Origin of the sequence: Nocardia sp. CA-119907 (assembly GCF_050955995.1) — a bacterium.
In the GTDB taxonomy this organism is placed as follows: Bacteria; Actinomycetota; Actinomycetes; order Mycobacteriales; family Mycobacteriaceae; genus Nocardia.
The window spans coordinates 2,648,163-2,878,848 of the sequence record NZ_CP192091.1 but is presented as its reverse complement, the minus strand read 5'-3'; the positions used below and the strand labels follow the sequence as shown (position 1 = coordinate 2,878,848).

The 230,686-nt window shown below is 65.7% G+C and carries 136 protein-coding genes, 6 tRNA genes and 1 pseudogene (2 of these 143 only partly in view); 43 read left to right on the top strand and 100 right to left on the bottom strand.

All coding sequences use genetic code 11. The features are described 5' to 3' along the window. The 17 genes from ACQP2D_RS12600 to ACQP2D_RS12520 form a co-directional block, all read right to left on the bottom strand. Nucleotides 1–1,942: the 5' portion of an NAD-glutamate dehydrogenase gene (locus ACQP2D_RS12600; protein ID WP_433683887.1), read on the bottom strand. Its footprint begins 2,963 nt before the window's first position; only the first 1,942 of its 4,905 coding nucleotides appear in the window; its start codon is at nt 1,940–1,942; the stop codon falls past the left edge of the window. 158 nt (nt 1,943–2,100) lie between these two features. Next, nucleotides 2,101–2,853: a hypothetical protein gene (locus ACQP2D_RS12595; RefSeq protein ID WP_433683886.1), complete on the bottom strand. Its 753-nt coding sequence runs from the start codon at nt 2,851–2,853 to the stop codon at nt 2,101–2,103. Then, nucleotides 2,850–3,887: a discoidin domain-containing protein gene (locus ACQP2D_RS12590; protein ID WP_433683885.1), complete on the bottom strand. Its 1,038-nt coding sequence runs from the start codon at nt 3,885–3,887 to the stop codon at nt 2,850–2,852. The genes ACQP2D_RS12595 and ACQP2D_RS12590 overlap by 4 nt, the downstream gene beginning before the upstream one ends. Nucleotides 3,888–3,958: 71 nt before the next feature. Continuing rightward, nucleotides 3,959–4,300: a helix-turn-helix domain-containing protein gene (locus ACQP2D_RS12585; protein ID WP_364357195.1), complete on the bottom strand. Its 342-nt coding sequence runs from the start codon at nt 4,298–4,300 to the stop codon at nt 3,959–3,961. A gap of 11 nt (nt 4,301–4,311) precedes the next feature. Then, nucleotides 4,312–6,036: a type VII secretion protein EccE gene (gene eccE / locus ACQP2D_RS12580; protein ID WP_433683884.1), complete on the bottom strand. Its 1,725-nt coding sequence runs from the start codon at nt 6,034–6,036 to the stop codon at nt 4,312–4,314. Next, a complete protein-coding gene (mycP, locus tag ACQP2D_RS12575) occupies nt 6,033–7,394 on the bottom strand; it encodes a type VII secretion-associated serine protease mycosin (RefSeq protein ID WP_433683883.1) in 1,362 nt (453 codons plus the stop codon). Before mycP ends, eccE begins: the two co-directional genes overlap by 4 nt. Further along, a complete protein-coding gene (gene eccD, locus ACQP2D_RS12570; RefSeq protein ID WP_433683882.1) occupies nt 7,394–8,932 on the bottom strand; it encodes a type VII secretion integral membrane protein EccD in 1,539 nt (512 codons plus the stop codon). The genes mycP and eccD overlap by 1 nt, the downstream gene beginning before the upstream one ends. Further along, entirely contained in the window at nt 8,929–10,320 is a 1,392-nt protein-coding gene (locus tag ACQP2D_RS12565; protein WP_433683881.1) for an AAA family ATPase, read from the bottom strand. Before ACQP2D_RS12565 ends, eccD begins: the two co-directional genes overlap by 4 nt. A 245-nt stretch (nt 10,321–10,565) precedes the next feature. Next, a complete protein-coding gene (locus tag ACQP2D_RS12560) occupies nt 10,566–11,396 on the bottom strand; it encodes an ESX secretion-associated protein EspG (RefSeq protein WP_433683880.1) in 831 nt (276 codons plus the stop codon). Nucleotides 11,397–11,479: 83 nt separating this feature from the next. Then, on the bottom strand, nt 11,480–11,782 hold the full coding sequence (locus tag ACQP2D_RS12555) for a hypothetical protein (RefSeq protein WP_433683879.1): 303 nt from the start codon (nt 11,780–11,782) through the stop codon (nt 11,480–11,482). A gap of 44 nt (nt 11,783–11,826) precedes the next feature. Beyond that, nucleotides 11,827–12,165: a hypothetical protein gene (locus tag ACQP2D_RS12550; RefSeq protein ID WP_433683878.1), complete on the bottom strand. Its 339-nt coding sequence runs from the start codon at nt 12,163–12,165 to the stop codon at nt 11,827–11,829. 43 nt (nt 12,166–12,208) lie between these two features. Beyond that, nucleotides 12,209–13,561: a PPE domain-containing protein gene (locus tag ACQP2D_RS12545; RefSeq protein WP_433683877.1), complete on the bottom strand. Its 1,353-nt coding sequence runs from the start codon at nt 13,559–13,561 to the stop codon at nt 12,209–12,211. 37 nt (nt 13,562–13,598) lie between these two features. Beyond that, the gene (locus tag ACQP2D_RS12540; RefSeq protein ID WP_433683876.1) at nt 13,599–13,916 is read right to left on the bottom strand and encodes a hypothetical protein; all 318 of its coding nucleotides are present in this window, start codon (nt 13,914–13,916) and stop codon (nt 13,599–13,601) included. 106 nt (nt 13,917–14,022) lie between these two features. Further along, the gene (gene eccCa, locus ACQP2D_RS12535) at nt 14,023–17,970 is read right to left on the bottom strand and encodes a type VII secretion protein EccCa (RefSeq protein ID WP_433683875.1); all 3,948 of its coding nucleotides are present in this window, start codon (nt 17,968–17,970) and stop codon (nt 14,023–14,025) included. A 59-nt stretch (nt 17,971–18,029) separates the two neighbouring features. Next, nucleotides 18,030–19,568 carry a type VII secretion protein EccB gene (gene eccB / locus ACQP2D_RS12530; protein ID WP_433683874.1) on the bottom strand — a complete coding sequence of 513 codons (1,539 nt, stop codon included), beginning with the start codon at nt 19,566–19,568 and terminating at the stop codon, nt 18,030–18,032. Between the two features lie 22 nt (nt 19,569–19,590). Continuing rightward, entirely contained in the window at nt 19,591–21,345 is a 1,755-nt protein-coding gene (gene eccA / locus ACQP2D_RS12525; protein ID WP_433683873.1) for a type VII secretion AAA-ATPase EccA, read from the bottom strand. Between the two features lie 527 nt (nt 21,346–21,872). Further along, nucleotides 21,873–22,853: a C40 family peptidase gene (locus ACQP2D_RS12520; protein ID WP_433683872.1), complete on the bottom strand. Its 981-nt coding sequence runs from the start codon at nt 22,851–22,853 to the stop codon at nt 21,873–21,875. A 206-nt stretch (nt 22,854–23,059) separates the two neighbouring features. Here ACQP2D_RS12520 and ACQP2D_RS12515 point away from each other — a divergent pair, with 206 nt between their 5' ends. After that, nucleotides 23,060–24,313 (top strand): hypothetical protein, encoded by a 1,254-nt coding sequence (locus ACQP2D_RS12515; RefSeq protein WP_433683871.1) that lies wholly within the window; start codon nt 23,060–23,062, stop codon nt 24,311–24,313. 174 nt (nt 24,314–24,487) lie between these two features. Here ACQP2D_RS12515 and ACQP2D_RS12510 read toward each other — a convergent pair whose 3' ends face one another. Both ACQP2D_RS12510 and ACQP2D_RS12505 read right to left on the bottom strand, forming a co-directional pair. Continuing rightward, on the bottom strand, nt 24,488–26,629 hold the full coding sequence (locus ACQP2D_RS12510) for a hypothetical protein (RefSeq protein ID WP_433683870.1): 2,142 nt from the start codon (nt 26,627–26,629) through the stop codon (nt 24,488–24,490). 12 nt (nt 26,630–26,641) lie between these two features. Continuing rightward, on the bottom strand, nt 26,642–28,564 hold the full coding sequence (locus tag ACQP2D_RS12505) for a type VII secretion target (RefSeq protein ID WP_433683869.1): 1,923 nt from the start codon (nt 28,562–28,564) through the stop codon (nt 26,642–26,644). Nucleotides 28,565–28,764: 200 nt separating this feature from the next. Between ACQP2D_RS12505 and ACQP2D_RS12500 the strand changes: the two genes are divergently transcribed. Beyond that, entirely contained in the window at nt 28,765–30,435 is a 1,671-nt protein-coding gene (locus ACQP2D_RS12500) for a WXG100 family type VII secretion target (RefSeq protein WP_433683868.1), read from the top strand. A gap of 52 nt (nt 30,436–30,487) precedes the next feature. Beyond that, nucleotides 30,488–30,919, top strand: a complete 432-nt coding sequence (locus ACQP2D_RS12495; RefSeq protein WP_433683867.1) for a YbaB/EbfC family nucleoid-associated protein — start codon at nt 30,488–30,490, stop codon at nt 30,917–30,919. A 10-nt stretch (nt 30,920–30,929) separates the two neighbouring features. On the opposite strand, the gene ACQP2D_RS12490 is transcribed toward ACQP2D_RS12495, so the two are convergent. Both ACQP2D_RS12490 and ACQP2D_RS12485 read right to left on the bottom strand, forming a co-directional pair. After that, entirely contained in the window at nt 30,930–31,391 is a 462-nt protein-coding gene (locus tag ACQP2D_RS12490; protein WP_433683866.1) for a hypothetical protein, read from the bottom strand. Nucleotides 31,392–31,408: 17 nt separating this feature from the next. Beyond that, nucleotides 31,409–31,825: a hypothetical protein gene (locus ACQP2D_RS12485; protein ID WP_433683865.1), complete on the bottom strand. Its 417-nt coding sequence runs from the start codon at nt 31,823–31,825 to the stop codon at nt 31,409–31,411. A gap of 244 nt (nt 31,826–32,069) precedes the next feature. On the opposite strand from ACQP2D_RS12485, the gene ACQP2D_RS12480 reads away from it, so the two are divergent. The 3 genes from ACQP2D_RS12480 (at nt 32,070) to ACQP2D_RS12470 (ending at nt 96,504) form a co-directional block, all read left to right on the top strand. Further along, nucleotides 32,070–32,960 (top strand): helix-turn-helix domain-containing protein, encoded by an 891-nt coding sequence (locus ACQP2D_RS12480; RefSeq protein WP_433683864.1) that lies wholly within the window; start codon nt 32,070–32,072, stop codon nt 32,958–32,960. Next, entirely contained in the window at nt 32,957–33,169 is a 213-nt protein-coding gene (locus tag ACQP2D_RS12475) for a DUF397 domain-containing protein (protein ID WP_433683863.1), read from the top strand. Before ACQP2D_RS12480 ends, ACQP2D_RS12475 begins: the two co-directional genes overlap by 4 nt. A 641-nt stretch (nt 33,170–33,810) precedes the next feature. Further along, nucleotides 33,811–96,504 carry a LuxR C-terminal-related transcriptional regulator gene (locus tag ACQP2D_RS12470; RefSeq protein ID WP_433683862.1) on the top strand — a complete coding sequence of 20,898 codons (62,694 nt, stop codon included), beginning with the start codon at nt 33,811–33,813 and terminating at the stop codon, nt 96,502–96,504. Between the two features lie 246 nt (nt 96,505–96,750). On the opposite strand, the gene ACQP2D_RS12465 is transcribed toward ACQP2D_RS12470, so the two are convergent. Genes ACQP2D_RS12465 through ACQP2D_RS12430 form a run of 8 tightly spaced genes read right to left on the bottom strand, consistent with a single transcriptional unit; the run spans nt 96,751 to nt 105,049 of the window. Further along, nucleotides 96,751–99,348, bottom strand: a complete 2,598-nt coding sequence (locus ACQP2D_RS12465) for a hypothetical protein (protein ID WP_433683861.1) — start codon at nt 99,346–99,348, stop codon at nt 96,751–96,753. Nucleotides 99,349–99,355: 7 nt separating this feature from the next. Further along, nucleotides 99,356–99,667 carry a hypothetical protein gene (locus tag ACQP2D_RS12460; protein WP_433683860.1) on the bottom strand — a complete coding sequence of 104 codons (312 nt, stop codon included), beginning with the start codon at nt 99,665–99,667 and terminating at the stop codon, nt 99,356–99,358. Between the two features lie 29 nt (nt 99,668–99,696). Next, on the bottom strand, nt 99,697–100,050 hold the full coding sequence (locus tag ACQP2D_RS12455; RefSeq protein WP_433683859.1) for a hypothetical protein: 354 nt from the start codon (nt 100,048–100,050) through the stop codon (nt 99,697–99,699). A gap of 9 nt (nt 100,051–100,059) precedes the next feature. Further along, nucleotides 100,060–100,791, bottom strand: coding sequence for a hypothetical protein (locus ACQP2D_RS12450; RefSeq protein ID WP_433683858.1), 732 nt, complete (start codon nt 100,789–100,791; stop codon nt 100,060–100,062). Further along, a complete protein-coding gene (locus ACQP2D_RS12445; protein WP_433683857.1) occupies nt 100,788–101,132 on the bottom strand; it encodes a YbaB/EbfC family nucleoid-associated protein in 345 nt (114 codons plus the stop codon). Before ACQP2D_RS12445 ends, ACQP2D_RS12450 begins: the two co-directional genes overlap by 4 nt. Next, nucleotides 101,129–102,631 carry a PE domain-containing protein gene (locus ACQP2D_RS12440; RefSeq protein WP_433683856.1) on the bottom strand — a complete coding sequence of 501 codons (1,503 nt, stop codon included), beginning with the start codon at nt 102,629–102,631 and terminating at the stop codon, nt 101,129–101,131. The genes ACQP2D_RS12445 and ACQP2D_RS12440 overlap by 4 nt, the downstream gene beginning before the upstream one ends. A gap of 28 nt (nt 102,632–102,659) precedes the next feature. After that, nucleotides 102,660–104,387, bottom strand: a complete 1,728-nt coding sequence (locus ACQP2D_RS12435; protein ID WP_433683855.1) for a hypothetical protein — start codon at nt 104,385–104,387, stop codon at nt 102,660–102,662. Nucleotides 104,388–104,401: 14 nt separating this feature from the next. Then, nucleotides 104,402–105,049, bottom strand: a complete 648-nt coding sequence (locus ACQP2D_RS12430) for a hypothetical protein (protein ID WP_433683854.1) — start codon at nt 105,047–105,049, stop codon at nt 104,402–104,404. A 748-nt stretch (nt 105,050–105,797) separates the two neighbouring features. Here ACQP2D_RS12430 and ACQP2D_RS12425 point away from each other — a divergent pair. After that, nucleotides 105,798–106,844: a DUF4226 domain-containing protein gene (locus tag ACQP2D_RS12425; RefSeq protein ID WP_433683853.1), complete on the top strand. Its 1,047-nt coding sequence runs from the start codon at nt 105,798–105,800 to the stop codon at nt 106,842–106,844. Nucleotides 106,845–106,862: 18 nt separating this feature from the next. Here ACQP2D_RS12425 and ACQP2D_RS12420 read toward each other — a convergent pair whose 3' ends face one another. From ACQP2D_RS12420 to ACQP2D_RS12370, 11 genes are all read right to left on the bottom strand, one after another. Further along, nucleotides 106,863–107,792, bottom strand: a complete 930-nt coding sequence (locus ACQP2D_RS12420) for a transglycosylase SLT domain-containing protein (protein ID WP_433683852.1) — start codon at nt 107,790–107,792, stop codon at nt 106,863–106,865. A 265-nt stretch (nt 107,793–108,057) separates the two neighbouring features. Next, nucleotides 108,058–109,152, bottom strand: coding sequence for a DUF4226 domain-containing protein (locus tag ACQP2D_RS12415; RefSeq protein ID WP_433683851.1), 1,095 nt, complete (start codon nt 109,150–109,152; stop codon nt 108,058–108,060). Between the two features lie 434 nt (nt 109,153–109,586). Further along, nucleotides 109,587–110,405, bottom strand: coding sequence for a hypothetical protein (locus ACQP2D_RS12410; RefSeq protein ID WP_433683850.1), 819 nt, complete (start codon nt 110,403–110,405; stop codon nt 109,587–109,589). Nucleotides 110,406–110,551: 146 nt separating this feature from the next. Further along, complete coding sequence (locus ACQP2D_RS12405; RefSeq protein ID WP_433683849.1) at nt 110,552–113,119, bottom strand: hypothetical protein; 2,568 nt, start codon at nt 113,117–113,119, stop codon at nt 110,552–110,554. After that, the gene (locus ACQP2D_RS12400) at nt 113,116–115,644 is read right to left on the bottom strand and encodes an ATP-binding protein (protein ID WP_433683848.1); all 2,529 of its coding nucleotides are present in this window, start codon (nt 115,642–115,644) and stop codon (nt 113,116–113,118) included. The genes ACQP2D_RS12405 and ACQP2D_RS12400 overlap by 4 nt, the downstream gene beginning before the upstream one ends. Continuing rightward, nucleotides 115,644–116,183: a hypothetical protein gene (locus ACQP2D_RS12395; RefSeq protein WP_433683847.1), complete on the bottom strand. Its 540-nt coding sequence runs from the start codon at nt 116,181–116,183 to the stop codon at nt 115,644–115,646. The genes ACQP2D_RS12400 and ACQP2D_RS12395 overlap by 1 nt, the downstream gene beginning before the upstream one ends. Continuing rightward, a complete protein-coding gene (locus ACQP2D_RS12390) occupies nt 116,183–116,452 on the bottom strand; it encodes a hypothetical protein (protein WP_433683846.1) in 270 nt (89 codons plus the stop codon). The genes ACQP2D_RS12395 and ACQP2D_RS12390 overlap by 1 nt, the downstream gene beginning before the upstream one ends. Before the next feature lie 16 nt (nt 116,453–116,468). Beyond that, complete coding sequence (locus ACQP2D_RS12385; RefSeq protein ID WP_433683845.1) at nt 116,469–117,485, bottom strand: conjugal transfer protein; 1,017 nt, start codon at nt 117,483–117,485, stop codon at nt 116,469–116,471. A 69-nt stretch (nt 117,486–117,554) separates the two neighbouring features. Next, the gene (locus tag ACQP2D_RS12380) at nt 117,555–118,697 is read right to left on the bottom strand and encodes a GAF domain-containing protein (RefSeq protein ID WP_433683844.1); all 1,143 of its coding nucleotides are present in this window, start codon (nt 118,695–118,697) and stop codon (nt 117,555–117,557) included. A 428-nt stretch (nt 118,698–119,125) separates the two neighbouring features. After that, complete coding sequence (locus ACQP2D_RS12375) at nt 119,126–120,022, bottom strand: ROK family protein (protein ID WP_433683843.1); 897 nt, start codon at nt 120,020–120,022, stop codon at nt 119,126–119,128. Between the two features lie 51 nt (nt 120,023–120,073). Continuing rightward, nucleotides 120,074–120,532, bottom strand: a complete 459-nt coding sequence (locus ACQP2D_RS12370; RefSeq protein ID WP_433683842.1) for a hypothetical protein — start codon at nt 120,530–120,532, stop codon at nt 120,074–120,076. Nucleotides 120,533–120,796: 264 nt separating this feature from the next. Here ACQP2D_RS12370 and ACQP2D_RS12365 point away from each other — a divergent pair, with 264 nt between their 5' ends. Further along, nucleotides 120,797–121,498, top strand: a complete 702-nt coding sequence (locus ACQP2D_RS12365) for a MerR family transcriptional regulator (RefSeq protein WP_433683841.1) — start codon at nt 120,797–120,799, stop codon at nt 121,496–121,498. 401 nt (nt 121,499–121,899) lie between these two features. Continuing rightward, on the top strand, nt 121,900–124,029 hold the full coding sequence (locus ACQP2D_RS12360; protein WP_433683840.1) for a hypothetical protein: 2,130 nt from the start codon (nt 121,900–121,902) through the stop codon (nt 124,027–124,029). Between the two features lie 233 nt (nt 124,030–124,262). On the opposite strand, the gene ACQP2D_RS12355 is transcribed toward ACQP2D_RS12360, so the two are convergent. Then, nucleotides 124,263–125,717 carry a class I adenylate-forming enzyme family protein gene (locus tag ACQP2D_RS12355; RefSeq protein ID WP_433683839.1) on the bottom strand — a complete coding sequence of 485 codons (1,455 nt, stop codon included), beginning with the start codon at nt 125,715–125,717 and terminating at the stop codon, nt 124,263–124,265. A gap of 394 nt (nt 125,718–126,111) precedes the next feature. Here ACQP2D_RS12355 and ACQP2D_RS12350 point away from each other — a divergent pair, with 394 nt between their 5' ends. Together ACQP2D_RS12350 and ACQP2D_RS12345 are read left to right on the top strand one after the other, a co-directional pair. After that, the gene (locus tag ACQP2D_RS12350; protein WP_433683838.1) at nt 126,112–126,702 is read left to right on the top strand and encodes a TetR family transcriptional regulator; all 591 of its coding nucleotides are present in this window, start codon (nt 126,112–126,114) and stop codon (nt 126,700–126,702) included. 109 nt (nt 126,703–126,811) lie between these two features. Further along, complete coding sequence (locus ACQP2D_RS12345) at nt 126,812–128,014, top strand: cytochrome P450 (protein ID WP_433683837.1); 1,203 nt, start codon at nt 126,812–126,814, stop codon at nt 128,012–128,014. 119 nt (nt 128,015–128,133) lie between these two features. On the opposite strand, the gene ACQP2D_RS12340 is transcribed toward ACQP2D_RS12345, so the two are convergent. From ACQP2D_RS12340 to ACQP2D_RS12320, 5 genes and pseudogenes are all read right to left on the bottom strand, one after another. Next, on the bottom strand, nt 128,134–129,498 hold the full coding sequence (locus ACQP2D_RS12340; RefSeq protein ID WP_433683836.1) for a wax ester/triacylglycerol synthase domain-containing protein: 1,365 nt from the start codon (nt 129,496–129,498) through the stop codon (nt 128,134–128,136). Nucleotides 129,499–129,622: 124 nt separating this feature from the next. Beyond that, entirely contained in the window at nt 129,623–130,552 is a 930-nt protein-coding gene (locus tag ACQP2D_RS12335; protein WP_433683835.1) for an aldo/keto reductase, read from the bottom strand. Between the two features lie 45 nt (nt 130,553–130,597). Then, nucleotides 130,598–144,736, bottom strand: a pseudogene (locus ACQP2D_RS12330) (amino acid adenylation domain-containing protein); the annotation flags it as partial. Nucleotides 144,737–145,252: 516 nt separating this feature from the next. Further along, nucleotides 145,253–145,957, bottom strand: coding sequence for a PIG-L deacetylase family protein (locus tag ACQP2D_RS12325; protein WP_433683834.1), 705 nt, complete (start codon nt 145,955–145,957; stop codon nt 145,253–145,255). A gap of 154 nt (nt 145,958–146,111) precedes the next feature. Continuing rightward, entirely contained in the window at nt 146,112–146,285 is a 174-nt protein-coding gene (locus ACQP2D_RS12320) for a hypothetical protein (protein WP_169810825.1), read from the bottom strand. Nucleotides 146,286–146,521: 236 nt separating this feature from the next. Between ACQP2D_RS12320 and ACQP2D_RS12315 the strand changes: the two genes are divergently transcribed. Further along, nucleotides 146,522–146,926 carry a hypothetical protein gene (locus ACQP2D_RS12315; RefSeq protein WP_433683833.1) on the top strand — a complete coding sequence of 135 codons (405 nt, stop codon included), beginning with the start codon at nt 146,522–146,524 and terminating at the stop codon, nt 146,924–146,926. Between the two features lie 15 nt (nt 146,927–146,941). Here the strand turns inward: ACQP2D_RS12315 and ACQP2D_RS12310 are convergent, their stop codons facing one another. The 3 genes from ACQP2D_RS12310 to ACQP2D_RS12300 all read right to left on the bottom strand — a co-directional run bounded on the left by ACQP2D_RS12310 (nt 146,942) and on the right by ACQP2D_RS12300 (nt 149,326). After that, nucleotides 146,942–147,910 carry a hypothetical protein gene (locus ACQP2D_RS12310; protein ID WP_433683832.1) on the bottom strand — a complete coding sequence of 323 codons (969 nt, stop codon included), beginning with the start codon at nt 147,908–147,910 and terminating at the stop codon, nt 146,942–146,944. Between the two features lie 58 nt (nt 147,911–147,968). Beyond that, nucleotides 147,969–148,730 (bottom strand): DUF4239 domain-containing protein, encoded by a 762-nt coding sequence (locus tag ACQP2D_RS12305; protein WP_433683831.1) that lies wholly within the window; start codon nt 148,728–148,730, stop codon nt 147,969–147,971. Nucleotides 148,731–148,825: 95 nt separating this feature from the next. Beyond that, nucleotides 148,826–149,326, bottom strand: a complete 501-nt coding sequence (locus tag ACQP2D_RS12300; protein ID WP_433685627.1) for a hypothetical protein — start codon at nt 149,324–149,326, stop codon at nt 148,826–148,828. A 327-nt stretch (nt 149,327–149,653) separates the two neighbouring features. Between ACQP2D_RS12300 and kdgD the strand changes: the two genes are divergently transcribed. Further along, nucleotides 149,654–150,568, top strand: coding sequence for a 5-dehydro-4-deoxyglucarate dehydratase (gene kdgD, locus ACQP2D_RS12295; protein WP_433683830.1), 915 nt, complete (start codon nt 149,654–149,656; stop codon nt 150,566–150,568). 15 nt (nt 150,569–150,583) lie between these two features. Next, on the top strand, nt 150,584–151,723 hold the full coding sequence (locus ACQP2D_RS12290; RefSeq protein ID WP_433683829.1) for an L-talarate/galactarate dehydratase: 1,140 nt from the start codon (nt 150,584–150,586) through the stop codon (nt 151,721–151,723). A gap of 82 nt (nt 151,724–151,805) precedes the next feature. On the opposite strand, the gene ACQP2D_RS12285 is transcribed toward ACQP2D_RS12290, so the two are convergent. The 7 genes from ACQP2D_RS12285 to pgsA form a co-directional block, all read right to left on the bottom strand. Next, entirely contained in the window at nt 151,806–152,471 is a 666-nt protein-coding gene (locus tag ACQP2D_RS12285) for a VC0807 family protein (protein WP_433683828.1), read from the bottom strand. A 19-nt stretch (nt 152,472–152,490) separates the two neighbouring features. After that, nucleotides 152,491–153,120 (bottom strand): TetR family transcriptional regulator, encoded by a 630-nt coding sequence (locus tag ACQP2D_RS12280; protein ID WP_433683827.1) that lies wholly within the window; start codon nt 153,118–153,120, stop codon nt 152,491–152,493. 486 nt (nt 153,121–153,606) lie between these two features. After that, a complete protein-coding gene (pspM, locus tag ACQP2D_RS12275; RefSeq protein ID WP_433683826.1) occupies nt 153,607–154,503 on the bottom strand; it encodes a phage shock envelope stress response protein PspM in 897 nt (298 codons plus the stop codon). A gap of 158 nt (nt 154,504–154,661) precedes the next feature. Continuing rightward, complete coding sequence (gene pspA, locus ACQP2D_RS12270; protein ID WP_433683825.1) at nt 154,662–155,498, bottom strand: phage shock protein PspA; 837 nt, start codon at nt 155,496–155,498, stop codon at nt 154,662–154,664. A 202-nt stretch (nt 155,499–155,700) separates the two neighbouring features. Next, complete coding sequence (locus ACQP2D_RS12265) at nt 155,701–156,141, bottom strand: helix-turn-helix domain-containing protein (RefSeq protein WP_433683824.1); 441 nt, start codon at nt 156,139–156,141, stop codon at nt 155,701–155,703. A 141-nt stretch (nt 156,142–156,282) separates the two neighbouring features. Further along, nucleotides 156,283–156,777 (bottom strand): CinA family protein, encoded by a 495-nt coding sequence (locus tag ACQP2D_RS12260; RefSeq protein WP_433683823.1) that lies wholly within the window; start codon nt 156,775–156,777, stop codon nt 156,283–156,285. Then, a complete protein-coding gene (gene pgsA, locus ACQP2D_RS12255; RefSeq protein WP_433683822.1) occupies nt 156,774–157,430 on the bottom strand; it encodes a CDP-diacylglycerol--glycerol-3-phosphate 3-phosphatidyltransferase in 657 nt (218 codons plus the stop codon). The genes ACQP2D_RS12260 and pgsA overlap by 4 nt, the downstream gene beginning before the upstream one ends. Nucleotides 157,431–157,642: 212 nt before the next feature. Here pgsA and ACQP2D_RS12250 point away from each other — a divergent pair, with 212 nt between their 5' ends. The 3 genes from ACQP2D_RS12250 to ACQP2D_RS12240 all read left to right on the top strand — a co-directional run bounded on the left by ACQP2D_RS12250 (nt 157,643) and on the right by ACQP2D_RS12240 (nt 159,181). After that, on the top strand, nt 157,643–158,209 hold the full coding sequence (locus ACQP2D_RS12250) for an amino-acid N-acetyltransferase (RefSeq protein ID WP_433683821.1): 567 nt from the start codon (nt 157,643–157,645) through the stop codon (nt 158,207–158,209). A 16-nt stretch (nt 158,210–158,225) separates the two neighbouring features. Beyond that, complete coding sequence (locus ACQP2D_RS12245) at nt 158,226–158,510, top strand: YciI family protein (RefSeq protein ID WP_433683820.1); 285 nt, start codon at nt 158,226–158,228, stop codon at nt 158,508–158,510. 116 nt (nt 158,511–158,626) lie between these two features. Next, entirely contained in the window at nt 158,627–159,181 is a 555-nt protein-coding gene (locus tag ACQP2D_RS12240) for a hypothetical protein (protein ID WP_433683819.1), read from the top strand. Here ACQP2D_RS12240 and ACQP2D_RS12235 read toward each other — a convergent pair. Then, nucleotides 159,178–160,182, bottom strand: coding sequence for a TerC family protein (locus tag ACQP2D_RS12235; RefSeq protein WP_433683818.1), 1,005 nt, complete (start codon nt 160,180–160,182; stop codon nt 159,178–159,180). The genes ACQP2D_RS12240 and ACQP2D_RS12235 overlap by 4 nt on opposite strands. Nucleotides 160,183–160,314: 132 nt before the next feature. Here ACQP2D_RS12235 and ACQP2D_RS12230 point away from each other — a divergent pair, with 132 nt between their 5' ends. The 11 genes from ACQP2D_RS12230 (at nt 160,315) to ACQP2D_RS12180 (ending at nt 164,248) form a co-directional block, all read left to right on the top strand. Beyond that, nucleotides 160,315–161,154 (top strand): class I SAM-dependent methyltransferase, encoded by an 840-nt coding sequence (locus tag ACQP2D_RS12230; RefSeq protein ID WP_433683817.1) that lies wholly within the window; start codon nt 160,315–160,317, stop codon nt 161,152–161,154. A gap of 85 nt (nt 161,155–161,239) precedes the next feature. Continuing rightward, nucleotides 161,240–161,386 carry a hypothetical protein gene (locus ACQP2D_RS12225; RefSeq protein WP_433683816.1) on the top strand — a complete coding sequence of 49 codons (147 nt, stop codon included), beginning with the start codon at nt 161,240–161,242 and terminating at the stop codon, nt 161,384–161,386. Nucleotides 161,387–161,464: 78 nt separating this feature from the next. After that, nucleotides 161,465–161,537, top strand: a tRNA-Trp gene (locus ACQP2D_RS12220). An 81-nt stretch (nt 161,538–161,618) separates the two neighbouring features. Further along, nucleotides 161,619–161,695 (top strand) — tRNA-Arg (locus ACQP2D_RS12215). 7 nt (nt 161,696–161,702) lie between these two features. Beyond that, nucleotides 161,703–161,776 (top strand) — tRNA-Leu (locus tag ACQP2D_RS12210). A gap of 25 nt (nt 161,777–161,801) precedes the next feature. Next, nucleotides 161,802–161,874, top strand: a tRNA-Arg gene (locus ACQP2D_RS12205). Between the two features lie 4 nt (nt 161,875–161,878). Beyond that, nucleotides 161,879–161,949: transfer RNA gene (locus tag ACQP2D_RS12200), tRNA-Gly, on the top strand. Between the two features lie 28 nt (nt 161,950–161,977). Next, nucleotides 161,978–162,048: transfer RNA gene (locus ACQP2D_RS12195), tRNA-Gln, on the top strand. A 123-nt stretch (nt 162,049–162,171) separates the two neighbouring features. Beyond that, on the top strand, nt 162,172–163,128 hold the full coding sequence (locus ACQP2D_RS12190; RefSeq protein WP_433683815.1) for an NAD-dependent epimerase/dehydratase family protein: 957 nt from the start codon (nt 162,172–162,174) through the stop codon (nt 163,126–163,128). 9 nt (nt 163,129–163,137) lie between these two features. Then, nucleotides 163,138–163,722: a hypothetical protein gene (locus ACQP2D_RS12185; RefSeq protein WP_433683814.1), complete on the top strand. Its 585-nt coding sequence runs from the start codon at nt 163,138–163,140 to the stop codon at nt 163,720–163,722. Nucleotides 163,723–163,888: 166 nt separating this feature from the next. Next, a complete protein-coding gene (locus tag ACQP2D_RS12180; protein WP_433683813.1) occupies nt 163,889–164,248 on the top strand; it encodes a hypothetical protein in 360 nt (119 codons plus the stop codon). A 294-nt stretch (nt 164,249–164,542) separates the two neighbouring features. On the opposite strand, the gene ACQP2D_RS12175 is transcribed toward ACQP2D_RS12180, so the two are convergent. The 3 genes from ACQP2D_RS12175 to ACQP2D_RS12165 all read right to left on the bottom strand — a co-directional run bounded on the left by ACQP2D_RS12175 (nt 164,543) and on the right by ACQP2D_RS12165 (nt 169,504). Next, complete coding sequence (locus ACQP2D_RS12175; RefSeq protein ID WP_433683812.1) at nt 164,543–166,237, bottom strand: carbamoyltransferase N-terminal domain-containing protein; 1,695 nt, start codon at nt 166,235–166,237, stop codon at nt 164,543–164,545. 72 nt (nt 166,238–166,309) lie between these two features. Beyond that, a complete protein-coding gene (locus tag ACQP2D_RS12170) occupies nt 166,310–168,895 on the bottom strand; it encodes a DNA translocase FtsK (protein WP_433683811.1) in 2,586 nt (861 codons plus the stop codon). A gap of 222 nt (nt 168,896–169,117) precedes the next feature. Then, entirely contained in the window at nt 169,118–169,504 is a 387-nt protein-coding gene (locus ACQP2D_RS12165; RefSeq protein ID WP_433683810.1) for a DoxX family protein, read from the bottom strand. 450 nt (nt 169,505–169,954) lie between these two features. Here ACQP2D_RS12165 and ACQP2D_RS12160 point away from each other — a divergent pair, with 450 nt between their 5' ends. Further along, nucleotides 169,955–171,352 carry an FAD-binding oxidoreductase gene (locus ACQP2D_RS12160; RefSeq protein WP_433683809.1) on the top strand — a complete coding sequence of 466 codons (1,398 nt, stop codon included), beginning with the start codon at nt 169,955–169,957 and terminating at the stop codon, nt 171,350–171,352. A gap of 82 nt (nt 171,353–171,434) precedes the next feature. Here the strand turns inward: ACQP2D_RS12160 and ACQP2D_RS12155 are convergent, their stop codons facing one another. From ACQP2D_RS12155 to dapA, 3 genes are all read right to left on the bottom strand, one after another. Next, on the bottom strand, nt 171,435–172,061 hold the full coding sequence (locus ACQP2D_RS12155; RefSeq protein ID WP_433683808.1) for a TIGR03085 family metal-binding protein: 627 nt from the start codon (nt 172,059–172,061) through the stop codon (nt 171,435–171,437). Nucleotides 172,062–172,260: 199 nt separating this feature from the next. Continuing rightward, nucleotides 172,261–174,237, bottom strand: coding sequence for a ribonuclease J (locus ACQP2D_RS12150; protein ID WP_433683807.1), 1,977 nt, complete (start codon nt 174,235–174,237; stop codon nt 172,261–172,263). A 67-nt stretch (nt 174,238–174,304) separates the two neighbouring features. Continuing rightward, nucleotides 174,305–175,213 (bottom strand): 4-hydroxy-tetrahydrodipicolinate synthase, encoded by a 909-nt coding sequence (gene dapA, locus ACQP2D_RS12145; protein WP_433683806.1) that lies wholly within the window; start codon nt 175,211–175,213, stop codon nt 174,305–174,307. Nucleotides 175,214–175,360: 147 nt separating this feature from the next. Between dapA and ACQP2D_RS12140 the strand changes: the two genes are divergently transcribed. Then, entirely contained in the window at nt 175,361–175,807 is a 447-nt protein-coding gene (locus ACQP2D_RS12140; protein WP_433683805.1) for a toxin-antitoxin system HicB family antitoxin, read from the top strand. Between the two features lie 127 nt (nt 175,808–175,934). Here the strand turns inward: ACQP2D_RS12140 and ACQP2D_RS12135 are convergent, their stop codons facing one another. The 8 genes from ACQP2D_RS12135 to ACQP2D_RS12100 all read right to left on the bottom strand — a co-directional run bounded on the left by ACQP2D_RS12135 (nt 175,935) and on the right by ACQP2D_RS12100 (nt 182,975). Then, on the bottom strand, nt 175,935–177,134 hold the full coding sequence (locus ACQP2D_RS12135; protein ID WP_433683804.1) for a winged helix-turn-helix domain-containing protein: 1,200 nt from the start codon (nt 177,132–177,134) through the stop codon (nt 175,935–175,937). A gap of 31 nt (nt 177,135–177,165) precedes the next feature. After that, the gene (locus ACQP2D_RS12130; protein ID WP_433683803.1) at nt 177,166–178,179 is read right to left on the bottom strand and encodes a hypothetical protein; all 1,014 of its coding nucleotides are present in this window, start codon (nt 178,177–178,179) and stop codon (nt 177,166–177,168) included. Then, nucleotides 178,172–179,464, bottom strand: coding sequence for an ATP-binding protein (locus ACQP2D_RS12125; protein ID WP_433683802.1), 1,293 nt, complete (start codon nt 179,462–179,464; stop codon nt 178,172–178,174). Before ACQP2D_RS12125 ends, ACQP2D_RS12130 begins: the two co-directional genes overlap by 8 nt. Beyond that, nucleotides 179,461–180,144: a response regulator transcription factor gene (locus ACQP2D_RS12120; RefSeq protein ID WP_433685626.1), complete on the bottom strand. Its 684-nt coding sequence runs from the start codon at nt 180,142–180,144 to the stop codon at nt 179,461–179,463. Before ACQP2D_RS12120 ends, ACQP2D_RS12125 begins: the two co-directional genes overlap by 4 nt. A gap of 115 nt (nt 180,145–180,259) precedes the next feature. Beyond that, the gene (locus ACQP2D_RS12115; protein ID WP_433683801.1) at nt 180,260–180,712 is read right to left on the bottom strand and encodes a flavodoxin family protein; all 453 of its coding nucleotides are present in this window, start codon (nt 180,710–180,712) and stop codon (nt 180,260–180,262) included. 467 nt (nt 180,713–181,179) lie between these two features. Continuing rightward, nucleotides 181,180–181,686 carry a hypothetical protein gene (locus ACQP2D_RS12110; RefSeq protein ID WP_433683800.1) on the bottom strand — a complete coding sequence of 169 codons (507 nt, stop codon included), beginning with the start codon at nt 181,684–181,686 and terminating at the stop codon, nt 181,180–181,182. 22 nt (nt 181,687–181,708) lie between these two features. After that, nucleotides 181,709–182,455, bottom strand: coding sequence for a 4-hydroxy-tetrahydrodipicolinate reductase (dapB, locus tag ACQP2D_RS12105; RefSeq protein ID WP_355177704.1), 747 nt, complete (start codon nt 182,453–182,455; stop codon nt 181,709–181,711). A gap of 112 nt (nt 182,456–182,567) precedes the next feature. Next, the gene (locus tag ACQP2D_RS12100; RefSeq protein ID WP_433683799.1) at nt 182,568–182,975 is read right to left on the bottom strand and encodes a MarR family winged helix-turn-helix transcriptional regulator; all 408 of its coding nucleotides are present in this window, start codon (nt 182,973–182,975) and stop codon (nt 182,568–182,570) included. 44 nt (nt 182,976–183,019) lie between these two features. Here ACQP2D_RS12100 and ACQP2D_RS12095 point away from each other — a divergent pair, with 44 nt between their 5' ends. Continuing rightward, nucleotides 183,020–183,472 carry a MarR family winged helix-turn-helix transcriptional regulator gene (locus ACQP2D_RS12095; RefSeq protein ID WP_433683798.1) on the top strand — a complete coding sequence of 151 codons (453 nt, stop codon included), beginning with the start codon at nt 183,020–183,022 and terminating at the stop codon, nt 183,470–183,472. A gap of 73 nt (nt 183,473–183,545) precedes the next feature. Here the strand turns inward: ACQP2D_RS12095 and ACQP2D_RS12090 are convergent, their stop codons facing one another. Next, nucleotides 183,546–184,652: an alcohol dehydrogenase catalytic domain-containing protein gene (locus tag ACQP2D_RS12090; protein ID WP_433683797.1), complete on the bottom strand. Its 1,107-nt coding sequence runs from the start codon at nt 184,650–184,652 to the stop codon at nt 183,546–183,548. Nucleotides 184,653–184,851: 199 nt separating this feature from the next. Between ACQP2D_RS12090 and ACQP2D_RS12085 the strand changes: the two genes are divergently transcribed. Further along, complete coding sequence (locus ACQP2D_RS12085) at nt 184,852–185,247, top strand: VOC family protein (RefSeq protein WP_433685625.1); 396 nt, start codon at nt 184,852–184,854, stop codon at nt 185,245–185,247. Nucleotides 185,248–185,465: 218 nt separating this feature from the next. On the opposite strand, the gene ACQP2D_RS12080 is transcribed toward ACQP2D_RS12085, so the two are convergent. Both ACQP2D_RS12080 and ACQP2D_RS12075 read right to left on the bottom strand, forming a co-directional pair. Continuing rightward, a complete protein-coding gene (locus ACQP2D_RS12080; RefSeq protein WP_433683796.1) occupies nt 185,466–186,866 on the bottom strand; it encodes a pentapeptide repeat-containing protein in 1,401 nt (466 codons plus the stop codon). Between the two features lie 76 nt (nt 186,867–186,942). Then, the gene (locus ACQP2D_RS12075; protein WP_433683795.1) at nt 186,943–188,208 is read right to left on the bottom strand and encodes an MFS transporter; all 1,266 of its coding nucleotides are present in this window, start codon (nt 188,206–188,208) and stop codon (nt 186,943–186,945) included. Between the two features lie 21 nt (nt 188,209–188,229). On the opposite strand from ACQP2D_RS12075, the gene ACQP2D_RS12070 reads away from it, so the two are divergent. Beyond that, nucleotides 188,230–188,559: an ArsR/SmtB family transcription factor gene (locus ACQP2D_RS12070; RefSeq protein ID WP_433683794.1), complete on the top strand. Its 330-nt coding sequence runs from the start codon at nt 188,230–188,232 to the stop codon at nt 188,557–188,559. Nucleotides 188,560–188,712: 153 nt separating this feature from the next. Here the strand turns inward: ACQP2D_RS12070 and ACQP2D_RS12065 are convergent, their stop codons facing one another. The 4 genes from ACQP2D_RS12065 to ACQP2D_RS12050 all read right to left on the bottom strand — a co-directional run bounded on the left by ACQP2D_RS12065 (nt 188,713) and on the right by ACQP2D_RS12050 (nt 194,258). Then, nucleotides 188,713–190,023, bottom strand: coding sequence for a M16 family metallopeptidase (locus ACQP2D_RS12065; protein WP_433683793.1), 1,311 nt, complete (start codon nt 190,021–190,023; stop codon nt 188,713–188,715). 80 nt (nt 190,024–190,103) lie between these two features. Further along, nucleotides 190,104–192,377 (bottom strand): polyribonucleotide nucleotidyltransferase, encoded by a 2,274-nt coding sequence (locus ACQP2D_RS12060; protein ID WP_433683792.1) that lies wholly within the window; start codon nt 192,375–192,377, stop codon nt 190,104–190,106. Nucleotides 192,378–192,853: 476 nt separating this feature from the next. Continuing rightward, entirely contained in the window at nt 192,854–193,123 is a 270-nt protein-coding gene (gene rpsO, locus ACQP2D_RS12055) for a 30S ribosomal protein S15 (protein ID WP_062991119.1), read from the bottom strand. A gap of 169 nt (nt 193,124–193,292) precedes the next feature. Continuing rightward, nucleotides 193,293–194,258, bottom strand: coding sequence for a bifunctional riboflavin kinase/FAD synthetase (locus ACQP2D_RS12050; protein ID WP_433683791.1), 966 nt, complete (start codon nt 194,256–194,258; stop codon nt 193,293–193,295). Between the two features lie 135 nt (nt 194,259–194,393). On the opposite strand from ACQP2D_RS12050, the gene mntR reads away from it, so the two are divergent. Continuing rightward, entirely contained in the window at nt 194,394–195,176 is a 783-nt protein-coding gene (mntR, locus tag ACQP2D_RS12045) for a manganese-binding transcriptional regulator MntR (protein WP_355177682.1), read from the top strand. A gap of 64 nt (nt 195,177–195,240) precedes the next feature. Here the strand turns inward: mntR and ACQP2D_RS12040 are convergent, their stop codons facing one another. Together ACQP2D_RS12040 and ACQP2D_RS12035 are read right to left on the bottom strand one after the other, a co-directional pair. After that, nucleotides 195,241–195,663 carry an EF-hand domain-containing protein gene (locus ACQP2D_RS12040; RefSeq protein ID WP_433683790.1) on the bottom strand — a complete coding sequence of 141 codons (423 nt, stop codon included), beginning with the start codon at nt 195,661–195,663 and terminating at the stop codon, nt 195,241–195,243. 119 nt (nt 195,664–195,782) lie between these two features. Then, a complete protein-coding gene (locus ACQP2D_RS12035) occupies nt 195,783–196,196 on the bottom strand; it encodes a DUF4345 domain-containing protein (RefSeq protein ID WP_433683789.1) in 414 nt (137 codons plus the stop codon). 86 nt (nt 196,197–196,282) lie between these two features. On the opposite strand from ACQP2D_RS12035, the gene ACQP2D_RS12030 reads away from it, so the two are divergent. Further along, nucleotides 196,283–196,903 carry a TetR/AcrR family transcriptional regulator gene (locus ACQP2D_RS12030; RefSeq protein WP_433683788.1) on the top strand — a complete coding sequence of 207 codons (621 nt, stop codon included), beginning with the start codon at nt 196,283–196,285 and terminating at the stop codon, nt 196,901–196,903. On the opposite strand, the gene truB is transcribed toward ACQP2D_RS12030, so the two are convergent. The 6 genes from truB to ACQP2D_RS12000 form a co-directional block, all read right to left on the bottom strand. Further along, entirely contained in the window at nt 196,875–197,789 is a 915-nt protein-coding gene (gene truB / locus ACQP2D_RS12025; protein WP_433683787.1) for a tRNA pseudouridine(55) synthase TruB, read from the bottom strand. The genes ACQP2D_RS12030 and truB overlap by 29 nt on opposite strands. Further along, nucleotides 197,789–198,460, bottom strand: coding sequence for a 4'-phosphopantetheinyl transferase Npt (npt, locus tag ACQP2D_RS12020; protein ID WP_433683786.1), 672 nt, complete (start codon nt 198,458–198,460; stop codon nt 197,789–197,791). The genes truB and npt overlap by 1 nt, the downstream gene beginning before the upstream one ends. An 85-nt stretch (nt 198,461–198,545) precedes the next feature. After that, nucleotides 198,546–199,502: a metallophosphoesterase family protein gene (locus ACQP2D_RS12015; protein ID WP_433685624.1), complete on the bottom strand. Its 957-nt coding sequence runs from the start codon at nt 199,500–199,502 to the stop codon at nt 198,546–198,548. A 70-nt stretch (nt 199,503–199,572) separates the two neighbouring features. Next, on the bottom strand, nt 199,573–199,923 hold the full coding sequence (locus tag ACQP2D_RS12010) for a hypothetical protein (protein WP_433683785.1): 351 nt from the start codon (nt 199,921–199,923) through the stop codon (nt 199,573–199,575). Nucleotides 199,924–200,161: 238 nt separating this feature from the next. Continuing rightward, nucleotides 200,162–202,285, bottom strand: coding sequence for an Ig-like domain repeat protein (locus tag ACQP2D_RS12005; RefSeq protein WP_433683784.1), 2,124 nt, complete (start codon nt 202,283–202,285; stop codon nt 200,162–200,164). Nucleotides 202,286–202,294: 9 nt separating this feature from the next. Continuing rightward, nucleotides 202,295–203,977, bottom strand: coding sequence for an Hsp70 family protein (locus ACQP2D_RS12000; RefSeq protein WP_433683783.1), 1,683 nt, complete (start codon nt 203,975–203,977; stop codon nt 202,295–202,297). A gap of 104 nt (nt 203,978–204,081) precedes the next feature. Here ACQP2D_RS12000 and ACQP2D_RS11995 point away from each other — a divergent pair, with 104 nt between their 5' ends. Beyond that, nucleotides 204,082–204,657 carry a nucleotide exchange factor GrpE gene (locus ACQP2D_RS11995; protein ID WP_433683782.1) on the top strand — a complete coding sequence of 192 codons (576 nt, stop codon included), beginning with the start codon at nt 204,082–204,084 and terminating at the stop codon, nt 204,655–204,657. A 118-nt stretch (nt 204,658–204,775) separates the two neighbouring features. Here the strand turns inward: ACQP2D_RS11995 and ACQP2D_RS11990 are convergent, their stop codons facing one another. The 8 genes from ACQP2D_RS11990 to rimP all read right to left on the bottom strand — a co-directional run bounded on the left by ACQP2D_RS11990 (nt 204,776) and on the right by rimP (nt 213,576). Then, nucleotides 204,776–206,221, bottom strand: coding sequence for an MATE family efflux transporter (locus tag ACQP2D_RS11990; RefSeq protein ID WP_433683781.1), 1,446 nt, complete (start codon nt 206,219–206,221; stop codon nt 204,776–204,778). 132 nt (nt 206,222–206,353) lie between these two features. Further along, complete coding sequence (locus tag ACQP2D_RS11985; RefSeq protein WP_433685622.1) at nt 206,354–207,379, bottom strand: DHH family phosphoesterase; 1,026 nt, start codon at nt 207,377–207,379, stop codon at nt 206,354–206,356. A 22-nt stretch (nt 207,380–207,401) separates the two neighbouring features. After that, nucleotides 207,402–207,845, bottom strand: coding sequence for a 30S ribosome-binding factor RbfA (gene rbfA / locus ACQP2D_RS11980; protein WP_433683780.1), 444 nt, complete (start codon nt 207,843–207,845; stop codon nt 207,402–207,404). 35 nt (nt 207,846–207,880) lie between these two features. Further along, nucleotides 207,881–208,171, bottom strand: coding sequence for a DUF503 domain-containing protein (locus ACQP2D_RS11975; RefSeq protein WP_040693064.1), 291 nt, complete (start codon nt 208,169–208,171; stop codon nt 207,881–207,883). Nucleotides 208,172–208,256: 85 nt separating this feature from the next. Next, entirely contained in the window at nt 208,257–211,316 is a 3,060-nt protein-coding gene (gene infB, locus ACQP2D_RS11970; RefSeq protein ID WP_433683779.1) for a translation initiation factor IF-2, read from the bottom strand. 108 nt (nt 211,317–211,424) lie between these two features. After that, nucleotides 211,425–211,757, bottom strand: a complete 333-nt coding sequence (locus ACQP2D_RS11965) for a YlxR family protein (protein ID WP_433683778.1) — start codon at nt 211,755–211,757, stop codon at nt 211,425–211,427. A gap of 122 nt (nt 211,758–211,879) precedes the next feature. Next, nucleotides 211,880–212,911: a transcription termination factor NusA gene (gene nusA, locus ACQP2D_RS11960; protein ID WP_433683777.1), complete on the bottom strand. Its 1,032-nt coding sequence runs from the start codon at nt 212,909–212,911 to the stop codon at nt 211,880–211,882. After that, on the bottom strand, nt 212,908–213,576 hold the full coding sequence (gene rimP / locus ACQP2D_RS11955) for a ribosome maturation factor RimP (RefSeq protein ID WP_433683776.1): 669 nt from the start codon (nt 213,574–213,576) through the stop codon (nt 212,908–212,910). The genes nusA and rimP overlap by 4 nt, the downstream gene beginning before the upstream one ends. Before the next feature lie 286 nt (nt 213,577–213,862). Here rimP and ACQP2D_RS11950 point away from each other — a divergent pair, with 286 nt between their 5' ends. Both ACQP2D_RS11950 and ACQP2D_RS11945 read left to right on the top strand, forming a co-directional pair. After that, on the top strand, nt 213,863–214,489 hold the full coding sequence (locus ACQP2D_RS11950; protein WP_433683775.1) for a hypothetical protein: 627 nt from the start codon (nt 213,863–213,865) through the stop codon (nt 214,487–214,489). 117 nt (nt 214,490–214,606) lie between these two features. After that, nucleotides 214,607–215,041: a ferritin-like domain-containing protein gene (locus ACQP2D_RS11945; RefSeq protein WP_433683774.1), complete on the top strand. Its 435-nt coding sequence runs from the start codon at nt 214,607–214,609 to the stop codon at nt 215,039–215,041. A 311-nt stretch (nt 215,042–215,352) separates the two neighbouring features. Here ACQP2D_RS11945 and ACQP2D_RS11940 read toward each other — a convergent pair whose 3' ends face one another. Further along, nucleotides 215,353–217,104: an acyl-CoA dehydrogenase family protein gene (locus tag ACQP2D_RS11940; RefSeq protein WP_433683773.1), complete on the bottom strand. Its 1,752-nt coding sequence runs from the start codon at nt 217,102–217,104 to the stop codon at nt 215,353–215,355. A gap of 182 nt (nt 217,105–217,286) precedes the next feature. Beyond that, the gene (locus tag ACQP2D_RS11935) at nt 217,287–219,041 is read right to left on the bottom strand and encodes a proline--tRNA ligase (protein ID WP_433683772.1); all 1,755 of its coding nucleotides are present in this window, start codon (nt 219,039–219,041) and stop codon (nt 217,287–217,289) included. 281 nt (nt 219,042–219,322) lie between these two features. On the opposite strand from ACQP2D_RS11935, the gene yaaA reads away from it, so the two are divergent. Further along, nucleotides 219,323–220,066: a peroxide stress protein YaaA gene (gene yaaA / locus ACQP2D_RS11930; protein ID WP_433685621.1), complete on the top strand. Its 744-nt coding sequence runs from the start codon at nt 219,323–219,325 to the stop codon at nt 220,064–220,066. A gap of 502 nt (nt 220,067–220,568) precedes the next feature. On the opposite strand, the gene ACQP2D_RS11925 is transcribed toward yaaA, so the two are convergent. Further along, a complete protein-coding gene (locus ACQP2D_RS11925; RefSeq protein ID WP_433683771.1) occupies nt 220,569–221,513 on the bottom strand; it encodes a hypothetical protein in 945 nt (314 codons plus the stop codon). 349 nt (nt 221,514–221,862) lie between these two features. Here ACQP2D_RS11925 and ACQP2D_RS11920 point away from each other — a divergent pair, with 349 nt between their 5' ends. Next, nucleotides 221,863–222,594 carry a hypothetical protein gene (locus tag ACQP2D_RS11920; protein WP_433683770.1) on the top strand — a complete coding sequence of 244 codons (732 nt, stop codon included), beginning with the start codon at nt 221,863–221,865 and terminating at the stop codon, nt 222,592–222,594. A gap of 431 nt (nt 222,595–223,025) precedes the next feature. Here the strand turns inward: ACQP2D_RS11920 and ACQP2D_RS11915 are convergent, their stop codons facing one another. After that, nucleotides 223,026–224,705: a PucR family transcriptional regulator gene (locus tag ACQP2D_RS11915; RefSeq protein ID WP_433683769.1), complete on the bottom strand. Its 1,680-nt coding sequence runs from the start codon at nt 224,703–224,705 to the stop codon at nt 223,026–223,028. Nucleotides 224,706–225,017: 312 nt separating this feature from the next. Here ACQP2D_RS11915 and ACQP2D_RS11910 point away from each other — a divergent pair, with 312 nt between their 5' ends. From ACQP2D_RS11910 to ACQP2D_RS11900, 3 genes are all read left to right on the top strand, one after another. Next, a complete protein-coding gene (locus ACQP2D_RS11910) occupies nt 225,018–226,508 on the top strand; it encodes a CoA-acylating methylmalonate-semialdehyde dehydrogenase (protein ID WP_433683768.1) in 1,491 nt (496 codons plus the stop codon). A 32-nt stretch (nt 226,509–226,540) separates the two neighbouring features. Beyond that, entirely contained in the window at nt 226,541–227,908 is a 1,368-nt protein-coding gene (locus ACQP2D_RS11905; RefSeq protein WP_433683767.1) for an aspartate aminotransferase family protein, read from the top strand. A gap of 113 nt (nt 227,909–228,021) precedes the next feature. Beyond that, nucleotides 228,022–228,432 carry a PPOX class F420-dependent oxidoreductase gene (locus tag ACQP2D_RS11900; RefSeq protein WP_433683766.1) on the top strand — a complete coding sequence of 137 codons (411 nt, stop codon included), beginning with the start codon at nt 228,022–228,024 and terminating at the stop codon, nt 228,430–228,432. Nucleotides 228,433–228,451: 19 nt separating this feature from the next. On the opposite strand, the gene ACQP2D_RS11895 is transcribed toward ACQP2D_RS11900, so the two are convergent. Both ACQP2D_RS11895 and ACQP2D_RS11890 read right to left on the bottom strand, forming a co-directional pair. Next, entirely contained in the window at nt 228,452–229,933 is a 1,482-nt protein-coding gene (locus ACQP2D_RS11895; protein ID WP_433683765.1) for an MFS transporter, read from the bottom strand. A 15-nt stretch (nt 229,934–229,948) separates the two neighbouring features. After that, on the bottom strand, nt 229,949–230,686 hold the 3' portion of the coding sequence (locus ACQP2D_RS11890; RefSeq protein ID WP_433685620.1) for an MFS transporter. The gene runs 777 nt beyond the window's last position; only the last 738 of its 1,515 coding nucleotides appear in the window; its start codon lies beyond the right edge, outside the window; it ends in the stop codon at nt 229,949–229,951.

Here is a 230,686-nt window from a genome sequence, read left to right as displayed (position 1 = left end):
ACCACATGGCCGCGACGGCCTCCGGGAAGCGCCTGCGCACACTGCCTTCGGCGACAGGCTCGTCGGCGGAGGCGGTCAGATCGGATTCGAGATCGACGTCGATCGCGGTGCGCAGCAGCGTCGCGGGCACCCGCAGCCCGAAGTCGTAGATCCATTTCTGCTGCCCGTCCTCGAGCGCGACGCGATAGGGCCGCTCGTCGACCACTTCGACGCCGAGGCTGTGCAACACCGGCAGCACCCGACTCAGCGATACTCCCTCCCCTGCGACGTAGAGCGTGAATCGCCAGTCCCCCGAGGGTGATTCGGCATTTCGGTACAGATTGGTATCGATGGCCCCGTCGGCGAGATTCTCCAGACGTTGCAGATCGGCCAGCGCGCGGGCCGGTTCGAACTCCTGCTGATAGCTCGCCGGGAATGCGGCCGCGTAGGCCGTGGCGACCTTCGATGTCACCGCGCTGACCCCGGTGGCCTCGGCGACCACGCGGTCGGCCCAGGTACGGGTGGTCGCGAACAGCAACTCTTGGATGCGCTCGCGGTTGGATTCGGATACGTCGGCCTGATCGGCATCGGGACCACGGTGCACGGTGAAATAGACGACCGCCAACTCGGATTCGCTCGCGCGCGCCGAATACGTAACCTGGTCCCCGTCGAACTGCGCCCGCAGAATGGCCTCCATGCGCAGCCGGACCTCGGTCGAATAGCGGTCGCGCGGCAGATAGACCAGGCAGTACACCGCGCCGCTGCGCCCGTCGCGTCGGATGAACAGCCGAACCTGCCGACGCAGTCCCAAATTCGTCACGGCGGAAACCGTTTCGAACAGCCGCCGGGCGTCGGTGGAGAACAGCTCGACCCGGGGAAAGGACTGCAGGATCTCCAGCATCGCCTGACCGGAGAACGAATTCAGTTCGAACCCGGCCCATTCGATGACCTGGTGCACCCGGCGGGAGATCACCGGAATGTCGAGAATGTTCTCGTGCAGGCCGGTCACCGTGAAGGAACCGACGAATACGTGCTCACCCTGGGCCGGGCCCAACGCCTTTGCCGCCCCACCACTGCCGTAGTCGGCCACACTGACGAAGTAGAGCTCACCCGAGCCCGGCATCAGTGAATCGACCGAACCGTTGGCCAGGCGCAGCACCGGACGCGCACCGCCGAGCACCGGGACATCGATATCGATATTCGAACCGTTCCACAGCACGCCGAGGCCGGTGCCGGGGGCCTGCTGCGGCTCGACCGCCGTGGCCGAGGAGCCGTACCGGTAGTAACCGTAGCCGAGCACCGTGAAATGCCCATCGGCCAACCAGCGCAACAACTTCGCGCATTCCGGAATCTCCGGATCATCGGACCGCTTCGCGATGTGGTCGAGCCGACCGGCCAACGCGACCATCGCATTCGCCATGCTCGGCGTATCGTCGACGACCTTGCGCAACACCCGCAGCAGGCTCGGCAATTCGCGATTGATCCGGTCCAACTCCGCGGCACCGACAGAAGGACTCAACTGTACGTGGATCCACGACTCGGACAGGGTGTGGCTGTCGGGTACCTGTCCGCCCTCGCGATCGCGCGGAGCGATCGCGCGCAGTCGACCGCGGCGGTCGCGCGCGATATCGAAGACCGGGTGGACGACCTCGGTCACCGTGGCGCCGAGCCGGCGCAGCGCGGTGGTCACCGTATCGACCAGCAGTGGCATATCGTCGTTGACGATTTGGATCGCCGGGCCGAGCCCACTGGCGTCCTCGGGGCGATACACCCGGGTTATCGCCGTCCCCGGCAGGCGGGTCGCCGCCAACTCCAGGTGGTGGCGGAAGATCTGTTCGGCCCGATCGGTGATCGTCGGCGCGGTGGCGCCCGGCTGGATCCACCGGAAGTAGGCCGCCTCGAGATCGGTCGGATCATCGCGGAACCGCTTGAAAGAAATCGTCTGCTGGGTGGGTGCCGCCATCGACCCGTGCCTTCCCGAGATTTTGAGACCGTTGTGTACGGTTCCCATACGTTACCTGTTTAATGTGCCGTTGTATAGCGGTACGTTAAATGCGTGACAACTGTGGCTCGGCCAATCGGTCCAGGTCAAGCGTCATAGATCGAATCGGGCCCGACGGCTCACCGCGCGAGACCCGATCGGGATAGGAAGGTTTGCGCACCGGTACGGCCGGTGAACGACCCCGTTTCGATGCGCACGCCGGACGCGGTATTCGCGTACCACACCGTTGCCGACGGTCCGATCGCCACGAAGACCGGTCCATCAGCGAGCACCGTGCCACCCGCCGCACGCCAGCGGGCGATGTTGGCGGGCAAGCGGTCCGGCGAATCCACCGTCACCGATAGGGACAGTTCCCGACCGCCGGTAATACCGCCCGCGAGTAGCGGATTACCGGCCAGAATGACACATTGCTCGGCTGCGGTGGAGATTTGCTGACAGGACGCGGCCGCGCGCACCGTTTCCGGCAGGGCCGCGGAGGCACCAACCGCGGCACCGAGCTCGGGCAGCGAAGGAACCAGTGGCGCCGCTGAACACGAGTGCACGATCGCGAAGACGAAGCCGACCACGGTCGCCACGATCCCGGCGATGGCGGCGCGCCATTGCCAGTGCTGCGGATATCGCTGGACGAACTTTTCCACACCGGTCGCGATGGGCTTTTCCACACCGGCCACGACGGATTCGGCGCCCGCGATGACGCTCTCGGCCCCGGCTACGGCCTTTTCGGTGTCGCCGACGACACCCTCCCCCGCCCTCGCGGCCGCCCCGGCCGCGGCCGCGAGGCGGTGCAGCGGCGCGCCGCAATGGCCGCACCGGGATTCCGTGCCCGCGTTCGGGTGCGAGCAGTACTGGCAGACCCGTTCGACGAAGGTCAATGTCCCGTAATCACAATCGATGAGATGGCGACGGTATTGATCGTCTGATCGCCCTTCGATTGCAGGACCGTGAGAGTTATTTTCGAGGCACTCACCGGCGGCTCCATCTTCGTGACCACCAGGGTGCGCTGATCCAGCGTCTGCTGGGTGTAGGTGGTCTTGTTCGAATCGTCGAACTGATACGAAACCCGGCTGACCGTACGGTATTTCGCCCACTGGTCCGAACCGTCGGTACCGACGCTGTCCCAGCCGGGAACGATGCCGATCGAATCGACCTGATAGGTCTTGCCGAGATCGATGGTCAGCACCTGTCCGTCTACCTTGAAGGCGCGCACGCACGACCAGGCCTTACCCTGCTGTCCGGCGAAGGCGTCCATCCCCGGCGTACTACCCGACGGGCAGTGCGACTGAGCGCCTTTCACCGTCAGGGGTCCACCGCTGACCGGGACCGCGCTCGATTCGGGCTTCGCCGACGCGGTCGCGGTGGAGGTGACGACCGCGAGTTGCTGCGGTCGTTTCGTCTCGTCCTTGCCGCCGGTGGTCATGAGCGCGAGCACCAGCAGCACCGCCATAACAGCGCAGACCGCCAGGGCCACCTTCGGGTTCTTCAGGTGTGTGACGACCTGGGTCACCCGCTCGGAGAACTCCGGCCGGCGCGTGGACGATGCACGCGTCCCGCCACCACCGGACGCGGGCTCGGCCGGCGCCGTCCGACTGGCGGCCTCGGAGTAATCCGACGAAAAGTCCAGCGCCGGTGCGGAATCCGACGTCTGGCCGTTCAGCAGTGCGATGATCCGCTCACTGGCCTTCGGCCCGTCGGCGGAACGGCGGGCGGCTACCACCTCGGCCGGCAAGCCGCCGACCGCAGTCGGCAGATCATCCAACGCGTCGGTCGATCCACCGGTCAACGGCCCACTGAGTGTCGATGTGTCGGTCCCCGCACCGGCTTCGCCGAACGACGGATCGGACAGCAGTGCGTCCAAGACCGCGGTTCGATTGCGGAGAATCACATCCCCAGAGTCCTCGGCGGGCATGATCCGGATCGTATCCAGGCCGGACGTCGCGCTCGAGGAAGGCTATTCCCGCTGGAGGGAACAGCCGGTCATCAGCGCTGCTTCTCCTCGGTGACGAAATACTCTGGGGGAACATCGAATACCCGGGCCAGCGCGATGATCAAATCGAGCCGCGGAATCGCGTCACCGTGGATCAGCCGATAGAGGCCGGATTGGGAAACCGGGACATCCGGATATGCCAGTTCCAAATGCTGTGCCAACGAGTACAGCGTCAATCCGCGGGTCGACCCATCCTCGGTCGAAACCACCGACTCCGCGATCAATTCCGATAGTCGACTGGAGAAGATCGAGGCCGCGGCTTGCCTCGGGGTCAGCGCATCCTCGCCATCCTGGGTGGGAATCTGGCCGCTATCCGACTGGGGGTCCGCTACCACACCGACAAACATTACCGTCTCGATTCGTCCGTCATCGCCTCACCCGGTTGCGGAACCGTTGCCGGCTGCTCGGGCCGATTTCCGTTGCCGTTGCGTGCGGGTGGGCCGATCGAGTCGTCGTAGTACCTGGTCTCGCCACGTGGCTCGATCAGATCGACTCGAACCGTCCGCATCGGAATGCTGACATCGACCGCGGTGGCACTGACCTGATTGATCGCCAGATCCACCGACCGACGCCGCGGCGTGCCCGGCTCGCTGATGGTGACGGTCGTATGCGCCGCGGATACCTTCGGTGGCATTTGGTCGAAGACCGCGATGGTCGCGGGCGTCGCGGCCGAATCCGCGTCCTCCCGGCTGTCGGTGGCCAGTCGCAACGAATTGGGATCGCCGACCGCCGATACCAGTTGCGACCACCGGTCCGGGCGGGCCGAATGGACCTCGACATCGGCACCGACGACCATCGCACGCAGCACGATCTGTTGTGCCACCGGCAGATTCGCGTGCACGTCGATGGTGCGCCTGCGCGGGTTGTAGCGCGCCGGATCGAACAGCGGCAGCGCCAGGGTGTGGCGCGGCTGTCCGCTGATCGCGCCGAGGATCTGGCCGTTGGGGCCGATGGTGACAGGAAGATCGAGCAGATCGTCGGGTGTGATGTCGATGCCGGGTTCATCGACCGCTAGGTCGTGCACCGACGTACCGCTCGGCAGCGTCGCGAGCAGCGCCGTCGATTGCCGGCCGCCGAGCGGACGCAGGAATCCGGGCGGCTCGCTGGTCGGCGCCGGCCCCACGCAGCGGACGAGACCGCGCGAGCCGAGTGCACCACCGGCCAGACTCACCACGACGGTGGTCCGGCCCCGATTCCAGGACCAGCAGTCATCGAGTCCGGTGTCGTCGAGCTGGGTCCAGTCGATCAGGAAGCTGGTCACCAGCCGGCCCGGCGCCGAGGATTCCAGATGGCCCCACTTCTCCCTCAGGTCGGACAGTTCGACACCGGCATGCAGCAGCCGGGTAGCGTCGCGCAGTGCGTCCGCGGGCAGCGCATGGGCGGCGATACCGCGCTCGCGCAGCCGGCCCGCGATGCGGTGTGCCGCGGAAGCCAGTGCCTTGGGCGCCGCCACCTCGACCGGCCCGCGCCGGGCCAGCGCGGACAGATTGCGTTCCTGGTCCAGACGCACGACCAGCCAGGTCACCCGGCTGCCCACCACCGGATGGGAACCGATGAGCTGGTCGTAGAGCATGCTGTAACTGCTGGCCGGACGGACGCGCTGACCGGTGGTAACGATATCGATATCGACGGTGATGCCGAACTGATCGCGCAGTGGCAGCAGCGCGCCGACCGGCACCACATCCTCGGTATAGAGGCTCTTCTCGGAAATGACCGTCGGCAGATCCAGGTTAGGTGCCAGCTGGATCATCGCGACCAGCATCGAGCCCGCCTCGTGCACACCGCACACCCCGGCGGCCACCTCGATATCGCGCAGCGGCAGCCGCTCGGCGCGCTCGCGCGCCCTGGCCGCGCGGCCGAACCGATACGCGCCCCAGTCCAGCAGCCAGCGCGCGGTGGTGCGGCCGTTGACCCGCACAACCACCGTCACCAGCAATGCGGTCACCACCGCGGGCCCGACCCACAGCGGGACCCGCGCCCAGAGACCGACCAGCACGAAGCTGCTGGCGATCACCACCGTGGCGACCGGTCCGCGTTCGAGTCCACCGACTCGAATGCTCGGAAAGCTCACCGACGTCTCCCGATCACCTTGTTCGCATAACTCGCGCCGAGACCGAATACCACGGCCGCCGCGATGATGATCGTAGCCACGACCGCGGGTCGACGGTCTCGCGCGCGCGGCGGATCCGGCATGACCAGAGTCGATGATCGGAACAGCCCGGCCGGCGCCTGCGGCGGGCTGCGGAAGCTGAGCGCGGCCAGCGGGTCGATAACACCCGCGCCGACGGCGTTGTCGATACCACGGGCCGGAGCATGGGCACTGGCCTGTAGCCGCGCGCTGATCTCGCCCGGGGTCTCGTTCGGAAAGCGCGAACGCAGCAGCGCCGCGGCACCGCTGACATAGGCCGCAGCGAACGACGCGCCGCCGACCGGCACCAACTTGTCGGGCGAGCCGACGCCATTGATCAGCCCGCCGCCGCCGGGCCCGAGCGATTCGATACCGGTACCCGGCGCGGCCACCGAAACCCACGGCCCGGACAGCGAATCCGCCATCGGCGCACCCGTGGCGGTGGTAAAGCCGACGGTCAGCACGTCGGGAGCGAACCAGCCGGGGGCGGAGATCGTCTTCACCTGTTTCCAGTTGCGGGAATCGAGCGGTCGGCCCGGATCGATGGCGGGATTCTGTTCAGCACAGCCCGAGCTGCCGGTGTTCCCGGCGCCCGCGACGATGAGCGCACCACGAATATGCACCGCGTATCCGATGGCCGCCGACAGCATCGACTGATCGACGTGCGAGTCCGCGGGCACGCATACCGGCAATGCCACGGTGATGACCCCGGCCCCGAGATTGGCCGCGTGGGTGATGGCGCGGGCCAGGGTGCGGATCTCGAGCGAAAGCCGCTGCGTCGCATCGTTATTGCTGGGGTTCTCCAGACTGAACGCACCCGAGCGGACTCGAATGGAGATGAGCTGGGCGTCGGGGGCTACACCGATGAAACCGTCGCTCGTACTCGCCGACGCCGCGATGATTCCAGCGATCAGCGTGCCATGGGCATCACAGTCCGATAAGCCGTCACCACCGATCGCGACATAGTCGCCGCCGCCGACCAGGTTGGGCAGCCGCGCACCGGGAGACACTCCGGTATCGATCACCGCGACGGTGACACCCCCGCCCCGGCTCAACGCCCGCGCGCGCGGCAGCTCGAGCGCCCGCTCCGGTGGCGGTGCCTGAGACAGATCACTGTCCGGCAGTACACCCGCGGCCAGGCAGCCCTTGTCCTGTTTGGTCGGAGCTTCCGGTCCGGGCGGACCATCCGCGGGCGGCATACCGACCACCACCTGCGGCGGTTCCAGTGCACTCGCGGGCGCGGCGGCGATGGCCAGCGCCACCGCGGCCAACCCGACGGCCGCGGCCCTGCCGATCCGCATCAGATCGCTCGCATCGCCGTGTAGATGCCCATGATCCAGAACGCGATGACGGGAACGATCAGGATCAGCGCGTATTCGACGAGGTCGATGACCCGGCGGGTGACCGGCGAGAGCCGCCGTCCCGGCAACCGGATCGCCGCGACGCAGCCGGCGACACCTGCCAGCGCGACCACCAACGCGACGACCAAGCGAGCGAACGCCGTGTCATAGGCCCCGACCAGCACGAATCCGACGCCGACCACCGTGACAGCGGCAGCGGTGAGCAGAGCGATGGCCTGCACCAGATCCGGGTACCAGCGCGCCCGCATGGCCATCAGACCTGCGATGGCCGCGGCCATGACGATCTCCCGGATACCGCCCGGACTGACTACGGCCGACAGCACGGCCGACACCGACAGCAGCACCGATACCGCCGCGATCAATCCACGCAGACTCGTCACCGCCAGTCGCGCGCGGCCCTCGATACCGTGGCCGAGCTGTTCGCGGCGCAGTTCGGCATCATCCTGCTCCGGCTCCGCCTCCCTGGCGGCCTCGGCGTCGAAGATGTCGGTCAGGCTCGTCGGGGCCACATCGGTGCCGGGGTCCGGGAGGTCGGGCGGGCGTATCCGGGCCGCCACCACGGCCAACCGCGGCGCGGAGGTGAGCAATACCAGTCCGATGAATACGGCGCCACCGGTCACCTGCCGCACCGAAATATCGAGGTAGGTCACCGGCAACACCGTGGCGGTAACAACGACGCCGAGCACTGTCACGGCCATCAAGGTGGCGATGCCGAGTCGGGTCAAGCGCAGCATGGTCGCCGCGGCAATGGCGGCCACCACCGCACCCGCGGCCACATTCGCCGCGGCGAAGGCACCCGGCTCGCCATAGGCCGGTGGCACCAGCATCGCGCCACCTACGAACAGCAGTGGAAGCGCGGCCAGGGACAGCCCGAGACAGATCCGCGGTGCGGTCCGACGCCGACCGGAGACCAGCGCGGCGCCCCAGCAGATCGCGCCGAGCAACAGGGCGGGCAGCCCACACCACAGGATCGAACCGCTCTCGGTCCACGACCACGACAGCAGGCCCGCCATGGCGGCCGAGCCGACGCCGAGCGCACTCAGACCGACGATCGCCGCGGTCTCGGCGTTGAATTCGCCGAATTCGCGCTCATTGATCATGGCGAGCGCATCGGTGATGTCCTCGACGACCGGTGTGAACACCTCCGCCGATTCGACCGGCGACAGCATGAGCACGGTGCCGTCGACGACATCGTGATCGGCGAGGCTGCGCCAGCGCGGGATCGGCGGTTCGCCGGGACGGCCCAGGCTCCATTGCCCGCTCGGCGGCGTGAAGTCGACGGTGTCGTCACCGATGGCGCGAGCCAGCACGCCGAGCAGGTCATCGATGAAGGTCTCGATCGTGAACTTGGTCGGCACGACCACGTCCACCTGGTAGGACGCGACCATGACCGCGATCCGGGCGCGCGCGACCTCTGCGGAAGGCTGCGGCGCCGACGGCGAGGGCGCCGCTGGCGGCGGCGCGACGGCAGTACTCATCGCCACTCTCCGCGGTCCTGGGAAGGACGCTGGGCCTGGTAGCCGTCGAAGCCGTCGGCCAGTTCCGCGGCCAGTTCCTCGAAGGCGAGCAGGGTTTCGGAATCGAGCAATCGCAGATCGATAGGCCCGCCCTCGGCCAGGTGCGGGTCGTAGGGAACCACGGCCGTCGGTCGCTGCGCCGTCGCGAACAGCTTCTCGATCTGGTCGACCTCGACGGTCGGCTTGGTTGGATGGTGGTGCATGATCGCGACGATCGACTTGGCGATCAAATGCTGCATGCCGTGCGAGTTCAGCCAGTTGAGGGTGGCGACCGCACCCTTGACACCGCCGACCGTGGCCGGGGTGGCCACCACGACCGCATCGCTGGTCTGCAGTACGGTGCTCGTCGCCGAATCCAGCACGCCCGTTCCGCAATCCACCAGCACCAGGTTGTAGTGCCTGCGCAAGATATCGACCGCCACCGAGTACTCCCGGCCCGAAAGCGCCTCGGTGGCTTCGGTATTCCACGGCGACGCGATGACCGCGAGATCGGCGTCATTGATCGAGGTGAACGAATGCACTGCGGAAAAGGCCTCGAGATTCGATGAGCGCACCAGATCACGCAGGGTCAAGCCGTACGGATGCGGGCTCGTGCGGGTGGGCAGATCGCCGAAGTCCGGATTCGCGTCGACGGCCACCACCCGGTCGGGGCGCAGATGCGCGAAGGTCGAACCGAGTGTCGCCGCGAGAGTCGTCCGGCCGACACCGCCCTTCACACTGATCACCGCGATCTGATAGGGGGCGGTGAGCGGTCGGCGAATCCGGCCGCGCCGGTCTTGTTTGCGTTGTTCGGCCGGTGACAGACCCAGATTGAAACCGACCTTGTTCAGTGCGCCACGCACCCCGCTGGTGGACTTCAGCTGGGCACGCCGGACGGCCGCGATATCGGAGAGCAGATCCGCCGATGTCAGCGCGGGCAGCACCTCCACCCGCTCGGACGGGTCGTGTGACGCGTGTTGGATGCGGTCGGGTAACCACGACGCGGATTGATCCGCTGCTCTCTGGGGTTCGGCGGGCGCCGCGGATTGCCATGGCGCGTCGGCGGTTTGGGCCGAGGTCTGGGTGGATTGCCATGCCACACTGGATGTTTCGGCTGTCGCGGCCTGGGCCGGATACGGTTGCGCCGATGGCGGCGGGGTCGCGGCGCGAGGCGGTTCAACGCTGGCCTGCGGCGCGCCGCTGGGCGGTGGACTCTGCACCGGCGGTGGACCGACGACGGGCGCGTCGGCGGTGTTCACCCGCGGCGGTTGCGCACCGGATACAGGTGCATCGGCACCTTCCGGCGCGGCGGTCTGGCTCGGGTGCGGTGGGGCTCCGATCACGGGCTCGCCACCATCGAAATGCGGCACGGGCGGAACCGTACCGCCCGGAACACGATCAGCCCCAACGGAATGTCCGGTTGTGGCAGATGCACCGGCCGCGCCCGAGCCCGTGGGAGCCGATCCGTCCGCGGCCGGGGGACCGCCCTGTTCGGGAACGGGTGAGAAGAAGGCATCGTATCCGCCTCGAGCCCGGACGGACTCGGTCGAATGACCGTTCATACTCGGTGCTCGGTTCACTTCGCTCATCCTCTCGAAAACACTGGCGGCAGAATTCAGTCGGCGCGGCTGGTTTCGAACCAGCTGCGGCTGGGTAACAGATCGACCAGTGCCCCTATGCCCACATGCAGTGCTGCGTCGTCGCCGGGTGCGTATGTCGACCACAGCTGCCCGTCCATCGCAACGCTCGGAGTCACGATGATCCGCCCCGAAGGGGTGTCCAGCACGCTCATGCAGAACTCGGGCTGTGCCTCGCGGCCGTCGTGGTGCTCGATCACCACCACCTCCGCCCGCCGTATTACCTCGTCCATCACCCGGCTCAGCACTCCGGCGGTGTGTGGTTCGGCACCGAGTTCCACCAGGGCGCGCCGCCGTTCGTCCTGGTCGTCGGGCACTTCGCCGAATTCTTCGGCGGTCGCCGTCATCGGCTCGAACCGCACAGCGGGCAGCGGGCCGAGCGCGGCGGCGATCGCCGCGGTCAGCGTGCCGAGCTGGCGATCCGCCAGGAATACCGACTGGATGACGACATGGTCGTCGGAACGCACCGCGAGCACATGCGTCTCGCCCGCGCGCACCAGCGACAACCGCAGCATTGACTGCGGTTCGTCATCCGAGCCGGCATCCAGGATCCGGGCAACCAATTCCACATCCGGCCGATACAGACACCGCAGCCATTGCTCGACGACCGGGTGCACGCGTCCGTCCTCGAGCACGCCCACCTCGGTGAGCTGTGCGCCGACGACGGCGTCTACCCGGTCCCGGTCCTCGGGCCGATAGATATTCGGCAGCAGCGCCAATACCGGCGGATAGGAGTCGATGCCGACCAGCTGCTGGAGCAGCAGGGCGGCATCGACATTCAGGTCGATTGCGATCGGATCGTCTTCCACACCTTCACCGAATGTCGAGTCATCGGAAACACCCCGTGCGCGACGCAAAACATGCGACGGCACGAGAGGATACGGCGCGATAGTTACGACCTGGCGCCCCGGAGATTATTTGCCGCCCGGTTATCGGTGTGCAGGATCTCCGTGGTGGCGCCCTCGATAGCATTGTTCAACTTCTGGACCTGCGTGTCGTAGGCATCCAGGTCCCTGTTGAAACTGTTCATCAATTCGTGGTACGCATCACCCATGCAGCCCAGCAATACGGCTTCCAACCCCTTCTGAATCCCATGCAATCGCTGGGTGTTCTCCATCATCTTGGCGACAGTGCTCTTGACATCGGAAATGGCGGTCGCCGCAGTGACATGATCGAGGTGAATAGGTTTGGTCATCGGGCTAATCCTTTCTGGTTTCGATTAAGCGGTCTTACGAAATCTCAGGAGAAGTTCAGGTTGAGCGTGGAGTTGTTTCCGTCACCACCAAGCTGGGCCATAACCTTTTGAGCTTCGTCCAAATCACTCTGATCGAAAGAGATGCTATTCGCCTTCATCACATCGATGATCTTTTGCAAATCCCTGGCAAGATTCTTCCCCGTTTGGCCTGCCTCGGTCATCGTGTGGGAGATCGCATCACCGACATTCCCCTTGACTGCGCTGTGCAACTCCATCTGGGCCAACTGCAACTTCCCGAGACTCGTTTCGAGCTCACCCATACCGACGTATGTGTTGTCCGCGGTCTTCCGGACCAGATCCGGATCGACGTCCGTAATGGCCATGGTTATTCCTCTCCATCAATTGGATATTCGGCCTCGGTGCGCTTCACCGGGGACGTTCTGCCGAGGCGAGCACTGCTTCGTCTTCGATTCGCTCGATGACGCCGACCGCCAAGACCGGTTCGAGCACGGGCTCGTCGCGGCCATTACCATCCGCGTACTCGATAACTCCGACAACGGGAGCCTGCTCGAGCACCGGAATTTCCTGAGGTTCGCCCGGTACGAATACCTTCGACGGCTTCTTCTCGTCGTCGCGACGCCGCCGCATACGAGACTTCGGCGCCACCGCACCGCGCGGGGGGCCCTGGCGCGGCCCGATCGGACCTGTTCCCGTCTGCTGCGGCAAGGCACCGAAGGCCCGACTCGCCATCGGATTCCAGTTGGGAGGCATCCGGAATCCGGTCGAAGCGCCCGGCATCGATCCGACGCCGCCGCGCAACATATTGAGCGCGACGAGGCTGCCGACCCCGCCGTTCAATCCCGCGAGCGTCGTCGAATACTGCGACGTGCCAACGAGTTCCATCTGGTCCGCCGAACCGTAGTCGAGGCCGTTCACACCCGAATCACCGCTCAGCGCACCGGGATCCGCCTGTGGCGCCAGCTGGTCGGGATCGGTGGGCGTTGCCGAGTTTGTCGGATCCGTCGGTGTGGGATCGGTCGGCGTATCGTTGCCACCCGTGCCCCCGTTATCGGATCCACCAGTCTGATTGTCGCCACCGGTGTTCGTATTGCCGGTGTTCGTATTGCCGGTGTCCGAGCCGTTGGGCGTCGTCTGGGTTGTTCCGGTACTGGTGTGGTCGGTCCCGCCGTAGGTCGTCGGGTTGTCGTAAGGTGCGTAATCCATCTGCATGCCCGGATCGCCGACGGTCACGATGGGGGGCGGTTCGATCGGTGGCGGCAGTGCCGCGAGCGTAGGCAGCAACGCCCCGGCGTAAGCGACCATAACGCCGGTGGCGGCCACCTTGATCGCGAAATACTCCAACTCTTGTGCAAGGAGCACCGGACCGGTCGGCGCGCCCATGGCCGTCGAAGCGGCCAGCGCGGCTTCCTTCAACCGGAACTCGGCCAGCCATACGGCCACGCCCTCCATGGCGGACTGGGCTCCGGTATAAATGACCGCTACCTCATCGGCCAACAGGGCGGTTTGCGTCGCCACCGCGGCCTGCAAACGCAGCCAATCCGCATGGTTGCGAAACACCGACTGCGCCTGTTCGGCCGAGAGCCCATGCCACGTTCCGCTCAACTCGGTCATCGAGCCCTCGGTGGCCGCGGCAGCCGCATTCAACTGTATCGACATCTCCTGATAGGCAGCCGATGTCACCAGCGTCCCCGAGATCCCGGGGCCGCCGAGCAGCCGCCCGATTATCTCCTCGGGCGTCTGCGCGATGAAAAAAGGCACGAGCATATCATCATGCTTTCGCTCGGGCTGCCCTCGACTACTTGCCGACTATCACAGCACTACTGAGAACCTGGGCACCGCCACCCAGATCCGTAACCGAGAAAGAGGCAGCCACCTCAGGTAGCTTTTCCGTATGATTGACTCCTTGCGCGACTCCGTTTGCGGTGCACGGCAATACCCGCGCGGCCTGGCTGCCGAATGCTTCCGGAATGCATGAGCTCACGTCATCCAACCCGGGCGGCATCGGGATCGAGACCGACGCGACCGAACCGAGCATCTGCATGAGGTCGGCCGCACTGATTCCGAGCTGTGCGGCGATAACCGGGAGATGATCCGGAACAATGTCGAGGTTCATGGAAGTCTCCTAACGAGAGGTGCCGACTCTTCGCGAGTCGATACACCAAGAACGCTAAGGCATTCCCAACTCTGGGAATGTCGTACGGAAATTGCCCTGACCAGGATCATTCCGGCTGTGGGGTCCACGCGGCCTGAACGAGATCCTTACGGGAGTGCAGCGGCTCGACGAAGATCCCGCGGCCGACCGGCTGCTTGCTCGGCTTCACGTCACCGATGAGCATGCCGTCCAACTTTGAACCATCCATGATCAGGCCGGAGCAGTTGAGGTTCTTGACCTGTCCGAGCACATTGTCGTACAGCGCCATATCGGACTGAGCGATATGGCGCGCCGCGATGAGATGGAAACCGGTATCGCGACCGTCGACGATGAGGTCTCGCAGCGCGTCCAACGGATTGATCGAACCGCGTGGTGCCACCATGTGGTAATCGTCGACGACCACGAAGATCTCCGGACCACTCCACCATGAGCGTTCGCGCAGTTGCTGCGGGGTGACCCCATCAGGTGGGCGGCGTTCGCGCATCCTCGCGGCGAAGGCAGGCAGCCCATCCTTCAGATCGCGCTCGCTGGTCAGATACCCGACCAGCTGTTCATCCGGAATTGCCTCCATGTGCTGGCGGCGGTAGTCCACCAGCAGTACCCGGGCCTGGTCCTTGGTGAATTGCGTCCGAATCGATTCCAGCAACGCCGCGATCACCGTCGATTTGCCACAGCCCGACGAGCCCAGCACGACCATATGCGTCGAGACGCCGAAATCGATGGCGGCCGGTCGCAGGTCGGATTCCCGCACACCGAACGGCACAACCAGCCGCTGTGCCAGAGTGGTCGGCTCCGGCCGATTCGCGCGGATCTCGGCCAGGGTGATCCGATCCGGCAGCAGTTTCACCTCCGGTGCGCGGCGTCCCTGGTACCGGCGGGTGAGTTCGTCGACCGCGCCCGCCACACCGGCGGCCGTCGACTCGGCATCGCCGACACCGTCGATGCGCGGCAGCGCGGTGAGCATATGCAGCCCATCGTTGGAAAGGCAGCGACCGGGACGATCCGCCGGAATCGCCGAGACCACCCCGCGATGTTGCGAGAAGACGGTGTCGGTGAGGTCACCGAGACGCATCTCGAGTCGCGTCTGCAGCAGATCCTTGATGTTCGGTCGGATGGCGGCCCAGCGCGAACTGCTGATCACCAGATGCACTCCGTAGTTCAGACCCTGCAGTGCGATCGACTCCATGACCGGCACATATTCGTCGAAGTAGGGCCCATTGACGGAAAAGCCGATATCCCATCCGTCAACGACGAAGAACACGTCGCCGTGCGCATCGCCGTAGGCGGTGAGCTCCGCCGATTCCCGCGGCACCCCGCGCCGACGCCGGAATTCGCGCATCGAGTCGATACCGAGCTGGGAGAACAAGGCCTGCCGACTCGCGACAAGATTGGTGATCAGTGCGAAGGTGCGCCGGATACGGTCACCGTCGCGCGCCGAGGCGACCGATCCGACATGCGGCACATTACGCAGTGACGTCAGGCCGCCGGAGAAGTCGAGGCAGTAGAACTGCACCTGTTCCGGGGTGTGGGTCAGCGCGGCCGACATCACCAGGGTCTGCAATGCGGTCGACTTGCCCGACTGTGGGCCGCCGACGATGGCCACATGCCCGCCTGCGCCGGACAGATCCACTGTCCACACGTCCTGACGCTGCTGACGCGGCTTGTCGATGATAGCCATCGCCATCTGCAGTGCGCCGGGGGTGACCGAGCGGACCAACCGATCCAGCGTGGGTGGCACGCCGAGCGGCGGCAACCACATCTTGTGCGCGGGACGGCCGTGACCGGCCAATTGCTGCAACACCGTCTCCATCAGGGTGACGGGTTCGCCTTCCGGGTCCACCTCGGGCGCGATCGGATCGGGTGCGACTACCGGCTCCGACCGGACATTGATGATCTGTGTGGCGGTGAACTGCTGCGGCGGCCGGTAGCCGCCGCCGATCCGCCGCGCGCGCTGGGCGCTGGCCGTGGCGGCCTGGGCTGGCGCGGTGTAGCCGGAACCCACGTACGCGGCCTGGAACCGCTGCAGATCACCCGAACCGACCCGCAGATAGCCCGCGCCCGGCTTTTTCGGTAGGTGATAGGCATCGGCCGTACCGATGGCATCGCGGGAATCGGCGGTCTGGTTGGTACGCAACGCGATTCGATACGACAAATGCGCCTCGAGCTCACCCATCCGATTGGCGGGCACCTTCTGCGAGGCGAGCAGCAAGTGGATGCGCAGCGACCGGCCGAGTCGACCGATGGCCACGAACAGCTTGGAGAAATTCGGATGCTGTTCGAGGAGTTCGGCGAATTCGTCCAGGATGATCAGCAGGGTGGGCAGCGGGGGCAATTGGGCGCCCTGTTCGCGGGCCCGCTCGTAATCGGCGACGCTGGCGAAGTTGCCCGCATCGCGCAGAATCCGCTGCCGCCTGGCCATTTCGCCATTGATCACGTCCTCCATACGGGTGACGAGATCGGCTTCCTCTTCCATATTGGTGACCACGGCGGTGACGTGGTGCAGCCGGTCGAAGCCGAGGAAGGTCGCACCACCCTTGAAGTCGACGAGCAGCAGGTTCAGCACATCCGGCGAATGCGTCGCGACCGCCGAAAGCACCAGTGTGCGAAGGAATTCCGATTTTCCGGAACCGGTGGCGCCGATGCACATACCGTGCGGGCCCATGCCCTCCTCGGCCGATTCCTTGATGTCGAGGAAGACAAGTTGGCTGGTCGGATCGTGGCCGAATGGAATGTTGAGCCTGGCGCGGTCGCTGTCGCGGCGATTCGGCCAGTGCAGATCGACCGCGATATTGCCCGGATCGGAAATGTCGACCATTTCCTCCCAGGAGGTACCGCCGCTGGCCTGCTCGGCGGCCACCGCCTCCACCACGGTCGACAGACGGTGCGGAGAGAGGTTGCGCGCCAACGCGGTTGTCGCGGGCACCGACATGGCATCGGACGTGCCGACCCGGCGCGGCCCACGCGCGGTGACCTCGTGCAGGTCCCGGTTCTCGCTCACGGTGAATTTCAGTGCCCGCGGCAGCGTCTGTTCGGCCGCGCCGAGCCGCAGCCAGGTGCAGCCGTCGACACCGGAGATATCGCGCTCATTGGCGGCCCCGCCCACATCCACGATCAGGATGTAGTGGGTCCGGTCGAGGGTGGGCTGCGAGTTGGCGGAGAACGGGCCGCGATTCAGACCGGCGAGCACCTTCGTGCGCAATTCCGCTACGGACCGGTACACCATCCGGCTCGATCCGATCGCATCGGTCTCACTGGGATGCTGCGTGTGCGGCAACCACTTCAGCCAGGACCACTCCGGTCCGTCCGGATCCGACAGCACCGCGGCGATGGCCACCTGATCGGGTCCGTGCAGGACCGCGACCTCGGCGATCATCGCGCGGACGAGCGCCGCCACCGCGTCCGCGTCACCGTCGAATCCGACCTGTGGCGCGGACAGCAGATTGATCGCGACCGGCATACCCCCGACGGTCGAATAGGCCTTGGCGAACCGGGTGACCTCGACAACGCCGACCGGGTCCAGATCCGCGGTGGGCGCCGCCTCCGGCACGATCACGCGCACCTGGTTGGCGATCCGGCCCCGGCCCACCCGCACGCGCAGGAACTGCGGACTCGCGACCTGCACCTCCCACATCCGGGTGCCGCCGACCAGCCGGGAGACCTCCGCCGGGCCGGGATGGGTGTAGCGCAGGAAGGCGAAGAGCTCCGATTCCGCCGCATGGACGGTCTTGCGGTTATCGGCGATCGAGCGCAGATAGTCCTTGCGCTCCTCATTGAGCGAGGCCGCATTGCTGCCGCCACCGCCGGCCATCGATCCGCCCATCATGCCGAACATCGACACCAGCATCATGACCGGGAACATCATCATCATCGGTGACATCTGCCCGCCGCCGCGGAACATCATCACCATCATTCCGCCCATACCCGCGACCATCACCACGGGCATGATCATTTTGATTCTGGACGGCGGCACCGGTTTTGGCAGTTCGGTCGGCGGCTGCAACCGCAGTTCGGTCACCGCCGGCGCCTTGGGACCACGGACAGCGCGCGCCGGGCGCACGAATCGACGCGTTGTCGTCATGACGTACCGCCGGTCTTCAGACCGGTGGCCGATTTGTCGGTGGGAATTCCGTCGTGCTGGACGCGGGCATCCCTCTGCGACAGCACCGGGCCGACCGCGAACAACGAGACAATGCTCCACGGCGCGGGCACCGGGCTACGCAGTCCCAGTGCGGTCAGGGTCTGGTTACCGCTGTCGCCGATGCTCGCATCGATGCCGTAGCGCACCCCGCTGTCGGAGATCCAGTACAGCGATTCGCGCAGGGGTGAGGTGGGATCGGCTCCGGTGACCTGCACGAAACGGCCGCTGCTGCCGGGCAGATAGGCCGAATCCGCGGTGGCGCCACCCGAACTCGGCGCGGTCACCAGGTCGACGACGCGAACCTGGTCCCCGGTCGTCAACGGCAGCTGCCGGCCGACCAGCAGTTCGGTACGCGCATTCGGATCACCGTTGTCGCGTGACCAGTGGTAGCAACTCACCCCGAAACGGTTGGCATCGACGATCTTGACCGGACGAGTCGGATAGTCGGCTGTCCCCGGCCAGGCCCCGGGCCGCATATTGGCCGTGATGAGATCCGGCCCGACCGCCGTGGTCGCGGGCATACCGTAAGAGTCGGCATTGCGGACAATCGCCGCCAATACCGCGCTGACCTGGACCAAGCCCGATTGGGACACCAGATAGTACGAGGCACCGCGATCCGGTGTCGACATACTCAACACCGAACCGACGGTGACCGACAGTCCCGAACTCAAGGTGGTCGAACCGCCCGCGCCCGGCACATCCGGCACCCGCACCGGCGGCACCTCCGGTGTCGCATCGATGAGTCCGCTGGACGCATTGGGCACCGGCGCGGTCGGGTCGATGCCCAGCGCCAACGTCACCGCGGAATCAGCGAGGCTGATCGCCGCGCGGACCACGCCCTTCTCCCCGTCGTTGTACAGCAACCAGGTGTCCCTACCGTTGCGCACCAATCGGGCCTCGTCGGCACCGAGCTGACGGATGGTGTCGCCGTCGACGGTGAGCGAGCCGCCGATCGCGGTGGTACGAACCGCGGAAGATGCCGTGGTCGGCAGCCCGGTCGACTGGTTCACCGGCGCGGCCGAACCGATGAAAGCGGTATCGCAGACCGCCCACGACGAATCCCGAGTACCGCTGTCGACGATGGTGCCCGGCGCCCCGGGGATACCGACCCACGGTCCGCGCGGATACTTCGCCAGCACGTCGCGGGAGACCGGCACCGGATTCTCGGCGGAACCGAGGATCAGGCGGGCCGAAGTCAGATTCAGTGCCGGATACAACCGGTTGTTGAGGCGCACGAATAGTGCGCCACTGTCCTTCTCCGAGACGATATTCGAGTTGCCGACCTGTTTGGCGGGCTTGAAGAACGCCAGCACAGCCGAGCCTGCGATCATCACACAGGCCAGTGCGATGCCGATCGACAATGCCGTGGATCGCCCGCGCTGCGGGTCGTCGACCATCGAGGCATCGCGCCGCACCAGGGCATGTTCGATGCGGCGCAGGAGAAATCGCCAGCCGGATATCTGGTGTTTGGTCACCACCCGGAAACGTGCCACCGGCTCAGCCCGTCGGCGCCAAACCTGCCAGCGCGGCCGTGATGTCGAACGCGTCGATGGTCATGAGTTCTTCATTGCTCATCGCGGCGACATCCACATTCTCCTTGGTGAAGCGATAGTCGCGCTCGGCCTCCGCCGCCTCGACCACATTGCGGATGAAGCGACCGTTGCCGGCCAGATCGATCAGCCTGCGACCGTTCTTGGTCTGCCCGGCCAGCTGTTCGCAGCGATCCCGCAGGATCTCTCGCGCCTGTTCGGATAGCAGCGAATCCTTTTTGCGCGCAATGTGATCGGCGATCTGCGTCAGTTCATCGGCGCCATAGCTGGAGAACCGGATCCGCTTGGTGAAGCGCGAGGCGAGGCCGTCGTTGGAGGCGAGGAACCGGTCGATCTGGTCCTCGTATCCGGCGATGACCACGACCAGCTTGTCGCGATCGTTCTCCATCCGCGCCAGCAGCGTGTCGACGGCTTCCTTGCCGAATGCGTCGCCGCCGGAGAGGCCCTCCTGGATGAGGGTGTAGGCCTCGTCGATGAACAGCACACCACCGAGCGCCGAATCGATCAGCGCATTGGTCTTCGGCGCGGTGTGGCCGAGATGGGTGCCGACCATATCGTTGCGAGATACCTCGATGACCTCGGGGTTCTCTACTACCCCCAAGCCCGCGAAGATCTTCGCGATAACCCTGGCGATGGTGGTCTTACCGGTGCCGGGAGGACCGGAGAAGATCAGATGCTGCGACTTGGATTCCACGGCCAGGCCGCGCTTGACCCGCACCTGATCCATCAGCACACCCGACTTCAACCGGTCGACCTGCTCCTTGACCGAGTCCATACCGATCTGCGCCTGCAGCAGCTCGGAAGCTTCCGCCAGCAGCGTCTCGCGCTCCTCGCGCGCCGCCGAGGCCGCGGCCTCGGCCGGATCGGCGCCGGTCTTCGGATCCCATTTGTCGGTGCGCGAAGCGAGCAGATCCGGCGTGGTGATCTCGAGCCGATACGACTTGTCCTTGACCGCGCGCTGCCACTCTTCCCGTTCGGTCCACAGGCCGGATCCCTGCAGCCCCTTGAGGATTCGGTCGGCGTTCTCGTGATCTCCGTTGTGCCGGTACAGCATGCCCAACAGGAAGTGCGCATCCGCCCAGATGTAGGACAGATTGCCCGAGGCGGCATCCTCCGCGATGCGCTGCGCGCGCGGCATTGCCTCGCCCATTCGACCCAGATGCGCCAGGGCTTGGGCGGTCATCAGCTCGGCCGCGATATCCAGCAGTCCGTCCTCGATTACCGGCTTCGCATTGCGTGCGCTGAGCACCTCCGGCCACTGCTTGGTCCGGAAGAACAGCGACATGCGGACGAAATCGGCCACATCGTCGCTGGGCACCTGATCGAGAATCACGGCGGCCTCTTGCCATTCGCCACCCTCGGCGTACGAACACGCCTGGGCGATCGCGATCTGGTCGCGGTCTGCCATCGCGACGCGCAGTCCGTACATGCCGATCTCGACCTGACACCACAGCGACCGATCGACCAGACCCGCACGCTGCTGGTCCCGATAGAGGTTGTGCACAGAGCGGTAGGCACCGTAGATCACCTCCGAAGTGACCTCACCGGCCATAGCGCAGCCGAGCCACGCATCGCACATATCCGGATCAAGATCGGTGGCGGCCCGGAACGCTGCCACCGCATGCTGTTCGTTTCGCACTCCCCCGGCGACCAATCCCAGTGATTGAACACCTGTATAGAACGCGTCCTCGGCCGCTGACACCTGGACTTCCCTTCCGCCACTCTCGCCTGCGGGAACGATAGACATTCCGAGGCAGCCGCCGTTGCCACCCAGTTCCCAACATTGGGAAGCCCGACAGGCAGCGGAAACCTGGACCTCCAGATAAGTGGCCGTTATTTATAGTGCCGTCATTCAACGGTCATATCTACTCGAGTGCAGCCCGATCCCCACACCTTCGGGCAGACATGACAGCCGCCGACCCAGGTCGTTCCCCAGGTGCCGGCTCCCTCCGTCGGCGTCGATCAATTGCCGACCAGGCGGTCTCACCCATTCAACGGACCACTGTTGATCGCACCGCTATTTAGCGGTATAGTTCGTAGCGGGCTGGCGGTCCTCATCCTGACAGCCCACAACCTCGAGCGGCGGCCTGGAGCCGCGACCCGGCAAAGGGCCGCCGTGCGGAACGGATTCCCCACATCCGTGGCGAGTCGCCGAACCCCAAACCCCGACGGCTCCCACAGCGGCCGGTGGCATTCAGCAGCCACCGGCCGCTGTGGTATTCGCCGACTTCAGATCACCCGCACAACGACAGCGTCACTGGACATACGCGACCATTTGACCGTCGAACCCGAGTACGGTGCCTCGATCACCAGCCCGTTGCCCGCGGCGAGTTGCACATGCTCCGGCCCCCGCGCGCTGAACGAACTCGCCGGGAAAACCAGGTCACCAGGCCGTACGTCCTGCGGGGAAATTCGAACACCGGAGTAGATCTGCTCATAAGTGGTGCGGGGCAATACGACTCGACCGTCGGTGGCCTGCGCGACGGCATACTGGGTCAGCCCCGAACAGTCGAAGCCCCCGCCGGACGGACCGCCCGCACCACCACCGCCCCAGATGTACGGTGTGCCCAGCCAGGCGCTGGCCGCGCTGACGGCTTTACTGCCGGAGGTTCCGTCCGATGGCACGGGACGCCCGGCGATGGCTTGCAATCGAGAGGTCGCGCGGCCCGCCGTCCGAGCCGTGGTGCGCGCTCGACTCCGGCGCCGACGGCGACTCCCGCTGCCGGTGACGCGACCGCGCGTGACCTGCGGTACGGCCGGCGGCATGATCTGAGCCGCCTGATGGCGCGCCGCCGCGACATCGGCGTCGACTTGCTTGGCGACCTTGGTGATGGTGTTCTGAGCGGCATCGAGCAGCGCCGGACCGCTGAAGCGGGTATCGCCGATCGTCGCGATCGCCTGCAAGCGAGTCTGCAGATCGGCGATCTGATTGTTCACCATGTTTCGGCCGACCACGGTTCCGTCACCGGCCGATGCGACCGCCCGGTTCACGATGTTGTCCTTGCCCGCGTGAGATTCGGCGACGGATTGATGCATACCTCGCATGTCGCCGTAGCCGACCATCAAGGAACCGCGATGGCCGTCGTCGGTGCGGGCGGCAACCGACGATACGGCCGTCGCCACCGCGCTCGGGTTCGGTTGGCCCGAACCGTAAAGCCCCAGTAGGGAGTTCAGGACCCCGTTCAGGTCGAGAGTGAGTGGCGGCGTCATCCGACCGACTCGCTATCGCTCATCATCGACCGCCTTCCGAATCGACAGCTGTCATGTCGCCGACGAAATTTCGAACCTTCCCGAACGACGAAGTCGAACACGACTATGCGGCAACCCCAGCGGGAAACGGAAACGATCGCACTTCCCAGTTGCGGGAAGGCGGGACAATGGTGGGCGTCGGGTGGCGGGAAAGGATCTGATTGCATATGCCGGACGGCAGCACGGAAATCGACCCTGGCGCATTGCGTGAGCTGACGAACCAGCACCACCAGGTTGCGGCCGACACACTCGCCTGGGCCAGTGCGCCCAGCGTCACCACTGATCACACCACCGGTGCCGACAAGAAGCTGCCGCCCGACCCGCAAGGCCCGCTGCCCGGAGGCCAGAACCCACCCGACGGTAAGAACCCGCCCGACGGAAAGAACCCACCGCCGGATAAGGACAAGCAGCCTGATTGCCGCGACAAACCGCCCACAGCGAAGCACTATGGGGAGCCCATCAAACTGGATCCCCCGCCGGGCGCGTCAGCGGCGCTGAAATCCTTTGTCGGCTTGGCCGAGACGGCAATTCAGACCGCAGTGGATCTGCTCGGTCGTGGCGTTCCGAAGCCGCCGCCGGAGGTCGGTGAACTGCTGCGCACGGTGGTGTACCGGGCACTCGGCAAGGGCGAAGCCACCGTCGCCTACCAAGAGGCCATGGCGGCCGTGCATGCGAAGCAGACCTCGCTGCTCAACTACGACAACGAGGTCGCCAAAACCGCGATCGAGGTGGCCGCCAAGAAGGACGAGACGCTCGCGGCCATCATGGAAATCGTGCACGGCCTGCAAACCAAGCTGAAGGTGCCGATCACCGGAAAGCACAAGGCCACGCAGGAAATGAAGCTGATGGAGGAGATCGCCGCCGCGATCGAGCAGGTGTACCGGAAGGTCGAGGCGGTCTACAAGATCAACCAGGAAAGGGCCGGCAACTCCAGCGGCGGCGGCTCCGGTGGCAGTTCGGGCAATGGCTCCTCTGGCAACGGCTCCTCCGGCAACGGTTCATCGGGCGGCTCATCGGGTAGTGGGTCCGGCGGGGGCGACAGCGGACTGGGACAGATTTTCCAGACCCTCGCGATGTTGGTCCCGATGGGGGTCATGGCGGCGACACCCGTGGTGACGGCGCTGATGCAGAACGATAAAGAGCGCAGGGAACACGAAGAGCAAGAGAAGGCCAAGTCCGAGCACGCGGCACAGGCCACAACCGCACCCGGGGCAGCGGCTGCCACCGCACCTGGGGCACCGGCCACCACCGCGCCCGCGGCGACGGCACCAACCGACCCCAATGCGGTGGCCGCGGCGCCGACTGCGGCTGCGCCGGCAGTCACCGCGCCTGCGGCCCAAGCGCCCGCTGCGCCCGTTCCGGCCGCGACACCGAGCGATCCGAGCGCGCCCGCAGCCGTCACGCCCACAGCTCAGGCCTGAGGACCATCGCCCAGGCCTGGGACAGATGGCCCCAGGCCCGAAGGCGCTATTTCGCATGCCGGTCGGGTGCTGCCCGAAACATATTCCCGCAGAAGGCGTTCGCCATCACGATGCGGCCGGGCGAACCCCGGGTCTCACGGCGGAGTGGAATCGCCCCGCCGCGAGATACGGTTGTCAGATCGTGACCGTGGCGGCGGAGACCGGCGGCGGCGACGGTGCCGTTCCCCCGGTGGTCACCGGTGGTAGCGCGTCCTGCTGCGTGGCATTGCCGATGCCATCGAGTCCGGTGGGGTGCTTGAATGTCAGGAAGCCGCCGAAGCTGGCATCCGGTGGAAACGCGGTGTTGAGCGGTATTGCCATTCCGCCCACAATGGCGAAGAGCTTGTTCTCATCGCTGACATAGACCAGCGCGCTCCGGTGTTCGAATTGCACCACGTCCCCGGTTTTTACTTGGCCCTCACCGATATTCGCCCACGGGCGGGTGTCCGTTTCCTGACCCGCCGTGCCTGTATATGCCGCGTGCGCGTCGGCACCGTTCGGATCGTTGGTCGCATAGTTGAAGGCTTGGGCGAGCGTCGATGGCAGCTTCACATCCCCGATGCCCTTGATCGTCGCGTCGACCATCGCGTTCGGATTCGCTGACACCGGTGTGGCCGTAGCCGCGGACACCGTGCTGTTTACCGCGTTGGTCAGGGATTGCGGGGTCGCACTCGCAGCCTGCACCGCCGATGAATTATTGCCAGTTATTTGCGACAACGGGTTCGATGAACCATTCTGGCCGCCCCATTGCGACCCGTTCTGGCCCAGCTGTTGCGGCAGGTTGTATCCATTACCCAACATTGATGCCAAGGGATTCGACCCCATGCTATTTCCGCCACCCCATGGACTATTCGCGGCACCCGAGTTTCCGAAGGAACCGGCGCCGCCTGTCGACCCTACAGCTGCTTGTTTGATATCGGCGATTGCCTGGTCGAGTTTCGCGCCGAAATCGGAGCCGGTGCCGCTGGCGATGCTGCCGGTACCATCCGCACCATCCGCACCATCCGCACCGGTGAGCTCGTCGGCGGTGGTCAGACCGTCGGCATCACCGTCGAAGGCGCCGTCGCCCAAGCCGTCCAGCCCCAACTCGTTGCTGAAATCGATGGGGTCAGCGTTAGGACTCGGGTTCGGATTGGGATTCGGGTTCGGATTAGGGTTTGGATTCGGATTGGGGTTCGGATTCGGGTTCGGATTGGGATTCGGGCTCGGGTTGGGCTTCGGGGGCTTCTTGACTCCGCTGCCACGGTCGTCGTTGTCTTTATACGCCTTCCGGATACTATTCTCGATATCGGTGACCTTCGTCTTGAGAGCCTTCTCGAGCCCCAATTCGAAATCAGGCCTGATACGCCAGTAATATCCGTCCTCACTATGCCCAGACGCATAAACCCCGGGCCTCAACTCGATTCTCTTGTGCTCCGAGTTCTTGTCGGCATCGTGCAACTGATCGTTCAGCTCGTCCCGGCAGGTCATAATATTCTTCCAGAGCGATGTGCTCTGTTCCTTGGTATCGTATGCGGTGTCGCCGACTTGCTTTTCCAAGTCCTTCAGATCATCTTTGAGATTCTTTATGTCTCTGATCTTGTCATTATATGTCGTCACCATTTTGGAGTCGTCGGTGAAGTCCGGAAGCCCGTTGTTGTGCAGGAACTGCGAAAAATCGGGCACATCCTTCGCATGGCCGGTGCCCAGCAGATCTACCGACACCTGCAGACTCTTCTGCGCATGGTCGATCATGAACTGTAGGCCGGTCGACTGATGCTCGGGATGATAGAGCGTGATCAACTCGAAATGCGGGCGCGCATTCCCGGGAACTATTTCCTCCACCTGGTCGCCGTTATAGAACGTCTTTATGCTTCCGTTCGCACCGATTACCCGGTCGAAAGCCATCGACTCCAACGGACTACCGGCACCAGAATAGCCCCATATCGGGTTGTCCTTGGCATCGGTCAGGAGGTAATCGCCCTTTTTATCCCGGCTGAGGGTGTAGACGACATCGCCGTCGTCGTTCTTTTTCGTGATCTTATCGCCCGGCAGGAGGGTATACCCGGCGTTGATCCGATCCCCCTTGTCCCCGTACATATCCTCTTTTGTCAGAGTCGGTGCGGGGTCTGCCGGAGTGTCCTTCGGCGGATCATCCTTCTTGGTCGTAGACGGCGACGCGGACGGCGACGCGGACGGCGACGCGGACGGCGAGGCCTGTGCGGAGGCCGGATAACCCGAGGTACCGCCACCTGCGCCGTCGCTGCCGTCGGAGTATGGGGAATATTTGCCCGCCATTGCCCGCCCCTCTTACGACTGGTCCGTCGCACCGGGAGGCGCGACCGGCGCCGAGGAGGACGGCGCGACGATCGCTCCCGCGGGCGGGCCGGAGACAACAGGGGCCGAGACCCCAGGCGCGGCCGCCTGACCGGAAACCGCGCGCGGAGCAACACGCTCGTCGACCGACGTCGACACCGCGGCCGGAACCTCCACGAATCGTGGATGTTTCACGATCTGCTCATGCGCGTACACCGCGTCGCGCAACTGCTGGCGAGTCGTTTCCTCGGCCAACAGCAGCACCAGCTCGTTGCACCGCCGCTCGAATACCAAAGCGCGCAATCCACCGTCTGCATCGTCGAGCCGCAGGTCCCCGGGCTCGACGCGTCCGACATCGACGCGACGCGGCATGATCGAGGCCGCGAGCAGATCATCGGCGTCGCGCAGTTCATCCCACCAGGACCTCGGAATATCGCGTCCGGACTGGATCGCCGCCAGAATGCGCTCCCGCACCCCGCGCGCGCCCGCGCCGTCCGTCGGGAGGTCACGGATCCGGCTCACCTTGGCGTGCGCGTCCGTCGCCAATTCGATGCAGCGGGCGCGCAGCGCCGAATCCGGTACGGCCGCAATCTGTTCCAGCGCCTCGACGGAGCCGGCGAGTCCGAGCCTATCGGCGGTATCGGGGGTGGGCATCCGCAGATCGACGTCGTAGGACGGTCCGACCATGCCCTCCATCGAGACATCGCTGAACCGCGCCCGCAGGCCGGAATCGATCGGCCCGGACGACACCACCGCCGAGAGCGACGCCCCGGCCTTCGCGCCCCACGCCAGTCCGAATTCCACCAGGACACGCGCCGGGTCGGATACGCCCTCCCATGGCGACGCCGGATCCGTTGACCCCGCGCCGAGCATTTCGTCCCACAGCCATGGCGTGGACACCTCGCGCGGCAGATACAGACCAGCGGGGAACCAGCCACGGCCCTCGTTGGAGGTGATGAATACCCCCGCGCCACCCGGACCGCGCATCACCGCCACGGCCCAGTGCAGCCCGAGGACCGACGAGTCCACGGCCGCCAGCACGGCGCCGAGCAGGGTGCGTGCGACCACCAGGTCGTTGTTGACGGCATCGCCGACCACGTACGCCGGTGCGGCCTCCTTGTCCTTATTGGCGGCAACGGCCGACGCGAACGGCGTCGCCATGGGCGCGGGCGGCAGATCACCCGCCGCGCTCACGCCCGACCGGTCCGACGTTCGATCATCGGGACCGGAGCCGAACGGGCCACCGCCCGGTCCCGCCGATACCGGCGGCACGACAGCACCCGACGGTGTGGTAACCGTCGGCCCGGAAGGGCCACCACCTGGGCCGCCACCGGGGCCGCCACCTGGACCACCAGGGCCGCCACCTGGGCCACCGGGCGGAACGGTACCCGCCATCGGCGTCGACATGCCTGTCCCGTCGGGCCCAGCGGGCGCCGCGCCATTTGTCGTCGGCGCAGTGACAGGTCCGACACCGGCCGGCGAATCGGGGGTGGAGTGCACCGGCTGGTTACCTACCGGCGCGTTATCGGACGGGCTGGCATTGACCGGCGGGTGCCCGTTCGGCGATGTGCCGTTGGGCGACGATGGCGAGGTGTGCGGCTGGGCGTGCGCACCGGAATCATCCATGATGCGGCGGATATTCGCAGCGCCTTCCAGGTCGGAGTTTCCGAAGTCCCGGGCGGCCCTACGCAAATCTTCCGCGGTCTTCTTGTGCTCGTCCGCCAGCGCGCGACCAGCGTTGTATCGAGCGTCGTAGTAGCCTTCCAGGGCTTTGTGCACCGGGTGGGCGATCGCGCCGTAGCTGTCCGGGAACGCCTTCAACCACGCCTCGGGCTTCTTGGCCCATTCGAGCGTGTCTTCCGCGACCCGATCATGCTGGTTCGCCAGGTCATACAACACCTGAGGGTCGATTTCCATGCTGCCGCCCGGCATATGCGATCAGATCCTTTCCCGCCACCCGACGCCCACCATTGTCGATCCTTCCCACTGCTGGGGATGTCGAAGACCGCTCTCGCGCTGGGAAGACTCGACAATGGACAACAGGATGGATTCGGATATCCCGCGCGCGAAGCAGGTTGATCGCGCGCGATCAACCTGAGCGCAGCAAGGAGATCGACGTGGCCGAATCGGTGTGGGCCGATCTCGACGCGATGCGCAACTCCGCGGCACAACTCGATGCGGACGCCGACGAGGTGGCGCGGATGGTGGCCGACCTGAAGGCCGATCTCGCGCGCGAAGGCGAGTTCTGGGGTGACGATGATCCCGGAAAGGCGATCGCCGAGTCATATGTGCCCGGCGCCGACAAGGCCATGGAAGGTATGGAGAACCTGGTCCAGGCGGTGCGGTCGATACAGAGCCAACTCGCTTCCGCAGCGGAAACTTTCGGTCAGCAGGACCTCGCCGGCGCGCAGCACATCAACAACAACAATGCGGACCCGACCGATGTCACCACAGATGCCGACAGCACTGGTGGATATCGGAGTCCGACCTCGACACCCACCGCCGCCACACCAACCACCGGCCAGTCCACACCGCAAGGGTCCACACCCGTATCGCATATCAACCCGACCTCCACGGATCGTCGGGAGACCGACGACTCGGCAGCGCCGAACAACATCGGACAGTCTCCATCCGCGCAGTCGCCATCGGCGCAATCGGCGGACCCGCAGTCGGATGCACCGGCCGACAACGATGGACGCGACCCGGACGGGAACGGTGGGGCCGATAACTCTCAGGCACCCACCGACGATGCCAATTCCACCGATACCACCCCACCTGGAAGCACTGCCGCGGCCCCACCGAGTACCGCGGCCGCGAATCCCCCCGCCAGCACCGGCGTGCGGGCAAATCCCTTGTCCGCCAAGCAGTCCGGGTCGGGCGCACGCACCGCGGGGTCCACCGCGGGCACACCCTGGTCCGGGAATTCGGCAGGCACTCCGTGGTCGAAGGCCCCGGCCGCATCGTCCCCGACCAGTTCCCCGTCGAATGGCGCGCCACCGCGGGTTTCCCCACCGCGGCCCGGTGGTCGCCCGGGTGCCGACAAGGGTGCGGCGGACAAGAATAAGAAGAAGGACAAGCGCGCCGCGCCGCAGCGCCCGGTGCCCCAGCGGGCCGAGACCGACACCGAGGCCATGCGGATCGCCCGTGAGATGGCTGCCCGGCACAACCTCGAGATTCGCGGTTTCGAATCGTCGGGCATCCACGCGGACACGGTGCGCGAGATGGCCGCCGCCCTCGACGCCATGCTCGGCCGGTACACCCTCCCGCTGCACGGGATCGAGATCGCCGATTTGGCCGGTGCGCCGTCACGTGTCGAGAACCGAAACACGGAAGCGGAATCCGATGATCCGGCACCGTGGATCATGCTGGACCGAGCCGCCGTCGCGAATCTGCGCCTGCTGGCCGCGACCGTTACGGTGCCGCACTCGACGCGCCCCACCCGACCGGAACGCCCGATGTACACGACAATCCTGCGCTCTCTCGGCGGCGCGCTGGATCTCGCCGGTGGATTCCGGGCGCGCACCGAAGCGCAGCGCACGTTGATCACGGAGTATCTGCGGGTGCGCGGCGCCAAGGGCGACACACTCGCGCGCGTGGTCAGCGGCTACAAGCGATGGCGTAGCGCATTGAGCGACAACTGTTTCCGCAACGGTGTGTTCGCGCCTGCCGCAGCCCTTGCCGAGGCCTTCGCCGCCGTCGAGTTGGACGGTGACGCGGCCAGCGGACCCGCGAAGACCCTGCATCGACTGCTGGTGACGATGGCGAAGGCATCCATCTTCGACGAGTGATGAGCGGTCGGCGGACCAGCAGTGGCAGTACGGGTTCAGAAAGGAGATCGGCATGGACCGATGGAAGCGAGAAGGCCTGCAATCGGCCAACAGTGGACTGCGTAACCAGATCGAGCACCTGCTCGACACCTATGAGCAGCAGCAGCCTCGGTTGACCGAGGTGTTCCGGCAACTGGAAGCGGTCCGCGGACAAGCGAACTCACCGGACCAGTCGGTCGAGGTGGTCGTCGATGCCAACGGCGTGCTCACCGATCTCACCCTGACCGCCGCCGCACTCCGGAAGGCCCCCGACCAGCTCGCCCGCACCATCCTCGACGCGGTCCACGAGGCGGTCGGTCGGGCCCGTGCACAGCACACGGCGCTGACCGCTCCGGTCGCCACCGAACTCGATGACCTGCCGGATCTTTCCGATATCGTCGACGAGATGCCGAACCTGCGTGAGGTCCGCGCCTTCTTCCGCGGCGAGGAGAAGCGAGCCGAGTGAGCACACCGCATCAGGACCTCAGCCAGTCCTCGATCTCGTCCAGGCTCGCAGCCGAGTAGATGAGTTCGTCGTCGTCGGCGTCCAAGAGTTCCCAAACATACGGCGATACGACGCCGCGGACGAGGCGGTAGCCCGCTCGGGTCGCTCGCACGCTGAGACGGTTGAGCCGTTCCGGCAGTGGATGGGAGTTCGCCGGATGCCGATTCCGATCGCTCATGACACGCGTCATCCCGCGGGAACAGCGTTGCGCCGGAATCAATTCCGTCCAGTACTCGTGCCGGACCGCATCCCATAGCCGGGACAGTTTCGGGAAGCGCTCACGCATCTGCGCCAGGTCGGGGCAGCGGGCCGGATGGAACGATGCCAGCGTCTCGGCGGAAGCCAAGTTGCGTACCAGCATCATTCGAATGCGATGGCGGTCGATCCGCCACACCGCCAGCCAGCCATCCACCTCGGTGCGATGCTCGCCCATTCCGGTCACCGTTGCCGCTATCCGGCGGTCGTGATGCGCCCGGACACCGGAGCCGCCAGCTCGACCAGCCTGTCCAAAACCTCCTGCAATGTTCGCAGCGGTGGACCGTCGCCCGCACGATGTGCGACATCTTCGAGCGGCGGATATGCGATACCCCGCGCGGCCGCGCGTTCGCGTGGGCTCATCGATTGCGGCACAAGGCAGCCCGCGCTCGCGAGCGTGTAGAACGCCGCCGACTTCCACACGCATTGCCCCGACCGGCACGCCCGGTGTACCCGCATCTGTTCGTGGGCGAGCTGCACATCGCCGCGCTCGCACACCCTGGGCGGGGTGACGATCACGGCCTCGCTATGTGCTGTTCTCGCGTCGGCCCGTGCCAGTTGGCCGACGCGTGCAACGTCCATATCCGGCTGCGATACTTGCGTTTTGGTCATCGTTGGAGGCCTCGATCGATGTCGTGATGGTCTGGGCAGCGGCCGGAGCGCTTTGCGCTACACCGGTTCATCAGGTGCTATCAACCGCCGGACACGCCACAACACGGGCGATACGATGCCGGGAACTAATCTGGGACTCCCAAGGAATTCATCCCAAACCTGCACGACAGGTCCCAGTTCAAGTGATAGTCCGTGCCACATTCAGATGCTCCATCGTCCCAGATTTGCAGAGGGTGTGATTGCCTTGACCAGTGAAGATGGCTCCTCGACCCTGCCCAGGCGACAGCTCGGGCGCGCCCTGCGTGAGATGCGCGAAGGGCAGGGACTTCGCCTCGACCAAGCGGCGGCGCTGGCCGAACTCAGCAAGAGCGGGCTACACCGCATCGAGAACGCTCAGGTGGTGAAGGTCAAGATCCGCGAGATACGGGCGCTGTGCGAGGTGTACGGAGTGTCGGCCGAGGAAACCAGCCGGGTACTCAAGCTCGCTGAAAAGGCGCAAGCCAAAAGCTGGCACGCGGAGTTCAATTGGCTCTACCGCAACGACACGTTCACTACCTACGTCGGACTCGAAACCCCGGCTCGCAAGATCATTTTGCATCACGAGGTCATCCCCGGCCTGTTGCAGACGGCCGACTATGCGCGCGCGATGATTGGCGCGTACTTCCGAGACGACGATGCGGAGGACATTGAAAAGCGGGTCGAACTACGTCTCAAGCGGCAAGCGATCGTGAGACGAAAGTCCAACCCGCTGGAACTAGAGGTGTTACTGGACGAATCGGCTTTGCATCGCGTCCTCGGTGGTCCACGTGTCATGGCGGCCCAGCTACGACAAGTGGCCGAGATGAGCAAGTTGCCGAATCTCTCCGTGCGTATAGTGCCGTTCACCAGCGGGTGTACATGGGGTTTGGTGCCCGGCGGGTTCCTGATACTCGACTTCGGCACAGACGCCAAAGGTCGACCGGTTGAACCCCCTCTCGTCTACCGCGAGGGGAACGGATGCCCCGATCTATACATGGAACACGCCGATGATGTGCAGCGCTACCATGACATTGCTGCGGCTCTACGGAGTACCACACTGGATGAGACGCAGACGCGAGACCTGCTCAGGCGGGTGGCGAGGAGTTATGCAGCGTGAACACTGACCTGCCCAGCGTGAGTTGGTTCAAGAGCAGCCACAGCAACGGCCCGGCCGAGTGCGTAGAGGTCGCTTGGCTCGGAGGAGACAGGATCGGCGTTCGCGACTCCAAGAACCCCACCGGCCCGGCCCTGATCTTCACCCCAGGCGAATGGGACGCCTTCACAACCGGCATCCAAAACGGCGAGTTCAACCGCCCGCAGCCGTAACAGCGCAGCCCCCACTGGAATCCGATCGCGTACAAGCAAACTCACCACTGCGGTCGGAGGAGGTCATCGTCGATGTCAGCTGGGTACCCACCGACCCGACTCTGACCCCGCCGGACTGTACAAGTCCCACCGACCGGCTCGCCCGCACCATCCTCGACGCCGGTCCAGAGATGATTCGCCACGCCCGTGAGCAGCACGAAGCGCTGATCATTCCCACCTGCACCGAACTAGTGCCCCGCCCAGATAGCTTGTGCGCTACACCCTTCGGCTGCTCGCCGAGCGTGTTCATGTGGCGTCGAATACCGCCTGGGCGACCACCATTCGACTACCTTCGACCGCCCCCTGGACCCAGGGCTCGATACGGCAGGAGCTAACTGGACGCCACACTCGGTGACGTGCCGTAACTCCCCACATCACGACGGACCCCAGCCTGCGCGGGGTCCGCGGCTTCGTCCGTGGCGAGGGAACCGGGGCGGAGCGATTGCGGCCGCACGCGGTCGGAGAGGGATGCCGACCGCAGCGGTATTCCCACAGCAGAGAATTCGCGTGGACGTAGGCCAAAATTAACCGCGTTGGATCGGGTGTTGCTGGAGAGGCGGAAGTCTGCTGGCCGGGAGAGATTTGGTGGGGTCGCGGGGTAAATGACGCTGACTCTTCCAGCGTGGTTTCCCGCACCGGTAATGGACTGCGTCGCCGGGCACTTCCCCGACGGCGACGAAACCGCGTCACGACGCACGGCCGACTATTGGTCGGACAGGGCCGAACAGTGCCGCGGCTACGCCGAGCACCACGAAGCCCTGGCGACACGCACCAAAAACGACCTCCGGGGCGACACGGGGACCGCGATCGCCCAAAACCACCTCGACCTCGCCGAAAAGTTCCGCGCCCAAGCCGATTTCATCGACACCCTGGTCGAGGAGCTCTACGAGGCCGCCAACACCCTCGAAGAGCAGAAGTGGACCGTCATCGGATTCGGGCTGCTCCTGGCCTGGCAGATGGCCCGCGCCGCGCTCATGTTCTCCCCCGCCGGCGCCGCCTTCGAGGCCTATATCGACCGGATGGAAACCGAGACCAAGTGCCAGATCGCCACCCGGAGACTCCTGATCTTCCTGGCCGGACAGTCCTCGAAATACGCGGCCCAACGCGGCGCCATCGTCCTCGCGGGCAAAGCGATGTTCTGGGGAGCTCTGCAGGTCGGCGGCATCAACGTCGCCGTGCAAGCGGGTCAGGTCCTCGCGGGCAACCGCGAACACATGGACTGGACATCCGCCCGCATCGCCGCCGCCGCCGGCGGTGTCGGCGGCGGCGCGGGCGCACTCGCCGGCCAGTGGATCGGCGGACGCTGGATCATCCCACGCACCATCGCCCGCGCGGAACAAGCCACCACCACCACCCGCCGCCTGGCCTACCAACTCGTCGGCACCAGCCTCGTCGGCGCCACCGGCGGTCTCGCCGGCGGCATCCTCGGCGCCCTCACGTCCATCCTGCTCTCCGGCCAACAATTCACCACCAAAGCCATCACCGAAGGCCTCCTGCCCGCCGTCACCGGCGGCTTCCTCGGCGCGGCCGCCCACGGCGCCGCCGAAATCCGCAACGCCACGCCAACACCCGCATCGGAGCCCGCCGCCACCACCGCGCCCGCCGAACCCACCGGCCGCTCGCAAACCCAAGCACTCGTCAACGCGTTCGCCAACCACGGCCTCGGCGACTTCAACACGACCGACCCTGCCCGGCTGAACCAGCAGCTCTCCCAGATCCTCACGCGGCTGCGCCAGCCTGCGGCCGAGCCCAACCGACCGGCACCGGCGTCGTTCATGCGCGAGGACTACCACATCGGCAATATCTGGAAGCCCAAGAATCCGGACACTGTGCCTCCTGACGGCGTGAACATCGTCACCGCCGACCAAATCCAACACCCCACCGGCGCTCGGATGCCGTCGAATATCGCACCACCGATCCAGGCGGTATACGCGGCCAATAACGGCGGTGCGCCGCACGCAAATTCCGGAGCGCCCCAGGCAGCAGGACCTTCCGCCAATGCCCCCGCGGCCGACGGACCGGCACACCAACGCGCCGACGGTGACGCGGTCAACGCCCGCCCACACCCCGACGGTCCGGCACCGGAGGCGCAGCGGCCGACCCCACATCCGGCCGACGGCGAACCTGTCGATGCGCGCCCACACACCAATGAACCAACGGCACGACCGGTTCGGGATTCCGGTCCCACAGCCGAGCGATCCGGCCCTCGGGTCCAACAGCCCGCCGACAACGGGCACGGCTCGGTACCGGCCCCTGTTCACGTCGGCCCGAGCACCGATGGGGCACAACCGTCCCCGGTGACCCCGATGGCAGATGCCGGTGCCACCCCACTGATCGATTCCGAGGCCCCGGCTCCGCATACCACTGCCGAACAGGCCACAGCCGGTCCGCAGCCGCATCCGGCCGACAGCGCCCCGGCCAACCGCACCCACCCCGACGAACCGGCAGCTCAACCACCCACCCAGCAGCAAGGTTCCGCGCCGGACGATACCGGCGTCTCCGGCGGACAACACCCTGCCGAACCCGATGCAAAGGGTGGCCCGCAGCCACATCCCGCCGACGCCGACGCGAACGACGGCTCACGGCCGCATCCCACCGACACCGACGCGAACGACGGCTCACGGCCGCATCCCGCCGACGCCGACGCGAACGGCGGCGCACGGCCGCATCCCGCCGGTGCGGACCCGAATGGTGAACAGCCGCAACCGGTCCCAGCAGCTTCGAACGCGGCACCCAACAGCCCCGCACGGGCCGGTGCCGCGCAGCCGCAACTCGTCGACGGCCAACGAGCCGGTACCCGTCCCGGTCCGGACACACCGGCTGGGTCACCGCAGCGTGGCCAGGACCGTCGCGGCGGCGCAGCGGTGGGCGCACCGCGACAGGGTAGGCGCCGCATGGTGGTTACCGCCCAAACCGACACCAAACCCCCGGAACTCGAGGTCACGCCGACCAACGCACCGGAGACCGCTCCCGTCCTCGTGAGCGTCTCGGCTCCCGACGAGGCGGGATTGGTCGGACACCCCGCCGATTCGGCATCGAGCCAACCCAGGTCTGCGGACCAGCCGCACCTCGGCGAATCCCACACCACACCAGCTGCCGACGCAACCAACCGCACAATAACCTCCGATGCACCTGGTGGCGGCGAAGGTTCGGCACGCGGCAAGATCGGCTCGGCCGACGGCAACGGACCCGACACCACCCCGGAACACACCGGAGCCCCTGATCCGCACCCCGATCAGCAGACCATCGACGCGCCCGCAGCGAAACAACCATCAGCAGCACCGGATACCGCCGGAGACGACGCGCCCGCTACCGCTACCGGGGTGCGGCATCCCGCCGACAGCGATTCGGCGGGCGGCCACGCGGACGAACCGGCAGCCCAACCGTCGACACAACACGGACTGACGACGGATGACGCCCCCGCATCCGGCCGCCCACACCCCGCCGACGCCGAAGCGAACAACGCTCGCCGCCCGCACCCCGCCGACGCCGAAGCGACCGACGGACCTCGCCCGCACCCGACCGAGGAAGCCACAGCGCAGCCCGCGGCGGACAACACGCCCGCCAAGACAACCGACGAGGTGCGACAGCCCACCGACAACGATCCGCCCACCGCGAGCAGCCACGCCGACGAACCAACAGCCCAACCATCGACACAACACGGCCCCACGCCGGATGACGCTCCGGCCTCCCGTCAACCGCGCGCAGAAGCGACCGACGGCCCTCGCCCGCACCCCGCAGAGGAAGCCACAGCACAACCCGACTCCGCCGACCCCCCGGAAGGTGCCAGCGCAGCCAAGTCCGGCAAAACCGTCGATGAGCCAGGCGAGCCGGATGCCGTCGACGGCGCTAGTGAACCCAACGCTGTCAAGGGCGCTGCACCCGACGACGACGCGGCCGGACAAGTGCCGCAAAGCGCCGATGTGGCGGCGAAGTCCGGTGATGAGCAGGCATCCACCGGCCACGAGGAACCCAGCGCCACCGGCCGCGGCGCCGCTGAACGCGAAGCCGAGGCGCAACAGCGGATTGCGCAGGAGCGGCAGCGTCACGAGGCGCTGCGGGAGGATCAGCAGCGGCGGGTGGATGCGGCGGCGGAGCGGGAGCGCGCGGCGCGTGAAGTGTTGCGAGAGAAGGAGAACAAGGCGCGCGCGGCGGCCGCGCACGAACGCGCCACCCGCCGGAGCATCGCTGACAAGCTGGGTGAGCTGCTCACGGGGAGCAGTCCCACCGATCGGGTGGCCGCCGAGGCCGAGCGCGCGGCCCACGCCCAGGCCGAGGTGGCGCGTGCGGAGCTGGCCGAGGCGCGCGCCGCCCACGACGCCGCAGTCGCCGAGCACGACGCGGTATCGGCCGCGGTAGCCCGCGAGTTGGCGGTATCGGAGTTGCGAGTCGAGCTGGCGGAGTTGCCGCGGGCCGATCCGCAGACGAAACAAGATCTCACCGAGCAGCAGAGCGAGCAGTACACCGCGGCGGCGAAGAAGGCGCTGAAGGTGTATCGGGCACGGCAGGAGGAGCTAGCCGGTGAGTCGTGGGCCCAGCGCCGACAGGTGATGGAGAACGGTGATGAGGTGGAGTCGCTGCTGCGCTGCTTCGACGCCATGCGTGAGGGCACGGGCAAGACGCCACGGTGGAATCAGATCAAATCGTTCCTGGTCGGGGAACGCGGGTTCATGCGGCAGATGGGCACGGGGCAGGGCAAGTCTCTGGTCGGCGCGTTGGATGGGTTGTGGCAGCTCTCGCGGGGCGAGCCGGTGCAACTCGCCGACGGGCGGTCGGTGCGGGTCCATCATGTGATCACCACGACCGAGGTGCTGGCCAACGAAGGTGTTCGGGAGTTCGGGCCGATGCTGCGCAGGCTCGGTTACGAGGTGTCGCGCTGGGATACCGACAATCCACCGGCCGATCCGCAACACCCGACCGTCTATTACCTGACCTATGACGAGCGCGCGACCGCACAGTTGTTCGATCGGCCGCCGCCGGGGGACACCGCCACGATCGACGAGGCCGACGCGGTACTGATCCACGACGAGACGATTCACTACCAATCCGACGGACAGCGTGCCCCAGCCATCTACACCGAGGCCGCCCGAGTGCGATCGGTGCTGAAATTCATGCGGGCAGTGATGGCGCACCGGGAGTTGACCTCGGCGGATCTGCGTGCCCGCCCGCTGGAGAGCCTGGAAACGGTCAGCCGGTTGTGGGAACAGCGGACTGGTCGAGGGTTCACCACCGAGGAAACCGAGATGGCCCGCGCTTTCATGGACGTCAAAGCGGGCCGGTTGAAACTGAATCGGGATTTCCAGAAATTCGACGACAAGATCCAAATCCTCGACGCGAACGGTAAACCCCGCAGCGACCCGAAAACCGGCACCGACAGTCGCTGGTTCGGCGGCCGCCACAAAATGGTCGAAGCGATGTTCGACGCCCAGGTCTATTCCGACGGGACAGGGATGAAACAGGTCACCGTGGAGACCGTACTCGGCGGATACCAGCGGTTGAACCTGATGTCGGGCACGCTCGAACGCACCGCCACCGAGATCAAGGACAATTTCCCTGTCCAGGGCGGTCTGGCGAAGATCGAGAACTTCGGAAAATCAAACCTGGTCGGTGAGCAGGATCGGATCTTCCTCACCGGACCGGAGATGTTCAAAGACGCGGTCGAGCGGGTCCGTGAACTGCAGGACGAGGGCAGACCCGTCCTGGTTATCGCCGCCAACGACGTGGCCTGGAAATTCTCGCTGATGCTGAAAAAGAACGGTGTCGAACACACCGCCATCACCGGCAAATGGTTCGCCGAATTCCGTGACAACAACGCGGCCGAGGAGCACCTCACCGGGGTCATGGCCACGGCGGGCAAGCAGCACACGGTGGAACAGCCAGGCACGGCGGGAGAACACGACACACCACGCGGCCGGGAAGAGGGCAGGGAAGAAGGCGAGGCGGCATACAAAACCAGCACACACAAGAAGGGCAACGTGACCGTCGGCACGCCCGGGATGCTCGGCCGTGGTTTCGACGCCGTCGTCGACGACAACGTCAACCAGTTGGGCGGGCTACACGCTCACATGCTGGGCCGCTCGGCCAACCCCGATACCAACGACCAATGCGCCGCACGCGCCGGCCGCAACGGCCGTCACGGCAGCCACGGAACCAGCGACACAGTCGACGGCAGTCTCTACAGCCAGACACAAAGTCCCCGGGCCAAGGTGGCGATCACGCACTTCCGCAACGCCGCAACCGAACACGCCCAAGCTGTCAAAGACCACATCGAAGCAACCCGCGCAGCCGACACACCCGATGCCACCCAACCAGCCAACACCGACAGCGCCGCCCCGGCCGCGGCAAAAGCGAAACCCGACGCCACAGCCGCCGACAGCGCCACAGCCGAACAGAAACTCGCCACAGCCGAGGAGAAACTCACCGCGGCCGAGAAGAAACTCACCGCGGCCGAGCAGCAACTCCGCAACCTGACCCCCGAATTACAAAACGAAGCCGCCGAACGCGCCCGCCTCGAACGCGCGATCAGACGCGCCAACCAAGCCCACACCCCACCCGCCACTGGTGCCCACCTCCCCAACGCACCACCAACACCTCACGCCACCCCGACACCACAGCCGTCGAATCAGCCGCCCATCAACCAGGTGCTACCGACTTCATCCGATCACATCCTCAGCCGTGCCACCCTCGGGCAACAAGACATACTTGCCGACAAGATCGGCAAATCCGGCCGGGAGCTGGTCGACGACACGGCCACGGTTCTGCGGCAAGCACAAGACGGCCATCCGAGCGCGACACAGGCATTACAACAACGCTTCGGGGACGCAACCCTCGAGTACGTGCTCACCATGCTGGGCTGGGACCCCGCACACGGCACAGCACCCGAGCCCGTGCAACAGCTCGCCCACGCGATCAACACGGCTGGATACCACACCGCCCAACTCAACCGATGGCAGATCCCCGCCGGCCAACAACCCGGCGAGTACCTGGCCGCACAGCTGCAAAACGTGTTGCTGGACGGCCTCGGTCGCGCGGCAGACACCGAAGTCGAACACTTCACCAACACACTCGAAGCACTGCGCGGCGGTCACGACCTCAGCCCTGTGCAACTCGCCGCGATAACCGGTGTGACCAAGGCGGTGCGAGCACAGGCCCAGACTGTGGTGGTCGGCGCACCCGACACCTATGTGCAAGCGGTGGCCGCACAACATCAGGGCGGTGCTACGGCCCCCCTGCACCAGCCGACCGATGAACAGCTCACGGGCGACCCGCAATCGACGCCGCCCATTTCCGCCGTGCCGGCAACCGATGAGACGGCGCCCGAACTCGGCCCGACGCTTGCGGATTCGAGCGGAGCGCCGGACGCGCCACCACCCGCCGGACCGGCCACCGCAGAACCACAGGCAGCCGCCTTGTTCAAGCAACGGCTCGTGGCCGCGTACACGAAACTCGAAGGCGTAACTGCATCCGACCCGGTGGTCGCGACCATGGCCAACATGCCGGTCGCCGCTCTTCTGCGTCATGTCAGCGCACTGTCATCGACTCAGCAGGAGGCGCTTTCCCTCCGGTTCGAATACGAACGGTCAGAAGCCCAGACAGCAACGACCATGAACAGGAGCGTGGCCAGGCCCCGCCCCCTCCGGGCTGCCGCCGTGCGGACCATCACCGCAGGCGCTTTGCGCCGCCTGGCCAGATCCGTTGCCGCAGAACAACGCGTGCCCGGAATCGGCCCGGACCTGACCGATGATGAAGTCGTTGTTCTGTACGGGACAGCTCAGGGCCTGCTGCCGTTCGAGGTAGCAGCGCTCGACCCGCTCGGTTGGTCACGGCGGAAAGCCGTCGCGGCCAAAGACCGTGCCGCGAATAAACTCGGCGCTGCCAACGGGCCCGCAGCGGTGGCCTTGGCGGTCCGTCGGGGCGACCTCGATATCACCGACTTCCCGGTGGCGGAACGGCCCGGAGCCGTCGCACTGACCGGCACCGAGGTCGAGATTCTGACGTTGGTCGCGAAAGGTTTTGCGGACGAGGCCATCTCGGAGGTCGTGCCGCTGTCAGAGTCGCAGGTGAAGCTATCCCTCGATGTGATCGGCACTCGATTCGGGATCCACGACCGCGCGGGCATGGTCGCCGTCGGCCTCCGTGAGGGCCTACTCGACCTCGACGGTCCGACGTGGACGAACTCGGCCGAGGTGCGCACCGATGAGCCCACGCTGTCCCGACGGGAGCGTGAGGTTCTGGCCCTGGTCGCCACGGGGCAGACGGTCGCGGGGATCGCGGCGCTGCTGGGCTTGGCCGATAACACCGTCAAGACCTATATCGGACGGATCCGCCGGAAGCTAGGCATTTCGGCACAGGATGATCCGGTCGCGGCGGCATTCGAACGAGGCATCGAGTTGTCCGGCGTCTCACGCGAAACCTATTCGGGCACTACGAATATCGGCGGGACCGTCACAGCCGTCCATCCAGGCGGTCGTCCGAGTTCACCATTGCCGAGCACGGTACCCAATCAGGCCCTCATCGCGGAGTTGCGCAAGCGATACGGTCACGACACCCTCCGGCAGACACTGACCGCACTCGGATGGGATCCTGACGACCGTGCGCCCGGGTCCGACAACAGCCTCACGCAATTGGACGCCCGTGACCGCATCTTCCTCGTCTCCGCAGTCGCAGCGATGCGCAGCGGCCAAGATCTCACAGGGGAACAATTCGACGCGATCACCCGTCTCGGGCAGCAGCTCGCCGATCGACAAAACAAAAATAATGCCGGACTAACCGACATCGAACTCGCGGTCCTCGCTGAATTCGCGGCAGGCAAGACTCCCGCCGAAATAGCGAGCGACACCGGCCGACGCTACCGCGATGTGCAGAACGATGCCAAGAATATCCGCGCGAAGCTCGGCGCCACCGATATCACCCATGCCGTGCAGCTGGGGCTGCGCCTGGGCATCTCCGGCCTGAGCGATATCCCGGAGCCGGAACACCTGCCGTCGCGACCGCTGACTCCGCGCGAGGCCGAGATACTCGGAATGATCTTCGCGGATAAGACAACGGTCGAGATCGCGCAACAGACCGGCCTGGCCAGAGATGTCGTCCAGACAAAGATCAATCGCATGCTCCGGAAGCTCGGCGTCGGGACCCGCGTCGAAGCGATAGTTCAAGCATTGCGCCTCGGCTATATGGACCTGGACGACATCCCAGGACCAGGAATCCCCTCACATAGGCAGCCGTCCGATCAGGAACTCGAAATTGTCCGATTGGCGGCCGCGGGACAGACAAACGAGCAGATAGGAAATTCCGGGCACCTCGAACTGTCGCCTGATTCGGTCGGGCAGATACTCCTGCGAATCTTCGAAATGCTCGGCGTTCGCAGCCGGGCTGGTGCCGTCGCGCAGGCCCTGCGCCTCGGATATCTCGATCTGGCTGATATTCCGATGCCCGATAAGGATCCACGTATCGCCGCGGACGAATCCAACGCGGCTGCGCGCGCGGCAATACCGCTTCGCGCGCGGCCGGTGGCAGATGACATCCCCCGACAGCAGGCTGCGGCCAGATCCGGAAACACCGCTGCGCCGCCACAAAGCCCGGTCGTGAACTCCGATGACAGCGCCGCCCGGCAGATCAAACAGGCTATCGCGGCCGAGTTGCTGAAGACCTACGGGATCGAAGTGCTCGGGCTGGATGAAAAGACGATTTCCATAGAGACGGCGCTTTCGATCCGAAATGCGATCGTGGACGAGTACACCGAAGACCCTGCCCTTCTGGTCGATGCGGTCGTGGTCGCCAAGATGGACGATGAAAGATACGCCTCCACAGGAACCGTGCTCGATGGTCTCGACCATGTCGTCTGTCTGAACGCGACATATTTCGGCAACATCAAGCTCTTTCGAGAAAGTTTCGAGGAGGATGTCCGAGATGGCTCGTTGATGGCGCCGACCGGCGACCCCGTATACGACACCCTTCGTCATGAACTTGCACACCTTCGGGATCCGAGCGCTCGACGAGCCTTCAGCCGGTCCGCTAGGCGGGAAAGCTGGACCGCCAAGCACAGAGTCGGTCGTTATTCATTGGAGTCGAAGGCCTTCGGTTTTCTGTACACACATTTCGATGGACTGAAGAAGGCGCGTGCACTCCACCCGGAGGAGCGCTTCAATGACTGGCTCGATCAACTCGATGGCTACAGTCGACACTTCAAGGAAATAATTTCGGAAGACTATTTTTATGCGGCCTACAACGCGTGGCTGAAACAATTCAACGGCAGGGAGGCGGAATTCGACGAATGGCTGGCGCGATTCGACGTCCCGAGGGTCGAAGGCAAAGTCCAGGCCGAAGCGGTGTTCGCGACATGGCAAAATCAGCTCGACGAGGACACCCGGTCGCGTATACGGTCGGGTGCAGTATATGAAGAATCCCGTCAGCCTGGGGGCGAGAAACTCCTCGGCGATCATTTGGTTTTCGACCCCACAGAGGCCTTGGCCGAAGCCAGCAATGCCTTCGGGAAAAGTGCACCTAAAGATTTCACCCATCCGGTCTACGCACTACAGGCCTTGCTCAGGGGCGTCCCGGTGGCGCAGGTGTGGCGGGACGCGGAGAAGCGGAATGCGCTGGCTGCCCAACGGGCGAGCGACCGCGGTCCGGCGCCCACGGCCGCCGGCTTCCAGCCGAGTATCAAGCCGAACGGACGGATGGTCACGCTGGCAAGGGCGTGGCGCGAACTGAACGCCGATGCCCAGGCGGCCGAGAGGCGCATCCATCTCGGACTGACGCATACCGATCGAGCTGGATGGCAAAACTTCGTCCTCGATGAGCTGGCGCGCATGGTGGATCGGCAGCGGGCGGAAATCCACGGCGCCGACCCCGCGCGTCCCGCGGTGGGCGTCGGCACTTCGACGCACGAATTCGCCGAGTGGGAGCCTCCGCCGAGCGGTGCACTGGCGCGATGGATTCAGCGGATCTCCGACCTGGCCTGGCAGCGGGCCGCGCTGCTCCAGAACCTGCGCGAGGCACTGCTCGCAACCCCGGGTCTGGCCGAGCTGCTCGGTTTCGGCGGGTGGGTCGACGCGGGCGCACTCCCAGTGGATCTGAACATCACCGAGCTGAGCAATCGGGTGCGGGACGCGCTGTCTCGACCCCTCCTCGACCCCCAGGAACGCGCCCAGCTGGACGCCCTACGCGGACACATCGCGACCGTTGCGCCCGAATGCACCGCCATCGACACCGAATCGGCCCATGCGCGGGCTCGGGCAGAGGAAATCGCGGTCCGCGATATTTCGTTTGCCCGAGGCGGATTGGCGCTCGGGCCCCAGGGCCTGATCGTCGACGGCGTGCGTGCGGAAGTATTCGAAAGCCCAGGGTCGCGCTCCGCCGTAAGCGGCGTGCTGCGAGAAACGTTCGAGCAGTATGGGATTCCCGTCGTTACTCGGCAGGTGCGGGTAGATCGAACCGGCCGGGTGCTGGTCGAGGCGCTCCCCGCGCTGATCCGCGAAGCGACCGCACAACGGCAGGATCGACTGCGGCAGTTGGGCATTCCAGTCGACGAGCGCACACAGCCGCTGCTGGCCGCCGAGGTGACAGGCGAACCGACGACAGGTTCGCTCGAGCAGCCATGGCAGCGCACCGTGCTGGCGACCGAACTGTGGACGGCGATGCCGCAGTGGGGTGCGCGAATCACCGACGCCAAGCGCAAGCTCACCCGCACCCAAGCCGTACTGCGGCGTATATTCCCCGAGCAGGCGGATCCGGACCGGCTCTCGGTAGCCGACGAGGCCATACAGAAGAAGCTGCTGGCGCGCATACAAATGCTCACCGAGCAGCTCCAGACCATTCGCACCCAGGCGGCAGCCGAAGCAGCCCAACAGTGGCTCGGCGAGTTGCCGGGGCAGCCGATCAGCCGCTGGGCCAAGCTGGACGGCACCGTGCTCACCCTGATGTCGCCGTTCGCCGATGCGGAACATTTCCTGCCTCGGGATACGCTGAATGCCTTGGCGGCCAGCGGTATTCAGGTCGACTATCGGCACGTTCAGATCGACGGCACCGGCATGGTCTGGTCCACCGTGCTGAGCAACTCGGACACCACGCCCACCACCGCTGCCCCGACGGCCGATCCCGCGATTCGCGAACAGCTCGACGGCGTAGTCGCCGAGCTCGACCGAATTCTGTCGCGCCGCGGCGTCACCGATCAATCCATCGCCGGGGCCTCGCTCGGGGGCGTGCTCGCCTACCGCGAAAGCCTGGTGGCCGAACGGGAGCGCGCCCGGCGGGCTCGAGACCTCTGGCGCGAGGAAAGCGACCGGAGGGATGTGATATTCGGTCCGCGCCTCGGGGCACCCGCGTCAGCGGCGCGCGCCGCGCAGGCGTTCGCCCAAGCGAATGTGCTGCGCCTCGACCGCCTGTTCCGCCGCTTGGACATGGAAGTCTCGCAACTCACCATGGTTGCGTTCAGAATCGCCGATTCGGGCCCGCAGACCGATAGCCACCAGACGCTCACATCGCAGATGTCACGGTCCGACCTGGTAACGCAGCATCGCGTCGGTAGGTCGCGGACATCGGCGCTGCTGCGGGGAATTCATCAGGCGCTCGCGTCATTCACCGCAACCCCAGAGTTGGCCGAAGCGCTGCGCGACGCGGACCGGCACCGGGCCCGCAACTCCGCGCCCGCCGGGGAGCCGATCCCAGGCACCGCTCCCGCCGCACTCCCCACCCGCGAGCAACTGCGCGCGGGCATGGCGCAGATGCGTCCGCGCGGCCCCGTTCCGCGCGCCTCGGACTCCGAGACCGTGGCGAAAATCAAAGCGGCGTTCGAGTCCGCACGGGACACCGCAGCACATGGCGACAATAGCGAGCTCGACGCACTGCGGGCCGCCATCCGGCAACTCGACAACGCCGATCGGGAGCGCTGCCTCGAGCTCCGATACGTAGAAGAGATGACGATCCCCGAGATCGTCGAAGCGATGGGCGGACACCGCACCACAGCCGCGATCAAGAAACAGCTCAGTAATGCCGTATACGACTTGGCGGAAATCCTTTACGCCGAATCCGATACGAATAGTGATCAGGATCCCGACGACGAGGCTGCGACGCTGCCCCAGAGTCCGATCGACACCTCCGAAGCGATTGACGATCGGGAACGAACAGCCGAGTCCCAACGTTCCGAGGAGCGGCTGCGCTCCCTCGAGGTGCTTGTCGAAGCAGTCGCGGCGCAGGATGAGGTAGCTGAAGCCGAGCAGTTCAGCCGCCGGGAGATCATCGAACTCGGAATCCAGCGTGCCGTTAGTTCCGGTGCACTTTCCCCGGGGACATTGCTGCCGCGGGCGGCCGAGCTTGCAGTACGGCTAGCAGTGGGGCGATCCACGGTAGAGCGGGTATACAAGGATCTGGCCGACGAACGGTATGTCACCACTGTCCGGGGATATGGGACCAGGGTGGCAAGCCCGGAATACTGGCAATCGGCTGCCGCCACCCTCGGACCGAGCAGCGAAAGCGATGCAGCCGCAACAGTTTCGAGCGTCCAAAACGCACGCTCGAACATTCGCGAATTGCTCACGGATGATGCGGACGTCGCGGCCGCCGAAGCGATGGTCGATGCGCTGGTGCGTACTGCGCAGGGGCGGGTAACCGCATCGGTGCAGCCGCTCGGGACCGGGCTGCGGGTCGAAGTTGTCGACCGCAGCCAGGAGCCGCCGACGCGCGATGTGCCGGACCGCGAACCGGGGCTGGCTGAGCCGACCGAATCCGGTCAGGTCAGCGAACTGCTCGACACATCGCATCGCTGGGGCTACCAGCTGAACACCAACGGGATGCGAACGAGATGGTTCGAACTCGCGCTGTCCGAAGGACAGGCCGATCATTCGCCGAATCCGGTTTTCAGGTTGGCCTTGGAACGCGGTCAGGTCGAACCGGAGTCGCGCAGGGCGCGCCGCGAGGTCGCGAAATTCCTACGGCTGAATACTCTGCTGTCCACCAAGAAGATCGAGGCCGCTGAGCTGGCCATATCGGAATTCCTCAGCAACGCGGCGCTGCACGCCCGCACGGGCGGTGTCGAGCTGACGGTCCAGCTGCGAAACGGCAGAGTGCGCATCGGGGTAGCCGACACATCTCGAGGACTGCCGAAATTGCTGCAGGAGAGCGCGGTCGAAACCGAGGACCAGGTGGAAGCGTCGTCGGTGGTCGATATGGACGCCGTGGACGAGTTCCTGGCCGGAATCGACTGGGACGCCGAGGACCTCGGCCAGTCGGAATCGGCGTTCATGCAGAACCGCCCCAAGGGCCAGCACGGGCGTGGCTTCAAACTCGTCATGGACGAAGCCGCCGCATACGGCGTCGATTTGGCACCGGCCGGGCAGTGGGGCAAACAGGTCTGGATCGAATACGAACTGCCTCCACCAGCGTATGTGGGGTCCCCGGATGACGTATTCGACCTCTCCCCGGGCCGCGCGGATAGCGCTCCGGTAGTCGTGTCGCCGTGGACGAAGAAAGGCTTGCCGACCGAAGGCCACCAGGCCTTCATCTCGCCGCCCGGCGGTGTGCCGGGGGTCGGGCCATCCGACTCCGCGTCGCCTCCGAGTACGCAAGGCGATCCGGCCGAACAAGCGCCCGCGGATACGGCGCCACCAGAAGCACAGCAGCGATCCACGACAGAATCCGACACTCACTGGCCTGATCCGACGGCAGCGCTCACCATGCTGACCGCCCGTCAGATCGAAGTGATCACGCTGCTTGCCGAAGGCATGACAGAGGACGAGGTCGCGACATCGCTCGAAATATCCGAAGCGACAGTGCATGGGCACCGCAATCGCATCCGCCAGGTACTCGGTACGGCTCGGCGCCAGACGCTGACAGCGTTCGCTCGGGACGCGGGCCTCATCCCTGCCACGCCCCCCGCCGCTCCTCCGTCACCCACAACACCACCGGGCGCCAGCGATGATTCCGGCTCGACAGCCCAGGACCGTGCGCGTACCGACATGGTCACCGCGCCGATTGATACGGCCGCAGGCCCGGCTACCAGTGCGGTTTCGCAGGGAGCACGAGACGCTGACCCAGCACTTGCCGAACAGCGATATGAACAGTACGGGCGGTTTATCTGGCGACATGTAATCACCTTGTTGGGGGATCCACCGATTCCCGGTCGTCGACCACCAGAAACGCTGGTGCGGTTGGCGCAGGAAGTCCACCGTGCGGTTTTCGATAGAGCCGAGTCGCTGGGCTGGCCGGAGGCACCGACCGAGGAGGTCAGCGAGTGGTTACGCGATGTCGCGCGGGCGGTGATCGACGGTAAGAAGTCCGAACGGATCCGCGAGAGCGTGCTGGAGTTGTTGCGGCGCCGGGACGCCGCCGATTCGGATCCGGCCTACCAACTGGTCGCAAGTATGGACAGCGCAGGATTCGGGCAGATTGTGCCCAACCTGCCTCGCGTGCAAGCCATGTGGTTGGAGCGCAGGTTCTGGCTGGGCTATGACCGAACCGAGGCCGCGCGAGTTCGACCGTATGACAGCTACCCGCCGGGGCGACTCGCCGATCTGGAACAGGCTGCGGTCGCCACCTTGATTCGTATGGTGGAAGCCCGGGCCGAGACCGATTCCGCCGAGGAGTCCACGGAGAACGTCGAAGCACGACTGTCGAACGATCTGGTGGACCAACTGCTGTTCAACTGGCTGGGTCCTGAGGGTCTTCCAGCGCGGGAGTCCGAAGGGTACGACCGACTGTTGGAAAGAGCGGAGGCCCGTCTACCCGAAGAACTGCGCGGCGTAATGGCCGGTGATATCGAATTGCTGTTGATGGGTATAGCCAAGCTTCCCGATCAAAAGTCGATGAGATTCGCCGAACTGTATTACTTGCACGGCCTTCCCCGACTCAGAGTCGCGCGCGAGTTGGGAATTTCTGTCGAGGAAATGACAAACCTGCTCCGTCATGTCCCTCGGTTAGTGCAGATATTATTGAGGGGGGCGCCGCTACTCGGAATCCAAACCGACCAACTTCCGCCGCCGAGTTCGCCGCAGCACGGCCAACTGCTCGAAGAGGTGATTTCTCGACTACCCGATAGACTGCGGGATGCGATCAACGGCGATCTAGCGGCTCTCCTGGAGGCCATCCAAGCGCTGCCAGAGGAGCAATTCAAGTCGTTTGCCGAATTGTACTACGTACATGGACTACCTCGGTCGATGGTTGTGCAAATAATCGGCATCGAAATAAACGAATTCAAGCACCTTCATCGCCATGTCCCGGCATTGCTGGTGGAATCGCTCAGTCGAGGGCCGGTATACCGAGTCGGGGATGAGCTTCCACCACCGGGTTCGCCAGAGCACATCAAACTGCTGGCAGCGGTGCGAGCACGTGTTCCCGGCGAACTGTGGGAGGCGATGAATGGAGATCTCTCGGCGCTGCTGGAAGCCATCGGCGCGCTGCCCACCGAGGTCCAGCGGATTTACGCAGAGCTGGACTATCTGCAGGGGATGTCCACCGCTGAGATCTGGCGGGCCATGGATGGCGTCGTCCGAGGACCGCTAAGAAGTCACGTCCCACGACTTTTGGTCGATTGGTTGTCCCGTGGGCCGATGTTCCACGTCGGAATAGACGAGCTTCCACTGCCGGGTTCGAGGCAGTACACCGAACTGGCAGCAGCAGTCGAGGCCCGTGTTCCCGCTGAAGTCGCCGCGGCGGTGAACGGTGACCTCGCGGCGTTGCTGCGCGCGATAGAGGTATTGCATCCCGAGGAGCGCACCTATTGCGAACTTGTGTTTTTCGGGGCAGTTCGCCGCACGGAGATGACCAAAATGCTGGGCTATCGCAGCGGTCACGATACCCGCGCGCTGGCTGACGCTGCGGCGAGTCGGATCGTGGCCGAATTGCGCCGTGCAGGTGCCTCGGATGCTGGATCGGCCCGGCTATCGTCAACGTCCGGGCGCGGTGCTGTCATCGCAAAGGTTGGCACCGATCCGGCGCAGTTGGGGCCGAATTCCGGTGTCCTGGAACAACTGCGGACCGTGCGCGACGCCGCGCGTGCGACGCTGGCCGACTTGTTCGGTGTTTCGCAAAGCTTGCTCCGCCATGGACGGGTCCGGCAAATCGCGAATATCGTGCAGTGGCAGCTCGCCGGTATGAGTCCGGAGAGTCTGGCACATGCGGGCCGAACGGATTGGCCGCAGCAGTTCTTGCAGTGGTTCGCAGATCGACTCCAGCTGGAGAATGATCTCCAGGAAGCAACACTCCAGCGCCTCGTGGATCACAGTCCGGCACCCGAAGGGCCGAATCCATTACACCAGCGAGGCGATGAGCTGGATCGGGAACTGGCGCGATTGCTCGGGCTTCCGCAGTTGCACCCGATCGTCGACCCGGCGACCGATGACCCGCTTTCCGAGCTACGCCGGCTCGCCCATGCGACACAATCACCGACGATCGTCACAATCGTGACCGCGATCGAGAACTACCTCGACACCGGCGACGCCGATATGTTGCTCCGATATTGGGAACTCGACAATCAGGCCAAGCAACACGTCTTCCACATGCCTGTCGCAATGCGTGCAGGCGGTATCGAACACGTCAAACCAGCTGAAACATCTCAGGTCGCCGAAACACCTCCTGTACTCGAAACTCCCCCCAGCCGTGGCAATACCCGCGAAATGCTCGATGCCGAACAAGTGCAAGTGCTGCGCGTCCGGTTGGCAGACGCACTGGGGTGCAGTCCGGCAAGCGTTCGGCAAGAGCAGCTGCAGCAGGCGATCGACGCGGTGCAGCAGCAGTTGCGATACTTGGACAGCAACGGCTGGCGACAGGTCGTCGACGCCGGCCGGCTGCCGGACCTCGTGTCGTGGATCGCACGCCGAATGGTACTGGCCCCAGGTGCTCCGGACGACGAGCTGAAACACGAACTGGCACAGCTCCTTATGGCCACGGGGTCGGGCCCGACTCCGTCACCGGCGACCGATGGACCATTGGCCGAATTGCGGCTGGTAGCCGAGATGACAGGGGCATCGGAAATCCATCATCTGGTCGGGCTGGTAGAGCTCTTCCTCGACCTGGACGAGGAAGAGCTGACTCGGCAGCCGACCCGCCGCGACGTCGCCCAACTGGCCGGAGTGGCGCTCGCGAATGCCCGCAATGTGCTCGACCGAAAGACCTCGGCGTATACCGAAGAGGCACAACGCGTTCTGGTCGCGGCCCAATGGCTGGGCTACCGAATGCCACCGTCCCTCGAGGCCGCCATCGATCCCACGTTCAAGGACCGGTTCACTGCCGGGCAATTCACCGAAGGCCGGTTCGTCAGGGGTGCATTCGCCCCGCAACCCTCGCAGGAAGAGGTGGGCCTAGCCGCTGGGGTGACTCAAACCACGGTCAGCGCGGTGTTGCGGGGTGAGATCCCGGAGGATTCGGAGGTCGGGCAGCGAGTGCTGACCGCCACGGACGCGCTCGGTCTGTGGCATCCACGGCGGGGTGCGATCGACGCCGAGCAGGTGCGGGCGCTGCGAGCGGAACTGGCCGTATTGATCCAAATGTTCATTCCTGGTGCCGGGCCTGTGGATCCCGGGGCGGTGAACCGGGATCTAGTCCTGAACACCCTGCAGCAGGCCGATACCATCGCGAGCCCTTCAGAAACAGCACGGTTGCACGATCTGGCAGAGCGGTTCCTCGGTCTGAGCGGGCTCGAAGAGTCCATGGAACCCGCAACGGTCGATATCGCCAAACTCGCCGGTGTGCCCAGGGTGACGGTCGGGGAGGTACTGAGCAGGACCGAGCCGGTCTACACCGAGGAGGAACAACGGGTACTTGTCGCGACCCAATGGTTGGGCGGTGAGATTCGGCCAGAACTCGCGGCGGCGATCGATCCGGTCTTTGCCGAAGAGCGGTTCTTTCCCGGACATTTCGACGACGGGTTCGTGCCGGGTCGGTTCGCGGTGCAACCGAAGCAAGCAGATGTCGCCGAACGCGCAGGTGTCTCCCAATCCACCGTCAGTGCTGTATTCCGAGGAAAGCGCGGTGGTGACACCGCAGATCGGGTACTTGCCGCAGCAGAGGAAGTCGGCTACTGGTACCACCCGGATCGTGCGCGGAGGTCCACCGAGGATGCGGCGGCCAACCGTGGCGAGCGGCCATCCGGCGGCGGCGGACGGCGGACCGGCGGACTGCCACCCGGGCCAGTCGAGCACTTCGACAATTTCGATCCGATCGCGGCAATGGATGGGCACACGCCCAAAGGACATGTGCCACGAGATGTGCCGCGACCGGCGATGTTCTTCATCAAGGATCCCGACAGCGGTCGTCTGTCGGGCACCTCCGACTTCCCGCCGGTCGGTGGACCCAGTCAACGAGAGCGGCCAGGAGTTATATCTGACGAATCCGACTCCGCGCACCCGACCCGGGCTGGATACCAAACGGTGCCCGCGCCGACCCTTCCTCCCGATAGTGCGACGGAGATAGATCTCGACTGGCCCACGGTGGGGTCGGACGGGCGCCTCATGGGCGAGAATAATCAGCTGTACCGCACCGCGGCGGACGAACGCGGCGGTCAACCCTTCCTGTTGACTTCTGCGGGAAAGTTCGTCACCGCCGACGCCTTTCACGATGAGCTTCTGGTTGCCTATGTCGAGCAGGGCGGTTCGCTCGACGATCTGATCGGCTTCGGAACCTGGAAGAGCGACGGCCTACTGACCGAGCTCACGGCGTTCGATCAGAACTTCGGCGACGCTAACGCCGATCCCATGGTCCCCGCACAGATTCTGGACGTTTTGCTCCAGAGCGGAGCCGACCTCAGCGCATGCACGTTCGACGTACTCGGCGAGGAGCGCCGAGGTCTGCTGTGGTGCGGCCAAGGAACGCAAATGCCGGTCGCACAGGTGTTCCATGACCGCGGCCGCGACGCCGACAAACTGTTCGGCGGCTATGGCGTCATCCCGCAGCCCGACGGAAAAGATGTTGTCTTCTGGGTGCGCCACACCGGCACGGAGTCGTCGGGCGACACCATATCGATCGAGTTGACAGTCGAAGTTGTCCGTGGCGATTCCATCCTGGTCACTTTCACCCTGGAGGAGCACGATGACACCTCCACCGCCACCCTGGGGCCGGACGGGTCACGCGGCACCGAGGCAGTCGAGGTGCTCCGCGAAAAGTTGACAACTTGGCTCACCGAGTCCGGCGCCTCATGGGCAAATGCGAGCCACACTCAACCGGTTGAGCAGGACGACAGCGGCGCCGAACCGAATGCGGGACACACCGACACGCCGGCGAAGGCAACGAGTGACGTCACCCCACCGAAGGTGGTACCGGCACACGATGCGGCGGCATCGCCGGAGATCGTCGCGGAAAACGAGAGCGATTCGGGCACAGGCGATCCCGAATCAGTGCACACCACAACCGATTCCGGCGAGCCTACCGAGGTTGCGTCGGACACGGATACCGATGGCGAGCCTCGGTCGGGTGGTGGCGCATCGGCCACCATCACAACCGCCGCGCCCGACGACCAACCGACTTCCCGCGCGGCCCACAATGCGCCGAACCAGAAACCTACGCCCGCTGACCTCGACGCCGATATCGACACCGTCGCCGAGGAGATCGTGGGGCCGAGTGGCGACCGACTGACCCCTCGCGAAGCAGAGGTGCTCAGGTTGGCGGCCGACGGCAAGACGAACAGACAAATCGCACAACTGCTCGGCATATCCGAGAAAACTGCCGCGGAGCATTTGTCGAATACTTTCTGGAAGCTGGACGTACGCAATAGAACCGAAGCTGCGCTCACCGCAAGAAACTTGTTCGGCCTCGACCAACAAGACATCCCCGAGAGCGGCGAAATCGAGCTGACCAACTACGATAGAGAGACACTCCGGCTACTCGTCGACGGCAAGACGAACAAGGAAATTGCAGCGGCTCTGAATCTGACGGAGAAAGGTGTAAAGAATCGCCTTCGGCGCATATTCGATAAGCTCGAGGTCACCAATCGGACAGAGGCGGCCGTCAAGGCTGCCGAGTTGGACCTCGCCCCCGGCAGTGTCCTCAACAACCTGTCCCGCGTCGAGATCGAGACACTCCGCCTACTCGCGGAGGGTCTCGAGGCCAAAGAGATAGCGCTGCGTCAGGGCAATTCATTCAAGACTGTAAAGAATCGTGTTTCTGGCATCTTCCAGAAGCTAGGTGTGAGCAATCGAACCGAAGCCGCTATCAAGGCGAGAAGACTTGGCCTTGTTGATCCCACCGGTGGTACTCCAGAGACCACGGTTCCGATTGCACCCGGCCAACTATCCGACCGCGAGATCGCGATACTTGGATTACTGGCCGAAGGCAAACGGAATAGGGATATTGCCGAGGCCCTCTACTTATCCGAGAAGACCGTCAAGAATCATCTGACGAACATCTTCCGGCAGCTCGGTGTCGACAATCGAACCGAGGCCGCGATGAAAGCTGCGGACTTGGACCTCACCGGACACACGTCCGGCGGTCCCGGGGTCGAGGCACCTGGGACGGTCAATTACCTCGCCCCGGTGAATCCCGACCCGTCGGGGCCGAACGACGAACCGGCTTCCGGCCGCCCCGGAACACCATCCGATGGCAATGCCCCTTATGCGCAGTTGAATGCGGTGAGCGCCGAGGAACTCGCGGGCGGATCGCCCGAATTGACCAATCGGTACTTTCAGAACCTGGCGCAGTTGCTCGCCGATGCGGCGGAGAGTAGTCAAAATCCGTTCCCTCTCGCCGAGTTCGAAGAGGAATGGCAGAGGCGCTTCGATCGCGAGATCCAGGACGCGATGAACGGTCATCCACCGGATCGATGGATGACGATGACGACGTCCGAGATGGCGGCGGCGCTGACGGCAGAGTTCGGGTTCGATGCCTTCGATTTCGATGTAACCACGTCCGACTATGTTGCCCGTGAATACACCAGGGCCTTTCATGAGGTATTCACCGATCTCGGCGACATCTTGGCACTGGACTGGGTCAGACTGCGGGAGGCGTTCTGGAATTTGGGTTTGACCATCCAAACCCATCCGAGCAAATACGTGCGCATGTATCTGACCGCAGACCCCGTTGCGGATCGACAGCACATTGCCACCGGTTTTCTTTGGCCGTGGACTATTGCCCGTTTCGCGTACTACGTCGCCATGCACGAACTGGGTCACGTACTCAGCTATTTCGCTGACAGCCGAGCGAATAATCTGGCCGATGCCGCCCTGTATAGATATTTTCTCGAGCATCACGCGAGCCGAGCGGCCAAGGACTCCGCGGCAACGCCACAACCCGACCAGGCGAGATCGGAATTCCGCGCGTGGCTGCGGAAAGAGTTGAGCGGCTACAGCCTCAAGGGCAATGGGGAGTTGTTTGCTCGCGAGGCCTTGGCCGAAGGTTTCGCCGATGTGCGGATACGTGGACGGAACGCATCCGAGGCGTCACACGTGCTGCACGATCTGCTCGTCAACGTGGCACGGACTGCCGCCACCTCGGTCCAGCGCCGACAGGACTGCGTCATCCAACTCGTCTCAGCACTGCACGCTCTGGGCCACGACAGCGCACAGAAGCCGGGCGAGGGCGAAAACCTTTGGCCCGATCTGGAATCCGCCATCGCCGCTCAGCTCATCGAAGTGGAATTGCCGGCCACCGCGGCGGAACCGGACCAGCTCGACGATTCCGATCCGCTGGCATCGGTCGTCGACGCCATCCGGCACAAGCGTGGGGGCGCGGACACCGCAGTGGTCGTCGTCGAACACGGCGACAGGTCCCACGGGTACGTCATCACCAATGTCGATGGCGAGGTCGTGATATCCGATTCGCTCGCCAGCCCACAGGTACGCCATCACGACGATTGGACCCGCCCCTACCCGACCGTCGACAGAGCGTTCGTCGCATACTTCAAGTCCGAAAACGGCGTACTGTCCGCACTCTTCGACCCGATCCCGGACAACGTCCCCCGAACGCATCCCAGCAACCCGATTACCGGCCCGGCCGATACCCCGGATGATGCCCGCGGTTCCGAACCGAACAGCATTGACGTCGCGGGTCTGTTGGCGACCGTCGATATCGGGCTGCTGGAGTCGGTACGCGCGAATGCGGTAGCGGAACGTCATGCCGCAGCGGTGGATTCGCGTGCGACAGCGGCCGAGGCTCAGCACCGCTACCAAGAGCTGAGCCGGACGATCGACCGGCTCGAGGATTTGACCGATGCCATAGCCGATCCGGGAGCGGTTGCCCCGGAGCGACTTCGCCTGCTGGTGCATCTGCTCCACGCGGAGGCTGAGCGGCAGGCGGCGTCGGCCGATAACGCCGACCAACGCGCAGGACATGACATACGCGATGCGCGGAGCAGGCAGGAGGCAGTCGACCGATTGCAAGCCGCCACCGACCGAGTCGACCAGGTCGCGGCGGAATTGGCCACGATGCGGGCAGGGGCCCCGGCAAACATCGACGTACGGATCCTCTCGGCGGCCGTCGATATCCCGCTGCTGGAGTCGGTACGCGCGAATGCGGTAGCGGAACGTCATGCCGCAGTAGTGGATTCGCGCGCAACAGCGGCCGAGGCTCGGGAGCGCTACCAGAAGCTGAGCCGGACGATCGACCGGCTCGGGGATTTGACCGATGCCATAGCCGATCCGGAAGCGGTTGCCCCGGAGCGACTTCGCCTGCTGGTGCATTTGCTCCACGCTGAAGCTGAGCGGCAGGCAGCGGCGCGGGCGATTGCGGCGATCGATCGCTATCGCGCGGCCTACGACCGGGTTCGAGCCCTCGTGAACGCGCTGAACCCGAGCAGGCCGGGCGGTGCATCGGATGCCCGGTCAACTGCGCAGGCCGAGGTGAGACCCACACCGGGGGCAGCGACGCAAGCGGCAGGCACCGCAGCGGCCCGCACTCCCGCCCCGGCCACACCGGACCCGCTCAACTCCACGAACCAGGAGTTGCACAACTGGGCCGCAACACTTTCCGATGATGACGCACAGCGACTGATCACCCACACGACAGCCGAAATCACGGCTCATCTCGACGCGTTCCGCCGCGGTGAGTCACCGTCGGTCCGAACTGCGGTAGGTGCGGGACGGTTGCTCAATGTCGTGTTGTGGGAACAGTGCCGCCGATTCAAGGTGAAGACTTACTCCGGCAGCATCCGCGACTATCGGACACTGTTCGACGTCGCCCGGTACCTCACGGCTCGCCTGCCGGAGGCGCGGGCGCTGTATGCCGCGGCGATTGCACTGTTCAACCTCGCCGGCGCGTTTCCCCACGGCGCACCGGTTGTTCCCGAACTCCCCGGTCCAGATAACGAGCTGAATTTTCTGGATACTCTGCCATCGCACCTCGGGCACATGGTCGAAGCCATGGAAAAGACCATACAGTCCGTTCCCTGGGCCGACGAATCTTCACTCGCAGAGAATGTCAGACCGACATCAGATCATCGCGAAGACGCCGAGAAGGCGATCGAGAAGGCAGACGGTCTCGGCAACCATCTCGACCCGCCGGGGACCGGTAGTAAGGATTGGTCCGAATTCATCGATGAATATCTGTTGTCCAGATCGGGTGACGGATTCAATGCCGAGGTAAACCAGGCCTTCCGGTCATTGCACTCGACATTGGTGGAATTCGCTCGGGCGCAAGCCGAATCGAGCCAGGACATCGGCGCTGCTGCGGCATCCCTCCTACCCATTATCGCTACGGTGGCCGAATATTGCCTGACCCGGAGCCGGGACTCGGATTTCGCATTCTACATCGCTCAAAAGATGGACCAGTCGTTCGCTGCCGCCGCAGCTCACGCGCCTGATCTTCAGCCGTTGAACGCTGCGGCGGAAATAGTTCGCAATCTGCTCGTCGCGATCGCTGAAGGCCGTGCGAAGTCGCCGGATTACGCTCACCCACTGGTTATGCGAAAACTCGCGTTCGCGCGTCTTGTGCACAACTCGTCGTTCCACGACTCGCTCGAGCGAACAGTACTCGAGCTGCGTCGACGAACACCGGCGCCACAGCAAGCGGCACAACCCGAGCCGGAGCAGTCGGCGCCGCAGCACGGTGGTAGTGCCGTGCCGCAATCGGTGCCGGAACAGGAGGCTGGCGCCTGGCCGCTGCCGCAGCCTCGCGTCCAGCTGAATCTGGGTCCTGTCGCCGCGGTCAGCGATATCGGCGTGGGGCCGGACGCCGGAGGACATGCCACCAATGAGGATGCGTTCAGAATTGCGGTAGCGACTGGTCCGGACGGCCAGCCTGTGTATCTCGCGGTGGTGGACGACGGTGTATCCAAGAGGTCCCGCGGAGATCATGCCGCGCGAGTCGCTGCGGACACGTTCCATGATCATGTAATCGCAGCATTGGCCGAACTCGAACCCGGCCAACCATGGGATCCACTGCTGATAATGCAGCAGGCAACCGCGGCCGCCGATAAGGCAGTTTGTGATCTGGCGAACCTGCCCGAGTACGTCGGCGTGAACAAGGAACCTCCCGCTTGCACACTCGTGGGCGTAATGGTGGTCGATGGACAGGTCATCGTGGACTGGAAGGGTGACAGCCGGGCGGCGTGGCTCGCCCTGGACGACGCCCCCTCGAAATGGCTCACCGCAGACGACACGAATATTGCGGAAATACGGAGCGTGTTCGACGACTGGACCGAAGAGCAGGCGAAGAGATCGTCAATGTATCGCGGCCTGGAGCGTTATCTCGGTAAGGGCTCGAAGGGCGGGGAATCGCATGCCACAACCATCGATGACCTGACCGGTGCGGGCGTTGTCGGCCTGTTTTCGGACGGCGCCCTGGAGGCAATTACCGGCGAAGCATCACCGGAGAAACTCACCGAAATCGTCAAACAAGCGTTGGCGGAATCCAACGGGAATCTGCTCGCCGCGTCGCATGCGCTTCGCGAGCGTGCCCTGGCCGCTGGGGCGGACGACAACATCACCATCGCGCTGTTGAAGGTTCCCGCACGCGAGTTCGGTGCCGCGACACCCGTACCCATCGAGGTCGATCTCCCCGCTTCCCGCAGAGCCGCACCCGCCGCGCAGCCCGATTCGACGGCCAGCGGCACGCGGGAAAGGCAGCGAACGTCGCAGCCAGCTCCCCGGACCACGCCGCCGAAGGAGTACCGGGGTACCCGCGGAGACCTCGTCGGCACCTCCCGAAGCGATGGTGGCCCAGTGGAAGCATTGCCTTCCACAAAGAAGGGGACGCCGGTCGAAGGCTACTTCGCATTTCACACACCGCCCGGTGCAGAACCGGGCAGCGGGCGTGCGACGCCCCAACCCGATCCCGCACCCACCGAAACACCGGCGGAACCAGCGCGCACGCATCAGGAGTCCGATGCGAACTCATCGGCGGCAACCGCCGCGCGAAGCCCTCGCGAGGAGTTGGTCGTCGCGGCGGTTCCCAATGAAGAACTCACGGCTTTGTTCGCGTCTTACGGCGATACCGACAGTGGCTGGACGGGGGCGGATGGTACGTATTCGCGGCGATTGCCGGACGGCCGGCATTTGTGGATGTTCTCCGATGTGTTCCTCGGGGGGACAAAGAATCCGGACGGGTCCAGGCGCAGACCCGCCAACTTGGTGAACAACGCGTTCGTGGTGCAGAGCGACGGTGAAATGTCGACCGTGCACCGCGGGACGACCGATTCTCCGAGACCTTTGATGCAAGCCGGCAAGGGCGAGTTCTATTGGCTCGGTGGCGGACACGTCGCAGGGAACACCGTCTCCATCATGTTCATCCGGTTCGCCCGCAACGGTCGTGGCGTCATGAATGCCACCTTCAAAGACAACCTGCTCGCCAGATTCGACGCCGACGATCTCAGCTTGATCGACACAACCCCGATGCCCTCCGAAACGGGGGTCGCGTGGTCAGCATGGCTGGACAACGACGGCACACACACCTACATATACGGCACCGAAGATTTAGGTTCCGACAAATACATGCACGTGGCTCGGGTACTCGGCGACGACCTGCGCGGGCAGTGGGAGTTCTTCGACGGCACCGGATGGTCGGCGAACGAAAACGATTCCGCCCGTGTCATGCCCGGTGTCGCAAACGAATACAGCGTGACCCGCTGGCGCGGCCGCTACCTGTTGATCACCCAGGACACGACAGCACCCGTCAGTCCCTGCATCGTGGCCTGTCTATCGGACTCGCCTACCGGCCCGTTCACCACACCCACTCTGATTTACCAAGCGCCCGAAGCCGGCGCCACCGGATCATTCGGCGACCCGAACGTAGTCATCTATAACGCTCACGAACACCCCGATCTCCGATCAGGAGACGAACTGATCGTGAGCTATAACCTCAACAGCCTGGACTTCAAAGGCGTGCTCGACGACATGTCGAAATACCGGCCACGGTTCGTCACCGTCACGTTGAACCCTGGACTCGGATCCAGGACCGACACAACCGATTCCGACGCGCCGGATGTGGTGGCGGGCTCGAATAGTGATGTACCGGTCGTCGGGCGCGGGCACAGCAGCCGACCCGAACACACAGCCGCTGATTCCACCGAGACACCGGCGGAGGTGACGAGTGACGCCACCGCAGCGAACGCGGGACCGACACACGATGCGCCTGCATCGGAGAGAGTCGTCGAGGAAAACGAGAGCGATTCGGGCGCAAGCGATTCCGAAATCCAGGCGGCAGAGGCAACAAGTGTCGCTCCCGCACAACAGCCGCCGCGTTCGCTGGTCGTCGGGTTGGCAGCGCATCTGTACGGCGTTCTCGCCACCGAACTGGCGGACGAAACCGCTGGTTATGACGCCGCGCTCGACATCACAACCGACGAGGCCTGGATATCCGCCCATGGCGGCAGCAACCGAGTTCCGTTGGCCACCACGGAATTCCACGATCTTCCGAACGACGTGCTGTCCGAACATCTGCGCTTGGCCGAGATCGCACTGCCGATCATCCAGGACGCATTGGATTCGGGGACCGATATCTCGAGTGACGACTTCCTCGAGTACGTCAGCAGCCGGATCCATAACGGGCGGCTCCAACACCATTGGCGCACTGCCACCCCGGAGCAGCGACTGCCGTTCGACGATCCCGGCTACCCCGAGGAACTGCGTGAACAGCATCGGCGCCTCGCGCGCGCGGCACGTGATTCCGTCGTCGCGGCCAATGCCATCGATCGGTCCGTAGCCGATCCGTTCGAATCCTGCGCGACGGGCGCCGAAGTCGCCGCGGAGATGTGGCGCAGACACGCGGTCCGCATGTTCGGATTCGACTTACCCGATGTGACAGTGGAAGTTGTTCGTGAGTTCGCTCGAGCGATCCACCAGCTGTTGACGGAATACCCGCACGTCCAACTGCTCCAGATCGGGATCGGGCCCGTCTCGCAAGCTCGACCGTTCGCGATGAGCGACCATGTCGCCGGAACCGATACGAGTTACCCGTTCACGCGGTCGATCACTTTATCCAGCATCTTCGCCACCTCCCCGGAGTTCTTCGCTCCGAATTGGGCCGCGATGGTGCAGAACGGCCTCGCCGTAGGGGCGGTCGACCAGCCGATACTCGGAATGGTCCGAATTGAATTCGGCTACGCACTCAATAACGCGGGTTGGCGGTACGCGCAGCAGAAAGCCAAGTCGACGCTTGTCAACCGCCATAAGGACAGCCATGAAGCGCCCGCTCCGTGGGCTCCGGAGCAGGCATACGCCTGGCGCGACAGCGAGGTCCGCAACTACGGACTCGACCGCGATCAACAATTCGATGCGCCGGCCGCGGTGGCCGGAGCCTTCGCGGCTGTGGAGCACGACCCGACCGACGCATTTGTCGGGGAGCGGCTCCTACACAGCCTATTGACCAAGATCGCGCCACAGCAGCAGGCCGAAAAGTACCGCGCGCGAAGGAAACTCGCGGCCGAGTACCAGCCGGTGACACCGGAGGAACAACAGGCCAAGATGGCAATGGTCGCGGCGATGCGAGCCGACCACGGCATCGATCTCATCGGTTTCGACAACCCAGCCGTCACCGCGGACACCGCCGGTCAGCTCATTGCGGCCATACGGCACATGATCGCCCGGTTCCCGGTACTCAAAGACCCGTCGCGCCGACCCGCCCTGAAGATCGAGATCGCCCCTGGGGACCCTGGCACATTCGGCGAGACGTCCCTTGATGGCATCGTATTCAACGAATTGTGGATGACCGCACCGGCACTGAAGCACGCCGACGCGATAAGGCAAGCGGCTGCCAGACGGCTGCGCGTCGATCTCGATCGCATCTACTTCTGCCTGGCCATCCACGAATTGGCCCATCTGGTGCGCACGCTGCTGCCCATCGACGCACCGGGTGCGTATGAGGTGGCCGGTGACTATGTCGAGGAAGCCTACGGTTCCAGAGATATCCGAGTGCTGCGGCCATGGATGGCGGAGCAATTCAGCTCATACGGCATCCGTCTAGCGGACGGGGCTCTCGAACCGGCCGAGGCCGAGGCAGAATCGGTGGTGGCCGCCGAGGTCGACACCCTGACACCGACCAAGGGCGAGTCGCTCGTCCACCGCAATTTCAAGGCGCTGGCCGACGCCGAGGCCGAACGACGTGGCCTCACCCCGATCGAGCCAGCCACCGCCGAGCAGCCGGATTCCGGTAGCCCAGCACGCACGGAATACGACACCGTGCAAACCACGCCCGCTCAGCCGGGCGCCACCACGCCGCCTGCCACCCCTCTGATCGGCATGGGCAATGTCGAAGCCCCCTGGGACGGCGGAGAGGTCGATCTCACGCTGACGCCGACCGATACCCGCACCACCGAGCCCGGCGCCGCAGCTCAGGACAACCCCGCTGCGCGGCAGACAACCACACAACCGACCCCGCCCCGGGATGTAACCGCGGCAACAACCAATCCCGACAACAACGCCGCCGACGCGCACGCGAATCCTCCCGTCGTCTCCAGTGAAGGCGGGTTCACGCTGCACGACCGCAACGACGTGCTCTGGCGAGGTACGCAGCCGGATCCGCCCCCGCGGACCGCGGAGGCCGACATCGCCAAGCGCGAGCTCGTAGATCTGCTGAAACACCGTCATCCCCGGCTGTCAGAGATCGGTTTCGACGTGATCGGGATCGATCACGAGGATGTCGGTGTCGGGGCAGTTCGTGACATCGTCCGGGCGACCGATGCGGTACTGGCGAAACGCCCGCATGTCGATGTCCCGATCATCCGCATCGGAGACGACATCGATACAGTCATTGGTCCTGCCAAAACGGTCGGCAATCCCGAAACCGGGCGAGTGCACGAGATCGCGTTGAGCCACGCCTTCGTCGTCGACCCTGCGGAGTTCCGGGGCGATGTGCTGGAGGGTTACTACCCGCGGGGAACCGGTCACCCGGTCTACGACGTCCTGATAGGCCAATTCGGTCAAGCCATCGACATCGCAACCGGCGGCGAAATCAGCAGGCAGGCCGACACTATTATCGAAGCTGGCTACGAGGAGTTGCGCGCCGCCGGTCGGATCGACACCGACCTGGACACATGGTGGGACCAGTTTCCCTACCTCACCGATGCCGTCTCCATGGCGTTCGCCGACATCGAGATCAACGGGCAGAAAGCAGACACCCCACAAGCAGTGCTGTACGAGGCGCTGAACCAGAAGTGGCAGAGCATCCCGGCCGCGGAGCCACAGATCGTCCGCGAGGAACAGGAGGCCTTCCGCCGGGAACGGCAACGTGCGATTGAAGAACGCGAGGATGCCTGGCGGGAGGCGCAAGTTCGCCGTGAGCAGGCCGTGCTCGATGCCTTGGTACAGCGCTTCACCGGGGACGACCTCGCATGGGGAGGGGATTGGCGCGATGCACTCTGGCGAGGATCCGAGCCGGATCCGCCACATCGGAGTGCGGAGGCCGATCTGGCCAAGCGCGAGCTACTGAAGAGGATGACAGAGCGTCATCCGCAAGTCGACCTGATCGAATCGGACTGGGCGGATTCCCTCGGCGCGGGAAATGAGATCCGAGTCGGAACTGTCCGCGATATCGTCCGAGCCATCGACACGGTACTGACGAGACATCCGGATATACCGCTGCAACTACGGGTTCAAGACGCTGCACAAATTTCTCGCTTAGTGCCGGAGGGGAAGGGGGTCCCCGATGCTGTCACGCAACTCCTGCAACAAGAGGAAGGTCCTGTCTGTCGCATCACGTGGCGCGCGGAGCATCTCCGGAATCCGCATGGTTTTGGCGAGGAGTTCCGGAAGGATTTCAAGTCCGGCTGGAATCCACGTGGCACCGGACACGCGGTTTACGACACGATGATCCATGAATTGGCTCATGCGCTGGACCGCATCTACAACCGATGGGTAGACAAAGCGCAGCACCAAGCCGCAGTCGACGGCATTCTCGATGCCGGCTATGAAGAGGGACGTAACGCAGGCCGAATCCAATCGGACAAGGACACCTGGTTGAGGGGGATCTCCAAACGCGGCCGTGCAGACTTGCGCGAGGCCGTAGCGGACTCGTTCGCCGATATCGAGATCAACGGAGGCAAGAAGAACACACCGCAAGAGCTATTGCATCGCGAGCTGCCCAGGCTGCGAGCGGCTGTGCAAGATACGGATCGACAACGGCCTGACAGCCAGCGCCAACGCGGCGCCGAAGAGCCCCAAACCGACCCCGTGCCGACCGACCGAATGCCCGAACACGGAAATGCGACGGGCCCAAACAGTTCCGAGTCTTCCATTGATGTCGGCGAAACCGGCTCGGCGGCAAGCAGTTCCAGCGCGCATGAGAGCGCAGCCCACACCGGAGGCGAACCACCTTCGCCGAACAACCCCGAGCCGGCTCCGGAACCGACGGATGTCCGTCCCAACCAGGAGGCGGACGCGTCCGCGCGGCGGGCCCGGCTGGTCCGACAACGCGAGCAGGCACGCGAAATGCGCGATGCCGCAGCCGAAATGCGCGACGATGTCGAGCCCGCCACGTTGGAAGTAGACCCCGCACGGCCCGAACAAGGTGCACCACGGCTGGAACAGCTGCGCCAAGAGCGCAACGCCGTGCTCGACGAACTGGTCCAGAGTGGGGAGTGGGAAGCGCGCACGCCCTCGAGCCCCTGGTCGGGTAGGAACGCTCGCACGCCCTCGAGCCCCTGGTCGGGCAGGAACGCTCGCACGCCCGAGTCGAGTCCAACTCAGACAAGTACGGGTGCAACCTCGGCCATACCCGACACCCAACTCCGACAGCTGATCGACGGGCTCGTCGCACAACGCCGTCCAGAGCAGGCCATCGACCTGCTCCGGGAACAGTTCGAACGCAACGTATTCCCATGGATCCGGACAAAAATGCCCGATTCCCAAGTCGCTCAGGATATCTACAACGCGGCATGCGCAAGCGCGATCAATCACCTCGAACAGAACAAAAGACCAACCATCGAACAATGGGTCGCCCTCAACGCCAGCAACCTCATCGCCCAACACCGCGAAATCGCCGAAATCTGGCACCGAATTCGCGACTTCGTCATCCGCGGTGCCGGACTTACGGCATCCGATCCCCTGCTGGCCGCGCTGGCCCAGGTGAACACATCGCAGGTCCGAGAACATATACGGGCTCTCCCCTCCACCCGCCGACAACAGCTCGGCCGATTCGCCCCGAGACGGACCGGTCCCGGCGTACCGACAGTCCCCCACAATCCCGCAATCGAACCCCACGCACTGTGGAATGCCGCCCGCGAGTTGGTCATCGCGATCGCCGCCGAACACGACGTCACCGCACAGATCCCCGTCGAGCCGATTTCCAACCGCGCGCCCGCCCGTCCGACATCCGACAAACCCCGCCCCACAACGGCTCCGGGCCGAACCGTCAGCGAGACACCCCGTCGAGCCCGCGGCGATTCGCCCGGCATCCGAGCGGAAGAACTGACGGCCGCGCAGGACTCCGCTCCTGACACAGCGGCGCTGACCGAACCGGGCGTTGATCCGGCCGCAACGAATTCTCGAGCAGCACAGCCGAGCACGCTGGACCAAGATCGGGTAGACGCCGCCACCGATCAGATGTCCGCACCGTTGGTCACGGCAGCAGCATCGCCGGATCCGGCACGAACCGCGCCTGTCGAACGAGGCGAACTGTCCAGTCGCGAAATCGAAATACTCGGGCTGATTCTGGCCGGAATGACATTCGGTCAGATCGCGGCCCAACTCTACCTGTCGGTGCGCACAGTGAAGAACCACTTGGACAGAGCCAGCCGGAGGCTCGGGACCCACGGCCAGATTGCGACGGTGATGGCGGCGGCTCATCGGGGAATTCTCCGTGTCGATGGCCCCGGATCGAGGCAAAAGCAGTGGAGTCACCCCCGACTGTCCCCCAACGAGATCGAGCTGATCGAGCTGGTGGCAGACGGGCTGTCCAACCTCGCGATAGCGAGGCGGCAAAAATTGGCGCAGAGCACCATCGTCGAACGCTTGGCACGGATTGCTCGCAAGTTCGGAACCGACGACCGGGTGCAATTGGTGATGGCCGCACTGCGCCGGGGAATCATCGCCCCTCGCGATCCTGGCGCGACCCTGGTCGCGGTGCCGGCCGAAGCACCGGCTACTGAATCGGTGGCAGTACCGGAAACCTCGATGCGGCAGCCACGCACCGTGACCTTGTCCAACCGCGAAACCGAAGTCCTCCGAATGCGCGTGGCGGGCATGAAGACCGCGGACATCGCGGCCGAGTTGCACATCGACCCCGCGAGCGTCCGCAGCCACACCGGCCGGATCCTCCGCAAACTCGGAGTCCGTGAACTATCGGAACTCACGCAAGCTGCGCTGGCAGCGGGAATCGATCTGGCCATGTCGGCGGATCCGCGCACCACAGACGAACCGGATTCGCAGCGGGCCAGCGCAACCACCGACACCGCTCACCCCGTGCCGACGACGACGGAGCAGGAAACGGCGACCACAACCGCCGAGTCCACCGCAGGCGTCCCGCAACCGTGGGATGGCGCTGTGGATCCCACGTGCGCGGTAGGCGCGTTCCAGGACGCCTGGAACCTCGGATTCGACGTACAGCAACCAGTCGACGTGAACGAACCGGTACCACCAGCAGCAGTGGCCTGGCTGGCCGGAGCACACCACCAACGGCTCGACGGCGGCCTCGCTGAAGCAGCACAACTCCTGACCGGATTGGGCGCCGGTGCGGGAATGCTGGTGAACGCCCGACCCGTCGGCGCCGCCATCGGACACCTATTCCTACTCCACAACGACGGCGAACAGATCTGGATCCACGACCAGCAGGCGGCACAGCCGAAGACAGTGCTCGACCCGCATAATCCACCATTCCCGATACAGACCACACATGTCCTGCAACTGACCCGCCGGGAAGCCGACAGCACGCTGGAGTCACGACAGCAACGACTCGGCGAAGACAACCCCTACGCCGACCCGGACATGACACGAGGACGGGCCCTACGACCAGTCGACGCCGGCGCACTCCCCCCCGACGACCACACACGAGAACCGCAGGATCCCACCACACCACTCAGCAATTCCGCGGAAGAAGCCGAAGGCCAGGCCCCGTCGATCCCGCGGGACAGCGAAGCCTCGAATGCGATAACCATCGCCCGGGAGGACTGGGAGCTGGGCCAGCTGGACATCAAGAGTCTCCTGCCAGGGCATTGGCCGAATGCACCCCGCACGCCCTTGGCCGTTCGGTTGATCTCCGCGTTGTTGGACGATGCGTTTCGTCACAGCAGTAGTGCGCGAGTAACCATGTGGGTCAAATTCGCCTCGTTGCACTGCACCGTCACGGCCGAGGGCCGTGCGTTGCCGACGCCGGATCTGCCGGGGCCGCAAGATTCCTGGGTCCCGGAGTTGAACCGGTCGGCCGCGTCATGGAGCTTCGCGTTGCGCCGGACGCCCCCAGGTCGAGAAGTCAGCTTCGTCCTTTGGCAGGACGATTGGATGCCCAGGCCTACGCCGTGGGTTGTCCCCCCCACCGACGCCTCCAGTGCGGACGTGCCGATCGACCTGACGACCGGCGTGCGGATCAACCGGGATCAGCGACAACTGATCGCCGAGGTCCGCCACGCCATCGTCCAGCTCACTGGCGTCGGGCGAAGTCAGACCTTATTCCCGGAATTGGCGTTCGCGGCGTTGGTCGACAACGTGTTCCGGCACACCGATTCCGATGCGTGGGTGACCGCGACAATGTCCGATCGGGGCGTTGTGCGGGTCGAGGTCACTGACGATAGCCATCAGCTGCCGGTGCTCGACCCGGCGCGGACTCCGAGCCGGGGCATCGTCACGGTGGATGACACCGCAAATCAATGGGGTGTCAACCTCCACCGATGGGGCAATTGGGGTGTCGACCTCCATCGGCGGGGCAAGACTGTGTGGTTCGAATACAACCTCAACCAGGCAGCGGCGGATCCTGAATCCGACCGTTCGGCCGACGCCATGGCAGGGGTGCTGGACGATTCCCGTGACTGGCTGGACGAGGCGGTCTTGCACAGCGGTTCGGCTTTTGAAGTCGCTGCATGGTCGCGGCGGACGTGGCAGGTGGAACTCGTCGGCTTCAACGCTCCTGAAGCATCACGGAATGTGGCTGGCGGCGTGAACCACATGCTCACCAAGCATCGACAGATCGTCGTGCGGAATGGGGCCGTCATTACGGTCGGCAAAGTCACCCGCGACAAAGGTATCGACATCAAGGCGGATCGCGACGATCATGGCCGAGTTTTCCTCGAGTCGATCACCGTCGACCCTCGGCTGCTCGGCACACCGGATGTGCCCGCCGGCCGACAACTCTTTGCGGCGGTTGTCGGCGCGATCGGTAGCGCCCTCGTCGATGCTGGTGTCGGCGTGGTGCGGCATCGTGGATTCCAGTACACCACTGGTGTCGCCGTGGTGCAGGAGCGTGGCTTCCAGTATCTCTTCGACCACTACGTCAGATCTCGGCCTGAGGGGGAAGTCGATGACGAGACCGCGTTCGAGGAGTGGGTGCGCGTCCAGCTCGGCGAGTCTGTCATCGAGCCCCGAAGCCTGATGCGCCTCGGACGACGTGGCTTGTCGAAACGTTTCGATGTGCGGCGGGCCGCTCGTGCGGCGGTAGCCGACGTGGAGGTCAACGGATGGGACAACGCCTCGGACGCAGCGCGGACGCTGTATCGGCTGCTGTTCGCGCAGCTGCGCATGGACCCGGAGTCGCTGGATCTCCTCGATGCTGCCATCCCAGAGTTCGACCGACGCGCACGGATCCGGTGGGGCAACGAATACGACAATGTGCCGGATATTGCGGCGGCGTTTGAGGCTGAGCGCGGCATCCCAGTGGTAGTGGCCGATACGTCGGGTATCGACGGGGGAAAATTCCGCACCTTTTGCAAGGGCCTCCAAACCATGTGGGACGTTTTTCCCAAAGTCGAAATCCGCGCGGTGGGTACTCGACGGATGGACCATTCGATGAAGGCCACGCCGGATGAGAACACCACCGACGGCGTGAATGAGATATTCATCAACGAAGCCTATCTTCGCGATAAGTACCCGACGGATTATGTCAATGGATTCAGATACGGCGTTCATAAGGCGTTCGACGAGGCCGGGTACCGCTTCGCATTGGTCATGGTCGCCGAGGCCGGTAGCGCGGTTTTGGATGATGTGTTTCCCGCGTTGCTCACCCAATGGCTCCATGGAAGAGCCAAAGGGCTCTATGGTTATGACACGAATTTCGAGGAGTGGCTGCGACAGCAGTTCACCAACTTCAGCCGCCAGGCTCGGTACCGCGAAGATCATTCGTCCCTCCATCGAGATCTGCACTTGGACGAGAAGGCCGCTCTTGCGGAGTCGGTCGGCGCGGTCGTACTCAATTCGGGCGATCCGATCGATGGGGAGGCACCGAAGCCCACCGATGGGCAGCGAGTGCTCTTTGCGCTGCTGATGAAGCATTTGAACCTCAAATGGTATGGAGCGCACGCCGACCAACGCGACCGCAACCATCCCGAAAATTCATCGTCGACACCGACCACCAGGGCGACCGATGTCACGCGAGACAACGAACACCAGTCCGGAACCTCTCTGCTGACCGCCGAGTCCACCGCAGCCGTCCCGCAACCGTGGGATGGCGCTGTGGATCCCACGTGCGCGGTAGGCGCGTTCCAGGACGCCTGGAACCTCGGATTCGACGTACAGCAACCAGTCGACGTGAACGAACCGGTACCACCAGCAGCAGTGGCCTGGCTGGCCGGAGCACACCACCAACGGCTCGACGGCGGCCTCGCTGAAGCAGCACAACTCCTGACCGGATTGGGCGCCGGTGCGGGAATGCTGGTGAACGCCCGACCCGTCGGCGCCGCCATCGGACACCTATTCCTACTCCACAACGACGGCGAACAGATCTGGATCCACGACCAGCAGGCGGCACAGCCGAAGACAGTGCTCGACCCGCATAATCCACCATTCCCGATACAGACCACACATGTCCTGCAACTGACCCGCCGGGAAGCCGACAGCACGCTGGAGTCACGACAGCAACGACTCGGCGAAGACAACCCATACGCCGACCCGGACATGACACGAGGACGGGCCCTACGACCAGTCGACGCCGGCGCACTCCCCCCCGACGATCACCAACAGGATTCGGAGCCACGTCGCGTCGACGAGGACGTGCCGAGCACGGACCGACCAGCGCATACGAACCGGTCCGACGAACGAAGGCCGGCCGGACCCGGTCCCGCCGCGCCTACGGCGGCACCCACGGCTCGATCCATGCAGAGCCAGGTCCAATACGATGTGGCACAGCCCGTTTATCCCGACAAGTATCGGCCGGACCTCGTCGAGGGGTTCACTGTCCGGAAACTGAAGGTGCAGAACACGCTGTTCTGCGATCCGGATGGAACACCGCACAACTGCGACAACTACGAGTTCTTCCTCATCGGCGCCGACGCGGAGGACTTCCGGGTATTCAGCGACGAATTCGACGACCTCGGTTCGCACGACTCCGATTCGGACGACCCCGATTCGGACGACAATTTCATGACGGCACACGAACTCCTCCACAGCACCTTTGCCGATCCGACCGATGGGCCGATCGCAGCCGGTTTCTGGAGGCGGATGCGCAATGGTGTGGCCGAGGGCCTGCATCCGTTCAGCGGGAGGTTCCCGGATACCGGTGAAACCCGGATGAAGTACGTGATGCAGCTACTGCATTGGCTCACCGTCCGGCATCAGATGGACCTGTCGACCCTGGACATGAGCAGTGTCATATTCCACGGCAGGGTTTTGCGGGCGCAGGGACCGATGCATTCCGTCGCCGAACTGATGGGTCAGTCTGTCCCGGATGTCGAATCGGTCTTCGCCAGTGCCACCCCACATTTCTGGGTGCGCGTCGCCGACGCCGTGTCGGGTCCGAACCGGATATCGATTCCATTTACAATCAACCTATTCGATGGCAGCGCCGCCAGTTTCGCGTTGGAGCTCATCGACCACGGCGACACGACAACTGCACACTTCTTGGGCCCAGACCTGGCGCCCGAATCGGCAGCCGCCGCCGCATACTCGGAGTGGCGCACGTCGCTGATCGACCCCTGGCTGGCCGAATCGAACGTTGCGGTCGAGGGCGAAACCGACCCCGACCCCGCTCCGGCCCCGACTACCGACACGCCACACCGAACGTTCGGTGCCACAGCGCCGCCGCTCGCACGTGTCGAGGACGGCGGTGCGGATACTCCTAACGATTCGGACGTCGATTTCGTGGGCGACAGGGGCGCGGCACCATCGGTGGTCAACCGATTCGGCGGACCCGCATCAGAGGAACCGCGTGCGCTGACCCCATCGAACAGTCGCAAGACGACGCCCTGGTCAGAAACGGTGGGCCCCCAGTCCACGGCAGCGGGACCGGATGAATGGAGTCGAGCCGCGCAAACCAGGACCGAAGACGGCGAGCCGAATCCACAAGATCACGAACGAAACTCGGCATCGGCCACACCATGGACCGCGCGCGCTGCCGACGAACCGTCGCAGCCAGGCGGCTCCACCGACGGTCGGAGTCCCCTCGACCAGGGCCGGAGGGACACTGCGGCCGATCAGTTTGCCGCATTGCCGGTACCGGCAGCGGCAGCCATTGCGCCATCTGGTCCGAAAACAGCCTCCGAAAGCTCCGAGTACGGCTACCTATTGCCGCAGACCGGCGAGGCAGCCGGACCGAAGCAACTGCACAGCGGACCGGGTGCGCCGAGCCATACAGCGGCCTCCATTGATACGACCGAGCCAGCCTCCCCGGTCGATGTGCCACCCCCGTCATCACCGCGCCCCGCGTCCAGAAGACCGGCCGGGGGAACGACGCGGGACGGCGGATTGCCGCCTAGCGCCCAGACCTTTCACGACAGCGTGAACCCCTTCGCGGTCACCCGATACCGCGGTGCGGGTGCCAACCGGCCACAGCACCTGTTCCGACAAGAACACGCCCTCCACCACGATCCCGACGAACCTCGGTTCTGGGATCCTCTCCGTCCGAACCGCAATGAAAACGGTTCGAGCGCAAACAATTCCGCGGACCCCGCGGACGGACATCGCAACAAGCCAGGTGTCGAGTCGGACGGATCGAGCCCAGCCTCCAGCGCCGCCGCTCGCACCGGCGCGGAATTGCCTGCGGCCATCCGCCGACGGCTGACAGCCGCCGAAACCCACGCGGCGGAGTTGGCGGCCGAAGCGCTGCGACCGGGCCGAGCGCTCGGTATCGACACCACCAACCTGCATCAGGGCGACGCCGCCGAAATCGAGCAGAAGGTCCTGGACCTGGAGGCTCGGCAGCGGCAACGCCTGGCTGCGGCGCTGCGCCGGCTCGTCGCCGACGATGTGTTGGCCCGTGTGCTCGCCGACGACGATGCGGTCCAGGAACTCGGGAAGCATTTCCGATCGCTGAAACCGCATGTCGAAGCCGCCTTCGAGCATCTGGCGGAGATACGCGTCGCCTTGGCGATCCTGGCCGCCCGCGACCTGCTCGCCGCGGCAGGGGCAGTCCCCGTCCGCGATGACGAGGGGCACCCGATCGAAGGTATCGGTGAGGTGCCGGGTGAACGCATCGTGGTCGCATCGCCGCTGCAGGGCCAAGAGCTTCTCCTGGACATGCTCGCCCCCGGCCTGCGAGAGCGGGCCGCGCAAGAAGGGCTGTCCATCGAATATCGGCGGGTGCTGATCGACAAGGACGGGCGTCTGCACGACTTCCCGATACCCGGCGATTACGACGGACCAGACCTGGGTATCGGCTTCTACACCATTCCCGAGGAAATCGCGTGGCTGAACGACCTCACTGATGAGCGTTCCTTCGCGGAAAAGATTGCCGAAGCCGAGGCCTCCGGCAAACCTTCCCGGCGGCGTCTCGACTCCGGTTCGAGTCGCCCGACAGCGCCGGAACAGCTGTATCGGCTCACCTACCCCAATGGTTACCAGGCGGTCGAATGGACCATGCGGACCGAACGGCAGGCCGACTGCCAGGAACTGGGGCTGGGGACAGCCAGGGACCTCGGGGTGCCCGCCCCGGATGTGCTGCGCCGGACCGAACGCGTCCTGCTCGTGGAGTACGTGCCCGGACGCGACGCGGATTTCCTCCCCATACAAATGCTCGAGGACGCCTGGGCCAGCTATCTGCTCACTCCCGACGCCAAACGCCTGGGTTTGGCCAACGGTCTTATCCGGCCGTCGAATTGGCATACCGGCGACAAGTGGCGGCTGGATCGCGCCGGACGTCTCGTGCCCGTCAGTTATCTCAACAGCTACACCGACGACGCGGAGCTGATCGGATTCGTCGAACGTGTCATGACCGAGGAGAACGGCACCACGGAATGGCTCCCGCACGACACACCGCCCGCGGAAATGGCAGCGCACGAGCAGCGGCTCATCGACTCCCTGTCGAGATACGCACGGCGGGGCCGAACGAGTTGGTATGTGGATGTGCTGGAAGGCTTTTCCGGGTTCATCGAAAGTTCGGTCGAAGCCACTGGCCCGACCGATCCGGAACCCATCGATCTGGTGACGATGCTGGAGCGGCGTCGGCTCGAGCTGGCACAGCAGCTGACAGCGGAATTCGGCTTCCCGCCAGCCCTCGGCACTTGGACCGCGCAGGATTGGCGCAGCGCTGCGGCCGAGGCGAAACAACAGTTCGCCGACCAGCCGGATGCGGATGTCCACGACCACCTCGAGACTCTCGACCGGCTGAACCGTCTCCACCTGGACGCGCATCTGAAAGAGGTCAACGCCGACGAACTCGACGACACCTGGCCGGGATTGACCGAAACCTACCTCGAAGGCCTTGCGGTCCGGCTGACCGATCTCGAGGAGGGGACGCGGAACCCGGCCCCGAACGGCGAATCCAACGAAGCATGGCAGGCGCGTTTCGATCGCGAAATCCAGGAAACGGCAGCCGAATCGGGCCCGTCCCTGGAGTCGTTGCGCGAGCAGGCCCGCGCCCGGCGCGATCAGCTGGCTGAGCAGCACAACATCAAGCCGGCCGTATTGACGTCCGGATCGGAGGCGCTGCGACGAATGCACATCAGGCTGTCCGAGGCGGAGACGATGCTGACGGCACCGCCCGCAATCGCGCAGGTGTACCTCAAAACGTTCCAGGACATCCGGCATCTGCTCGCCGCGGCCGAGCGAGTCAACGAACTCGACGCCGAAATCCAGCTCCGCGCCGAACTCGAGACGGCGGTGCAGCACGGCGCAACGCGACAGGCGGCGGTCCGGACAAAGGTCGACGAGCTGGCCGATCGGCACGGCGTCGACCCCGATGATCTGGCCGCTGTGCGGCGCGAACTGGACCAAATGGCAAGCCAATTCGCGCAGCACCTGGGCGTAGCCCAAGCGGTCGTGGGGCCATGGGTGCTGGCCTTCCTGGAGTTCCAGGGAGTGTCGGATGAAGATGCTCTGCACCAGATGGCTGTGCGGTACGGCGATCTCGTCACCCTCATCGCATGTGCCAGTGAGCTCACTCTGCTGAACGACCGCCTCGCGGAGGTCGGACCGCTCAACCGGCAGTATCGTGCGAACAGCGCGCGGCGCGAAGAAATCCACGCCGATATCGGCGGCGCGGCCGATATCGGCTTCACCGGATTGGTCCATCCCCAGGCTCCGCAATCGGCGGATGAGCCGAAAGTCTTGGAACTCCATGAAATTCGTGCGGAGATCGGACGTCTTGGCGGGCGACTGCACGCGATCGCCGACCAACTGCGCACCCCGTCGCCGCAACCCCGGCAGATCCTGCCGAAGCAACTTCCGGCCAGCGGCACTGCGCGCGCACGGATGGCGACCGTTGCGGCAGAACAGGTGTCGCACATTCTGGAACTTCTGCAGCTGGACGATCCTTTCGACTTCGACCCCGGTGTCGCGGGAGCGGAGGCCTTCCACTTCCTGAACCGCGACCAACGCTGGGACCTGGTCGGCCGCATGCGTGGACTCGTCGACCCCGCACTCGTGCCCGGGCGCTGGCGCGACCGCGACACGCGGACCGTGATATCGGAGGAAAAACAGACCATCGCGGCCAATCGCGCGATGACCGCCAGCATGGGCCAGGACATCGCGCCGGAGCTGGACCTCGCGGACGCCTGTCTGGACGCCGCCGTGCTGGGCATCGCGATGGCCGAGGAACTCGCGGCCGGTCTGCCAGGGGAACCTCCTGTCCACGCATTGCGGTACTCCTCGGACGAATTCGGACAGCTGGTCTTGGCCATCGGTGACATCGACGCCGCCGACGAGGTGCACGTCCTGGTCGGTGGGGCCGGTGTGAATGTGGACTCGGTGACTTCGGGTGTGGTCCGACTCGCCGAGGACATCGCGCGGACCACGCCAGGCCGCAAGGTGGCCGCGGTACTTACGATCGGGCACGCCGACGCCGACGCGGCCGTGATGCGGCTGCTCGCCGAGATTCTCGGGCTGATCCGAAGCCGCGGCTACTACGCCACCCAACCCGGCGGTCGACCGGAATTGACCAGGATCCGTCTCGATGCAACCGACGATCCGGGTGCCCAGATGGTCGCACTGCTCACGTCAACAGACCCCGAACTCGAGTCCTACCTGGTGTCGGCGTCGCCCGCGCCGGTCCAGCAGAACCCCGACGGATCCACTGGCTTCCAACTCCCGGACGACCAACCCCTGTCGTGGTACGACCCCCAGTTGGCAATTCTGTTGGAAGGCAGCAGGGATTGCGCGCTGTGGATCCTGTCCCAACTCCTACTCGACGGCGTACCGGTGGGAATGCTAGACGGACCGCTGCTGCCGGCCGGCATGCTGCCTCAACAGCTGGCTCGGCTCATCGGCGCCGTTTGGCACGAAAACGGACTCGCACCCGACGAGGAGCGCACCGCCCGCGATAAGGCCGCCGATATCGTGGCCGGATTGGGTCCCGGGGCGCAGGCCGTGTTGGTGGTCGAGCGTCCGGATGAGCTGGGTGCGCACGCGACCCTGATGCGTAGCGACGCGAGGACGGGCCAGATCGTCGAGGGCGAACTCGTCAATTACGACCCGAACCGGAAATGGCTGGAGCGCCGAGCCCGGACCGAGGAGTGGAAGGAATACGTCCGCGGCACAACAGGACCCGATGGAGAACGGGTGTACCTCATCATCCTCGGGCCCGACCGTAGGCCGGTCACACCGCTGGCTCCGGACGCTCCCCTTCCGGGTGCCCCTGGACACGACTATCCCGAGAAGCGCGTCGGCTCCCCACCATCGGAAGCAAACGAGCCCACAAGCCCCGAACCTGACCAACCGGAGGCGGGGGCCGACCCGACAGCGCGCGGTGATACCCGCCCCGAAGAGGATGTCGCACGCGGAACCGACGGCTCGGCAACCGCCGTCCAGCCCGCGGCGGACCCCACACCGGACGAGTCGATCGATGCCGAATCGAGCGATCCCTTCGCAGTGGAACCAGCTTCGGAGGCCGACTACCAATTGGCGACGCAAGCCCTGCGAAAGGCGGCGCCCAATGCGACGGCCGAGTGGATGACGCGACGCGACGGCGCCAACCGCAGCGGAGTAGCCTCCCAAATTCTGCGATGGTGGCATCGTTTGAGCGATGCCGAGCGGGCGGCACTGATCATGGTGCATCCGCGTGCGGTGGGTGCTCGGGACTACTTTCCGGCGAACGTCACGAACGCAGCGAACGAGCGGGCCCTGAAACTGCTTGTGCAAAACCTGCGTTCGCGACCGGACGAGGATCTAACCGACGCCCAGCGTCTGCAGTTGCGGTACGCCACCCGCCTGTGGGAAGGACTGACGCAGGCCAGAGCCCGAGACTTGGCGAGCCCGTTCGCGGTGCAACTGCTGCAGTTCGACCCGACGACGCTGGTGAGTCGAGTCGGGCTGCGGTTGATCGCGCCGAGCACGGGCAGTGATGATCTCTGGCATATCCGGGTGGGCCCGCACGACACGTCGTGGCCCGACCAGCTTTTCGAACCGGGTCCAGCCGAGGACGCCATGACGGTACATCCCGGGCGGCGGACCGGCAGCGTGCCGTTCGAGGTAACGGTGGGCACACCCGGTGTGCCCGGGTCTCGGCTCACCGACGCCGAAGTCGCACACGCCGCGGCGGTGGCGGCCGATGCGGTGGCCGAGTGGTTGCGACTTCGGGATTGGCACAGCGACGAACAGATCGAGACCGTACGGTCCGGTGTTGCGGAATTGGCCGAACATGCGCGCCGCAGCAGTGCGGGTGAGGTTCGGATCGTGCTTCGGACCCGCGGCGGCCACTTGGGCGAACGCGAGCTCATTGTCGAGGTGATCGACGACAATCCCGAATCGCCTGCGCTGGAAGAGTTCACGGCCGTCCGAAAGGCGGACGACGCCGGTGTCGTACAACTCGAAGGCGGCAAGGCGATATGGCTCGAATTCGGTGAATCCATGCTGCACCGACTGCTGCCACCTGGGGTCGTGGGCGATGAACTCCTCGGACGGCGGCAAGTCGAGCAGTTGGAAGACGCGGGGTTCATATGCGGACGAAACGCGCTGCACCGACTCGGGGTCTCGGCCACCGCCGCGCCTGGGTTCAATGAAAACGTCCGCCCCGACTACCCGCAACCGCTGCCGTGGCCCGACGAAGTGGTCGGCGCCATCACGATTCCCGCGCCGTTCTGCCCACCCAACTTCGCCGCCGCGGTTGTCGCACATGCCCGGGATTTCCGCGCGATCGGCATCGGCGTCGGCGAGCACGAACCTTATCCCGCAACGGGGCGCGGCGATGCGGAGACGAGCCCTTTCCTCAATGCCGAGGAATGGGCTTGGCTGGAGCGCATCGGTGGACCGGAAATGGTTCACGACGGTGTGTACCTGGAACGGCTGATGCGGGCCATCAAGGATGCGGTCAGAGACGTCACGGAGGCGTTGCTCCCAGAATCCCCCTCAGAGCGTGACATCCACGTCACGATCGACTTCGCCACCCGCACTTTCCGAGCCCACCTCCGAGGCGATGGCCTGAGCTTCTTCGGTTCACCGGTCACGGAGATCACCGGCAGATGGCGCGTACGTGACGGCATCGCCCTCGCGGTTGCCGCGGTGCCGCAAGACCGCGACACCGACCGCCCCGCCCACGCCTCGGCCGAAACCCACGAGCCCGAAACCGATTCGGCAGCAAGCAGTTCCGACACAGCCGCAAGTGCACAACACACTCAGGAAACCGAACCGATCAACGTCGTCACTGACGGCGACGCCCGCCAGGAGATCGCCGACGCGGCGGCTGCGGACCTATCTGCTCCGACGCCATCCGGAAGCACTGTTGCGTCGCCGGACGAGTTGCGGTTCACGCAGGAGCACCAGGCCGCACTGACCGCTGCGCTGGCCGAACGCGATCTGGCCGTCGCAGATGTCATCGCTCGGGTGCGCGAGTTGGAGAACGCACTCGCGCCGCTGTTCAACGATTCGACACGGGTGGACATTGCGGCACTGATCGACATCCGCGCGGAACTGAACGCCTTCTTGGATCAGCGGATGACGACCTACCCCGAAACGGCACGGCAGCAGGATCTGATGATCGCGACGCTGCGGGAAATATGCGCTCGCCCGCAGCTCACCGACCGCGATATCGAGGTGCTGGCCGAGATCGTCCCGGTCAAGCGGAGCGGATTGCCCGGCTGGTATCCCGGGGGGAAAAGTCGGTATGCCCAAACACTGCATGCGGCGGCTCGCGCTCGACTCGCGGAACTGCTTGCCGATCAGGCTTCGTCCTACCGCATAGATCAAGCCGTCGCAGAGCTGAGATCCGGTCTCCGGGCGCAGGTCGATAATGTGCAACGGACGTGGTGGAGCGGCGGCTCGAATTGGACCGTACAGCGCTTACTCGACAGCATCGGTGCCATGCGTGCCGCGGTCCCGACAGCGCGACAGCGGATCGCCGACCGATGGAACGCCATCCCGCAGAATATTCTGACGCCACTGCTGTCGGACCTCACGCGTGGCCTGCGCAGCCGTGAGGAAGTGCTCGATGCACTGATCTCCGTCCTCGGCACGCCACTGTCGATTCACACCTTCGTCGCCGACGCATTGCGGTCGGCGGAAAAGTCCGTCCTGGACCGATACGCCGAAACGTCGGTGCGTGGGTTCGTGTTCCGGGATCACGATGCACGGCTGATCGCCGAGTTCGACGACGCTGTCGCACGGATGCGCACACTTGCCCGCCTTGCGGAGCGCCCTCGCGATCTGCGGGCCCGACTGGAGAGTGAAGCCGCCGGGCGCCGCTCCGATTTCGCGGTATTCGTGGATCCGGCCGACACCCTGTACTTGCATTTCACCCCGAATATCCGCGCCATCGCCGCGGACGGTGTGCTCCGGTCGGGGGCCCACAACGAGGTCATCGCCACCACCGGCGATCATTCCGTAGGAACGCATTTCATCAAGCCCGGCGACTGGCAGGGTGAGGATACCTTCGAAACCTATATCGCCTACGCTGGCAAGCGTCGCTCCGACAATGGAACCGACCTGCCCGATCCGCTCGGTGCGATCATCGTCATGCCGCTGGGAGCGATCGCCGCCGCGACACCACTGCGCAACGAGGTCAAAACGACCGACGCGCGCGATAGTCATTTGGCCAACGACGCGACCTTCCGGCCGTTGGACCGGAATTCCCGGTACACCTACTCGCTCGACGACGCCTATATCGTCCCGTGCTACAGCTCCCGCCAGGTGCCGTGGGAGGAACAGGTGGTCATCGATCCAGAGACGGGAGAGGAAAGCTTCGTACCGGTTGCCGATCCGATCCGCGATGCATTCCGTCGAGCCGGATTCGACGAGGCGTGGATAGCACGACACATCATCGATCTACCGGACCCTATCCCCATCGAGCCCGGAGCTGGCGCTCTGCTGCCGGAGTACGAGCGTGCCAAAGAGCTGATCAAGCTGGCCCAGGACGAGATCCGTCGCCGGGTGGCCGAGGACGGGAGATACCCGAATCGGTTCGTCGTGCCGTTGGCTACCGCGCATCGGCAGCAGTTCGAGAGCCTCGATATGGAGGGCACCACGCGGCGCGGCTACCACTCGACATCCGACCTGGCCATCGAGCAACTCATCGTCACCGAGAAGAACCCGGCCCGCGAATCGGATAACGAACCATCGGCCCATTCGACCGAGCCCGATGCCACCCGCCCCGACAGTGCCGATCCGATGCTCGAGCTGATCCGCGATGTGAATCCCCTACGCGGCGAGAACAACTGCGCGGAGTGCGCGATCGTCACCGACCTGAGGATCGACGGTCGAAAGCATATGGTTGCGGCGCCATCGGAAACGGGCCGAACTGGTAACCACGACGCGGACGGCCACTATCACCTGCCCTTTGTAGAGGCCCACTACCGAACCACATTCCGGCCCGTCGGCAGTTTGACCGACGTGGAAGCGGAATTGATCGACGGCGACCATAAGGCTCGTGGCATCGTCATCTACTACGACTATTCCGAGCTGGACGAAAACAATCGCCCGAAGGGCCATGCGGCGAACGTGGTCAACGACCACGGCACCATCCGCTACCTCGACGGACAGTACGGCAATGACGTCACAAGCGATATGCGCGCGGTCGGCGATCGACTGAGCTCTCCTGAGCGCCGATCACGAATCGAAGCCTATTTCATAAGAACCGACGGCCAATACACTGGATTCCGGAGGGGCGCTCCATGGGTCAGAAAGCCCGACCCGAATCGGCCGATCGTCGGAACGGCTCGGTCCGCACCGGGTGATCCCAGCGGAGATGCGGGACCGTCGATATCAGCCGAGCACCTGCGGCAACTGATCGACGGGCATATCGCACAAGGCCATCCAGAGCAAGCGGTCGATCTGCTTCGGAAAGAGTTCAAGAAGAACGTATTCGTCTGGATCCAAGCGAACATGGGTAATGCCCGGGTCGCTCAGGAAATCTTCGACGCGGCGTGTTCGGGGGCGATCAAACGGCTCGACCAAATCGGCAAGCAGACCACCATCGAGCAATGGGTCGTTGTCAACGCCAGAAACCTTATGGCCCAGCATCGTGAAACCGCCGAAACCTGGCGCAGAATCCTGGACTTCGTGATTCGTGGTGCCCGGTTGACCGCACCCGATCCGCTGCTCACGGCGCTGGCCGAGACAACCCCAGCACAAGTGGACCGACACCTGCGCGCGCTCACCCAACGCCGCCAACAACTGCTCAACCGGTTCAAGCCGAGACGCACCTCCGCCGCTGCGCCGACGACTGCACCCAGCGATCCCACAATCGAAATCCCCGTACTGTGGGACGCCGCACGCGAACTGATTCTCGCGATCGCCGACGAACACGGCGTGGCCGCACAAATCCCCGAAGTACCCCTATCCGAGCGCGCACAAGCCCGTCGCGCATCCGCCAAGCCCCGCCGCACGGTCGACGAGTCCCCCAGCGCGCGAACGGAAGAGACGCCGACCACGCAGAATGGGCGCGATGCCGCGGCCACACCACAGCCGAGCGAATCAAATGGTGAACCGACCGAGACCGTGGCATCGAATTCCCGAGAAGCACAGCAGGCAATCGCGGAGGAAATCCAGGCCGATGACGCCAACGACCAACCGGTCGCATCCCATTCTTCGGTGGCGGAAGCGCCGGCACCGCATCAGCCGACCACGGCACCTCCTGGACGGAGCGAGCTGTCGGCCCGCGAGGTCGAGGTACTCCAGTTGGTGCTGGCGGGGTTGACGATCGATCAGATCGCGGCGCGATGCAAACTCGCGGCGAGCACCGTAAAGATGCACCTGAACAATGCCGCCGGCAAGCTCGGCACCCACGGCCAGATCGAAACGGTGATGGCGGCCGTGTACTGGGGCGTTCTCGAGATCGGTGTCCCGGGGTCGGCGCAACAGCAGGGGATCGGTAGCACGTTGTCTGCCAATGTGATCGAGATGCTGAACCTGGTTGCGGACGGGTTGTCCTACGCCGTGATCGCGCGTAGGCAGGGCGCGACGGAAAGCGCGATCAAGGGTCGTATGCGTCGCACTGCTCTCGAGCTCGGGGCCGAGGGCCGAACAGCGACGGTGATGGCTGCTCTCCGCTTGGGGATCATCGCCCCGCGCGATCCTGTGGCGGCCGCGCAGCGACACGCGTCCGAGGTGGCAGCCGAATCCCAAAGCACGCCAGCCGTAGTAGTCGCGTCCGAGGTGGGCCCGCGAGTCGAGCTGTCCGCCGCCGAATTGGTTGCGGCACTGGCTCGCAGCACCATCGTCAAGCACTTGTCACCGATCGTCCGGGAAGCATTGGACAATGACACGGACGCACTGGAGGAGTGCATCGAACGACTCGAACCTGCGCAACGGCAGGTGCTCAACCTCCGCTTCGGACTCGAGCTGTCGACCAACCAGACAGCGAATGTGTTGAGGCGCAGCGCAGGTGCCATCAGATCGGCGCAACATGCTACTTTCATCCGCCTCGCACAACTGCTGGAAGAGCAGGCAGGTAACCAACCGTTGCAGGTGGTTCAGGAGGCGCGGGACGAGGATCACGACGCCTTCACACGCTGCCTCGACCTGCTCACCGAAAAGCAGCGGGCCGCCATCGAGCAACGGCTGATCCTGCAACGGTCCAACCGCGAGCTGGCGCGGGCGCTCGGGCCGAACCACCGAAACACCTACTACCGGGCCATTCAACGGCTTTCGGCACTACTGCTCGGCAATGCCCAAGCGCGTCCCGAGGCGGATGCGGATCGAGGACTGGTCCAACAGACCCCACCGGAGATCCTGGCAACCGCCATCACGGAAGTCACCAACACCAACTACCAACGGTGCCTGACACTGCGATTCGTGCACGGCCTGACCCGCGACGCGGCCGCGAGACAGACCGGCACCGGCATCAGAGCTTTCGAGATGCGCGAACTCCGCGCCATCCGCGCCGTCGCCGAGCGACTGCGCGCGATCTCCGACCACCACGACGACAGCACCACTGCGCCGGGACCGGACCCTGGATCTCCTGTCGATGAGCAACCACCCGAAACACCGGTCGGTACGGTGGAGTTGCCCACGCCTGCCGACTACGAGCTGATAGGGCAAGCGCTGGACAAGCTTGTCCCGGGCGCCACGATCGCGTGGCTGAAGCTTCGGGACGACAACGTTCTCGCCTATACCGACCACGAGTCGTGGTGGGAGATCGATCTCGGTCCGGAAGAGCGGGCGACGCTGATCAAGGTCTATCCCGACGTGGTGCTCGGGATGGATATGTCCCATGATTCCGAGACGCTGAATGCCGCCAACCAACGGCGAGCGGAACTCCTTGTGCACTCGCTGAATTCGCGACCACAAGCTGATCTCTCTGCGACCGAACAGCAGCAACTCCGTTACACCACAAGGCTGTTGGAGGGTCTGGCGGCCGCAGAGCAGCGCGCCGCTGCCATGACCGATCCCCATCGGGTCCAGCTGGTGGAGTTCGACCCGGACACCTTGGTGAGCCGGGTCGGTCTCGAACAGCGCGGACCCGAAGGAACTTCCCCGTTCTGGCACCTGCGCGTCGGCCCGGATGACACGTCGTGGCCGGATCTGCTGTTCGAACCCGGCCCGGGTGACGAAGCCATGGCGGTCCTCCCGGGGCGACGGGAGGGGATCCCGGAATTCGAGCGGTCGATTGGCCCACGCGGTGTCGCCGGTGCTCGGCTCAGTGACGCCGAGCGTCTGATGGCCAGCCTCGAGGCCGGTTCCGCCGTGGTCGAATGGCTGCAACCGACAACCAAAAAAGGGTGGCTCAGCCCCGAGCAGATCGCCGACGTGGAGTCGGTCGCCGTCGAACTGGTCCGGCGTGCGCTCGACAACAGCACCGGCGAGGTCATCCTCGCGGCACGAACGGTCGGGACGACCTACGGTCGCCGAACGCTGCTGCTCGAAGTCATCGACAACAATCCCGAAACGACTGCGGTGCATGATATTCCGAGTGCACGCACGTCCCACCGCTCCGGTGTCGTGCATCTGGCACAGTCCAAGGGAACCTGGCTCGAATTCCAGGAATCAATCGTCCAGGGTCTGCTCCCCCCGGGTGCCACCGGAGCCGAAATCCTTGGGCTGCACCGTATCCGGACTACCGGCAAGGACGATCCGGAGCTGACGTGCGCAGGCGATGCACTGAGGCAGGCCGGCTTCGCCGAACCCACACGCAGACAGCAAGCCGAAGACGGTTTGAGCCACTTCTCACCCGCGCCGGGCGGGGCGTTGGTGTGCAGCACGACGCAGAATGAACCGGGATTGCCAGCACTTTCCGACCCGGTAATGATCTATGCGGCGGCGGTGGTCGGGCTCGAAAGTGACTACGAAACAATCGCCATCAGCACCTCCGCGCACACCCAGTACGCCCTGCCTCTCGACAACGAGCTGGAATACATCGCCGACCATTACGGCGTGGCACTCAATCTCGCGGAATGGGACTGGGTGCGCGACCACAGCGACGATGAACCCGCCGATAGCGAGCCGGGCATGGTCAATCTGTCGCACCAGGGCGTGAACTTGGTGTCACTGCTGGAGACGGCCAAGCTCAGTGTCAGCAGTACCGTTCGTCGGTACTTCGGCTTCGCACAAATGCCCTTCCGCGGCATCGACGTCCGGATAGACCTGGACACCGGCGACTTCGTCGCACACTTGTCGACCGGCCTGGTGAGCCAGTTCGGACTTCCTGCGACGATGCACGGTCGAGTCGCTGTCCGCGACGGAGTCGTGGTCGCCGTGGCCTGGACCCCACGATCCGACGACGCGACACCCGCAGCAGCGACCACACAGTCCACGACCGATCCAGCACCGGCCGAACCGCCAACTGAGGCAGCGCAACCCGCCGTCGATCCGACATCCCGGCCCACCGATGCCGCTCGGCCCTCGCCGAGTCGCGAACACCACGCCCCGCAAGGCGGGCACGCACACCCCCTGCCCGACTTCCATGTCGTCCCCGACCCCAACGCCGACATCCTCGGCGACCTCGGTAGCCCATTCAACCCCGGCCGCAAACCACTGCGCGGAAACAGATGGGTAGAAGAGCTAGCGAAAGTCCGTATGGACGGCGGCGGCTCCACTCCGAACAGCGGTGATGCCGAAACCACCCCGCCCACCCGGGAACCGGACGCGACCGGCGAACCGCCCGACACGGCGCAACAACCCGGATCCGAAAATTCGATTTCACCGTGGAAATTGGTCTCCGACAACAAACTTTTCAAACGAATGTTGATCGGCGAGAATTTCAAGCCGGGCGATTGGCTGAACCAAGTTGGCACCAACACCGCGGCGGGGGCGGTGACCTACGTTTTGATGAATGATGGCCAACCGCCGATGCTCGTCGCCTTCGCGGGTGCCGCAATGTGGCTCCCGAGCCTGTTCGAACCTTTCGCCGGCGTTAAGGCCGACCTCGGAAAACCGGAAAGTATCGTGCGCACGACCACCGCGATAAGCTTGGCAACCTCCGTTGCGGCTACCGGCCTGGTACTGTTCCACGCACCGGGCCTCGGAGTTGCGCTGCCCGCGTCGATTCTGGCCGGACAAATTTCCACTATTTGGTATGGTCGCCTCCTCAAAACGTATTATCCGATTATTCTGTCCAAGGCCGAGCGGGACGTCGGAAATGGATTGGTAGGTAGCACGGGGTCGGCAGCTCAGGTAACCGGCCAAGCGCTGGGGGGCGCCTTGGCGAACGTCTGGTCACCGGCGGCATTCGCCGTGAACGCCGTCTCCAACGTGGGAATTCTCGCGAACCTGTGGAATTTTCCCTTTCCGCATCGGGATCGGCCCGCATCACGCCACCTGCTCCGCGAAATCGGTGAAGGCGCGCGAGAGGTGTGGAAGCATAAATTTCTCACCCGTCACACCGCGATCGCCACGATGAACAATGCCGCTTTCGCCATGATGGGGTTGCGCACTTCCAGCTTGGTCCACGATGCCCACCTGCCGTGGTGGACGGCGGGCATGGTCGGTGCCGCACCTGCTGTGGGCGGGACGCTCAGCGTTTTCCTGGCACAGCGGCTCGGCAAGATCCAGGCGACAACGTTCTATCCGGCAGCACTGACCACCATGGCCACGGCCTTCGCAATCCAGGAGCAGAGCCACAACCTCGCCACCATTGCCATCACGTCCATCGTGGACGCTTTGGTGATGTCGTCCGCGGGAATCCGGGTCTCGACCTACTCGCAGAACATCATTCCCGAAGAACTCCAAGGCCGAGCTCAGGCGGTACGAAGCCTCTTCCTGGGAACCGGGCCCGGCGTCGGCTTCCTGATCGGCGGCGCCGTCGCGGCCTCGCACGGTTACGACGCCACCGCCACACTGGCAGCAACGATCACCGCGGTCACGGCCGCCGGCTATGGCGTTCTCCTCTTTGTCAGACATGGCCGCGTCTTCCTCCGAATCGTCGCGCGAGGCCCCCGAGGCTGGTTCGGACGCCCCGGGCGCGCGACGGAGTTGGAGCCCGCACCCGCTCCCGAGGTCGTCGAAAACTGCGCGATCCACGTCGCCCGCGTCCACAGAGCACTCGGCAACGACACCGGACCCGAACCCGACGACACCGACCAGCGATGGAACGCCAAAAACAACTGGCGCATCGTCGAACGAACCCTCCGCAACCACCTCCTCCCGATAGACACCGGAGGCACCGACCCCGTCCGCGAGGCCGCCGCAATCATCGGCAACCCTAAGAACAACATCGACGAAGCCGCCGTCGTCGTCGACGGCCACATCCACTACATCGCCAAAGTCGTCGGCAAAGTCCGGGACAAAACCACAGAAGAAATACTCGTCTTCGACACTGAACTCGCCCCCGACAACCCCACCCCCACCGATGACCCCCACGACCGCGCCCTCCGCGTGCGAAATATCAAGGGAGACGAGGAGGGCAACCACGAATGGACCCCTTCCTACGACAAGTTCGCCAACGCCTTCGCCGCCTTCTGGACCAGCAAAGATGGCCCGCAAACCCCGTACAGCGACCCCGCCAACCCCTCTGCACCATGCTGGACCAGCAAAGACGGCGTCCTCGAACCGGCCCGCCGACCGATACGTCACCTCCTACACCCCAGACACCCTCAAAAACTCCTCGGCCGCCCCACCGAAGACACACCGGCACCGGACGGCGACAGCACCAACTCGGGTATTCCGAACAGCGAAGACCCGCACCAGTGGCCCGAGGACGGACATCACCCCGAACGGGAAGCCGCAGCGAACCCTGCCGGGCCCACCGCATCCTCCGCCGACAACGACCCTTCGACCCCGAATCCCCCTGCCTCCATGGAACTTCCGCCAAGCTTCCGTCGCGCACTGCAGACGCCGAACTCCGGACTGTCGACCCAAAGCCCTGTAGGCGGCGGGCTCTCCGCAGCGACCAACCCAGTAGCGCCGACACGTCCCGGCACAGCCGAGATTGCACACACGGCCCAGGAAAGCGAACCGAGCGAGAGGCCGCCACCGCGAGCTACCGCTGGCAAGCCCAAGACCGCATCGCCACAGGCCGAGGCTGAGCACACCAACCCCACCACTGAGCGCACGGCGCTCACTACCGGAAGCACACCCGGATTCCCGGGCACACCGCAAGGCAGCGCATCGCCGCCCGGCGTCGAGGCCTTCCAGCACAACGAGAACCCTTCGAACACAGGCACTCCCGGATCCTCCGACACCGTGCACAGCCGGGAATCCGGCGACGGCACCACCCCGTGGGCTGCGTTGAAACGCCTCGTCGGCAACGGTTTCCGGCAAACAAGTGCGGCCCCGCCAGCGGGCACGCCAATTGACGCGGATGTCGATGCGATCGAGCGGGAGATTCTGGATCGCCCAGAGCTTTTGGCATCGGACGATCCGGAACCTACAGATGCCGAGAAGCTCCTGGCCCACCAGGCGATTGCCGAACTGAAGAACCATCTCGGCCCGGACGCAACGTTGTCGTCAGTGACGACACCGCCCGATCCCGATCGGGTGATCGAGGAGTCGCGGGCACGCGCGACCAAGGTAGCGCAGTGGTGGCATGCCTTGACCGATAAGAAGCAAGCAGCGGTCATTGCCGTGCATCCACATCAGATCGGCAATGCCGACGGGGTCCTGTACGCGGCTCGAGATGTGGCGAACCGTCGATCGATCACCCGAGATATCACCCGCTTCCTCGAGCGCAGGCCCACCGGCCGACGGTTCCTGCGCCGCACGCTGTCCCCAGAGGAACACCAGCATCTGCTCAATCTCGTCACGACGCTCAAACAGCTGGCGGCCATCGCCGACGACGTGCGCGATATCGGTTCTCCTCCAGTGCAGCTGATCGCCTATGACGCAACCGCTTACGACGGCAATGGCCGCATCACGGTCTCGATCGACGATGCCGACCGGGCGTCGATCGTTACCCGCCATCTCGGTGGACTCGGCACCACAGTGCGGACACTCGGGAAGCGAGCGAAATCCGCCCTCGCACAACACAAGAACTCACTGCGGCACGCGCCAGACGCCACACAGGCCGCCATCATCGATATCGGCTACCACCACCCGACCGCCGTCGACGAGGTGCGGGCATCGATACTCGCCGAGCAGGGTGGAGATGTCGTGGCGGCGGGGATCGTCGCCTACAGCGCAACCCGCACAGCCGCAGCCGCTCTCCCCGGAGGCGCCGCGGCACCACATTTGCGTAATGTTGTCGCGCACAGTTACGGCTCGACCACACTATGCTTTGCCGGCCGGGACGGTCGCCTCGCCGACTACATCGACCAGGTAGTCCTCGTCGCCTGTCCGGGAGCCGGCCCGATGGACAGCGCCGATGATTTCGGCATCGGCGACAATGTGTTCGCACTCGCCGACGACCGCGATCCGGTGACGAAGGCCGGCGGCGAAACCGCAGATCCTGACGACCGATACTTCGGCTTCAGCCACGGCCGGAATCCGGTGGGCCCATGGGGCGCAATCAGGCTCGCCGCCGTAGCTCCATTGGAAGTCCGCCTTGTACGGAAATTGGACCCCACCGAGGTCATCCGGATCCACCAGAGTTACTTCGCCTACATCGATCCGGAAAACCAGGTGCCGTCCACGGCGTTGAACAACATCGCGCTGGTTTGTGCAGGCAAGGCTGCCCTGGCCGAGCGCGCCCCGCACCGGACCGCGGAGACCGGACCTGGCCGATTGAGGGATCTGATCTGGTGGCGAGATGTGAATAGGGTCGCCGATGACACCGCCGCCACCGATGCCGCAACGTCGGCGCTGAGCCTCGTGCCGGCGACGACCACGCCGGCTCAGCTGTCAGCGGAGTTGCTCGATCACGGCTTCGACTACGTCGAAGACCTGTCAGAGCCCGCGGCCGGTGAGCCACGGGGCCGGGCTTGGATCGATAGCCCGGAACAGCGGGCCTGGGAGCTCTCCTGGCTGGCGGAGCGAAGTGCTCGGTTGAGCACGCTTGCCGCGGTCACCGCGGCCGCGCTGGAGGCGGCAGCGCTGCTGGGACTACCGAATTCGGAGCCGGGCGCGCTGCTGATCGTGCAACATCGGCAAAAGCTGCCAGGTGTGCTCATCCCGGTCTGGAAGTTTCAGACCCAGACCGGGGATGGGTTGGCCAACGTCATCGCCGAGATTGCCCGCGCCCTGTCCCTCGACGAGCTTCCGCAATATCCCTACCTCCCCTTGGTGGCGCCCAGGCCGCTGATCCCCGCGGAGCACGACTGGATGGCGCCGCCACTGCTGACACTCGCCGAGTACACGCACTGGAACCAGATCCAGCGGGGCGGAGTGTTCGGACTGCACTTTCCGGGCTGCCGACTGCTCGTGCGCCAATCACCGACGTACCTGCGTACACGGCGGACTGCCGACGTCCTCTACGAAGACCATCTCGCCTCACGGACGGTCGACGAAAAGTATCTCAACACGGTTGTCGAGCCCTACCTGCTCGGCACAGCTCGCGAGATACAGGCGAGTTTCGATGGCGCGATATCGGCCGAAGACCGGATCGGTCAGTGGTTCGCGACGCTGGTGGCGGAAATGCTTGCGGCACCGTCCGATTCCGCACCCGATCTACTCCGCCGGGCCCTCGCGGCCCAGACGGACCGAAGCGCCGAGGCATTGTCGAGCGAGGATCGAGCAGTACAGCAATTCGTATCGACCGTGCGAGACCTGCTGGCCGGAGAACACGATTTCGGCCGGTACCTGCACCGCCGGGGGCTCCCCGAGACGCAGGCGTACCTCCACGACGTGAGGGATATGGTCCAGAGGCGCGCCCCGCTGAACGCCACCGTCGCCGTGCCGTTCATCGATAATCTGATCGGATCGTCGCCAACGCACACGCCCACCGCGCCCGAGGCGGATTCCGCGGCGGGGGCCCGGCTCACTGAGACAACGAGCATCCCGCACGCGGATCGCTCAGTCGCACAACCATTGCCGACCAATCTCGGCGATCAACCAGACGAACCGGCCGGACACCGAACAGACCCAAACCCCGAGGGTCACGCATTCGTCCCATCCGGCCGACAGCCCGAACCACCGACGCCACCAGAGAAGCCAGCGACCGACTACAAGAATCCCGAAACTCCACACCAGCCGCCGCTCGAACCGAGCAACTCCGATACCACCGATTCCGTGGCCGGGACTGCTCAGCACACCGCATCGGCCCGTGCGGGAGCCGAGCAGCAGGCGCCACCCACGACGCCTCGCGGAGGTGGCCGTGCCAACCCACCGGGGCCAACGGTTCCATTTCACGAGTTCGACCTCCACGACGCACTCGATTTGCCCGTCCGACGCGGATCGCGCCGACCGCGGATGGGCGGGCCTGGATTCGCCGGAATTCCCGACGGCGGAGTCGTTTTCCACCACGACCGCGGCAATGGCCAAGAGTGGGGACCCGCCGAACCCGCAGCACAATCTCCAGCTCAGGCCACCTCTGGCGAGGACGCACACCCGGACCAGCCCGGTCAACCGGCAACGGCCCCCCGGGCGACGCCAGAGCTGGCAGATGCGTCGGCATCCGATCCACTCGGCGACCAGCCGGATGACAGGTCCTCGCCTCGGGTCGGTTCCGGGGAGCAGACGGAACCCGAACTCGGCGAGATCGTCGAACCGGCCGGTGCCGCGCGCCACGAATCCCGGGGGTCTCGCATCGATGCAGAGCTGCTGTGGGTACTCGACGATCGATTGTTGCGCGCGAAACTGGAGGCGGGCTTCCCCCCGACTGCGACCTTGGTGGACGCGCTGAGCGCGGCGATTCGGTCCGGTCGGCTGCCCCCGGGGCGGCGGCTGCCATCGGCGGCAAGATTCGCCGAGCACTTCGGGTTGTCGCAGGCGACGGTGGGGCTGGTCTATAAGCAATTGAAGAACGAACGGCTAGCGGACGGCCACCACGGATCCGGGACTGCGGTGGCGTTTGTCGGCGAGCAGACGGACAGCCATGAGCCCAGCGGCGACTCCGATTTCGTTGTGCGGGGGGTGGTCGATTCAGCGCGTGTACGAGAGGTGCTCGAGGATTGGTCGCGCAGTTCCGGGCCAGCGGTCGATACGTGGAATGTCGCGCTCCTCGTCGAAGGATTGCGTGCGGCGATCCTCTCCGAAGAACTGCTGGTGAACTGGAAAATGCCTGCGACCGCGGACCTCGCACCTGCTCTCGGGGTATCGAAATCGACTGTGGCAAAGGCATATCAACGGTTGCGCGGCGAGGGGTTGCTGGCGATCCGCCACGGCGCGGGCGCCGTTGTGGCGAACGGCGCTGAACCGCAGGTGGTCGGCCGAGCGCGAATCGGCCCGACGCAGTTGCTGTCGCGTACAGGCAGCGGTGTCACAGAAATCGTGGCAGACGCCGACAGGTGGACGGATAGCGTTGCGTTAGAGAGCTATTCAAATCTGATCTGGCGCGACCTAGGCAACTCGACGGACATGCAGCGGCTACTCGAGGACTGGTCGTTCGGCGAATTGACGGCGGCTGGCCTCCCGGACTTCTCGGCACTGGCGGATGCCTTGCGCGACGGGATCATCAACGGCAAGTTGCGTCCCGGGCAGTCGCTGCCGTTAGACCGCGAACTCGCTGAGCATCTCGGGTTGTCCATGGAATCGGTGATGAGGGCGTACGGACTGCTGCGGGACGAGCGGTATGTGCTGATCCGCCCTGACGTCGGAATTGTGGTGGCGGATTCCGGCAGATGGTCGGACGATCACGAGCCTGGCGAAGATCTGCATCTCGGTGCGCGCACAGTGGTCGGTGTGGCAGATCTGGTGGGGATACTCCCGGACTGGTCTTCGCCCACACTGCCGGAACAAATTGGTCCGCGCATCACGATCCTCGTCGAAGGCTTGCGTGCGGCGATCCTCGACGGCAGGGTCCCGGTGGGCGGGCTGCTGCCTCCGGCCCACGACGTTGCCGCAGCGCTCGGGCTGAATACGGTCCACGTTGAATATGCCTATCGCTTGTTACGGGACGAGGGGCGTTTGGCGACCGAGGGGCGTGTGGGGACCGCCGGCGGCGTCAGGACCTGGGTGGCGATCGGTCCCGACTTCGTTGAGGGCGGGCAAGTCTCGTCGGCGGGACTGCGGCGGCTACTTGGGGATCGATCGCTCGACACGGCAGGTCTCGCGCCGAGTGGCCCGGATCTGTTTCGCGCATTGCGGAAGGCGATCCGCTCGCGCATGCTGCGCGTCGGCTGGCGGTTGCCGTCGACTCGGGAGCTTGCCGCAGAGCTCGGATCGTCGGCGCCGACCGTGTCACGGGTATACGGACAGTTGCGCGACGAGGGGTATCTGACGATCGACCACGACGCAACGACGGTAGTAAGTCGCCTCGGCGCAGGGGAACATCCGCTACTCGAGGACTGGGCCGCAATGAAGACCGTCATTGCGGCGGGGTGGGATCCGGGGACGAGTATCGGCGAACGGCTGTGCACCGTGTTGCTGGCCGGCGGGGGGTTCTCGGATTCCGATCGCCTGCGAACGGTCGTGGCGCAAGCAGATAGGAAAGCGATGGCACAGGCGCTCGAGGAGCGCAGTCGGTCTGGGCGAATCAGCATTGCACGACTGTTCGTGCAGGGGGAGACAGTGAATCGGACAGCGCAGTCGCTTGGTTTGAGCGACGCGATGCTGCACGACGTGCTGCGCAACGCGCTCATCGGGTTAGTCGAGTCGCTGACCCGTTCCGCGAACCTCATGGCAGCCGACACCACCGATTCCGAGTCTGATCTCGACTCCCGCGCGGCCGGCGATCCCGAGTCGCCAACGCACCCACCGCACGAGCCGACTGACGGCGTGTCACCGGAGGCGCTCGCGGACACGCTGTTTCGCGAAGTGCTGCGCCTGGTGGGTACGGACCAGGTCGCCCACGGCATTGCCGCTGAGGCGTTCGCGCAGGCGGGCGATCACGATCCGGCAGCGCTGCTCACCCTTGCCCGGAAGCTGGCGGTCGACCACGTGCGGCACGCACGGTTCAGGCAGGCGATCCTGTGGAACTTCATGTCCCCCAGCAACGACCCGTCGAACCCGCTGGTCCGAGCACTGGCGGGAGCGGATGGGCAGAAGTGGGATCGCGGTTTCGACGCTCTCGAGCCCCATGAGCGCGAATACCTGCTGCTGCAGTTCTGGGAGGGGCTTCCTGATGTCGTGGCAGCGGACACCCTGCACCTCACTGGGCAGCCAGGGAAACTGACGGCCGACACGATCGGCAGGTTGGCGACGTTGCTCGCCGCCGACAGGTCTTCCACCAGTGCAGACACCGACTCGCCGGAGGGTTCGCAGGACGCGAGCGCGAACCCGGTGCCGGGCCTCCTGCCGATCGAGGAATACCGGTTTCTCGGTGGGACAGCAGGCGTGGACATGCCTGACGAGGTCGCCTTGGCGATTATCGAGAGAGCGTTGCCATCACTCGCCTCGGCGATGAGTGGAAACTACAATCTCAACATTCGAGTCGGCCAATTCATGGTGCGCTTCGCCAAGTCCGGGAGCGATGGCCTCGACACCCGAGTCGAGCCGGAGGAGTGGCGGGTGCTCGAGCTGCTCGCGCGATATGGTGTCGGCGGCGGGCCACAGGTGTATGTACCACGGGTATTCAAGGTGCTCGACGGGGTCGAAATGCCCGATGGCAGCCGAATCGATGGTGTCCAGATCCAAGGATTTGTGGACAATGCCGAACGGTTCGCCGATATGGCGAATGCTCCGGTCGATCAGTTGGTTGCCGCCCTCCAGGAACTACACAGACAAATGCGGGCTGTCCCGGTGGGGTCCGGCGACACGGCAGAATCCGGAGAACCTCAGGATGATCCCGGAGAATTCATACGCCAGCTGGTGGACGAGCAGATGAAAATCCTCGAGGACGCACTCCCCGAGTTCGGCGCGATCCTCGCTGATTTGGAAGTACCGCACTCTCCGTTCGAACCAGTCGTCAGAATGTCGTGGTACCTCGATTTGGCACGGAACCGTTTACTCCATGGGGACCTGCATTTCGGAAACCTACTCTTCTCCCATTTCGAAAAAATCTTCCTCACCGTAGACGACGGCCGCATAACCGTCTTGGACTGGGAGCTGGCCAGACCGGGGCCCACGGCCTTCGACTGGGCCCGCCTCTACCACCTGGAGGGTATTGGCCCTTCCGGCGGCATCATCTACGCCATCCTTCTGCAGATCCAGCGGATCATTCACGACGTCATCCGACTGACGCGCGCGGCAGCCTTCGGCCTCCTCACGCCAGAACAGATTCACTTCGCCGGTACCAAGTTGAAGCAGGCTTTCGTGGCGGCCCGCGCAGCATGGGGATACTGGCAAACTCTGCCCGACACGCCGATCGGTCGTGCGATCGGCGTGCACGACCCGCCTCCGGCACAGTGGATCGCCCCGACTGTCCAACCGGCGACAACAAGAAGGCGCGCCCAAGCGGCGACCGCCGAGTCGGAGACCGTCGGCGCGGCGTTCAGCTCCACAAGACACGCGGCTCCAGCGCCGACCACAAGACCGGCAGCTCGAGTCGTCCCGACGACGCCGTCGACAGTCGAGATCGCGATACCCGATCTCAGTGCCGAATTGCCGGAACTCGAATCCTGGGCTCGTCGCCTTTCCGATGATCAGGCCTGGCAGTTGATGACTGATCTGCGTGCAAGGATCATCGCCGACCTAGCAGCATTCGACCGTGGCGAGCCACAGTCCACGACCGAGGAGTTGGCAGGCGCGACGCGTGCGCTGAACGTGCTGGTCGTCGAATTGACTCGTCGGCTCGCCCGGAATGCTCCCGGCGAGCTTTCCGACTACGCCTCGCTTTTCGAGGTAGCGCGATACCTTGTTGATCAACTGCCGACGGCAAAAGAGCTCGCCGCCAGCGCGAACGCGGTGCGGGACAGTGTCGCGGCCATGATCCCGCATCACACGGATGCTCGCTTTGTGACCAATCTGCACACAATTCCATCACTACTCGGGGGGAATGCTCAGTTCGTCGAGCGGGCATTGGCGGCTGTCCCATGGAGCGAAGAATCCACCCTGACCGGAGATTCCGATCCGGCGGAAACGCATCGGGGACCAGTGGCTGTCGCCCACGAAAGAGTGGCATCGAGCTGGATGTGGAGGGAGATCCGCGGCAGGGCGGAAGTTATCGACAGCTACCTATGTACGCGATCGAGGAATGGCTTTGCCCCCGCGCTGGTCCACGCCCTGCGGTCGCTGCCGCACCAGGCAGCGGCGTTCGAGCGCGCACGGCCCGGATCGGCCCGAGACTTCGCCATCGCTGCCGAGCCATACCTGTCGGCCCGACTCGAAACCGCAACCTACTACCTTGTCAACACCGGCAACTACGTGACCGGGCTCGACCTCGTTCGCCAGGCCGATGAAGCTTTGGCCGAGGTTGCTGCCCGCCTGCCCTCCCACCAGGCACCACAGGATGCCTCGAACGCAATACATCAGCTATACATCGAACTTGCGGAACTCTACGAAGACCTGCCGGGCTATCGGCGTGCAGAGAATATGTGCCGGGTCACGCTCGGTCGACTCCTGGCGAACACACAAACCCAGGAGGCGATCGAACAGACGCTGACGCTGCTACGCCGGATGGGGAACCCACCGAACGGCGAGCCCGCGGATTCCGAAGTCGATTGAACGCCTAGAACTTCCCGGGACAGGCTGCCGCGCGCCTCCCGCAACAACGCACTGAGCGATCATCGCCCCGATCGCCGCGAGCGGCATCATGCCCGACCTCGCTCTGGGCCCAGACCGTTCCCCATCGCCATCCCCTGGACCGAACTCGAATACTGACCAAGACCAAGATCACCATGCGCTGACGGCGGTAAACGTCGTCGACGATCCACCGTTGTAGTGCGCACTATGGTGCCGAGGCCCCGGGCATCACCTCGTCGGAGGGGCAGTGACGGACGAGCGGCGCGGCGCGGGTGGCGGTGTCTGGGAAGACATTTGCGTGAAGGCCGGATGATCGACGAGTTGTCCGTGCGCATAGATCGCATCACGCAGGCGCTGCCTGGTCGACTCCTCGGCCAGCAGCAGCACCAATTCGTCGCAGCGCCGTTCGAACAGCATCGACCGCAATACCGACGCATCCGTGGCGGAGCGGCCAGCGGCGGTTTCCGATCGCAACTCGCCCAAGGGAACTCGCGAAACATCCGCCTTGAGCGGCAACATGGACGCCACCACCAGATCATCGGCATCGCGCAGCTCATCCCACCACTGCGCCGGAACCGGTTTGGCCTGCCGGAATGCCTGCAGGATCCGCTCGCGCACGGCGGCGGTGCCGAGGGCGGTCGCGGCATTCGGTCCCAGCCGTGCCGTGCGCGCATGCGCGTCGACGGCGAGTTCCACACAGCGCCAACCGATCCGGTCCGCGGGCACCGATGCGGCCCGATCCAGCAGCTGCGGTGCGCCGACCAGCTCCAGCCGGTCCACCAAACCCGATGCCGGACCGGCGAAATCCATCATCGCGGCGGCGCCGACCGAACCTGCTGTCGGAACATCGCCCATTTGTCGGCTCAGCACATCCTCGATCGGTAACGAGGATGCCAGTGCGGTCAGCCGAGCCCCGGTTTTCTTGCCCCAGGCCAATGCGAATTCCGCGAGCACGCGAGCCGGATCGGCGATCCCTTCCCAGGCCGTATCCGAAACCGACCACGCCCACGGCGTCGACAGTTCTCGAGGCAGGTACACCCCTGCGGGCAACCATCCCTGCCCCTCGTTCGAGGTGACGAACGCGCCGACACCGCCGGGATGTCGCATCACCGACACCGCCCAGGCCGTGCCGAGTGCCGCGGACTCGGCCGCCGCGAGCAGGCTGCTCAGCAGGGTGCGCGCCAGTGCGAGATCACCGTCGACCCGTTCACCGACCATGAAGGTGGGGGCGGCCGCCGCGATCATCGCGGCACCGACCGCATTGCGCAGATGATCACTGCCGGAAGACTTTTCGGAGTCCTCGGCGGCCGCATCGGACTCGACCGGAACACCGGCGGCCGGACGCGGCGGTGGCGCGTTCTTGCCGGGCGGTACCGAAACACCCGGGGCCGAAACACCGGATACCGATGGTGGTCCCGCCGAAGCTCGTGGTCCCGCACCGGAAAATCGCGAATCGACCCCCTGGGGCGCTCGCGTGTCCGCCCCTGGTGTCGACTGACCCGCGGTGGGACCCGCCGTGGCCGGTGGCGCGCCGGTGGGCGGTGCCGTAATCGTCGGTGGCCCAATGACCGGCGGCGCTACCGGACCCGCGAACGCGTTCGACATGGATCCGAGCACGCCTCCCGGTGCCGAATTCGCGCGTTCGCCATCGGGCTCTGTCCCCAGCGGCCTATCCGGACCGGCCTTCGACGCCGCACCTATCATGTCACCGTCGGTGGAATGGCCCTCTGACGTCGAGGAGGTCTCCGCCGAAGCGGATGTCGAGCCACGGTCACCGGAAGTCGTCGAGCCCGAGTGGGATGCGCCCGCGTCCGCGGCACCCGCATCCGCGACACCGGTGGATTCACCGATATGCCGCGGTCCCTGCACAGAGTCGGGCGCCGACCCGTACCCGGGCGCACCCATGCCCGTCGATGACGCGCTAGGCGCCTGCGACTGCGGCGCGCTACCCGGCTGCGGGCCCGTCGGTGGCTGTGTCGCGAGCGTGCTGTCGGTGCCGCCCGGTCCGTGCGGTCCGTGCGGTCCGTGTGGTCCGCCGAGATCACCACCGGGCAGCGGTGAGAACGGCCGCGGCAACCCGAGCTGATCGAATAGCCGGTTCAGCGCATCCAATGCCGGAATCCTGGGCACGCCATGGCCATCCGGCAACCGCCAGCCATGGGGCTTGCCGGGAGTACCGGGCGGCAATTGGTGCGAAGTTCCGGGATGCCGCGGCCCATGCCCCGCGTGCGGCCCCGAGTGTCCGCGATTTCCGGGTCCCCCAGAGGATCGCCGTTCCCACGGCCCCGGCTGTCCCAACGCCGCCGCGATGACCGCCAGCTCCGGCAGCCCACCCGGCCCGATCAGCGTCAGCGCATGCGCCGCTACCTCGTCGACCTCGGCCCGAGCCCTTGCGATGATCTTCTTGACCTCGCGGCGTTCCTCATCAACGGTCGTGCCGTCGCCGTCTTCGTCGGAGACCTTATTCGGAACAGCGCGAATTTCACGGTCCGCGTCGTAGACGATGTCGAGAATCCCGGTGCGCGTCCGGTCGACGATTCCGGCTATATGCCCGAAGGTGTCGGCGGTGGCCACGAGCGCATCGACAAAACCTCGCAGCGTTCCCTGCTGGGCGCGTAGATCGTGCTTGATCGGGTCCAATCCGGCACTGGAGCGAACGCTGTCATCGAAGGCTCGGCGAGCGCGATCGGCCTCATCGGGATCCAAGGCCTCAGCGCCGTCACGTGCCAATGTCTCCAGCGCACCCCATTCGCGCGGCGAGATCTCCGGCCAGTTCTCGCCGACAATGTCCTTCCAGTGCGGACTGTTGCGCTCCTCCGGGTCCATCCGGAAATCAGATCGACTCGGATACCCGGGCACCGCCCGCGACGTCTGCGCCGCGGAGGGCTTGGTTGGTCTCGACGACATGTCGGTGCATCGAACCGGCATGGTTTATCAGGTCGTCGACCGCTGGCCCGAACCATTCGAGGATCAGATTGCGCACCCCGACGGTCCGGTGATCGAGTGCCGACACCGGACTGTGCTGCAACACGAAGGCGTCGGTAGTCGCACTGACTTGTCCGGCGTAGGAGGTCACGACCCCGACGTGGTGACCGTGGGTCGCTGTCACGTCGTCCGGGTCGTCCATGTCGAGGATGTAGGGCATGGCGGGGTCCTGTCTGGAGATTCCTATGCTCAGGAAGTGGTGCCGAATTCGGCGATCTCGGTTGCCCGATAAGAGGATTCGGTGGGCAGATCGAACGAATCGATGGTGTACGGGCGGGTGCCGTTGTACTCCATCTCAGCGCGCAGGCCGACCCTTGACTTCATATGCGCCAGCCGGGCGAGCCGGACTACTTCCGCGGCCAGCCAGCTGTCCCCGCTATCCCTGGCCTCGTCGGTGATGTGCAAACCGACGACTTCGCCGTCACGACCACAGGCAACGCCGACGGTGTGGTCCGGATTGAACACCTCGTAGGTCAGACTGCGCCAATCCGGCACCGGGGCATCGTGGAGGTCATCCGGATCTAGATCATGGAATTCGGTCATCGACTACTCCTAGGTGCGTGCGACGGTGCCGGGCGCGATCACTCGGTCGGGCGGCCCTGCGGCGGGTTTATCCGGCGTCTGATCGGGTTCGGACAGCTGCTGCGCCAACGCATTCCACGCGACGTCACCAATGGTCATGACCTGACTCAATTGCCAGAACCGGGCCCCGAGATACATCTCGCCGGTGCCATCCGGCGCGATATCCAGGTGATCCGGCCCGTCCGATGTCGGGTTGAGGGTGATCGTTGTGGCCGGAGGAAATTGATCGTCGACATTGATGATCGTCGCGCTGCCGCCGGGGATGAAACTCTGCCGACAGCGCTCACTCGCGGCCACCGCCAGATCGGAGCTGTTGGTGGTGAGCGTGACGTCCGGATTCAGCAGCAGCTGCAGCACCCACGAACGGGCCGCCTGCTCCGGATTGTCGGCATTGATCGATATGGTCAGTGTCGCAGCCAGATCCACGACCAGAACGGCCTCGGCGCTGGTAACGCCGACAACCACCAACCGCTTCGGCGAACCCGCCGGATACGGCAGATCGTCCGCGGCCAACGCGATCACATCCGAACCGACACCGACTCCGGTGACCGGATGCGCATTCACCGTTCCTGTCGCCACATCGATCGCGTACGCGCACAGCAGATCCGGGGTGCGATCCGCGACCGCGGCCAATCGGACCAGCCCCTCACGATGCAACCACCGGACGGTATCGGCGACGGTGACGCCGTCGCCATCACTCATGACGTCTGCTCCGCGGTCGCGGCGGCCGGTTCCGGTTCATCGGCCCAGGGATCCCGGTCCATCAGCTGCTCGTACTGACGTGCCGCATCGGCGGTGCTCTCCCGGATCGCGGTGACGATCTCGGTGACCAGTTCATCGCTTTCGAACCGGTCGACGGTGCCCGGAGCAAGGTAGAGCCCGACCAGTCGTCCCATGGCGTCGACCTCCGGAATCACCGCGCCGCTCGGCGAAGGCCGCCGGGCCCGGATGCCATCGATCTTCTCGCGCAGATCGGCGATCTTATGGCGCAGTTCGCGCGCGGCATCGAGCGCCGCCTGCACATCGGGGTGGATATCACTCATGCGGAACCTCCGGATTGGGACGCCTGATTGGGCTGGGCCGGCGTCGGCGGTGTCACGGTCGGCGCGATCGTCGGCTTCTCGCCGATCACCTGTTCGGTATGCGGTGTGTCGTCGACATACATCAGCCGATCCGGATGCCAGGCCACTACGCGATTGCGTTCGTTATTGCCGCTGCCCGCGCCGCCCATGCCGGGTGACATCGGCATATACGGCATCATTCCGGAACCGGTGCCCGCGGCGCGCGCCCCGGCAGCCGACGATGTCGCCAACGGCTCGATCACCGACGTTCGCGGCAGACTCGACGAACCGCTCGCGGTACTGCCCGAGGAACCGACCATCGGCATCGGGCCGACCGCGACGGTAGACGCGCTCGTCCCCGAACTATTGATCGCGCTGGTGAGGTCGGAGATCGGTGTCACACCGCCGCCCGAACCGCCACCGGTCAGTGCACTGTAGTCGGTCGATCCGTAGTCGCCGTAGCCGTATTCGTCCAGCCCCTCCGTCGAGTTGTTGCCGCTCTGATTCAGCAGCGGCATACCGGCCGACATCAGCGAACTCATCATGCTCGGCAACATGGAGGCCAGACTGCTCAGCATCTGACTGCTGTCGCCCGAACCGTTCGAACCGCCCTTGTCCGAACCGGTTTTCGACGAACCCGCATTTTCCGCGTTCTTCGAACCGACCGTGGTGGCGTAATTGGTGATCGTCTCCGCCGAGCGTGCGTTCTGCTCCTGGAACTTCGCCAGCGCGGCCTGGATACCGAGCTCGTTCTTGGAGCGCATCGCCTTCAACAGTTCCTGGCGCGCGGCGACGATCTCCTCGGGCGTAGGGTGTTTGGCCTTCGCCGTGGTGAAGGCATTGCTGTAGGTGTCGATGCCATCGACCAGCTTGCCCAGCCCGGTGCCGAGTTCGTCGAGCCAGTTGCGATGTTTGGTCAATAGCGAAGCTGCGTCCGAACCGACCGGAACCCAATGCTGCATCGCCTGCGTGGCCTCGTCTACGCCGGCCAGTGCGGCGGGGTGGAAGCCACCGAGGAAGCCTCGGACATCCGCCGACAGTTTGTTCGCCGGACCCGTGCCGAGGCCACCACGCAATTGGTTCGCCATGGTCAGCGGATCGATGCTGGCACCGGCCGGAGGCAGGTTGAAAACCGGCGGCTGCCGCACAGCGAGCGGCGCCGGCTCCGCGACGGGATTGGCCAATACCTCACCGCCACTGCCGTTTATGGCGCGCGCCCCTTCGTCGTCAGCGACTGTGTAATCCGCCGCAGCCGCACCCAGCTTCTGCGCGGTCTTGTGAATCTCGCTGAGCACACCCGACATACCGTTCAACAGGTTGGCGGCGTGGGCATTGAGCTGCGGAACCGCCTCGGCCGAAATCGGGTCGCTGCCCGCGGGCAGCACCCAGCCCGTGGGCAGCGACTGCCCGGTGGCATGCGCCAGCGCGGCGAGTTTCGCCGCCGCGGCGGCGAGTTCCGCCGGATTGACGTCCAACGCCATCACTGCCTCCTCTCACCCGGGCGCATGCTCAGACAGGCGCCCCGCCCGTGGCCGCGAGCACCGACGTGCCGGACTGGTCGCCCGTCGGGGCACCGCCGGGCGCGTGCCCGGACTGGTCGCCCGCCACAGGCGCCTCGATGCCCGGCGGGTGGAACCATCCGGAGAATTCGCCGAACTCCCCAGCGGTGTCCGATATCTGGTGCAAGTTGTCGGAAGTCAACTCCTGCAGCTTGCCGTCGATAATGGCCTCCAGCCTGCCTCCGGCCTCCGGGGTGCCGAACTTGGCGACCACGGCCGTGCGATCCTTCCAGACGGCGACATCGCCGGTCACCATGTCGTTCGGATCGACAGACTTGCCGATCTGCTTCTTGTCCGACCACTTCGCTGGTGTCTTCTCGTAGGCGGCCTGCGCGTCGGTGCCGCCCTGATTGCCGAAGGCGGCATCCAGTCCCAGCGCGGCCACCGCCCAAACCCGCTGCACTTCGCCGTTGGGGAAGGGGTAGTCGACCTTGCCGTCGGTACCCGGAGTGCGGCCGGGCACCGGACCACCGGGCTGTCCCTGACCGGTTTGCGACGAGGAAGTGCCGGGAGCGGGTGTCGTCGACGACGCGGGGGTACCGGATGTGGTCGTCGCGGGCGCCTGCGCCTGGGCCTGTGGGGCGGCCGCGGCAGGCTGCGCGACGGTCGGCTGCTGCTGGACCTGGCCATACGGGTTGTTGTTCTGGTCGAGCATGCGGCGCATCATCTCCTGCTGCTGGAGCTGCTGCATCCATGGTCCGAGCTGGTTCATCATGTCGCCCAAGCCGGAGGAGCCGACGCCCGTGCCCATCCCGGAGTACGGGGTGGAGGATGTGTCGGCTGGGGTGGGGTTGACGGGGTAGCCGGAGTTCCCCGACCCGGTCGAACCCGACCCGGTGCCCGTGCCGTCCGAGCCGCCGGTGCCCGTGCCATCCGAGCCGCCGGTCCCGGTGCCGTTCGACGAGCCGTCGCCACTGGAGCCATCGGCACCGAGGTCGATCGGTTTCCAGGCGTCGTCGGCTCCGGTGCCCGTTCCGTTGCCGTTGCCAGTGCCGACCGGCTGGGCCGGGCCCGGATCGTAAGGGTTGCCAGTCCCACTGCCGGTACCGGTACCGGTACCCTTCTTCTTGAGGTCCTCTACTTCCTTTTCGAGCTTATCGCCCCGCGCCTTCTCGTCCTTCAGACCCTGCGTCAGAGTCTCGATCGTTTTGGTCTGTTCCTTGATCTTGAGAGCGGTCGCGGACATTTTATCCGCAAAATCTTTATATATCTTCTCTCCGACCAGCAGGCCATCTGCAACGTAGCCCCTGATGTAGTCATCCATGGTCAAGCCATTGTCCGGAGCCTTTTCAGCATAACCACTCAGGGTGTTTATGAATTTAGTCATGCCGTCCTTGTATTGCAGTCGGTCTTCTTTCGCATCCTTCGTCGACGCTTTCACTACTTCTCTGATCTCGACCTGCATGGAGTTGAAAGCGCCCTTGAGCTCACTCGACGTCTGCGTATAGTTGGAAACGGCCTTTGATCTCAGCTGACTTATGTCGATCTGGGAGACCTGAGCTACCGAACCGGGATCCGGCAGATCGGATGTCTTCCCACTGCCAAGGGCGTCCCAGTTGGTGTTGACGAACTTCATCAGCTCGGAATCCAGGAGCTTCTTGGAGGACGGCGATATTTTATAGGCCTTACTGTCAGGCCAATCATCGACTTGATCATCCGGAACCCAAAGGATGGGCATTTCTGGAGTTTCCGTCACGCCGTCACCGGCCACGGCTGCTGCGACTTACCATCGGAGTCGTAAGCCCCGATAATCGCTTTCGAATTCTTGTCGCCGTAATAAGCGCCCGACATATCCGCCCCGGCAGGACGAGTAGGGATCACCTTGAGCGCGGCGTCCGCACCACCATCACCGCCGCCGGAACCCCCACCGGGCATGCCGGGCATATTGAATCTGGTCGCAAGGTAGGATCCGGCCGCTTGTCCGGCCGTTTGCATCGGATACCGGAAATTTTGATTACGTAGACGGGGGATCATGGCGCGTGCGTTATTGGCAAACCGCGCCCCAAAGCTGATCGGGCTTCGTCGAAGCGCATTTCGGGCGACAACCGAAGCACCGGCGAGGGCGTTAGGGCTATTCCTGAACAGTGCCCGCGCAGCGCCGCCGAGCACAGGCGCACCCACCGCTCGCACGATCCTACCGGCCCCTCCTGAGAACAGCGCACCCTCGCCAGCCGAGGTGAGAACGTCAGTGACGCCGTGAATCTTCCCATTGATCGCGTCCGAAGCAATGTTGGCGACCGCGCCACCGATGATGCCACCAGCACCCGGCACGATCATGTTGCCCACGATCGGCAGCGCGACACTGAGGGTTGTGGAGAGGGGGGTCTTCCACCACGACATCAGCTCACTCCTTCTGCACCGCCGCCCGGCGGCGACCGAACTCGTCAAAGCCATTGTTGACGCTTCCCAATGATGGGAACCGGTGTTGCCGTCGCAGCGGCCAGGATGGATCCTCGGAAGACTGATACCACTGTGCCCGAATTGCCGTGGCCGCCACGGATTTTCTCGGTGACCGTTCGAGGAGGAAGCGCCGGATGAGTCTCCGCCGCCGCCCATCTGGGGCGTACCGCGTCAACGACGGCGCACACACGCGGTTGTGGCTGGATGGTGCGCTATGACGAGTCCGGCGGTAGGGGTGGAACCGGTCGTCGCTGATCCGGAATTGGATCCGGAGACGGATCCCAATGCGGGCGAGGGAGATTCGTCGCCGGAGTCGGCGACACCGTGGACTCGGTTGGGGCGGCGGGATGGCGGGCAGTCGGGGCAGCCCGGAGTTACCGCGCCGGGTGGCAGCGGGCCGGGGTCGACGGCGGATCCGGGTAGTCAGAGTGCGATGCCGGGTCAGCCTCCGGTTGGTGCTGGTTCTGGGCAGGCTGGTTCGGGTAGGAGTGCGGCGCCTCCGGCGGGTGCTGGGGCGCCGGGGGCGGTTGCGCCGGGGGCTGCGGGTCAACAGCCCGCGCCCGCGCCCGCGCAGGCTCCGGCTCAGGCGGCGCCCGCGCAGAGCGCGCTTGCTCCTGCGGGTGCGGTGGCGCCGAATACGTCTCGGACCACTGATGATTCGGCTGCTGCTGATCATGGCGGTGGGTTGTTGGATCCGGAAACGCTGACCGCGTTGGCGCCCACGGCGATGATGGCCGGGGCGATGATGCTGCCGATGATCGCCTCCGCGCTGGCCGGACTCGGCGGCGGTGGTGGATCCGGTTCCGGTAGCGGAGGTTCTGGTGGCGAAGCAGGTGAGAGCGGCGGGCTCACCCCCGAAGCCCAAAAGGCCATCGATGTCCTCAAACAATTGAAAGACGTCTACGGCACCAACGACGCCAACGGCTCCGACGACTCCGAAACCCCCACCGGCAAAAAGAAACTCGGCTCCACCACGACCCGCGGCACCGGGTCCGGGGCGACCGCGACCAAGCTGCGGGCCCATCAGTTGTATCAACGCAACGCCGCTACCGCGTTCAACAACCTCGACAACGACCTCGTCAACTACATGCGCTCCATGGCGGGCAACCACAAGATCGACAAGAAAGCCGTCATCACCCTGCTCCGCGAGGTCGACACCCAACTCGCCGAAATCGGCTCGGCCGCCTACACCAAAGCCGGACAGCAAAAAGTCCACCAAATCCTCACCAACGCCCTGGCCAAAGCCGCCAAAATCGTCTCCGGCGGCAACGCCGCGGCCACCGGCACCGCCGCCGAAATCAACCGCCTCACCAACCAATACATCTACAACCTCGCCGGACGCGAATACCAGGCGGCAAGCAGCAGCGGTGCCACCTCGGCGGCCGCGCAGCAGGCGGTTGCGGTGGCAATGGCCCAGCAGGGCGACCCGTACGTGTGGGGTGCCGAAGGGCCCGGGTCATTCGACTGCTCCGGACTCATGCAATACGCGGCCAGAGCCGCCGGAGTCAACATTCCACGAGTCGCCGCGGACCAGTACCGCCAACTCCCCAAGGTCAACCCCGCCGACATTCGCCCCGGCGACCTGATCTTCCCGGATTCCGAATTCAACAACGGCAACCCGGGCCACGTCATGATGTACATCGGCAATGGGCAATGCGTCGAAGCGCCACGCACCGGTCTGAACGTCCGTGTGACAAACCTGCCGCGCAGCTATCACGCCAGCCGCTTCAGCTGATCCGAATCCACCGCGGATTCAGTAGCCTACGTACGCGCCACCGTGGTGCAACTTCACGATGCCGGGCACATTGGCGACCGAGCCGTAGCGGTCGATGGCGTACCGCACCCCGGCGATGATGTTGTCGACCGGATTCCAGATATCGCGATGTCCGGGCAGGGCATGGGCATTGAAGGTGGAATCAATGGTCTGCATCAACCCCTTGGAGGGATGTCCGGCCGCGGCATTGCTGTCCCAGCCATTGATCGCGTGCGGATTGCCCGCGGATTCGTGCTGGATGATCGCCGCGACATCGGCGGGGTTGATCTGGCTGATGTCATAGCCGTTCTGGCGCAGGATCTGCATGGCCGAGTTGATCCATTGCCCCACTTCACCGCTGGGCTGCGTGCTCGGCGGGCCGCCGCTAACGGCACGCGCATACACCTGCGGTCTGGCTCGCCCGGAGTCCGCGACATACCGATTGGCCAGTGCGGCAACCTGTTCGGCCGAAACACCCGCCGCCGACTGTCCGTTCCCGAGCACCGCCCCGGCCCGCTGTAGGGCATCACCGAGTGCGACGATCACCTGACGCTGGGTCGCGGCGGAATTTCCGACCGCACCGAGCGCGGTCAATGCCGCATCGGCCTCGGCGATGATCGAAGCGATCGCCGCCCGGCCCTGAATGGTGTCGTTGGCCGAACCACCGAGAATTCGGCCGAGTTCAGCATTCAGGTTGCCCAACGCGTCGTTCTGTTGGGTGCCGCTCTGTCTGCTGGCCGAATACTGCGCGCCGAACGCGCCGTCCCAGAGCACCGGTCCAGTGGGCGCTCCATCGCCGACCAGCGGCGGCGCATTCGGCTGACCAGTGTCGGACGTCGGAGTGCCGTCACCATATTGGGCCGAGATCGATGCCAGTGCGCCCATCGCCGCGGCCGCCAACGGACCGGCACCGGCTGCGACGGCGGCCAACTCCGATCCGCCGCCAACCGCCGAAGTGGTTGTGGCAGTGAATGGTCCGGGCATCGGACTCGCCGATCGGCCCTGTACTGCTGCGGCTGCCGAACTCGAGGTGGCGGCGGTAGCCGCACCGGCCGACGAAAGCGGCGGTACGTGCGGCCCACTCCCCCGGGGCAACGCGGCGGGCTTGCGACGGGGCTCGGAAGTTGCGACCCGAGCGTCGGCGCTCCGGGCATCGCCCACGCTCGAATCCGGTACCTCCCGCTCCGACGACATATCAGTACGGCTTGTACGGCAGACCGTAACGGACCGCCTTGACACCCGGCACACGGTCGACAGATCCGTACCGACTGATGGCATATCGGACACCCGCGACGATATTGTCGACCGGATTGCGGATGTTGGTGTGCCCTGGAGCGGCGTACTGGTTGAACGTCGGTTCGATGGTCTGCATCAGGCCGATCGATGGAGTCCCGTTCGCGGCGTTGCTGTCCCAGCCGTTGTAGGCGTTCGGGTCGCCGCCGGATTCGTGCTGGATGATGATCGCGATATCTTCCGGGTTGATCTTGCTGATGTCGTACCCCATCTGCCGCAGCACCTGCAACGCCTGCTGAATCCACTGCCCAACGGTGCCGCCGACTGTCGTTGCCGCGGTACCTGCGCTGCCGCTTGCGGCTGTGTATTCGCGTCCGGCGAGGTTGTAGATGTATTGGTTGGTGAGGCGGTTGATTTCAGCGGCGGTGCCGGTGGCCGCGGCGTTGCCGCCGGAGACGATTTTGGCGGCCTTGGCCAGGGCGTTGGTGAGGATTTGGTGGACTTTTTGCTGTCCGGCTTTGGTGTAGGCGGCCGAGCCGATTTCGGCGAGTTGGGTGTCGACCTCGCGGAGCAGGGTGATGACGGCTTTCTTGTCGATCTTGTGGTTGCCCGCCATGGAGCGCATGTAGTTGACGAGGTCGTTGTCGAGGTTGTTGAACGCGGTAGCGGCGTTGCGTTGATACAACTGATGGGCCTTGAGTTTGGTCGCAGTGACTCCGCTGCCGGTGCTGCCCCTGGTGGTGGTGGAGCCGAGTTTCTTTCGACCGGTGGGGGTTCCGGAGCCGTCGGAGCCGTTGGCGTCGTTGGCGTCGTTGGTGCCGTAGACGTCTTTCAATTGTTTGAGAACATCGATGGCCTTTTGGGCTTCGGGGCTCAGCCCACCGCTCTCACCTGCTTCGCCACCTCCACTACCGGAACCGGATCCACCACCGCCGCCGAGTCCGGCCAGCGCGGAGGCGATCATCGGCAGCATCATCGCCCCGGCCATCATCGCCGTGGGCGCCAACGCGGTCAGCGTTTCCGGATCCAACAACCCACCGCCATGATCGGCGGCCATCGAATCATCAGTGGTCCGAGACGTATTCGGCGCCACCGCACCTGCCGGCGCAGGCGCGCTCTGCGCGGGCGCCGCCTGAGCCGGAGCCTGCGCGGGCTGTTGACCCGCAGCCCCCGGCGCAACCGCCTCCGGCGCGCCAGCACCCGCCGGAGGCGCCGCACTCTTACCCGAACCAGCCTGACCAGAACCAGAACCGGCCGGAGGCTGACCCGGCATCGCGGGCTTATTCTCCAGGTCCGAACCCTGCTGTGGCGCTTGCGAATTACCACCCGAACCCGCCCCCGGCAGCCCCGGCGCACCCGGTCCGGGGCTCGCCCCCTGCCGAGCCTTTCGCGTCCAGGGCGTCACTACCCCGGCTAGGGCACTATCCCCCGAATCCCCATCCGCATCATCGACTGCCGGCTCCGCCGCCGCGTCCCACACCAATGGACTCGTCACGAATCCCCCTTCAACACCCGCTTGACCCGAACATCACCTCCGGTCGGCAGCACCTGTTCGACGACCTGCCCAGAATCCGGATCAACAGTAATGATCTGGGTCGCGTCGACGGCCACACCGACTCGGGTGGGGGCGTTGGACCGGTAGTCCCAGAAGACCAGATCCCCTGGCGAGACGGCGGACGCGTCGACTCGCTGTCCGCAAACACCCTGAGCGGCAATAGCACTCGGCAGCACAACGGCCGACCGAGCGGTGGTTGTCGAACTCGACGGCCGCCCGCAGGCAACCTGGGTCGCCTCGGTTCGCGGCATGGTGGCACCCGATGACGAGCCGACCGCGCCGTCCCCGGTGCCCGTGGCCGCCTGGAGACATTGACCCGTCATCGCCGCACCCGATGCCGCATCGATGACGCTCTTGGTCAATGTCGCCGCATCGACCGTGCCCGGCGAACCATTGCGGCCGGGCTGGAGCGTCGCCGGATTGCGGGCCACCGCCAGCGCGTACTGCCGCGCGCACTCCACAGCGAGCCCGGTATTGACCGTCTGCACTGGTGGCAGCTGCCACGATGCCGATCGCATCGCGGACGCGCACGAACGCTGCCAGTCCGAGGCATCGGTGTCATCGGGCGCGATGGTCCACTCGGCGTACGGGTTCGTGGTAGGCACCTCGGTCTCGGGCATGGTGTCGGCTGCCCGGCGCGAGGTGGTAGCGCTCGATGTCGTTGTGGTGACGGCCGGATCCGGACCGACCGCACTATCGCATTGGTAGTGCAGATCCGAGGCGGCCGACGTGGAGGTGTTCCCGGCCAGCGTCATAATCGCGCCCCCGACCCCGCACACCCCACCCACAGTAAGGAGCAGAACCCATGCCCACCCCGGGATCATCGCGAGGACCATCAGGCGACCGATCATCGAATACCCTCTCTGCGCAGGCCGAGCAAATTACTTCCCCGTATGACGAATTAATTCCCGATCGCTCTGTTCACCGAGGCCATGCCTGGCGCCCAATTCGGATTAATGGGATTTCCGCCACTCGGCGTTACCATAACTGGTGGAGCTCCGGTCCCGCCATCCATCACGTGACGCGTTCTGGTAGCCCGGTAGGCCGCGTCCCTCATATTACGATGAGAATACACATTGGTTACATCTCCCCGGAGAGCATCGAAGGCGGTCTCCAGCTCTAAGGCATGCTCGTTGATAATCCACTTCTTCATGCGATCCGCCGTCGTCACATCCACACCAGCGTGCTGCAACATCGTCCGCTCGACGGCATTGGCCGCATTCAGGTTGAATGGCGCGCCTACGACGACCTCATTAAGGGCCTGCATCATTCTCTCCGCGCGCTGGGGATCGGCGACAACGTTGTTCATGTATTCCCGGACATAACCGAGCTGAGGCCCTGCAGCGGCACCGCCGTCGAGGGCGACGCCACCCGATCTGAACGCACGGTACTCCCGAACCGACTGCTCCAGGGTCCCGATGTGGGCCGCCGTCTCTTCGATGTAGCGCTGCCGCTGCATCGGAGTGCCAGTTCCGGCGACCACCAGTCGCGATGAATTCTCGACCTGGTGCACCGCAGCAGCCACGAAAGACAAGTCGGCATCCCGCAACGGAGTGGCGGCCGCGGCTTTCCTGATGGTCTCGACCGATTCGGCGGATATTCTCGCCATTCTCTCGTCCCGCGCACCGGCACCGATCATTGCCCCGAATGCATCGCCCGCACTGCCACCATTTTTTGCCATAACACTGTACGCAGCACCAGCGTTTCCGAAGTATGTGTCCAATCCGCCGTACGCCTCGCCTTCTTCCGCAGCCGTCCGCGAAAAAAACTCTCGGTTCATGTATGACATGGAATACCAGCCATAACGCCCACCGAACCGGTCATCCTCGGCCCATACCCCGCCCTGCGCCTTCGTTATCGCCTTCTTCAGCCTGGATTGCGGATGGAACGATCCGGGCAACCCCATCATCAGCCACTCGGTCAACGGCGAGTTGGCAATCGTGCTCGCGCCACCCATGAGAGCCATCATTCCCATACCCGACATCTTGTGGCCTGCACCGAATTGACCCATACCGAGTGCGGTCCCACCACCTCCACCACCACCGCCCGCTCGCGAACCACCATTCTGAACCGCCAGGGCGAAGCGGTTGGCAATCCATTCATTGCCACGGTCGAGGTTGCCGGTAAAGCGCCTCGCCTGCAGGAAAGCGACTATCATCACCACCGCGGTGATGAATAATACGGCAGTTTCACGGCCTTTCGCCTGCTTCAGCATCTCGTTCTCGATCAACGCCACGACCGCGACAAAAATTATTTCGGCCGCCATCCGAAAGAACGAAAAGAAACCATGCACAATACTGCGAATCGTAAATGTCTGCGTCGGGCCGTATACATAGCCACCCGCAGCGAAGCCGAAGAGGCCCATGAATCCCCAATAGATGGAGTCCAGTCCGGACCATATGATCCTGATGGCCATATACCCGAAAAAGGGCATGATCCCGAACAACATCAAAATCAGCAGCACTAGACCGGCACCGACCTGGCCCATACCGGGATTGTCCGCGGCCGACGCCGCAGCGGAATCGCCACAGCCCTTCAGGCCCTTCTTGACCTGACTGTCACTGCCGGACAATATGCCGGATGACCACGCACTGGCACATCCCGGCCGTTGGTCGACGATGTGACCGAAATTCCATACCTGCAGCGGATGGCGCACAAAATTGTCGACCATGTTCTCCTGCATGGTCTCCGCAACCGCGGCGGGACTCGCGTGGCTGTCGCCGTTCAGGCCCGCTGCCACGGAAAGGCCGACGTCGCGGCCCTGGGCCATCATGCCGTGCGGGGACAATACCTCGCCGAGCGGATCTCTGAGAAACATCGCACTCAGGCTCGCCAGCACGAGCAAGGTTGCAACTTGGAACCAAGCCTTGGCGAAAAAACCACGAGCAACGAAATAGGCAACGAAGAACGAGCCGAGCGTGACGAATGTGAAGAACATCGCCGTCGTCGCAATCTGAGCCGTGACGCTTCCGGCGGCCCCGGACAAAGGTGCGCGGATCCAATCGAGCCAACTCAGGCTGATCGCGGAATTGAACCCCCAGAGCGGCAGGACCACGACAAGAAGGAAGAACGCGCACATAAAGCCGAGGATCGCCGCCCACATGGTCGTCATCGGATGAAATATGCTTCCGTCGTTTGTGACGTACGTATATCGCCACACCGGGACCCCCGAAGAATCCCGCATATTCGTAACGCCGAGCACGCTGTTACCGCCCGACCCCGCGGTGTCGGTGTCGGGTTGCGCGCCGGCCACCGCACCGAGCGCAACCGGCATCACAACAAGCACGAAGAACGCGACCAACCCCCAGAAGATCCAGCGTCGGCGCCGGGTCGCGGTGATCCACAGCCAACATCGGTGCGCGAGCACCCTCGGCTGCCAGTGGACCGGATCCCAGGACTCCAGCTCACGTCCCAGATCGGAGCCATGCCACGCGCGCGACCAAGTGGGCACGGTGGCCGGGAGTCTCATGCGATTTCCTGACGTTGCGGTAATGCGGAGCGCGTAGCACCCTTTCCCGAGGGCGTGCTGCTGATCGCCTCGGCCCGATCCTCCCGCGCCGGACCGAGCACCTTGCCGCGACCGATGCGATTGAGCGCATCCCGCATGAACATCTCGCCACGTCGCTCCTCTGGCACCTGCCGCCCCTGACCGACCGGGGGCGAGGTCTCTTCGCGCAGAATCTGCAACAGGAACGGCGCCTCCTCCAGGTCGACGCCGAGCCATTCCAGGCTGTTGCGGGCCAGCGTTTCATCCCGCTGCCGGAAGACGAACCGGTTGGGAATCAGATTGTGCGCCGCCCCCTGGAAGTCGGTCGCCGGATCGTGCGACGCCAATCCGATTGCGGCCAAATGCTTTCGACCGTCGCGACTGAAGTCCGAGGTCACCGCCGAGCCGACCTGGGTCTGGGTGAAATGGTGCGCCTCGTCGCCGACCAGCAGACCGAATCTGCCGTTGTCGGTGAGGAACGCTTCCCTGGCGGCAACGCCGACCAGTTCATAGAGCGCGGTGCCGAGACGCTTCGTCAGCGGCAACCGGTTGTACAGGTGCGGGGTGGTGAGTTCCTCCGCCGTCGGCAAGGCCAGATTGTGGCTGCGGACCACCGTCGCCGCGGCATCGAGCCGCAGCGGCCGCAGCTTCGGATCGAACAGCACCGGGACCCGATCGACCACGGTCCCGATCCGAGCCGCCAAATCGGCGTAGTCCTCACCCACCCCGGGTGTGTCCCGCAACCGACGTACGACCTGCAGGAAGTCCAGCAGACTCCGAATGCCGTGCTCGGCAATCCCTCTCGGAGTAAGCAGATTGCTCGCGGCCGCGCCGGCACCGGATGTCGGCGACAGATCCAGCAGCGGCAGAATCGAATCCAGCGCCCGCTCCCCCGCGATCCGCGGATCGAACAGGCGCAGCGGATCCAACGACACCGTCGGATTGGCCAGGTCGATGACGACCGCATTATCGATCGAGGACGCGAAATGCTCCCACTCACCGACCTGACTGCGATCGATGGCCAGGAATTGCCCGCCCATATCGTGGACCAGCACGGCCATGAGCTTCAAGAAATAGGACTTGCCGGAGCCGAGCTCACCGGTGACCGCGAACGACGCGGACAGGTCGTGCAGCGCCGCTTCCATGATCCCGAAATGGATCGGCTCGAAATTGCCGGACAACAGATTGACCCCGATTACCGGTCCACTGTCATCGCCGATCTGGCTGGTGGTGAACGGCACGAAACCCGCCCACATATCGGAGGGCACGATATGCGCGAAATCATCGTATGCCCGACGCGGAGCGCTGCCGGGGATGAGCATCGACCACAGATCGACCTGCGCGCCGACCGGCGCCGTCATCTCCACATTGAACCGTCGATACCGCCGCTTCAGCGTATTGACAGCATCCGTAGTCGCATCGCGCGATGCTCCGCCGATTGCGATCACGGTGGTGAAAGACACCTCGGATTCACCGCCGTTGACCTCGAAATGCTGGTTGTACTCGCCCAACATCTGTGCCTTCGACATCAGGGTGTTCTGCGCGAAGGAAACCTCCTGATCCCGCTGGTCCATCTGTTCGCCCAGCCGCCGCAGACTCAGCTCGTTGTTCTTGAGAACCTGCTCCGCCGGTTTCGTCGATATCCGCATACCCCAGTCGACCGTGACGTCCTGCATGCCCTCGAGCACACTGAGGAATTCACTGCCGCCCGGGAAGGACATGCCCGCGTACGGGAATGAGCGCGGTGTCAGGACCGCCTGGTACGAGGGTTGGAAAACCAGATCCGGCTGTACCACCTTGATCACCGGCACGAAGGAGGGGCGGAGGCGTCGATTGCTGTCGGCCTGTGCTCCCTCGTCCAGGGCAGCCGAGCGGAAGACGGCCGATGTCGCGTCGTCCAGCACTCCGGCCCGGGTCGGGGCGACCGGGTCGCCCACTGCGCCACGGCTCAGATAGTGCTCCCACAACCATTGGAACAGCGCGGCAGGCACGGGTATCGGGTCGAAGTCGCCGCCGATGCGCGAGAGGATCTCATTGGCCTTCTCGTCGTAAGCATCCAGGTCAGCACGCGACAGCGCGGCGGCGTCGATTGTCGTGGTGGTGCCACGCCACATCCGCGACAATGCCGAAATACCCGAATTGCTGGCCCCGACCGGGATCGACAGCAGAAATATCCGGGTCTGCGGCTGAATCGCGCGGACCCGCTCGAAGGAGGACACCACCTCGGTGGCGTAATCCTCGCACTCGTCCAGATCAACGCCCTCGACCATTTTGCTCAGCACGTCGAGGGTGTTGAGGCGGGCCTGGATACCGAGCAGCAATGAACCGTTCGGCAGACTATTGATCAGCGAATGATGGGCCGCTTTGACATCGAACTTGTCACTCGCCTTGCGCAACCCGTAGCCCAGCGGGTTGATGAAGTAGTTGGCAGTTACCAGACCGCCGTGCGTGAATTGCAGATGCCCGCGAATGGCGGCGGTCGGCTGCAGATCTCGTTCGAATGCCATCAGTTCCGCCCTCCGGGTAACGCGCCATTGCCCCTGTCTTCCGCCTGTGGCAATGACTTGCTCCATCTTTCGAGAATGTTGAGCGGACGCTCACTCGCCAGTACTGCTACCGCCGCCGCGTGGTCATCGATGGCGGCGACCTTGCGATCGGGCAGCAAGATCACCACGCTCTCCTCGACGAACAGCGTGTGCCGCCCGGACTCCTCACCGACCGGCATGCCCGAGGCGGAGACCGGCCTGCGGATGACGATCAGCCGGCCGATCCACAGAATCCGAGATGTCAATCGCACCCCCGTATACGGCACCAACCCCAGTGCGACGACGGTGACGACGGTGATCACCAACCCCACCACGAAGCTGATGGCGGGGTTCACGGGCAGTGTCATGGCCAGCACCGAGGTGATCACCAAGAGCACCCCGGCACCGACCATCTGCGGCAAAGTGTACGGCCCGAACGGCAGCTTCTGCCCGTTCTGTGCCTTGCCGATCATGGTGGGGACCCGTTTGATCGGCGTGAACACCTTGACGACTTGGGTCACTAGCGGTACACCCCGCCGATCGGTTGATCCTGGACGATCCGGGTGTTGGTGTCGACACGTACGTAGTTGGCCAGGGTGGGCAATGTCCAGAACAGCACTACGGCCAGCAACGCCGAGAGGGTGACGCCGATGAGCCGGCCCGGCGACAGCTTCGACTTCACCCCCTCGGAGACGAGAATGACCAAGCCGGCACCGACGATGATGATCATCCCCGCCCAACGGATGAAGATCAGCCCGTTGTAGAGGATGATGCTGATTTGACTACCCATAATGGTGCCTTTCTGTTCAGTTCTGTGTCGCCGGTGGGATCGACACCGCCGAACTCGGTGCTGTGGTCGCTGTGCTGGTTGGGGCACCGCCCGACCCTTGCTCGGCGGCGACTACTGTCATGGGTTCGCGTAGTTCGGGCATCGAATCCAGGTACTCCACCTGCCACTGTCCGGCGTTCTGGATCATCGTCAGGGGGTAGGCGAGGGTCGGCGCCGAACCGCTGGCGGTCTTCGGGTTGATCGTGACCAGCACGCGGGCGTTCGATCCGCCCACACCGCAGCCACCCTCGTCGGACGACACCGTTGTGGACTCCACCGAGGTGAAGGGCGCGGGCCGCAGTGCCGCGATACCGGAGTTCGGCACGGTGTAGCGCGCGATATCGCCGGAGGCGGTGAGATACGCCGACAGAAATCCGGAAGCCACCTGCGCCAGCGGCGATTCCGCGCCACAAGGATTCTGGTATCCCAGTACCAGATCGATGCCACGTCCCGGCGGCTCGACCGCCGCGGGCACCGCCAACGCGCGACGCCTGCCGTCGGCTGCCACCGACACCGCGACGCGGTAATACTCGCGACTACCAGTCGTCGCGGCGCCACCGCCCGCCTTGGCGACCTTGACCGAAACCGTGATCGACCAGACGTCGAACGCGTCGGTGCTCACATTGCGCGAGGTAAAAACGACGATCGGATCGGATACCTGTCGGCTGGTTGCGGGCAGGCTGATCTGCTGTCCGGCACCGACGTACTCGCCTAGGCGTTCTTGCTGGCCGGAGGTGGCGCTCAGGTAGGTGACCACGAACTCCTCGGCGAACGACTCCGCCAGCCGGGCATGGCCGATGATGGCGCTCGACATGGTGTCCGGCGACTTCGCGGCCGGCTCATCGGCGAACCAGCCAAGGATGGTTCGGCCACCGCCGAGGACCGCGAGCACGGCGATGACGGCGACAATCGCATTGTCGCGGCGGCGGCGGGCGGCCATCCGGCGAAGTAATTCCTCGCCCGAATCTGCCTGCCTGCCAGCCGATGTCCGCACTCTCGAAATGGTAGAGAGCCGGACCGCTCCCAATTGCCTACCTGTTCCCGCGCCTGGGAATAACGACAATCAGAAGACCGGACTGCGTTTCATACGGTCGACCAGCCAATGGCGCAGCTGATCGTCGTAACCGACCGGCGTACCCGGCTCGATCGCCTGCTGATGCGGCTCCAGCACGGGCACATCATCGGCGACCCGCACCAACTGCGCGATCGCCAACTGCCGAGTCGAATATCCGGGATACGGATAGAGCAGCAAGGATGTCGGCGTATATCCGCCACCGTAGTTGAGGACCCGCATGGTAACTCCGGCGGTTTCTCCGGCTCGCAGTCGATCGCCCAGCTCGATCAACCGGACCCGATCGTCTGGATGAAACACGTCGATCGGCTGGAACAGATAGTCCCAGCGCACCCATGGCGCCGGATCGGTGAGCCAGTGCGAAATACTGGTGTGTTCGAGCTGGACGACCGCCAAGTGGGTCCCGGCGCGGCGGTGCGCCTCACGCAACCCAACCCGCTCCAGCGTGGCCCAGGACGCGGGTTGATCGTCGGAGGAGATGTCCTCGATCAGCCACCAGGCGCCTCGGGTCCGCTCGTCGTCACGAGCACGGATGGTCACGCGCCAGCGCCCGGCTCGGCCGGAGCCGTGTGGCACCGTGACATCGAACTGCAGCTTATCCCCCGGCTTCGGTTCGTAGAGCAGATCGAGCACCTCGGCATGCCGATCGAACGCCGTCATCCGGTGGAACAACTCCGCGATCGACATCCTCGGCACATATTCCTCGGGCGCGCTGCCGGAGAGCCGAGTGACGCCGATGGGCTGCTGAATCGTCTGCGATTTCAGATCCCAGATCACGCCCACGGCGGGCCGCAACTCCGGCGTCTGCGCGGCAGCGGGGCCGAGCCAGAGCCGGACCGCGTGCACATCGCCCGCGGGCCCGAATACCGGCCGGATCTTCAATTCGTACGGTCCCGAGCGGGTCGGGATCTGCAGATCCACATCCTCGGCCTGATCCCGCGCCGCCTGCATGGCCGCGGCCAACCGCGCGGTTGTCAGGCTGTCATAGATCGCGGGCATCTTCGCAAGCAGCCGCTGCAGAACCCGGGGCCAGCCCGCGAACTCACGCGGTGCTTCCCCCACCGACGCCACCGACATCACATCTGGCGTCAACGTTTCTATGGTCACCCATGGGATTACTGCGTCGCTCCGCATCTCGCTCGCCCGTACCAGCCGTTTCCTCCGGATTCGTGACTCAGCTGAGCCACGATCGTGACATGTTCAATGTACCGTTGTTCAGCGGTCCAATCAACACGTCAGGAACATGTTCACCTGAAGGAAGTCTTGTGATTCATACCGGACGGAGCAAACCGAATGCCGGTTTCTTAACCTAGTCCTAAGACAAGATGAACGGCGGCACAGGCGTTTCCAGCCATACAGGTGCGCCATCGATCGCACAACAATGCCATGCGACCTGCGGTAACACCGAAACGCGACGGCTTCGGGGCAACGTCGGACACCCGGCCGCACAACCCGGTGACGGCACGCGATCGAACGCGCCGCCACCGGCCGTCGGCACGAAATGCCCCGTCGTAACTGATGGTTTCCGGACAACCCGGCCGGACGACCCGCTAACGCATGCCCTAGGCGGGAACCCGGGCCATCATGGCGAGCACACCCGCACCCGCGAGAACGCCGATACCGTCCAACTCCGAAGGAATAACGCGCAGGGAGGTCAAGAATCCGAGCCGAGCGTGTGTCGCCACCGCCGCGGTGAGCGGTTTCCACAGCGCCGGACCGGCTTTCGCCACGGTGCCGCCGATGACCACCAGATCGATATCGAGCACCGGCGCCACCGAGGCGATCCCCCGGCCGAGCGCCGTGCCCGCACGATTCAGTGCGGCAACGGCGATCTCGTCGCTGCCGCGCGCCGCCTCGACGAGAGCGTCGACGGAGTTGCCGATCCAGCCCTGGCCATGCGCCCAACGCAGGATCGAGCTGCCACCGGCAACCGCCTCCACACAACCGCGCCCCCCGCATTCACAGAGGTCGTCGAACCCCGGAACGAGGACATGGCCGAAGTGTCCGGCATTTCCGGTACGTCCGACCACAACGAAGCCGCCGACCATGACTCCGGCACAGATCCGGCTCGATACCGTCACCGAAAGGGCGTCCATGACCTCGCTGGTCGCGCCGAAGTTTCGCTCGGCCAGCCCCAGACAAACGCCGTCGAGAGCGAGATGCACCGTCGCACCGGGAAAGGTCTTCTGCACCGCTTCCACCAGAGCGAAACCGGTTCGCCACTCCGGAATCTCGGCCGGCGCGACCACTCCGGCCAGCATGTCGATCGGACCCGACGAGCCGATGCCGACGGCCGTGATCTCATGATTCCGCGACACCTCGAGCAACAGATCCCGGCAGGTGGCCCACGCGGCGGCGGACGGCAATGGAACTCGCCGAATCTCTTCGTCCGCGACTTCCTCGCCGACGAGGGTCGCTGCGAACCCCTCGGAACCGATCTCCAGAGCCAGAATCGTCATAGGTCACCCACCGCCGCAAGAGTTTTCATGTACCGTCCGCCGCCCACAGCGTTACAGGCCGCTCGAACCGGCCGACCGCAGCCGGTGTCCGAGCACGATACGCCGTCGCGGGGTCGCGGGTACAAGATCAGCGCACACCGGCCGAGTGCTGTTGCGAATAATGCGCAGTGGTCGTTTGTGATCGATCGGGGTGGTGCGGTGCCGATCGAGGTTTTCCACCACCCGGCCCGCACTGTCGTAGGCCACCCCGGCCCAGATCATTGCCCGCGGACCGTCGCCGCGCGCGGTGAGTGTCTGCGCCAACTGCCCACACTTGGCGAATAAGGGACAGTGGTGGCAGGTCTGGATGGCAGCCCGCCAGGATTCGGGGGTGCCGACATCGAGGTCCCAATCGTCTGGACCATCCGCGCAGGGCGGGCGGTGCACGGCCTTGGCCGCAGTGGGGATCGCCGAAATCTGTGGCGCCGTTTGCGATCCGATCGCTGGCCGACGCGATTGCACAATGCTCATAGCCGTCTCCGAGACTGCCGAGGGCACACGCCACGCAAGACGTGTCCCAATGTCGGGCGGGCATCAGGGCTGCTCAACAGTCCCCGGAAACCAGCAGTGAACTGCTGTACGACGCACGTTAACTTACGATCCGTCACCCGGCAACCGTTTCCGCCGCTATGTAACGGCACATTGACCAAGTAGTGATGTCGACGTATCGTTGATTAACGGCACGTTCATCCACGGGCCGCGTTCTACGGGGTAAGTTGTGGTTTCCTGTGAGGTATGGCTGTGCAGTCGGAATACACGATCGATGAATTGGCCCGGGTAGCCGACACCACGGTGCGCAGCGTGCGCGTCTACCACGAGCGTGGACTCCTGCCCTCACCCGAGGTGCGGGGTCGGATCGGCTACTACCGATCGGACCATCTGGAGCGGCTGCAGACGATCAGTCGCCTGCTCAGCCGCGGCATGAAGCTGAACGGGATCCGGGAACTGCTGGAAGCCTGGGATCGTGGCGACGGTCTGGCCGATGTCCTCGGTGTCGCGGCCGACCAGCCGAGCACCGAGCCGCCGACCACACCACAACACGCAGGCGCCGCCCGGGATGAGCAGACGGCCGAACTGCCGGACTACGTGAAGCAGGCTCTTGCCTCGAGTGATGATCCGCTCGAGGCCTACCGCCTGACCAATCCGCGCTGTTGCGATCTGGCCACCCGGCTCGTCGACATCGGTCTCCCGGCAACCGCCGCCTTCGAATTGATCGAGCGGCTGCGCGCCGACTGCGATCGGATCGCCGATCGCTATGCCACCGAAATGTTCTACAGCCTGGCCGGACGCGCTTACGAACAATCCGAGCGCACCCCCAAGGACCGCACCAAACTCGAGACCGATCTGGCCATCGCGCGACTGATCGCGACTCGCGCCACGTCGGAGTTGATCGATCAGGCCTTCGCCAGGCACTCCGAACTGCCGCCGACCCCATAACAATTTCCTCCCCGCGCAGCGCTGCGGATATCTCGCCGCGACCACGCATCGAGTTTTGGCCGATGATCGCATTTCGACGACGCCGAACGTGAATTGATGTGTCGCCGGTGAATTCTTTGCGTATTACATACGAATCATCGTGAGCACAAAGGGGTTTCGATACTCGACCGGCTACTATCTTTGTATGCGTGTTCGGGCGATCGGATAATCTCGTTGGCACGCGACTCGAGTCGGGCAAGATAGACCGCCCAAATGCGTTGTCGGACTTGGAGTTCTGGGATACGCAGCGGTGGCGACCGGGCGCGGTGATCCGTCGATGCGGGCACTGGATCGGCGCGACTCGGCTGCGCCGGATAACGGCTCGACTGCTACTCGGTGTATTCATACTATTCGTTGTTCCAATGGCGATCGGCGCGGTGGCAACGGCGCAGACAGGGACCGCTGCCGCCGGCTCCTCGACAATTGATGCCGTCGGCTGGATGAATGTCCGGGATTCGCACGGAGTTCCGCTGGCCAACTATGTATTCGCCACGAATCACGGCAACATTCTGCATCCGGGGAATGCCGCGTTGTCGACCGCACTCGATCTGGAGTTCGCGGGGTTCATGGCCACCGAGGTCACCGGTATCTGGGCGATCGACTACGTGGTGAGCTTCCGCTGGCTCGACCTGGTCGCGGAGCCGCTGAGCGGGGTCGCCGACACCCTGGCCGGACAAATCGCCACCCCCATCGTCTTCGTGCTCGCGGTAACCATCGGCGGAATACCCGTGGCCTGGTTCGTCTTACGCGGACAGTTCTCCAAAGCCACGCTTCAGATAGGGACGATGATCGCGGTCGCCATGTTCAGCATGCCCTATCTGGCGCATCCGCTGGCCGATGTGTTGTCCTCGGATGGGCTACTCGCACAGGGGCGCGACGTCGGTGTGGCGGTAGCCGCGGGCCTCAATGGTGAATCGAATCCGAGCCCGAATGCGGTCGTCGACTCGATCGAGGGCACGCTCGCCGACAATTTCGTGCGTTATCCACTGCAGGTGTGGAACTTCGGCCATGTCGTGGACGACTCACCGGCGTGCCGCGCCGCGTGGTCGGAAGGTGTGTTGGCCGGTAGCGATGACAAGGTCACCAGCGGCATGAAGCGTTGCGGCGACGCCGCGGCGTATACCAAGATCCAGAATCCCAATGCGGGCCAGATCTGCACCGGCCTACTGTTGCTGATCTTTGCCGCGGTCCTGCTGATGTTCGGCGTATACCTGTCCGGAAAGATCGTGATGGCCGCTGCGGAGGCGATCTATCACGCCTTCATGGCCATCTTCGGCTTCGCCGCAGGCGGATACATCTATGGACCGAGTCAGACGTTCCTGGTGCGCAATCTGGTCGATGCCTTCGTATCGTCCGGGAAAATGGTCGCATTCACCGGATATCTCGGCGTCTACGCCTTGGTGCTCGGCGATGTGTTCGAACAGGCGCAGGGGCACGGCATCGCGGTCATCTTCATCGGCGGATCGTTCATGATCGTCGGGATCGTCTTGCTGCGCCGGATAAGCCATGGTCTGGGCGCCGGAACCGGGCGCATAGCCAACCAGATCAGTGGTGTGCTCGCCAGCGGGCATGCCGGGCGGTCCGGTGGCGGCGGACCCATGATGGGATCGGGCTCCGGCATGTCCGGAACGCAGCAATTCGTCACCGCGCTGGCGGCACTCAATACGGTCAACGCATCGCCGGTGACCGAATATCTCATGGGCCGCAGGCGATCTCCGCTGAGTTCGCGCTCGGCGATGCGGCAGCAGGCGGAGCTGGCGAATATGAAGATGGCGGTGGAGGCGGACCGGTTCGGCTGGATCCGCAACTACTACCGGACGCGCGAGCAGATCATCGACTCCGCCAGATCCGCGGCGGCGACGTATGGCCACACTCCGATGGGCGCCGCCGTCGCCGTGGACCGGGTCATCGACCGCGGCGGCGGCCTCGGCGATGCCGAAGCGGCCATGTTCAGTGCCGGATTCACCGATGAGGACATGCGGACCAACGCCATCAAGGCCTACAACTACCGAACCAGTTGGGGGCCGAATATGTGGGACGGCGACAAGCACGTCGGACAGGCCATTGCCTCACTCGGCGTCCTCAAATTGGGTCGGACCCCCGCCAATATCGCGCTGTTCCAGCGCACCGCACATCGGCTCGCGGAACGTCGCTTCGCCGATCCCGATCTGCAGTTCAGCAGCTTCACCGCGATGGAGCAGCAGTTCCTTCGCGGCTATTTCAACAACCCCACCGAATCGGTCATCCATGCCATTAGGGATGTGGTGTCGGGCACCGGAAATTCGTTGCCCGGCCTGACCGGCACGGTAACCCGGGACCGGGCCGCGTTGATGAACCGATTCATCAACGTGCACCTGAGCCGGGAGTACCTGGCCGCGGCCCGGGCGCAAGACTTCGCGGCGGCGTCCGGAATTCTGCACAAGATGGCACTGCCGGAGTACTGGACGGGCAGCAGCACCCTGACCCCGTCCAAGGCGATCCCGACGTTCTAGTGACACGTTCCGCCGGGACGTCTCGCGCGCCGATACACATGCCGGTCACGGTGGCGCACCCCGATTTCGGGCGAGACGCAATAGCAGGTGCCGCCGCGAGCACTATGTGGCTGAGCAGCTTCTCCGCGACAAACTCAAATCCCGGTCATTACCGACGCAACCGATGAGGACAGCGGAAAGCCGTGCCGGACTACAGAACTCCCGTCCAGCACGGCTCTACGCCGATCGCTGTTTCAGCCGACCTCGAACAGCTGTGCCGCCATGCGACGGCTCGGCTTTCCGTTCGGCAATTTCGGCAGCTGGGTGACTATGCGGATCTGGCCCGGAATCTGGTGGTCGGCCAGGTGTGCGTGGCAGTGCCGCACGATGTCTCGTTTGGTGGTCAGCGCACCCTTGCGCAGGTGGACGACCGCGGCGATGTCATCGCCCAAGCGGGGATGCGGCACCCGCGTCGCGAGCGAGGAGACGACATCAGGATGTTCGTCCAGCGCGGACTCCACATCGACCGGTGCGACCGCGTGGTCGCCGCGGTGCGCGATTTCACTGAGCCGCCCCAGGATGCGCAGGCGTCCGTCACGCTCGCGGCGAGCCACATCGCGGGTGCGCAACCAGCCATCCGCGGTGAAGGCCGCCGCGGTGGCCGCCGGATTGCCGACATATCTGCTGAACAGTGCCGTGCCGCGGACCTCCAGCTCGTGCCCGCCCGCCAATTCGTCACCGGCCAGGCGGAATTCGACACCGGTCGGTGTGCCGACGGTGCCGGGGACCCGTTCCCACGACGGCGGATCGGCCGCCGCTTGGTGACTGGTCTCGGCGAGTTCCAAGGCCTCGACGACCGGGCAGCCGAGCAGGCGTTCCGCGCGCTCGGCCGCCAGGCGCGATAGCGGTGCCGAGGCGGTGCGCAGGAAGCGCATGCCGCGCGCCCGCTTTCGCGAGGCCACCAGCCCGGCCGTGAGACCGGCCAGCTGTGCTGGCACCACCGTGAGCCAGGTTGGTGCCGCCGAGTCCAGCAATCGGTGCGACTCGCGCAACTCGCTCGCGGACGGCAGCACCACCGTGCAGCGGTTGCGCAGGGTCGCCATCAGGTTCGCGAACAGTCCGTGACCCTGCGCCCACGGCAGCAGCGCAATGGTGCGATCCTCCGGTGAGAGGGCGAAATGATCTGCGACAGCGGATATTCCGGCCGCGATATTGGCCTCGGAGAGCGCCACCGCCTTCGGCGCTCCGGTGGAGCCGGAGGTGAACAGGATCAGCCGGTCACCTTCGTGCACCGGTGGGTCGGGCACCGTCGGCGCCCATTGATGTCTGCGCGCCGCCTGCGACGGGATCCATTCGATCTGTGCCGGTGGCTCGAACGGGTTGCGCCACAGTAGCGTCGGCGACTCGATCGGCCCCGGGGTCGACGCGACCACCACGCTGGGCCGGGCCAGCGCCAAGATCTGCTGCTTCTCTTGCGCACTCAGCTGCGGATCGACCGGCGCGAATACCGCACCGATATTCCAGACCGCCGACATTACCGCCGCGAAGGCCGGTGAATTCGGTAGTTCGGCGACGACCACATCACCTGAACCGACGCCATTTCTCTTCAAACACCACGCGACGGATTCGGCCCAGGCCTCGAGCTGACCGAATGACAAGATGGGATCCGCATCGGCGGAAACAAGAAACGGCCGATCGAGGGCATCCATCAATTGTCCTTCCGATGGCGCGATGGATATCCCACTCCCGTTGCGGAATTCGAGAATCCGCAACAGGGAGTGGGGTCACGAAACGGCACCCATCGCCGATCGCAGCAGTTATCCCCGGCACCTCCCGGCAAGGGGGAACAAGAGGTGAGCAATGGAACCCGAAGTCCGCGCGACCAACGCCTTCCGCATCGTGACAGCTCCAGCACCACCGTCGAGGTCCAATTCTTAGCGGCGCCAGGTGCCCAACGTTACCGCCGCGACTCGTGCATGCCCACAATCCCCGTTCCCATTTTTGGGAAACGCGACGAATACCCCGGCACGGTCGCGCGAGCCGCACTTGGTCCCGCTCACCGCGGGACTTACGCTGCTCTGTCTGGGATCAACCGGAGGGCACATGTCTGTTGAGAACGTCGGCCGCAAAAGGGATTCGGCCGCGACACGAACCGCGATTCTGACCGCGGCGCAACAGTTGTTCGCCGAACGCGGCTACGAGCGCACAACGGTGCGGGAAATCGCCGCGCACGCCGGGGTGAATCAGGCACTGCTGTTCCGATACTTCGGCAGTAAGGACGAACTGTTCCGGGCGGCGATCGCCGATCGGGGACGACGCGTGCTGGAGGACGGGCCGGTCGATGGTTTGCTCGGCCGCTTGCTCTCACGCGCGCTCGCGCCGAGCGGCTCGGCGGCACAGGGGCATTGGCTGCAGGCGGCGCTGCGCTCCAGCGGACACGATGAGGGAGCGGCTGCGATACGCCGCGAATTGGGCGATGAATACGTCGGCGCGCTCTCCGCGCTCACCGACGGCCCCGATGCCGAGCTGCGCGCCGAGCTGCTGCTCGCCTGGTTGCTCGGCATCGGGCTGGTCCGCTCCGTCCATCGCCGAGAACCACTGGCCAGCGCCGATCCGGCGGCGGTTGCCCAGCATGTGCTGCGCGCCGCGCGCGTGCTGCTGGAGCGCGTGGATGTGAATTTCCCACCGCCGTAACGAGATTCAACCGTTGACGGGCCGATGTGGCCTTCCTACCATCGATTTGTAAGCAGATGCTTACATCACTCGGGCGCCTACCGTCTGCGTCGCGGAAGGGAGATCGCACATGCCAGTCGACAACGAGGTACGCCGCTACCCCTTCGGCACTCCGGTCCGCCTCGACATGGATCCGCTCTTCGCTCGGCTGCGCCGAGAGGAGCCGATCAGCCGCATCCGGCTGCCCTACGGCGGCGATGGCTGGCTGGTGACCCGCTACGAGGATGTGAAACTGGTACTCGCCGACCCGAGGTTCAGCCGCGCCGCGGCGATCGACCGCGAGGACATTCCGCGCACCACGCCCGAGCCCGCGCGCCGCAACTCGCTACTCAGCATGGATCCGCCGGAGCACACCCGGCTGCGCAAACTCGTGGTCAAGGCCTTCACCGGCCGCCGGGTCCAGGCATTGCGCCCGCGCGCCCAGCAGATCGTGGACCAGCGGCTCGACGAAATCGAGCGATCCGGCCCGCCCGCCGATCTGGTGCAATTGCTCGCATTGCCGCTGCCGGTCACCGTCATCTGCGAAATGCTCGGTGTCCCAGCGCAAGACCAGCACCGCTTCCGGGACTTCTCCGATACGGTGCTGTCCACCACAGCGCACACCCGCGAGCAGATCAGCGCCGCACGGGCGGGCTTGGAGGCGTACCTGAGCGAATTGGTGGCGCAGCGCCGGGAACAGCCCACCGACGATCTGCTCGGCGCACTGGTCGCCGCGCGCGATGAGGAGGACCAGCTGAGCGAGGCGGAGCTGGTCAACCTGGGAATCGGCCTGCTCATCGCGGGCCACGAGACCACGGCCAACCAGATCGCCAACTTCACCTACGTGCTGCTCACCGAGCCCGGACAGTGGGAATTGCTGTGCGGCAGACCCGAACTCGTCCCGAGCGCGGTGGAGGAGCTGCTGCGCTACGTCCAATTGGGTTCGGGCGGGTCATTTCCCAGAATCGCCACCCAGGATCTCGAACTGCGCGGCGTCACCATCCGGGCCGGGGAGTCGGTATTCGTCAACACCCAGGCCGCCAACCGGGACGAGGCCGTCTTCGACGATCCCGAGCAGCTGAACCTCATCCGAGAACGCAACCCGCACATGGCCTTCGGGCACGGCGCACACCACTGTCTCGGTGCCCAGCTGGCCAGGGTCGAGCTGCAAGTGGCGCTCGACTCGCTCCTGCGGCGGTTCCCGACCCTGCGCCTGGCGGTGCCGGTCGACGAGGTGCCGTGGAAGACCGGCCTACTGGTGCGCGGCCCGAAGGCCCTGCCGGTGACCTGGTAAGTACCTCGCCGTCGAACTCGGCCCCACTACTGGCATTTCAGTTCGTCGAGCCGAGTCATATGGTCGCTCAAAACCCCATCCACAACCACCATTCGACTCGCCTCGACGAACTGCCTCGGCTAGTCCGACTCGCCGAGAGCAGCGGCGACGTCGCGGAGCGATTCCAGCAGGATGTCGCGGTAGGCGTCGAGGTCGGGGACTATCTCCGGATCGCATGCCACGGATACGGTGAAGCTGTCGCCGACGCCGACGAACGAATGCGCCAGACCGATGTCCGGGTACACCGGCGGCAGCCCGCCCGCGAATCGAAACGGCTTGCCCAGCAATAACCATTCGCCGGTCGGCTCGCACCTGATGCTGGTCAGGATCGTATGGGCGAGCGCGGGCGCGCTCGGATCCGCGGGCGGCAGCGTACCGAACCTGGCCCGGTAGACGCGGCTCGGCAGCCGGTCGACCAGCGCGAGTCGGCCCAGTTCCCGGCGGCTCGATGGTGAGCGGCGACGCTCGCGCAAGGTGGCCTCGACGGCTCGTGCGCGATCGGCGAGATCGGGCTCACCCGCGGCCAGGACGACCGCGTCGGCACCCACGCGATTGACCCCCATCACCGCGGCGTCGGGCACCGCGATGGTCACCAATGCGGCGAGATCGTCGGGGCATGTCCCATCGCGTTTTTCGAGATAGCGCTGCACGGCGCGCGAGATCGCGGCCAGCCCGAGGGCCGTCACGGTAATCCCCGGCACCCGCACGTCGCGCAGGTCCAAGGGGATCGTGCGCACGGCGCGTCCCGTACCGATTCGCCGGTTGAGCACGGTCGGGCTAACCGGTGGCGTGTTCGGCCCGCCGTCATCGCCCTCGCGGGCGATCCGGCGCATTTCGCCACGGACGCGGAGGTTGAACCCCAGTACCTGCAACGGCCAGCGCAGCGCCCCGCCAACGGCGGTGAGCGCCAAGCGCGGACGTCTCGCGGCAGGACCGAGCCCATCGATCCGCAACGGCGCCGAGGCGAACAATGCCTCCGACAACGAGGTCATGGCCGGACCCGCCATCAGGGCATGACTGATATGCATCAGCACCACGGTGCCCGCGCCGCTCAGCGTGGCGATACCGACCACATTCGGAAATACGTGGAGCTGCCAGGCGCTCACCCGTGCGTCCAGCGGCTGCGCCAGAACGCGTCCCATCTCGTCCAGACACTGGGCCCAATCCAGTTGTGCCGCATCATGAGTGACGATGTGCGCAGCGATCGGGCTGTCGTCTACCACCCAATACGGATGCCCGAGCCCGCCCGGCACCTCGCGGATGCGGCGGCGCAGCGGTGCGAGCAGTTCGGCGCGTTCGCCGAAGTGGGCGACGATATCCGCGGCGGTCGGCGGCGCGCCGGTCTCGTTATCGAACACCCACCACATCGGCCAGTCGGTGACCCGACCCGAGCGGGCCAGATAGTAGTAGGCGGCGTCATTGGCCACCAGCTGTGATTCATGCATGATGTTGCTCTCGTCGATCCGATTTGCTGCACTCTGCCATTACGTTGAGCGGAACTGAAATCGGCTGTCGGCGTTGGCGGTCCGCTGGCGGTCCCCAGCCGTGGCGACTGGGGACCGGCGTTCGTCAGCCGCGGGACAATTTCGGCAGCAGGGAACGCCAACCACCGGTGCCTCCCGGTGCGGGAGTGCTCACCGCGGACAGTGCGGCGTATTCGTCATCGGTGAGCGTGATGGTGGCGGCGGCGGTGTTCTCCTCCAGATGCGCCACACTCGAGGTACCCGGAATGGGCAGGATGACCGGCGAGCGCCGCAGCAGCCAGGCCAGCGCGAGCTGGGACGGGCTGGCGTCGGTGCGCGCGAGGCTGTCCAGTGGACCGCCGGGACGCGCGAGATCGCCGGTGGCCATGGGGAACCACGGAATGAACGCGATGTTGTTCGCCTCGGCGTATTCGAGTACGTCCTCTGCGCTGCGGTTGGCGAGGTTGTACTGATTCTGTACCGAGACGATATCGACGATCTTGCGAGCCTTCACGAGCTGGACGACGCTCACCTCGGACAGGCCGATATGGCGAATCTTGCCCTCTTGCTGCAGCAATGCCAGCTCACCCAGTTGGTCGGCGAGCGCGACCTTCGGGTCGATCCGGTGCAGCTGATAGAGATCGATGCGGTCGACACCGAGATGGCGCAGGCTCAGTTCGAGCTGCTGGCGCAGATATTCCGGGCGGCCGACCGTACGCCACTCACCAGGACGAGGACGGGTCAACCCGCCTTTGGTGGCGATCACCAGGTCGTCGGGATACGGGTGCAGCGCCCGGCGGATGAGGGTTTCGCTGACGAACGGACCATAGGAATCCGCGGTGTCGATGAAGGTGATGCCGAGTTCGACGGCACGGCGCAGCACCCGTACGGCCTCATCGGGATCCTTCGGATCGCCCCACACGCCGGGGCCGGTGATCTGCATGGCGCCGTAGCCCAAGCGCTGGACCGGTAGGTCACCGCCGAGGGCGAAGGTGCCCGAGGCGGCGGCGGGACGGGACTGGGCTTCGGTGGTCATGCTTTCCTTTCGGTAGATATGGACGATGCTGCGGCACACACTGCCTCATCGGGATTCGACGAGGTCCTCCGGTAGGTCGTCATCGCTCGGGATCGGGAAGAAGCCCGAGTCGATGAAGGATCTGACGTAGGCGTCGAGCGCGGCAGCATCGATGGGTGGGCAGTGGATGTGTTGTTTGGCGAGCTCGATACGAGTATGGGTGTCGTCGATCGGGGCCGAAACCCCGCCATAGTTACCGCTGACCAGCGCGGCGCGCACCAGGGAGTCGTCGCCCGCCGCATCACGCGCCGCGGCTTGTTCGGCCAGCTTCGTCGCGATCTCCTCGACCGAGGCGATCGCGATCGGAATCCCGTGTCTGCGGATGGCTTCGAAGATGTCGCGAATTACCACCGACCGCGGGTTCACCAGGTGGTACGCCGCGCCGATCGCGGGCCGGTCGGCCAGCGTCACAATGGCAGATACCACGTAGTTCACCGGTACCAGCGACATCGCGGCGTCGGCGGTTTCGGGGGCGAGCCCGAGGATGGCGGCCGCCCGGATCATATTCCAGAACGAGTCGTCGACGCTGTTCACACCGAGCCGCGGATCGCCGCACACGATGCCGGGACGGTAGATGCTCACCGGCACACCGCGTGCGCCCGCCTGCCGAACCAGTTGCTCGGCAACCCATTTGCTGGCCACATATCCGTTTCCGGACACCTCGCCGAGGCTCAGCTCCGCATTCTCCCGGCCGATGAAATCCGGTGCGGTGACGGCCGGAATCACGGCATTGACGGTGGAGACGAAATGCACGGGCTTGATCCGGCCGGTGGTCGCCAGGCCGAGCACCTCGCGGGTACCCGAGACGTTCGCCGCGCGCAGCCGCGCATAGGGCTCGATGTGGTTGACGCGAGCTCCATTGTGGTAGATCGCATCGATCCGTTCGGCCAGCCGCGCGTAACCGGCCTGGTCGAGCCCGAGGCGGGGCGCTGCCAGATCACCTGCGACGGCGACGATTCGGGATTGGTAGGAGTCGTCCCAGATCCGGTACTGCTGCAGGGCGTCGCGGATCCGCTTGTATGCCCGCTCGTCATCGTCGCCGCGCACCAGGCACCAGACGCGAACCGGCGTGCTGGCCAGCAACTCTCGCAGCAGATGTGCGCCGACGAATCCGGTCGCACCGGTGAGCAGCACATCCCGGGGGGCTGCTGGACGCATGGGTGCGACACCTTCGGTATCGATCTCCGGTCCGAGCACGACATCGGTGTCGATCGTCGCGCCGTCATCGGTCGCGGGTACCGCCGCGGGTTCGTCCGGATAGTCGATGCGGGTGGCCAGGCCGCGCACCGTCGGCGCGGTGAACAATGCCGCCATCGGCACGTCGATGCCGAGCCGGGCGGCCAGCGCGCGCTGCAGTGTGAAGGCCAGCAGCGAGGTGCCGCCGAGTTCGAAGAAATCGTCCTCGGCACCGATCCGGGCCACGCCGAGCACCTCGGCATAGGCCGCGGCGACGGCCCGCTCGGTGGTGGTCTCCGGTGCCAGGTAATCGCGGGCTCGGAAAACCGGCCGCGGCAGCGCGGCACGATTCAGCTTCCCGCTGCCGTTCATCGGGAAGGATTCCAGCTCCATGATCACCGAGGGCACCATATAGGACGGCAGCACCTGTGCCAGCGCTTCGCGCACGGCATCGGCCGCGAGTTCGGTCGCCGGTACCACGTAGGCGACCAGCTGATCCCCGATATCCGATGCCGCCACCACGACCACGGCCTGCGCGACGGACGGCTCGGCGAGCAGCGCGGCCTCGATCTCCCCCAGCTCGATCCGGTGTCCGCGGATCTTCGCCTGGAAGTCGGTGCGGCCCAGGTACTCCAGCACGCCGTCGGCGCGGCGACGCACCAGATCACCGGTCCGGTACATCCGCGCACCCGGCGGCCCGTACGGATCGGCGACGAACCGATCCGCGGTCAGATCCGCGCGCCGCAGGTAGCCGCGCGCCAATTGGATTCCCGCCAAATACAGTTCGCCGACCACACCGGCGGGCGTCAGATGCAGTCGAGAATCGAGGACGTAGGTGCGGGTATTCCACAGCGCCACACCGATCGGCACCGTCGTCCGGTCGCTGGTGGACGCGGGCCGATACGTCACCGAGACCGCCGCCTCGGTGGGGCCGTACAGGTTGTGCAGCCCGGCATCCGACAGCGCGGCGAAATCGGCGACGGTGCCCGGCGGCAGTGCCTCACCGATGACGAACACCTCGCGCAGCGACGCCAACTGCTCGGTCCGGGCCGCGGCCAGGAACACCTGCAGCACGGACGGCACGAAATCGGTGACCGTCACCCGATGGGTGCTGATCAGGTCGGCGATGTAGCCCGGATCGCGCTGGCCGTCCGGCGCGGCGAGCACCAGCCGCGCGCCCACCCACAGCGGTACGAAGAAACCCCACAGCGATACGTCGAACGTGGTCGCGGTCTTCTGCAGGTAGACATCGTCGGGCCGGAACGCGTACTCCGCCACCATCCATTCGATCTGGTTGGTGATCGCGCGGTGCGACACCAGCACGCCCTTTGGCCTACCGGTCGACCCCGAGGTGAACAGCACGTACGCGGGGTGGTCCGGATGCAGCGGCGCGCGCAACTCGCCGGCGGCGACCGGATCGGCCGAGTATGCCGACAGATCGAGGGCATCGATATCGACGACCCGCGGCCCGGAAACCGACACCGGATGCCCGCTCGTCGTCAGCACGCACACGGGCTCGGCCGTGTGCAGTACATACGCGATCCGGTCGGCCGGATGGTCACGGTCCAGCGGCAGATACGCGCCGCCCGCGCTCAGCACCGCGTACATCGCGACCACCAGCTCCGGCGAACGCGGCATCGCAAGCGCCACTACGGATTCGGGACCGATCCCCTGCCCGATCAGATAGCGGGCCAGGCGGTTGACGCGCTCATCGAATTCCCGATAGGTCCAGGCCGTCGCGTCGTGCACGATCGCAACCGCCTCCGGTGCCGCGGTGACGGCGCGGCGGTAGCCGCTCAGCAGGGATTCGCCCGATACCGGATGCGTCGTGTCGACCGCATCCGATAGCAGTTGTGCGCGTTCGGCCGTATCGATCACCTCGATATCACCGAGGACGGCGCGCGGATCAGCGGCGATCACCGACAGCAGGCGGGTGAACCGGTCCACGAAACCCTGCACGGTGTGCTCGTCGAACATATCGGTGGCGTAGGTGACCACGCCGCCGATCCCGGTCGGTGTGCCGGCGGCGTCATAGGTGTCGCCGATCATCCAGTGCAGATCGAACTGCGATATCTCCGTGCCGATATCCAGGGTCGTGATCGCGAGCCCCGGCAACTCCAGTGCCACCAGTTCCATATTCTGGAACGACAGCGCCACCTGGTACAGCGGGTGCCGGGTGGTCGACCGCACCGGATTCAGCACATTGACCAGCCGTTCGAACGGCACGTCCGCGTTCGCGAAGGCCTGCAGATCGGTTTCGCGCTGACGTGCGAGCAGTTCGGTGAAGGTCGCGCCCGCGTCGTATCGGGTGCGGAAGACCACGGTGTTGATGAACATGCCGATCAGGTCGTCGAGCACCGCATCGCCGCGCCCGGCGATCGGCGAGCCGATGGCGATATCGTCGGTCGCCGACAATCGCGCCAGCAGCACCGCGAGTGCCGTGTGCACGACCATGAACAAGGTCGCACCCTCGGCGCGCGCCAATTCGGCCAGCGCCGTATGGGTTTCGGCGTCGATGCGAACCGACACCCGGCCACCGGCGGCGGACCGGAACAGCGGACGCGGCCGATCCGATGGCAGGTCGAGCTGATCGGGCAGACCAGCCAACTCCTGCCGCCAGTGGGCGATCTGCTGGGCTGCCACCGATTCCGGATCATCCTCGGTGCCGAGCACCTCGCGCTGCCAGATGCTGTAGTCGGCGTACTGCACCGCCAGCGGCGCCCACTCCGGTGCCGCCGCGGCGGAGCGTGCCACATACGCGGTCATCAGATCCCGGACCAGCGGGCCGAGTGACGAGCCGTCGGCGGCGATGTGGTGCACCACCATCGCCAGCACGTACTCGCGCCCTGGCACGGAATCCGGCGCGTCGGAGGAATCCGGGTGCGTCGCGTCGCCGAGATCGAACAGGGCGAGTCGGATGGGCACCTCGGTGGTGAGATCGAAGACCGTCTTCGCCAGATCGGCGACCGCGTCCGCCACCTCGGCCGGATCGATGGCCTCGATCCGCACCTGCGGTATCGCCTGGGTCGCGGGCAGGATCACCTGCACCGGAACCGGATTGGGGTCATCCGGGCCCGCCTCGGTGTACGGGTACACCGTGCGCAGGATCTCGTGGCGGGTGACCAGATCCCCGACCGCCTCCTGCAGTGCCGCGATATCGAGGGCGCCGCTCAAACGCACCGCCATCGGCACGTTGTAGGCCACCGAGGCGGTATCGAGGCGGTTGAGGAACCACATGCCCTGCTGCGCCAGCGACAATGGGATCCGCTCCGGTCGCGGACCGGCGATCGGCGCGGGACGGCCGCCGCCGGCCGAATGCTCGCGCAGTCGGTCCGCGAGGGCGGCCACGGTCGAGGCCTCGAACAGCAGCCGCACCGGGACCCGGGTATCGACCGCGGCGCCCAGCCGCGCCACCACCCGGGTGGCGGTCAGTGAGCTGCCGCCCAGTTCGAAGAAGTCGTCATCGGCACCGACCGGCATTGCGGGACGGAGCAATTCGGTGAAGACGCCCGCGACCAATTCCTCCAACGGTCCGGACGGCGCGCGGTACTCCCGCGCCCGCAGCACCGGCGCGGGCAAGGCGGCGCGGTCGAGTTTGCCGACCGGGGTCAGCGGGATCTCGTCGAGCACCATGACGGTGGTGGGCACCATATGTGCGGGCAGGCTGTTCGCGGCGAACGCGATGAGTTCGTCGCCGTCGGCCACCGCGCCGCTGGCGGCGCGCACATAGGAGACGAGAATGGTTGCACCGCTGGCGATTTCGTGACCAGCGGTAACCGCGAAGTCGACGGTGTCATGGGCCGCGAGCACGGCATCGATCTCGCCGAGTTCGATGCGGAAACCGCGGACCTTGACCTGGAAATCGTTGCGGCCCAGATACTCCAGCGCACCGTCGGCCGTCCGCCGAACCAGATCTCCGGTTCGGTACAGCCTGGCTCCGCCGAAATCGAATGGATTAGCCACGAACCGGGCCGCGGTCAGCGCGGGACGCTCGTGATATCCGCGGGCCAGCTGCGGCCCGGTGATGTAGAGCTCGCCGACGGCGCGATCGGGCACCGGAGACAAACGCTCATCCAGCACGTACTCGGTAATGGCGCGGATCGGCCCGCCGATGGTGACGCTCTCCCCCGGCACCAGCGGCGCGCTGATATTGGTCATGATCGTGGTCTCGGTCGGCCCGTACCCGTTGTAGAACTCACGGGTGCGCCGTCCGGCGATCGGAATTGTCCAGCGCCGCACCAACTCCGGCGGACATGCCTCGCCACCGGCGATCACCACGCGCAGTTTGTCCAGGCCGGTCGGGTCGACCGACGCCAGCGCCGCGGGGGTGATGAACGCGTGCGTCACCCGCTCCCGGCGTAGCAGCGCGGCCAATTCCTCACCGCCATAGACGCTCGGCGATACGACCACCATGGTCGCCGACCCGCCGATCGCCAGCAGCAACTCCAGCACCGACGCGTCGAATGATGGCGAGGCGAAATGCAGCGTGCGCGAACCGGTCGTTACCCGGTAGCGCTCGCGCTGTTCGTCGCAGAAGCTCGACAGTCCGGCCTGCGTGACGACCACGCCCTTGGGCTTGCCGGTCGATCCGGAGGTGTAGATGACATAGGCCGGATGCTCGGCGCGCAACGGGCGCGCTCGATCCGCGTCGGTAATCGGGGCGGCGGAGTGGTCGTAGAGGCGCGCATCGATATCGTCGGCATCGATGGCGAGCCACGCCACCTCGTCGGGTAGCTCGGCACCGACCGCCGCGACCGTAAGTCCGAGCACCGCACGCGAATCCGTGACCATGTGACGTACCCGCTCGGCGGGATAGTTGGGATCGACCGGTACGAATCCGGCACCGGTCTTGGCGACCGCCCATACCGCCAGCACCGACTCCGGTGACCGCGGAATGCCGACGGCGACCAGATCCTCCGGGCCGATACCGCGCTCGATCAGCAGCCGGGCCAGCCGGGTGGAGCGCTCGTCGAGGTCGACATAGTCCACTTCGGCCAGCCGCTCGCCGGCGTCGGCGAAGACCACGGCGACACCGTCCGGATTGCTTTCCACGGCCTCGGTCAACAGCTGCGGCAGCAATGTGACGGGTGCGTGCTCGGCCGGGTCCGTCCCGACGGACCGGACCGGTGCGATCAATGCCGGTTCGCGTTCACGGTTGTCGAGGATATCGATGTCACCGATGATCGCGCGCGGATCGGTGGCGACCGCGGTGAGGATCCGCGCGAACCGCCGACCGAGCCCTTGAATCGTCGCGTCCTCGAAAAGATCTGTCGCATAGGTGAATACGACGGCCAGCTCGTCCGGCGTCCCATCCTCACGGTGGCGCGGTTCGATGATCACCTGCAGGTCGAATTTCGCGACGACCTCGCCGACCTCCAGCGCGGAAACCGTCAGTCCGGGCAGCTCGAGGGCTGGCTGTTCGGTGTTCTGGAACGACAGCATCACCTGGAACAGCGGATTGTGCGCGCCGTCGCGTGCGGGTGCCATCACCTCGACCACCCGCTCGAAGGGGATATCGGCATGGGCGAAGGCGGACAGGTCGGTCTCGCGGACCTGTTCGACCAGCGACGCGAAGGTGGCGGCGCGGTCGATATCGGTGCGCAGCGTCAAGGTATTGACGAACATGCCGACCAGATCGTCCAGGGCGGCCGCGCCACGACCGGCGATCGGCGTGCCGATCGCGATATCGGAGCCACCGGAGAGCCGGGCCAGCAGTGTGGCCAATGCGGCATGGACGACCATGAACAATGATGAATTGTGCTCGCGCGCAAGGCGATCCAGCCCTGCGTGAATGTCCGCGGGGACGACCGTACTGCTCGACGCACCGCGCATCGATGGCCGCGCCGGACGCGGGTGGTCCGGCGGCAGCTGTGCGGCCGCCGAGACACCGGCCAGCTGGCCACGCCAGTACGCCAATTGCTGTGCGGCGATGGAGTTCTCATCGTCGTCGGTGCCGATAACCGTGCGCTGCCAGAGCGCGAAATCGGCGTACTGCACCGCCAGCGGCGCCCAGCCGGGCGCGGTACCCTCGGCGCGCGCCAGATAGGCGGTCGCCAGATCCCGCGCCAGCGGCGCCAGCGATACGCCGTCCGCCGAAATGTGGTGCACGACCACGACCAGCAGATGTTCGTTCGCGCTCGGGTCGGAGAACAACCGGATCCGCACGGGCGGATATTCGGTGACATCGAATCCCGTGGACAACAGTTCGGCGACCCGCTGGTGATCGTCGGCGGTGGCCGCCTCGACCGGCAACCCATCGGGCAGTGCTTGGGTCACCGACAGGATCTCCTGGCGCGGCAGCCCGTCCGGACCGTGCACCGGGAACCTCGTGCGCAGCGCTTCGTGGCGCTCCAGCACATCCGCGACGGCCTGCCCGAGTGCGGACACGTCGAGAGCGCCGCTCAGCCGAATCGCGAATGGCAGGTTGTAGGAAGGGGATTCGGTGTCGACCTGGTTGAGCACCCACATGCGGTACTGCGCCAGCGATAGCGGCACCACCCCCGGCCGTGCGGTCCGAGTCAGCGGGGGACGATCCGCCCCGGCACCGGAGCCCGGCGCGATGGCCGCGGCCAGTGCGGCGACCACCGGTGCGTCGAACAGCGCCCGCACCGGCACCCGCGCATCCAGCGCCGCACTCAGCCGGGCCACCACCTGGGCCGCGATCAGTGAGTTGCCACCGAGGGCGAAGAAGTCGTCATCGGCACCCACCCGCTCCGCGCCGAGCACATCGGCGAACACCCCGGCCACGACCTCCTCGATCGGGGTGGACGGGGCGCGGAAGTCCCGGGCGGTGAAGCTCGGCCGCGGCAAGGCCTTGCGGTCCAGCTTGCCGCTGGTATTGAGCGGGAATTCGGCCAACTCCACGACCGTGGCCGGAACCATATACGCGGGTAGCGTTTCCGCCAGCGCCGAAAGCAACCGCACCGAATCGATCGAGGCGCCCGGCGTGGGCACCACGTAGGCCACCAGCTGATCGCCGGGTTCCGACGGCAGCACCAGCACGGCGGATTGACCAATCGAAGCCTGGGCGAGTAGCGCCGATTCGATATCGCCGAGTTCGATGCGCAGACCCCGGAATTTGACCTGGAAGTCGGTGCGGCCCCGGTACTCGAGCACACCGCGTTCCTGGCCATCGAGCGCACGCCACACCACCAGGTCACCGGTCCGGTACATCCGCTCGCCGGAACCGAACGGGTTGGCCACGAACCGCTCCGCGGTCAGGTCAGGGCGCGCGACGTAGCCGCGGGCCAGCTGGTCACCGGCCAGATAGAGTTCGCCGGTGACACCGGCTGGCACCGGCCGCAATCGCGAATCCAGCACGTAGACCCGGGTGTTCCACGCCGGTGCACCGATCGGCACACCCGTGCGCTCGGCGCCGGAAGCAGGCCAGCTCGTGACCGATACCGCGGCCTCGGTCGGCCCGTAGAGATTGTGCACGGCGGCATCGGAGATCGCCCGCAGCGCGAGCACCGTCTCCGGCGGCAGCGCTTCACCGGCGACGAACAGCGTCCGCAGCGTCGAGACGGCGCCAGCACGCGTGTGCGCCGCGAATACCGAAAGCATCGATGGGACGAAGTCGGTGACGGTAACTCGCTGTGCCGCAATGGTTTCCGCGAGGTAGACCGGGTCGCGGTGGCCGTCGGGGGTGGCTATCACGAGCTTGGCACCCACCCGCAGCGGCAGGTAGTAGCCCCACAGCGAGACATCGAAGGTGACGGCGGTCTTCTGGAAGTAGACGTCGTCGACGCCCAATCGGTACTCGGCGAGCATCCAGGTGATCTGGTTGTGGATCGCGCCGTGCGATACCGCGACCCCCTTCGGGCGTCCAGTGGAGCCCGAGGTGAAGATCACGTACGCCGCGTTGTCCGGACGGACCGGTCGCAGCAGTTCCTCGGCACGCACCGGGGCGCCGTCGAATCCGTCCAGCTCCTCGGTGTCGAGGTTCAGCACCGCGAGCCCGTCCGGCACCGGTACGGCATCCGCGGTCGTGGTGACCACGCACGCCAGCTCGGCGCTGCTCAGAATGTGCCCGATCCGCTCGGCCGGATGATCCGGATCCAGCGGTACGTACGCGGCACCGGCAGTGCCGATCGCATAGATGCCGACGACCGATTCCAGCGAACGCCGGACCGCGAGGCCGACCAGCGAATCGGCACCGACACCGCGCGAAATCAGCAGGCGCGCAAGTCTATTGACACGCTCATCGAAATCCCGGTACGTCAGCTCGCGGCCCTCGTAGACCACCGCCACCCGATCCGGATGCGCCCGCACCGCGCGGCGGTAGCCCTCCAGCAGCAGCTCCGGTTCGACCGGTTGCCGGGTATCGTTCCAGTCCAGCAGGATTCGATCCCGTTCGGCGCCGGTCAGCATGATGTCGATATCGCCGATCCGAGCGGCGGGATCGCCGAGCAGCGCCTCCAGCACCCGGATCAGACGTGCGGCAAGGGTTTCCACCGCCTCGGCGGTAAAGCGATCGCCCAAATACTTCCACGTCAGTTCGAGCGTCGAGGCCGCGGTCACCAGCAGTGTCAACGGGTAGTGCGTATCGTCGCGCAAACCGACACCGGTCACCGACATGCCGTCGACGGAATCGGCGGCGGCGATCGCCTCCGGGGCGATCGGGTACGACTCGAATACCAGGAGGGTGTCGAATTGTGCTCCGGCCCCGGCGATCCGCTGGATGTCGGTGAGACCCACATGGTGGTGGTCGAGCAGACCGGCCTGCTCGCGTTGCACGGACCGCAGGAACTCGCCGACCGCCAACCTGCCATCGACCCGCACGCGCACCGGCAGCGTATTGATGAACAAGCCGACCATCGACTCCACGCCGGACAGTTCGGCCGGACGGCCGGACACCGTGGTGCCGAACACCACGTCGGCGCGGCCGGTGAGCCGCCCGAGCAGAATGCCCAACGCCGCCTGCATCAGGGTATTCACGGTGACGCCGAGTTCGGTGGCCTGCTCGGTGATCCGGCGGGTGCGGTCGGCGTCGATCTCGGTGACGATCTTGCCGATCTCGTGGCGTTCGGCGGTGCGCGGGGGTGGCGCCAGCCGAGTCGGCTCGTCCACGCCGGACAGCGCCTGCGCCCACGCCCGCAGCGACGCCTCCCGATCCCGACCGGCCAGCCAGCTCAGGAAGGTGCGGTAGGAGGGCACGCGCGGCAGCGCGGACTGATCGCCCCGAGTCGCGTAGAGCACCAGCACATCTCGCATCAGCAGCGGCATCGACCAGCCGTCGAGCAGGATGTGGTGGGTGGTGATCACCAGATGCCACTGCTCGGTGCGGTACAGGGTGAACCGCAGCAGTGGCGCCACCGACATGTCGAAATGGGTTTCCCGCTCCTGCACGACCAGCCGCCGCAACTCCGGCAGCCGCTCGGACTCGGGCAGGTGCGTCAGATCAACCGACCGCCATGGCACCTCGACCCGTTCCAGCACCACCTGCACGGGGTGACCGTCGGCGTCGGTGACGAATGCGGTCCGCAGGTTCGGATACCGGTCCACGATGCCCTGCGCCGCGGCCCGCAGCCGCTCGACGTCCACGGTGCCGCCCAGGTCAACCGTCGCCTGAGTGGTGTAGACATCGACACTCGACTCGGCCAATAGCGCGTGGAAGAGCAGGCCCGACTGCAGCGGCGACAGCGGCCATACATCCGAGAGGGCCGGGTAATCCCGTTCCCACCCTTCGATATCGGACTGGCCGACGCTGACCAGCGCCAGATCCGACGGCGTGCGGCCACCGGCCTCCGGGCGCCGCACATGCTCGGCCAGTGCGTGCAGCGCGGCGACCCACAGGTCGGCGAGCTCCTGCGCCCGCTCGCGCGACAACAGCCCGCTCGGGAAGGCGAACGACGCACCGAGCTCCGGACCGTCCGGCCCGTCGGTGACGATCGCGTTGATATCGATCACGCCGTTCGCCGGCATGTCCGGATCCAGCTCGGCATCCAGCTGCCCCAGATCCGCGACCGGCACCCAGCCCCGATCACCGAACTCGGCTGGGATCTCCCCTGTCGACATGCGACCCAGATAGTTGAAGCTGATCTGACCGGCATCGCCCAACGACGCGGCGGTCTGCGGGTTCAGATAGCGCAGCAGACCGTAGCCGAGCCCCTTGTCGGGGATCGCCAGCAGCTGCTCCTTCACCGATTTCACGATGTCGCCCATGGCTTTTCCGCCCGCGAATGCCACGCCGACATCCGCGCCCGCGAGATCGAGCCGCACCGGATAGGCGCTGGTGAACCAGCCGACCGTACGGGACAGATCCGCGCCCGCGACGACACCCTCTTCGCGACCGTGGCCTTCCAACTTGACCAGCACGGCACTGCCGGAGGTCTCGCCACGCCATTTGCTCACCGCCAGTGCCAGCGCGGACAGCAGGCCATCGTTGACACCGCCGCGATACCGGCTCGGAATCGCGGTCAGCACCGCATCGGTCACCCCGGCGGGCAACGTCACCTGGATACGGTCGACGGTGGCGAAGGTGTCCACCGCCGGATCGAAGGCACGCATACCGAGCAGCGGCTGCGCGGTAGCCGAAACCTGTTGCCAGAATGGCAGTTCCGCGATACGGGCGGGATCCCGCGCCGCGTCGAGCAGGGCGTGCGCCCAGCGCCGCATCGAGGTTCCGTTGGCGGGCAACGCCACCGGCTGCCCGGCCGCCAGCTGCGACCAAGCCACCGCCAGATCCGGAATCAGAATCCGCCAGGACACGCCGTCGACCACGAAATGGTGCGCGATGACCAGCAATACATCGCGACGGACCCCGGACTCCGGGAAGGCGAACCAGACGAACCGCACCATCACCGCGTTCGCGGGATCGAGCCGACCCAGCGCCGCGTTGTATTCGATATTCGCCCGCTGCGACAGCTCCGCGTCCGAGATATCGGCGGGCAGCTCGACCCGGTCGACCAGAGCATCGATGTCCAGAGCGCCACGCTCGAGCGCCTCGAAGACCCATGGGGTGTCGGCCGCGGTCGCGGCGCTGGCGCGCAGCCGTGCGCGCAGCACGTCATGGTGATCGAATACCGCACCGATGGTCGCGACCAAGGTTTCGCGATCGATGCCGTCGGGCAGTGCGAGCGCCATCGACTGCGAGAACCGTTGGTACGATGCGCCATTCGACAGCGTCGCCGCCAGCAGCGGCGTCAACGGGATCTCGCCGACCCCGCCGCCCGACAGTTCCGCCAACCGCTGCTGCTGTGCATCACCTGCCAACGTAGCGATCTCGGCCAATGCCTCGACGGTGCGATGATCGAAGACATCCCGTGCGGTGAACACGACACCGCGCGCTTTGGCCCGCGACACCAGTTGAATCGACAGGATCGAATCGCCACCCAGTGCGAAGAACGAATCGTCCAGACCGACCCGCTCGACACCGAGCACCGCCGCGAATATCTCGGCGATGATCGTTTCGATTTCGCGCACGGGAGCACGGAATTCGCTGGCGGCGAAGACGGGTTCCGGCAGCGCGTTTCGGTCCAGCTTGCCGATCGGGGTGAGCGGAAGGTGGTCGAGCACCACGATCGACGCCGGAACCATGTACTCCGGCAACCGCTCCCCGACGAAGGTCGCGAGTTCGACGGTGTCCACACCGCTCCCAGCATGCGGCAGCACATACGCCACCAGGACCTTCGCACCGGAGGGCAGCGTCTTGCCGAGGGTCACGGCATAGTCGATCTCGGGATGGGCGCTCAGCGCATTGTCGATCTCACCCAGCTCGATACGGAAACCACGGATCTTGACCTGGAAGTCCGTCCGGCCCAAGTACTCGAGGGTGCCGTCGGTTCCGTTGCGTCGCACCAGATCACCGGTGCGATACAAACGTCCACCGGGATTGCCGGGGTCCAACTCGTGCGGGCTGGCCACGAACCGTTCCGCGGTCAGTCCCGGCCGTCCGAGATATCCCTGGGCCAGCGCCGCTCCCGACAGGTACAACTCACCGGTCACTCCCGCGGGCACCGGCCGCAACCGGGCGTCCAGCACGAATGCGCCAACTCCCGCGAGCGCGGTGCCGATCGTGATCGGCTCGTCCGGCAGCAGTTCCCCCAAGGTCGCCCATACCGTCACTTCCGTCGGGCCGTATACGTTGACGAAACGCCGCCCGTCGCGCGCCCAACGTCCCACCAGTTCCGGGCCGCACGCCTCGCCGCCGACCGCCACCATCTCGAGATGCTCGAGCCCGGCCGGCTCCACCGACTCCAGCGCACCCGGCGTGATGATCATGTGGGTGACCCGTTCACGCCGCAGCAGCTCCGTCAGCTCGGGGCCACCGGATGCGTGCGGCGGCGCCACCACCAGCGTCGCTCCTGACGAGAAGGCCAGCAGCAGTTCGAGCACCGAGGGGTCGAAATTCGGCGAGCACACGTGCAGGAGCAGTGAACCCTCGCGCACCCCGGAGACTTCCCGCGCCGCGGCCAACAGCCCACCGAGACCGGCATGGGTGACCATCACACCCTTGGGTTTCCCGGTCGATCCCGAGGTGTAGATGACATATGCGGGGTGCCGGTGATCGACCGGGCGCACCCGGTCGGCATAGGAGATCGGGTGGCCCGGCCGCGCACCGATTCGCCCGGCCAGCACCGGATCATCGAGTTCGAGCCAGTCCACACTCGCGCCGAGTACCGGCCGGTGTGCCGTGGTGGTCAACCCGAGCACCGCACCCGAATCCGCGAGGATGTGCGCGATCCGCTCGGACGGATATCCGGGATCCACCGGCACATACGCCGCGCCGGTCTTCGCGATCGCCCATACGGCCAGCACCGATTCGACGCTGCGCGTGATCCCGATCGCCACCACATCGCCCGCGCCGACCCCGCGTGCGATCAGCTCGCGCGCCAACCGGGAGGACAGTTCGTCGAGTTCCCGGTACGTCAACTTCCGACCATCGGCTGGATCGCCCGACGGATCGAACCGGATGGCGACGGCGTCGGCCGCCGATTCCACAGCGGCCGCGAGCAAGTTCGCGAAAAGTAGACCTACCCGGCGACGACTACCACGTGTGGAACGACGATCCCTAGCCACTTCCGGTACTACACCTTTCAACTATGCCGAACCTGCCCACGGGGGTACCACACCTCAATAAGTGGAACGTGATTCACGAACGGACGATCAATCGTCACGGGCCGAGCGCGCATCATACAAGCAGCGTATTTCCGCATGATCCCAACGATGGGAGGTGCTCCGGCAGTATCGCAGTAGCCGTCCCGCTGCCAGCCAGCGCCACTCCGAAGTAGTGCGATCTCGCTATCGCGATACTACTGCGCAAACCTCGTGTGCCGCCTCCACTTCCAACACAATCTCCGCTAACCGATCAGCACGTGTGCATACCTGCACTCTGACCACAACCGCAGATAACCAGCTGACACCCGGCAACGCAATTCATCGGGCAGTCGGCCCGACGACCGGGCTGGTCGCCACCACGAAACGTGATAACCCCCACACATTCGTGGCAGCGGATCCGATGTTGACTTCGGTCACATGGACTGATCAGCCGAAATAGTAGAGCTCGAAGCCGACGGCGTGAGCGGCGGGGAAGCCCGGCTTCGGCGCGGTTGCCATATCGATCACCGCGCGGACCTGGTGGGCGACCGGCTCGGGGCTGAGCACCTCGAGGTAGCGGCGGTGTGCGGCCAGTGAGGCGGCGGCCTGTTCGAGGGTGACGGTGACATCGACGGCATGAGTGCCATTAGGGCCGACCACCGCGGCCAAGCGGGCCGACCACGGGGTTTCGGTGAGGTCGGGGAAGATCCACTCGTTGCCCGCATCGGAGATCGCGTCGAGGGCGGCGCGCCCGACGGCGCGATGGTCGGCACTATTGGCATAGCCGGGCGCCCAGGTGTCACCAAAGTTGAACAGCACCACCAACTCCGGTCGATGGCGGCGGATCGCGGCGGCCAGATCACGACGCAGACCTAGGGATTCCTCGACGCGGCCGTCCGGATAGCCGAGGAATTCCACCTCGTGCACGCCGACCACCTTGGCGGCGGCGATCTCCTCGGCCTCGCGCAGAGGGCCGGCCTCGGCGGGCGGCATGCCCGCGATCCCGGCCTCACCCGAGGTGACCAGAACATAGCGAATGTCCTTACCCTGTCCCGTCCATCGCGCCACGGCGGCGGCCGCGCCGTATTCGATATCGTCGGGGTGGGCCACGATCACGAGGCCGCGCTGCCAGTCTTCGGGAACATGCTCCACGCGGATCATTCAAGCAGACGCCCGCACGCACCCCTGGCCGCTGCCCGAAACGCGGATAGGCCGTGTGCGCCCACAGCGGGCGGCACACGGCCTACCTCTCGGTACCGCACCGCCCGTAAGTCCCGGCGGGCGTGCGGCTTTGCTCCTGCGGGTGCTACAGCTTGCTCACGGTGGAGTTGTCCGAGCCCGATACCGCCTTGTACAGCAGGTAGAGCCCGAATACGACCGCGCTGATCACCAGGATCGGGAACAGCCCCTTGATCAACGCACCGATGATGGCGAGCGCGATCCAGACGACCGCTACGACACCGATGATTTTCCACAACATGCCAGCCTCCAGAAGGTCTCGGGCGAACCGCCATCCGACGATCCGACCCCTCCATGCTGGCAGCCCGAAAACGATAAATCACCAGCTCAGCACGGATATCCGGGTGAAGATCAGGGTTCACCCTGAGGGCATTCGACGCATCTTGTCATTGACAAGATGCGTCAGAGTGTGGAACCTTTGAGCGCAGTCGCCGCCCAGGCGCGACCAGCCCGTAGCTTCAGTCGAAAGAGCAGCCCATGCCCACCCTTCCGTGGATGACCGTGAACGCCCCCACCACATCCGAGGCGCAGTGCATGGCCTCCCGCCTCGAGGTCAAATCCGTTCGGCACGCACCGGCATTCCTGCTGGCTTCGCTGACACTGTGGCGCCAAGCCCGCCGCTCCCCCGGCGCGCTCGGTGTCGCTTTGAAGGCGGAAATGTGGAAGGGCACCTTCTGGACCTACTCCGCCTGGACCGATAAGGCGGCGATCTATGCCTACGCGGGCGCCGAACCGCACCGGTCGACCGTGCAGCGCAAGCGAAAGGTCATGCGCGAGGCCACCTTCGTGTTCTTCACCGCACCGGTCGACGAATTGCCGATGTCCTGGGATGAAATCCGGCGCCGCATCGCCGAGCAGCGGGATTCGGCGAAGTCCGAATAACACTGCCGCCGGTGGTCATTCGGCCCGCTTGGCGTGGCGGCCGACCGATATCCTGCGCACCACGGTCAGGACCGTGACCACCATGACCGTCACCAGTTCCAGCAGGTTCCAGGCAATCCGATCCGGGGTGGATTCGACCACCGTGTCCGGCGCTCGGTGTGGTGCGGCGATGCTCGGCGTTTCCGGCGCTTTCACGGGCGCCGGTGCGGCAGCGGGGAATTCCGACGGGACGACCGGCGCAGCGGATATCGGTGGTGGCTGCGGGCCGGGTGCCGGCGGGCCGAGTTGGAGGGGGATGCCGGGCTCCGGCGGCACCGGGGCCGGAAGTTGGAGCAGACAGCTCAGCAGCGCGCTTCCGGTGACCGCGCTGCCGACGACGACACTGCCGAGCGCGGATCCACTCGAACCGACCGAGCCGGTGCCCACCAGAGCGGGGCCCACCACGCCGCTACCGCCCGACCCCCCGCTACCGGTGGCCAACCCGAGCAGGATCGTCGTGCTACCGATTACGGCGCTGCCGGTGCAGGCCGACTGAACACTGCCCGGAGCGAGCCCCAACGCCTCGCCAGTACCAGCCGCCGAATCCGCACGCGGCACCGGATGCCCGAATGTGTCATCGGCGCCGTCGGCTCGACCATCGCTGTCGGTCGCGCCGACACCGGCAGCTGCACTGCCCGGCATGGCACCACGCGAGGTCGCGCCACCCGGAATCGCACTGCCGGTGGCGAGGGGCGCGCCGCTTCTCGGCTCGAGATCCAGAGCGCCTCCGGCGGATCCGCTACCGATACCGTCATTCCGGAAATCCGGGGCCGCACTTCCTGTTCCGACCGTGTCATTAGACGCACTGCCGGTACCGATAGCACCGATGAGCGGCCACTCGGGCGGCACCGAATCGGCCCGAGCGGGCTGGCCCGCGAACAGCCCCGCAGCCAGCGGAATCGCCGTTACCACGACCAATCCCCGTGCGGCCCCTCGTCTTCGCATCACGAACACCATCTGCCGATACCCCATCCGTCGCAGCTACCCGGTCCGAAATGACTCGTCAGGTGATGTTCTGATAGCGGGACATCGCGTATTCGAAGGCGTCCCTCGGAACGCTGTTTCCGCCCGAGAACGGCCGATCGAGGTTGTAGATCGCCAGCACAGCCGAGCCGACGACGACACCGAGCAGCGCGGTCATCAGCAGACTGCGTTTGGTGACCTCGACGCCGTTCAGCACCGCCGTGCACAGCAGCAGGACCGTGCCGAACCACAAAGCCGCGTAGAGGAATCCGGGCATGTGATAGCTGGCGTCCATGGCACGGTCCTGGCGCGCCTCGGCGACCGCGTCGAGACTGTCCATCGCCTTCGTGCGCAGTTCGCCGACGTCCGGATCCGTCGAGTTCACCGATGCGACGGCATCGCGCAAGCTGTCGAAGGTCTCCTGTGTCGGCTGGCTCAGCCGCCGGTCCGCCTGCATGATCGGCCACTCCTGGGTGAGCACCTGATCGGTGTAATCCCGCACCAGCCCCTGGATCTGCCGGTGTTCCGGATCGGGCAGCGCATGCGCGGTCCAATAGGTATCCACCAGCGCCTTCGCCTCGGCAATGGTGTGATTGTGCGCATTGTCGTACTCCTGCCAGAGAATCACCACCACGAAGGCGACCACGGCCAGAAACAGCGTATTGATCAGCTCGAGCACCAGGGATCCGGCCGATTCATCATCGGTCTCCACCCACGACAGCGGCCGCAGTCGATCCCCGATGACGAAGACGGCCACCGCGATAACCGCCGCTACGGCGGGGACGAGGAATATCAGAACCATGTAGGGACGCCACCTCCCAAGACGAACCGGCACAACGGATCTCGCCGCATGGCTTGATCGCCGAGGTCGCCCACGGCGATCGTCAACAGCGTCGATCACCAGTTATTCGGGGCCACCGCCCGGATGGATGACCGCCCAGCACAATTCGTGCGGAGGCATCGGATAGGCATGGGGCGCCGCCAGTTTCGGTCAGACGGCGTCGAGTTCGATACGTCGGATGATGCCCATGCCCGAGAGGGCGACCACGGCGAGTAGCCATGTGCCGACACGAACCACAGCGCGGTATCGAACGAGCCGGTCGAGGCAAGGAGATAGCCGATGACGTTCGGGTGACGATGCCCGCGGTAGCGGCCGAGTCGAGAAGACACGCACGAGCATGTGCCGATCGAGTCGAGTGCGCCGCGCCCCAGTGCCGTCCTTGGTTGTATCGAGGTCGACCAATGCGCCACCGGGGGCGATCGTCTCGAGTTCGGCCGGGGTGACCCGTCGGTGCGCCGCGGGAGATACAGCCAGCGCCACCAGAATACGGCCAACCCGAGCACCCCGAGCAGTACGAATACCCAGCGCCAGCCGAACTGATCGGTAATCCAGGCCATTACCGGGGCGAACATCACGGTCGCGAAGTATTGGGCGGAATTGGAAAACGGCTGTGGCACGGCCCCGTTCGGCAGTGGGGAACCACATGGTGGCCACTCGCGCATTACCCGGAAAAGCCGGTGATTCGAATATACCCGTCGAACACCAATTCGGTATCGAGTGATACCCGAACGGAAGACTTCCTGGAGGGGCTGCGCCGACTCTACCCGGTCGCATCCGATGCCTTTGGAGTATCAGTCGATTTCCAAACAGTGTTGGACCGGCATCGGGACCGCGACCTAATCTCCGGATCAGGTCACAAATTTCCATTTGTCAGGAGGACATTCGTGTCACAGCTTTCTGCCGAGGAATTGGGACCCGCGCTCGGCCGCGGGCTGCTCTCCTTCCCGGTCACCCATTTCGACGACGAGCTCGAGTTCGACGAGCGGGCCTACCGGAATCACGTCGGATGGCTGTCCCGATACGATGTCGCGGGCATCTTCGCGGCCGGTGGCACAGGCGAGGGCTTCGCCTTGACCAGTGCGGAGATCGATCGCGTCGTGCGGGCGGCAGTGGCCGAGACCGCCGGACGGATTCCGGTGATCGCACCGGCGACCGCGGGTACCAGGACCGCGATCGAACAGGCGCGGGCGGCCGAAGCGGCGGGTGCGGACGGCATCCTGCTGCTGCCGCCGTATCTGGTGGAGGCCGCGCCGGAGGGCATCGTCGAGCACGTGACACGGGTCTGCGCGGCAACCTCGCTCGGGGTGATCTTCTACAGCCGCGCCAATGCCGCCTGCGATGATGTGACCGTGGCCCGGATGGCCGAGCGCAGTCCGAATCTCGTCGGATTCAAGGATGGCGTCGGCAATATCGAGACGATGACGCGCATCTTCGCGCGCCTGGGTGACCGGCTGACCTATATCGGCGGACTACCCACCGCGGAAACCTTCGCACTCCCCTACACCGAAATGGGTGTCACCACCTATTCATCGGCGATCTTCAATTTCGCCCCCGAATTCGCGCTCGACTTCTACGCCGCGGTGCGCGCCCGCGATCGCGCGACCGTCTTTGAGCATCTGCGCAATTTCGTCATCCCCTACCTCGATATCCGCGACCGCCGACCCGGATACGCGGTATCGATCGTCAAGGCCGGTCTCACCGCGGTCGGCCGACCATCGAGCCGGGTGCGCCCGCCGCTCACCGATCTCACCGCAGCCGAACTCGCCGCGCTGACCACGCTCGTGAAGACGATCGCCTGACCCGAAGGAATCACCATGACCACAACTGATTCACCCGTGCTCGACCGCATCGACAGCGTCAAGATCTCCTCGGTCACACTGCCATTGCCCACCGGGATCAGCGATGCCAAGGTCCTCACCGGCAGGCAGCAGCCGATGACCGAGGTCGCGGTCCTGTTCGCGGAGATCACCACCGCGGCCGGCCTGGAAGGCATCGGCATCAGCTACTCCAAACGCGCGGGTGGACCGGGCCAATTCGCCCACGCCCGCGAGGTGGCCCCGGCGCTACTCGGCGAGGACCCCAGCGATATCGCCAAGATCTGGGACAGGCTCATGTGGGCCGGAGCCTCGGTGGGCCGCAGCGGCCTGTCCGTGCAGGCGATCGCCGCCTTCGATATCGCGCTGTGGGATCTGAAGGCCAAACGTGCCGGACTGCCACTGGCGAAACTGATCGGCGCACATCGCGATTCGGTGCGTTGCTACAACACCTCCGGTGGCTTCCTGCACGCGCCGATCGAGGAGGTCCTCGACCGCGCGACCGAATCGCTCGACCGCGGCATCGGCGGCATCAAGATCAAGGTCGGATACCCCGACAATGCGGTCGACCTGGCCCGGGTCACGGCGGTGCGGGAGAAGATCGGTGATCGGGTGCCGCTGATGGTCGATGCCAATCAGCAGTGGGATCGCGCCACCGCACGCCACATGTGCCGTGCCTTCGATCCGCTGCGACTGGTATGGATCGAAGAGCCGCTGGATGCCTACGATTTCGACGGTCACGCCCAACTCGCGACCACCTTCGACACCTCGATCGCCACCGGCGAAATGCTCTCCAGCGTGGCCGAACACGCCCAACTGATCCGGGCCGGAATCGATATCGTCCAGCCGGACGCGCCCCGCGTCGGCGGCATCACCCGATTCCTCGAGATCATGGCGATGGCCGATCGCGAACATCTGCGACTCGCACCACATTTCGTCATGGAGGTGCACGTCCACCTTGCCGCGGCCTACCCACGTGATCCCTGGGTGGAACATTTCGAATGGTTCGATCCGCTGTTCAACGAACGTCTCGAGATCGCCGACGGCCGCATGCACCTGTCATCGCGCCCCGGACTCGGGGTAACCATCAGCGACCAGGCCCGCGCCTGGACCGTCGCGCAACACGCCATCCGCTCCTGAAAACACCAGTGCCGCACCGGTTCAGCAGCGACTGAGCGGGCCGCTCGCATTCACCACCGGCAACGCGAGCGGCGGTTGTGGCTCAGACTTTCAGACCGTGCTTGGTGACGTAGAAGTTTTGGAATGCGATCAGGGCGGCAAGGACGACCAGCCATTGCAGGGTGCTCACCAGTGGTATCGAATCGACCGGGAGAGTGTAGGCTAGCGCTACCCGTACCAGGGCGTCCAGCACGAAGCCCGTGCCCCACACCGCGGTCAACAGCCGCAGCTGGCTGCGAAACCGGGAGTCGCTGTCCCAGCGCGCATCCCACTGCCGGTAGCCTTCCTCGCCGATCTTCACGGTGACGATCGTGCGGGCGGCAGTGCGCATGAAGGGGAACTGGGTGAACAGGGTGGCCAGCACCCACAGACCCAGAACACCGAAAATCCAGCTGTCGCGCACCATCAGCGTGCGGGGATCGCCGGTCACCAGCGTCATCACCGTCCCGACCACGATCATGGTGAGGGTGAACAGCGCCACCATATCGATTCGGCGCTGCCGTATCGCATGATAGGCAAGAAACGGCACGATGAGCAGGGCGGGCGCGATCAACGCCAGCCACGGATCGACTCCGGCCGCGCGCAGGCCGTAGTAGCCGCCGAGCGGAAGTACCAGTTCCACGAGCAGCTGGCGCCCGAGGTGGCGGCGCAGGGCGGCGCGTTTCTGCTGTGGCGTGCGCTCGGCCGCAATCGTCTGCTGTTGGTTCATGATTCGGCTCCGGTCGTGATCACGATGGGTTGCGGGTGGCGTGGTCGAAGAGGTCGGCCAGTTCGCGTGCGCAGGCCGCGGTATCGAAGTCGGGATCGACGCGGGCGCGGGTAATGGCGGCCTCCCGTGCCCCTTGGATCGCCAGCACCATGATCGTGGGGTCGAAGTCACGAAACGCGCCCGCCCGCTGCCCGTCTCGTATCCACGCCTCCTGGTTGCGGGTGAGATCGAGGTGCTGTTCGACCAGGCCGAACGTGTACAGGTCGTCGGGACGGGCATTGGCGATGATGCTGGCCAGCGCCTGCTGATGTGCGGGGTACTCGTCGAGCAGGGCCAGGTTGGCCGCGAAGTAGGCGCGCAGCCGAGCCGTATAGCCGCCCTCGGGGTCGAGCTTGGCGACGACGAATTCCGTATTCACACGCACGATTTCGGCGATCACCTCGCGGATCAGATCGTCCTTGCCCCGAAAGTGATAGGAGATCATGCCGGTACTGCTGAGCCCCGCCTGTTTGGCGATCTTCGCGAACGAGGCGTTCGGATAGCCGTGCTCGGCGACCACCGCGATCGCGGCGTCCACGATCTGCGCGCGCCGCGCGGTCTCGGTAAAGGTCCGCTCCTCTTGCTTGCCCGACCTACTTCTTGCTTGCACGAGCAAACTATAGAGGCCTCTTGCTCAGCTGAGCAAGAGTCGATGTGGATGAGCAAAAGTCGGTAGACAGATATCCGAGGAGTCAGCGCCGGTCGCGAGGCCACCGATAGGCCGCACATTGATCAAAAACTCCTGCGCCACAATGGTTTTTGGCGGAGCACACCACAGCGCGGTGGACAGTAGCGCGAACTCGGCTCTTCCTCGAGCAGATCTCCATCAGTTCGCCAACCATTGACATGGCAGGCTCGGCCGCTGCTGGCCGCGCCGACGGTCGGCACCGACACCGGGTGCGCACACGTCTGCTCGCGGCGAGATTTGCCGCGACTCCGACAGACCGACGGACCGGACAGCACCGGGCACTGTCATGGAATGCCGCCCCGAAGACGTCAGCTCCCCGTACGGCTCCCGACCGAATATCGAAGCCCTCGATGCATCGACCGGATCACCGCTCTCGCGCAATCTGTTGCGCGGCACCGAGATAGCCGACTAACTCCCCTGCGGCGGAAGAGTGGGCGTGTGCTGATCGGCCACCTCGGTGAGCGCCTGCGCCCAGCCGTCCAATCGGTCGGCGGCATGCCGCAGATCCGCCACGATGGCATCGAAATTGTGTCGCAGGACAGCGCTTTCGGGGACCGCGAGAATGCGCCCGGCGGCCGCGACAACCTGCTCGTATTCGGCGACGCCACTGTCGAGGCGACCGAGCGCGAATTGAATGTTCTCGGTAAGGCCGACTGCCGCAATGGATTTGGTGCGCCCCATGGCGCCGAGCGCCTGCTCCATCGCGGCGACGTCGGCGGCCAGCGCGTGCAGCGCCGCCGCACCCGATGCCGCGGTTTCGAGCATGTCGGCGAGTTCGTCCCCGGGCAGCCGGTTCGAGCGGGCGATCTGTGTGCCGAGGCCGTGCAGCGCCTTCTCGGCGCGAACCAGGCGGGAGATCGGCCCGCGCGCCGATGACCACGGCGGCGGCTGCTTGCGCGGTACGAAGGCCGCCTGCGGCAGTGGGACACTGCGCAACTGCAGATAGCGGCGAGCGCTCAGCGCGGTACCGGTGACCAACGCCACTGCTCCCCCGCCGACCACCACCACGGCCCACACCGGAGCCGAAATCACCATGAGCCCAACGGTTCCCGCCGTCGTGAGACCACCCACGGTGCCGAGTTGGAAACTGCGCCGACGGGCCCGACGGCGCTTGCGCAACTCCCGCTCGCGCGGATCTGCCCAGCGCCGCACCGCGACCAGCGCGTGCTCGCCCACCTCACGCAGGCTGTCGGGCAAGCTCCCTGGCTGCGGGGCCAGCGCCGACTGCGCGCGCACGATGGCCGCACCACGGCGGCGGCCGGTCCGACCGCGCTCGAGCTGTTCGCGATGCTCCTGCGAGCTCATCGGCTTCCTCCCGGGAGCGCGAACCCGCTCGGCGCGACCTGCGGAGTCCAGACAGGCAGGGCCCGAGCATGACCGACGGCCGACCCGCCAGGTACCCGTGCCATGTCCTTCACCGAACCAGTCCTCGCCGAGCTGTATATCTCTGTGGAAACTACCCGCTACTGCTGCGCGGTCTGGCCCTTGTTCATCTGCGGCTGCGGCTGCGCCGGATTCACCTGCGCGGCACCCGGATTGATCGCGGGCGCGGTGGCACCACCGGCGGGCAGCGCATCACCGCGCATCGAGGCGCGGATCTGCTCCAGCTTGCTGTGCCCGGCCATCTGGATGCTGGCCTGCTGCACCTCGAGCATGCGGCCCTGCACCGAATTGCCCGCGAGTTCGGCGGCACCGAGCGCATTCGCGTAGCGACGCTCGATCTTCTCGCGCACCGCGTCCAGGCTCGGCGTGGTGCCGGGCGCGGACAGCGTCGAATCCATCCGCTGCAGCGATGCCGAGACCTGCTCCTGCATCTTGGCCTGCTCCAGCTGGCTGAGCAGTTTGGTGCGCTCGGCGACCTTCTGCTGCAGCAGCATCGCGTTCTGCTCGACCGCCTTCTTGGCCTGCGCGGCCGCCTGCAGCGACTGGTCGTGCAGCACCTTGAGGTCCTCGACGGACTGCTCGGCGGTGACCAACTGTGCGGCGAACGCCTCGGCGGCGTTGGTGTACTGGATCGCCTTCTCGGTATCGCCCGCCGCCGCGGCCTGGTCGGCCAGCAGAACGGCTTGGCGCGCATTGGCGTTGAGCTTTTCGACATCGTCGAGCTGACGGTTGAGCTTCATCTCCAGCTGACGCTGGTTGCCGATGACCGATGCGGCCTGCTGCGAGAGGGCCTGATGCTGACGCTGAGCTTCCTCGATAGCCTGCTGAATCTGGACCTTCGGATCCGCATGCTCTTCGATCTTCGAATCGAAGAGGGCCATCATGTACTTCCAGGCCTTGACGAACGGATTAGCCATCGATTGATCCCGCCTCCATAAGATGCGCCGCGCTTTACCGCGACTGTAGTGCGCGACCGTCACGCACCCGATATGTGCCTATCCTCCACCATCTGGCACCCGGGCCGGGCGAACCCGGCCCAACCGACGCCTATTACAGAATCTATCCGCTTTCGGCGCCGGTCCGCAGCGCCGGTCACGGACGTCACCTCTCGCCGTCTGATCAGTTGCTCTTCACCAGAACGAGCATGTCCGCCTTCGGGGCCGGAATGACGATCCGGGTGTCCTCGGCGATCTTGGTCCGGGCACCGGCCGCCGACATGCTGGCGGTGGCGGGCTCCGGCGCGGCTTCGGCGGCGGGCTCGGCCGCGGCGGTCCGGTCCGACTCGGGTGCGTCGGCGGTCGGCGCGGGCGCCTCGACGGGCAGCCCGTCGGCACCGGCCATGATCGTGCTCACATCCCAGAGCACCCGCGACAGCGGCACATCAAGGGCCGCGCAGATGGCGGCGAGCAGTTCGCTGGAGGCCTCTTTGCGGCCCCGCTCGACCTCCGACAGATACCCCAGGCTCACGCGCGCCGAGGTGGAGACCTCACGCAGGGTCCGGCTCTGGGCGAGACGAGCACGCCGCAGACTGTCCCCGATTGCCTCTCGCAGCAGCGTCATGTCGTTCTCCTTCAGCTCCCAGTAACCGGGTCCGCGGGCGCCTGCCAGCGCTGCGCACGCCGTCCTTTCTGGCACAACGTCGAACGCGGGTCGGTTGGTTCCCACGGGGGCAAACTCGATGCCGCCAGCATGTCGCCGGCGTCAGCGGTCGTCTCCCACGATACGACGCAACTCCCGAACCGCGCTGTGCGTAGCGCCGATTCTGATCGCCCACCGGTCACCGCCCAGTTTCCATCGCATCACCTCGGTGTGCCCCGGACCGGCCAGACCGAGGAAGACCGTGCCGACGGCATGTCCGTCCTGGGAGTCGGGTCCGGCGACACCGGTCAGCCCGATCCCCCAGTCCGCGCCGCAGCGCAGCCGGGCCCCGACCGCCAACTGTTCGGCGGTACTCGCGGCCACCGGGCCCTCCGTCGCCAGCACCTCGTCGCTGACACCGGCCAGACTGTGTTTGAGATCGGTCGCGTAGACGACCAGTCCGCCGCGCAGCACCGCACTCGCCCCCGGCACCCCGGCGATGGTCGCCGCGAGCAGGCCCGCGGTCAGTGATTCCGCGGTCGCCACGGTCTGTCCGGCCGCACTCAGCGCATGCACCAACTCGACGACCGGTGCTCCCGTTGTCAGCGGATCGGTCATGCGCCGCGCGTCCGGCCCGGACCTCCCGCGAGCCATACCCGCGCCGCCTGCCCCAGGTAATCGAGTCCGGTGACGACCGTCAGCGCGACGGCCACATACATCAAAGTCATTCCCGCGGTGGCCGGTCCCCCGTGCAGCGGCAACAGCAGCACCGCGATCGCGACCGATTGCACCAGCGTCTTCAATTTGCCGCCGCGACCGGCCGGAATCACCCCGCGCCGCACCACCGCCAGCCGCAGGAGCGTGATTCCGATCTCACGGCCACAGATGACCAGGGTGACCCACCACGCCAGATCGCCGAGCATGGACAGTCCGATCACCGCCGAACCGATCAGCGCCTTATCCGCGATCGGATCGGCGAGTTTGCCGAAATCGGTGACCAGTCCGTATTTGCGGGCCAGTTGTCCGTCGAAGCGATCGGTGATCGCGGCGATGCCGAACAGCGCGGCGGCCGCGATCCGCCAGCCGGTCTGATGTCCGCCGCCCGCGAACAGCGCGAGCACGAACAGCGGGACCAGCGCGATCCGCAGCATGGTGAGCACGTTCGCGATATTCATCAGCGGAACGACGGGTTCGGCCGGAGTCGGCACGAATCCAGTGCGAACCACCGGCTCAACCCAGCGTCGATCAATCTCTTCTGGCTGCACGCTCATGCCTCCGCCTCGCCGGCGCTCGGCTCCGCCATGCGCGTGTACGGCTGTGACATGATTCGCTCGCTACGCTCCCGAATGGCCCCCGCCCCGACCGGGACAATACCCCCCGCGACGCCGCCGGAACGCATGCCGAAGCGATGCGGTGAGCGGAGCGGGTGGATGTGCGGCACACGTTCAGAGTATCGGTAACCGGGCGGACTACTGTGCACCCCATGACCTCTCGGGGACCACTAGGTGGTTCGACTAGCGACGCGTATCCGGGCGCGGCACCTGCCGCGAACAAATCTGGCCCGATCGTGCGACGCGCCCGAACCTCCGATGTGCCCCAGATCAAGAGCCTGGTCGATGTCTACGCCGGTCGGATCCTGCTGGAAAAGAACCTGGTCACGCTGTACGAGGCGGTACAGGAATTCTGGGTGGTCGAACTCGATGGCCGGGTGGTCGGCTGTGGTGCGCTGCATGTGCTCTGGGCCGATCTCGGCGAGGTCCGCACCGTCGCGGTGCATCCCGATGTCAAGGGGCACGGAGTCGGACGGCTGATCGTGGAGCGGCTGGTCGCGGTGGCCAGAGAACTCGAGTTGGGGCGGCTGTTCGTGCTCACCTTCGAGGTGGAGTTCTTCGGCAGGCACGGATTCGTCGAGATCGACGGCACGCCGGTGACCGCCGAGGTGTATGCGGAGATGTGCCGGACCTTCGATCCCGGTGTCGCGGAATTCCTCGATCTCAGTTATGTGAAGCCGAACACCCTCGGCAATACTCGGATGCTGCTCAACCTCTGATCAGAACGGACCGATCGTGCCCATTTTCGCCGTGCACTACACCTACTCCGATGCCAGCATCGAGGCCCGCGACACCTTCCGGCCCGAACACCGGGCCTGGCTGACCGGCCTGGTGGAGGCGGGTTCGCTACTGACCAGCGGCCCCTACCCGGACGGATCCGGCGCACTGCTGCTGTTCCAGGTCACGGACGAGGCGACGCTCGAGGAACTGCTGCCGCAGGATCCGTTCGCGCGCGAGAACCTGATCGAGGCGGTGCGCGCGGTGGAGTGGCTGCCGGTGATGGGCACCTTCGCTTCCTGACGAAGCCGGCTGACCGCCGCGTGTCACGGTTCGACACCCAGTAGTCAGCAAACTTTTGGCGACACACCGGTGCGGGTTGTCGGCGAACCCGCCCCCGGGGCCGCAGACTCCCCCGTATGCGCATATCCGCCGCGATTTTCGCGTCGATGTCGGCTGCGGCCCTCTCACTGACCGCATGCTCATGGCCCGACCTTGGCGCGCAGTCCAGCGAGCCGGTAAAGCCCGTGGTCGCTGGTCACCCCGTGTCGCACCCCGGTATGGCCGACGAACGGGAGTACCGCGCCGATGACGGCTACTACTTCCGAACCGCCGACCGCGCCATCGCCTGCGGCCTACTCGATGAGCCGTTCGGACAGCCGAGACGATCGGTGGGCTGCCAGGGTGTGACGGGCCCAGCCCCGCGGGAGATGCAGGAGTGTTGGAGTAGCGACCCGAGCGCGGCCGTCCTCGCCGTCGGCGATAGCGCCGGATATCTCTGCGTGAACCGGGGCTTCTTCGACGGACCGCCGATGGCGGGCGCGAAGGCCAGCGGCGGACCGGTGCTGCCGGTCGGGTCGAGCCTGAGTGTGTACGGATTCACCTGCCTGGCCCAGCCCGCCGGGGTGACCTGCCGCAACGAAGCGAACGGACACGGTTTCGAGATCGCGCCCGACTACCACCGGCTGTTCTAGTCGCCGATCCGACTCGCGGCCGTTCGGGCCGCCGCACCACGGGTTTTGAGCAGGCTCGCCACCGTCGCGATGAGCAGAATGCCGAGAATGACACCCAGCGAGACCGGTGTCGAAATCTCCGGTACCTTGACGTGCTCACCGCCATTGATGAAAGGCAAGGTGTTCTCGTGCAATGCGTGCAGCACCAGTTTGACGCCGATGAACGCCAGGATCGCCGACAGTCCGTAGGACAGGTAGACCAGCCGGTCCAGCAGGCCGCCGATCAGGAAGAACAGCTGCCGTAATCCCATGAGCGCGAAGGCATTCGCGGTGAAGACGATATAGGGCTGCTCGGTGAGACCATAGATCGCGGGGATGGAGTCCAGCGCGAACAGCAGATCCGCGAAGCCGATCGCCAAGAGTGCCAACAACAGTGGGGTCACCACGCGTCGCCCGTCGATCCGGGCGACGAGCTTGTCGCCGTCGTATTCGTCGGTGGTCGGGAGCACGCGTTTGGCCAGCGCCACGATCCGGCTGTCGCGCTTCTCCTCCTGCTCGACCTCGTGTCCACTCTCGCGCAGCAGTTTGACGGCCGTGTAGACCAGGAACAGTCCGAACAGATAGAACACCCAACTGAACGCGCTGATCGCGGCCGCGCCGACGGCGATGAACGCCCCGCGCATGACCAGCGCCAGCACGATGCCGATGAGCAGCACCTTCTGCTGGTAGATCCGCGGCACCGCGAAGGTCGACATGATGATGAGGAAGATGAACAGGTTGTCGACCGAGAGCGCCTTCTCGGTCACGAAGCCCGCGTAGTACTCCCCCGCGAAGGTCGAATTCCACCGCCAGGCGACAAATCCGCCGAATGCCAGGGCGAGGCCGATGTAGATCGCCGACCAGGTGCCGGATTCCTTGAAGGTCGGATCGTGTGGCGTGCGAACGTGGGCGAAGAAGTCGAAGACGAACAGGCCGAGGATCACTGCGATGGTCAGCGTCCACTCGAGTGCGGTTACGTGCATGCGGGCTCCGGGGCGGCAAGGTGTGTCATGACAGCAATCATGCCCGATTTGTCCGTTCTTCTGGCTAGCCGGATAGTTGCTGACCATAATTTCACATGCGGATCGGGCGGCCACCGTGCCACCGTCGCGGGCATGACCGACGACTACCGCATCCTGAACAAGGCGAACTGGGACGAGCGCGCGCCCGCGCATGCCGCATCGCCGGACTACGCCGTGGCCCGATTCGTCGCGGATCCGGTCTACCTCAGCGAGGTGGTCCGGTTCGATCTGCCGCTACTCGGCGATATCCGCGGGCTGCGCGGCGTGCACCTGCAATGCCACATCGGCACCGACACCATCTCCCTGGCGCGGCTTGGGGCGCGGATGACCGGACTGGACTTCTCCCCAGTGTCACTCGCTCAGGCTCGGCTACTGGCCGAAAAGACCGGGACCCCTGTCAATTTCGTCGAATCGGATGTGTACGACGCGGTATCCATACTCGGCACAGCACAATTCGATCTGGTATTCACCGGGATCGGCGCGCTGTGCTGGATTCCGAGTATCGATCGCTGGGCGCGAACCGTCGCGGACCTGCTGCGACCCGGCGGGCGGCTGTTTCTGCGCGAGGGCCATCCGATGCTGTGGGCCATCGACGAAACCCGGACCGACCGACCGACTGTCGGCTATCCATACTTCGAAATGCCCGAACCCATGGTGTTTTCGGACGGAACGACTTATGTCGAGACCGACACCGAATTCAGCCACATCATGACCCACGAGTGGAACCACGGACTCGGCGAAGTGGTAACCGCACTACTCCACCACGGCCTGACCATCACCGGACTGGTGGAGCACCGCAGCGTTCCCTGGGAAGCATTGCCCGGCCAGATGACCCGGGATGCGAATGGCGAGTGGCGGCTGACCGAGCATCCGGAACGGCTGCCGCTCACATACACCGTGCAAGCACGCCGACAACTCGCCGGTGGGGAATAAATGGGTTCCTCATCGCGGCTGTCGGTGTTAGCGTTATCCAGAACGTAATCGCACCCCGTAATCGGGACCACGAAAGGCAAACGCAATGACCAGCACTCAGGACCAGGGACTACGCTCCCTCGCCGGTGCCTGGCAGTTGCGTGCGGGCGCCCGGCTGTCGACGTCGCAGCTGCGCCTGACCTGGCCGCTGATGTCGCAGCTGCGGCAGGCGAGTACCCGGAGCCGCCCCTGAGGTCTCGATTCGAGAAGGCCTGAGCAGGGGCCGCTCCCGGCGAAATAGTCGCCACGGAGCGGCCCCTTTTCTTGTCCAGCGGATGTAGCTCAACTGGAAGAGCAACGATCTCCAAAATCGTCGGCTGGGGGTTCGAGTCCCTCCATCCGTGCAGATAACTTCACAGCGAATATACGGCAGTGCGCTTTTCGTAATGCGAGATCTGAATAACCCTGCCGTAGACCGGTTTCGAGCCCGTGTAGCTCAGCGGACCAGAGCAGCGTCCTCCGACGGCGCAGGTCGGTGGTTCGATTCCACCCACGGGTACCAAAACCATTCCCTCGTAGCCCAATTGGCAGAGGCACCGGACTTAGGATCCGGTTGATGCGAGTTCGAATCTCGCCGAGGGAACGATCCGGGTCACATACCCGGACCAGCGCTCGTAGCTCAACGGATGGAGCACCTGTTTACGGAGCAGGCGGATGAAGGTTCGAATCCTTCCGAGCGCGCTGATGGAGTGTGGTGTAACAGCAACATGATGGGCTCCCGCCCTGTCGACCCAGGTTCGAATCCTGGCACTCCAACTGATTTCCCGGCGCTCGCCGGGATCGGTGGAGTGTGGTGTAACGGCAGCATGGCGGACTTTGATTCCGTGGGTTCAGGTTCGAATCCTGGCACTCCAGCCCATTCCTATCCCGGCTCATGCAGGTTCGCCCCGGGGCTCTCATAAGGCCCTGCCGCGTGGTTCGACTCCACGATGAGCTACCACCGCACCGGCGCTTGCGTCGGGCTGGTTCGATGGTCCCGTGCGGATACTCGTCACCGGAGCCAACGGCTACCTCGGCAGCGCGGTCGCGGCGACCCTGTGCACCAGCGGACACGACGTCGTCGGGCTGGTGCATCGCGAACGCTCACGCGTCCCGGAGGGGATTCCGGTCCAACCGGCCGACCTGTGCGACCAGGACACCCTCGGCACGGCGCTGCGCGAGGTCGATCTGGTCTGCCATCTCGCCGGGCTCACACGTGTTCGCGAATCGTTTGCCGAGCCGCTCGACTACTTCGCAGTGAACGTGGCGGGAACCGTGACACTGCTGCGGGCCATGGCGGCGGCCGGGGTGCAACGGCTCGTATTCGCGTCCACCGCGGCGATCTACGGGACACCGCAGCGGCAGCCCATGTCGGAGGATCTGATCGACGATCCGCCGCACCCGTACGCGGCGAGTAAGCAAACCGCCGAATCGGTGATCGCCGCACAGGCCGCGACCGGTCGACTCGACGCAACAGTGTTGCGGCTGTTCAACATTGCTGGTGGCCCCGATCCGGATGACACGCGGATCGTCTCGCGGATTCTCGCCGTCGCCGCCAGCGCGGATTCGACGCTGATCGTCAATGGCGATGGCACGGCGGTCCGCGATTACCTGCATCGCGACGACGCCGCGCGCGCCTTCGACGCCGCCGTGACCGGACTCCCCCGGCCGGGTCGGCACCGTCGCTACAACATCGGCACCGGTGTCGGCACCAGCGTCAACGACCTCGTCGGCGCGGCCGCGCGGGTGACCGGACGCCACATCCCCGTCGAATACCGTGCCGCGGCACCGGAACCGCAGCGGCTCATCAGCGACAGCAGTCGTGCGCGTGCCGAATTGGGCTGGTCGCCGACGTCGTCCGATATCGACACCATCATCACCGACGCCTGGGCAGTTCACGTCGGCGCCGCCACCGATGGGAAGAGTCAGCTCCGACCCTCGCCCGGTTGTGCATAGTTTCGTGAAATGCGAATTGCCTCTTCACTTCTCACCGCAACGCTGGGCGCCCTCGCGAGTGCCTTCGGCGCCACCGCAATGGCCGCGCCACCCTCGGGTTCGGCGTTGCTGCAACCGACATGGGATCTGCCGACCGACACCGCCGCCGCCGTACACGCCGCCGGTCTGCCGCTGCTGGACAAGATGTCGACGACCTACCACTACCATGCCCATCTCGATGTCATCGTTTACGGACAGCCGGTCGTCGTCCCGGCCCTGATCGGCATCGATGACGCCCGCAGGCTGGGCTCCCCGATGCATACCCACGATGCAACCGGGATCGTGCACCTCGAGTCGGCCGAGGATATCCCGTTCACGCTCGGGCAGTTCTGTACCGAGTGGGGTCAGCCGCTGACCGCCGACCAGGTCGGCCCGATCCACTTGACTCCCTTCGAAGCGGTGCATCTCTACGTCAACGGGGTCCGATTTCCCGGCGATCCCGCCTCGTATCGTTTCGCCCCGTATGACGAAATCGCACTGGTCGTCGGTACCCGATCGATGAGCCCGGTGGTGCCAACGCATTACGACTTCCCTTCGGATCTCTTGCAACATTAGGCAAAGATCTTGCAGCGCAACTAGTTTCATTGGCAACAACTCCCAATCTTGGGGAGATGTGATCGTTGACACTGCCTGAGCGACTGTCGAAACTCTAAGGCCTCCAGCACTTCTGGAGCCTTGTTGGCCGACATGGTGAGTTCTCAACGAATCGAGGAACCAGGCTATGACGACTACCACCGCGTCGGCGTCGACCGAAACCGAAGTCCCCCCTGCGGAATTCGATACCACTCACCTGAAAGAGAATCTGCGCTGGGGCCACCTGTTCTGGCCCGGTTCCACCGCGTTGACCGAAGAGCAGATCGATGACCGGGTCACCCGCTACCAGCGGTCGCTGGAGCGCTTCCGCGCCAGCGGTATGCAGGGCAACTACCTGCCCGATGACCTCGAGGTCGATTCGGCCTGGCATGCGCATCAGTGCGACCCCGTCGGCTACGCGGAGTTCTGCAAGAGCTACTTCGGCGGCATCCTCGCGCACACCGTGACGCTGTGTGTCTGCAAATTGGTCGATCTCGACAAGAAGTAGGCACCGGACCGAGCGGAGGTAAACCGTGGACGCATTCCTGAACATGGTTGCCGCACTATTCGCGACGCAGGGACATCTGGATATTCCAGTCCCTACGAGGGTCTGCTGACCCACGCGAGGCGCGGCCCGTCGATGACGACGGAAAGGAGGTAGCTCGTGGACGCACTGCTGAATATGATCTCCGCGATGTTCGCATCGCAGGCACAGATCGACATCCCGCAGGTTCCTTCGAACAACCATTGCTGACCCAGCAACGGCGCGGCCCGGCCGGAGTATCCGGCCGGGCCGTGCGCGTCAGGCAGTGGCGGACTGATCGGTGAAGAGGTATCCCTCGGACCAGATGTAGCGGGTGCCACCCCACCGTGCCGCGGAGGCCACGTCCGGAAAGAACCCTCGGCCTTCGAAATTCGCGCTGGTATTGCACAACACCGGTACGCCGCTGATGGCCTCGTATCCGGCCAGGATCCGAGCGGTGGCACGGTTGGCCGATTCATCGATGGTCTGCAGCCGCGCCGTCCCGTCGACATGCAGCACCGCCGGAATACGGTCGGTCCACTCGGGGCGGGTGCGGTGTTCGAAGAGCATGTACGGATCGCTGCCGCCGGGCTGAAAGACCTCCGCCGCACGCGCGGTCAGGCAGACCGGCGCCACCGGTCGGTAGTGCGCGCGGTTCTTGATGTCGTTGAGCCGGTCTTTCATCGCCGCATCCGTCGCGGGAGCCAGAATGCTGCGGTTGCCCAGCGCCCGCGGTCCGAGCTCGGCCCGACCCGACAGCACCACCACCGGCTCGCCCACCCGGTGCAGCAAGCGCGCGACTCCCTGCTCATCGCAGCGCTGTCTGCGCCAGTTCGCCGGCACCCCGCTGACACCGACCCGCGGACCGGAGTACACATCCCACCGCAATGCCGGACTCCGGCCGTACCGGAACATTTCACAGCATGCGGCGCCGATCGCGGCGCCGGAGTCGTTGGGAAAGGGCGGAATCCAGATCTCCTCGACGATGCCCTGCGTACGCAGCAATGAGTTCCACTTGATGTTCAAGGCGCAGCCGCCGGTCACCACCAGCTTCGATGGCAGCGAAGGGTCCTGATGCACCAGCGAACTCAGCGCCCGTGCCAACCGATCCCCCAGATACGCCTGGAAGGTGGCGATGAGATCGGCATCGGACAACCCGGGAAAGAGCTCGTCCCGATTCGCCGATACCTTCGCACCGACCAAACGTGCCGCATCCTGCGACGGGTTCGGTTGCGCCGCAAGGATTTGATCGAACACCGGGTACGCCGACTCCGCGACGGTGCCCAGCCCGGCGTAGGCCATGGCCTTCCCCGGAATGGCCAAGTGCTGCCGCAGGATCTGATCCCGGGACAGACCTTCGGTTTTCGGGATGAACGGCTCGAAGTGCGAACTGAAGAAGGTGAAGATATTGCCGACGATCGGCAGCACGGTGGCCACCGCGCGGACGGTTCGGGCCGCCGCTGAGACATGGTAGACCCGTGCGGCCGTGCCGCCGTCCCAGACCAGCACGAGCGCATCCTCCCCGCGCGCCGCGAACGGACTTGTGCAGTAGCCACTCAGAATGTGCTGGTCGACATGGTGATAGCTGACGTACTCCGCGGCGGCGGAACCGAATCCGTGACCGTGAAAGCGGTGACGCGCGATCGGCGCCGTGCGCCCGGGCCGATCCTGATACGGAGCCACCGCCAGCTCGATCGGACGGCCACCCGCTAGCGTCGCAATAGTGGTGGGCTCTGTCGAATCAGTATCCGGCACTTCACCATTCGCGAACCAGCCGTCGACGACGAACCGGTCGACCTCGGCCGGCTCCAGCCCCTCCGACCGCAGAATCTCGGCGACCCGGTCGAGATCACCCAGCGTGCTGTACCGGAGTCCATTGCCGAGCTTCTCCATCTCGATGCTGAACACCAGCCGGTCGTCCTCGACAACCGCGACACCGCCATCGTGCGACACCTTGATTCCGCAGATCACCATGTCGGGCCAGTGTAGCGACGCCACAGCGGCCCACCGGCGGTGAGAATAGTTGTCGCCGAAGCATTTTCGGCGCTACGCCTCCGGACTCTCCGGCTCCTCGGCACCGCCGCCGCGGATCGTCCACAGCAGACCCTCGAGCTCGTCGGGCTTGATGAGCACATCGCGCGCCTTGGAACCCTCACTCGGGCCGACAACGCCCCGGGTTTCCATCAGGTCCATCAGGCGGCCCGCCTTGGCGAAGCCGACGCGCAGCTTGCGCTGCAGCATCGAGGTCGAGCCGAATTGTGAAGTCACGACCAGCTCCACGGCCTGAACGAAGACCTCGAGGTCATCGCCGATATCGGGATCGACGTCCTTCTTCTCGCCCGCCTTGGCGGCGGTGACGCCCTCCTGGTACTCGGGTTCGGCCTGGTTCTTGCTGAAGTCGACGACCGCGTGGATCTCCTCATCGGAGATGAACGCGCCCTGCAGGCGGGTGGGCTTATTCGCACCCATCGGCAGGAACAGACCATCACCCATACCGATCAACTTCTCGGCGCCCGGCTGGTCCAGGATGACGCGCGAATCCGTCAATGACGAAGTGGCGAAGGCCAATCGGGACGGCACATTGGTCTTGATCAGACCCGTGACCACGTCCACCGAGGGCCGCTGCGTCGCGAGCACCAGGTGAATGCCCGCGGCGCGGGCCTTCTGGGTGATGCGCACAATCGCGTCCTCGACATCGCGCGGTGCGGTCATCATCAGGTCCGCGAGTTCGTCGACGATGGCGAGGATGTACGGGTAGGGCCGGTACACGCGCTCGCTGCCCAGCGGCGCGGTGATCGCACCCGACTTGACCTTCTTGTTGAAGTCGTCGATGTGGCGCACCTTATTGGCCTGCATATCCTGGTAACGCTGCTCCATCTCCTCGACCAGCCAGGCCAGCGCGGCGGCGGCCTTCTTGGGCTGGGTGATGATGGGCGTAATGAGGTGCGGAATGCCCTCGTACGGTGTGAGTTCCACCATCTTCGGGTCGATGAGGATCATCCGGACCTCGTCCGGGGTCGACCGCGCGAGCAGCGATACCAGCATCGAGTTCACGAAGCTCGACTTACCGGAACCGGTGGAACCGGCGACCAGCAGGTGCGGCATCTTGGCCAGATTCGCCGAGACGAAATCGCCCTCGATATTCTTGCCGAGGCCGATCACCAAAGGGTGGTGGTCATTTCGGGTCGCGGGCGCCTTCAGCACATCGGCCAGGCGCACCAGTTCCCGATCGGCATTGGGCACCTCGATGCCGACGGCGGATTTACCCGGAATCGGGGCGAGCAGCCGAACATTCTCGGTGGCAACAGCATAGGCGATATTGCGGGCCAGCGCGGTGATCTTCTCGACCTTCACACCCGGGCCGAGTTCCACCTCGTAGCGGGTCACCGTCGGACCGCGCACGAAGCCGGTGACCGCCGCGTCGATCTTGAACTGCACCAGCACCTCGGTGATCGCCTCGATCATCGATTCATTGGCGGCACTGCGCTTCTTGGGTGGCTCGCCGTCGGTCAGCAGGGTCAGCGGCGGCAGCGTGTAATCGCCTTCGACCTCGCGGTCGGTGACGAACTCCAATTGCTTCGGTGGTGGCGGCGTCTGGTCCTCGACCTTGGCCGGGGCGCGCTTCTTCGGCTTGGGCTTCTCCTCGGGGACCTCCGCCACCGCGATCGGTTTCGCATCGCGCAGCGGCGGCTCGCCGATGGCCTCGGTGACCGCATCCGAGCCGCCGAATTCATCGGGCGGGTAATTCTCCTCCGGTGTGCGGCCGCGCCGCTTGGACTTCGTATTCCGATGCAGCGGGAATCCGTCGGCGTCGTAGTTGGCCGGATCGAAATCGGCTTCGCCGTCGAAGTCACCGTATTCGTCGCCGCCGCTGCCGGTGCCGAAATACTCACGCAGTCGCTGCGGTACCTCGCGCACGGTGGTTCCGGTCACCAGCAGCAACCCGAAGACGATGGCCAGCAAGAGAATCGGTACCGACAGCCAAGCGGTGAGTCCAGTGGTGAGCGGCCCGCCCACCGCGAAACCGACGAAACCCGCTGCGCGGGAACGACCGTGCGCATCGGTCGGCGCCCCGGCCGCGATATGCCACAATCCCAGGATCGGCAACCCGATCAGCAATCCGCCGAGTACGAGCCGCGGCCGGATCTCCGGATTCGCCTCGGTCCGCATCAGGATGATGGCGATGCCGGTGGCCACGAACGGCAGTCCGGCCGATGCCGATCCGGAGACCGCGCGAATCGCCGCTTCGACCCAGTGCCCGATCGGCCCGCCCGCCGACAGCCACACCGCGGCCGCGATCACCGCGCTGAGCGCGATGAGGGCCAATGCGATGCCATCGCGACGATGGCCGTGTTCGATTTCGCCCGCCCGGCTCACCGCCCGGGTGGTGGCGCCGAGTCCGCGCGCGAGCATATTCCAGCCGCTGCTGATGCCGCGGCCGAGCACCGCGAGCGGTGCGGTATCGGACTTGCGCCGGACCGGGCGGCGCGCCGGGGTGGTGCGGGTGCGCGGCACGGGCGACCGGCGTTGACCAACGGAGCGAGCCTGGCCCGAACGAGATGCCGCGGTCCTCCCCCGGGCCGATCCCGCCCGCGCACGAGTGGTCGTGGAGCTGCGGGACTTACCTGCCATAGCCTCAGGCTAGCCGCAAACGCCCCATCCAGACCATCAACCACACGCGTATCGCAGGTCACCGATCCGCCACGCCGAGTATTTTGCCGGTCGTAAGTGCCGCTGAAGCCCCGAACCGGGCCGAGAATGAAGTGCTAGGCGGCTTTTGAGCGTGCCCGACGAGTTACCCGTGTGCTCCCTGAACGCATCTGCCACCGATCACCGGTCGTAGGTACGGATTTGTCATCGCGAGAGCGAGTTGCGCAGGTCGGTGATCGTGGCGCGGCGCTCGTGGGCGATCCAGGCGAAGATCGCGGCGAGCACCAGGGGGAAAATCCCCATCGCGGGCTTGTCGGCGATGAAAGCCTGCGTCCCAGCGGCGAGCACGGTGAGAACCGACAGACCCGCGGCAGCCAGGACACTGAGCCGTGGCACCATCAGGGCGAAACCGCCCGCGACCTCCACGACTCCCGGCCCTCCTACTCGATCATCACGTTCGGGGTAGCCGGTAGCCGCGCGTTGGCACCCACGCGGCCATGAACCACACCGTTCGATAGTGGTTAAAGCTCCTGTGCTGCTTGACAATTCGAAACAGCGGCCGCTCTGACCGACTCGCGCCGCCGGCTGCATCGCGGGGGCCCTGTCGTGCACTGAGTATCGAAACCACCTGGAGGCGGCGGGATTTGGTGATGTCGAGATCATCCCGACCCATTCGGTAGCCGACGGTATGCACTCGGCGATCGCGAAAGCGTCAAACCCCGCTGAGTAGAGCGTGTGCTCAGTCCATTACTCCTGCAGCTATCGCCATCGTTCTCGATTGGCGTGTCGGGACACACCACCACGTCATCCCGTTACCGTGCGGGGGTCGACCACAAAGAACTGCCCGGCGGGCAGCGTGTAAGAGTTCCCTTGGCAGCCCGGTACTGGCGTAGACCGATGGAGAGGATCTGAACCTCGAGCGATCTTTCTCGCCGTGACCTGCTCAGGACGTCGGCGGCCGCTGGCGTCGGAGCAGTCGTTGTCTCGGGCCTTACGGCCGCAGACACGCCGGATATTGCGGACGCAAGCGCCCCGGGAATTGTGGCCGCGGGCCACCCGAGTAAAAGCCCGGGATGCCCGCCCGCGACGCTGACCGGCCACATCGTCCGCCCCGGTGACGCGTCGTACACGGATGCGCGACTCGGCTGGGACCAGCTCTTTTCTCACTATCCACTGGTCATCGCCTTCGCACAGGAAACCCAGGACATGGTGAACGCCCTGACGTGGGCGCGGCAGCACAATATCGCGCTGCGGGTGCGGAGCGGCCGCCACGCCCTCGAAGGCTGGTCGAACGTCGACAACGGCATCGTCATCGACGTCAGCCAGCTGAAGTCGGTCCAGATCGACCCTGGCGCTCGTATCGCGACGGTCGGTGCCGGGCTGAACCAACTGGAAGCGGTGACGACGCTCGCGAAGCAGAACTTTGCGGTCACAACCGGGAGCGAGGGCAGCGTGAGCTTGTGTGGTGCGACGCTCGGCGGTGGCCTCGGGCCCCTCAACCGCTGGCTCGGCATGGCCTGCGACAGCCTGATGGCGGCCGAGGTCGTCGTCCCGTCGGGTCACGACTGTGCCGAGGTGATCAACGCGGACTTGCAGCACCACTCGGACCTGCTCTGGGCGCTCCGCGGGGCAGGAAACGGCAACTTCGGGATCGTCACACAACTCACCTATAAGGTGTATCCGCTCGACCATCTCGCCTATGTGCAGGCGAGATGGGATGGACTCGGGGACCTGTACGAGGTCTTCGAGGCGTGGCAGCGTACGGTACCGTCCGCCGACAGCCGTCTGGGATCCGAGCTCGAGATCCACAAGTCCCAGATCCTGCTGTCCGCGTGGCTTGTGGACGGGGCAGCGGCACAGGCCTCAGAGATGCTGGCTCCGATCCTGTCGGTCGGCAGGCCCGATGTCACGGTGCAGGTCGGTAACTGGGGCGACTTCTTTGCGGGAGCCCAGGTCCCGCCCGCGCAAGAGCCCGCGAACTGGAAGTTCTTCTCGGAGTTCGTCAAAGAGCGGTTCCCGAAGAAGGCGATCGACATCATCGGCGACTTCATGCGAAACGCTCCCACAGAGGAGAGCAACTACTTCGTCGATGCCTTCGGTGGGGCGATCGAGCGGGAGCCCCCCGGCGGCACCGCGTTCGCGCATCGCGACGCGCTTTTCTACGGCGAGATCGGCGCAGCCTGGGGGACTCGTTCAACACAACCAGGCGTCAGCGACCCGCTGACCTCGCAGGCCCAGGCATGGACCGCTGAGTTCAGCCAGGCGCTGCGGCCCTACGCGGACGGCGCCTACGTCAACGTGCCGAACGTCGGAATGCAGGAGTGGCAGACCGCCTACTGGGGGAGCGAGCGCTTCGAGCGGCTGCGCAGGATCAAGGCGAAGTACGACCCCCACAACGTCTTCCAGTACGAGCAGAGCATTCCGCCCGCGTCACACTGATCGACCACTGATAATCGGTACGGACGAATCACTCGTCGCGAAATTGTCATCGCAGTTGGCATGTTGTCCGGCACGGCATCGGCTACACCGAGCGATCGAGGCTAAGAACACTGCGGACGGCATCGGGATCACCCGCGGTTTCGATCCGTACCTCATCGCGCCCGAAGGCGTGCAGCAGCAATTCGGAGGGCTTGCCGGTCAGCGTCACCTTCGCGGTTCCGGATTTCGTATGCACGACGGCGTTCTCGCCATCCGGTGTGGCCAGCTCGACGGTGACCGGCGATTTCCGGTAGGCCATCTTGCCCATGCGGCGCAGTGTCGCCCACAGCTCGGCCTCGTCGGCGGCGGGCAGCTCACGCGGCTCCCAACCGGGCGCGGCGCGGCGCACATCCTCATGATGGACGAACATTTCGGTCATATTGGCGACCGCGTCGACCGGCTTGAGCGGCGACCACCACGGCGGACCGGTCCGCACGTCTTCCAGCAGTTCGGGGAAGGGCCGCCGTGCCGCCTTGGTCTGTACCGACTCCAGGTATCCGGCGAGCGGCTTCAGCATGATTCCCGGGGCCGCGTCCGGGCGGCGTTCACGAACGACCAAGTGCGCGGCCAGATCTCGCACGGTCCACCTGCCGCACAGGGTCGGCGCATCCGGTCCCACGGTGGACATCGTGTCGACCAGCGCCCGGCGTTCCCGTTGTGCCATGTTCACACTGCCGAACATAGCCGACCAGCTCCGGCAACTCGACGACCGCCAGCTCCGGTTCTGCCGCCACAGCCCGAATCCGGCGGGCGCACGACGGCAAGGAGCAGGGCGCGGCGCCGATCTCGACCACGCCACCCGATCTGCCCGAGCCGGAACGCGAAAACCGCCGGGCGACAATGTCATCCGGCGGTTTTCGCAGCAGTTGTCAGACCCCGATAACCGTCGGAACGATCATCGGGCGGCGGCGGTAGATCTCGGCCACCCATCGGCCGACGACGCGCCGCACGCTCTGCGCGATCCGATGGGTATCGGTGACACCCTCACCGGCCAGCCGCAGCAGTTCGGCCTCGACCAACTCCGCGGCGCCCAGCAGTGCGGTCGGATCATCGGAGAATCCGCGCCCACTGATCTCGGGTGTGCTGACCGCTTTACCCGTGGTCGAGTCCACCGCGAGGGTGATCGAGATGAACCCGCCCTCGCCGAGGACCAGACGATCCGACAGTGTCGACTCGCCGACGTCGCCGACGGACAGACCGTCGACATACACATGCCCGACCGGAACCCGGCCCACGATCGAGGCGATCCCGTCGACCAGGTCGACCACCACGCCATCCTCGGCGAGGACCACCCGATCCTCCGGCACACCGGTCGCGACCGCCAGCGCGGCATTGGCGCGCAGATGCCGCCATTCGCCGTGCACCGGCATGGCATTGGTGGGCCGCACCGCGTTGTACAGATACAGCAGCTCACCTGCTGACGCGTGCCCGGAGACGTGTACCTTTGCGTTCTGCTGGGTGATCACCGTGGCGCCGAGCCGGGCCAGGCCGTTGACCACCGCGAACACCGAATTCTCATTGCCGGGGATCAGCGAGGAGGCCAGCACCACGAGATCGTCGGCGCGGATATTGATCTGGCGGTGTTCACCGCGCGCCATCCGCGACAAGGCCGAAAGCGGTTCGCCCTGCGATCCGGTGGAGATCAGCACCAGCCGATCGCCCGGTAGGGTGGCGGCGACATCGAGATCGACGACCACGCCGTCGGGCACCGTCAGATAGCCGAGCTCCTGCGCGATCTCCATATTGCGCATCATCGACCGGCCGACGAAACACACACGGCGTCTGTACTTTTGCGCGACATCGACCACCTGCTGAATGCGGTGCACATGGCTGGCGAACGATGCGACGATCACCCGGTTGCGGGCCTTGCCGATCACCGTGTCCAGGACGCCGCCGATCTCGCGTTCGGGCGTGACGAAGCCGGGCACCTCGGCATTGGTGGAGTCCACCAGGAACAGGTCGACGCCCTCATCACCGAGGCGGGAGAATCCGGCCAGGTCGGTGAGGCGACCGTCCAGGGGCAGCTGATCGAGTTTGATGTCGCCGGTGTGCAGCGCGACACCCGCGGGAGTGCGAATGGCGACGGCGATGGCGTCCGGAATCGAGTGGTTGACGGCGAAGTATTCGCAGCCGAACGGGCCGTGCGTGGTGTGCTGGCCCTCGATCACCTCGACGAGTTTCGGGCGCTGCCGGTGTTCGCGGCATTTCGCGGCCACCAGCGCGAGGGTGAACTTCGATCCGACGACCGGGATATCGGCGCGCAGCCGCAGCAGGAACGGCACCGCGCCGATGTGATCCTCGTGGCCGTGGGTGAGCACGATGGCTTCGACATCGTCCATCCGGTCCTCGATCGGCCGGAAATCGGGCAGGATCAGGTCGACGCCGGGCTGCTGATCCTCCGGGAACAGCACACCACAGTCGACGATGAGCAGTTTGCCGCCGTATTCGAAAACGGTCATATTGCGTCCGATTTCGCCGATACCGCCCAGGGCGAAAACGCGCAGACCGTGCTTGGGAAGCTTCGGCGGTGCGCCGAGTCGGTCAGCGGCGGCGCGTTCGGCGGGCGCCGCGGGCTGCTCACCGCGTCCGCGGCCACCCTGCTGACGACCGCGGCCCTGCCTGCGGGGCTGCTCGGCCCTGGCGGCCGGAGCCTTCGCGGCGGGTGCCCGCACTGCGGGAGCCTGCTCGGCGGGCGCTGATTCGGGGGACCGCGATAGGTCACCGCCATCGGATTGCGCAGCCTGATCGGACTTTTCCGAACGGCTCGGACGCTTCGCCGCGGGTTCGGGTGCGCCCGCGGCCCGGGTCGCGCTCCGGCGGGGTCTGCGGCCTACTGATTCAGTCATGACTGCACCTCACCTCTGGTCGGTTCGATCATGTCTGACAGTGTGGTGTCGTTGATTCGCTCACTCCTCATGAAAGCACCCCTGCCAGCCGAAGGTCGGCGGCCAGGGCATCGAGTTGTTCGGTGGTCGGCATCAGTTGCGGCAGACGCGGTTCGCCCACCTCGACGCCGAGCAGGCGCAGCCCGCCCTTGCTCATCGCGACGCCGCCCAGGCGCGACATCGCGGCATTCAATGGCAGCAGGCTCGCATTGATCTCACGGGCGCGTACCACGTCACCGGCGGTGTAGGCGTCGAGCAGGGCGCGCAGCCGCTCGGGCACGAGATGTCCGATGACGCTGATGAATCCGGTCGCGCCGACCGAGAGCCAGGGTAGATTCAGCGCGTCGTCGCCGGAGTAGAAGGCCAGATCGGTATTCGCGATGAGGTCGGCACCGGCGTTCAGATCGCCCTTGGCGTCCTTGACCGCGACGATGCGCGGATGTTCGGCGAGCTTGCGGATGGTGTCGCTGGCAATGGGAACCACTGAGCGCGGCGGAATGTCGTACAGAGTGACCGGCAGGTCGGTGGCATCGGCGACGGCGGTGAAATGCGCGAGCAGGCCGTCCTGAGTGGGGCGGGAGTAGTACGGGGTCACCACGAGCAGGCCGTGCGCGCCCGCGCGCTGGGCATTGCGGGCGAGTTCGATGGAGTGCGCGGTGTCGTAGGTGCCCGCACCGGCGATCACGGTGGCGCGATCGCCGACGGCATCGACGACGGCACGCAGCAGGTCCGCCTTCTCCGATTCGGTGGTGGTCGGCGATTCCCCGGTGGTTCCGGAAATCGCCAGCAAATCGACGCCGCGGTCGACCAGACTGGCCGCGAGCGCGACCCCGGCATCGACATTGAGCTTGCCGTCGACACTGAAGGGAGTCACCATCGCGACACCTACTGTGCCGGACGCGCGCAGCTCCGTTGGCGTCGATTCACCGTTCTTCATGGTCAGAAAGGCTACCCGCTCCAGGGAACGCCCTCGACACCCCGACCGCCGATCGGCTTGCCCGGGCGAGTGATTCGCCTCCCACTCCATGATCATGGTGTCAAATCGTTCCTTGAATGACATCAAGAATGGCGTCACACTGGTGTCATGGATTTGAACAAATACACCGCCCGGCTACGCGAGGACCTGATCGCGGCCGCCGCACTCGGCGATGAAAAGACCCAGGCCACTGCCGCCGCACTGGCGGCGGCAACGGAGAGTTCGGCGCGACTGGCGCTGCTCGCGGCGCTCTCGGATCTCGCCGCGGAGGTCAGCACCGAACTCGGCGACCGGACGGTACACGTATCGGTGGACGGCACCGATGCGACCGTGGACGTCCGCAAGAACCCGCCCACGGAGGGCGAACATCCGAGCTTCGAGGAAATGACCGGCGATATCAGCCGGGTCACCCTGCGGTTGGTCGAGCAGATGAAGGCCAAGGCGGAGGAAGCGGCCGCGGCGAGTGGAGTTTCGTTGAACTCGTGGCTATCGAACGCCGTCAGCGGGGCGCTGCGCGATCAGATGCGCGGATACGGACCCAAGCGCGATATCTGACCTGTCCGCAAGGCAGACTGCGCGGCGAATGGGTCGGTCGGGAGCGGATTCCGCAGGCGACCATCTCGCGCTCTGGCTGTGCCTGCAACTGCGTGAGCTGGGGCTCGCCCAGCCTCAGGGCGACCGTTCACATCAGCGGCGCGAGATCGCCGCGCTCGCCGATCACCACGTCATCCAGTTCGAGCCAGTCGGCCATCTCACGCAGCGCGTCGGTGAGCGCTCGCGCCGTCTCCGGAGTGCGATGGCCCGGCTCGGCGAACGCACCGGGCACCAGCAGCCGTCCGGCGGCACGCTCGGCCCGCAGATCGACACGGCCCACCAACTCCCCGTTCAACAGGAATGGAAATACGTAATAGCCGTGCACCCGTTTGGGTTCCGGTGTGTAGATCTCGATCCGATAGTGAAAGTCGAAGATCCGCTCGGTGCGGGCGCGGAAGAAGATGAGCGGATCGAACGGGCACAGCAATGCCGCACCCTCGATCCGGCGCGGTGTGGACGCACCGGCGCGCAGATAGGCGGGTTTACCCCACCCCGTCACCTCGACCGGCTCCAACTCCCCCGCATCGACCAGATCCGCGATCGCCGGTTCGGTTTGCGATCGGTGCAGCCGGTAGTAGTCGCGCAAGTCGGTTTCGGTCGCGACGCCGAGTGCGGTACCAGCGCGCAACACCAACTCGCGCACCGCCTCGGTCTCGGAGACATCGCGCGCCAGGATCTCCGGCGGAATCACCCGTTCGGCCAGGTCGTAGTGCCTGGCGAAACCGACCCGCTTATCGACCGAGAGTTCACCAGCGGCGAAGAGCTGTTCGCAGATCATCTTGGTGTCGCTGAGATTCCACCAGGACCCTTTGGGGCGCGGCTTGTCCAGTTCGAGATGACGCTCCACCTCACCCGCGGTGGCCGCGCCGACGTCGGTGATCACATCGAGAATGTCCTTGCCGAGGGTCGGGTTGCGTTCCTTGGCCTGGCGCATGCCATTCCAGCGACCGTGCTCGTATCTGCGCATTCGCCACCGCATCAGCGGCCAGTCCTCGACGGGGATCAGCGCGGCCTCGTGCGCCCAGTACTCCACCAGCCGCCGCGGACGCCGCACACCATTGCTCCAGGCGGCATCGTCGAGCAGTGCGCGGTCGTACGCACCGATCCGGCTGAAGACCGGCGCATAGTGCGCGCGTACCACCGCCGAGACCGAATCCAGTTGCAGCAGTTGCGTTCTTGCTACCGCGCCCAGAACCGACTTCCGCGTTGTCGCGCTGGGCCGCCGCGCCGCGAACCCCTGCGCGGCCAGCGCCGTCCGACGCGCAGTGGCCGCACTCATCTTCCGCATGCTCACGACAATGCCATGGGGGTCCGACAGATCACGTCGAGACCGAGACCTCACCCGCGGTATCGATCTCGGTGCGGCGATCGCGGTCCGGTGCGTTCGCCAGCACCGTGGCGAGCACCCGTCGTCCCATCGGCAGCACCCGCACGGTCACCGAACCGGCATTTGCCGCGTCCAATTCGCGGGTCGCGGATTCGATCACCTGCTGGCGCACCCACTTCGGGACCCCGGCGAAACCACCGTCATCCAGTAGCACCACCTCGACCCCGCGTGAGCGCGCACCGCGGGCGGCACTGCTCAGCTCATCGGTCACCAGCTGGGGTGCGCGCAATCCGTCGCGCAGTTCGGCCTCGAGCAGTCGGCATTCCTCCCGCTCACATGCGGTGAGTTCCGCGCCGTCGGCAATGCGTTCCAGAATCGGGCGGGCCACCTTGTCGAGCCGGGCCAGTTGCCTATCGCGCTCACCGTTCTGTGCGGCCATGGTCGCCTCGGCGGCCGCGCGCATGGTCGCCTCCTCCCGCAGCAGCCGCAGCGAACGCTGCATCGGCCGCATGACCGCCGCACCGATCGAAACCCCGGCCACCGTGGCGATCGGCACGATGGACCCGACCACCACCCGCAGCCCGGTCGTCGCGCCGACCACCGCGACCACCGCCGCGATCCCGGCCACACCCCACCACGCCGCACCCAAACGACCGCGCAACACCAGCACCGCGAGCACATAGGAGGAGGCGAACGCGGTCCAGACCTGTTTGGACATGCCGTGATCGATATCGACGGTGGTCATCGCGGTCGCGATCGGACCCGCCGCGGCCACCGCGACCGCCGCGGGCAGTGGCAGCGGATCGACCGGAATCACCAGGACCACCACCCCGGCCCCGACCAGCAGCACCAGCGCGATCAACGCCAGAATCAGCGGCGATTCGGCGAAGTTGCGCATCATGTAGAGCACGATCGTCGCCTCGAAGATGACCAGGAACAGCCATGCCGACCGATCCCGCAGCCCGAGCAGGTCGCGCAGGCCGAATTCGTTACCGGTGTCAGCCATCGCCACCCCAGACCAGGGTCACCGTGGTGCCCTCCCCCAGCTGGGATTCCACGAATCCGGCCCCACCGGCCAGCTGGCGCATCCGGCCGAGAATGCTCACCGAAACGCCCAGCCGGTCGGCGGGCACCGCGTCCAGATCGAAACCCGCTCCGTCGTCACGGAATACGACCCGAATACCACCCGCACTGATCGTCACTGTGACGGTGCGCTGCACGGTGCGGCTCGCAACGGTGGCGTGGCGCAGACTATTTCGCGCCGCCTCGGCGAGTGCCGCGGCAATGGTGCCGGCGGCGTGCACGGGCAGTCGCAGGTCATCGAGTCCCGCCCAACGCCGCGCGGTGAAACGGATACCCGGATTCACCTCGTGCACCGCCGAGCGCAGAAAGCCGATCGCCGATTGCGCGTCCAACCGGTCGGGTTCGGTACTGGCGCCGCGACATTCGTCGAGTTGTTCGAGCGTGCGTTCGGCCTGACGGCGCAGTACCGGCGATTCGGCGCCGGCGCGCGAGGCATCGAGCAGCGTCGACAGCACCGCGTCGTGGATAAGCGCGGCGAATCGGGCGCGCTCCCGATCCCGGGCCGCCGCACCGGCCACCGCGGCCGCGCGGCGACTCGCGATAACCGACTCACGGTCCACCCGCGCGGCCGCCGCCAGCGCATAGATGCAGCACCAGAGGAACAGCGCGCACAGGCCGGCGGCCCTGGCGAAGTCGTCGATCAGGGACCACGCCGTCGCATCGGGCACCACAAACCGGTTCGCCAGCGCCGCGGCCGCGGCGGCGACCAGCAGATAGGCCACGGCCAGTGCCGGACGCCAGGCCAGTACGGCGGCGAGCACACCGAGTGCGAGCACGCGATACATCCACACCGATGCGGTATCGGTCAGCGGTGCGGCGTAGAGGAACGGCATGGTCGCGAGCGCCGCAAGGTAACTCACCGCGGCCGCGCCCGCCACCATGCGAATCACGCCGGCGCCCATCGCGATCGATACGACCGCGAGCACCGGGAACCACCCCAGCGCCACGCCGACCACCAGGCTCGCCCAAGCGCCGGAGACGAATTTGGCCTGGTCGGCGATATCGGGCAGCTCGACGACCGCGACGATCATGCCGGCGAGGCCGACGGCCAGACCCATGCGGCGCAGAATGCGATCCGAGGCCGCCTCGACGATCTTCTGCCTGGACACCGCGGCCCGCCCACGACGCCACCGACTCGCCCGGAACGGGTCCAGCGAGGCCGAACTCGCAGTTGGTGAAGAGGTGTCCAGCGCGCTGGACGCGGTCATCCCCGGGGCTGCCGCTCGGGAACCGGTAGCCATCCGTCCTCTACCGCCCGCTTGTAGAGGTCGGTTTTGGTGGGAGCCGGACGACCCGCATCGGCGTACTTCTGCCGGATACGCCCCAGATAGTCGTTGACGGTCTGTTCGGAGAGTCCGGTCAGCCGCGCGACGCGGGATGCCTTCTCACCGGAGGCGTACAGCGTGAGCACCTCTTCCTGGCGCGGGCTCAGGCCCACGTCGGACAGCTGCGGATCGCCATCGATGGCGGCGGCCCAGTCCGTGGTCACCACCTGCTCACCCGAGGCGGCGCGGCGCACCGCAGCGACCACCGTCGGCACATCCTCGGACTTGCGCACCACGCCGAGCACACCGGCCTTCGCGGCGGCGCGCACCAGGAACGCGTTGTCCGCGCCGGTGAACACCAGGACCTCCACACCGCGATTGCGCAGCGCGCGCACATTCTCTTCCGGCGAGGATCCATCGGCCAGTCGCAGATCGAGGACGACCAGATCCAGCGGCGCGCTGTTCGCAGCCGCCGCAAGTAGTTCCGGTACGGTCCCCGCAGTCAGCACCAGATCGAGATCAGGTTCCGGCGCCAGCATCGCGGCAAGCCCGATCGCCACCGATTCATGATCCTCGACCAGCCCGATCCGGCGCGGTGCTGTTTCGCCCCCTTCGGCCCACATCACACCGACACTCCGTTCCCGAGCAAACTCGTCCACATCCCCACCGTTACAACGTCGCCTCGTAGTATGCCCGGTGGCCACGGCCATCGGTCAGACACCAAAATTCGGGGGACCGTTACGCCATGAGCTGCGCCGCGACAGTCGCCCCGAGCTCCCAGCAGCGCTGAATATCGTCCTTGGACGGTGCGCCCATCACAATGACCGGCGCCGCGACCTTCTCCCAGCCGAGCCCATTGGTCACGCTGACCACCCCGCGTTCGGCCCCTTCGGTGCCCTCATTGCCGTGCAGGTAGAAACCGAACGGCCGACCCCGCGTCGAGTCCAGACACGGGTAATAGAACGTGTCGAACGCATGCTTGAGCGCGCCGGACATGTAGCCCAGATTCGCCGGGCTACCGAGCAGATAACCATCCGCGGCCAGCACATCGCTGGCGGTAACCGCCAGCGCCGCACGGCGTTGCACCTCGACACCCTCGATCTCCGGATCTGTCGCACCGGACACCACAGCTTCGAACATCGCCTGCATATGCGGTGAGGGCGTGTGATGAATGATCAGCAGCCGAGACACATCGAGCAGCGTACTGCGGCACGAGTTAAGGGTGGGACGCCAGTGCGCCACTGAGCCAAAAATCGGGCATATTCCAGGCCAGCTAGCTATTGACTGGCGACAAAAGTAGAGGAAAATTAAGGGTTACACCGGAATACCGGAAAGTGCCGAACTGTCGGACGAAGACGTTCGTAGACATCGGAGACACTTTCCAGGATTCGGCCAGGCCCCCGGCAAGTCAGTCGAATATCGGAGAAATCAACGACGGTTGAGACTCACGAATTCGATGAAGACTACCGGGGACTGCTCTGTTCGGGGGTCTTTCAATCCCAGATCTTCCGATCCCGACTGCACCAGATGCCTGACATCCAAACCGGCACCCCAGGGGATCGAGCCCACGAGTACGCGCTGATGCAGGTGCTTCCCACGAGGTTTGCCTGCACCGTTGCATGATGATCGCTTGACCGGATTCGCAGTGGGCGGGGCGGTCAGTTGCTGTGGGAGTCGCGCTCGAGTTTCTCCAGTGCGACTGCGCGGCGCATGGTTTCGCGGGCGCGGCTGCGGTCACCGGCGTAGTCGTAGGCGCGGGCCAGGCGGTAGGAGACGCGCCAGTTGTCGGGATCGGCCTCCCATTCCTGTTTGACCTGGTTGAACAGCTGGTCGGCGGCTTCGCGCTCGATGCGGCCGGAGGGACGCCGGGGCAGCTCAGAGGTGTCGAGTTCCAGGCCCTCCTCGTGGATCCGGCGAGCCAGATGCTGGTGGGCAAGGGCGGCGCGGACGGTGGCGACGACGATCCAGACGCCGAGCAGCGGCAGGATGAGCACACCGATGCCGATGATCACGGCGGGCGCGTCACCGGAACCGATCAGGCTGATCGAGATGCGGCCGAGCAGCAGAAAGTAGAAGCCCAGCGCGACGACCAGGGCCGCGATGAACGCGACGACCTTGCGGACCTCGGTTGCGCGACCCGCCTCGACCGGTTCCGGGGCGTTCATGACTCCACCTCGCTGCGCTCGCTCACAGATCCAGGAACGGGTCGAGCCCGACGGTCAGGCCGGGGCGGTTCGCGATCTGGCGCACGCCGAGCAGCACCCCGGGCGCGAAAGAGGAGCGATCGATGGAATCGTGGCGGATGGTGAGGGTTTCGCCCTGAGTGCCGAACAGCACCTCCTGGTGTGCGACGAGTCCGGCCAGGCGCACCGAATGCACCCGCACGCCGTCGACATCGGCGCCGCGCGCACCGTCGAGTTCCTGGGTGGTGGCGTCGGGGCTGCGGCCGACGCCGGCCTTGTCCCGGGCCGCGGCGATCAGACCCGCGGTGCGGTAAGCGGTGCCCGAGGGGGCGTCGAGCTTATTCGGATGATGCAGTTCGATGACCTCGACCGAATCGAAGAATCGGGCCGCCTGTTCGGCGAAGCGCATGGACAGCACCGCGCCGATAGCGAAGTTCGGGGCGATCAGCACACCGGTCTCCGGTTGCCCGGCCAGCCAGCCGCGCACCTCGTCCAGGCGGGCCGCATCGAATCCGGTGGTGCCGACGACCGCGTGAATCCCGCGTTCCACCAGGAACTTCAGATTCCCCATCACCACATCGGGATTGGTGAAGTCGACAACCACCTGCGTCCCGGACTCGGTGAACGCCTCCAGCGAATCGTCCTTATCGACGGTCGCGACCAACTCCAGATCGCCCGCCGCCTGCACCGCCTCGCAGATAGCCTGCCCGACTTTCCCGCGCGCACCGAGCACTCCGACCCGAATGGTCACCGCACCTCCTCATTCGCCTGCTGTCCCCGCAAGCCTATCGGCCCTGCTCACATCCCCCTCCGCTGACCTCCCGCCGGGCTGATCCCCCGGTGCGCATATCTGCTTCGCACGGCTAGGCCGCCATATTCGCGGCCATTTTTTCGAGCAGACGGACCGTCTCGCCGTACTGCTCGTCGGTAATACCGTCGAGCATGGCGCGGCGGCGCTTGCCGATCAGAGCGAAGGCTTCCTGATGGGTGGTGCGGCCCGCCTCGGTGAGGGCGAGGGTCCCCGAATCGTCGGTGATGTCACCGCGATCCACCAGGTACGCGAGCTGAATGTCCCACTCCGACAGGTCGTTCCAGAATGGTGCGAGACCCTCGCGAACATCGGCCGAGGGGCGGGGACCTTCGGCGAGTGAGTTGAGCATCTGCCAGTGCCGACGAGTAAGCCCGGCGGCGGCCAGGTCGTCCTCGAAGCGGGCATTGATCAGGCGATCGAGTTCCTTGAGCCAGTAACCGATCGGGCGTTGTGCGGCCATGATTCCTCCGGTGCATGTAAGATTACAACTACATGTAATATGACATGAAAGTGAAGCGAGTGGAAGAGCACGATGTAGTCACCGAGGCCGTCGAGGCGGCAATGGTCCGAATCCGGCGACGCCAGACGCGGGGGGCACTCGGCAAGGATTCGCCGGTGCCCGTCGCGGTCTTCCGGGTGCTGGACGCGGTGGCCGGAACCGGCGCGGGAACCGTCGGAACGCTGGCCCCCGCCCTGGGTGTCGATCAGCCGCGCGCGAGTCGCCTTGTCGCCCAGGCGGTTTCATCCGGGCATCTCGAGCGCGTCGCGGATCAACAGGACGGCAGGCGAGCCGTCCTACGATTGACGCCGGCCGGGCGTGCCCTTGTGACCGCGGCCCGCGATGGCCGCCGCGCCGCCATGGCGGCCGCGATGTCGGACTGGACCGACCATGAGCGCACCGAATTCGCCCGCCTGCTGGGGCGATTCGTCGACGCACTCGACAAGCGGGAACCGTGAGCATCCCGAGGCCGCCCGCAACACAGTGCGCAGCGCCGTGCCGCGGGCGTCGCGAAAGGGTACTGCGGGTGGATTACTCGAACACGATCACTTGCCGCAGCGCATGCCCCGCTGCCAATTCATCCATGGCATGGTTGATTTCGTCCAATCCGACGTGGGAGGACACCAGCTTCTCGACGGGCAGCCGACCTGCGCGCCACATGCGGACATATTCGGGGATATCGCGGGACGGGACTGCCGAGCCGAGGTAGCTCCCGATAATGGTGCGCCCCTGGGCGACCAATGCGAGAGGTGAAATGCTCGCACGGGCATCGGGGGCGGGCAGACCGACGGTGACGGTCGTACCGCCGGGTCCCGTTGCGGCGATAGCGGTTTCGAAGGCACGGACATTGCCCGCAGCCTCGACAACGATATCGGCCTGGATGCCCTGTTCCGCGAGTTCGGCCGGGGTGTAGCCGGCGGTCGCACCGAGTTCCTTTGCGAGAGCGAGCTTTTCCGGGACGGTGTCGACGGCGATCACCTCGTGCTCGCCCAGCGACACCGCGACGAGCACCGCTGCCATCCCCACGCCACCGAGCCCGACCACCATGATTCGATCGGCCGGACCGGGTTTCGCGGAATTGAGCAGCGCTCCGCCACCGGTCAGCACCGCGCACCCGAGCACCGCCGCGACCTCCGGCGGCACATCGGCATCGACCGGAACCACCGATCGGCGGTCGACGACGGCATGCGTGGCGAAGGCGGACACCCCGAGATGATGGTGCACCTCGGCACCGGCACGGTGCAGCCGCCGCCCACCGTTCAATAGCTCACCCGCATTATTGGCCGCACTGCCCGGCCCACACGGCGTGCGTCCCTCGCTGGCACAGCCCGCGCACTCCCCACAGCGCGGCAGGAAGGTCATCACCACACGCTGGCCCACCGCGAGATCACTGCCGCCGGGCCCCACCGCCTCGACAATGCCGGCCGCCTCGTGCCCGAGCAGCATCGGCACCGGTCGCACCCGGTTTCCGTCCACCACCGACAGGTCCGAATGACACAGTCCGGCGGCCTCGATCCGCACCAGCAGCTCCCCCGGCCCCGGCTCGCCGAGGTCCAGTTCACAGACGGTGATCGGCGCCGACTCGGCGAACGGCACGGGCGCTGCGATCCGCTCCAGGACCGCCCCTCGAATCTTCATTCCCCGACGCTACCGCGCGGCGTCACAGCCAGCGAAGTGGGTCACAGCCGGAAACGCGGTCGACGAATGATGGTCTCGATCACTCGGGGGTGGCACGGTGGGAACCGATTCGCTAGCCTCGACGCCCGTGACGGTGCTCCCGTTGGCCGCCTTGTACCGAGCCCGGGGTCGGGACCGTCACGACACAAGGAGAAATCCCCTGTCAGTACAGTTCAATCACACCATCGTCGGTTGTCACGATCATCGGGTATCCGCCGAATTCTGGTCGGATATCCTGGGTTTGGAACTGGGCAAAGAATGGGGCCCGTTCATCCCGCTTCCCACGGGTAATGGAGTCACCTTCGACTTCGCGAACGTGCCACCGCACATCACCGAAATCCAGCCCCAGCATTACGCATTCCTGAGCTCCGAGGCCGAGTTCGACGCGGCCTACGCCAAGATCCAGCGCTACAAACTGGAACACTGGGCCGATCCACGGCAACAGGGCGTCAACGAGATCAACCACAACGATGGCGGTCGCGGCGTCTACTTCCTCGACCCCAATGGTCACTTCTTGGAGCTGATCACCGTCCCGTACGGCGGTTGGCCGACATAGTGTGCACATCGGGGCAGCCGCCAACGCAGCTGCCCCGACGGGTTGGCTTCGGTCTGCTGCGCACCGACACCAACGCGACAACGCCTCTGCGCTATGCGAATTACGTCGAGGGCGGTGCGATCGCCACATCCGACTGGAAGCCGAAGGCGGGCGCGCGCGGCTATCGTGACCGCCGAATGCGCCGAGGGCACGAATATGTCCGGCGCACCGGGCGAACATCACCCCGCGGCGGTCGGCGGCCACGGATTGGGTTTGACGCTGGTCGGTTTGCGGGTGGGCACGTCGTCCCAATCGAAATGCGTACCCACCCAGGCCTTCGGGCGATCGAAGTGGATTTCCTGGGCGGCGAAACGGGTGCCGAGAAACGAGATATCGCCGAAGAAGTCGCCTTCGGTGAAATCGATCATGCGGCCGCCGAACACGGTCCGCGGGAACCTGATACCACCGTGGAACTCCGCCCGCGAAAAGACCGTTTCGCGGGTGCCTCGGTTCCGTAATCGATTCGACGCGCCCACTCTGGCGTCGTCGAAAGCGGTGAGGGTGGCGTAGAACTGTGCGCTTTTGAACGTGATACGGGGACTGGTGAATTCGGCGCGGTCGAAGGCGATGTGGTCACCATCGAAGGCGGCCCTCTCGAACGAGGTCAGCTCGGCCCGGAACTGCGCGTCCTGGAACGAGGTCCGAGCGCCGAGGAAGCGTGTGCCGCTGAAGTCGGTGCGCGGACCGCGGAAGGTCGCGCCCTCGAACGATGCCGGATCTTCGAAGGTGACCTCGGCGAAGGTGGTGCCGACACCTGCCGGTTCACTCTTCTCCAGGCGATCCGATCCGAACGCCGCTCGATCGAACAGCGCCGGACCATCCCGAAAGGTCGCGCCGCGGAAGGTCAGATGCAGACCGGCGAAGCTCGCGAACTCGAAGGTGGTCGGTCCGATGAAGGTCGCTCCAGCAAAGGACGTATGCCGTCCCAGGAACACCGCGTACCGAAAGTCGGCCTTCTCGATGACCGCGTTATTGAAGGTAAGTGTGCACGCCGACCACGAGATCTCCGCCGACGGCTTCAGGTGCTGTGCGATCACTCGCACGATCGCGCGACGCACCTCCCGATCATTGCGCCGGAATTCGTAGACCCGCTCTACCTTGACCCCGGCTTCCTCCGCCGACTCGGCCCGTGAGACAAGATGATTCGACCCATCGGCCGGTTCGTACGGCAGCTGCAGATACCCGCACAACACATCGATGCACTGCTGTCTTCGACTCGGCGCCGAGAATTCGTCCGCCACCCCCGCCATCGCATAGACCCCGGCGATCCGAACCGCCGCATCCGCATCCCCCAGCTGCCGGGCCGCCGCCCCGAACAACTCCGCGAACCGACCCCGCTCCAGATCCCGCTGCCGCCGATACGCCACCACCAGCGCGACCGCCCCGCCAACTCCGGCCACCACCGATAGCGCGATCTTGGTGAGGTCCAACTGATTCGGGGTCTCGGCCTTCGCACCCAATAGCCACCACAACAACCACCAGGTCAGCCCGGCGATCACCAATCCGCCGACCACCGCACCGAACACCGCGAGCAACAATGCCGCGCGGTGTAGTCGGTCGCCCAACCGCCCCCATCGCATCACCGCATGGTAGCCGGATTGTCGCTCGCCCACTACCGGATAGGACCGGCCGAGTCTGTGCCCCTTGAGTTTTCGACTATCGACTGCGCCGCAGCCCCAGCCCCGCCGCCACCAGGCAGGCGAAGGCGACCGCGCCGACGAACCACGGGAACACCTCGCTCAGCCCCCACTCGGTCGCCGCCCATCCGGCCAGGATGGTCGGCAGTGCCATGGCCGTGTAGGCGAGCAGGTAGTACGCCGACATGGTCTCGCCCCGCTTGTGTTGCGGCACAACCTCGGACAGATGCCGCAGCGAACCACCGAATCCGAGCCCGAAGGTCGCACCGAGCAACACTCCGGCCAGCAGCACCACGCCCCAGTTGCCGGTGTGCAAGGCGGGCACCGTCAACACCAGCGCCACCGCCATACCGGTATCGCCGCCGATCGCCGCGCGCCGCGCCGGAATTCCGGTCGCGAACAGCTGAGCCGTGGCACCGGCCACCGCGGTCGAGGCGACGACCGCGCCACCGAAGACCAGATTGTGAATGCCCGTCTCCGCCGAAGCGAGCGAGGGATACAGCGACAACAGCACACCGAGCACCGACCAGGCCGCCATGACGCCCAGTGCCGAGAACCAGAAGTCACCGCGAATCTCCTGCGGCACCGCCGGTTTCGCGATCCGGATGCGACCGGCTACCCGCGCGGTATGCGGTTCGCGCAATGCGACGACGCCGAGGCCGATGAGCAGACACACCACGGTGATCACGACGTAGGGCATGCGCAGCGGATGCGGTGCGTATTGCGCCAGCACCGCCGATCCCAGAATCGCCACGGCCATACCGACATTGAAGGCAACGCCGCTGAGCTGCCCCGATCGCGCACCGTGCTTCGGACGCAGATCGAGCAGCGCCGCGGCACCCGCCACCACGGTCGAGCCGACCGCCAGTCCGTGCAGCGCTCGCGCCACCAACAGCATCGCGACATTATCGGCCAGCAGGAAGACCACCAGCCCGATGATCATGGTCGCGAACGCACCGAGCAGCACCGGTTTGCGGCCGACCACATCGGAGATACGCCCGGAGACCAGCACCGCGGCCAGCGCGGCGAATGCGTAGACCGCGAAGACGAATGTCGTCGTCAGCGGCGAGAAATGCCATTCCTTCTGGTACATGCCGTACAGCGGCGCGGGCACCCCCGAGACGCCGAGCGCCACGCCACTCGCCGCCAGAATCAGCGCATAGGCCCAGCGCTGAGAGGTCTGCTGGTCGGCCGCCACCGTCATTGTCGCTGCCATCGGAACCCCGATCAGGTAAGTTTGATGATGATCGAACCTATAGGACGATACAGCCGGTACGATGGTCATCAAACCACTGTGAGGTAGATCATGACCGAAACTAAGGAATCGGCCGCCGAGGCACCCCCGGTTGCCTCGTTACCCGCCGTGCTCGGAGCACTGCAGGATCCGGTGCGATTGGAGATGGTGCGCCGACTCAGCAATGCGGGCACCGCCATGCGCTGTGGTGCGCTCTACGAGGTGATCAATAAATCCACCGCCACCCACCACTTCAAGATTCTGCGCGAAGCCGGTGTCATCGAGCGCCTGATCATCGACGGCCAGACCTGCCAGCGCCTGCGCTCCGAGGATCTCGACAATGCCCTGCCGGGCCTGCTGCCCTCGATCGTCGACGCCGCCAATCGCGCCCGCGGCGACTGATCCGCGGGCGGCCGACCGCCGGTCGTCGCTTTCGCACCACGGCGAACAATTGAGCGCCGCGCGCCAACCGCACAGGCGTCGAGACTCGATCACGGATCCACATATGCAGATCGAGCCCGGAGCGCATCACTCCGGCCCCCAGGGGGATCTACTTCAGCTCTCGACCAATCGCCGCACCGCGGCGGGCAACTCCCGAGTCCGCCGGTACGGCCCGGCCACGGAGGCCGCGAACGGCCGCGCCAGCAGGGTACGGGCGATTGCCGAAACCTCCTCGGTGGTCACCGCATCAATGCGGGCCAACGTCTCCGAGACGCTGCGGTGATTGCCGTAACTCAGTTCGCTGCGACCGATCCGGTTCATGCGCGACGCCGAATCCTCCAGTCCCAGTACCAGTCCGCCGCGCAACGAACCCTTGGCGCGCGCACATTCCGCATCGGTGATCCCGTTGGCCGCGATCTCCTCGAGCACGCCGCGCGCCAATGACGCCACCTTGCCCAGGTTCTCCGGCTGGCAGCCGATGTACACCGAGAACGCACCGGTATCGGCGAAGGTGTCCACGCTGGAGTACACCGAGTACGCCAGCCCGCGCTCCTCCCGAATGCGTTGGAACAGACGCGAACTCAGCCCACCGCCGACGACGGTATTGAGCACCGACAGCGGCCAGCGCCGCTCCCCCTCGTGTCGCCCGAAGGCACGCACGCCGAAGGCCAAGTGCGCCTGCTCGCTATCTCGGTGGCTCCAATGCAGTTGCGGCGCGCTGTGCGGTCGAAACCGGCCCTCCCGCCGGCGGGCGGGTTCGGCGGACGGATCGAGCCGGGGGCCGAACGCCCGGTGCACCAGTTCCACGGTGTGGTCGTGCTCCACATTGCCCGCGACCGCGACGACCATCCGGTCCGGCCGGTAGCGACGCAGATGGAAACCGCGCAGTTGCGCGGCATTCATCGCCTCGATGGTTTCGATGGAACCGATCACCGGACGCCCGATCGGATGATCACCGAAGAGCGCGGACAGGAATGCGTCGCCGACCAGATCCTCCGGATCGTCGTCGCGCATGGCGATCTCCTCGAGCACCACCTGCCGTTCGACGTCCACATCCTCGGCCCGGCACAGGCCGTTGAGTACGACATCGGAGACCATATCGACAGCCAGCGGCAGATCCTCGTCGAGGACGTGGGCGTAGTAGCAGGTCTGCTCCTTCGCGGTGAACGCGTTGAGCTCGCCGCCGACCGCGTCCATCGCCTGCGCGATATCCAGCGCCGAGCGAGTCGGAGTTGCCTTGAACAGCAAGTGTTCTAGAAAGTGCGCCGCGCCCGCGACACTGGGTCCCTCATCGCGCGAGCCGACCCCGACCCACACACCGATCGATGCCGAACGCACGCCGGGCACATGTTCGGTGACCACGCGAAGCCCGCCGGGCAACACGGTGCGCCGTACTCCGGAGTCGCTGCCCCGCATCTGATCCATCCGCAGCTCCAGAGACGAACCCCCCTGCTCGCCGCGGAGCAGAGGGGTTGCCGTCTTCTTCTTCGTCACAGAGACAAGTACTACTCGGTCTCCGCCGGGCCCGCATCAACGGCGTCGGCCGCCGCGGGCTCGTCGGCGTTCTCGTCGACGGGAACCAGCGAAATCTTGCCGCGGTTATCGATATCGGCGATCTCCACGCGCAGCTTGTCGCCGACGTTCACCACGTCCTCGACCTTGGCCACGCGCTTGCCGTTGCCCAGCTTGGAGATGTGCACCAGACCGTCGCGGCCGGGCAGCAGCGAGACGAACGCGCCGAAGGCAGTGGTCTTGACGACCGTGCCGAGGAAGCGCTCGCCGACCTTCGGCAGCTGCGGGTTCGCAATGGCGTTGATCTGGTCGATCGCCGCCTGCGCCGCCGGGCCGTTGGTCGCACCGACGTAGACGGTGCCGTCATCTTCGATCGAGATATTGGCGCCGGTCTCCTCGGTGATCTGGTTGATCACCTTGCCCTTCGGGCCGATGACCTCACCGATCTTGTCTACCGGGATCTTGATCGCGGTGACGCGCGGTGCGTACGGGCTCATCTCGTCCGGGGTGGCGATGGCCTCGGCCATGACCTCCAGGATCGTGGTGCGGGCGTCGTGCGCCTGGCTCAGCGCACCGGCCAGCACCTGCGAGGGGATGCCGTCCAGCTTGGTGTCCAGCTGCAGCGCGGTGACGAAGTCCGGGGTGCCGGCGACCTTGAAGTCCATATCGCCGAAGGCATCCTCGGCGCCGAGGATATCGGTCAGCGCGACGTAGCGGACCTCTTCCTCGCCCTTGTCGTTCGTGATGGTGTCCGACACCAGGCCCATGGCGATACCGGCGACCGGCGCCTTCAGCGGCACACCGGCGTTCAGCAACGACAGGGTCGAGGCGCAGACCGAACCCATCGAGGTGGAACCGTTGGAGCCCAACGCCTCCGAGACCTGACGGATGGCGTAGGGGAACTCTTCCTGGCTCGGCAGCACCGGGATGAGGGCGCGCTCGGCCAGCGCGCCGTGGCCGATCTCGCGACGCTTCGGCGAGCCGACGCGACCGGTCTCACCGGTGGAGAACGGCGGGAAGTTGTAGTGGTGCATGTACCGCTTGGAGGTCTCCGGGCCGAGCGAGTCGACCTGCTGGGCCATCTTCACCATATCGAGGGTGGTGACGCCCATGATCTGGGTCTCGCCACGCTCGAACAGCGCCGAACCGTGGGCCCGCGGAATCACCGCGACCTCGGCGGACAGGGCGCGAATATCGGCCAGACCGCGGCCGTCGATGCGGAAGCCGTCGGACAGAATGCGCTGGCGCACCAGCTTCTTGGTGACCGACCGGAACGCCGCGCCCAGCTCCTTCTCGCGACCGGTGAAATCGTCGACGAGCCGGTCCAGCACGGCGAGCTTGATCTCATCGATCTTCGCCTCGCGCTCCTGCTTGTCGGCGATCGACAGCGCCTCGCCCAGCTCGCGCTTGGCGGTGCCCTCGACGGCCTCGTAGACATCGGCCTCGTAGGGCGGGAAGAGCGGGAACTCCTCGGTCGGCTTGGACGCCAGCGAGGCCAGATCCTGCTGCGCCTTGCACAGGCGGGCGATGAACGGCTTGGCGGCCTCGAGGCCCTGCGCCACCACGGCCTCGGTCGGCGCCTGCGCGCCGCCCTCGACCAGCTCGATGACCTTCTCGGTGGCCTCGGCCTCGACCATCATGATGGCCACGTCGCCGGAATCGACGACCCGACCCGCGACGACCATGTCGAAGACCGCGCCCTCGAGCTGCTCGACGGTCGGGAACGCGACCCATTGACCGTCGATCAGCGCGACGCGCACGCCGCCGACCGGGCCGGAGAACGGCAGGCCGGCGATCTGGGTGGACGCGGAGGCGGCGTTGATGGCCACGACGTCGTACAGATCGTTCGGGTCCAGGCTCAGCACGGTGACCACGACCTGGATCTCATTGCGCAGGCCGTCGACGAAGGACGGACGCAGCGGACGGTCGATCAGGCGACAGGTCAGGATCGCGTCAGTGGAGGGGCGGCCCTCCCGACGGAAGAACGAACCCGGAATGCGGCCCGCGGCGTACATGCGCTCTTCGACGTCGACCGTCAGCGGAAAGAAGTCGAACTGGTCCTTGGGGTGCTTGCCCGCAGTGGTCGCGGACAGCAGCATGGTCTCGTCGTCCAGGTAGGCGACGACCGAACCGGCGGCCTGACGAGCCAGGCGGCCGGTCTCGAAGCGTACGGTGCGGGTTCCGTAGGTGCCGTTATCGATCAGCGCGACGGATTCGAACACACCGGGTTCGACCTCGATGGCCGACGATGTAGTTGTCTCTGACATTTTTCTGCTCTCAACCTCTCGTCTTCGCTGGATCGAGCGCCATCGGGGCGCGATCCAGCTGTCGTCAGCCGTACCGGATACGGACGCGCGGCAACCCTCCTGGCTGCAACGCGCACACCCGGCCGAATCCCCTTGGAAACGGCGACGCGGAGGCGGTCATCGATCGAAGCCCGCCGACGGCATCGCGCCTGTCGGGAGGCCACTACCGAAGACCGACGCCACGCGGGCGGGTGCATACGGCTGTGCAATGTTGTCGTGCAAACGGGGCGTGTATACCCCTCATACACATATAGCCAACGGGGAGATTGTACGTCTCCCCGTTGGCTACCTGACCGACCGCCTCGGGTAAGCAGCGTGTCGAGCGCTTCCGCGCTCGACCCCGCCATCACGGAGCCAGTCTTACGAGCGACGTTCGCGGCCCGAGACACCAGTGGCCGCGAACACGCCGCGCCGCAGGCGCGGCAAAGCGAACACAGTTACCGCCGCAGGCCGAGGCGCTCGATGAGCGAACGGTAGCGCTGGATGTCCTTGTCCGCGAGGTACTTCGACAGCCGCTTGCGACGACCGATCAGCGCCATCAGGCCGTGGCGGGTGTGGTGGTCGTGCTTGTGCTTCTTCAGGTGCTCGGTGATGTCGGCGATCCGCTTGGACAGCAGCGCGATCTGCGCCTCCGGGGATCCGGTGTCCTTCTCGTGCAGGCCGTACTCGGCGAGAATCGCCGACTTCTGCTCGGTGGTCAGCGCCATGGGGCATCCACTCCTATTTCTCAGTTCCGCGCTCGAGGATTCCGGTCAACCGGCCGGGTGCCGCCGCGGACCGCAGCAAACCCGAGGATCCACCTTACCGGATTCGGTTCGCCGTACCGAATCCGGTGCGCCGAACCGGATCGCGCGAGCAAATTCGCTGTTGGGAGCGTCAGTCGATGGCGGCGAGGACCTTGCGGGCGTTTTCCACGTCGCGCCCCATGGCCTCGAGTAGTTCATCGATGGAGTCGAACTTGCGCATGCCGCGTAGGTGCTCGACGAAATCCACCGCGACGTGTTGACCGTACAGATCGGCCTCCCGGTCGAGAACGTACGCCTCGACCGTGCGAGCCCGCCCGGAGAAGGTGGGATTGGTGCCGATCGAGATCGCGGCCATGGCCCGCTCCCCCGGTGTCACGGTGCCGATGGTCGGACCGGGACCGAGCACGGTGAACCAACCCGCGTACACCCCGTCGGCGGGGATGGCGGCATACATCGGCGGGGCGATATTCGCGGTGGGGAATCCGAGCTCGCGGCCGCGGCCGTCACCGTGCACGACCACGCCCTCGACGCGATGCGGGCGACCGAGCGCCTCGGCGGCCGCCGCCATATCGCCCGCGTCCACGCAGGCGCGGATGTAGGTCGAGGAGAAGGTGACCGCATGCTCGCTGAGCAACTTCACACCGTCGACCTCGAAGCCGAAGCGCTCACCCAGTTCGCGCATGGTGTCGATGGTGCCAGCGGCCTTCTTGCCGAAGGTGAAATTGTCACCCACCACGACCTCGGCCACATGCAACCGCTCGACCAGGAGATCGTGCACGTAGCTCGCCGGGGTCAGCTTCATGAATTCTTGGGTGAAGGGCATCACGCAGAACACGTCGACGCCGAGTTCTTCGGCCAACTCCGCACGCCGGGTCAGGGTGGTCAGCTGCGCCGGATGCGAGCCGGGACGCACCACTTCCATCGGATGCGGGTCGAAGGTCATCAACACTGCCGGAACTCCCCGCGCGGCAGCGGACTTCACCGCCCTGCTGATCAGCTGCGCGTGGCCGCGATGCACACCGTCGAATACGCCGATCGTGAGCACGCACCGCCCCCAGTCCGCGGGTACGTCGTCGAGGCTCCGCCATCTCTGCACAGTCCGCAGCCTACGCAAAACAGGTGTCGAACAGTATTCGGAGGTGCCGATCGACACACGATTCCGCGCCGCTCGTGTACACCCGGTGAATCGCCGGGTGCACTCGGGTGGCGTGATGTGTGAATCGACCGTCATATGCATAAGCTCGAACATGTGCCCGGTAAACGAGACATCGCAACCCGACGCGAGCTGGCCGACACCGCAGCGCAGCCGACCGAGACCACAGGCCCCCACGGCAGCACCGCAACGATTGCGCCGGAGCTCACCTCGGTCGCCCAGGACTATTTGAAAGTGATCTGGACCGCTCAGGAGTGGTCGCAGGAAAAGGTATCGACGAAGCTGCTCGCCGAACGGATCGGCGTCTCGGCCTCCACCGTCTCCGAGGCGGTCCGCAAGCTGGCCGATCAGGGCCTCGTCGAACACGCCCGGTACGGTTCCATCACCCTGACCGAACACGGCCGCCGCGCCGCCGTCGCCATGGTGCGTCGGCATCGGCTGATCGAAACCTTCCTCGTCAATGAACTCGGCTACGGCTGGGACGAGGTGCACGATGAGGCCGAGGTGCTCGAACACGCGGTGTCCGAACTGCTGATGGCGCGCATCGACGCGAAACTCGGCTATCCGGACCGGGATCCGCACGGCGATCCCATTCCGTCGGCCGACGGCGCGGTGCCCACCCCACCGGCCCGCCAGCTCAGCGACTTCCGCGCGGGTGAATCCGGCCATGTCGCACGGATTTCCGATGCGGACCCGGATATGCTGCGCTACTTCGATTCCGTCGGCATCGCGCTGGACACCCCGATCGTGGTGGTGGAGCGCCGAGACTTCGCGGGCACCATCGCGATTCGCATCGCGGATCGGACCATCGATCTGGGCAGCCCGGCGGCCGAGGCCATCTGGCTCAGCACCCGGGACTGAACGGGTCGGCAGGAGAAAGCGGGGCGCAGGCAGGCTTTGCCCCCTTCGCGGGCGCGACGAAAAGTCAGCGGGACAGAAAATCCAGCAGCGCACGGAATTCGGACGGAGACAGGTAGCCATCCCCATCCCTGTCCGCGGCCGCCAGCAATGATTCGGCGGGCTCGTCGATCAGGCCCGCACCGACGTGGCGGATGAGGGATTCGAGTTCTTCGACGGAGATCTTGCCGTCGCCGTTGATATCGAAGACCCGGAAGGCCGCATCGGCATCGGTGACCTCGATACGCCCGCCGACCAGCGCGGCGTCGAATTCGGCCCGGGAGACCAGGAAGTCACCGTTGGTATCGGCGGCGGCGACCATGCGTTCGACGGCCTCGTCATCGACTTCCAGTCCGAGTGAACGGATTCCGGTGGTGATGTCCTCGACCGACACCAGACCGTCGCCGTCGCGATCCCAGAGTTCGAACGTGTCGACGGGTTGTTCGCTCATTGCCCTACTGCCTTCTCCGCACTGTCCACCGCGGCCGCCGCAGCACACGGCTGCGCACGGCCACGGCCCACTGTACGGATTGCCGTGCCAGCGAACGACTCCAGCCGACGTGTTCCGATTCAGCGTGCGGCGGTGAGGCGCTCGGCACCGAGCGCAGCGCGGTTTTCATCCGCGGTGGCGAGCCAGAAGAAGATCGGCGGTAGCGCGAATTCGATTGCGGTCAGCACGATTTGGAACCAGTGCGGCCAGCCGTAGACGGCGACGGAGATCAGGCGGGCGACGCCGCTGAGCAGAAAGATTCCGGCGAGCCAGCGCACCGCCGATGCCGAGATGGGGACTTGGCGCGCGACCCAGATCCAGGCGACGCCGTATCCGATGAAGATACCGCCGAAGAAGCGGGTCTGGCTGTCGGCGGTGACGCCGGAGGAGCCCATGTCGGGGATGCCGTCGATACCGGCGGCCATGTGGAAGATGCCGATCCCCACGATGACGATGCCCATTGCCATGGACAGCCATTTGAGTGCCGTGGCCATGAAGTCCTCCTCTCGCTAGTAGACGTTTGTCTACTAAGCCCGACCCTACGACTCTTAGTAGACATACGTCAACTAAGCTTCGAGGGGTGACCCGCCGCCGCCTCGCTCCCGACGAACGCCGCCGCCTCCTGCTGGACGCGGGCGCGAAACTGTTCGCCGAACGCGCCTACGACGCGGTGCTGATGGAGGATGTGGCGGCCGCGGCCGGGGTCTCGCGCGCCCTGCTCTACCGCCATTTCCCGACCAAACGCGATCTCTTCGCAGGCGTGTACCAACTGGCCGCGGATCAGCTGCTTGTCGCCACCAAACTCGACACCGAAACCCCGCTACCCGAACAGCTCGCGGCCGGACTCGACGAACACTTCGACTATTTCGAGGCCAACGCCAATACCGTGGTCGCCGCCAATCGCCTGCTCGCGGGCGATCCGACCATCCAGGCGATCATCTCGGGCGAACTCGGTGAACTTCGCGCGCGCCTGCTCGACGTGATGGGCGTCGAAGGACCTACCCGCGAACTCACCTCATCGATCCTGACGAGCTGGCTGACCTTCGTCCGCGTCCTGTCGGTCGACTGGCTGGAAAACCGCACCTGCACACGCACCGAACTCCGCGATATCTGTGTCGGCGCCCTGCTCGGCGCCTTGGAACCGCTCGGCGCGTCGGAACCGCGTGGCGAGGTTACAGATTCGACGGACGCACGACCATGACCGAGGCCGCGCGTTTACCGCTCTCCCGCAGTAGCGCGATCGCGCGTCCGGCGGGGTCGATGGCGGCGTAGACACCGGAGATGCCGACCGGTTCGAGCCATCGGCCGTTGCGCAGATCCTCGGTCTGCTCGTCGTCGATATCGCGGCGCGGGAACGCGGTGCGGATGGCGTCGTCGATATCCAGGCTCAACAGCGATTCCTCGGCCTCGGCCGCCGCGGCCAGTTCGTCCAGGGTTCTGGCATGTTCGAGGGTGAACGGCCCGACCCTGGTGCGGCGCAGCGCGGTCAGATGCCCGCCGACGCCGAGCGCGGCGCCCAGATCGCGCGCGAGGGCACGGATGTAGGTGCCGGAGGAACATTCGACGACCACATCCAGATCGACGAATGCCGAAACATCCCGGCGGGCCAGGATATCGAAGCGAGAGACGGTGACCGGACGCGCGGCGAGCCGCACCTCCTCACCTGCCCGGTGCCGGGCGTACGCGCGTTCGCCGTTCACCTTGATGGCGCTGACCGTGGCCGGAACCTGCTCGATATCACCGGTCAATTTCGCGGTGTGCGCAGCGATCTCGGCATCGGTGAGATGGGTCGCCGATGCGGTCGCGAGTACCTCGCCCTCGGCATCGTCGGTGCTGGTGGCCTGGCCGAGCCGGATGGTCGCGGTATAGGCCTTGGTGGTCAGCGTGAGCAGGCCGAGCAGTTTGGTCGCGCGCTCGACGCCGAGTACCAGCACACCGGTGGCCATCGGATCGAGCGTCCCGGCATGTCCGACCTTCTTGGTGTGCAATAGCTTCCGACACTTCGCGACGACATCGTGGCTGGTCCAGCCGCCGTCCTTATCGACGATCAGCAGACCGCCGAGCGCATCGATCCGCGCGTCGGCCATCAGGTGTGCACGATCGCGGTCAGGATGAGCCCGTCACCGATCATCCAGCGGCCGTCGAATGAGATCAGCGGCGCGCCACCGTCATTGACCTGGCCGGGTACCAGGATCTGGCTGTGGAACGTGCCGGAGCCCGCACCGTCGGAGCTCTCATCGATGGTGAAGGTGATGTGGGCGTCCTCGAAGCCGAGCCAGCGCGCGGTCAACGGGAACCACGCCTTGTAGGTGGCTTCCTTCGCGCAGAACAGCAAGCGGTCCAGGTGCAGGCCGGAGCTGGCGGCGGTGGTCAGCCAGTCCCGCTCGGGCGGCAGGCTCACCGAATCCAATACGCCCTCGGGCAGGGTGCCGTGCGGTTCGGCATCGATGCCGATCGAGCGGAACCGCAGCTTGTGGCCCAATGCCGCCGCGCGGTAGCCGTCACAGTGGGTCAGGCTGCCGACGATCCCGCGCGGCCATATCGGCGCACCGCGCTCGCCCTTGCCGATCGCGACCGGTGGCTCACCCAGCTCCTGCAGTGCCAGCCGGGCGCAGTGCCGCGCACCGATGAAGTCGCGGCGACGCTTCTCCACCGACTTCTCGATGAGATGCGCCTCCGCCGGATGCGGCTGCAAATCCTCCGGGTACGCCAACAGTTCCGCCGAGGCGACACCCGCGGGAAGAATTTTCTCGATCATCACCGACGAGCCTAGTCGAGCCGCCCCGCCCACAGTCGCCTCGGGAGGCACGGCGCACCTTTCGGCGGAACCGCGCCGTCAGGGCTCACACACCGCGACGGCGTTGGGCCTTTTCGCGCATCTCGGCGGCCGCGGCCTCCATCTCGGGGGTGACCTGAAAGTGGCCGCCCCACTTGTTCAGCGAGCCCGGCGGGTACTCCGGCGTCGGGAGGATTTGGCGCAGCAGGCGGTCCGGCAGCCCGCGCCGCTGCCATTCGCGCGGATAGCCCAGCGACACCTCCTCGAAGCGCACGCCGTCGTAGTAGGAGGTGCGTGGGATGTGCAGGTGGCCGTAGACCGAGCAGACCACGTTGTAGCTGGTGTGCCAGTCGGCGGTCAGGTCGGTGCCGCACCAGAGCGCGAACTCCGGGTACCACAGCACGTCGGTGGGCTGACGGACCAGCGGGAAGTGGTTGATCAGCACGAGCGGCGTCTCGGGTGCCAGCGCGTCGAGTTTGCGCTTGGTCACCTGGACCCGGGCATGGCACCAGGCGTCACGTGTCAGATACGGGTCCGGCGAGAGCAGGTATTCGTCGGTGGCCACCACATTGCGCTCGCGCGCCAGGGCGAGTCCCTCGGCCTTGGTCTTGGTGCCCTTGGGCAGGAACGAGTAGTCGTAGAGCAGGAACATCGGGACCAGCGTCACCTGCCCGCCGTACGGCTCCGAACCCGCGCCGGTCCACGCCGGGAACGGATCCTCCGGTGTGATCACGTCGAGGTCCCGGCAGATCGACACCAGGTACTCGTAGCGTGCGACGCCGTGCATCTGCACCGGATCCTTCGCCGTGGTCCACAACTCGTGGTTGCCCGGTACCCAGATCACCTTGGCGAAGCGGCCGCGCAGCAGCTCCAGCGCCCAACGAATATCGTCGGACTTCTCTGCCACGTCCCCGGCCACAATGAGCCAGTCCTCGGGCGAATCCGCCCGAATCTGCTCGACAACCGGCCGATTCCCCTGGTGCCCGACATGAATGTCGCTCACCGCCATCAACTTGGGTATCACCACACCTACATTGGCACATCCATGCGAGTTGCCGCCGTTCGGCTCGATGATCATGGGCGCTGCCGATCGGCTACCGGCCGCGTTCGTATGGTCGGTCCGGGGCCTCGATCCGCCGATCGTCGCTGACCACGAAGGTCGGCGTCCGGTCCGGATCCCGCTGGGCACTGCCGGTTTCGACGACATCGCAAACCTCGAGCCGGGCGTCGTCCTCGATCACCTCCCGCATCCCGGCCAGATGGACGAGGACATATCGGGCATCGGCGACACAGCGGGTGATGACCACCCGCGACAGATCCGCTTCGGGCGCGTCCGGATGCTGTTGTTCGAGGTCCTCGGGCCGGATGACGGAACCTCTGATGGTGACCTCGCGACCGTCCAGGGAATGGCTGGCGTCGTGTAACGCCCGTTCCACCAGATCCACGATCGGAAGTGTCGGTGCGGGCTCCGACGGCAGCGACGGGAATGCCCACAGCTTCGGTTGCGCCGCAGGTAAATCGCGCGGAGCGACCTAGAACTGGTCACCGCCACGCCCGCGCCCAGGGCCGGTGGGGCGATGGGCAGGAGTGCGGCGACCGGCGAGGAACAGCCATGGCGCGCGACCGGAGCCGTACTCATGGTGGTGGTCGCCGTGCGGCAGAGCCGGACCCGATCTCGCTCGGCTATCCGAACCAGCGGATTCTCGCGGTCGCCGCGAAACCCGCCGCGACAGTGAGCTTTCCATTCTGTTCGCGGCGGCAGGATGCGATGGCGATATGGCAGGGGCGCGGGATATCGGGCGGAATTCGGACGCCTCCATCGATTTCGTAGCGCATATTCGTGACCTTCCAGGAACGGGCCCGGGGGTCGTCCGGTGTGGTCGGCGGTTGGTCGGAACGCACCACGGCCATGACCTCGGTGACGCCGACGGGCCAGGTAAAGATCAATAGGCCGGCCTGTTCGGCTAGCCCGCTGACGGCGGGGATGCCGCTCGGCGCGGGGTCATCCGGTGGCGATTGTTCTTGTCCACCTTGGGGTTTCACCGCTGGGCCGGTATCGGATCGGGTGATCTCGGAGTATCGGCCCGCGACGGCGGCTGCCACCGCGTATACCGGTTGTCCACCAGCGGGCGCACCACCGTCCTCGAGTTCGGTCGCCTGGGTGCGCCCGACGACCCGCCACGAACCGTCCGGCTGCAGCCTGGTCACCCGGTAGGCGACATTATTCGTCGATGACGGCGACCACGCGACGAGTACCGATCCATTCGCCAGCCGGGTGGCCTCGACCCGCTGTGGCGCCTCGACCGGCGTTTCCGCGAGCGCGGTGACCGCACCGGCATGATCGGCGCACACCGCCATCGCAGCGAGCAGCCCGGGCGTTCTGGCATCGGCCGGTCCGGCCTGCGCCGCGGCGACGAGCCGATCCGCTTCGGCGATGGCCTGTCCGGCTTCGGCGAGCAGCTGATCGATGCTCGGCATCTGGTTCGGCGGAAGCAGATCGGATGCAGTGCGCCGCAACTGCTCCAGGTGCGCAAGCGCCTCGACATACCGCTTGCCCGCACAGGCGGTCGTCGCGCCGCGCCAGCACTCCTCCGCCTCGGTCAATACCCGGTCCACCTCATCGGCTACCGAACGAATCGGGGTGAGGCCCGCCCCATCGGAGCCGACAAGTCGGCGCGCCTCCTCGACATGCCGCGCGGCCTCCCGCGGGCGACCACCGCGCAACGCAGCCCGAGCGGCCTTCAATGGGGCTTCCCAGAGTCTGGGGGCCGGTGGGGGCGGTATCGGCGCCGCGCCCGAATGTGATTCGCGTCCCTGATGCGTCGGCACACCGGTCGGCGAATTGTCCACTCGCGCACCGAGTTGCGTGGCGATCTCGGTGAGCACCCGGGTCGCATCGGCCCGATCCAGCCCCAACCGCATCGCCTCATCGAGCAGATACCGGAAGTCGTCGCCGACGAGTTCGTCCTCCACCAGCACGGCCGCCCTGACCTTCGGCCGCAGTTCGTCGGCGACATCCTCGGCCACCGCGCGAAGATAGTCCCGCAGTGTCGCCGCACCCGACTCGAGCACATCGTGGACGTGAATGAGCAACTCGTCCAATACCACTCGAATGCGCCCCGGCGGCAGCTCGCGTGACCGTGCGCGCAATGCCTCCGCGCGCAGCCGAATCTCGTGGGACTGAGCGGCTTTGGACGGATCGACGCGCAGCAGCGCGAACAGTGTCGGCGTCGGCTCACCGTCGATCAGTCGCTCCCATTCACTGAGCAACTGCCGAATCTGCTGTCTGCGTTGCTCAGTGAGCACAGCGACGGGCACGGGCTTGTCCTCGATGACCCGATGTCTGCGCAGCCTGGTCGCGACCTCGGCGGCGCTGAGCCCGCCCATCGCGCCGATCTCCTCGAGTCCGGGAATCTTCCCGGCCGGTACCCCGCCGTGCCGCTGCACCAAGCGTGATATCGCCGCGTCCAATATCTCGTACCGATCCGCATCCCGCTGCGCGCGGACCTCTCGGACCCGCGTCGTCTCCACGCGACGCACCGCGGAATCCAGCAGCAGGCGCGACAGCCTTGGATGCGCGTCGACCAGCAGTCCAACGAGCACCCGATACTTCGGATGGTCGCGCTGTCGCTGCCAGAAGCCCCAGACCTCTTCGACCCGCGCGGCGACCTCGGCATCGCTCAGCGACTCCGCTTCCTCCAGTGGAATGTCGTAGAGCTCGAAGGGATCCGACTCCTCGATCCCGCCGCGGCGCTCGACATCGGCGAGCACTCGCTTGCGGTAGTCGTTCGGGCTGAACGGCTGCATGGCCGCGGCTCAGCTGTCGCGACGGCGCGTGCGCTGGACCTGATCCAGTTCGCGTGCCACATCTGCCTGGGACAGGGTCGCGCCGGTCTGCGCGGTCAGCGTCAGCGGCATATCGGCGTCGACGTGATGGCAGGTGACGTGCAGGACGCCGTCGAAGCCCATCTCGAAGGTCACCCGCACCTCGCTGCCCTCGGGATAGCCCGCGGGGATGCCGCGAATGCGGCCCTCCACCAGCACCTTCGTATCCTCGGGCCGCAGCGATGCCGCTTGGCCCTGCTGCTCGACAATGGTCAGCGCGATCTCGTCCTGGTCCGCGCGCACGGTGCCGAAGGACCGGCGCACCTTCACCGGCAGAGTGGAATTGCGCTGCACCAGCCAGGTCGCCGCCAGCCCGTGCTGATAGTCCAGCGCAAGCACGCCGAAGCCGCGCGACACGACGGTATCGACCTGGATTTCGAGCATCCGGCGCACCGTAGTGACCGGCTGGCCGAAGGATGCCGCGACACGGGCAATGGACTGGTCCAGCTCGGCGGGTGCGGCGTCGTGGATATCCGCGCCGTCACGCAGTCGGCCGCGCGTGGTGAGGTCGGCGAGAATCAGGCGCTCCATCTCGAGCTTTTCGCCGTAGAGCGCCGCACCGCGCGCCACCGACAGGTCGGGATCGCGCAGTTCGCCCGCGAGGCCGAGTTCCCTGTGCAGTTCGCGTGCCACCATCGGCATTCGTGACGACCCGCCGACCAGCAGCAATCGGTCGACGGATGCGACACCGCGCTTACTCGCCGCGGCCAGGCAGTCACGGGTGAGGTCGATGGTGCGGCGCATCAGCGAGGACGTCATCGCATCGACTTCATCGCGCGCCAATGGGATCACGGCTCGGGCGCCATCGTGCGCGATCACCACATCGGTGCGGTCGGCGTCGGTCAACTCGCGCTTGGCACGCTCGGCGGCGAGCACCAGCATCTGCGAACCCGCCGAATCATCCAGTGGGTCTTCGGCATCCGGATTCGCTTCGCAGAACTTCTGCGACAGGTACAGCGCGATGCGCTCGTCCCAGTCCGCACCGCCGAGTTGGTGATCGCCCTCGACCGCGAGCACCGAAATGCGACGGTCGGCCAACTCGATGACAGTGGCGTCGAACGTACCGCCGCCCAGGTCGTAGACGAGCACCGTCTCGCGCGCCCTTTGCTTGCCGACATCCACACTGCCGTCGAGTCTGCCGAAACCGTAGGCGAGCGCGGCGGCGATCGGTTCGGACAGCACACCGGCGACATCGAAGCCCGCATAGGTGCCCGCCTGGATGGTCGCGCGCCGCTCCTCGTCACCGAAATAGGCGGGAACGGTGATGACCACGCGGTTCACCGGTTCGCCGCCACCGAATTCCGCATCCGAGGCAAGGCTTTTCAGGATGAGCGCCGAAACCGCGGGTGCCGACCAGGTCTGCCCGTGCGCGGCGAAACGCCAATCGGTATCGCCCATCCGCCGTTTCACCAGCGCGCACACATGCTCGGGATCGAGCCGGGCCTGCCGCCGCGCACCCTCGCCGACCAGATGGTCGAATGCGGAGGCGAACAAGACAACCGACGGCACGGTCGCCTCGCCGTTCAAACCGATCATTACCTCGGGTCGACCGTCGGCGTCGATCCGCGCGATTGCCGAGTTCGTTGTGCCCAGGTCGATCCCGTAGACCCCCATGAGACGCGATGGTAGCAGCCGGATCCGACACCCGACCATCGGTCGATTCGCGAATCCGGCTGACGCCCAATCCAATCGGCCTGATCTCGGGTTATGGTGCGATCATGACCGAATCAGCGGCCCAGCGGAGCGACGCTTCCGCGCGGCCCGAAGCACCCTCGGCCGAACAACCTCTGGTGTCCGACGACTCGGCGCACACCATCGCGCACTTGGTCGAGTCCCAGGCGCGGCTCGGAGAACGGATCGAAGACCTGGGCCGCGTGATCGCCCGCCAAGCCGCGACCATCGAACGTCTCGCCGACGACGCGAAGGCGCGTGCCGAACGGGACCGCACCGGTGCCGATCTGCCCCTCATCGTCGAACTTTTCGCCCTGCACGGCGACACCACGGCCTGTGCTACGACGGCCGAATCGGCCCGCGAGCGAGACGCTTTCGCGGCCATCATCACCCGGATCGAACGACTCATCGTCGGCCGGGGCGGCAGTCTGGTCACGCCGCACGCCGACGACGCCTTCGACGCACTCACCATGGAGGCCGCGGACACCACGAAGACCGATGATCCGGAGTTGGATCGCACCGTGGATTCGGTCCTCCGGACCGGCCTGATCGTCGCCGGTCGCTCCATTCGTCCCGCGGGTGTGGTGGTCCGCCGCTACCAGGCTCCGGCGTCCGGAGCCTAGGGAGCCGCACCGAGCGGCGACTGTCCACTCCCCCAACGACGCATTCGATCCCACGAACAATCTATGTCCGCAGTAGCGGCACTCTTGGCGTCGTCGAACCGAGGCGCGGCCGACCGCGTCAGCTGACCTGACGCGGAATCTCGGTGCCGACTCTGGCCCAGCGACCGGATTCGGCGCGCCAGATCACCGCGACCAGACGCAACACCATGAATGCGACCAACCCGGTCCAGATGCCGGCAATGCCCCAATCGAAGATCAGGGCGAGCCAGATGGCGGGCAGGAAGCCGAACAGGGCGGCACCGAGGGTGGTGTTGCGGAGGTAGGCGGCGTCACCCGCGCCGAGCAGGACGCCGTCGAGGGCGAAGACGATGCCCGCGATCGGAATGATGGCGACGAAGAACCACCATGCGATATGGGTGCGATCCAGAACGGCGGGGTCGTCGGTGAACAGCTTAGGGATCACGCTGGCGCCCGCCGCGAAGACCGCCGCCAGCGCCAGCGCGAATGCAGCCGACCAGCGAGTGATGCGCCGCGCCAGTCCGCGCGCGCCGGATGCGTCGCCCGCGCCGAGCGCCGCGCCGACCAGGGTTTGGGCGGCGATCGCCAGCGAATCCAGGGTCAGGGCCAGGAAATTCCAGAGCTGCAGAACCAGTTGATGTGCGGCCACCGATGCCGCACCGAATCGGGCGGCGACCGCTGCCGCGGAGACGAAACTCGCCTGGAAGGCGAGGCTGCGGGCGATCAGGTCACGCCCGAGCACGAGTTGGGCCCGCATCACCGACCAGTGCGGCGCCAGCGAAACACGTTCGCGCACCAGCGCACTCAGGAACAGCCCGGCCGTCACGGCTTGGCCGGTGGCATTCGCGACCGCCGAACCGGCCAACTCCCATCGCGGCGCACCCAGCAACCCGTGCACCAGCGCCGGGCAGAGCACCCCCGAAACCAGCAGCCCGGCAATAACGAACAGCAGCGGCCTACGCGTCTCCTGCACCCCACGCATCCAGCCGTTGCCCGCCATCGCGATCAAGATCAACGGCACACCGAACAACGCGATCCGCACCCAGACCAGCGCCGACCCGGCGATATCCCCGCCACCGGCGATCACATTCGTCAGGGGAACCGCAACCGCCTGTCCCACAACAAGAATCAGCGTTCCGGCACATATGGCGACCCAAGTCGCCTGCACCCCTTCCCCTATCGCACCGCGCTCATCACCGGCCCCGTGCCGCCGCGCCGCCCGCGCCGTAGTCCCATACGACAGAAACGTCAGCTGTGAACTGACCTGCGCCAGAATCAATCCACCAACCGCGAGACCAGCCAATGCCAATGCCCCGAGCCGCCCCACCACTGCCAGGTCGAACAGCAGGTAGATGGGTTCGGCCACCAGCACGCCCAAAGTCGGCAGCGCAAGCCCGAGAATCCGTCGGGGGCCAACCGCGCCAACCGAATCCGGCGCATCCCCGCTGACCGCCGAGGCAGCCGCAAACTCCGATATCCGATCCGCCACCGAATCGCGGCCATCCCCCACTGCTCCAGGCGAGGAATCGGCTCGTGTCTCACCCATCAATGCACCGTTCCCGACTCCGCCGGATCCCAGGGGTGCCATCCACCCCGAAGCGAGAGCTCGGCGACGGCGCGCACGGACAGAACGATCCATCACCCCACTGCTCGACCGGACAGCCGACGGCCGCTGTGCTCACCCGAGTTCGGCCAGCAGTGCCGCGACTACCGACTCCGATGTGCCGGTCGTGGTGTACCCAGCGGCGAACCGATGTCCACCACCGCCCAAAGACGCCGCGACCGTAGCGACATCGACGCCGTCCTGCGCACCGGGCGCACTATCGCGCGAACGCAGCGAGACGGTCCACCGATCCGCGACGGTGCGCGATTGCTTGAACACGGCGGCGACCCCGGCTTCGGCAGTGGTGCGGACGATATCGACCACACTCTCCACTTCTTCCGAACGCACCCCATCGACATCCTCACGGCGCACAAAGGCATACACCAGCCCGGTCCCGCCGCCCGCCTCCGGCTCCAACCGCGCCGTACCGAGCACCCGCGACAACATCGGCAACCAGCCGAACGGATGCGTATCCATCAGTGACCGGGTGATTTCCGCACCGTCGATGCCGGTGGCCAGCAGCCGTTCGGCCAGCTGATGGGTGCCTGGACGCACCCAGCGGAACGACCCGGTATCGGTGACCAACCCGGCGTAGAGGCAATGTGCCACTTCGGAATCGATCGGCACCTGCCAGGCATCGAGCACTCGGGCGATCAGACTCGTCGTCGACTCCGCGCCCGCGTCGATCACATTGATCGTCCCGAACCGGGTATTGGAGCGGTGATGGTCGAGCACCAAAGTCGTTCGGGCTCCGGCCAATCGATCGGCGAGCGCGCCCAGCCGGCCAGCACTACCGCAATCCACGGTGACGAGCAGATCCACCTCGGCCGGTACCTCGCCGGGCGGCACCAGATGTCGCACGCCGGGCAATGTCCGCATCGTGGCGGGCAGTTCGGCGGGTTCGGCGAACGACACCCAGACCGGAATGCCCCGACGGTGCAGCACCAAGGCCAAAGCGAGCCCGCTGCCGATGGTGTCGGCATCGGGCTGCACATGACACAGGATGGTGACCGAACGCGCCGCGTTCAGTGCGGCAACGGCCGGTCCGAGCTGGACCGCCACATCGAGATCGACCCCCCTGGCACCCGGGTCGGCGGGCATCGTTGTCATCGCCTACCGCACGTCACTCGTCGGATTCGCGTTCGACCTTGTACGGGTCGGCAGCACCGGCATGGGTGGCGGTGGCCGCCACCTTCGCGACCGCGTCATCAGCGGCCCGCGCCCTGGCCAGCAGCTCCTCCATATCCCGCGCGGCGTCGGGCACCTTGTCGAGCACGAACGCCAACGTCGGGGTGAACTTCACGCCGGTGCCAGCGCCCACCTTGGAGCGCAGCACCCCCTTCGCCTTCTCCAGACCAGCGGCCGCGGCCGCGTAATCCGGTTCCACGTCGAGGGTTTCGCCCATCACCGTGTAGTACACCGTCGCCTCGCGCAGATCACCGGTGACCTTCGCATCGGTGATGGTCACGAAATTCAGACGCGGATCCTTCACCTCGTATTCGATCGCGGTCGCCACGATCGCGGAAATCCGCTTGGCGAGTCGGCGTGCCCTGGCTTGATCCACCATGGCTGAACCCTCCTCACTACTAACTATTGAACTCGTCAGTCCTCGGGTCCGAAGATCCTGCGGCGCACTGCCAGCAACTCTAACTCCGGACGTGCCGCGACGTGTCGTTCACATTTGTCGAGCACCTCGGTCAGATGGTCCATCCCGGAACTGACCATGGCAACCCCCAGCAATGAGCGACGATGGCGGTCTTGTTCCCCACCCTCAGCGGCACTCACACCGAAGCGCTGCAATTCGGCCAGGACGGGCCGGATCACCGAACGCTTCTGCTTCAGCGAGTGCACATCTCCGAGCAGGATGTCGAACTCCAGTGCACCCAGGTACACCAAGCCTCCTGTATCGGTGCCTACGAAAAGGTTGTCTCGGTGGCCCGGCACGGCGTCGATACCGTGCCGGACCACCGGCACACAATCAGTCGCGCGGCTTCTCGCGCAGCTCGTAGGCCTCGATCACGTCGCCTTCCTTGATGTCGTTGTAGGTCAACGTCATACCGCATTCGAAGCCCTCGCGGACCTCGGTGACGTCATCCTTTTCCCGCCTCAAGGTGGAGATCGTGACCGTCTCGGCGACCACCACGTTGTCACGCAGCAAGCGCGCCTTGGCATTGCGCTTGACCGAACCCGAGGTGACCATGCAGCCGGCGATATTGCCGACCTTCGACGAACGGAAGATCGCGCGGATCTCCGCCCGGCCCAGCTCGACCTCTTCGTAGATCGGCTTGAGCATGCCCTTGAGGGCCTTCTCGATCTCGTCGATGGCCTGGTAGATCACCGAGTAGTACCGAATGTCCACGCCTTCGCGGTTGGCCAGCTCGGTCGCCTTGCCCTCGGCCCGGACATTGAACCCGATGATGATCGCGTTCGACGCCGACGCCAGGTTGACGTTGGTTTCGGTGACACCACCGACACCGCGGTCGATGACCCGAAGGCGCACCTCGTCATCAATCTGGATACCGAGCAGCGCCTCCTCGAGGGCCTCGACGGTACCGGAGTTGTCGCCCTTGAGGATCAGGTTGAGCTCCGAAGTCTCCTTCAGCGCGGCATCCAGATCTTCCAGGCTGATCCGCTTGCGGCTGCGCGCGGCCAGTGCGTTGCGCTTGCGCGCATTGCGGCGGTCGGCGATCTGGCGAGCGATCCGGTCCTCATCGACCACGAGCAGGTTGTCACCGGCGCCCGGCACCGACGTGAAGCCGATGACCTGGACCGGCCGCGACGGCAGCGCCGCGGCGACATCGTCGCCGTGCTCGTCGACCATGCGGCGGACGCGACCGTAAGCGTCGCCCGCCACAATCGAGTCGCCGACGCGCAGCGTGCCGCGCTGGATGAGCACGGTCGCCACCGGGCCACGGCCGCGGTCGAGGTGCGCCTCGATGGCGACACCCTGGGCGTCCATATCCGGGTTGGCCCGCAGGTCCAGCGCCGCGTCCGCGGTCAGCAGCACCGCCTCGAGCAGCTGCTCGATATTGGTGCCCTGCTTGGCGGAGATGTCGACGAACATGGTGTCACCACCGTATTCCTCGGCAACCAGGTTGTATTCGGTCAGCTGCTGCCGGATCTTGTCCGGGTTCGCGCCTTCCTTATCGATCTTGTTGACCGCCACCACGATCGGCACATCAGCCGCCTGCGCGTGGTTGATCGCCTCCACCGTCTGCGGCATGACGCCGTCGTCGGCGGCGACCACCAGGATCGCGATATCGGTGGCCTTCGCACCACGGGCACGCATGGCGGTGAACGCCTCGTGACCCGGGGTGTCGATGAAGGTGATGAGCCGGTCGTTGTCGCCCAGATGGGTGAGCACCTGGTAGGCGCCGATGTGCTGGGTGATGCCACCGGCCTCGCCCTCACGGACGTTGGCCTTACGGATCGTGTCGAGCAGTCGGGTCTTACCGTGGTCGACGTGACCCATGACGGTCACCACCGGCGGACGCTGTTCGAGGTCTTCCTCGCCGCCCTCGTCCTCACCGTAGGTCAGGTCGAACGATTCCAGCAGCTCGCGGTCCTCGTCCTCGGGGCTGACCACATGCACGACGTAGTTCATCTCGCTGCCGAGCAGCTCGAGGGTCTCGTCGTTCACCGACTGGGTCGCGGTGACCATCTCACCGAGGTTGAACAGAGCCTGCACCAAGGCAGCCGGGTTCGCATCGATCTTCTCCGCGAAGTCCGAGAGCGACGCGCCACGGGCGAGACGGATGATCTCGCCGTTGCCGCGTGGCAGACGAACGCCGCCGACGGCGGGCGCTTGCATGCTTTCGTACTCGGCGCGCTTCGCCCGCTTCGACTTGCGGCCACGACGAGGCGCGCCACCGGGACGACCGAACGCACCGGCCGCACCGCCACGGCCACCGGGACCACCCGGACGACCGCCGCCACCGCCACCGGGACGACCGCGGAAACCACCGGCCGCGGGAGCACCCGCACCGGCACCGGGGGCACCCGTGCCGCCGCCGCCCTGGCCACCGCGGTAGCCACCGCCACCGCCGCCGCCACCGGGACGACCGCCGCCACCACCCGGACCGCCACCGGGACGACCCGGACGGCCCGCACCTGCGCCGCCGCCCGGACCCGGACGGGCCGAACGCGCGGGCATGGCACCGGGATTCGGGCGCGGCGGCATCGAGCCGGGGCTCGGCCGCGGACCACCGGGACGCGGACCACCTTGGCCGGGACCCGGACGCCGCTCGCCCTGGGCGCCACCCGGACGGGGACCGGGACCGCCCTGGGCCGGACCCGGACGCGGACCCTGGCCGGGACCCGGACGCGGACCCTGGCCGGGACCCGGACGGGGCCCACCCTGACCGGGGGCCGGACGCGGCGCGGGACGCTCACGATCGGGCGCGGAGGAGAAGGGATTGTTGCCGACACGCGGGGCCTTCGGACCCGGCTTCGGTCCGGCCGCGGCCGGACCACCAGGACGCGGACCACCCTGCGCGGGTGCACCCGGACGGTGCTGACCGGGACGTGCGCCACCCGGCGTCGGGCGGGGTCCGCCCTGAGCCGGAGCGCTCGGCGCCGGAGCGGCCTTCGCGGCCGGGGCCGCCGGGGTCTCCTGGACCGGGGTGGTGTCCCGCGGGGCGGGCTTGGCCGCAGGACCGGGACGCACGGCCGGGCCGGGACGGACCGCATCGGACGGGCGGGCAGCCGGAGCCGCCGTCTCACGGGCGGCCGGAGCCGCTGGGGTCGCCGCCTGCGCAGGCGCTGGGGTACGTGGACCCGGACGCGGACCGCCTGCGGCGGGCTTCGCGGCCGGAGTGCTCGACGGTGCGGAACCGGGGCGCGCCCCGGACTTCGCAGCGCCGTTCGCCGGGGCGGACTTGCCTGCCACCGACTCGCGCAGCCGACGTGCGACGGGTGCTTCCACCGTCGAGGACGCCGACTTCACGAACTCGCCCTGCTCCTTGAGCCGTGCGAGTAGTTCTTTGCTCGTGACACCGAGTTCTTTGGCCAACTCGTGCACGCGGGCCTTGCCTGCCACTGCTCTCCTCACTGAGAGGTCGAGCAGTGTCTCCGCCTTGGGAAGGCGGGCCCGCACGACCTCGGGTTATCTCCGATGGACGTTCATCGTTGGTGCTTCACGGTGTGCTCATGAGTGCTCGTGCCTGTTCTCGAGGTACTTCTCCAGGGCTGAGATATCCAGTTGTCCGGACACTCGTAGTGCTCTGCCGAATGCTCGGCGTCGTTCTGCGGTGCGCAAACAAACCGAAACGGGGTGCAGCCAGGCACCCCGTCCGGGAAGTCTGCGCCGCGGATCGGGAACTATCGCAACAACTTCGGAACCGTCACCGGTCTCACAGTCCTGCGCCACGATCCGCAACAGATCGACGGCCAGCTCGCGCTTTCGGCATCCGATACACGTCCGCACCGGAGCTTCTCGACGTCGGTGCGCCGGGACTTGCTCGGTGGTGCGTTCGAACAAAGGAACCGAAGGCTCGCGCTGAACCTGACACCACTCTACCGCTGTCCCGCTCGGAACACCGAACCCCGCCCCTTTCGAAGTTACGAACCTGTCATCCGGCGGGCCCGATTGGCGGGAATCGGTCAACTGCGATGCGCCTCCGTCCGCACGCTGCCGCTGCCCGCATCGGGTGCCGCATCGCTGCGGATATCGATCCGCCAGCCGGTCAGGCGAGCCGCCAACCTGGCGTTCTGCCCTTCCTTGCCAATGGCGAGCGAGAGCTGGAAGTCGGGCACGACCACTCGGGCGGCGCGCGCCTCCGGATCGACGATGGTGACCGAGACCACTTTCGAGGGGGAAAGCGCGTTGCCGACGAAGGTCGCCGGATCGTCCGCGTAATCGATGATGTCGATCTTCTCCCCGGCCAGCTCGCTCATCACATTGCGCACGCGCTGTCCCATCGGGCCGATACAGGCGCCCTTGGCATTGACACCGGGCACGGTGGTGCGCACCGCGATCTTGGAGCGGTGTCCGGCCTCGCGGGCGACGGCGACGATCTCCACCGAACCGTCGGCGATCTCGGGCACCTCGAGTGCGAACAGGCGGCGCACCAGATTCGGGTGGGTGCGCGAGAGGGTGATCTGCGGGCCGCGCGGACCACGGGATACGCCGACGACGTAGCACTTGATCCGGTCGCCGTGCTCGTAGCTCTCGCCCGGCACCTGCTCGGCGGGCGGGATCAGCCCCTCGGTGCCGTGCAGTTCGCTGCCGATGCGCACCACCACCGTGCCGCGGGCATTGGCGCGGGCGTCGCGCTGCACCACACCGCCGACGATGTCGCCCTCATGGGTGGAGAACTCGCCGAAGGATTTCTCGTTCTCGGCATCACGCAGCCGCTGCAGCACCACTTGGCGCGCGGTGGTCGCGGCGATTCGACCGAAACCCTCTGGGGTGTCATCCCATTCGGAGATCACATTGCCGTCGACGTCGAGTTCGCGGGCCATTACCCGGACCACGCCGGTCTTCTGATTGATATCGATACGCGCGTTGGGCTGGTGGCCCTCGGTGTGGCGGTAGGCCGTGAGCAGCGCCGACTCGATCGCGGAGATCACGGTCTCGATCGAGATCCCTTTATCGGCGACAATCGCGCGCAGGGCTTCGATTTCGATGTTCATTCCACGATCCCTTCGGTCGGCGCATCGGACGCTTCTGATGATTCGGTTGGTGCATCGGTTGTTCCTCGGACATCGGCGGCGAGGTCCACCGCCTCCTCCTGTCCCGGCCGCGGACGGCCGGGCGCGACTCCGCCCGCGAGTTCCAGTTCCCGCGCACCGGGCGGGTTGAACTCCACCTGGACGACGGCCTCGGCGATATCGGCCACCGGAATGTGCACCCGGTGCGGCTTGTTCTTGCCGCCGAGCACCAGCGCCACCGTGTCGTCGGTGAGGATGCCGACCCTGGCCTCGAACTTGTCCGATGACTTGGGATCCGGCGATGGCGCACCAGCGCGCAATGTGATCCGCACCTTGCGGCCCTGCGCGCGGCGCCAGTGCCGATCGGCGGTGAGCGGACGGTCGATGCCCGGGCTCGTCACCTCGAGCAGGTAGGGGGTTTCGCCGAAATCGCCCGCCTCATCGAGGACCTCGGACAGCTCGGCGCTCAGTTTCGCGATGGAGTCCAGATCGGAGGCCGCGTCGCTGTCCACGATCACCTGCACCCGAACCTGCGCATCCACATGCGTGCCCGCCGTCGAGATCTCGACACCCTCGAGGTCGAATCCTCGGCGCTCGACGAGTCCAGCAACAAGCTGGCTCACCCTTTCCTCGGTCGGCATGGGCATGTGGGGCGGCTCCTGGTTCAGTTGTCAGACGGCTGATCTTTCCAGCGAACTGCGGGCAGTCACTGGCGGAAAAATTTCTCTACCGGAGATCTAGCGTAACGCGCTCCGAGAGTGTAATGGACCAGCGGCCTCGAGCAAGTTTCCTGGCCACGCGCCTGCGACCCGGCGCGGCGGGTGTCGTGCCGACCGGACGGTAGCCGTGCGACCGGCCGCGCGACGGATGTGTGGTCGGCGGCGCGGCACACGCCTGGTCGGTGGAGCCTCGTGAATCTGGCACGATGGTGCCGTGCCCATCCGCCTCCCCGCCCCGCCGCGCGCCGGGTGCACTTCCGGCATCCCCGAAGACCGGCACCGAGTCCAGCACAGCGACGCTGGCGCCGTTCGCCCGAACATCGTCGACCGCCGGACCGCATTGCGGCTGGCAGGCGGCGGCGCGGTGGGTGTGCTGGCCGTCGGCGCGCTGGCCGGATGTACGGACAAGAAGGTGTACGAGCCCGATCCGCTTGCCGCACAAGAGGTTCTGGCGCGCACCGACGCCGCGGCGGCGACCGCGGCGATCGCCGTGACGCCACAGCGGCACGCCGCGCTGACCGCGATCGCCAGCGAACGCACCGAACACGCCGACGCGCTGCGCGCCGAAATCAACCGCGTCATCGGCGTTTACGGCGACGGGACGACGCCGGCGCACCGCACCCGCCAACCCGCCCCATCCGGCTCCGCCGCCTCCCCAGCGGCGTCCGGTACCGAAACAACGCCCACCCAGCCGCCGAGTATCGACGAGCTGCGCACGCGCCTCACCAACTCACAGCAGTCCGCAGGCGATCTCGCCCGCACCCAGTCCGGTTACCGCGCGGGCCTATTGGCCTCCATCAGTGCGGCATGCGCGGCGCAGGCCGGGGTCTTGCTCGCATGAATCATGCCGAACACCAAGCCTTGTCCGACGCCGGGGACGCGCCCCCGACCGACATCGCCCACCGAGCCGTGCTGCCCGCTGTGTGCACGGCCCACGTCCTGAGCCAGGGATGAGCACATGACCGAAGCCGAACGCCATGCCTTGCTCGACGCATTGCGCGCCGAATACTCGGCGGTATACGCCTATGGGGTGATCGCGGCCTATGCCTCCGCCGAGCGAACCCGGTTGGTCGCCGAGGACACCGCCGCCCATCGTGCCCGCCGCGACACCACCATCGATGCGCTGAAGTCGGCCGGAGTGGCGGCACCGCCACCCGACGCGGCCTACACCACACCGTTTCCGGTGAACGACCCGATCCCAGCCGCGAACCTGGCCGTCACGGTGGAAACCGACACCGCCGTCGCCTGGCGCTCGGTCGTCGAGAACGGCACTTCCGACCCCATCCGCCGGATGGGCGTCGATGCCCTCACCGAATGCGCCGTCCGCCTCGCCACCTGGCAATCAATCCTCGGCACCAACCCGCCCACCACCGCCTTCCCCGGCAAGGCCTGACTCACGCTCGCACTTCCCAGAGCCACGCACCGATTCGCTGACGGATCGGTGCGCGACGAGCAAGTCCCGGCGGCGACTCGCGTTCAGCGGGATCGCGGTGCCTACGGCAGCATTTCGCTGGTGCCATCCGCCGAATGTGCGTCGGCACGCTCACCGAATGCGCAGTGCGCCTGGTGACGATTGAGCACCCGCTCCGCTGCTCACTATTTCGCCCGCCGCGCGCGGACTCGGCTGCCACACCCCACCCGCCGCGCCGGGCACGGCGTACCGAGCCAGGCGCGGCGGCCCGCAGTTGGGCGGGGAATGTGGGGCTATGAGCGCATTTCGTAGGTGCCGTCGTAGGCGGCGACCTGGGTCCAGATGCGGTCGAAGCGGGGGCCGTCGGCTACCGGCGGCCGTAGGGACGAGGCGGCCCAGGCCTCTTGGTCGGGGGTGGCGGAGGGCTTGCCGTAGAGGGTCGTGGCGTAGCCGTTGAAGTCGCGGATCTGGAAGTCGAAGATCTGCTCGATGATGTCGCGGTCCAGGCCGATGATGGCGGCCTGCTCCAGGATCAGCTGGCCGTAGACCACCAGGGAGAACAGGTGGCCGATGGTCAGCATGAAGTCCAGGTCCTGCTGCTGGTCGGCATCGGGTGCGGCCGTGGTCAGCAGGGTGCGCAGGGCCTGGGCCTGTTCGTAGAAGCGCGCGACATTCGGCAGGTCGGCGTGCTTTTCGTACACCGGGGTCCAGTCGGCGAACCGCACCTTGCCCGCGCCGCGGGCCGGGCCCTGGCGGAAGAAGAACTCGTCGTCGGCCGCGTCGTGCCGGGTGCCGATCTCCGGGTAGTCCTTCGGGTTGAACAGGTAGTTCGGCATGAACTTCAGGATCTGGCCGACATTGACATGCACCGTGCCCTCCAGCCGGGGCAGCGTGCCGATATAGCGGGCGACCTGGGCGAAGTAGGTGTTCTTCTCGAATCCCTTGGCGGCCAGCACATCCAGCAGCAGCGTCATGACCGTCTCGCCCTCGGAGGTCACCTTGGACTTCGTCATCGGGTTGAACAGCAGATAGCGGCGGTCCTCGAGGCTGGCGCTGCGGAAGTAGTCGACGGCGCGGTCGCTGAACAGCTTCATCGCGACGATGCGCGCGTAGGCGTCCACGAAATTCGTTCGCACATGCGGGAATTCGGTGACGGCCTTACCGTAGAGAATGCGGTTGTTGGAGTGCGTGATGGCCTCGTAGAACGAGTGCTCGACCATACCGATACTGCCGTGGCACAGGTTGAACTTGCCCACGTTGACGGTGTTCAGCGCGGCGGAGAAGGCCTCGGGACCGGTGGACAGGATATCGGCGGCGGTCACCGGGTAGTCGTGCAGCGCGAAGGTGCTCACGTACAACTGGCCGTGGATGACATTGTCGATGAGTTCGTAGTTGTCGTGACGGCTGTCGGCGGCGAACCAGACATAGCCGTCCGCGCCGTCGATATCGGCGCGGCGGGAGAACACCGACACCATCGATGCGACATTGCCATTGCCGATGTAGTACTTCACGCCATTGGCGCGGAACAGAATTCCGGCATCGGCGTCCGCGCTGCCGGGTTCGGTCGGCGTCAGGATCAGGTCGGTGTTGTAGATGTCGGCACCATGGTCGCGCTCGGACAGACCGAACGCCATCACCTGACCGTCGACGAGATCGGCGGCGGCGCGCTTCTTGGCGGCCTCGTTATCGCTCTGCCAGATCGGGCCCAGGCCCAGGATGGTGACCTGTTCGGCGTACCAGTACGCCAACCCGTAGAACCCGAAGACCTCCGACAGCGCCGCATTGCGCGCCCCGTCCCAGCGCCGGTTCTCGTCGCCGTCGGCGTAGGCGGCGGGCGTCAGGAAGGTCGCGAACAGCTTCTCCTTCTTGACGAACTCGAGGAAGTCCGATACCCACACCGCATCGGCATCGTCGGCAAGCAACTGCCGCTTACCCCGCGATTCGAACCATTCGATGGTCGCCTTCAGCAGCCGTCGCGTCTCGGCGTCGAACTGCTTCGGGTCGTAGGTGGCGGGGTTGAACAACAACGCGTCGGTGCTCGTCATGCTGTTAACTTACCAGCGGGTAACAGCAGCCTGGAGCGGGTCCACGAATACCGCTGGCGACGAATCGTGCCTACGGAACCGTAGGTCAGGGCGGATGTGAGAAGCCCGGTCGACCCCGGTTGCTGTCGTTCTCAGCATTGCCGTAGTCGCCCGGGCTTCGCGACCGGTCGCCGAAGGCCGACCTATCGTTCGCCGCGCACCTGCGCGAGCACCGATTCGACCACCACATCGGCGGGGACCTCGGTGGACTCCCCGGTGAAGCGATCGCGGATCTCGACCTTGCCCTCGGCCCAGCCGCGGCCGACGACCACGACCAGCGGGACACCGATCAGCTCGGAATCCTTGAACTTCACACCGGGCGAGGCCTTGCGGTCGTCGAGGACCACATCGAGTCCGGCCGCATCCAGCAGCGCCGCGACCTGTTCGCCGCCCTCACGCGAGGACTCGTCCTTGTTCGCGATGACCACGTGCACATCGAACGGCGCGACCTCGCGCGGCCAGCGCAGGCCCTTCTCATCGTGCTGCTGTTCGGCGATGACCGCGACCATGCGCGAGACCCCGATGCCGTAGGAGCCCATGGTGAGTCGCACCGGCTTGCCGTTCTCGCCGAGCACGTCCACCTCGAACGCGTCGGTGTACTTGTTGCCGAGTTGGAAGATGTGGCCGATCTCGATGCCGCGCGCCGACACCAGGACGCCACGACCGTCGGGCGAGGGATCGCCGTCGCGCACCTCGGCGGCCTCGATGGTGCCGTCGGGGGTGAAGTCGCGGCCGGCGACCAGGCCGACGACGTGTTTACCCGGCTCGTCGGCGCCGGTGATCCAGCTGGTGCCGGTACCGATGCGCGGGTCGACCAGGTAGCGAACACCGTTGGCCTGCAGCGCCTTCGGGCCGATGTAACCCTTCACCAGGAACGGGTTGGCGGCGAAATCGGCCTCGGTGAGCAGTTCCACCTCGGCGGGCTCGACCGAAGCGCCGAGGCGCTTGTCGTCGATCTCGCGGTCGCCGGGAATGCCGATGCCGAGCAGTTCGGACTTACCGTCCGGATGCCGCAGCTTCACCATGATGTTCTTCAAGGTGTCGGCGGCGGTGACGGGACGGTCGGCGATGCCCGCGCCGTTGGCCCAATCCACCAGCGTCGCGATGGTCGGGGTGTTCGGGGTGTCGTGTACGACCGCAGCGGGCAGCCCCTCGATCGGCAGCGATTCGGCAGCGGGCGTGACCACCGCTTCCACATTCGCCGCGTATCCGGACTCCCGGCACACCACGTAGGTGTCCTCACCGACCGGACTGTCGGCGAGGAATTCCTCCGACGCACTGCCGCCCATCGCGCCCGAGGTGGCCGCGACGATGACGTACTTGACATCGAGCCGGCTGAAAATGCGCTGGTAGGCCTCGCGGTGCGCGTTGTAGCTGGCCTTGAGCCCGTCCTCGTCCAGATCGAAGGAGTAGGAGTCCTTCATGATGAATTCGCGCCCGCGCAGGATGCCGGCGCGGGGACGCTCCTCATCCCGATATTTGGTCTGGATCTGGTACAGCGTGACCGGAAGATCCTTGTACGAGCTGTATTCACCCTTCACGGTGAGCGCGAACAGCTCCTCGTGGGTGGGGCCGAGCAGATAGTCCGCACCCTTGCGGTCCTGCAGTCGGAACAGGCCGTCGCCGTATTCGGTCCACCGGTTGGTGGTCTCATACGGATCGCGCGGCAGCAGGGCGGGCAGCGAGATCTCCTGCGCGCCGATGGCGTTCATCTCCTCACGCACGACTTCCTCGACCCGCCGCAGCACCCGCAGGCCCAGCGGTAGCCACGAGTACACGCCCGGGGCGATGCGCCGCACATATCCGGCGCGGACGAGGAGTTTGTGACTGGGCACCTCGGCGTCGGCGGGATCGTCGCGCAGGGTACGCAGGAACAGGTGGGAGAGGCGGGTGATCACGGACGACAGGGTAGTCGCTGGCCGAACGATGTCTGCAAGGCATCGGCCCATTTCGGCGCGCGCGGGGGCTCCGCGGTTACGCAGGCTACCGCCTCCGAGCCCTGACCGCTCACGGCTCCTCCTCACCGACCCTCGAAACCGCCCCGCCTGGACGCGCACTGTGTTCGTCGCACACTCGCTCACGTCACCGCCCTCGCCCACACGCGACTCCGCCACGCGCCGACGCTGAGTTCATGGCTCGCTCGTTGATACTCGCTCGCGCGCCGGTACCGTATTCGGTCGTGCTGGTCCTGCTGCCTCCTTCCGAAACCAAATCCGACGGTGGAACCGACGGGCCGCTCGAGCTGGAGTCGCTGGCGATGCCGCAGCTCACGGTGGTGCGCGACCGGCTCATCGACGAGGTCGTCAAGCTGGCCGCCGACCCGGACGCCGCGCGTGCGGTACTCGGCCTGGGTAAAGGGGCCGATACCGACATCGCTCGCAATGCGACCTTGCGCAGTTCCGCGACCCGGCCCGCGCTGGAGCGCTACACCGGCGTCCTCTACGACGCTCTCGATGCCCGCTCCTTTACCAAGGTGCAACGCGCCAAGGCCTATGCACGCCTCGGCATCGGCTCGGCACTGTTCGGCGCTGTGCGCGCCGACGACCTCATCCCCGCCTACCGGCTCTCCGGCGGTTCCAAACTCCCCGGCCTGTCGACCCTTTCCGCCATCTGGCGCGATGTCCTGCCCGACGCCCTGCACGCCGAAGCCGCGGGCGAACTTGTCATCGACCTCCGTTCGGGCACCTACCAACAGCTCGGCCGCGTCCCCGACGCCATTACCGCCAATGTCCTCACCGAACACCCCAACGGCTCGCGAACCGTGGTCAGCCACTTCAACAAACACCACAAGGGCCTGCTCGCCCGCGCCCTCGTCCTCACCCGCGCCGACCCCACCGACATCCGCGCCGTCGCCCGCATCGCCACCAAATCCGGCCTCCGCACCGAAATAGCCTCCCCGACCGAACTCCTCATCATCACCTGACACACTCGGTGTCGCACAGCGTGTGCCGATGCCGCATAGTTCATAACCTCTGCGCGATGCCGACTGGCTGTGCAGCGAAGGGGGCGAGCAGCAGCTCGGTGGCGGTCGCCCGTCGAGGGGGCGGTCACCCGTCGAAGCGGCAGCCACCCATCGAAGCGGCAGCCACCCATCGAAGCGGCAGCCACCCATCGAAGCGGCAGCCACCCATCGAAGCGGCAGCCACCCATCGAAGCGGCAGCCACCCATCGAAGCGGCAGCCACCCATCGAAGCGGCAGCCACCCATCGAAGCGGCAGCCACCCATCGAAGCGGCAGCCACCCATCGAAGCGGCAGCCACCCATCGAAGCGGCAGCCACCCATCGAAGCGGCAGCCACCCATCGAAGCGGCAGCCACCCATCGAAGCGGCAGCCACCCATCGAAGCGGCAGCCACCCATCGAAGCGGCAGTCGCGGGCGAGGTCTTGTCGGCGCTTGCGGGTCATTGCCGACGGTTTGGTGCGGGTCAGATGCGTGCGGTGGGGTGCCAGGTGCCGGAGCGAGGGTAGGGGCGGGCCAGGTCGGCGGCTCGGGTGAGCCGGGTACGCCAGCGGTCCGTGGTGTCCAGGTCGCGCCAGATCCAACGGATCACGATCCAGCCGAGGGCACGCAGGGCGTCTTCGCGGATCTTCTCGGCGATCACCGCGGACTCCGGCGTGCCGGATGGAGTATTGCTGCGGTACTTGACCATCCCGTCGAACTCACCGACTACGCCCAGGGTTGGGAACAGAAAGTCGACTCGGGCGACGAAAGCGCCCTCGGCGTCCACTATCGTGGGCTGCAGTTCCGGAGCTGGAAATCCGAAGGCGCGCAACGCGGCTCGACTTCGTGATTCGCCGGGGCTCTCGGCACGGCCATCGAGGAACTCGACCACGCGTCGCGCGGCCGGGCATCCCGGGCGACCCGCTGACCGCGACAGCTGTTGCGCCAGTTCGGATCGGGTGGTCCGCTCGAAACGCAGTGCGGCGTCGCCGATGACAACGGCCTGTTCGAACGGCACGGTCCGCGCCAGATCGATGACGGTGCGTGCCATCGTCGTCACCCGAAAGTCGCCGACCTGCACGACCTCATCCGGCTCGGTCGACGTGGCGTGCACCACGATTCGCGGACCGATGCGAGCTCCCGATGCGCGGTTGCGCGTCATATGAACCCGCGTCAACGGAAGGGACCATATCGGTAGCCCATGCGCGACCGCCGCCGAAACATGACTGACGACGGCTGCGGAACTGGCACCCGCCGCCACAGCACCGATCAGCAACAGGTGCCGCTGTTCGGCGCTCAGCCCGCCCACATCGACCGCCCGGGCATACCGTCCGCGACAGATCCGCTGCCAACCGGGCCCGCTCAACTCATGCGCGGCCAGCCCCGCCTCGAGCGCGGCATGCCGAGAAATCGTCCTTGGTACCTTCACACCCCCGATACTCCCCACCCTCGCCCGCCCTCAGAAGCCCCAAACCCCCAAATGTGCATAACTCCGGGGTTGTGCACAACTCCCCCCAATTGCTCCCGCACACCCAGTCGCGACCTCGCACAAGCTATAAGCCTTTGCGCGATGCCTACTGGGTGTGTGACGGCTAATTTGGGCGGCTAGCGCCGGCGGATGGGCGGGCGAGTGCGGACCAGTCCCTACGGGTGGAAAGGAAAATCGGATGCGCACCGGACGAGCGGTCTGTACTGTTGCCGCGAGCGGCGGGGGAAATCCGAAAAGAGAGGCCGCACAAGGAAAGTGATGGCGTACGAGTGCGCTCGGGGAGGTAGAGATGACGAAGCTGAATCAGATCATCGCGGTGGAGAAGGGCGTCAAGAGCGGCGCGCTGCGCGAATTGGCCGAGACCCACAATCAGCTGCAGAAGCCGGGATTGCTGGCCGGTATCGCGCGCACCTATCAGCCGAAAGATGAAGAGGGCGAACAGCTTCCGCCGGAGTCGACGCGCGTGCAGGTGAAGTCGGAGGAGGTGTTGCGCCAGACGGCCGCGACGCTGACCCGGCTGTTCGACGTGACCGCGACCAAGGACTGGACGAACTGCGAGGCCAGGGCCGACGTCCGGGTGGACGAGCAGACCTTGCTCGCCGCCGTACCGGTCTCCTACCTGCTGTTCCTGGAGAAGCAACTGGCCGATCTGCACACCTTCGTGAAGAAGCTGCCGGTGCTCGACGCCGCCGAGGCGTGGGCGTTCGACGATTCGTCCGACACCTGGCGCACCGATGCCGTGCGCACCATTCGCACCAAGAAGGTGCCGCGCAACCACGTCAAGGCCGAGGCGACCGAGAAGCACCCGGCCCAGGTCGAGGTGTACTACGAGGACATCGCGATCGGCTACTGGACCACGGTGAAGTTCTCCGGCGCGCTGCCCGCCCGACGGGTCAACGAGCTGGTCGAGCGCATCGAAAAGCTCCAGCAGGCGGTCAAATTCGCCCGCGAGGAGGCCAATGGAACCGAGGTCACCGACCGCAAAACCGGTGATGTGATCTTCCGTTACCTCTTCCGCTGAGACCGGTCGGGGGCGAATAGTCGCCCTCGACCCCACGGACTCCCCCGCCGGTGCGGGGGAAGCGCAAGAGCGCAAACTCAAACTGAAGATAAGCCTGAAGACACGGTGACAGTGCGGGTTCGAATCCCGCTCCGGACACAGGCCCGGATAGCCCAATCGGTAGAGGCAGCCGGAATCTCAGACTCTCGCTCCAGCTCGAGTATTCGCCGCCGATCACCCGATCACGAGGAAAGGACACGGAGCGACGAGGTGCGGGTTCAACCCCCGTTCTCCGCGCCACATGCGGAGATGGTCCAAACGTAGGACGCGTCGCGGTGAGCTTGATCCGATCCCACGATCCGGTGCGCGAATCTGGGTGGCACCGAGGAACCCGAGGGTAGGCTAGACCCTCGGGTTCCCTTGCGTCAGAACGTCTTTCGTCGAGTTGCCGGTCAGGACTCGTCGGCGTCGGCGGACAGGTCGCGAATGAGTAATGCGGTATGCAGCGAGGTGCGGGATTCGCCGTCCTCGAGGTCGACGTCGAGGATCCGCTCGATGCGAGCGAGCCGGTCATAGAGGGTGGGTCTGCTGATATTGAGTCGCTTGGCGAGTTCGGTCTTATTGCCCGCCACATCGAGGAACTGCCGCAGCGTGCGCGTCAGATCGGCCGCATGCCGAATGTCGTAGTGCAGCAACGCACTCAACTCCGTTTCGGCGAAACTCTGCACACCGGGTTCACTGCGGATCAGCGAGAGCAGTCCGCGCAATCGGATATCGCCGCTGCGATAGAACGGCCGCGGCTCTGCCGCCCGAGCGACCGGCCCGGAGGCGGTAGCGGAGCGTGCCCACGCCGTGCCTCGCGAGCGCGGCGACTCGGATACCGACGATTCCAGCGATAGCGCGACCTCGGCGACATGCGATGCGTGCGCCAACTCGCGCGCGGTATCCAGCAGCGAATCCCCCTCGGCACCAACGCCGATGACCACGCGGTGCACCCCGTCGACCCGCCGCACCTCGGCGGTGATCGCCGTGCATACCGCACGGAGCGCGTCGTCGAGATCGGCGCTGCGCGCCACCGCGAGCACCATGCCGACCCGATCGCCGTGCTCGGCCGCGGTCAATGCGGTCGCCTTCGACAGCCCGAGGCCGTGGGTCACCGCGTCCAGCACGCCCGCACTGCGCCGCTGCCTGGCGACCTGATCGGCTTCGGCAAGGGCGGCAACGGCTACCGCGAGCGGAACGTAGTTCACCCGGCGGGTCAGCAGCCCCAGCGCGGCCGCCCTGGCCTGCGCATCGCGCTCGTCGAGCACGCGGCCGTTGACCATATCGTCGATGAGTCCGGTCTGCGCCTGCCGATGCAGGCCGAAGCGGTCCTTGTCGATCATCCGGTGCAGCGTCAGCGTTTGGGCCGCGCGCTCCAGCACCATCCGCGCCCGCGGCGTCGGGACCCGGCTCGATCGCAGAATCAGTCGACCCCACCGCTGGGTGTGCGGGCCGACCGCGACCACATCCCACCCGTCGGGCAGCAGTCGCGAGGTGGTCTCCCAGTTCTCCAGCATCGCCGAGGTGCTGGTGTGCCGGGCGGTGAGCGCCAGTACCCGGTGCGCCAGATCTTCCAGCACCACCGAGGAATCGAGCATGTCCGCGGCGGTCTTGACGATCTCGGCCAGCGCGGCTCGGCGCACGCTCAACTCCGTGAACGTCTCGTGCACGGTGCGCGCGAACTCGAGTTCGGCGTACTGGTCGGCCACGATGACCCGGTGTACCGCCTCGGTGATCTCCACGAATCGGGTAACCCGATGCAGGGCGACCACCGGCAGCTCGAGTTCATCGGCCAGCTCCACCACCACCCGGGGCAACTCCGGCACTGCCGCGCCGAGTTCCACGACCAACCCGGCCACTCCCGCCGCGGCGAGCGATCGCAGATAGGCGACCGTCGATTCGTCACCACCGGTCAATGCCAAGCCCGTGGTCAGCATCAGCTCCCCGCCGACCAGCAGTTCGGCGACATCCGGCAGGTCGCTGACGTGCACCCATCGCACCGGCCGATCCAGCGATCCCCCGCCGGCGACCTGCGGCTCGCCCGCGCGCACCACCGGCATGGCCAGCACATCGGCAACGGAGAGCAGCACCTACGAATTGTAAAACCAAATCCGAAATCGCGTACAGATCGTCGGGGCGATACGGGCGGTCCATAGTGCAGAGTTAGGACCACAACAGCATCCGACACACCGCCACTACCGGCACGCCGCCGAACGACAACGGCCCAGCAGGCACAACCAGATGACCCCACCCGGCGAATCCTGGGATCCGATCGAAACATCCGCGCGGCACCGCCCACGGCGCATCCCGGATCCCGGTGACCCGCCGGGGACAACGGTGAATCGGCACTCAACAGCTCAGCGGTCGACGCCCCGAACGCCCACGAATCGAATCGAGGAGATATGCAGACAATCGCGCATTGGCTCGACGGCAAGCCCTTCGCTGGCACGAGCTCGGCGTCCGCGCCGGTGACAAATCCGGCGACCGGGGTGGTGACCGGGCAGGTCGCGCTGGCCGGTGTCGAGGATGCCAGGGCGGTGATCGAATCGGCCAAGGCGGCGTTCCCGGACTGGCGCGATACCTCGCTGGCGCGGCGCACCCAGATCCTGTTCCGGTTCCGCGAACTGCTCAACGAGCGTAAGGAAGAGCTCGCCGAGCTGATCACCGCCGAGCACGGCAAGGTGCGCTCCGATGCGCTCGGCGAGGTGACCCGCGGCCTCGAGGTGGTCGAATTCGCCTGCGGTGTCCCGCATTTGATCAAGGGCGGATTCACCGAGAACGCGTCGACGAAGGTGGATATCTTCTCGGTCCGCCAGCCGCTCGGCCCGGTCGCGGTGATATCGCCGTTCAATTTCCCGGCGATGGTGCCGATGTGGTTCTTCCCGATCGCGATCGCCGCCGGAAATACCGTGGTGCTCAAGCCGAGCGAGAAAGATCCGTCCTCATCGCTGTGGCTGGCCGAGCTGTGGCACGAGGCCGGTTTGCCCGCAGGGGTTTTCAATGTGCTGCAGGGCGATAAGGTCGCGGTCGACGAACTGCTCGACAGCCCGAGTATCAAGGCCGTCTCATTCGTCGGCTCGACGCCGATCGCGAAGTACGTCTACCAGCGCGGCACCGCCAGTGGCAAGCGTGTGCAGGCGCTCGGCGGCGCCAAGAACCATATGGTCGTACTGCCCGACGCCGATCTGAATCTGGCGGCCGACGCCGCCGTGAACGCCGGATTCGGCTCCGCGGGTGAGCGTTGTATGGCGATCAGCGTGGTGCTCGCGGTCGGCGCGGTCGGCGACGAACTGGTCGCCAAGATCACCGAGCGCGCCAAGACCATCAGGACCGGTGACGGCGTCCGCGATACCGATATGGGCCCGCTGGTGACCCGTGAACACCGTGATCGCGTCGCCGCCTATATCGATGCGGGCGAATCCGCCGGAGCCACTGTCGTTCTCGACGGACGCGGTGTTCGGGCCGACGGGGCGGCGGACGGATTCTGGCTCGGGCCGACGATTCTCGATCACGTCGGCACCGAGATGAGCGTCTACACCGACGAGATCTTCGGCCCGGTGCTGTCGGTCGTGCGTGTCGACAGCTACGACGAGGCGCTGGCCCTGATCAACGACAACCCCTACGGCAACGGCACCGCGATCTTCACCAATGACGGCGGCGCGGCCCGGCGCTTCCACAACGAGGTGGAGGTCGGGATGGTCGGCATCAATGTGCCGATCCCGGTTCCGATGGCCTACTACAGCTTCGGCGGCTGGAAGAACTCACTGTTCGGCGATTCCCATGCACATGGCACCGAGGGCGTGCACTTCTTCACCAGGGCCAAGGCCGTGACGACGCGCTGGCTCGATCCGAGCCACGGCGGGCTCGAACTCGGATTCCCGCAGAACAAGTAGCCGGTCCTCGACTCAGGCAGGAGAACTCGCCGATGACCCTCCCGAATGGATTGACCGCCGACGATGCCAGGCGGGCGGCCGCGCGCGCCTACGAGCTCGACCGTCGCCACGTATTCCACTCCTGGTCCGCGCAAGCGCAGCTCACCCCGATGACCATCACCGCGGCCCAGGGCTGCTACGTCTGGGACGGTGACGGCAATCGCCTGCTCGATTTCTCCTCGCAGATGGTGAACACCAATATCGGTCACCAGCATCCGAAAGTCGTTGCCGCGGTGCGGGAGCAGGCCGCCAAGCTGTGCACCGTGGCACCGCAGCACGTCAACGACGCCCGCTCCGAGGCCGCCCGGCTCATTGCCGAGCGGACCCCGGGCGAGCTGGACAAGATCTTCTTCACCAATGGCGGCGCCGATGCCGTCGAGCACGCGGTCCGGATGGCGCGCCTGCATACCGGCCGCTACAAGGTGCTCGCGCGCTACCGCTCCTATCACGGCGGCACCGAGACCGCCATCAACCTCACCGGCGACCCGCGACGCTGGCCCAATGACCGCGGCAATAGCGGGGTCGTCCATTTCTTCGGCCCGTTCCTGTACCGCTCGCAATTCCACGCGAGCACCGAATCCGAAGAAGCCGAACGCGCTGTGGCGCATCTCGAGCAGACCATCGCATTCGAGGGGCCCGGCACGATCGCCGCGATCGTGCTCGAATCCATCCCCGGCACTGCGGGAATCATGGTGCCGCCGCCCGGATATCTGGCGGGTGTGCGGGCACTGTGCGATAAGTACGGCATCGTCTTCATCGCCGATGAAGTGATGTCGGGTTTCGGTCGCACCGGAAAGTGGTTCGCCATAGAGCATTTCGACGGCGTCGTCCCCGATCTGGTGACCTTCGCCAAGGGGGTGAACTCCGGTTATGTGCCGCTCGGCGGTGTCGCCATCGGTCCGGCCATCGCGGCGAGCTTCGATGATCGCCCGTACCCGGGCGGGCTGACCTATTCGGGCCATCCACTGGCGACGGCGGCCGCGGTCGCCACCATCAACGCGATGCGCGACGAGCGAATCGTGGAAAATGCCGCCGATATCGGTGACCGAATCCTCGGTCCGGGTCTGCGCGAACTCGCCGAACGCCATCCCAGCATCGGTGATGTGCGCGGTACCGGTGTGTTCTGGGCATTGGAACTGGTGCGGGACAGGCGAACTCGCGAACCGCTCTCCCCCTATGGCGGCACCAGCGCCGCGATATCGGAGACGGTCGCCGCGGCGAAGGCCGCGGGCCTGCTGCTCTTCGTCAATTTCAATCGGCTGCATGTGGTCCCGCCGTGTGTCATCGGCGAGGCAGAGGCGAAGGAGGGCCTGGCGATCCTCGACCAGGTGCTGACGATTGCCGACGGGCACGTGGACTGAGCAGATTCGACGCCACCCGGCCGTACCGCTGCGGCCTGATCCGGTAATAGCCGGCGCGCGTCCGGCCGATCGGATCGGGAATGTTCTTGATCGGCGGGACGTTTCACTGCCGCATGACCAGTGCTGTGCTTTCCGACGAGTTGAAGAAGTATCTGGACGAGGCCAAGGTGTATGCGACCGCGGCCACGATCGGGCCGAACGGACAACCGCATCTGACCGTCATCTGGCTCAAGCGCGACGGCGACGACCTACTGTTCTCCACCACCGTGGATCGCCAGCAGGGCAAGAACCTCGCCCGCGACCCGCGGATCACCGTCATGATCAATCCGCCGGAGAACCCGTACGTGTACGCCGAGATTCGCGGCACCGCCACCCTGACGCCCGATCCGGACAAGACCCTCCCGAACGAGCTGTCGGACCACTACCACGGACTTCCGTACGTCGAATTCAACCCCGCCTCCGTCAATGACGGACCCCGCGTGATCGTCCGCGTCACCCCGCGCAAGGTCGCAGGCCGCCTGTGAGCCGACGGCCGAGCGGCGGTCACCCCTGCTTGGCCGCCTCCTGCGCATGCTGCGCCTGCCCCACCTCGGCGGCGGTGTATCGCAAGGTCAGCGCGACCAGACCGACGAGCAGTGCGCCGATCGCGGCGACGAAAAGCACCAGCGTGTAACCGCTGCCGAGGGCATCGAGCTGAGCCGGGGTCATCTCAGAGGGTTTGCCGGTGGTGCCACCGAGTGACAGTGTGCGGGTGGCGGCGACCGGTGCGAGCAGTCCGATCGCGATCGGTGTGCCCAGATTCATGAACATCTGGCCGACCGCCGACAGCGGTCCGATATTCCGCGGCGGCACACCGACCAGCACGCACAGCGGGACCATCACCACCGCCACGCCGATGCCGAATCCGATGACGATGAACAGCACGAGCAGCGTCGGCAGATATCGCACGCCGCGATCCAGGGTCGAGCCGAACAGCAATCCGGCGACCATGATCGCCGCGGCACCACTCAATAGCCAACGCGGCGCCACGGTCATCGCCAGTTTCGAGGCGAGCGCGGTACCCATACCCGCGCCGATGGTGAACGGAATGAAGGCGAGCCCGGCGACCAGCGGGCTGTATCCGACGGCATTCTGCACGAACAGACCCGCGAAATAGGTTGTCGCGCCGAGTACTCCGCTGGCCAGCAGGATGGCACCGAATGTCGCGTTGCGGTCGCGATGATCGAACAGCGACCAGGGTAATAGGGGATTGCGGACCCACCGCTCGGCGAGGACGAAGCAGATCAGCAGCACTACACCGGCCACCAGCGAGCCGATGATGATCGGACTGTCCCAGCCGAATTCGGGTCCCTCGGTCGCACCGAATACCAAGGACGCGCACGCCGCCGTGCCGAGCACCGCGCCGCGCACGTCCAGGGGTAGTCGATGGTGGGTGGTATCGCGCAGTTGGAACAGCGCACCCCACAGGATCATCACCCCGATCGGCACATTGATCAGGAATATCCACCGCCAGCTCGCCTCGGTCAGCGCACCGCCGATCACCAAGCCGCCGACCGAGCCGACCGCCATCATGGAGCCGAAGATCGCGATCGCCTTGTTGCGCTCCCGGCCGGGTGCGAAGGTGGTCGCCACCAGGGCCAGTGCCGTCGGGGCCGCGAGCGCCGCACCGGTGCCCTGGATCGCGCGGGCCGCGATCAGCATTCCCTCGTTCTGCGCGAGTCCGCACAGCAGTGAGGCCACTGTGAACAGCGCGACCCCCGCGATGAACATGGGTTTGCGGCCGAACGAGTCACCGATCCGGCCACCGAGCAACATCAGACCTGCGAACGGCAGGCCGTACGCGGTGACCATCCAGGCGCTACCCGAACTCGATAATCCCAGTTCGTCCTGTAGTCGGGGCAGCGCGAGAATCACCACCGTGCCGTCGAGCACGACCATCAGCTGCAGCCCGCTCAGCACCAGAATCGCGAGTCCGAAGGCCCGCCGCGTCACCGGATAACGCGTCGCCGCGGGATTGTCTGGCACAGTCAGCCACTGTAGTCAGGACCGACGGATGACCGGAATCGGCCCGGTCCGCGGAATGACGGGCATGGACCCGGTCCGCTGCGATTCCTCCTGCGCATGCTGTGCCTCGGCCAGTTGTTTCGGCGTGAAACGCAGCATCAGCGCGATGAAGCCAGCCGCGACCGCGACGAGTGAGCAGACCGCGAGAACCAGCGTGTAGCCGCTGCCGAGTGCGAAGATCTCGGCCTCGTTCATATCGGCCGCCTTTCCGGTGCGCCCGCCCATGGACATCGTGCGCGAGGCCGCGATCGGAGTGAGCAGCCCGATGAATACCGGCGTCGCCAAATTCATGAACATCTGGCCCACCGCGGACAGCGGACCGATATCCGACGGCGGCACACCGACCAGCACGCACAGCGGCGCGAGCACCATCGCAACGCCGACTCCGAATCCGATCACGATCAACAGCGGCAGCAGGATGGTCGGGTAGCTCACACCGCCATCGAGCTGCGAACCGACCAGCAGCCCGGCCGACAACACGAACGCTGAGCCGCACAGCAGCCAACGCGGTGCGGCGACCAACGCCGCCTTGGAGGCCAGCGCGCCGCCGATACCGATACCGATCGTGAACGGAATCGAGGCGACACCGGCCACCAGCGGGCCATAGCCGAGCACATTCTGCAGAAACTGCGCGACAAAGAACGTCATCGCGCCGAGCACACCACCGGCCAGGAAGATCAGCGCGAAGGTGGTGATCCGATCGCGGCTGTCGAA

Bases quoted from the DNA above. Each gene is read 5' to 3' on its own strand.
- ACQP2D_RS12125 (WP_433683802.1), bottom strand. From the start codon at position 179,464: ATGACCGCGTCCAGCGCGCTGGACACCTCTTCACCAACTGCGAGTTCG.
- ACQP2D_RS12130 (WP_433683803.1), bottom strand. From the start codon at position 178,179: ATGGCTGACACCGGTAACGAATTCGGCCTGCGCGACCTGCTCGGGCTG.
- ACQP2D_RS12110 (WP_433683800.1), bottom strand. From the start codon at position 181,686: ATGAACGCCCCGGAACCGGTCGAGGCGGGTCGCGCAACCGAGGTCCGC.
- ACQP2D_RS12170 (WP_433683811.1), bottom strand. From the start codon at position 168,895: ATGGCAGGTAAGTCCCGCAGCTCCACGACCACTCGTGCGCGGGCGGGA.
- ACQP2D_RS12095 (WP_433683798.1), top strand. From the start codon at position 183,020: ATGAAAGTGAAGCGAGTGGAAGAGCACGATGTAGTCACCGAGGCCGTC.
- ACQP2D_RS12035 (WP_433683789.1), bottom strand. From the start codon at position 196,196: ATGGCCACGGCACTCAAATGGCTGTCCATGGCAATGGGCATCGTCATC.
- ACQP2D_RS12415 (WP_433683851.1), bottom strand. From the start codon at position 109,152: ATGGCCGCCGATCATGGCGGTGGGTTGTTGGATCCGGAAACGCTGACC.
- nusA (WP_433683777.1), bottom strand. From the start codon at position 212,911: ATGAACATCGAAATCGAAGCCCTGCGCGCGATTGTCGCCGATAAAGGG.
- dapA (WP_433683806.1), bottom strand. From the start codon at position 175,213: ATGAAGAACGGTGAATCGACGCCAACGGAGCTGCGCGCGTCCGGCACA.
- ACQP2D_RS12005 (WP_433683784.1), bottom strand. From the start codon at position 202,285: ATGCAGCCGTTCAGCCCGAACGACTACCGCAAGCGAGTGCTCGCCGAT.
- ACQP2D_RS12540 (WP_433683876.1), bottom strand. From the start codon at position 13,916: ATGAACCTCGACATTGTTCCGGATCATCTCCCGGTTATCGCCGCACAG.
- ACQP2D_RS12515 (WP_433683871.1), top strand. From the start codon at position 23,060: ATGCCGGACGGCAGCACGGAAATCGACCCTGGCGCATTGCGTGAGCTG.
- ACQP2D_RS12100 (WP_433683799.1), bottom strand. From the start codon at position 182,975: ATGGCCGCACAACGCCCGATCGGTTACTGGCTCAAGGAACTCGATCGC.
- ACQP2D_RS12260 (WP_433683823.1), bottom strand. From the start codon at position 156,777: ATGACCGATCCGCTGACAACGGGAGCACCGGTCGTCGAGTTGGTGCAT.
- ACQP2D_RS11905 (WP_433683767.1), top strand. From the start codon at position 226,541: ATGACCCTCCCGAATGGATTGACCGCCGACGATGCCAGGCGGGCGGCC.
- ACQP2D_RS12225 (WP_433683816.1), top strand. From the start codon at position 161,240: ATGACCAGCACTCAGGACCAGGGACTACGCTCCCTCGCCGGTGCCTGG.
- ACQP2D_RS12340 (WP_433683836.1), bottom strand. From the start codon at position 129,498: ATGCATGAATCACAGCTGGTGGCCAATGACGCCGCCTACTACTATCTG.
- truB (WP_433683787.1), bottom strand. From the start codon at position 197,789: ATGGCCGACGCGCGGATCGATGCGCTCGGCGGTCTGCTGATCGTCGAT.
- ACQP2D_RS12090 (WP_433683797.1), bottom strand. From the start codon at position 184,652: ATGAAGATTCGAGGGGCGGTCCTGGAGCGGATCGCAGCGCCCGTGCCG.
- ACQP2D_RS12405 (WP_433683849.1), bottom strand. From the start codon at position 113,119: ATGAGACTCCCGGCCACCGTGCCCACTTGGTCGCGCGCGTGGCATGGC.
- mntR (WP_355177682.1), top strand. From the start codon at position 194,394: ATGCATAAGCTCGAACATGTGCCCGGTAAACGAGACATCGCAACCCGA.
- ACQP2D_RS11920 (WP_433683770.1), top strand. From the start codon at position 221,863: ATGACGAAGCTGAATCAGATCATCGCGGTGGAGAAGGGCGTCAAGAGC.
- ACQP2D_RS11940 (WP_433683773.1), bottom strand. From the start codon at position 217,104: ATGACGAGCACCGACGCGTTGTTGTTCAACCCCGCCACCTACGACCCG.
- pgsA (WP_433683822.1), bottom strand. From the start codon at position 157,430: ATGAGCGTGCAGCCAGAAGAGATTGATCGACGCTGGGTTGAGCCGGTG.
- eccD (WP_433683882.1), bottom strand. From the start codon at position 8,932: ATGAGTACTGCCGTCGCGCCGCCGCCAGCGGCGCCCTCGCCGTCGGCG.
- ACQP2D_RS12590 (WP_433683885.1), bottom strand. From the start codon at position 3,887: ATGCCCGCCGAGGACTCTGGGGATGTGATTCTCCGCAATCGAACCGCG.
- ACQP2D_RS11900 (WP_433683766.1), top strand. From the start codon at position 228,022: ATGACCAGTGCTGTGCTTTCCGACGAGTTGAAGAAGTATCTGGACGAG.
- ACQP2D_RS12235 (WP_433683818.1), bottom strand. From the start codon at position 160,182: ATGCACGTAACCGCACTCGAGTGGACGCTGACCATCGCAGTGATCCTC.
- ACQP2D_RS12350 (WP_433683838.1), top strand. From the start codon at position 126,112: ATGTCTGTTGAGAACGTCGGCCGCAAAAGGGATTCGGCCGCGACACGA.
- ACQP2D_RS12465 (WP_433683861.1), bottom strand. From the start codon at position 99,348: ATGGACCCGGAGGAGCGCAACAGTCCGCACTGGAAGGACATTGTCGGC.
- ACQP2D_RS12365 (WP_433683841.1), top strand. From the start codon at position 120,797: ATGGCTGTGCAGTCGGAATACACGATCGATGAATTGGCCCGGGTAGCC.
- ACQP2D_RS12285 (WP_433683828.1), bottom strand. From the start codon at position 152,471: ATGAACCAACAGCAGACGATTGCGGCCGAGCGCACGCCACAGCAGAAA.
- ACQP2D_RS12135 (WP_433683804.1), bottom strand. From the start codon at position 177,134: ATGCGGAAGATGAGTGCGGCCACTGCGCGTCGGACGGCGCTGGCCGCG.
- ACQP2D_RS11995 (WP_433683782.1), top strand. From the start codon at position 204,082: ATGACCGAATCAGCGGCCCAGCGGAGCGACGCTTCCGCGCGGCCCGAA.
- ACQP2D_RS12520 (WP_433683872.1), bottom strand. From the start codon at position 22,853: ATGACGCCGCCACTCACTCTCGACCTGAACGGGGTCCTGAACTCCCTA.
- ACQP2D_RS12335 (WP_433683835.1), bottom strand. From the start codon at position 130,552: ATGACCACCGAAGCCCAGTCCCGTCCCGCCGCCGCCTCGGGCACCTTC.
- ACQP2D_RS12355 (WP_433683839.1), bottom strand. From the start codon at position 125,717: ATGGATGCCCTCGATCGGCCGTTTCTTGTTTCCGCCGATGCGGATCCC.
- npt (WP_433683786.1), bottom strand. From the start codon at position 198,460: ATGATCGAGAAAATTCTTCCCGCGGGTGTCGCCTCGGCGGAACTGTTG.
- ACQP2D_RS12470 (WP_433683862.1), top strand. From the start codon at position 33,811: ATGACGCTGACTCTTCCAGCGTGGTTTCCCGCACCGGTAATGGACTGC.
- ACQP2D_RS12290 (WP_433683829.1), top strand. From the start codon at position 150,584: ATGACCACAACTGATTCACCCGTGCTCGACCGCATCGACAGCGTCAAG.
- ACQP2D_RS12460 (WP_433683860.1), bottom strand. From the start codon at position 99,667: ATGCCCTACATCCTCGACATGGACGACCCGGACGACGTGACAGCGACC.
- ACQP2D_RS12375 (WP_433683843.1), bottom strand. From the start codon at position 120,022: ATGACGATTCTGGCTCTGGAGATCGGTTCCGAGGGGTTCGCAGCGACC.
- ACQP2D_RS12320 (WP_169810825.1), bottom strand. From the start codon at position 146,285: ATGTTGTGGAAAATCATCGGTGTCGTAGCGGTCGTCTGGATCGCGCTC.
- ACQP2D_RS12345 (WP_433683837.1), top strand. From the start codon at position 126,812: ATGCCAGTCGACAACGAGGTACGCCGCTACCCCTTCGGCACTCCGGTC.
- ACQP2D_RS12360 (WP_433683840.1), top strand. From the start codon at position 121,900: ATGGCGATCGGCGCGGTGGCAACGGCGCAGACAGGGACCGCTGCCGCC.
- ACQP2D_RS12435 (WP_433683855.1), bottom strand. From the start codon at position 104,387: ATGCCCATCCTTTGGGTTCCGGATGATCAAGTCGATGATTGGCCTGAC.
- ACQP2D_RS12390 (WP_433683846.1), bottom strand. From the start codon at position 116,452: ATGGGTAGTCAAATCAGCATCATCCTCTACAACGGGCTGATCTTCATC.
- ACQP2D_RS12300 (WP_433685627.1), bottom strand. From the start codon at position 149,326: ATGGCCTGGATTACCGATCAGTTCGGCTGGCGCTGGGTATTCGTACTG.
- ACQP2D_RS12315 (WP_433683833.1), top strand. From the start codon at position 146,522: ATGCCCACCCTTCCGTGGATGACCGTGAACGCCCCCACCACATCCGAG.
- ACQP2D_RS12410 (WP_433683850.1), bottom strand. From the start codon at position 110,405: ATGACGCTGGCCGGGAACACCTCCACGTCGGCCGCCTCGGATCTGCAC.
- ACQP2D_RS12310 (WP_433683832.1), bottom strand. From the start codon at position 147,910: ATGCGAAGACGAGGGGCCGCACGGGGATTGGTCGTGGTAACGGCGATT.
- ACQP2D_RS12140 (WP_433683805.1), top strand. From the start codon at position 175,361: ATGGATTTGAACAAATACACCGCCCGGCTACGCGAGGACCTGATCGCG.
- ACQP2D_RS12040 (WP_433683790.1), bottom strand. From the start codon at position 195,663: ATGAGCGAACAACCCGTCGACACGTTCGAACTCTGGGATCGCGACGGC.
- ACQP2D_RS12505 (WP_433683869.1), bottom strand. From the start codon at position 28,564: ATGGAAATCGACCCTCAGGTGTTGTATGACCTGGCGAACCAGCATGAT.
- ACQP2D_RS11910 (WP_433683768.1), top strand. From the start codon at position 225,018: ATGCAGACAATCGCGCATTGGCTCGACGGCAAGCCCTTCGCTGGCACG.
- rimP (WP_433683776.1), bottom strand. From the start codon at position 213,576: ATGCCCATGCCGACCGAGGAAAGGGTGAGCCAGCTTGTTGCTGGACTC.
- ACQP2D_RS12080 (WP_433683796.1), bottom strand. From the start codon at position 186,866: ATGCGATGGGGGCGGTTGGGCGACCGACTACACCGCGCGGCATTGTTG.
- ACQP2D_RS12075 (WP_433683795.1), bottom strand. From the start codon at position 188,208: ATGACCATCGTACCGGCTGTATCGTCCTATAGGTTCGATCATCATCAA.
- ACQP2D_RS12185 (WP_433683814.1), top strand. From the start codon at position 163,138: ATGCGAATTGCCTCTTCACTTCTCACCGCAACGCTGGGCGCCCTCGCG.
- ACQP2D_RS12510 (WP_433683870.1), bottom strand. From the start codon at position 26,629: ATGGCGGGCAAATATTCCCCATACTCCGACGGCAGCGACGGCGCAGGT.
- ACQP2D_RS12370 (WP_433683842.1), bottom strand. From the start codon at position 120,532: ATGAGCATTGTGCAATCGCGTCGGCCAGCGATCGGATCGCAAACGGCG.
- ACQP2D_RS12440 (WP_433683856.1), bottom strand. From the start codon at position 102,631: ATGGCGTTGGACGTCAATCCGGCGGAACTCGCCGCCGCGGCGGCGAAA.
- ACQP2D_RS12445 (WP_433683857.1), bottom strand. From the start codon at position 101,132: ATGAGTGATATCCACCCCGATGTGCAGGCGGCGCTCGATGCCGCGCGC.
- ACQP2D_RS12450 (WP_433683858.1), bottom strand. From the start codon at position 100,791: ATGAGTGATGGCGACGGCGTCACCGTCGCCGATACCGTCCGGTGGTTG.
- ACQP2D_RS12070 (WP_433683794.1), top strand. From the start codon at position 188,230: ATGACCGAAACTAAGGAATCGGCCGCCGAGGCACCCCCGGTTGCCTCG.
- ACQP2D_RS12490 (WP_433683866.1), bottom strand. From the start codon at position 31,391: ATGGGCGAGCATCGCACCGAGGTGGATGGCTGGCTGGCGGTGTGGCGG.
- ACQP2D_RS12380 (WP_433683844.1), bottom strand. From the start codon at position 118,697: ATGCGGAGCGACGCAGTAATCCCATGGGTGACCATAGAAACGTTGACG.
- ACQP2D_RS12065 (WP_433683793.1), bottom strand. From the start codon at position 190,023: ATGGATCAGATGCGGGGCAGCGACTCCGGAGTACGGCGCACCGTGTTG.
- ACQP2D_RS11985 (WP_433685622.1), bottom strand. From the start codon at position 207,379: ATGCCCGCCGACCCGGGTGCCAGGGGGGTCGATCTCGATGTGGCGGTC.
- ACQP2D_RS12175 (WP_433683812.1), bottom strand. From the start codon at position 166,237: ATGGTGATCTGCGGAATCAAGGTGTCGCACGATGGCGGTGTCGCGGTT.
- ACQP2D_RS12550 (WP_433683878.1), bottom strand. From the start codon at position 12,165: ATGGCCATTACGGACGTCGATCCGGATCTGGTCCGGAAGACCGCGGAC.
- ACQP2D_RS12400 (WP_433683848.1), bottom strand. From the start codon at position 115,644: ATGGCATTCGAACGAGATCTGCAGCCGACCGCCGCCATTCGCGGGCAT.
- ACQP2D_RS12555 (WP_433683879.1), bottom strand. From the start codon at position 11,782: ATGACCAAACCTATTCACCTCGATCATGTCACTGCGGCGACCGCCATT.
- ACQP2D_RS12180 (WP_433683813.1), top strand. From the start codon at position 163,889: ATGACGACTACCACCGCGTCGGCGTCGACCGAAACCGAAGTCCCCCCT.
- mycP (WP_433683883.1), bottom strand. From the start codon at position 7,394: ATGCGGATCGGCAGGGCCGCGGCCGTCGGGTTGGCCGCGGTGGCGCTG.
- ACQP2D_RS12305 (WP_433683831.1), bottom strand. From the start codon at position 148,730: ATGGTTCTGATATTCCTCGTCCCCGCCGTAGCGGCGGTTATCGCGGTG.
- ACQP2D_RS12495 (WP_433683867.1), top strand. From the start codon at position 30,488: ATGGACCGATGGAAGCGAGAAGGCCTGCAATCGGCCAACAGTGGACTG.
- rbfA (WP_433683780.1), bottom strand. From the start codon at position 207,845: ATGGTGGATCAAGCCAGGGCACGCCGACTCGCCAAGCGGATTTCCGCG.
- ACQP2D_RS12455 (WP_433683859.1), bottom strand. From the start codon at position 100,050: ATGACCGAATTCCATGATCTAGATCCGGATGACCTCCACGATGCCCCG.
- ACQP2D_RS11990 (WP_433683781.1), bottom strand. From the start codon at position 206,221: ATGGGTGAGACACGAGCCGATTCCTCGCCTGGAGCAGTGGGGGATGGC.
- ACQP2D_RS12240 (WP_433683819.1), top strand. From the start codon at position 158,627: ATGCGCATATCCGCCGCGATTTTCGCGTCGATGTCGGCTGCGGCCCTC.
- ACQP2D_RS12150 (WP_433683807.1), bottom strand. From the start codon at position 174,237: ATGACTGAATCAGTAGGCCGCAGACCCCGCCGGAGCGCGACCCGGGCC.
- ACQP2D_RS12165 (WP_433683810.1), bottom strand. From the start codon at position 169,504: ATGCAGCCGGCGGCGCGAGTCGGTCAGAGCGGCCGCTGTTTCGAATTG.
- ACQP2D_RS11945 (WP_433683774.1), top strand. From the start codon at position 214,607: ATGACCGAAGCCGAACGCCATGCCTTGCTCGACGCATTGCGCGCCGAA.
- ACQP2D_RS12485 (WP_433683865.1), bottom strand. From the start codon at position 31,825: ATGACCAAAACGCAAGTATCGCAGCCGGATATGGACGTTGCACGCGTC.
- rpsO (WP_062991119.1), bottom strand. From the start codon at position 193,123: ATGGCGCTGACCACCGAGCAGAAGTCGGCGATTCTCGCCGAGTACGGC.
- pspA (WP_433683825.1), bottom strand. From the start codon at position 155,498: ATGGCTAATCCGTTCGTCAAGGCCTGGAAGTACATGATGGCCCTCTTC.
- ACQP2D_RS12120 (WP_433685626.1), bottom strand. From the start codon at position 180,144: ATGTGGGCCGAAGGGGGCGAAACAGCACCGCGCCGGATCGGGCTGGTC.
- ACQP2D_RS12430 (WP_433683854.1), bottom strand. From the start codon at position 105,049: ATGTCGTGGTGGAAGACCCCCCTCTCCACAACCCTCAGTGTCGCGCTG.
- pspM (WP_433683826.1), bottom strand. From the start codon at position 154,503: ATGAGCTCGCAGGAGCATCGCGAACAGCTCGAGCGCGGTCGGACCGGC.
- ACQP2D_RS12000 (WP_433683783.1), bottom strand. From the start codon at position 203,977: ATGGGGGTCTACGGGATCGACCTGGGCACAACGAACTCGGCAATCGCG.
- ACQP2D_RS12060 (WP_433683792.1), bottom strand. From the start codon at position 192,377: ATGTCAGAGACAACTACATCGTCGGCCATCGAGGTCGAACCCGGTGTG.
- ACQP2D_RS12265 (WP_433683824.1), bottom strand. From the start codon at position 156,141: ATGACGCTGCTGCGAGAGGCAATCGGGGACAGTCTGCGGCGTGCTCGT.
- ACQP2D_RS12230 (WP_433683817.1), top strand. From the start codon at position 160,315: ATGACCGACGACTACCGCATCCTGAACAAGGCGAACTGGGACGAGCGC.
- ACQP2D_RS12250 (WP_433683821.1), top strand. From the start codon at position 157,643: ATGACCTCTCGGGGACCACTAGGTGGTTCGACTAGCGACGCGTATCCG.